The following is a 200442-nucleotide window of genomic DNA, read 5'->3' as shown; positions in this document are numbered from 1 at the left end:
GTTGTTTTACCATGGTCAACGTGACCGATTGTGCCCACGTTAACGTGTGGCTTATTACGTTCAAACTTAGCCTTAGCCATGAGATCTTCCTCGTTTACGTCGAACACAATTCTAAGATTGTTCAGTATCGACCTGTCGCCAAAAAAAATGACACTTTAAATACTTGAAAAGCAGACTAATAAGCCTGCTTTCTTTAAAACTTTGTAGAAATTTCTACTAAACTGTATATCTGGAGCTCTTATCGAGATTTGAACTCGAGACCTCTCCCTTACCAAGGGAGTGCTCTACCACTGAGCTATAAGAGCATTTAATACTTCGATGGAGCGGGAGACGAGGGTCGAACTCGCGACATGCAGCTTGGAAGGCTGCCGCTCTACCAACTGAGCTACTCCCGCATATTGGTAAGACACTAGATCGAAGTTTTAAAATTGGTGGTGAGAGAAGGATTCGAACCTTCGAAGCTTACGCGGCAGAGTTACAGTCTGCTCCCTTTGACCGCTCGGGAATCTCACCATTTACACTTACTTCAGTGTTGTTCTTTACTCGACTACTTAAACTCTCTAAGATGGTGCCGGCACACGGATTCGAACTGTGGACCTACTGATTACAAGTCAGTTGCTCTACCAACTGAGCTATGCCGGCGTTTCTTAGTGTTTCGTACGTTTCGTATCGGAACGGTGTGCAGTTTAGCAAAACTTGAAATCCGTGCAAGTGTTTTTTTCAAAAAAAACCCTAAAAACTCACAAAATCAATCCGTTTGATGATAATTCAACCGCTTTGATCACTGCGCGAGCTTTTATTTGGGTTTCATTCCACTCAGAATCAGGATTTGAGTCTGCAACAAGACCCGCACCAGCCTGTACATAAACCTTATTTTCGCGAATAACACAGGTTCTAATTGCGATAGACATGTCCATTTCACCATGCCAGCCTAAATAACCAACAGCACCGCCAAAAATTCCACGTTTTACTGGCTCAACTTCGTCAATAATTTCCATAGCACGAATTTTTGGTGCCCCAGAAAGTGTTCCTGCAGGGAATGTTGCTTTAAAAACATCCAAAGCATCTACGCCTTCCGCAACTTCCCCTTGCACATTAGAAACAATATGCATGACATGTGAATAACGTTCGATCACCATTTGATCAGTGACTTGCACTTTACCAATTTTTGATACACGCCCAATGTCATTGCGACCCAAATCAATCAACATTAAGTGCTCTGCGATTTCTTTCTCATCGGAAAGTAAATCTTTTTCCAGCGCTAAATCTTCTTCTTTGGTTTTACCTCGTGGTCGTGTGCCCGCTAATGGGCGCACAGTCGCCACTCCATTTTCTAAACGCGATAAAATTTCAGGTGATGAGCCCACAATATAAAATGGCTTTTCATCACTAAGCGTCTTTCCTTGTACTAAAAACAGATATGGTGAAGGATTAAGATGACGTAATGCGCGATATACTTGTAAAGGATCACCATCAAAGTCCGATACCATGCGATGACCAGGAACCACCTGCATCACATCACCCGCACGAATGTACTCTTTAACAGTTTCAATCGATTCTAAGAATTTTTCTTTACCTGTTAATGATTCAAAATGAGGGGCCGTGTGAGGCTTTGCCTGCAAGCTCACCGGTGTGGCAAGTAATGATTCAATTTCATCCAGCTGGCTTAGTGCTTTATCAAAAGCATCCGCATCCTGTGTATCCGCATGTACGATAATAAATAGCGTGTCTTTTAAATTATCAAAAACTACAACTGTTTTAGACAACATGAGCCATAAATCTGGCAATCCAACAGGATCAGCATCAGGAACGTTATTTAAACGCGGTTCAATATAACGTACCGCGTCATAACCTAGATAGCCCACCAAGCCCCCTGTAAAGTTAGGCAAATCTGGAAGTTCTGCTTTTGATGGCACTTTGAACTGCGATTGAAAGTCACGGATATACTGGAAAGGATCTTGACACTCAAACGATTCGACTTGACCGTCAGCATTCTGAATTGTTAATTGTCCTGCATTACAAGAGAATACGGTTGACTCACCTAGACCAATAATGGAATAACGCGCCCAGTTTTCACCACCTTCTACAGACTCAAATAAATAGGCTTGTTGATGTTGTTTTAAACGTGCAAATACTGACAATGGAGTATCAGTATCTGCTAAGCGTTGGCGATAAACTGGAATTAAGTTAAAACCTTGTGATTGAAGTTGTTGAAATTGAGTTGACGTTGTCATGAGGAATTCTCTGTAGTTTTCGATGCATATTGAATGTTCTATAAGGTCTGCGCTGAGAGACGCCATCGAAAAACATTAAAACTATTCATTCCTCTACCCTTCTTTATTTATTACAACTTATTTAGAAATCAACACAGTTAAATCATCAACAACTTGTTGCGGCTTACATAACTGAATATCTTCACCATGATTATAACCATAGCTTACGACAATACAATCAATACCCGCACGGCGCGCTGCCTCTACATCATTCGATGAGTCACCAATCATCAAGGTATTTGCCACATCAGTTCCAAAGGCCTCAACACAATGCAACAAAGGTTTAGGATCTGGTTTTCTCACCTCAAAACGATCTCCACCCACCGTATCCACAAAATAGTGATCCATCTTTAATTCAGCCAATATTTTTCTAGCGGGTAATTCCGGCTTATTCGTGACACACACCATTTTTTTTTGATGAGCTCGACCCCACTCTAAAAATTCGATAATGCCGTGAAATGGACGCGTATCCACGCACGGTTCGGCATTATAAATTTCTAAAAAAGTATCCAATAATTGTTGATGCTCAGAAGGCTCTACACGCCCAGTCAGATGCATTAAAACACTCTGACAGAACAATGAAGTCCCTTTGCCAATCCAATTTCGAACTTGAGATTCTGTGACCAAAGGCAGTTCTAATACATTCAAACTCATATTCATGGCACGATATAGATCAAATGCCGAATCAACCAAAGTTCCATCCAGATCAAAAAGAATTAAGTCACGCTGTTCCAAATTCGCAATATTCATTATTTTAAACCTAACAAAAAAAGGCATGCGAAAGCATGCCTTAAAAAATCACATGCAACTTAGTTGAAAATAAACCAGACAACCAGTGCCACAATCACTAACACCAATAATGCCATTAAGCCAATATTGGCATTTTTTTGAGTTTCCAACTCTTTTTCCGTACAAGCTGCAGGAATATTTACCTCACACGCTTCATGCTTATTGACAGTTGTATTAACATCAACTCCCTCAGGAATTGGCGCTGGTTTAGGAATTCCTACATTTTGAGGCATACCATCTCGAGTAAGCTGAACTGAGCTATCTCGCTCTTTCAGATCAGGCATACCCTGCTCAAGCATTTCAGCTGCTGCTGTCTTCTCTACTGCAACCTTTGAAGAAATTTCAGCTGTTGCGATTGCTTCGCTAGGCTGCTGAACATCTTGTAATGTTTGTGCAGATTGCGCAGGTGCTAAAACTGAAAATTTATGGCTAGCGAATTGCAGAATATCGCCATCTTTAACAATAGTTTCGCCTTCAGCAACTTTTGTATCGTTAATAAACGTGCCATTTGACGAACCTAAGTCTTGAACAGTGAGCACCTGCTCTTTTAGAAACAAAGCAGCATGACGGCGTGATACATCTGCAGACTGAATCAAAATATCTGCATCTTGATGACGACCCACCAACATGTCTCGATCGATATCAACTTCTTTACCCGCAAATTCGCCAGTAATTGTTTGTAATTTCCAAGTCATAGTTTCGATCCATTATTCAAGTTTTGACATTTTAACATGGCTGTTTTCGAGATTCACATTGAACGCATGTTATCGAGATGGTCTCAATATCGTGGTTGTGACCGTATTTTGTGTTCTTTGCACATCTTGTTTTGGCTCAATCGCGACAGGGGTTTCCACCACGATTTGGGCATTGTTTGTATTTGTTGTGGCAACTTGATTGTAAATCACAGGCTTTGGCAGCACTCGCGTTGATTTCACCACAGGATCCTGAGTCACGATGACATTTGGACGTTCAATCACACGCCCTACTGGCTTAGACTGAGCTGTTGGAGCAGTATAACGCTGTACCTGTGGCTCTACTGCTTGAGGCGGTGATGGCACTACGATAGGCTTGACGGGTTGAGGAGTACTTGATACAGGCAACCGCTGTTGGAAGATATCATCAACATTATCCGGTAACTTCTTAAATGTCCCATCACCATCCAGTGCTAACTGCAAACTATATAAACGATCATAGCGTTGCTGTGACAATCTACGAATATCAGCCGTATCTCCTACGATTGTTGGATGAATAAAAACGAGTAGGTTTCTTTTCACATTATTCTTTGCATCTGCTCTAAACAGTCTACCCAAACCAGGAATCGAGCTTAAACCTGGGACGCCTTGACGCGTTAACTTAGTATCATCTGAAATCAGACCACCCAGTACAATTGTTTGACCATTTTCAGCCAAAATCGAGGTTTTTATGGCACGCTTAGTGGTCACCAAGTCTTTCGCCTCACCACTATCTGGCTTCACCGAGGATACTTCTTGTTCTACAGCAAGACGAACTGTTCCACCTTCACCAATTTGCGGAATGACCTTTAATGTTACACCAACATCTTTACGCTCAATTGAAGTATAAGGGTTTGCTGTTCCACCTGTCGTTGTCACAGATCCTGTCTGGAATGGGACATTCTCACCCACAACGATATAAGCTTCCTCGTTATCCATGGTGACAATCGATGGTGTAGACAATAAGTTCGACTTAGTATTGGTCTTTAATGCCTGAATCAGTGCGCCATACAGTTTACGCGATCCATTCGCACCTTCTTTATATTCACCTAAGGCCAATGAAGCACCAGCTCCAATCAAACCAGCACCCGTAGCTACATTACCAAGGAATCCAGAAGCCAATTGACTCAGCCCTACACCCGCTTTATCAAAATTGATGACACCAATACCGCTACTGATGTCACCTAGTGCCCACTGAACACCCAATTGATCTACGTCATTTCCTTCAACTTCAACAATAGCAGCCTCAATGAGAATTTGTTGACGACGCACGTCAAGTTGATGAATAGCAGATTCAATTTCACGCATGAGTTGAGGATCTGCTTTTACCACTAATGCATTTTGTGCACCATCAGCAATAATACTCACGCCATTACTATTAAAACTTGTAATATCTTGTTGATTTTGATTTGAACCACTATTCAAATTAATCGCTGGGGTATTCACACTCCCATTTGAAGACGTATTACTCGAGGTATTATTAATTAATGAGTTACTAGCACTTGAATTGGAGCTTGAACTATTTGGATTACTGGTACTATTCACCGCCTGACCAGATACTAAACCTTGTAAAATTTCAGCCAAATTTTTTGCGCTTGCATACTTAAGCTTAAATACTTTTAGACCGCCTAAGCGATCAGCTGAAGGAACATCAAGCATTTCGATCATTTGACGAATGCGTTTACGAGTACTTGGATCACCCTTGATCAAAATCCTATTAGTACGTGCATCTGCGATAATACGTACTCGAGAACCTGAAATGTCTTTGGCACCACCCGTAGAAGACATTGAATCCAACAAAACTATCAGCTCTTCAGCTTGGCTAGACTGCAAGCTAATAGCCTCGATATCGTTTTGTCCCGTTCCATCTAAATTACGAATAATCGTTTCAAGCTGTGCAATATTATTCGCACGATCTGAGACTATAAGCGCATTTGTACCTTGTACCGCCGCCAAATGCGCAAATTGCGGCATGAGTGGTCTTAACGCGGGTATTAGATCATTGGGGTTAGTATTTTCCAGCCAAATGACACGAGTGACCACTTGATCACCTCGTGCGTTCCGAGAGGCATCAAAAGGCACACCTGAATTTTTTACATTATTGTCAGGGACTAAGCGGATAGTGTTACCCGCAGGTACAGCAACAACGCCATTAACGTTTAACACACCCAAGAACAAATCATAGACTTCAGCTTTGTTTAAAGCCTTATTTGAAATGACCGTCACATTACCCCGAACCCGCGGATCAACTGCGAAGTTTTTTCCCGTGATATCTGCCACTTCATTAATAAATGCAGTTAAATCTGCATCACGCAGGTTAATTTTCCAAGTTTGCGCTTGCGCAGCGGTACTTGCGACAGCCAATACTGGTGCTACTGCGACCATCGCCCAAAGTGACCGATTTCGATTTAAAAAATCCATAACTTGTTATATTTCCTAATACTTTATGCAAATTTACACATTTTAAAATTCTTGTTGGAAGGTCATCACTTGATCACCTCGTTTTACTTCAATGCGAACTTTACCTTCTCGTTTAGCCTGTTCTAGCAGTTGTGCATCGCTTTGTCCTTGACCGACTGACTGCCCATTCAAGGATAAAACGCGATCACCAGGTCTTAATCCCAGTTTGCTTCTCAAAAATGCAGGCGTTCGATCCGTGACTTCATAACCTTGACCACTGTCAGTGTTGACACCCATATTACTTAAGTATTGTTCACGATTTTCTTGAATTTGATTGATTGCCTGACCAATGGCATTTTGAGTGGTCGTTTGACCAGAATTCGGTGTTACGTTAGCAGAATTTTGCTGTGCATCAGGTATCAGTGGCTGATTAAGATTCTCTATTCCAGTAAATCTCAACTCAGTCGTCGCACCACTCGGCTGTTTCAATACCACATGATCCCAATATACTTCTGAAAGCTGATAAGAACTTCCTTCCAAAGTTTGTCCAATGGTATAACGATCAGCAACCTCTCGCACTTTAATCACGGCTGAAGATTGACTACTTGGCGTCGAAACCACAACCCCTTGCAACGTAAGCGCTAAATTAGCATCAGCACCACTCACTTGCGCACCTGTTTCTTGAAACAAAGAGAAACTCGATATATTCGGAACAGGAGGTTGCTGCGAACCTAATGCGACTCGCTCAACTTGCATGACTTGCGGTGGTGCAACCACCAACCAAAATAATGAAGCGAGCTTCCACATTAAGATTAAAATCAGAATAAATAAAGTAAGCGGAGCAATTCGATCTAAATCTTTAAATGAAATTTGTGAAAACTTATCTTGGAATCCCTTCATTAGAAGCCTCCACTCAGCAGTGGCTGTCTCGTACTGACAACAAAGGTATCCAAACCAGCTTTACCATCATATGAAGGCACATTCATTAATAATCTTTGGGTCACCTGTGCATCCAACATTAATGCAGGATCTAAACTAAGGTTGGCCATTTTTTGCCCGCGCTGATCTTGTACATCAATGAGCAGTTTTCCAGCTTCGTCTGAAAATTGCCCTTTTAAAGATGGCATATTCATTCGTTCTTGTTTCTGGGCAAAGGTATAAGTTAGCGTACCACCACCCCATTGCATCTCTCCGGCGGTTTTTGCAAAACCATCGTTTTGTTTGAATTGAAATGCTACATCCTTCAACTGAATACTATTCTGAGGCCATTGCCAATCCACAAATGTTTTGAGTGTTTCAGGGGCAATATTTCCATTCATATTTTTGATAATTATTTTTTTTCCAAGCCCATAACCCACCACACCGTTGAGTTGCGTCTGACCACTATGTATTTCTAAGTTGGCACCAGCTCTTAATAAAATCAGATCGAGAGGACGTGTTTGCCAGATGACAGAACCTGCAAGATTTCCTTTTTGCCAATCTGCTTGACCTTGCCAGATATTGCCACTGACATTTTTTAAAATTTGATTATTTTTATAAAATTTAGCAATGAGCCACGATGCTGGAACTTGTAAAAAAACAAATAATAAAAAAGCGAAGATAGCGACGCTTAACCACACCATTTTTTTTGATTTTTTTATCATTCCATGTATACCAACATCTAAGTCTAATTAACCGCAAAATGTTTGAAAATTTTCTATCTTGGTATTATGCATAAATTTTACACTTCTCCAATTCACTTATAAAAAAACCAAGCAGATTTGCTTGGTTTTTTTAATATTAGTGTCATTACATGACAAATCAGTGAAATTAGATAAGGAAATCTTCTAATTTGGCACCTTTTTCAAGCTCTGCAACCAACCAACGTGGCTTCTTTCCACGCCCTGTCCAAGTCTCCGCAGTATTATTTTTATTACGATAACGAGGCTCTACAGATTTACGCGTGCTTTTCTTACGCTTTTGTGCACCATATTCAATGAATTGCTCTAAAGACATACCCACTGATTCAGCAATTTGAGTAATCTGATGATAAGCATCTTCAATTTCCTGATCTTTCTTAGACTCGATCAAAGCTTGGGCTTCAGCAGTTAACTTTCTTAACTCTTCAACAGATAAATTACTAATATCAGGCATAACATTTACTCCAAAAAATTCAATATCATTATTAGATTTATAAAGCGCCATCTTATTGTTATAAATTATTTTAATCAATCCATCATGTTATTTAATATACATAAATAAAACAAATAATTTAACACATTAATTAACCGAGTCTATTTCTATTATTTTTTCTCTAATATGCTCTGGAATCAAAACCTTTTGCATTGTATTTTTATCCACACAAACTATAACGGCCTCAGCAATTGCCACAATTTCATTCTGTTGCTCACTCCAAACTGTATATTCCATCCTGAAGGCAGAGTTACGCAATTCAACCACTTTAGTTCCAATGCGTAAATAATCAGGATAAAACACTGGTTTAAGATATTTACAACTATTTGAAGCCACAACAGTATTAATATCTAACGCTAAGATTTCTAATTGATTCAAATACTCTATTCGAGCAGTTTCAATATAGCGATAATAAATCACATTATTGACATGTCCAAAAGCATCCATATCACCCCAAGCGACTTTTTGATGGGTAATGACTTTGTACTCATTCATTTGTTTCATTCATCATTCTCATAACTTAAATTGAATAAATTTATTATGGGTCTCAAAGACACTGTTCAATTGCTGAGTTAATACAGCATCGCCTTTTAATACAGATTTAATTCTTAAATAGTTCATTAAAGGGTGATCAGGATATAATTGCAATAATGCCTCAGCATCCTGTTCACGATGAGTCGCAGTATAAATATGCCATTTAGAAAAACTCAAAATCGGTAATCCAGGATATTTCATTTCAAAATGATCAATCTGGTTTTCAAGCATTTCATAATCAGGATTTTGTTTTAACAATTGTTGTTGAAACCATAAATAAAAAATATCCTGATCGAACCGTTCTTCTAATAAAGACAAAGAAAGTTGAGTTTCATCAAAAGCCATCTCAGGAATGCGAGAAATAAGTTTTAACCATAACGATTTAATACCATATGAAGACGACACAATTTGATCACTCATTTGAGCATACCGAATTTGAATAAGCTCTAAATCTGTATTTGAAACGTTGTCAAAATCATTGAGTAGCTTTAAAAGCCATTTCTTTTTATGTTCCAAATCTAAATGACCATATTGCGTGGCTTTTAAATAATGCCATGGATATTGAATCGCAAATCTACCCCATAGATGATTCAACTTATGCTGATAAGCATCTTCAAGATCTTTTAACCAAGGTGACAGCATATGACCATGTAAAAACTCTAAATGGGTTAAAGCCTGATCTGGAAGCTCTTGAGCTAAATAAATTTCAATACGCTGGAGTTCAGCCAATTCAAAAGCATCTGCAGGACTTTGTTGTAAAACACTCAACGCATCATCAATACGATCTTGCTTCAACCATATACGAGACTGAATAACCTCTTTGAGTAATCCTGAGTTCTCAAACACAGGTTGTAAATATTCTCGCTGTTTTGTGTTGGCCTCCAAAACCCACAAAACACCTAATTTTTCATACGTATGTAACCTTGAAAAGTCTGTAACTTGTTGAATTTTACGCTGCTCTCTTGATCTCATCTTTCCAACCCAAAACCATAAAAGATGAAGAGATAAAGCAACGAATAGAAGAAAAAATGAAACAAACCAGAGGTTCGTTTGAATCTGAATACCGTGCCAAAGTATGTAAATATAACCTGGCCCTTCTTGATAACTCAGCACACTTAACACGGCTAATATCATTAAACCAACTAATGCATAAACTATAAAAATATGTTTCATGATTAGCCCTCTAAAATTGCTTTACTGTTCAATTTAGGGACAGGTAAAAGTTGTGCTTGTTTGAGATGTTTCGCTTTATTTTTTATTTTGATTGCCACAGCATCAGGCAGTTGATCCAGTTCATCGATAATTGAGGTCAGTGCATTTTGATAGTCAATGTATTGTCCTTGTTGTAGTGCTCTTTGAGCAAATAACACTCTCAATTGAACTTCTTTTAAAACTAATCTTCGATTAAGTAATACCGGCATCTGTTCATCAACGCGTTCAACTTTGAATACACGCTCAAACCATGAGGATTGCGAAGAGTTATCACTCGTGAGTTGCTGTACTTGTTGTTCATTTTTCAAATTTGCATCAATATTTTCAAGCAAGTCACCTAACTGAGCAATTTGAATATTTTTTGCCACAACATATTGTTGAATCATTTTTTGATCATGCTCAACAGCTCGATGCATTGAAACCTGCAATGTATCTGCCAAAGCCAAGCGCTCAACCAGTTGATCCAGTTGATTGAGTTGCTCAAGTGCATATGCAAACTCATGTTGATCTAAGGCAAATTGAATTAGCTCTAATTTTTGACTTAAGAGTTTGATTGGATTGATTTCAGATTGAATTTCTTGTTGATTATTGTTTTGCTGAGGTGGATTGGATTGAGACGAAACCTGCTGATTTGAGCGCTGAATTGCTACCAACTGATCATTCAAACTTGCCACTAATTGCTCTGATTTATGTTGAGTTTGTTGTAGCAACTCAACTTTTTCTTGTAATGAAAAATGATCATAGCTGAGTTTAATCAACCAAATGATTAAGCCTAAAATGAATAGATATAAAATTTTCTTCATGAGTGCCTATGTTCACTTTCAAGCTGCGACAAAATCGTATCTGGCATTAAGTCCGCAATTTGAGTGATTTGAAATTTAGTATTTGAGGTCTGTTGATACATACACACGATCTGATATAACCGATCCGCTAAAACCAAGTAATGACCGTGTTGCATAAATACAGGATAATTTTTGCATAAACTCAGCCAATTTTTCCAACTGGCTTCACTACTAATCAATACAGCATAAGGTTGTGGATTTGCATTGAATGCTTCAAGTAGATGTTTAAATTTATCTTGAGCATCACTTGGGCAGTAGCGGGAGTATAAAACAAAATTAAGTACTTCAATTTTAGCAGTACGACACTGCTGCATCATGAACTGACGGCCACCTTCTCCCCGCCAAAACGCAATACGTTTGAGATCAGCATTTTGTGTTAAAACCGGAAGACTTAACATTCCTTCAGATGTTTCAACATCTGGAACTAAACTTTTAACACCATATCGACTTAGAGCTTCAGCTGTTTTCCGGCCAACTGCAATCCATTTGATATGATTTAAATCGGTCAATCTAAGTCCCGATTTTTCGAGAAACTGCATGCCAACTTCAACGGCTGTTGGACTGACGACCACAATCACTTGTGCTGAAATTAATTGCTGAAAGAGCTGATCAAGTTCATCACTCCAATGAACAGCAGCCAACTCTAGTACAGATAGCTCGATAGGCTCATATCCTGCACGTACCAGTGCCTCATTGAGAGGCTTAGCACGATCTGCAGGTCGAGTATTGATAAACTTCATTTCATTTTTTTATTTATACAGTGCTTTTAATAAATCAGCAGCACCTTGGTCAATCAAAGCTTTTGCTAGTGAAACACCCAACGTTTCAGCTTTTTCAACTGGACCTTCTACTTTAGCAACCAATAATGTTTGACCATCCACACTGCCAACGCGCCCCTCTAATTGAATCTGTTGATCATTTAAAGTCGCATATCCCGCAATCGGTACCTGACACCCACCTTCCAAATAAGCATTAAATGCCCGTTCTGCACGAACACACGCATCAGTTTCTGCATGTAATAAAGGTCGAATCAACTCTAATACGCGTGCATCGTCACCTCGACACTCAAGACCTAATGCGCCTTGGCCAACTGCGGGCAAACTCGTCTGTGTATCCAGCGTGTGTCGAATACGCTGTGCTAAACCTAAACGCTTTAAACCTGCGCTTGCCAAAATGATGGCATCGTAAAGCCCCGAATCAAGCTTAGATAGTCGCGTGCCTACATTTCCACGTAAATCTATAATCTCAAGATCTGGACGAGCTTTTAAAATTTGACATTTACGACGCAAACTTGAAGTTCCCACTTTGGCTCCGAGGGGCAAATCTTCAAACTTATTATAAGTATTCGAAACAAAAGCATCTAAAGGATCTTCTCGCTCGCAAATCACAGCAAGACTTAATCCTTCTGGGAGCGCCATCGGCACATCTTTCATAGAATGGACAGCCAGATCTGCACGACCATCAAGTAATGCAGCTTCAAGCTCTTTAACAAATAAACCTTTTCCACCAATCTTGGCTAAAGGAGTGTCTAAAATTTTATCACCTTGGGTCACAAACGTCACCAACTCAACTTTTAGACCAGCATGTAGGGTCTCAAGTCGCTCACGAATATGCTCCGCCTGCCATAAAGCCAATGGACTTTGACGAGTTGCAATTTTTAAGGTTTTGATCATTTTAATGCTGCCAAACTTTAGACATCCTAAACTTACCCTGCTGTCCCAAAATTGCAAGTGAATTGTTCGGCAATCATTATAATTTTAGGCAACTAAATATTTTGCATTCTTTCTCTAAGCAAAGGTAAGTGACGGCGACTGACCGCCAATTTCTCTTCAAGTTCACGACAACGAACTTGATACTGGCCTGAAGCAACCAACTCCAATCCATCCAAATAATCCAATGCAATCAGCGCATTTCGATGAATTCGTATAAATTTATTTGAAAACTCACGCTCTAGATCTTTTAAAGTCTCATCAATCAACACACTGCCGTTTTTGTGTCGTACTGTTACGTATTTCTGATCAGCCAGAAAATAGTAAATATTTTCGATAGGAATGAGTTCAAGACCACGATAGGTTTTCGCAGCGATTTGCTGACGCTGATGTTTTTCTTCCATATTTTCTTTTTGTTCTATATTTGACATTTGAGCTTGAGTAAGTTTAGTTAAATTATTCAGTGTATTTTCTAATTCTGATTTGATAATCGGTTTTAATAAATAGCCTTTCGCTTGTGCCTGAATCGCAGTCAAAGCATGCTCATCATAGGCCGTGCAAAAAACAATGGCAGGCATTGGGTTTAGCTGTGAAAGATGCTGAGCACATGTCAAACCATCCATTTCAGGCATTTGGATGTCAAGTAAAATTACATCAGGCTCATATTGTTGCACTAAGGTCAAAGCTTCTTTTCCATGATGCGCAGTTGCAACAACTTGATGCCCCAATTGAGTAACCAAGCGAGATAAGCGCTCAACCGCGAGTGGCTCATCATCACAAATTAGGATGTCCATTGTTCCTCCTTGTTCAAGTTAACGTTGCTTATTTTAATGTATTAACTTGATTTTATTTATATTGGTACTGGACTACAGTCGTGTAAATTCCATTACCTGCATGACTCCTAAACTGTACCGTATACCCATAGTGTGCTTTCAAACGCTGTTTCACGTTTTCTATCGCAATACCATTCCCCTCCCTATTGGCCATTTTATCGGCTATATAAGGGTTAGTAATGACTATAGTGACTTGATTTTGTAATATTTCAACCAATATGACAATCTTTGCATCAATTAACTTTTTCTCTACCCCATGAAAGATACTATTCTCAATTAAAGGCTGTAAAGTTAAAAAAGGGATACTTGCTTGGCCCAACTGCTCTGGTTGTAAGATATTCCATTCCACATTTAATCTCGAACCCAACCTTAGCTTTTCAACCGCCAAATAATGTTCACACAATTGGATTTCTTCTTTTAATGTGACAATTTTCAGCTCTTGAAAGCTTGCTCTAAACAACCTTGAAAGATCGATGAGCATTTGCTCTGCTTTATCTGGATCACTCCCAATCAGACTCACCACACTATTTAAACTATTAAAAAGAAAGTGTGGATGTATTCTTGCTTGCATGGCTTGAATTCGAGCATTCAATTCACCTTGTTGCTGCTTTAACCACTCACCACGAACATAGATATATCGTAAACAAAAAGTGATCAACAATACACCATAGCTCATATGTAAAATCACATGATCAAATAAAAGTAACCATGAAAATTTTTGTAAAGAAAAGTTACTCCCCCAAAAAAACAGGAAATTCAAACTACAAGTAGTGAACAGGATAATGAGTTCTAATAGTACAAATGTATAAATCGCAGACTGCCAAGTGGTTAATTTTTGCCAAAACTCCCTAAATAAATCAATTACGGCGATAAAGACCAATACCACCCAATTGATATAAAGCACATACTTGATCACCTGTGATGTCTGTAAATTTGACCAAGACTGTGACTCTGCTAGGCACAGCAACAACGCCAAAAAAATACTGGCAATAAACAGCTCTGCAAAATATTGCCACTGCCCAATACGTACAAAGAAATTGGCATCGATAAATTCTTGTTTATCTTTTGAAGAATTATCCATAGGCAAGACTTCGGCATCTTGATTTGAATTTGTTATACTGGATGCAAAATTACTGCTTTTTCTTTTACTGAGCCGACATGACCACATCTTCTAATTCCTCTAATCCGTCACAAGCCCAAACTTCAGGTATGTGGGGCGGTCGTTTTTCCGAAGCAACTGATGCCTTTGTCGCTGAATTTACAGCATCTGTCCAATTTGACCAACGCTTTTATAAACAAGATATTGCAGGTTCAATCGCACATGCAACGATGTTGGCAAAAGTCGGTGTACTCACTGAACAAGAGCGTGATGACATCATCGCAGGCTTAACCGCAATTAAAGCGGACATTGAAGCTGGCAACTTCGAATGGCGTATTGATTTAGAAGATGTTCACATGAACATTGAATCTCGATTAACTCAACGTATTGGGATTACAGGGAAGAAATTACATACAGGTCGTAGCCGTAATGACCAAGTAGCAACGGATATTCGTTTGTATGTACGTGATGAAATTGATGCCATCCTAGGGTTATTACACAAACTGCAAAAAGGCATTCTAGGTTTGGCTGCTAAAAATACAAATACAATTATGCCTGGCTTTACCCATCTTCAAACTGCACAACCTGTGACGTTTGGACATCATTTAATGGCATGGTTTGAAATGCTGGTACGTGACTCAGAACGCCTGATTGACTGCCGTAAACGCGTGAATCGCATGCCTTTAGGTTCTGCTGCGCTTGCAGGTACCACTTATCCAATCGATCGTGCTTATACAGCAGAACTTTTAGGATTTGAAGCAGTTGCAGAAAACTCATTAGATGCTGTATCTGATCGTGATTTTGGTATTGAGTTTAATGCTGCGGCATCACTCATCATGATGCACTTATCTCGCATGTCTGAAGAATTAATTCTTTGGACATCTGCACAATTCAAGTTTGTGAATATTCCTGACCGCTTCTGCACAGGCTCTTCGATTATGCCTCAGAAGAAAAATCCTGATGTACCTGAACTTGTTCGTGGTAAAACAGGCCGTGTATATGGCGACTTAATGAGTCTACTTACCCTCATGAAAGGTCAACCTTTGGCATATAACAAAGACAACCAAGAAGATAAAGAACCACTATTTGATGCTATCGATACAGTTCGAGGCTCTTTGATGGCTTTCGCAGACATGATTCCTGCACTTGTTCCAAATATTCCTGAAATGCGCGAAGCTGCGCTGCGTGGTTTCTCAACAGCAACCGACCTTGCTGATTACTTAGTGAAAAATGGTGTTGCATTCCGCGATGCACATGAAATCGTCGGTAAAGCAGTTGCGCTTGGCGTACAAGAAGGTAAGGATTTATCAGAACTTACGCTTGAACAACTTCAACAATTCTCTGATTTAATTCAAGCTGACGTCTTTGAAAAAGCATTAACTTTAGAAGCTTCTGTCAATGCACGTAACCACATCGGTGGAACAGCACCTGCTCAAGTTGAAGCAGCAATTGAGCGTGCTCATGCGCGTTTAGAAGCTCTTTACGCTTAATTTCTGATTATATTTTTGGAGAATTGATATGTCTCGCCAAGTATTTTGCCGTAAGTATCAAAAAGAAATGGAAGGTTTGGATTTTGCACCATTCCCTGGTCCTAAAGGTCAGGAACTATTTGATAGTGTTTCTAAGCAAGCATGGGGAGAATGGTTAAAGCATCAAACTACTTTAATCAATGAAAAACGTTTAAATGTCTTTGAAGCTGATGCAAAAAAATTTCTTGAAGAACAACGTGAAAAGTTCTTCAACAATGATGAAACTTTAGAAAAAGCTGAAGGCCTAAAGCCTGAGTAAAAAAAGAAAGCACTGCTTTTCTTTTTACGTAAGATAAGGACGAAGTCCGCGTAGGCTTTAATCTAAAAAGAATCCCCATCTTTGGGGATTCTTTTTTATGCGTTACTTTAAAAATTAGGCAAGAAAAACACAGAAGGTGTGCACAGGCTTTAATCCCAAAAGAATCTCCGTAATAGAGGTTCTTTTTTTATGGGACATCAAATAAATATCAATGGAGTTAAAATTTAGCTGACGAAAGAAGTGCTTGTGGTGGATTTAAAATATGACCTAATTGGTAAACTCCATCCATATTTAACTGCATCTCCATTCGGTCAACACGAATTGGGCCAAATTTAATGTACATCTGCCGATTTTGAAGATCAAACCGCTGCTCCAAAACCTGTCCATTGAATTGTAAAGAGTTCATAGATGTTAAGTCCATAAGCGCTTTAAAAGGTTGCTCTTCATCCTTTGTATAATGAATCCTTTTTCTATCACTCACGAAATTTTCTAAATGGTTTAAATCCTGAGATTTAAAAGATGTAATTTCACGAATTTGAGATTCCTCAATACCTAAAGCATTGACCAAACTTAACTGATCGTCTGGCAGTAATTTAAAATGCCCATTGTTAGGATGTGCCGCCCAACTCATACTCGAAAGACCCCAAGCACAGATTCCCCACAAAACTTGCTTAAATTGTCTCATTCCCCATCGCTCTCACTGAACGTAATAAAAGCCATCTTTAAAAACATTTCAGCCAAACACAACTACCATTTATCTTAAATATCATTTACTTAACAAGAGTTGTTAGACTCACGTCACAGACAAATCTTTTTTATTGATATTTATCTTGCTATCTAAAAAAGACTGCATAAATGTAAAGCAGAAAATAGACACATAAGATGATTATGAGTTATCAATTTCATCAGAGTAGGCTAATCTCTGTATTAAAATTAACCACCATTTGAGCGCATCATGTTTATCATTCGTCCTTATATTGAGACTGACTTAGAAGACATCATTCAACTCTGGGAAAGATGTGATCTAACACGACCATGGAATAATCCGGAAATTGATATTTTTAGGAAGGCTGCACAAAAAGATGACTTATTCTTGGTGGCTGTGAAAGATCAGTTCATTATCGCAACATTAATGGGTGGTTACGACGGTCATCGCGGGTGGATCAATTACCTCGCGGTACATCCCAATCATCAACGGAATGGTGTTGCTACAGCGTTGATTCAACATTTGGAAAAAAGATTGATTGCACTTGGTTGTCCAGAAGTTCAGCTTTTAGTGCAAAAAGAATTTATTGATATTCAAAACTTTTATGAACAATTGGGATATGACGAAAAAGAAGTTGTATGCCTTGCTAAAAGACTCATTCACGACCATTAAGAAATTTTATAAAACAGGAGCATTTATCAATTTACCGATCCGTAAAAATATTGGGAATCGAATATTAAATTTATGACCGGTATCATTATTCAAAGTTAAGGCATATTGGCTCATCTGACTTAAGATTTGTGTCGCCTGATTATTGGCTTGCGTATTTTGTTTAAGATATTTCTTTAAAGCTGACCATGTATTTAAATAATCAATCAATTGATCAATCCGCCATTTACAATGCATGTGCTGCTCACAGGTCGGGATTTCTTCAAAAGGAAATGGAATCGTTTGATATTTCAGATCAATATAGTGACGCTCAATCTCCCAATATGTTTTCAATACTTGGTGATATAGCTTTTCAATACAGCTTTGAAGCTCCTCATTCTCCACTTCAATAAGCCCATATCCAATCACTGCAAAGACACCCTGGGGCTTCAGTGTTCGATAGACTTCTTGAAAAAATAACTCGAAGTCAAACCAATGAATGGCTTGGGCAACTGTAATCAGGTCAAAACATTGTGCTTTAAAATTGCTATGTTCAGCATTATCAATTCGGTAAATTACATTATCTATTGCTGGGGCTTGCTGAAGTTGTGCTGCGCTTATATCCGTTGCAATGACTTGATTAAAATGCGGAGCCAATAAGCGGGTGAATTGTCCTGAACCTGCCCCACAATCCCAAGCCATTTCATAGTTCTGAACATATTTGAAGATTTCGTCAATCACACTTTGTGGATAACTTGGACGAGCTTGTTGATAAAGCTCACTTTGATCAGAAAATAGGTCTTTCATTTTTTATTCTGAATTTGATCGAGAAATCAACCTTAGCACATCAAAAAAATGGATGATGAATGACTTCGATTCATTTTGTATTATTTTATAAGCAAAAAAAATCCTCAACATTGTTGAGGATTTTTCGAATATGGTGGCGAGACCCAGGATCGAACTGGGGACACACGGATTTTCAATCCGTTGCTCTACCAACTGAGCTATCACGCCGATGGGGTGTATTAAGCCGTAACTGAGCTCAATAGTCAATAAAAATCATGCATTTTTTATTTGTTCGAGTAAATTTTACCCAAAAAAAAATCTCTGATGGGATCAGAGATTGAAAATACAAATTCTTAAAAGAATATGGTGGCGAGACCCAGGATCGAACTGGGGACACACGGATTTTCAATCCGTTGCTCTACCAACTGAGCTATCACGCCGATGTCGCGTATTAAACAGTTTCATCTCGATATAGTCAAGCAAGTTTTTGGGATATTTAAACAAATGGATGTTTTTAAAACAACATTTAGATTATTCGATGTAAATACATACAAATCCAATAAAAAAAGCCAGTATTGACTGACTTTTAATATTTAAAATCGAACAATAGTTTTAAATTTTTTCCAAACTACTTAAACAACGATGTATTGCACCACATCCAGGCTCAAAATGATTAACGCCTTTCTCTTCTTCCATTCGACATGCTTCACTCACTAAGCGCTCTGCGACACCACGTCCACGGTTAGCCGGATGAACTACGATATTTTCAAGCGTTCGACTTTCACCTTGTCCAGTTGACCAAATGGCCCCAATGATCTTTGTATTAAATTCTGCCGTGTAAAGTAAGGTATACTGAGTTAAGTTTTGCTCAAGTTGTTCAATGGCATCTTGTCCGTCACTAAATTCTGGACTGGTGTCATATAAGCGCTCAAGCTGTTCACGAACTTCAACATTATCAAGCGAAGTTATTGCATGTACGGTTATAGGCATTGATTAACCCTCCTGAGCAATCTAATATGCTGTCACTTTCGTGACATCGAAAATCTACATTCATCATTTTTAACGTTTTTGAGGAACGTGTCTATGACGCAACGTATCAGTGAAGTGGTAAGAAACACAAACGAAACCAAAATTCGTGTTCGCGTGAATCTTGATGGTACTGGTCAAGGCACCCTCAATACAGGTGTTCCATTTTTAGACCATATGATCGACCAAATCAAGCGTCATGGTTTATTTGATATCGATATTCATTGCGACGGCGATTTAGAAATTGATGATCACCATACAGTAGAAGACTGTGGTATTACCCTTGGTCAGGCATTTGCACAGGCTTTAGGTGACAAAAAAGGTTTACGTCGCTATGGTCACTTCTATGCACCACTTGATGAGTCCTTGAGTCGTGTCGTTGTTGACCTATCAGGCCGCCCTGGCTTATGGATGGACATTCCATTTACGCGCGCGCGCATTGGTACTTTTGATGTCGACCTATTCTCTGAGTTTTTCCAAGGCTTTGTGAATCACGCATTAATGACACTCCACATCGACAATTTGAAAGGTAAAAATAGCCATCACCAAATTGAAAGTGTATTTAAAGCATTTGCACGAGCACTTCGTATGGCTTGTGAAGTAGATCCACGTGCAGAAAATACTGTAGCTTCAACCAAAGGTACTTTGTAATGACCCGTATTGCCCTTCTTGATTATGGCATGGGAAATCTTCACTCAGCAGCAAAAGCACTTGAGCATGTTGGTGCAACCGTTGATGTGACCAATGATCCTAAGCTGATTGCTCAAGCAGATAAAATTGTGTTCCCAGGCGTTGGTGCAATGCGTGATTGCATGCAAGGTATGCACGAGGCTGGCATTGATGAGGTTGTACGCAATGCCGTTTTCAACAAGCCTGTCCTTGCGATTTGTGTCGGCATGCAAGCTCTGATGCAACACTCTGAAGAAAATGGTGGTGCAGATGCATTAGGCATTTTTGAAGGTGCTGTTAAACGCTTTCCAGATATTGAAGGTTTAAAAGTTCCCCATATGGGTTGGAATCAGGTACACCAAGCAGATCCAAGCCATCCAATGTGGAACAACATTGATCAAGATGCTCGTTTCTATTTCGTACATAGTTTCTATGTTGAACCGAAACAATCTGAGATCATTGCTGCGACATGTAACTACGGTTTGGAATTCTGCACCGCAATCCATAAAGATAATTTGTTTGCTACTCAGTTCCATCCAGAAAAAAGTCATACAGCTGGCTTACAGTTGTTGAAAAATTTTGTAGAGTGGAAAATTTAAAGCCATAATAAAGCTCACTGTTTTCAGTGAGCTTTTTTTCAGACTTTACTCTAAATATCTTTTACGACAAAGCCACCTTCAATTGGCTCAACAGTTACTTTAATTTCTGCTTTTAGATTCAGCGCAGCATAACGACTTTTAAGTTCTGAAATTAATTGTTCTGGCGTTGCATCTTTTAAAGCCAACTCATCCTTCAAATGATACTGTTTAAAACTTTCTGATTTTTTACCATCTTTTGCGTCTGAAACCCATCGTTCTGCAGCACTCAGTACTTTCGCTAATTCAACTAGATGTTGAGCATTGGCAGGAGTTGACTCTTGCACCCATTTCGACAGTGTTTCCTTAGAGACTCCCAATGCATTCACCACATCAGTCGGTTTAATGTTTTTCTCTTTGATCAATTTTCTAAGTTTTTTAGCACCTTCGCTAAATAAATCATCTTCTTGAACTGCCATCGCTTCTGTCCAAATCTTATTCACTGTCTGCAGTCTCAATTTAACATTAAGCCTATGCAGTTGAGTCTAATATTGCCAAACAAATCAGATGAAATTGAAATTATTTTCAATATAGATAATTCACAAATAAAAGTGTGATCTAATTTTTCTCATTACTCAGTTTGAATTAAAAAGAAAAATAAATTGACCCAATGATTAATTGTTAACTTATGTAAAGACAATGAGCACCAATTTTAATCATTAAAAAAATACACAAAATTCACAAAATCAATCAACGAATCGAACAAGTTGGCATTTTAGGTATTTACACCATGCTACTCGATAATATTCATGCATTATAAGTGTACATTTATTCTATCAAGCACCAAATTAAACCACAATAAATAATTGATTTTGTTAACATTTTTAAACATTACCCTTGTGTTGTATTAAGTTACTGTTTTTACGGCATATCTTCAAAATTATTCCACTTATATTGTTTTTTTTCGATTTGTCTGAAATTTTTTTCTTTGTTAATTATGAACTTGCTGAAACAACAAAGATCCAACACTAACCACATATATTTTGGAGCAATCTGCACATGTTTAAACTTTTTACTGGAAAAATCAGTGGCGTTCTAAGCCTTGCTTTACAGGGAATTACGAAAGCAGTTGGTTTTATTCTAGAAACCGTAACGACAGTTGTAGATACCGTTGTTGACACAGTAGGGACGCTGACCAAACCATTAACGGATAAGTTAACAGAATTGCCACTGATCGGAGATACAGTGGAATCGGTACTCAATCTTGAAAATAATTTATTAGGAAATTTAAGCGGAGGCTTACACGCTATCGCTGATGATTTTTCGAAGGGAGATCTATTAGGGGGTATTAATACTGCATTGAATGGCACTACTGCAACTGTAGGTCAAACCATCAAAGATGTTTCAAATGTTGTAGGTGAGGTCGCTGGTTTAGCCGATCCCGTGACCGACCTGCTAAGCCAAGTGCCAGGTTTAGGTGCTGTCGTAGATGTTGTCGGAGAAACTTCTTCAAATCTTTTGGGATTCGTGAGTGAAACGGGAGATTATGTCGCAAGTACCAAACCTCTTGATCTCGTGACTGGTCTCATTGATGATCCTTTAGGCAGTGTCACAGGAACATTAGGAGATGTCTCAGGAACATTAGATAATTTATTGGATGATTTAGCACCTGTAACAGATGCTCTGTCATCGATTCCTGTCGTGGGTGATCTTGTAGGATTCACGGGAGAGATCACAAATGCTTTAGGTGCAATCCCAACCAATATCACACCAACTAGCTTTGATCTAATCTCTAACTTAGATACAACACCATACATTTAATTCAAAGTTCGTATTAAAACCGTCAACATTGTTCTGACGGTTTTTTTTCATTGTTACTTCGCTCATTTGATGTTTCTTTGCTAAGATTGCTGCGAATAAACTCCAGAATACTGGCAAGGAGCGAAAGCATGCTGATTATCCCTGCAATTGACCTTAAAGATGGTAAATGTGTCCGTTTAAAACAAGGTCGTATGGAAGACGATACCGTTTTCTCTGATGATCCTGTGGCAACAGCACAACATTGGGTAGACGCTGGTGCTCGCCGTTTACATTTAGTTGATCTAAATGGTGCTTTCGCTGGTACACCTATTCACAAACCTGTTGTGGAAGCGATTGCAAAAGCACAACCTGAACTGCCAATTCAAATTGGTGGTGGCATCCGTTCTCTTGAAACTATCGAACACTACTTAGATGCAGGTGTATCATTCGTCATTATTGGTACAAAAGCAGTCAAAGAACCTGAGTTTGTTGAGGAAGCTTGTAGAAAATTCGCAGGTCACATCATTGTCGGTATTGATGCAATCAATGGCATGGTCGCAACTGACGGCTGGGCAAATGTAACTGACGTGAAAGCAACTGATTTAGCTAAACGCTTTGCAGATGCTGGAGTATCTAGTATCGTGTATACCGATATTGCACGTGATGGCATGATGCAAGGTGTGAATATCGAACAAACAGTTAATCTTGCGACTTATTCAGGTTTACCTGTGATCGCTTCAGGCGGTGTGACCAATCTTGACGACGTTCGCAACTTAAAAGGTCAGCCTGGTATTTTAGGTGCGATTACTGGTCGTGCAATTTATGAAGGCACTTTAAATCTTCGTGAAGCTCAATTATTACTTGATGAACAAGCGCTCTAATAGCGCATGTTTGTAAAGAGGTCTTAGGACCTCTTTTTTCTTACTTAAAAAATATGTTGAATTTATCTCCTACCCTCAAAACCAAAACACCACAACTTGCCCTCATTGCAATTACGATGATTTGGGGTGCCAGTTTCATAACAGTCAAATATGGATTGAGCTTCAGCACACCAGTGCTTTTCGTTGCCTTTCGATTTGCAGCAGCTGCGCTGGCTGTTGGTCTCATCTCACTTCAATATTGTAAAAATTTTAGTGCCAAAGATATTTGGGCAGGATTTTGCATTGGAACAGTGATTGCAATTGGCTATGGAACGCAAACCATTGGCTTACAGACCATCACCAGTAGCGAATCTGCCTTTTTGACAGCACTTTATGTGCCGTTGGTTCCCATCTTATTGTGGTTGCTCTTTAACAAAAGGCCACATGTCATGACATGGATAGGGGCAGGACTCGCCTTTGTAGGTTTAGTTTTCTTAACAGGCAATGGGTTTGGTGCTATTCGGCTTGAATTTGGTCAGATCATTACCTTGATAGGATCAATTGCGATTGCACTTGAAATTATTCTCATTAGTTACTTTGCGCCTCGAGTCAATTTACGCCGAGTGACGATATTACAACTCATTTTTGCATCGTTAATTTGTTTTCTAATGGCACCATTGATGGGTGAAACACAACTCCCTGAGTTTAACTGGATCTTCGTTGCGATTATTGTAGGTTTAGGACTTGCAAGTGCAATCATTCAGTTAGTCATGAACTGGGCTCAACGCGTGGTTGATCCTTCACAGGCTGCCATTATTTATTCTGGCGAACCTGTTTGGGCGGCTTTGATTGGGAGATTAGCAGGTGAGCGTTTAGCTATGCTCTCAATTTTAGGTGGCGTGTTGGTTGTGCTCGGTGTAATTACCAGTGAGTGGAGACCAAAATTTAAGAAGAAAGAATAAGCTTATTGGGGCTCTTTTAGCTTTAACATCATACATGGTTGAAAATACTGTGCTTCAGGCATAGGCGCATAAAAGGGATGCAAGAGTTCCTTCCATTTTAAATACGCCTCTGACTGCCTAAAACCTTCCGTATGATCTTCAAGTTTGTTCCAGTAAATCAGTAAAATATAAGCATGTTCATTATTCGTATTTTTAATCAGCTGAACCGCATTTAGCCCCTTCATTGGTGAAATAATGTCTTTAGCTAATTTAAAAGCATTTTCGAATGCCTCACTCTGGTTCATTTTGATATTTAAATGAACATGCTCAATAATCATGACACCACCCCATTCATGAGTTTTAATTATTGATACATTGGCTCGTTATCATTGACCTTAATAATTCCTTTGATCGCACGATAAACAATCCAAACCCATGACAAACCAATCACTGCGATACAGAATGTTGTTGCACCCAGTGCTACACCAGCAAAGGCATTAGGATTGTCACCCGTGAAGAATAAGAACAAAAACGGCAGGAACGCGATGATATTCCAAATTAAATACCACCAAAAAGTACGAATTTGCCAAGTAAAATGACTTTCAAAAATTGAGCCCTGTACCTTTGATCGTTTCCAATAGTTAATAATTAGCGCAATAACCGCCAAAATACCTGCTGAAAAAATAGCGATGATATACAGGATATAAAGTAAAATCGTTAAGCTGCGGTTTGGATCTTGATCAGCTGTATAATTCATAAAGTCACCTTTTTAATTTTTTTGAGGCTTTATAATTTCAAACCATTAAATGGTGAAATTATCCATAAAATAATCAGTATATTAAACGCTATAGTACAGAAATAAATTTTTCGAAATGGTTGTTTTTGTGTTTTATGACGCAAGCGTTGCTGAGCAAGCCAAGCACTCGGCCATCCTCCTAATAGAGAAACCACATGTAATGTATTTTCTGGTACACGTTGACTCCCCTGTTGAGCCGCCGCTTTATCGTGTGCATATAAGCCATAGGTGATCAGGTTCATCAATAAAATGACCAACACCACCATCATACTCAATAGCCCCAATAGGACTAATGTAGCAAGCGTCAAGATATAAGCAATAATCGATACTTGCATCGGTTGCATTTTTTGTTGAGTAACTGGTGAATGACGCGGCTTCGTTTTTACTTTTTTTGCCTGAGTCGCTTTTAAGTATGTTACTTGTTTCGCTTTAAATCGACCTTGACCATCCAATTGAACGATATACTCCAAAGCACAACCTGGAATCGGTCTTGGGCCTGGTTTGGCAAAATCTTTAATGTGAAGGAAAACGCGATCTTTGGATGAATCATTGGGTTGAATAAATCCATAGCCTTTTTCATCAAACCATTCAACTAGACGACCTTGATCACGCATATTTCCCCCAGATTTTTTAAATTTTTTAAGCTGTTACAAATTTTAATCGTTCAACCAGCATATTGCGCATTTCTAAAGGATTTTTTTGCAAAATATCTTCGCCAACACGCCCCATTTCTTTGTTCTTTTGAGCCACTAGCAAACGCATCATCCAGAAACGCCCAGCTGCCATCGCTAAATAGAGTTCTAGACATGATTTTTCATCACTGGTCATTTCACGTACACTTTGATAAGCCTCCAAGAATGCTAAGGCCTTTTCCTCATTCAAATGAACACTTGGATATTCCGTACAGAAATCATTCATCGTAATGGCGATATCAAACAAAAGTTCATCTTTATTCAACTCATAAAAATCGAGTATCCCTTTTAAAGTAGCCCCTTCAAATAAAGTGTTATCTCTAAATAGGTCAGAATGGATAAAACCTCGTGGACGATCAGGGTACATTGCGGTAAGAGCGTCATATAAACCTAACAAACTATTTAATAATACTTGATCGGCTGGATTTAACGTAGGTCGAAGCTGCTGAGCCACACTTAACCAATAATCATGATTACGATACTCTGCGCGCTCTAAGGGAAAGTTATCGAGAGCCACATGTATTTGAGCCTGTGCAATAGCAATGGACTGAACCTGTTCAAGTGATGAAGGCATAGGATGCTTGCCACGCATTCTAGGCGCAATTTGTGCAGGTTTATTTTTTAAGATCTGAATCGAACGTCCTGAATGTTTCAAAGGTACAGGCACAGGCAGACCTGCATGACCCAGATGCTCAAGTACAGGGACGAGTTCACCTGCGCCTTGCTTATCCATATCTTCAAAAATTGTTAAAACAAATTCGGTTTGATCTGCACAAACTAGAAAATAGTTCGTATTTTGAATACCTCCTTGAATCGGAATCAGGTCAATCACCTCTAATCCATAAGGCGTAGCAAAATCCTGAACTTCCTTTAAAGTCAAAGTGGTATAAACCGACATAAAAAAACCTGCGAAAAAACTTACATTATTTTGATAGAATACCTGCTCCGACTACCAAGGTGTAGCACCAAAGTCTGTAAGTTTCATAATCGGCTGTTATTTTTGGAAAAAATTATGCTTGCTAAACGTATTATTCCTTGCCTCGACGTAGATAACGGTCGAGTTGTAAAAGGTGTTCAATTCCTTGATATTCGTGATGCAGGCGACCCAGTTGAAGTAGCACGTCGTTATAACGAACAAGGTGCAGATGAGATTACTTTTCTCGATATCACTGCAACATCTAATGGGCGTGACACCACTTACCGTACGGTTGAGCGTATGGCTGAAACTGTATTTGTACCACTGACCGTAGGTGGCGGTGTTCGTAAAGTTGAAGATATTCGTTTATTGCTTAACGCTGGTGCAGACAAAGTCAGTATTAACTCAGCTGCTGTCTTTAATCCTGAATTCGTTCAAGAAGCCTCTCAACGTTTTGGTGCACAATGTATTGTAGTTGCGATTGATGCAAAAAAAACGGGTGAAAATAAGTGGGAGATTTTCACACATGGTGGTCGCAAACCAACGGGTATCGATGCGATTGAATGGTCTGTGAAAATGGCAGAATACGGCGCAGGCGAATTGCTCATTACGTCAATGGATGCAGATGGTACAAAAGCTGGTTATGACTTAGCATTGATGCGTCAGATTAATGATCGTGTAACGATTCCAACGATTGCTTCAGGTGGTGTGGGTAATCTTCAACATCTAGCAGACGGAATTTTACAAGGGGGTGCTGATGCAGTGCTTGCAGCCTCTATCTTCCACTTTGGTCAACACACTATCCCGGAAGCAAAACAATATTTAGCTGAACAAGGCATTGAAATGCGTCTTTAATCATGCCCCATAAAAAAGAGGCAAATGCCTCTTTTTTTGCAAAAAAAAGAGCCCGAAGGCCCTAAAAACCAAGAAAAAACAGCGCTTGGTTCGTTATGCAAAGCGATAAACTGGAGAGTTCTACCATCAGATTTTCATTCTCCGATTTATTCATCTCATATCATAAATGACAGATCTGCACGAAATCTTGACAAAAGCTACATATTTTATTGACCAAACATGACAAATCAGACGTCAATTCAGCCAATTCCAGATCTAATCTGACTTACTCCACTATAGCCAAAGCTTTTTTTGAAATATCGGAGCGCGCTGCTTTCTGCTCAACCCACTTTGCGGGGAAATATTGTTCAACGATATGATTGACTCGTTTTGAAATAAAAGACGGTAACTGCACCCCTAAAGGGTTATCTTCCTTCAAATCTGGCGTTGAAATGACGCGTGTCCCTAAAATGTAATCAAACCAAGGCTTAGTGACACACCAATTTGCATCTTGATTGGCGTTCATATGGTGGTCATAGTGCCAAGGAATTTTCTTTTTTGCCCAATGAGGTTCGAGGTGAGCTCTGCGATGCGTGTAGTAGTAGTTACAAGCACTATAAAGCACGGATAAACTCATGCCTTTCGAGATTGGATAAAATGCTGTTCCAAATACAGCAGCAACAATCCCCAATGATACGATTTCATTTTTTGTTCGCCAATTTGAGATTCCCTCTACATAACCCTCATCATGGAAATCTTGTGTTCTAACTTCACGGTGATGTGCCCAATGAGATTCCATATTTTTAGGCACAGGACTAAACCTCGCTTTACCCGGACGGTGTACACCATGTAGAACATATTTATGCGCGACCCATTCAAATCCATTGGCAATGATTAAGCCTGCAACAAAACCTTTAATCATGTTCAAAATCCCTGTTTCTTTTCTTTCAATATATCTAACTCAAGCTCTCAACCATTGACGCAAGATAAAATTTTCATTGACAAATCACGACATATTTTTCAATGTCGTATGGTAGAAAAAGCGCTTGTATGGCACTGTAAAAACAGGCTTAATAACTCATCGTGATTTCAATTGATAAAACAAGAAAAGTATTAATCACATGCAGCAGATAAAGGACTATTCAGGCTCGGTTCATGGTGGACTTGGACATCTCTTACATAATTATTGTGAAGAGAACGGTCTCCCTATTCCTGCAAAATTGGCAAGTATTCAGCAAGCCGAACGCTTTGACTTTAGCATTTGGCGTGAAATATTAAATGAAATTTATGAAGTACACCCACAACCTGCGTTAGGGTTAGAAATTGCTCAATGGGTCAAACCACAACATTTAGGCATTATCGCGTATATCGCTTTATCATGCGATAACCTAGCAGAAGCACTCACCCGTTATCATGAATATCATCGTTTAATTTATGATGGTACACCTCTCGCCGTCGATCTGGAGCAAGGCGTATTTAGCGTACGTTGGGAAGATTTGCCGATGCATTTGTCGACACAAATCACGGATGAAATTGCGATGGCATTATTGGTTGAATTTCTAAAACGTTATGCGGGTATTGAGCATTTACATATTCAAGAAATTCACTTTCGCTTTCCAGCACCAAAAAATGTTGCGATTTATGAGCGTTTTTTTCAGAGCAAAGTAAAATTCTCTCAGCCTCATGTCAAGCTTACTTTTCCAAGCCAGCTCCTACAATCACCGATTAAACAAGCTGATCAAACTTTACAAAAACTCCTGATGCAGCAAGCTCAAGATTTGTTAAGTCGACTCCCCAATAACACACAAATCGATGAGCGGTTACAGCAAGCCATTCTGATTGGAATCCAAAGACACAATTATCAAATTCAAACTGTCGCAGAACAAGTGGGAATGTCAGTCAGACAACTTCAGCGCCATTTACAAAATCAAGGTGATACCTATCAACAGCGCGTTCAAGAAGTCCGCAAACTTCTAGCGATTCAATATTTACAAGATCCTTATCTCAGCTTACATGAGATTTCGTTATTGCTCAGTTATTCAGAACAAAGTGCATTCCAACGCGCATTTCGTCAGTGGATGAAGATGACGCCCCAGCAGTGGCGTATTCAACATCATATTCGCAGTTCATGATTGTCAATCTAAGTCATCATTCTAAAGATGATTAATGAATCACAAGAATGGATTTTCTATTTCATTCTCAGCCGTCGTTTCTATTTTTTCTGCTAAATTTTTTTGATCTTCTAAATAGATGACCATTGCATCTAAATATTGTTTTAACGCTTTCGCAGCGGCTAAACCGGCTTGATCTTTGGTGATTTGTAAGTTGCCATAAATACTCACACGATCAAGATCATTTTCAAGCGTCAGATCATGTATCGAATGTGACTCAGTCCCATTTTCAAAAGGCTTAAACATGGCAAATCTCTTTATGTTTATAAATATCAATCCCTGAAGATAAATGAATCTTCAGGGCAAATTCGAGCTTTTTTATTTAAGGATTTGTAATAAATATTGCAACAACGCTTGAACCAACTCTTTCACGATTGCATCTTGTGCTTGTTCATCGATCTTAGCCTCTTGATTCGTTACGGTTGTATTGACAGGTACGCTTTGACTACTAAACTCTTTTTGCAGCGCTTTGAGTTGATCTGTTGAGATATCAACTGCACATTGGCTTTCGGCATCCCAGTGCGAATACTCTATCGCTTGTTGAGCTTTGACCTGATTGGCTTTTAATGGCAATTTATAAGTATTACGCTTTTGCTCAGATGTAAGTTGAGGAAACAGATTCATGCCAAGCACTTCTTCTAACTGGCATACACTGACCACTTGCATCTGTAGTGAATTATTATTTGGAGCGTAATATGCGCCAATAGCACCTGTTTTAGGTATATATACGGCTTTAAACACCGCTGTTGGAACAATAACACCGCGTCCAATGGTTTTCAGTTTTTTGCCACTATATACAGGCCCGGTAATCACATACACATCATGTTTCTGCTTCGTAACGATTGCACGTGTCGCTTCCTCAATTTCTCGCCAGATTTGTTGGTTATTCTGCGGAGCTTGAGGAACCATATTTGCTAAAGAAAAACTGTCGTACTGTGCAGCTTTATTTGGCATATCAGCATTTGGAGCCATATGACCACGGTCATATCCCGACCCACGATAATCTGATAATAATGCTCGATGCTTTTCTGCTACACGAATCTCCTCATGGAAACTGTCTTCTCTTTTTATTTTTTGGCTCAGCCGATCTGGATTCAGATATTCAGCTACCCATAATGGTGTTTTTGAGACACCAGAATACATAGTGGTGAATCCATTAAAGCATAATGGGTAGCGATCTTTACTTAAGCTCTCTTTGATTAAATAAGGTGGCTCTTGGCGATAAAATTGATTTAGACAAGCTGTATTATTAACCGAACCTGAAAATGGCAGATATGAAGACAACTTTTCTTGACCGAAAGCAATTGCAAAGCTTCCTGCTGCAACAATACCTAATACAGCTTTTACCACAATATTATTCAAACTCAGATTACCTATTCATTCCGTGTTCAACTTCTAGCCCAATGCGTGGGCTTTATTCAAAACCGGCCACAGCTTAACAAGCTATGAATTTGAAGTACATCAAGTGAATTTTCAAGTGAATAAAGGATCTTCGCATTCCGTTCAAATATCACTCAAAATAAGTAACAAATTGTTGTTTTTATAGAATAGTTTTTTAATACTCTTTAAGGTTTTACGTGTATTTGATTGAATTACATCAATTACTTGTGAGATGGTATAAAAGTTATTTAGTAAATTAAAAGAATTGAAAGTGAGGACACTATGAAATTAGCACATACTTCTTTGACAGCATTAGTAATGGGTTTATCTTTGGCAAGTGCAAGTGCATTTGCTGAGCCACCAGTTCAAGCTGGCGAAACTTTGGAAAGCCTTTCTAAAGCTAAAGTCGTAACAACAGTGAATGGTCAGCCTGGTACTTTACAAGAAGTATTAGCTAATGGTCAGATGAAAGTTATTTCTGAAGGTGCTACAACACAAGCGCCTGCTGATGCGAAAGCGCCTATTGGAAACTTACCACCTGCTGAAGCAGAAGAAACTGCTCCTCAAGCACAAACTGCAGTTCCAGCTCAACCTGAAGTAAATGCAACTGAAGAAGCGCCTGTAGAAGCACCAGCGGCTGAGTAAGGTATTAGGCTTAATAAAAAACCGCCTTTGAGGCGGTTTTTTATATCCAAAATTTTAGCAAACGCTTACTCAGATTTCGATCTGGCTTCCCATTTCGACCACGCGATTTGGTGGAATTAAATAGAAATCACTCACAGGACTGGTATTCCGCTGCATTGATATAAATAATTTTTCACGCCATGGCGCCATTCCTTCTCCCACGGTATGAATCAGACGATCACGTGAAATAAAGAAACTAATTTGCATCATATCAAATTCAAAATTTAACTGCTCATATGCCGCTTTCAGCGCGACTGGAATGTTGGGTTGGTCTTTAAACCCATAATATACAAAAATCCTAAAGAATCGATTATCCATCTTTTCTACACGAATTCTCTCAATATCAGGTACATAAGGTACATCTTTAGTAATGACCGTAATCATCATATTACGTTCGTGTAGAACCTTATTATGCTTAATATTGTGCAACATCGCATGTGGAACGATATTAGGTGTTCCTGTGAGGAAAATTGCATCCCCAGGAACGATCAGCGTTTCATCACTCATCTTGACACTTTGAATAAAGAGATCAATAGGTAACGCATCAGACTCAAGCTTATTAAGTACGATTTGACGGCCATCTTTCCACGTCATTAAAACGGTAAATACAATTGCACCAATCAAGATTGGCACCCATCCACCACCAACAATTTTTAAAGAAGTCGAAGCAACAAAAATGAGGTCGATGATCAATAAAGGCACAGCAAAAAGGGCTACTTTCCAAACAGGCCAGCGCCAAACGCCATAAGCTAAAATCGAAATTAAAATCGTACCGCACAGCATCGTCATGGTCACTGCTACACCGTAGGCACTGGCAAGATTCGCGCTATTTTCAAATAATAAAATGAGAATAATGACTGAAATAAATAATACCCAGTTGATGAACGGGACATAGATTTGTCCTTGTTCAACATCAGATGTATGTTGCACGGTTAAACGCGGTAAATAGCGCAATTGAATCGCTTGATTGACCATTGAGAATACGCCCGTAATCACCGCTTGAGACGCAATCACGGCAGCAGCGGTTGCAAGACCAATCATTGGAAATAAAGCCCAATCAGGGACTAACAGATAAAATGGGTTCTCAATTGCATTTGGATCTCGTAAAAGTAAAGCACCTTGACCCGCATAGTTAAAAACTAGACTTGGCAATACAATCACAAACCAAGCAAGCTTAATAGGCATACGACCAAAATGCCCCATATCTGCATATAGTGCTTCACCCCCCGTCATCGTTAAAATGACGGCACCCATCGTGAGGAATGCAACAAAAGGTTGGTTGATGATAAAGCCAAACGCCCAATGCGGACTGATCATTGCCAACACGAACGGTGTTTGCATAACACTCCATAAGCCTAATAGTCCAATTGATGCAAACCACAATAATGTGATTGGTCCAAAGAACTTACCCATGGTCGCCGTGCCGTGGCGCTGAATTAAAAACAGTGCTGTTAAAATACCGATGGCCAATGGTAATAACCATTGATTAAACATCGGAGTCGCAATACTTAAACCTTCAATCGCGGATAAAATAGAAATTGCTGGGGTAATAATGCCATCACCAAAAAACAGTGATGCCCCGATAAAGCCCAAGGCAATCAGATAAATTTTGCGTTGATCTGCAATACGGGTTGAACGTAGATTTAAGGCGAGAAGCGACATAATACCGCCTTCACCATTGTTATCTGCCTTCATAATGACTGAGACATATTTAAAGCTGATGGTGAGCATCATGCACCAGAAAATGAGCGACAAAATGCCCAGAACGGTTGCCTCAGTAATTGCAATATGAGCCGTAAGGAAGCATTGACGCAATGCATACAGAGGACTGGTTCCAATGTCACCAAACACCACTCCTAATGCTGCCAATGTTACCGCAGGAAGTGCGGCTTTTTTTGCAGTGCTTTGCATATTTTAGTCTTCATGCATTCGACAGAATTTTTCGGCAATCATATCACTGGCTAAAAACTTTTTCTTTAAATCAATTGTTTCAACTTGGCATCTGCTTTTTTTTTAGTTATCATCGCACGCCTTGGTGAAGTGTCCGAGTGGCTGAAGGAGCACGCCTGGAAAGTGTGTATACGTTAATAGCGTATCGAGGGTTCGAATCCCTCTTTCACCGCCAGAATTTTAAAAACCGAATCTCATGATTCGGTTTTTTTTCGCCTAATATTTCGATTTTGGCACGTATCTCGCTTCATTTTACTGTCATCAACATCATGTTAAGTTAATAAAAACAATACTTAAGGAGCTGAACAACCTAACAACGTTATTCAAATAGATGATTTTTGCACACCTATTTAAATATAGAACCTGCTATTCCGGAGATAATATGAATAACAGCGCCAACTATGTAAAACAAATTAAAAATGCAAAACGTGGTGGCTACACACCCACTATCGCTAAAGATGTGAATAAACACAAAATTCAAAAAGCGCTAAGATTAATTGAGCAATGGAGAAAATTAGCACAAGAGTTAAAACCTCAAATGCAATTTGATATGGCTTATACTCTTGAAGAGTGTGCACAAGACCTTGATCGTATTCTAAAAAACAAATAGTTGACCCTATACAATTTTCTCAAGATGCCTGTACACGCTATGACGGGCATCACTATAAAATGAGGAGAAAAGAAGATCAAAAATAAAGCAAAAACAATTCATCCTGCTCAATTTTAATTAATCGATTAATTTTTGACTTGCGTTTTAGTGAAAAAACGCTATTATTCTCTCCACGTTGCCGGCATAGCTCAGTTGGTAGAGCAACTGACTTGTAATCAGTAGGTCCACAGTTCGAATCCGTGTGCCGGCACCATTTTATACTTAGCCTCGCTTTTTAGTGAGGCTTTGTTGTTTTTGATGATTTATTTTTTACTTGCACTCACTTGTACATATCGCACGATCCCCTCTTGATAAAGTTTCGCACACAACTTTGCTGTCATCTTAATTTTTGCCAAATCTAAAACGTGATACGAATGAGCTTGGATGTTATTTTTAAAAATATCACTCTGTATATACGTTGCAAATCCTGCAAATACCTCGTGACTCAAATCTTGAATATGTATATCTCTAAAACCCGTTTGCACTAAGATTGATTGTGTTTCATCGAATGAGTGCAAATGGTTCAGTTGAACGTCAGCTGCTTTTAATAATAATTTAACTTTCAATTGCGCTAGAGGACTCAAAGTATAGAACTTTGAATTCAAAGCAAGATAATGAAATGCTAAGCGTCCTTTTGAATTCAAAATAGCATCTACAGAACGAAGAAATAAATTCAAATTACTGTGATAAGCAGCATCGATGCAAATTGCCGCATCAAATTTAAATTCAAATGATCTAGATTCTAAATTTAAAAATGTTCCCTGCGAGATCTGATCGACATGTGGTAAAAACTTACGACTATGATTTACACAATATTGTTGTAATTCAATTCCTTCCAAGTATTCGATTTGAAATTTTTCTTTCCATAAAATTAAGCTAGCACCTTGCCCACAACCTAAATCAATTAATTTATCTTTTGAATTTAAATCAATAGATTGAGCAAGGGTTATTGCGAGTAACTCGCAGGCTTGTGGATAATTCAACTGGTCAGTTTGCCATAGACCTAAATTACTCCAAGCACAATTACGGTGATCCCCCAATAAAGCTGCATTGATCGCATATTTATGTTGAGGTGCTTTCATCCATGCTTGGAGCTTCTTCATTCAATCCCTTAATATCCTAACTCTGGTGCAACTTGTACCTTAGGCTTTAAACCTAAAAATGGTAACGGCGCATCAAGTAATTTTGCTATATCCATTGCTGAAGTCACCGCTGACTCCAAAATTGGCAATCCATCACATGACCAAGAGCCACAATAAAATACTTTACGACCTTGTTGTTGGTGACGAGCACTCAACTCATGCGTTAGTGGTAGAGTATGACGGTCTACAACAGCTCTAGTGAGTTTCACTTTATGTATTACTTTTTTAGGATCAATCTCAATTACTGGATTCCAAGTTTGAAAAACAGGAGATTTACCCACTAATGTTGGCTCAATCGAATTCAGCCAAACAGTGAAATGCTGTTTAGTAAATTTACGATCCATCATATAACTCAATACGCACCAATCTTTACGCTTCACAGGCATTACCACTGAATCAGTATGAATGACCAATTCACCATCAACAAACTTAAATTGTTTGAGAAGTGCAATATCATCCGCAAACTGTTCAGCATCTAAAAACTCATGAACTTTTGTTGTTGGTGTCGCGACAATCACGCGATCAAATAAGTCAGATTCACCTGCTTCATTTTCCACATAGACTAAATCACCCTGCTCTTGTACACGAGTAATAGGCTGCCCACTTCTTAAATCGATATCTTCCAGCAATTTATCAACGAAAGCTGGAGTCCCACCTTGAATTCGAAGAAGTGCATCTCCATCCGTCAGTTGGCGTAAGAAAATTAACAATGGTTTCGCTGGCCATTCACCAATTGTTTTGGCATCACATGTACAAATGGTAAATAGGACAGGCATGACTGCCCCATTCCAAAATACTTCTTCTATTTGGTTATATTTAACGAACTCATCTAAAGTGATATCTTGATTTTTAGATTTAAAAAACTGCTTCAATGCAGATCTAAGTTGTAACATCCCTTTCACTAAACGGATGCCATATTGCTTTAATCCTTTTCGATTGTTAATGATTGGAAAGTTGCCTATGCGTGAACGTGATGTTGTTAGCCAAGTTTCGATTTTATCTTCAAATAACCAGCTACATGACATATATGTACGTACTGGAAAAGTGTTGAGACCCAAATGTGTGGCAAGACTCAATGTATTTTTCCAGAGCATTGGATTCATGACACGTAATGGCGAATCAATAATCCCACCTTCATACTCAAGACTATAACTATCCATACCACGCCCTGGAAGCGCCTCGAAAACTGTGATCTGGTGACCAGCATCCTTGAGAATTCTCGCAGTTGCCAACCCTGCCATACCACTTCCAATCACTGCAATTTTCAAAATTATGATCCAAGCATTAAAAATTTTTTTAATTATGCGATAGAACACTTTGAAACTTGCTATTAAAAACTTCCAGATTTTATTTGTTTTTGATTAATTTTTAATCAAATAAATTTACGTAAAATTCTTGCTACACTATTCGTCATACGCTAAATATTTAATACACTTGTATTTTTTAAGAAATCAAAAAATATGTTTAAAAACAAAATAGATATTTTCACCAATAATTTAATTTTTTAGTTTACAGCTTAAAAAAAATGCATTATCATTGTTTTGAAAATGAGAACTACATCACATTAATAAGAAGCACAAATAGAATGTGATCTAGAAAATAAATATAAATTACAGCGTATAAGGACCTCTGTTGTGTGGGATAGAGGTCCTTTATTTTTTTAAAATGATGATCACAAAAAAAGCGGAAATGATATTTCCGCTTTTGTCGTTCCAATTAACGTGCAATTTCACCAAATTTACCATTATTGAAATCATGAAAAGCTTGAATGATTTCTTCTTTGGTGTTCATGACGAATGGTCCATGCCCTTGAATTGGCTCATTTAGTGGCTCACCTGTAAGCACTAAAAATTGTGTATCTTTATATGCTTGCAATTGAATTGCTGCCTCACCATCACGAGCAAACATCACAATTGAACTGTCTAGAACTTTTTGAGTCCCATTAATTACGAGTTCACCATTCAACACTACAACCAATACATTGTGATCTACAGGAACATGTATGAATGTTTCATACTCAGCTTTAAGCTGACCATCCCACACATTTATTGGAGTAAATGTTTCAGCAGGACCATAATGACCACCAAACTCACCCGCAATTACACGGATGTGACCAGCATCATCATCCATGGTAATTGTTGGAATATCATGAGATGTGATCGCTTGATAACGTGGTTGAGTCATTTTATCTTTGGCTGGTAGATTGACCCAAAGCTGTGCCATTTCAAGAATTCCACCTTTTTGAGCAAATTCAGGAGAATGAAACTCTTCGTGAACCAATCCAGCCCCAGCAGTCATCCATTGCACATCTCCTGCCTCGATAACACCACCACCACCACTGGAATCCTTATGTGCCAAACCACCTTGGTAGGCGATAGTCACTGTTTCAAATCCGCGATGAGGATGTGAACCAACACCTAACTGACGTGTCGTTGGCTCAAAGTGATGTGGTGCACCATAATCTAATAACAAAAAAGGACTAAGTGCTTGACCTAACCGATCATAAGAAAATAAGTTACGCACTGGCAGACCATCACCAACCCAATGTGTATGTTGGTTACGATAAACCCCAATTACTCTTTTCATCTTTTACTCCTATATTCGATAGGATGAACATGCGCTCATTTTAGACTTTGCACAGAAAATAAAAAGAGCTTTACTGCCACACAGATTCCTATTTTTATGATTATAATAATCTAAATTAATTCATATATGTGACTATTCACTGAAATTTGAAATTTATGATTACAATATTCCTATTAATAAGACTAATTATCCTAAAAATGGTCACAAATTTATCTCATTTTCAGTCTAATATAACTAGTGACTGAATACGAGTTCATTGATACGTATTCACACTTACTAACATCATAGAGGCTAATAATAATGGGCAAACCTTACGTTCGTTTAGATAAAGATAATGCAGTAGTGCTTTTAGTCGATCACCAAACAGGTCTTCTTTCTCTTGTACGTGATATCGATCCTGATAAGTTTAAAAACAATGTTTTAGCACTCGCAGCAGCAGCAAAATACTTTAACTTGCCGACAATTTTAACAACAAGTTTTGAAGATGGTCCTAATGGTCCACTCGTTCCAGAATTAGTTGAAATGTTCCCTGATGCTCCATATATCGCGCGTCCAGGTCAAATCAATGCTTGGGATAACGAAGATTTTGTAAATGCTGTTAAAGCGACAGGTAAAAAACAACTGATCATCGCTGGTGTTGTGACTGAAGTATGTGTTGCATTCCCTACACTTTCAGCTCTTGCTGAAGACTTTGATGTATTCGTGATTACTGATGCATCTGGTACATTCAACCAAATTACGCGCGATGCTGCATGGAACCGCATGTCTCAAGCAGGTGCTCAACTTATGACATGGTTTGGTGCTGCAGGTGAGTTACATCGTGACTGGCGTAATGATATCGAAGGTTTAGGTGCTTTATTCGGTGAGCATATTCCTGACTATAAAAACTTAATGGTTAGCTATGTAAAGAACACCACTAAAAAATAATATTTAATAAAAGCGACCTTTGGGTCGCTTTTTTTTACCATATTCAAAACCCAAGATGATTTCTTGAACGGCTTAGTTTAACCTATGCTTAAACTTTATCGGATCAGGCGTCGAGGTGAAAATTGCATTCATTTGATGACTATTACTATTTTTATTTGGTCGTTAAATACGGCGGTTTCAGTGCTGCTAGTGACGCGTCAAATATAACTAAATCAAAGCTTAGTCGACGTATTTTAGAACTCGAAGCAAAATTTAATGTCACACTCATTCAACGTTCTACTCGCCATTTCAAAGTAACGCCTTTAGGTCAAGAATTTTTTCAAGAATGTGAAAAAGTAATCAACCAAGTTGATTGCGCTCATAATGTTTTACTTAAACAGAAAAGTGAACCTCAGGGTCTAGTTAAAATTAGTTGCCCACCCGTAATGATGCGTTATCAAATTCGCTCTTTACTCAATGATTTTTTGAAGCGCTATCCAAAAGTTCAAGTCGAGATGGAATTAACCAGCCGACGCGTAGATGTATTGCACGATGATATTGACTTGGCGATCAGAACTAATTTTTCTGCCAATGAAGACTCCACCATCGTGGTTCGTGATGTCATCAAAACCACTCATTGTTTAGTGGCAACCCCTGAGCTTTTACAGGGTCGCGTTTTAGAATATCCAACTGAAATCAATGATTTTCCAACAATTGTTTTAGGAACTCAAAAAACACACTATCAATGGAATTTGCACCGAATTGAAGGGCATGATCTCATTGAAATTCCATTACAACCACGTATTAAAAGTAATGATTTGGCTGGTGTGTATTATTCAGTGATGGATGGATTAGGTATTGCAGATCTACCTTATCTTACAGTGCAAAAGGATTTGGCAGCAGGACGGCTTATACACATCTTGCCTGACTGGTGCTCAAATATAGGGACTGTGCAACTCGTTTATGCATCACGTAAAGGACAACGACTCGTGATGGAAAAACTCATCGACCACTTGGTTGAAGGTTTACGACAAGCAGCACAAAATCAAGAAGGTTATGCCTCTTAATAAAGAACCAGCACATCGTGCTGGTTCTTTACTTTTCAACTTAATTTAGATCTTACCAACAAGCTCGATTGATGGTGCAAGTGTAGCATCACCTTCTTTCCATTTCGCAGGACATACTTCGCCTGGGTGGGCATGAACATATTGAGCCGCTTTCACTTTGCGAAGAAGTTCTTGAGCATCACGACCAATACCACCTGCATTAATCTCTACAATTTGAATTTTTCCTTCAGGATCAATTACAAATGTACCACGATCTGCCAAACCTTCAGATTCAATCAATACATCAAAGCTTTTAGACAATGTCCACGTTGGGTCACCAATAAGTGGATACTGAATTTTACCAATCACATCTGAAGTATCATGCCAAGCTTTATGTGTGAAATGAGTATCTGTAGATACACCATAAATTTCTACACCTAACTTTTGGAATTCAGCATAGTTATCAGCAAGATCGCCTAATTCTGTTGGACATACAAATGTAAAATCTGCAGGATAGAAAAAGACAACAGACCATTTACCTTTAAAATCTTGCTCAGAAACTTCAATGAACTCACCATTTTGATAAGCAGTTGCATTGAATGGTTTGACTTCAGTATTGATTAAACTCATGTGTTTTCCTCTATTTCTTTGTGAGAGTGTTGCTTCGTTGAAATAGAGAATACAAAAGATGATTGGATTGGTAAAACCGAAAGTATTTATAAAAACAATCGAATTTCTAGATTTAAAAGTTAATATATTTCTTTAAGAGAATAAATTAAATATAAAACACTGATTATTTTTTTTAAAACTTATTTAATTGGTTTCAATTTTTTGAAAATAATACTTTTCTTTTTTCACCCCAAAGAGAAAGATCATTCACTCTGTATGATCATAAACGATTCGAGTAATATCCATTGGGTTTAACCTCACACTATGAAAGCTCACTGTTCGAGGCTTACCATTCACCATCTTTCCCAAGATCATTAATCAAACGCTGATCTATTTCTATAATCATTATAAGAAACGATTGAAAATCTTGCTGCTCTAGCTCATTAAACTTCCTCTTCTGCACTCACCTGATGATAAGATCGATTAAAATAGACAAGACTTTCCTCTTGCGAGCTTTGTTGAATGGCTACAACTCGGCAAATAAAAATACTGTGTGTGCCCACTCGTTGAATTTGCTCAATCTCACAATCAAAACTGACTAAAGCGTCCTTTAAAACCGGGCAACCTGTTTTCAATTTACCCCATTGGGCTAATCCAAAACGTTGTTCTGCACTCAATTGACTCGATGCAAAAGCATTTGAAAGAGACTCATGTTGAGAACTGAGCACATTGACAGATAAAACTTTGTTCTCAATAAAATACTGATGAGATCGGGATGATTGATTCATACACACCAAAAGCGTAGCAGGTGAATCAGTAACGCTACATACAGCAGAAGCCGTGAAACCATGCTGTCCTGTTTCACCAGCTGTTGTAATAATATTGACTGCAGTGGTTAATAAAGACATTGCGTTTCTGTAGTCTGAAGCTTCAACCATTTTTCTCTTCTCAAATATAAATTGCTAAACTCGTGCGAACCTAGGATATAGGTGATTGCACAGATGATCCATCTTGAATGTAGAAAATAAACTCAGCTAAAGCACTAACTTCTTAGTTTAAGATCGCTGAACCCATACTTAAGGCTTCAAGTTTGTCACGTCCCACGTGACGAGACAGTGGTATCATTCCACAGTTGGTTGAAGGGTATAGCTTATCAGCATCGACAAATTGCAAAACTTTACGCAAAGTGTTCACCATTTCGTCAAGTGTTTCAATTTGATTGGTTGCCACATCGATTACACCGATCATGACTTTCTTCCACGAATCAGTTCAATAAGATCCATGGATATATGTGAGTTTTGCACTCTAAAGAAATGATGCCCCAACTTAGATTTTAGTAGTATCGGGAGTGACGTTTCAAAAGGACACCGTTCATTACTCAAAGTTTGTTTCCCATTTTTATTATCTTTCATAGAATTACTTTTACAAATATGTATGGCGGTTTCACATTTCAAATTTTCAAGCGCTAGCTCAAGAATAGCAATTCTCTAGACAAATCAAAATTAGCTTTGTATCAAATTACTCAAGGTCATAAATAGAAACCAATCAAGTAGCGATCTAACGTCGCTCGAATTACGAGTCTATAAGTTCTATGATGAACTGTGGTCAGATTATTCACGGTATATTTACTTAAGACCAATCAAAATAATTCGATCAATAAACCTATCATGACTACCTAAAAAAAGAGCCTAGATAGTGTATCTAGGCTTCTCTTATTTTTATGCTGGGATACTTGCTACTATATCCTCTCGAGACCAGAGTCTGTGATTTTGTATCGCTTTCTTAAATTTATCTTGATGATCTTTAAAGGTTTTACTACAAAAAATAGCATCATCTTGTTCGATACTAAAGTATTCGAGAAGGTTTTCTTTATCTCCAAGCAAATAAATTGGTTTAAGATGTTTAAACGTTTCAAGAACATAGTGTTTTGCAACTCCATCAGCCTTAAATGCTTCTAGATTATCGCCATCAATAACAACAATTGCGTCATATGTGACTGACGGCTCACCATTTTGTCGACCATCTACAGCAATCTCTTTCCCATCTTTAGATTTAACTGGAGCTGCACTTGGAGCTAAAACTTCTGCAACCGCATTTTCACTTTCAGCCCATGCTTTCACGGCATCTACAGAAGTTGCATTTGCACCATTATGCACAAGTACTGCAATTTTACGTTGTTTAATATCTGGTGCAGGGAAAGCCTCAATGCTAAGTTTTTCTGAAATTTTAACTTTACTTTGTTTTTTAATCGCTGGCTTATCAGACAGTTTTAAACCTAACTCATTTGCAACGTATGTCGCGAGATCTTTATCGATATTTACTAGAATTCGATCAACCACGCGTTGACGAATTTCTTCATCTTGAACTTTAGAGAGTTCAAATGCATAAGCATCTTTAATATGCTGTTGTTCATGCTTCTTCAAACTCATATAGTGAAGTGTCGCTTGTGAGAAATGATCTGCAAAGCTTTCAGGTCGAATACGTAATTTACTTGCTTCCACATGTTCAGGATAAGAACTAAATCCCCCTTCTTGCTGCCCAATTTCTCGTGGCCAATTATCATCCACTGAATTTGGTTCATAATTTGCTTTTCCCTTGTAAACTTCATGGTTAGCAAATCCACCACGTCTATTGGTATGAAAAGGGCATACAGGTTTATTAATTGGAATTTGGTTAAAGTTAGCTGTACCTAAACGATGTAGATGGGTGTCTGTATAGCTAAATAATCTTCCTTGAAGTAAAGGATCATTACTAAAATCTATACCAGATACAATATTTGCTGGGCTAAAAGCAACTTGCTCCGTTTCGGCAAAGAAATCATCTGTATTACGGTTCAATATAAATTTGCCTAATGGAGTTACAGGTACTAATTCCTCTGGTACAAGCTTAGTTGGATCTAAAACATCAAAATCCCATTCAGAAGCTTCTTCTTCCGTGAAAATTTGAGCTCCTAGCTCCCATTCAGGATAATTTCCATTTTCGATTGCATCCCATAGATCTCGTCGATGGAAATCAGGATCTTTGCCATTCAGTTTTAATGCTTCGTCCCATACGACTTGAGCAACCCCTTGCTTTGGAGTCCAATGAAATTTGACTAAATGAGCTTTGCCTTGCGCATTGATAAGTCTGAATGTATGTACACCGAAACCTTGGATAGAACGCAAATTACGAGGAATAGCACGATCTGACATCACCCAAGTTGTCATATGTGCTGTTTCGGTATTTAAAGAAATGAAATCCCAGAAGGTATCATGTGCTGATTGTCCAGTCGGGACTTCATTCGGATCTTCTGGCTTGACAGCATGGACAAAATCAGGAAATTTAATAGCATCTTGTATAAAGAAAACAGGAATATTGTTTCCTACTAAGTCATAATTTCCTTCTTGAGTATAAAACTTAATAGAAAAACCTCGAACATCACGCACAACATCTGCTGAGCCACGTCCACCTTGAACTGTAGATATCCGCGCAAAAATAGGGGTAGGATTGCTGGTATCAGTCAGAAATTTGGCTTTAGTCCATTTTTCATTGCCTCTATAAGGTTCAAAATATCCATGAGCACCAAATCCTCGAGCATGGACAACTCGTTCTGGTATACGTTCACGATCAAAGTGAATTAGTTTGTCTCGCAATAGAAAATCTTCTAACAGTGTAGGACCACGTTCCCCTACTTTAAGACTATTCTGATTATCAACTACAGGAACCCCTAGTGAAGTCGTAAGTGCTTTACCTTTAGGGTCGACATAGCTATCCTGTTCAAACTGTTGAATTTTTGCATTGCTACTGATCTTTTTCTTACTCATGTTATTTTCCTTATTACATAGTTGTTAAGATAATAAGTTGTGCTTTATAAATTGAACTTACACAGGTCACTATTTGTACAGTAATTTATCTTAGTATGTTAAAAAGATATTCTCATTATAGTTTTACTTAAAAATAACAATGTTAAAAAATGAGTTATCCAACTTTTATTCACATAATTTTCGGATATTTTTTATAAAATCATCATTGGTATGTATGGGGTAAATCTTAATCGTGATCTATATAATTCTGTTACTAGTATTATGATTCTATTTCCATAAAAGTCTAATTTTTCGCATTAGACTTTTATGGAAAATATTTTTAAATCATAATCTTATATAGATTATTAAATCCCAAGAAAAAAGATCGGCCATCTAAGTTTATTTCAAATACTTCACCTGATTCTACTTCAACTTGTTTAGAAACTTCTACAAGAATTTGCCCTCTCATCGTATTTTGAACTTTATGAAATGGGATAATGTTAATTCGAATGGTTTCACCATTCACTGCTTTTGCTGTAGTCCAGCCATTAGAGATATTCATTTTCACTTACTCATTCATGAGCTCATGTAAAATTAAAAATAATATTAAATATTTAAATCGAGAGTATGGATTCTGATATCGAAGAGGCTCAAGCCTATAATTCAAATTACAATTTTACATTAGCATGTATTTAATTATAAAAAGCCCACAATGAGATTGTGGACTTCTAAGATCGGCATGGTGCGAGTTCATGCTCTGCGTTAACTGTTTAGACATCATAGATATTAAAATCTATAAATTGAGAATACGCAATTCTAAGTTCTATCTAAACACTTCCGTTTCGCTTACGGATTCGATCAACAATGATTATACCATAAAAAATACTTTATGGTTTAATTTTAATATTTAAATGAGCTGGTAAATTTTACCAGTATTTAAACTATGAAAATTTAAATCAAAACTAGGTCTTATATTTTCATTATCAACAGTGATAAATTTAATATTTATTTGAGATAAGTTCGAAGCATGCTGCGAAGTATTAAATGTACCTATCACTGCATATTTAACTTCAAACTGATCTTTCACCTCAATTAATGAGGTATTCATGAAATAGCTACAATATCACTTGCTTGTAAGCCACGCTGACCTTGTTGTACAACAAATTGAACTCGCTGTCCTTCGACTAGATTCTTGAAACCATTTGCTCGAATTTCACTAAAATGAGCAAATACATCTTGACCATTATCTACAGCGATAAATCCGAAACCCTTAGTTTCGTTGAACCACTTAACTGTACCAGTTGTTAAATTAGACATCATTTATTTCCTATATTATGTAATGAATAATTAGAAAATAATTTTGAAGATAGACTTTTAATAGAATGAAAGATGTAATTAATATCAGATCAAAATAAAATTAGTAAACAATAAAATTATAATTCTAGAAAACCAATATAACACATATTTAATTGATTTATTGATTTAATTTTCTTTAATAAAAAAACCTAACCACAGATCGACCGCAATTAGGTTGTAAACTTTTAAATTAGTTTTTAATTGGTAGCGGGAGCTGGATTTGAACCAACGACCTTCGGGTTATGAGCCCGACGAGCTACCAGACTGCTCCATCCCGCATCAACAAGTGCATTTGTACGCTAATTTGAGATATATAGCAATCTAAATAATTTATTTTTATCAAAAACTATAAAATCATTATCGTTACTAGATAAATTATTCAGATAATTCTGTTTTAAATTTTTGATGTAAAGACCTATACAAATTGAGTTTAAATTTTTCATTATTTAGTAATAATGTCGACTCTTCAGCCCAAGTAGCCTTTCCCACATCTAAACCAGAATGATTCAATGCCCAATCAGATATATACCCATAGATAAAAGAGTTATCAGCAAAGACCCATTTTACGATCTTATTTTGTTCATTCAGAAACACCTTATATGTAGGTAATGAACCAAAAAAACTAAATTTAGTGTATATATATTTGTAATGTTCGTTCATAGAATTATTTTAAAAAAAAAGATGAACCATAATAGCAGTTTTATGTGTTTTAACTCATAAAAAAAATATCGCTTGTAAAATCAATTCGAGGTTGATTTTAAAATACGGATTCACTTTTTTTCAAAAAAAATTAATGATCACATGAAGGTCTTCTCGATCACTTTTTCAAGAATAATTTTAGAATTAATGTTGGCTATGCCTTTAATTTTGTTTAACTTATTAATAATAAACTGGGAAAACCCATTTAAATCTTTGGTGGCCACAAAGAGAACGTAATTCGAATCCCCTGTAATGATAAAAGCATTGATCACTTCATCAAAATTACGAATCTGGCTCAGAAAATGCTGATGATCTGATTCGGTCAGCTGATTGAGTTTAATTTCGACAATCGCCTCAACCTGAATACCCAATTTTTCATAATTAATTTTTGCTTGGTATTTTTCGATGACTCCATTGTTTTCTAAAATTTTGACACGTCGATGGCATGCTGAAGCAGAAAGATTCACTAAATCTGCCAATTCCTGATGACTTAGTCGTGCATTTTGTTGTAATAGTCTTAAAATTTTATGATCAATGAGGTCTAAATTCATTCCTAAATATCATCCTGATTTTTTATATTTAATTCGAATACTATCCAGTTTTCATGCAATTTCAAGCATAATTATCGGATAAATACTAAAAATTACCGTGATAAAATCGAATGAAATAACACGGACCGAGTTAGGATAAAAATGATTACCTTAGATCAATGCAAAGCATGGGATGCTGAAGACGAACTGAAACATTTAAAAAATGAATTTGCTTTACCTGAGAATACTATCTATCTAGATGGAAATTCCCTTGGTGCACGCCCTAAATCTGCTTTAACACGTGCTCAAGAAGTGGTGAGCCAAGAGTGGGGGGAAGATCTCATCAATAGCTGGAACAAAGCGGATTGGTGGGGATTATCGACTCGGTTAGGTGATAAGGTGGCTCAGCTCATTGGGGCAAATCCAGGCGAAACGGTGATCTCTGATTCAACCACACTCAACTTATTTAAAGCACTCTCTGCTGCTGTCAAAATCCAAGCTGAAATCGCTCCTGAACGTAAAGTGATTATTGCGGAAAAGGACGTCTTCCCGACTGACCTCTATATTATTGAAGGTTATATTGACCTTGTTCAAAAAGGCTACCAACTGGTTTTAATCGAACATCCTGATGAATTAGAAACCACTCTGAAAGCCCATCAAACGGCAGTTGTGGTGTTGTCACATATCAATTACCGCTCAGGATATTTCTATGACATGGAACAGGTCAACCAAACGATTCATCAACATAACGCTTTGGTCATCTGGGATCTATGCCACTCTGCAGGTGCTGTGCCAATCGATTTAAACAAGACCCAAAGTGATTTTGCCGTAAGTTGCACATATAAATATCTTAATGGTGGACCAGGTTCTCCTGCTCTCATCTGGGTAAATGCAAAACACCAAAATAAATTTTGGCAACCTCTTTCAGGATGGTGGGGGCATCAACGTCCTTTTGATATGGCTGATCACTACGAGCCAGCTCAAGGCATTCGTCGTTTTTTATGTGGCACACAAAGTATTTTGTCCATGAGTTTGATCGAATGTGGTTTAGATGTGTTCTTAAAAACTGACATGCAAAAGATCCGAGAAAAATCTCTAAATTTAACAGATCTCTTTATTCAATTGGTTGAACAGGAATGTGCTGAATTTGGTTTTGAGTTAATTACACCAATCGATCATTTACAGCGTGGTAGTCATGTGAGTTATTGCCATGAACACGGTTATGCCATTGTCCAAGCGCTTGTTGCACGTGGTGTGATTGGAGATTACCGAGAGCCAGCCGTGCTCAGATTTGGGGTCACACCTTTGTACCTAAGCCATGAAGACATTTGGCATGCTGTTCAACATCTTAAACAAGTGATGCTGAATGAAGAATGGAAAAATGAAAAATATTCGGTGCGAGGTCAAGTAACTTAATTCAGTTACTCACTTTATATCACCATGGCCAGGAGGGCTTATGAGTAACTTCGATAAAATTCAAACACGCGAAGCAGGATTACATAAAAAATTAACCGCTAAACAAATGGGCATGATTGCAATAGGCGGTGCCATTGGCACCGGTCTATTCATGGGTAGTAAATTTGCCATTAGTTTTGCAGGACCTGCTGTCATTCTAAGCTATGCGATCGGCGGATTAATTGCTTTTGCACTGATGGCTTGCTTGGCAGAAATGACTGTACAACACCCCACTTCAGGCTCGTTTGGTGCTTACGCTGAACATTATATAAATCCACTTTCTGGTTTCTTAGTTCGTTATAGCTACTGGGCATGTATCGTGTTGGCTGTAGGCACAGAAATTACCGCCGTGGCTGACTATATGAAACTTTGGTTTCCTCATGTCGGTTCAGGTATTTGGATCGTGTTTTTTTCAACCGTACTTCTCGCAGTAAATGCTTATAGTGTCAAAGCATTTGGCTTAGTTGAATATTGGTTTTCGACGATCAAAGTGTTTGCCATCATTGTGTTTATTCTGTTGGCTATAGGTATTTTGACGCAAGATCCAAATCCTCATCAAGCGCTAACTCACAATCTCACTGCACATGATGGCTTTATGCCAAATGGATTTAAAGGTGTTTGGATTGGTGTCATTATTTCTATTTTTAGTTATCTCAGTATCGAAATGATCGCGGTTGCTGCAGGTGAAGCCAATGATCCTGAAAAAGCAGTTAAATACGCTTTCAAAAGCACTGCGATTCGCTTATTTCTATTTTATTTACTATCGCTGAGTTTAATTGTCACTCTCGTTCCATGGACTCAATTGATAGCACCAGGTGCAACCAGTCCTTTCGTGTCTGTTATGCAAATTGTCGGCATTCCTTTTGCTGATCATATTTTAAACTTCATTGTGATTGTGGCAGCACTGTCCGCAATGAACAGCATGTTATATATCTCAACGCGTATGTTATTCAGTTTGTCACGTTCAGGAGATGCACCGAAACTGTTTGGTAAAATTCGTAAAAATGGGGTGCCCATCAATGCCTTGCTACTTTCGGCAACAGGTATTGCCGTGGCGAGTATTGTATATAGCATTAATCCCGAATCAGCATTTCCAATCATGATTGCACTGTCCATGTTTGGAGCTTTATTTACTTGGGGGGCGATCTTTGCCACACACTACTTCTTTAGAAAGAACTTGGCAAAAAATAATATCCACCTCAAATACAGCATTCCTGGTAGTCGTTATATTTCCTTTATTGGTTTGTTTGCCATTCTTGCAATCACGCTTACCACATGGTTTACACAAGAATTTAAATCAACTCTCCAGTTTGGCGTGCCTTTTATCGTGATGTTAATCATTTTCTATCAAATGAAGAAATCATCCTTAAAGCATCAATTAACTGAAAATGAACAAGCCTAGTAAAGGAGCTGCAAATCATGCTCTATGACAACTCGCAAACTGTGACGGATGAAAATCAGATCTTGTCTGATTTTCAAAAAATGAGCCAAGCGACTTATATGCAACACCATCATATTGCCGATTTACAGTACGACTTTCAGCGAAGATCTACACTGGATTTTTTCCCCACACCTGTTGCCACCAATACTACTATTATTTTTATACATGGTGGTTATTGGCAATGGTGTGAAAAAAGGGATTTTGCCTTTGTTGCTGAATTTGTTTTAAAGCAAAATGCTCAATGTGTTTTGATTGAATATGATTTAGCGCCTCAAAGTAGTTTAAATCTGATTAATCTACAAATTCGTAAAGCGCTCGATTATATCCACAAACAAACTTGGATCAGCTCCAATGTCATTGTGGTTGGGCATTCTGCCGGTGCCCATTTAGCTGCTTTAAATTTAGATCACCCCCTGATTAGTTCAGCGGTATTACTCAGTGGGATCTATGACCTAAAACCGATTCAAGAAACACATTTAAACAAGGCGCTAAATTTATCTGAGCTAGACATTAAAAACTTAAGTCCAGTTGAACATTCTACGCACTTTGCTAAGCCCTGTACGATTGCGTATGGACTCGATGAGTTACCAGAACTGAAATGGCAGAGCCAAAAATATTATCAAATTCGACAGCAACTAGAGCCTGAATTCACGCATCTATTGAGTTTTGTAGACACTAACCACTACTCCATTTTGGAACGATATTTTCAATCGACAAAGACCACCTAATTTCTACTCAGCTTTAATCAGCAGAATCACCAGCTTAATTTATATTTAGTCACACGGATGTTACTATGTCAAAACCATGCTTTTACAAGCTATTGCTTTCCTGCACCTTTATTTTTTCAAATCTTACATTTGCCGAGATAACACTCATTGATGAACAGCAAATTGTGAGTGAATCCGATCGTTTAAAACTCACCACGTCTGGTAGTATTCGTCTACAAGCCTTAAATTTCGATCATTACGATCAATCTAACGAAAATCAGAAATATCGCAGAGATGGCTATAGCTCAAATAGCCGTATTTATGCCAATGCTGATTATGCATGGAATGAACGTTTGCATTTAATTGCAGGCTATCAAAACTATATCAATCTTCCCAAGATGCTGGATTGGGACAGTCATTACCGTTCCTCTGATGAAAACATCACCACCGAGCAGGCGTATATTGGTCTGCGTGATTCAGAATACGGTACCGTTAAATTTGGAAAAATCTATAGTATTTATTACGACATTGTAGGTGCCAAAACTGACCTATGGAATTACTCAACCTTGGCTCAGCCCCAAACGTGGAGCCCTGTCGCTTATACAGATGGTACGCAAGCAGCTCATAAAACTTTACGTTATGAGTTCAAAATGGATAAAGCAAACTTATATGCCAGCTATTTGTTCAAGGATAGTACGACGGTCGCAGATACGGATGTGCAATATCAACGTAAAAATGGTGCCGAATTGGCAGTTGATGTGCATTTAAATAAAAATTTAAGTTGGGCGACCTCATGGAAGTACAACGATGCTAGTCTGAATAATCAACAAGATAAACATGATTTAAAGCAAGAAATTTGGGCAAGTTCATTATTTTATTTTGATGGAAAATGGATGCTTAGCTTTGGCGCTGGTTGGTATAAAAATCTAGTTCCAAATTTTGATGCTTACAGTGAATCGAGCGATTTTCAACTTCAATCATTGCTGAATACTGAGGCTTATGGCGTTGAATTTTATGCGGGACAGCACTTCAAGATTGAAGAATACGGTATCAAATTCATTCAGCCCTATATCATGGGAAATCAACTTGAATATACCAGTGGCTCAGAGTTTAAACGCCGTGATCTCGGTGTTGGTATAGCAGCTAGATTTAACCATGGTTTTGGATTTGATTATGAACGTTTATATACACATGATACGTTCCAAACCCCAGATATGCATTTATTCCGTTTACGTTATGAATGGTAAATTCTAATTTTAGGTTAACTATCCTTCAAAGCCTTGTTATTTAAAAAGGCTTTGAAGGATCACTCATGAATTCGCATCAAATCTCAATAAGTTGTAGCGTTATACAAAGTCTTTTATAAATTTTATTTAATGCATAACATTTCAATTAGCTTAATATTTTTAGGAAGTTGCATTGACATGGGTTCAAAATAAATCGTACCGAATGAATTATTATCATCTGCGGCTTTACCTTGCGGCGTAAAACGCTGGCTTTTGACATAGGCTCTGGCTTTATTTTGACAATCAATTTGATGAACGGCTTGTATGTAGCCCTTGGGTTTGATGTTTAATGAGGGTACGCCATGTTCATACACATATTTATAGTCAATTTCAAAAATATGCGAGGCTTGATCGAGTGATTTAATGGTCGTTTTATCAATATAAGACCAGCCCCCATCATCCCGATCAAACATGGTCCATTGTGGTGATTGTGCTAAGCTCATGCTGCTACACAGCACACAAGTTAAAAATATAATCCCGTGTTTCATTCAACTATCCCTAATTCAACTATGAACAAACGTTTTACTATATCACCATAAAAACAAAAAACCCTTTGTTATACAAAGGGTTTTTAACTATTTAATTCATTGTTAAATAATAAAAAACATTAAAATTTAACAAAAACTACTCTCAGGTATGTGTCAGAACGGTAAATCATCATCTAAATCAGATGGTGCTGTCGCCATTGGCTTCGGCGCTGGTTGATTTTGTGGCTTTTGGAAGCCTTGGTTAACGTTGTTATTACCATAACTAGCTTGGTTACCATAACCGCTACCTTGATTATTATTGTTATAACCACCTTGGTTGCCATAACCACCGCCTTGGTTGTTATTAAAACGTGGTTGATTATAACCTTCACCACCATTTTCACTTTGCTGACGATTATTAGAATCTAACATCTGCATTTGTTCGCCACGGATTTCTGTCGTGTAACGCTCTTGACCATTTTGGTCTGTCCACTGACGGGTACGTAAAGAGCCTTCAATATAAACTTTTGAACCTTTACGTAAATATTGCTGTGCAATTTCACCTAAACGATTATGTAAGACGATACGGTGCCATTCTGTTTGTTCTTTGCGTTCACCTGAGTTTTTATCTGTCCAAGATTCACTTGTTGCAATTGAAAACTGCGTTAATGAACCACCATTGGGAAATGTTTTTGTCTCAGGATCTTTACCTAAAGTACCAACTAAAATAACTTTATTCACGCCGCGCATGTGCTCTAATCTTCCTATTCGATTCTATGTTTTACTTTATAAGAGTTATGATTAAATGGCTACCTCTTTACCCAACAAGTGCGTTAAATGTTGTCGCGCAGTGTCATCTAACTGCTGCTTATCAACTTTGACATAGACCACTTGTTGATCAGTCATCACCACGACCTCTTCAATACCACGAATTGCCAGTAACTGAGAAGTCCATTCATCTGTTTCTTGGACTTTGGGCAAACTCAAAATCAGTGATGATAAATAACGTGGCTGCTTTAATCCAAAACTAATCAACAGCCAAAGAATGGCAATTCCTGTCAGTACCCCCCAGCCTAGAGCAGTGTTATTTAACATCAGCAATTGACCACCCAGTATACCACCAAAAAAAGCACCTAAGAATTGACCACTGGCATTCACACCCATTGCTGTCGCTTTGGATTGGATAGGTGCTGCCTTCGATAACCAAGATGGCAGTAGTGCTTCCATCACATTAAAGGCAATAAAGAAAAGACCTAAACCAAGCAACAAAATGTATTTCGATTCAAATCCAAAAATCATCACGATCAAACCGGCGATGATCCCAGCAATCGCAGTCAGAAAAATACCTCGCATTTTTCGATATTTTTCAGCAAGAATGATACTAGGAAAAGCAAAAAATAAACTGATTACCAATAAGGGAAGATAGATCAAACCATGCTCAGCTAAAGGAATATCTGCAAAGTCAATCAATTGAGAAGGCACATAGATGAACATCGCCGTCAGCAATAAATGCAAAGCAAACACAGAAACATGTAAGCGATTTAAATCGCCCATTTTCAAAACTTGTTTTAGCTGAGTGAGATAACCTTGCTGAAAATTTTTATGATGACGTGTTGTTTTGGGAACAAGAAATAGCATTGCAATGGCAAGTAATCCCATGAGTGTGGTCACCCAGAATAAGCCTGAAATACCCACCACGCTGGTCAACCATGGCCCTAAACTAAATGCAATAACGAAAGAGAGACCAATACTCATCCCCATCATTGCCATCGCCTTCATACGATTTTCTTCACGCGTAACATCTGCCAATAACGCCATGACGACAGCAGAGACAGCTCCACCCCCAGCTATTGCACGCCCTATAATCACACCATAGATTGTGTCTGACATTGCGGCGATTGCACCACCCAAGGCAAACAGCAATAAACCCAATACGATCAGCGGCTTTCGGCTATAACGGTCTGCAATCAAACTAAAAGGAATTTGTAGTATTGCCTGAGTCAAACCATACACACCTACGGCCAAACCAATCAAAGCAGGTGTTGCATATTCATAAGCCTGTCCCGCAACAGAAAAGACCGGGACAATCATAAACAGACCTAACATTCGCAATGCAAAAATGCTGCTCAATGCAAATGTGGAACGGCGTTCTAAGGCATTCATCATAAAATTTAGGTTATCGCGTGATTTCTATGTCTACTTTGATTATAGAATATTCGGCTGATGAACAGGCATGAATTTTATTTGAAATAAAGATCAACACCATCTGTTTTCCCTAGAGCAAAAGCTTTAAGCCAAAAAAAGCACAGCTTATGCTGTGCTTTTTTTGATGTATTCATCTAGCCTTGTAGCGCTTGACGCTTCTTATATTGAATAGATGCAATCACTGCCCAAACAATAAATGCTACACCAATCAGACCTGTAACCACTTCAGGAACATGTACGCCTGTACCACTCGCAATCATAATGAAAGCCAATGCACCAATTGCATAGTGCGCACCATGTTCTAAATAGATGTAAGCATCTAAAGTGCCTTTCTCAACGAGATAGATGGTAATCGAACGAACAAAGATAGCACCAATCGCAAGACCTAACATAATCACCACAACATCTGAGGTAATCGCAAAAGCACCAATCACACCATCAAAACTAAATGATGCATCCAATACTTCTAAATACAAGAACCCGCCGATACCTGCTTTGACTACGCCTGTTGGCACACCATTACTATCGTGACCAATTGCATTACCATTTTCATCAATTTCAGGCTCACCACCCAGCAAATGGCTCAGTACTTGTACCCCGATATAAATGACGATGCCCCAAATACCCGCCATAGTCACGACTAAGCGTTTAGCTTCATCAACATTAGCAGCCATGATCAGTAAAGCCACTAAAGCAACAAATACAGATAGTGCAGGTACAGATGCCAATTTCGCTAAACGACGCTCAATCCATTTGAACCAATGCGTGTCTTTACCATCATCCAAGAAAAAGTTAAGGAATACCATCAATAAGAATGCACCACCAAATGCTGCAATTTCAGGATGATGATTCATCAGTCGTGCCGAATATTCTTTAGGGTCATTTAATGCCAAATTGACAACTTCCATCATGCCCATATCCGCTGTGACCGCGACGATCACAATTGGGAAGATTAAACGCATACCAAATACTGCAATGAGAATACCCACAGTCAGGAAAAGCATTTTCCAAAAGTGATCCCAATGACGAAGCACTGAAGCATTGACGACAGCATTATCAAAAGAAAGTGAAACCTCCATCACAGCTAAAATTGCAGTGATGGTCAGTACGGTGAACATGGTCTTGAGGCCAGCTTCTGGACCATGGGTATAACCCCAATAGGCAGACAGCGCAAGACACACGATCGTGAATACGATAGAGAAACCAAAATGTTTCCACATAATCTAGCGACCTTATAAAAAATGAGGTGAATCAATAAAAATTTTACAAAACATAAACTTAGGATTTTTATATGACGAATATTAAGTGAAGTCTGTGCTTAGTGATTTGTAAAAATTCTATAAATTGAATGTCTGATCTCTAGCGCTAAAAGACACTCAATTAAACTGTGCTAATTATGACGAGTTTTCAAAATTTATCCAAAGTTCTTCGTATGATTTTTTTGTTGAAGATGATGTATCGCTCAAGCTAGTTTTGTAACGACAAATTGATATGATCTTAGCTGATACCTAGAGATGATTTTATTCAGGATGGATTTATGCGTTTTTCAGAAGCCGTTTGGCAACGAAACTACGATTTATATCAAAAAACATTAGCACTCCCTTTTAACCAAGAACTGGCGCTTGGAACACTCGATCGAGAAGCTTTCTGCCATTACGTCATTCAGGATGCGCATTACCTGGTTGCCTATGGTCGAGCATTGGCTATTTGTGGTGCTAAAGCATATGAATCCGATGCCATTATTCAATTTACGCAAGGTGCTAATGAAGCAATTGTGGTTGAGCGTGAACTGCACAATGGTTTTATGCACGAATTTGGCATCACTAAAGCTGATTTTGAAAATACACCTTTGACTGCTGCTTGCCATCATTACACCTCATTTCTGACAGCTACTGCATGGTCAGAGAGTTATCCTGTCGTTTTAGCTTCATTACTGCCGTGCTATTGGATTTATGCGGAAGTGGGCAAAGACATTCTTAAACGTAATATTGCAAATAATCCTTATCAAGCGTGGATTGACACTTATGCTGGCGAGCATTTCAACGAAGAAGTACGCAAAGTCATTGAAATTATTGACCGAGTTGCGGCAGAAAGCGATCAACATACCATTGAAAAAATGCATCAAGCTTACACACGGGGAGCTGAACTCGAATATTTATTCTGGGATAGTGCCTATCATCAACGTCAATGGTTAAGCCTAGATCACTCATGATGCTATCACCTGCATAACCAAATTAAAGGTCGGTGATCTAAACTGCATTGCCGACTTTCAGGATCATTTCGATTTAAATGGATTTAAGACTGGATTTTAAAGCAAACTTCAAGCACAATTATTATTGATAATAATTCTCATTATCATAAATAAAATTTACTTGAGGTTTTCTATGCAACATTCACTGGGAACAGAAGCAATCCGTGCATATTTCACTTTACAATGCTGTTGGTTAAATAATGAAGAAGTTTATTTAGAAAAAGGCTGTACACACTGTGGATCTGCTGCCACATATCTCATTTATTTTACCAATCATCATATTCAAAATTTAATGCTCGACTTCATTGCTCAATACTCTTGTTCAAGCTCTATACGTTTTGATTTTCTAGATTTACAAAATTTCGAAGCGGAATATAACGATTTTCTTCAACACTTAGAAAAAGAAGTGAATTTTTACGCACGTCAACATCATGCTATTGAAAGACATATATGTTTTGAACAGGTGGACTCTATTTTCGAACGTCACTATTCACGTGCTTGCTGATCAATATTCACCCGAAATTCACTTATACTTAACATCCTATGGCTCATCATGACATCAAATTTGCGAATTGATTCTGTCTTGTTCATCTATTTAAAATCAGATTGCAGGAGCTCTCAAAGCACTTTACATTGGACTTTTGCTGTTCAATGAAATTTTACCGACATAATTTGTCGTGTTTTATTCTTCATTTGTGCTTGAACAAAATTAAATCGCTATCATATATCACCTTCACTCAGCATATTTTCGAGATGTTTTATGAGCCAAAGTCATATCCGTATTCGAGGCGCACGCACCCATAACTTAAAAAATGTGAACCTTGATATTCCACGCGATAAATTCGTGGTGATTACGGGACTTTCAGGTTCAGGTAAATCTTCACTGGCTTTCGACACCTTATATGCAGAAGGTCAACGTCGCTATGTGGAATCTTTATCTGCCTATGCACGCCAATTCCTATCCCAAATGGAAAAACCTGAAGTCGATTCGATTGAAGGTTTAAGCCCAGCTATTGCCATCGAGCAGAAATCAACCAGTCATAACCCACGTTCAACGGTCGGTACGATTACTGAAATTTATGACTATTTACGTTTGTTGTATGCTCGAGTGGGTACACCCTACTGCCCTGAGCATGACTTGCCGATGGTGGCACAAACCGTGTCGGAAATGGTTGATGCGGTTAAAGCACTTGAAGAAGGTACAGCTTTATTGTTACTTGCTCCTGTTGTACGTGAGCGCAAAGGTGAATACACCAATTTATTTGAGCATTTACAAAGCCAAGGTTTCGTCCGTGCACGTGTAGACGGTGAAATCATGGAAATTGATCCACCGCCTGAACTGGATAAGAAGAAAAAACATACCATTGAAGTCGTGGTCGACCGTTTTAAAGTCCGCGATGACTTAGGCAACCGTATTGCAGAAAGTTTTGAAACCGCACTGCGTTTAGGTGGTGATATTGCTATTTTGTCATGGATGAAAGGCGAACAATCTGATCGTGTGTTTTCAGCAAAACACTCATGTCCTGAATGTGACCGTGCCGTTGCCGAATTAGAACCTCGTCTGTTTTCTTTTAACAACCCATTTGGTGCTTGCCCGGTCTGTGATGGTTTAGGGACACGCAGCCATTTTAGTTCTGACAAACTCATTCCAAACCCTGAAGTCAGCATTAGCCAAGGGGCAATTCGTGGTTGGGATCGTCAGCGTCCATACTATTACAGCATGATTGAAAAAGTCGCTGCACATTTCGACTTTTCTCTTGATACGCCGTGGAATGAACTTGATGCGGAAACCAAAAAGAAATTCCTTTACGGTACAGGCAAAGAAAAAATTGATTTAAGCTATATCGATGAACGTGGTCGCCGTCATAACCGTGTGATGGCTTTCGAAGGGGTTTTACCACATTTAGAACGTCGTTACCGTGAAACTGAATCAAACTATGTACGTGATGATTTAGCTCAGTATTTATCGAATGCTGCATGTGATGCTTGTGGCGGTTCACGTCTCAATGAAATTTCACGTCATGTGCGTGTCAAAGACAAAACCATTGCCGAAATCACCAAAATGTCGATTGGCGATGCCGAAAGCTACTATCAAGACCTGAATCTTGAAGGTGCCAAAGGTGAAATTGCCGATAAGATTTTTAAAGAAATCCGTGAGCGTTTGCACTTCCTTGTATCAGTCGGTTTGAACTATTTAAGTCTATCTCGTTCAGCCGAAACCTTATCAGGGGGTGAAGCACAGCGTATCCGTTTGGCTTCGCAAATTGGTGCAGGTCTTATGGGCGTCATGTACGTGCTGGATGAACCATCAATTGGCTTGCATCAACGTGATAATGACCGTTTGCTTGAGACTTTGGTTCGTTTACGTGATCTCGGTAACACTGTCTTAGTGGTAGAGCATGATGAAGATGCCATTCGCGCAGCCGATCATATTATTGATATTGGTCCTGGTGCAGGTGTGCATGGTGGTCATGTCATTGCTGAAGGAACGTACGATGAATTGGCAGCCAATGAAGACTCTCTGACCGGTAAATACCTTTCAGGTAAGTTAAAAATTGAAGTGCCAAAAACGCGTGTGCAACCGCCAAAACCTGATGAGCAAATTAAACTGATGGGTGCATGTGGTCACAACTTAAAGAATGTTGATCTCACCATTCCTTTAGGTGTGATGACCTGTGTGACGGGTGTATCGGGTTCAGGTAAATCGACTTTAATTAACCGTACTTTATTGCCACTTGCTGCAACACAATTGAATGGTGCAACGACGTTAACGGCAGAAAAATTTGATTCGATTGATGGCTTACAATTCCTCGATAAAGTCGTGGATATTGACCAAAGCCCAATTGGACGTACACCGCGCTCAAACCCTGCAACCTATACAGGTTTGTTTACGCCAATTCGTGAACTCTTTGCTCAAACCCCAGAAGCCAAAGCACGTGGGTATGCCGCAGGTCGTTTCTCGTTTAACGTGAAAGGTGGTCGCTGTGAGGCTTGTGAAGGCGACGGTATGATTAAAGTGGCGATGCATTTCTTACCGGATATGTATGTGCCATGCGATGCCTGCCACGGCAAGCGTTATAACCGTGAAACTTTGGAAGTCGGCTATAAAGGTAAAAACATTTCTGACGTACTCGAGATGACCGTTGAAGATGCAATGCATTTCTTTGATGCGATTCCTGTCATTCATCGTCGTTTAGAAACTTTACATCAAGTTGGTTTAGGTTATATCCGTTTGGGTCAGTCGGCAACCACGCTTTCAGGTGGTGAAGCACAGCGTGTGAAACTTGCGCGCGAACTTGCCAAACGTGATACGGGTAAAACCCTGTATGTGCTGGATGAACCAACCACAGGTTTGCATTTCCACGATATTGCCAAACTTTTAGATATTCTTCATGAGCTACGCAATAAAGGTAATACCATTGTGGTGATTGAGCATAACTTAGATGTGATTAAAACTGCCGACTGGATTGTGGACTTAGGTCCTGAAGGTGGTGCTGGTGGCGGTATGATTATTGCTGAAGGTACACCTGAAGAAGTAGCGAAAAATAAGGTTTCGCATACGGCGAGATTCTTAAAGCCGATGTTGAAATAATCTCCCCCCTTACGGATTAATGCTCCTCATCTTTGAAAAGGAGGGTTAGGGAGGTTTCAAAATAATAATTTATTATGCTAATACGGTGATTCATTCACCGTTTTTTATTCTTATGACTTTATTAGAAATATTAGATACAGCTATTAAAATTGGTTTAGGTGCGCTCATTACAGGGATCATTACTTATTTCAATCAAAAGGCAAATTTGAAGGCACAACAAAATAAGGAAAACAAAGAATTTAATCGTAATCTTTTAACAAAAATTTCTTCTGATATAGAGGAAATAAATCATTTAATTTTAAAAATTTGGGCTATATTTGATTTTGAAATTAAAAAGCCTGTATTAGATAAAGAAGTAATTAGCGACAGACTCTCTCCTCTGCGAGAAAACCTATTTGATGACTTTAATCTATTAAGTAAAAATGAAGGGCTTTTACTTTTATATGACTATAAAGATCAACAAGAAATATTGAGAAGATACGGTGAACTTGTAGGTGCTTTTAATTCCTATACATGTTTTCGTAAAGAATCTGTTTCAATTGAGAAAACTGCTGAATATAAAGCAAGTATATTAGAGACTAGAAAACAACTTTATCAAAGTTTAAATAAAGCCATTCCTAAATAATTTTTAACTGAAATCCAATCACATGAAAGCGACCTGGATGTCGCCCGTTTGATTAAGATATAAGGATGTATCCTCAATCAAACAAAAGCATTTTGCCTACTTTTTTCTTTCAAAAGTAGGAAACTACTACGCAAATTTAATAAAAAATCTAACTGACAATTGAGGACGTGATTACAGCCAATATTCACATAATCTTAGCTTGAAACCGTATTGCGTCCCTGCGCTTTCGCTCTAAATAATGCTTGGTCTGCCTTAGCAAATAATGCTTTCCAAGAATCAGCACCTACCGCAACACCCACACTGATCGAAACCGTAAATGATTGACCTTGCTCATCTGTAAATTGTAAATCACCAATACCCTTACGCATCTTTTCTGCAGCACGTAACCCATGTTCAAGGTCTAAATTTTCAATCAACACCAAAAATTCATCCCCACCAAAGCGAACGACTAAATCAGTTGATCGAACATTATGACTTAAACAATTTGCCACCTGCTGAATGACTTGATCCCCTGCCACATGACCATACTGATCATTAACCTGTTTAAAATAATCAATATCTACAATCATCAAACACGTTTGGGTAAACTTATTGGGCTGAGCTTCCATAAGTTTGGTATAGGCTTCTAAAGCAAAACGATTTGAAACACCTGTTAATTTATCAGTATTGGCAATATTCTTTAATTCAAATTCAAACTCATCACGTTGATGCAACATTTTCTGAAGTTTTTGCATCGCTTCGTGTAATGAATATACTTGCTTCTGCTGATCTTCAATAAAATGACTATCGACCAAAGCATTGGCATACGACAATTCAACTAATTTATCTCTCACCATGATAAGCGGCGAAATAACTTTACGTTGAACATAGATCATCGTAAATAAAGCAGCCAATAGTGAAATTAAAGAGACTATCAACGTGAGTAGGAAGTTCAATTGATTCGCGTCTTTTTCTGACTTTGCGATTTCAACGCTCTTATTGAGCAAATAGTCTTGTAAATCGATAACTGTTAAGAATTTACCAGATACAGCTACACTTAATTCAGTCCCTGATAAAAAATAAGGTTGTCCCTTTCGGCTTTCATCAATTAATTGCATGATGATAGGTAAACCTTGATCAATAAACTGAGTTTTCACTTCTTGGTGTAAGCGAGCGAATTCAGCTGTACGATGGCGTTCGGGTTGGATGGTATTCACTAAATCCCACAAATAGCGAACTTGTTTTTGCGTTTGTAATGCGCGTGCAATATTGTCACTTGGTAACGGCTGCTGAAATGTCACATGTGCAGTTACATTTGAAGCAACACGTCCAGCCTGATCTCGCAAATCAGCCAACACCAAAATCATGGTGTAATAATGCCCCATCGAACTGTCTTTACTTTTAGACTGCATTACCAGTTTTTTCAGTAAATCATGGCTGCTATCCCACGCATTAAACATTGTAAGAATAGCTTGATCTAAAGCTTCAGGCGTACGCTCTGCAAATGGCAACGAAATATAGTGATCGACTTGTTTGCGACCTTCCGCTAATTTTGGATTTAGGTATTGAGCGACGTACTCTTCTAACCCATCATATCCAGACTGATCTAATCGATGAATCGAGACCTTAATTTGTTCATCTACTCCCGCGCGATACTCAATAAGCGCTTGTTTATTTTTTTCAAACTCTTCTTGTGAACTCGACATTGCCATGTTCGCAGGGCCACGCTCGCGTGAAATACGGTTCGCTAGAGCAGCAACAGCTCGAAGATTTTCAATTTCAATCAATGCTATTTGTGATTTCTGATATTCGCGATAATGGCTAATGACCAATGGGATTGAAATACAGAGGATAGATAAGACGATAATCATCACGAACACAAATAGGCGGCGACCAATTTGCTCGGAATGTGATTTTAACATCCAAACTACCTCTAAAATAAAAGACCGTATGAAGCGGTGAGATTTATAAAATTTCTTTGAACTTGGTTATATTTTACAATATAACCATGCTTAAAAAGCACTTAAAGCACAAGTTTTTATTTAAGAAACAATGTGATAAATATCACACTATTGTAATGCCGTAATTTTTTTTGTTTAATATTTAAATTATTTTTCCACCAATATACAAGTGATATATTTCGCAGTATTTAATTTTTTTGAATTAAAAACAGATGATTATTTTGATCACTTAATCAGCATCGAAAAAATAGATCACGCGCATAATATTTAATCATTATACAAACTTCATCCTTTAAACCATAATACTTACATCGCAAAGACACTGATTCATATCAGATTTGCTTAATGAATTTTGTTCTACCCTCGGATGTTTCTCCCACATACAGAACATCCTTTTTCAGCCCAGCCATCCCAATCGGCTGGGTTTTTTTTATCTTTTATATGACTTTTAACGTAAATAATGAAATAAACCAAGTCGATCTAAAATATCTAAAGTGATTTCCTTCCGTTGCTGAATTTTATCACCATTTTTCATTTCTAAATTTAATGCAAAGGCGGTGACTTGACCGCTGGCTTGTTCTACAAAACCCACATACCAGCCCACCTGAGGCTCAATATCCATTCCCCAACCACTTTTGGCATATAGCTTATTCGCACCACGTGATTCGACATACATCATGTCTCTTACATCTTGTTGTACATCTCTACGAAACGGCAATGACAACTGTGCCAATCTATAAACAAATTTAACTTGTTGATCAGGTGTAATCTCTAGAGGACCTTTTAACCAAAACTGATCTATCTCATCCCCGACTTTTGCATTTCCATACTGAATTCGAATTAATTCCTGTTGCATCAATGTTGGTCCAATACGGTGTGCTAAGGCTTGATACACAGGTACAACAGATGCTTGTAAGGCCTCACCAAGCGTAAAGTCACGTTGCCAACTATCAAATGAACGCTTATTTCCATCCCATTTAAACACTTCATACCGAGTTGATTTATGATGTTCTAATCCAATCAAAGCATTCACTATTTTAAAAGTAGATGCAGGGATAAAATTTTCTTTTGCTCTTGTTCGATCAGAACCGTAAGTTTTAACGTGTTTGCCATCATAGGTGATAAATACACCTTGAATATTTTGCTGATTAAATAGGGTCTCAATATGATGCTGATTCTTTGATTCACTGCTATTCAGCATTGAATCATCTTTTAATTCGTATGCTTTTGTTCTCGGATTAATATGATCTAAGGCCTGGCAGGCAGATAAAAAAACAGACGTTAAAACAAGTGCAACAACGTAGATTCCTTTCAATTCAATGTTCCAATTTGACCAATGCATTTAATTCAATTTTGACTGATTATTTCCAATTTTTTTTGTCTATTTTTAACACTTTTTTTAAAAATAATATTTACATGTGCAATATGCTGGTGCATAATGCCCCACATTAGGGCGAGATAGAAATATACCTCAGCAGAATTTCTGTATTTCCCTCAAGTTTTGGCGAAAAAACCTAGTTTTCTATGAAAACTAGGTTTTTTTTTGCTCAGTATTGATAAAGAATACACCCAGTTATGCACCATAATGGTGCAAATAAATATAAGTTAAAAAAAAACCCAGCCTTGGGGAAAGCTGGGCATATAAGAGAAATAACCACTATAATATTTAGTAAATCTAAAAGGCAGAACTCAATTTATTTAAATATAAAAAAAAACTTAGTTAACGAGCATGTAATTATGTGAAAATTAACTTAAATTGCAAACATCGCAACCCTTTGAAATTCCGAATAGACCTAACACTTTACTACCAAGTAGGTGAAAAAAGTCACATTATTTATTTTCAAATGAGTTAAAATTAAACGAAAATCTTAAATTTCATGTAAATTAACATTTTCTTTATACGTTTTATCCGATTCTAATAATCTTTTTTTTGTATAATTTCGATGCAATTTTTTAAGCTTAATCGACGTTGAAAATCTCCTTATCACATTGTTATTTTTGAATAAAATGTTCAAAAATTCATGTTCTTAATCTTCTTGTATCAAGACATAACACACAAAATAAATTTAGACCAGCAGACTATTACCTTAAAGATCATTGACTTAATACATTGTTACAATACAATATTTACTGCATATTCATTCGACATTTATTTGGTAACTATTATGAAAAAAATTAGTTTAGCCACTGCTTTATTAGTAGCAATGACTGGGGCACACGCATATCAAGTTGAAGTACAAGGGGCTGCTGAATACTTTGATGACTCATTGAACAATGATAACTACACTGGTTCTGTACAAGGTACTTATTACTTCAAGAATGTTGACTCAACTAAAGGTCCTTTAGCTGAAGCGGCTTTCTTAAATCAGGCATCTAATGTATCTGTGGCTTATAATTTCGGTGAATATTCTGCTGATATTAAAGTACCTGCTTACGGTATTAATGAAGAAGTTAAAGCAGAACAACATAACTACGGTGCTAAAGCTGAAGCTTACATCCCAACTAAACTTATTCCTTTATATGCAAGCGCATCATATAGCCACTCAAAAACTGATGCTAAAAATGATTTCACTGCAAACAACCCATTAAACCACCCACAAGTTGCTAAATTAGCAGATGGTAACGGCGATCGTTATGCTTTAGAACTTGGTGCAATGTTACTTCCAAACTTCTTAGTTGCTGTAGGTTATACAAGCGTTGCTGATCAATACTCTTTTGATGTCTTTAAAGCAATCAACAACGGCAGCGTATTCTCAGCACTTGAAACAGGTACTATTGCTGAAGATCAAGATGCGATCACAGCTCGTACTAAATATGTAGGCGGCATCACTGATACAAATATGTCTGTTGGCTTTGAAGCTGGTTTAGTATACGGTGAAGACACACTTTACCAATTAAAATCTGACCTTTACTTCAATCCACAGTTAAGCGCAGGCGTTTCTTATACTGAATCAAGCTTTAATGACACTCCAAGCTCAGCTATCGGTGCTAACGTAAACTACTTCATCACTCCAGCTGTAGCTGTTGGTGCAAGTTATGTAAATGCTAACGCTGAAAATGGTTCTAGCCGTGATACTGAAACTGTTGGCTTAAATGCTAAATTCCGTTTCTAATAAATTATTAGATACAGAATCAAAAAAGGACGCATAATGCGTCCTTTTTTAATCATTCACTATTTACTCAGGGCTACGAATTACACTTAAGAAATGTAAATGTCTTTCGTATTGATCAATGACATCTTGAATTAAGTCTTCTTGTGTCCAGTCCATTACATCATAGGCCTGTCCACCCTCTCTTAAAAACACTTCCGCCTGATAATAATCCTGCTCAGTCACCATTGTATCTGGCATAAAGCTCGGTGGCGTTGTTCTTTGTGACATCACTTGATATACGAAATTCAACTCAGCATGATGATCTACCCTCAACTCTACACCTTCACCCAATCGATTTACACTAACCTTAAACTGTCTTCTCTTGAACTCTTTCTGCACTTGCTCTAATGCTTGAGATACTTGAGATTCAATAAATACATCAACCTCTTCCTTAGAATGAGGATAGTGCATAATCAATCCTAAGCGTTTTTGCCAACTCCGTGGTTGATGAATCGCTCGAGGTGTAATTCTCGCTTCTTGCAAAGCATTCATTTTAATTAAATCTACTTTTAAGGCTTTGAGTAATCCCCAACAAATAAAGAGCATAATGACGGAGAATGGCAATGCACTCATGATGGTTGCAGATTGTAAAGCACCGAGCCCACCGACCAATAATAATACAATTGCCAATACCGCCATAAGCACAGTCCAAAAGAGTCGTTGCCATGTCGGTGAACCTTCACCTGTGGCCGTCAAATAGTCTGTAACTAATGCACCTGAATCCGCTGAAGTGACAAAGAATAAAATAACCAGCGATGTTGCCACCACACTCATGATTGAAGCGAGTGGTAAGCTATTTAAAAATTCGAATAATGCAACGGAAGAATCCTTCTGTACTGCTAGCATCAGTGCTTCATTGCCTTCTTGCATAATACTGAAGAGCGCAGCATTCCCCATAAAGCCCATCCAAATGAGTGTAAATCCAGTAGGAATCAACATAACTCCAACGATAAACTCTCGAATAGTTCTTCCATGTGACACACGTGCGATAAACATCCCGACAAATGGTGACCATGAGATCCACCATGCCCAATACATAATCGTCCAACCACCAATCCAACCATTCGGTTGATAAGCATATAAATTAAATGTCATGGTAAAGAGATTAGAAACATACTGACCCATGTTCTGAATTGTGGTTTGCAAAAGATAAATGGTAGAACTCGCGAAGAATACAAAGAGCAATAAACTTATTGCCAATACCAAATTCAACTCAGACAACCGTTTAATTCCTTTTTCTAAACCTAGAAAAACGGACAATGATGCCAATGAACTGACGATAATGATCAGTATCACTTGAGTACTTGCTGATTGAGGAACATCAAATAAATAATTCAAGCCTGAATTAATTTGCGTTACACCAAAACCCAATGTTGTCGCCACACCAAATACTGTTCCAATCGTGGCAAATGTGTCTACGGCATCCCCCATTGGACCATGAATTTTTTTTCCAATGATCGGATAAAGCGCGGAACGTACTTTTAAAGGCAATTGATGTCGATAAGCAAAATAGGCCAAGGACAATCCAATCAATGCATAGATTCCCCATGCATGAAGTCCCCAGTGGAAGAAAGTCACTCGCATCGCTTGCTGCGCTGCCATAACCGTTTCTCCATCACCGACTGGCGGAGAGACATAATGCATTACAGGTTCTGCTACCCCAAAAAACATCAGGCCAATCCCCATACCTGCGGTAAAGAGCATGGCAAACCAAGAGCCATTACTGTAACTCGGTTGGCTATGATCTGGACCGAGCCTGATTTTGCCGTAGTCAGAAATTGCGATATAAGCCAGCACGATCAGAAATATGGCAACTGCTAAAACATAGAACCAACTAAAAGAATCCGTAATCCATTGGTTCAGTTGCTGAGTAACTAATTCAAAACCATTAGGAGATAACACCACAGTGGCCAAAAATACAAAAATGATGAGTACCGTGCTGATAAAAACACGTGGATTTACATTTGAATACCATGAAGGATGCTGAGAAGACATAATTCCCCTATATATTTATTTTTCGGTGAAACGCTTCAAACTGGATAAAACGCTATATGAATTGAGATCATTTATCCTCAACCTCATATAAAGCCGGGTTAGTTTCATCAAAAACAGAATAGAAAATCGACTCAATATCGAGGGTTGGAGATTATTTTTTGATCTAAGTACTTATTATTCATGATTTTGCAGATGAATGCCGTTAGCAAGATGTAACGTTCTGTTTTAATCATCCTGATGCTTTGGCAAATGAGCAATGTATTGCAGTGCAACTAAGCGCGAAACAATCAAAGCCAGATACATGACTCCACTAAACATTTGAATCATGGCAATCAGTCTCGCCAGCGAACTCAAGGGCATAATATCTGAAAGACCTGTTGCCGACTGAATACTAAAACTGAGAAACAACAAATCTAACCAACTATGTTGAACAGATTGTTCAGGCGTTATGCTAAAACTCAGTGGGTCATATAGCTGGCAGATGCTATATAAAAATGCGAAGCTCCATGCAATTAAAGTAAAAACAGCTGCTGCCGCAAATAATTCATCTTTGGTCAAATAGCGGTCTTCGAACATATATCGAACCAAACCATAAGCCGCTGTCGTATACGCGATAACTTCAAATACATGCGCTGTAATTTGAATATAGGCTTGATGATATCCAATCAGAATCAAGAAAGAAAAAATGAGAGCTCCTAATACCCCAAATAAACCTACAGCACTAAAAATTGGGGTCATTTTGATGACTTTAGCAATAATAAGAAGGACTAAAGCGCCGAGAATCCAAGTCATGGAGCGATAAGCCAAATCATGACTTGATATCACTGCGAGGAATAAAATCAGCAGCTGTAAAATCAGTAGACACGCGGATGGTAAACGTACGAGATCACGTATCACGCGGCATATTAAACTCATCTCAACTCCAACTATTTTTATTGTTTTGTTTGAATGAAAGCATAGCGGACAGTTGATGACTTGTATGTCATTTAAAATAGAAATTTGGTAAAGAAAAAAAGCCCCTTAAAGGGGCTTTTTATCATGATCAGTATGGTTTAGTGGTCTGACGCACCAGAAATACCAATACCTGTTTGTGAACGTACAAACTGTGCATCAAATGCTTTACGTTCTGCTTGCGCTTGTGCAGAATTGTCTGTCACAGAGAACAACCAGCAGAAGAAGAATGCTAAAGGCATCGCAAATAATGCAGGACCGTTATATGGATTAATTGGTGTATCAGAAATACCAAGCGTATCTACCCAAACTGCTTTAGAAAGTACGATGAGTACAACCGCTAAAACTAATCCAACAACACCACCGGCAACTGCACCACGCGTTGTTAAACCTTTCCAGAACATTGAAAGTACAAGCACTGGGAAGTTTGCACATGCAGCAACAGAGAATGCTAAACCTACCATGAAGGCAACGTTTTGTTTCTCGAACAAGATACCCAAGATCATCGCAAAGATCGCAAGACCTAAAGTCGCGATTTTAGACATACGAAGTTCAGATTCAGGTGTAGTTTGTCCTTTTTTCAATACGTTCGCATATAAGTCATGTGAAATTGCTGAAGCACCTGACAACGTTAAACCTGCAACAACTGCTAGAATCGTGGCAAATGCAACCGCTGAAATGAAGCCCATGAACAAGTCACCGCCTAAAGCATCAGACAAGTGAACCGCAGCCATGTTATTACCACCAACAAGCTCTAGCTTGCCAGTTACTGCCATTTTCGCAATATCAAGGAATTGTGGGTTGTTCGATACATAGAGAATCGCACCGAAACCAATGATGAAAGTTAAAAGATAGAAGTAACCGATAAAGCCTGTTGCAACAACAACTGATTTACGTGCTTCTTTCGCATCTTTTACTGTGAAGAAACGCATGAGGATATGTGGTAAACCAGCTGTACCAAACATCAATGCTAAACCAAGAGAAATCGCATCAATTGGGTTTGATGCCAGACTACCTGGTCCCATGATTTTGGTTGCATCATCTAAGGTTAAATCATGTACTTTAGAGAAGACTTGAATCGATTGCTCGAACATATTGGTGAAGCTAAAGCCAACGCCTTTCATCACCATAAATGCCATGAAGGTAGCACCTGACAACAACATCACTGCCTTAATGATTTGCACCCATGTTGTCGCTAACATACCGCCAAACATAACGTATGCCATCATGAGCAGACCGACGATGACGACAGCAATGTTATAGTTCAAGCCAAACAGAAGCTTGATCAACTGACCAGCGCCGACCATTTGGGCAATCAAGTAGAATGCAACAACAACAAGAGAGCTTAACGCTGCCAGTGTGCGTACAGGTTTTTCTTGTAAACGGAATGATACAACGTCAGATAAATTGTATTTACCCAAGTTACGCAAACGCTCTGCTATCAAGAAAAGTACGATAGGCCAACCTACCATGAAACCAAGTGAATAGAGTAAGCCATCGAAACCTGACAGGAAAACCATCGCAGAAATACCAAGGAACGATGCTGCGGACATATAGTCACCAGCAATGGCTAAACCATTTTGGAAACCAGAAATTCCACCGCCTGCGGTATAGAAATCTTTGGTGTTTGTGGTTTGTTTAGCTGCCCATTTGGTAATCCCCAGCGTTGCACCGACGAAAATCAAGAACATGATAATCGCAGGCCAATTTGTTGCTTGTTGTTCTGCTGCACCTAAATCAGGACCTGCAAATGCCAATCCAGATAACATTGCAGTCCCTGCAAATGTGAGTAAAGAATTCCATTTCATCTTAGTGTAGTCCCTTCTCGTGAGTGATGGCTTCAACTTCGCGCATAGCTTCTTCGTTTAATTGATCGAGCTTATTGTTGGCAATGTACGAATACACACCACATAACAAGAAAGACAGCACGATGATGCCTAATCCTAGAGGGATACCCCAAGTGGTTACACCACCTGAAAGCGATGACAATAAAAACTCTTTGTTATAGCCAACTAAAAGCATAAAACCAACGTAGACAAACAGCATAATGCCTGTCAATGTCCAGCTCAGTGTGCTTTTCTTTTTGACCATTTCTTTGAATTTGGGATTCTGTAGAATTTGCTCTACTTGTCTCTCATCCATAAACAAGACTCCATATGAGACCCAACCGTAGGTCATTTTTTTTATTTAAATTATTCCGATTTTTAAATTAGCAAGATTTTGCATTGGTTGTAATTTAGACTTTGGTCGCTAAATTTTGATCAATTTGAACGTGACAGTTCATGGATGCGTTATCATTACACGAGATTCTCAAGTGTAAGTCCTATGAACAGTTGGTTGATTATTGGGGTACTCGCCCTCTACATCCTCATCCTTTTTATTTGCGCCTTTTTTGGTGAAAAACATGCCAGTCGGCTCAGCCCACGTGGACGCATGTTATTGTTTAGTTTGACCTTAGGCGTGTACTGTTCGTCTTGGACATTCTACGGCGCAACGGGTGCTGCTGTTCGTGAAGGGATCATTTTCCTTCCAATCTACTTAGGCCCACTTCTGTTTGTCTGGTTTGGTTATGATATTTGGCGTCGCTTAGGTCGAGTACGTCAGCACCATGCTATTTCCTCAATTGCTGACTTTGTGGCAGCACGTTATGGCAAAAGCGGACCTCTCGCCTCACTCGTCACCATTTTAGCCGTGATCGCCATCATTCCTTATCTTGCCTTACAACTGAGAGCCATTGCACTCAGTGCATCCGTGATGTTGCAACAAGATTCAGAAGTGATGAATCTGACCACCAATGGTGTACTTGCACTTACAGGGGTTCTAGCAATTTTGGCTATGATGTTTGGTACACGTCAGATTGCCAACACCGAACAGCATGGCGGTTTAATGCTGGCAGTCGCTTTTGAATCCTTTGTTAAATTATTTGCACTCCTCTGTGTCGCTTTTTTCTTTTTATTTGAACGCCCCGAAAACCTCATTCAAGTTTCCGCAGACGTATCCAAAACCTTCCATGAAATTCAACTGATGGGCGTGCCAGATACCTTTTGGATTCAAACACTTTTAGCAGCATTAGCGATTATATGTTTGCCACGCCAGTTTCATGTTGCTGTAGTTGAATTACGTGATGAAAAACATATTCGTGGTGCGCGCAGATGGTTTGCCGCTTACATCATTTTAACCGTTGTCGCGATTATTCCGATTGCAAGTTGGGCACTTCATGCTGCACCAGAATACATGGCAGTCCCTGATGTTGCCGTGCTGTCACTGCCTTTGAGCTATAACCAAGAATGGCTGACGCTCTTAGCATTCCTTGGAGGATTTTCGGCTTCAACTGGTATGCTTTTAGTCTCATCAGTCGCACTCTCAATCATGCTCAGTAACGACTTGATTATGCCTGCGCTATGGCGCTTGGGTTGGATTTCTCGTCATGACAAGCGTTTACCTCGAATGCTGAAATTCACACGTCGCGTATGTATTTTGGCGGTCATGCTACTTGGATTCTTGTTCTTCCATTTCTTTAATGACATTGATCAGCTGTCAGTATTTGGTCTTTTGGCATTTAGTGCTGTTGCACAGTTTGCACCTGCACTTATTGGGGGGTTGTACTGGCGTGGTGGAAGTAAGCAAGGGGTCTATGCAGGTCTCATCGTTGGTTTTGTGATGTGGAGTTACACACTGCTCTTACCAACAATTTTAAGAAGTTTACCAGATGAATATTATCAATTTACTTATTCGTTTCTGATGTTTGGCCCTCTGGGATTTGACTTATTAAAGCCTGAAGCATTACTTGGTTTTGAATCATTTGCGCCATTAACACATGGTGTAATTTGGTCACTTGGCTTAAATATCGTGCTCTACATCTGGATCTCACGAATTTATCGTCCAAGTATTGCTGAGCAAATACAGGCAGAAAGTTTCTTCTATTACGAAACAAAACCCCTACAAACGCAACAAACCTCAAATGAAGTTAATTATTTACATCATGATGTCGCACGATTAAAAGTGGGTGACCTGATCACGCTTGCCAAACGGATTACGGGTGAAGGTCCGACCATGCATGCGTTTAATCAATTCTGCTTATCCAATAATGTGATATTAAACGAAAACAGCAGTGCCAATGGGATGTGGTGGCGTTTCACTGAACAATATCTTGCTGGCACAATTGGAGCTGCATCGGCACGCACCCTACTCACTACAGCCATGGTTAACAATGGATTAGCACTTGGACAGGTCGCTAATATTCTAGACCAGGCATCACAATGGCAACGCTTTAACCAAAATCTAATTATGACCATGATCGACCACATGACCCAAGGGGTAAGTGTTGTCGATGAAAACATGTGTTTAGTCGCATGGAATAATCAATATCTTGTGTTGTTTGATTATCCAAAAGATTTGGTATATGTGGGCTGCCCAATTGCAGACTTGATCCGATACAACGCAGAGCGCGGTGAATGTGGACCTGGTTCCGTTGAAGAGCACGTACGTAAACGTATTCATTGGATGAAAGTAGGTAGCGCTCATGAGTTTGAACGTATTCGAAAAGATGGTCGTGTTATCCAAATGCGAGGAAATCCAATCGAAGGCGGTGGCTTCGTGACGACATTTGCTGATATTACGGCATTCCGAGAAACTGAAGCACTACTTGAAGGACGCGTTCAAGATCGCACTCAACAACTTGCCAATGCCTTGGCAGAACAACAATTGGCACGTGAACAAGCTGACAAAGCCAATATGTCAAAAAGTCGATTCATTGCTGCAGCAAGTCATGATTTACTTCAACCTATGCACGCTGCACGGTTATTCAGTACGGCATTAGAACAAAGCATTCAAAATGAAGAAGATGCTAAAACGCTACAGCAACTCGATCGTGCCTTACATGGTGCAGAGAGTATGCTTTCTGCATTATTAGACATTGCACGTTTAGAAGGTGGAACAATACAACCTAAACGACAAGCCTATCCATTACATGACCTATTGAGTGACTTAGAACTACAATTTAAATCAATTGCAGCACAACGAGCGATCTCCTTCCGAGTGCATGACGTGAAGTTCTGGATTGATACAGATCCTCAATGGATTCGCCGTATTATTCAAAACTTTGTCAGTAATGCCCTAAGATACACAGCAAAAGGTCGTGTAATTGTTGGGGTGTTACGTTCAGCAGAAAGAGCAAACCATATTCGTATTGGTGTTTGGGATACTGGTCCAGGGATTGCTGAACAACAACGTATTAAACTCTTCCAAGAGTTTGAACGTTGTGGACATACCTCGCCATGGGGTGAACAAGGTTTAGGTCTTGGACTCGCCATCGTTCAGAGAATGACCAGCATGTTGGGTTATCCTGTGCATGTGTATTCCGAGTTGGGTAAGGGTTCATGTTTTATGATTGAAGTCCCACTCATCGATGCACCAAAGGTTGTGACCGCACCAGTTCAAGCCACACCATTAAAATCTGCAGCGTATAAAATTTTATGTTTAGACAATGATGAAACTATTTTAGAAGGCATGGCAACTTTGCTTACTAAATGGGGTTATCAAGTGTTTAAAGCCACAGAACCTGAACAAGCGCTTGAGATTATTCAACAAGAGAACATTCAAGTTTGGTTGGTCGATCAACACCTGAATTCAAATAAAATAGGATTAGATTTTATTGTAGAACAGCGTCAAGAAAATGTGCCTGTGGCATTGATTACAGCTGATTCAGATCCTGAGCTTCCGCAAAGACTCAAAGAGCTGAATATTGTCCTATTGAAAAAACCTCTCAAACCTGCCTCTCTACGTTCATGGTTATCAGGTTTAAAAATTTCAAAATAAGATTCGAAATAGTCATATTTTGATACATTCATCACCCAGTTTTTCCAAGAAAAGCTGGGTGATTTTTATACATATTCACACCGTACTTTACAATGATTGGCAGACCTCAGCTTTAGAGGTGGCAAAAGAGAACAAAATAAAGCTAAAAAGAGCATTGGCAATTGACCAAAAAAATCAAAGTCCGATTTTCTATGGCAAAACACATCAAAAGTTGAAATATCATTTAAAACAAATAGTTACAAGTTTACTAACATCATGTTTTTAGATGACAAATTTACTCATCAATTAAAAATTAATACTTTAGTCTTATTCTTATTGCAATCAACATAATTCTAAATCTAGCCATCAGCACATCTTCTTTCGATTAAAGAAATCAAAGTGCCTCAAATTTTCTCGAGAATAAAAGTACCAAATGGAGTCTTGCAATGAACATTTCAGAAGCTATGCCACATGGTTTAGATCGTAATCACGAATTTCATCGCCAATATGGTGCCAATGCAATTTTGCCTGAAATCAAGTGGCAAGAAATTTTTCTATCTACATCCTTAAAAAATGTACATGTACGTGCCTTGGAACAGATTTACCAAACTGCAGTACCTTTGGCTTTACAGGTTTTTGAACAATTAAAATTTGATGTATTTACACCAGCAGCTTATCACCCTCAAGGCTTAGGTTTATTTGATAAATTGGCACAACAAGAAAATCAACTTATTCAACGTTTAGCATCAGAATGCCGAGATTTAGATGAACATACGCGTCATCAAGTGTGGAGTATGTTGTTGCGTGGTGGTGCCGTTTTGGTCTTTAAAGCTTGGCTTGGTAAAGTGAAAACTGGTGAAAATACGCTGGATACCACGCAGTTTGATGAAATTTCAGATTTACTCTTCATCAAAACACCGCCGCTTGCACTCGCAGAACAACTGGGCATCGATGCATATGCAGATTTCGATCATATTTTTCTCATGTATGGCAATGAGGTATTTTTAGATCGTTTTAATGGACTTGAAACGGCTGCACTCTTTGTTGATCTGAAAGTTTATGATGCCGCTTTTTTAAGTCTTAGAGATGATCGCGTTGCAGAATATTTAAAACGCAAGGGCTATGTAACACAAGATCAAATTGATGAACTTCAATGTGCACTCAATCCTCTATATTGTAATGAGTTGACACCTAAACAGGACTGTTTAGCCTAAAGTAGATACGCATCGAAAAAAAGACCTTTGATTAGGTCTTTTTTTCAAATCTAAGAATCAATTAAACACGTTTTTCTTCGATGTTTAATGCATTAATCGCTAATACAGCCTGAGTACGATTTTGAACGCCTAATTTACGGAAAATCGCGGTCACATGCGCTTTAATCGTTGCTTCAGAAACATCAAGTTCGTATGCGATCTGTTTATTCAACAAACCTTCCGCAACCATCATTAACACTCGGAATTGTTGTGGTGTTAGAGATTGAATACGTTCTGCTAAAGCTGTTTCATCTGCAGCACGTGGATCAAAGTTTAAATTCGCAGGCAGGTTTGGTGGTAACCACATATCCCCTTCTAATACCTGACGAATCGCTTCACCAATGTGACTTGGATGCGCTGATTTTGGAATATAGCCCATTGCACCATGTGCAATCGAGCGTTGAATAATTGAAACTTCTTCATGCGCCGATACGACAATAATTGGTAACGATGGATACTGTGCACGCACATGCACCAACGCTGAGAAGCCTGATGCACCTGGAAGATTCAAATCTAAAAGCACTAAATCTGGTTCAGGACCTTTTTCTAAACGTTCATAAAATTCATTAACAGCAGCTGTTTCATGGATTTGGGCTTGCGGTAAGCTGTAACGAACTGCTTGAATTAAAGCATGACGAAACAGTGGATGATCATCAACGATTAAAATATTCATAAGCGAGGCGAGAGATCTCAAACACAATCAATATACTAACTGTGCTATAGCTGTTAAGGATATATAAATATTAACGAATTTTTGCAGAAAATGTCGGGCTAAATCTTACAAACGCGATTTTTTTATGTAATTTTGAAAATTCGATAAGCACATCACTTTTAAATATAAAATTTATTCAAATACTGAAATAGCTTATTCATAATCATAAATATAAGTTTATTCAGTTATTTATCACTAATTTATATCTCAAGAAGATTAAATTCCCGCTATATACGCAAAAATGATATTTATTATTATTTTGCTTATTTTACAGAATAAGCATTAATCCACATAAATAGTGCATCCGAGATTAATTTTAAATTTTTAGGTTTGTACTATGTCTACTGCTCAACAAAAACCATTAAATATCGTTGCTGTCTCTGGCGGTCTAAATAATCCTTCAAAAACTGAAGCGCTTGTTCAAGCGATTTTGGATGAGTTAGGTGAAGCAACACCTATTAATGTGCATTTTATTAAATTTAGCGAAATCGGTCATTTATTAGGTGGTGCCATTTATCGCAATCAGCTGCCGCAACGTGTTCAAGATGATCTTGCTGCTGTTGAAGCCGCGGATGCATTGATTGTGGGAACGCCCGTATATCGCGCATCTTTCACAGGTTTATTTAAACATTTCTTTGACTTTGTAGAACAAACTGCGCTGGTTGATGTGCCTGTATTACTAGCTGCATCAGGGGGCAGTGATCGCCATGCCTTAGTACTTGAGCATCAATTGCGTCCTTTATTTAGCTTCTTCCAAGCACAGACTTTGCCAATTGGAGTTTATGCAACTGATCGTGATTTTACGCCTGAATACACCATTCACAGTGAACTATTACGTGCGCGCATTACCTTAGCCATTGCTCGTGCTTTACCAATTTTAGAGTGGGCACCAGCCAAAGGTAAACGTGCTGAGGTTGTGAAAGATAAAACCCAACAAGCCAATCAAAACTTGGGCATTAACAAACAAATCGAACAAGAAGAAGTATTGCCTTCAGCAGCAGTACCAAGTTTAGATGCAGCAGAGTCACGCTTGCATCACAAGAATAATGCTGCCCCAAAAATTGAAGTGGCATAAATATAATTGAATCAATGAGGGTATAAGCCATGTCTAATGCAGAAAAACAAGCGATTAAATTTGCCTATTGGGTTCCAAATGTCAGTGGTGGTCTTGTCGTCAGTAATGTTGAACAACGAACAGACTGGAGCTACGACTACAATGTTCGACTCGCGCAAGCTGCTGAAAAAAGTGGATTTGAATATGCTTTGACACAGATTCGATTCACGGCAGGATACGGTGCTGAGAATCAGCATGAATCTGTAAGCTTTAGTCATGGCTTATTGGCAAAAACTGAAAAGTTACGTGTAATCGCAGCAATTTTACCAGGCCCTTGGAAACCCGCGCTGGCGGCTAAACAGCTCGCGACAATTGATCATTTAACCAATGGTCGTATCGCTATTAATGTTGTGAGCGGATGGTTCCGTGGTGAATTTGATGCCATCGGTGAAGAATGGCCTGAACACGATCAACGATATGCACGTTCAGAGGAGTTTATTCGTAGCTTAAAAGGCATTTGGACGCAGGATAACTTTAGTTTTGATGGAAAATATTATCAATTTAAAGACTACACCTTGAAGCCAAAACCTGTTCAAAGCCCACATATTGAAATTTTCCAAGGGGGTAGCTCGCGTGCCGCACGTGATATGGCATCTCGTGTTTCTGATTGGTATTTCACCAATGGAAACACGCCTGCTGAAATTAAAAAGCAGATTGATGACATCCGTGAAAAAGCCAAGCTGAATCACCATCAAGTCAAAATTGGGGTGAATGCCTTTATCATTGCTCGCGATACTGAAGAGGAAGCAAAAGCTGTACTTCAAGAAATCATTGACAATGCAAATGTAGAAGCAGTCAATGCCTTTGGTGATGCAACTCGTGAAGCTGGTGCCGCAACTCAAGAAGGTGAAGGTAACTGGGCAAAATCAACATTTGAAGATCTTGTCCAATACAACGACGGGTTCAGAACAAATCTCATCGGTACACCGCAACAAATTGCTGAACGTATCGTTGAATTAAAATCAGTTGGTGTGGACCTGATCTTATCTGGCTTCTTACATTTTATAGAGGAAGTTGAATATTTTGGTGAAAAAGTACTGCCTTTAGTTCGAAAACTCGAAGCTGAACAGCAACAACACATCACCGCTAAATCAGCTTAATTGGTCTTCGATTAATTAACAACGATCTGAATGAAATCAGCGCTTTGTTCAGTCTTGTTTTGACCCTGATAACTATAATAATAGCGTCATGCAGTAGCAACTTACCCCCCAAGGCTCGGCTTGGGGGCTTTTTATTGGATAGTTCATATAATCTGATCAGCAACAGTACATCGAAAATTGAATAAATCGTACATTGTTCCGCTGTTGCACGGTTATAATCACCTCAAAAATGAAGACAGCACAGCCTTATGGGTTCAATTCAATCAATAGAACATTCAAACAATTCCTCTGGTGCTTCAGCGAATAAAATGGCGGTTCATATTATTTTCGCTATTGCATTAGCGCATGGATTACATGATCTGATCCAGTCTTGCTTACCTGCCATTTATCCCATGCTGAAACTTAATTTTGACTTGAGCTTTACCCAAATCGGGATTATTTCTTTGGTCTATCAAATGACTGCATCTATTCTGCAACCTTGGGTTGGACTCTACACTGATAAGCATCCTAAGCCCTACCTCCTCCCTTTGGGTATGTGCGTTACACTGCTAGGTATCGTTCTGCTGGCATTTGCATGGACTTTTCCAATCTTACTGATTTCAGCAGCACTCATCGGTGTGGGCTCATCTGCCTTTCACCCAGAAGCCTCACGAGTAGCGAGAACAGCATCAGGTGGTCGCTTCGGAACTGCTCAATCCGCTTTTCAAGTGGGTGGTAATAGCGGCTCTGCCGTTGGGCCACTGTTGGCCGCAGCAATTATTGTACCGAACGGCCAAGCCTCAGTTGCTTGGCTCATGATATTTGCCATTTTCGCTATTTATCTGCTTTACAGAATCAGTCGATGGACCATTCAATATGCTGTTCAAGCTGCTTCAGCAGTAAAAGCCAAGCAATCAACACCGTTGAAAGGTTCTAAACTTGTACAGGGAATTGTGATTATCTGTGCGTTAATGTTTGCAAAATTCACGTACATTGCAAGTATTGGAAATTACTATACCTTCTATTTGATCGAAAAGTTTCAGGTCAGTATTCAACAGGCTCAGCTTTATTTATTTGCTTTTTTAGCTGCAGTAGCAATCGGTACTTTTGCTGGCGGCCCTATCGGTGACAAAATAGGTCGTAAAGCTGTCATTTGGATTTCCTTCATTGGCATGGCACCCTTTGCATTACTCATGCCACATGTGAATTTGATGTGGACGTGTATCTTTGCGATTCTTGCTGGATTGATTATGTCTTCCGCATTTTCAGCAATGGTTGTATATGCACAAGAAGCGATGCCAGGTCGTGTCGGCATGGTCTCTGGTTTGATGTTTGGTTTGATGTTTGGGATCAGCGGTATCGCGGCAGCAGCTTTGGGCTATGTGGCAGATCATCAAGGTATTCGTTGGGTATTTCACTTTAGCTCATACTTACCACTACTGGGTTTATTGACCTTCTTTTTACCCAGAACCAATCAATCTGCGTAAGATGATCATCTCTACGATCTCAGTTAGGATTAAAAGCAATTAAGGTTTATTTTTAGGCAAAGGTTTATTATGTATACAGGTATCGTGCAAGGGTTAGAAAAAGTATTAGATATACAGCATAAAGAGGGATATCGGACTTTTGTTATTTCTAATGCGCTCAATCTTTTTCATGATGTATTTATCGGTGCCAGTGTTGCGATTAATGGTGTTTGCTTAACCGCTACACAAATTGATCTGATCGCTGGTCAAGTGCATTTTGATGTTTCAAATCTAACACTTGAATTAACCACTTTAGGTCAACTCAACGTCGGTGATGAGGTCAACATTGAACGCTCCGCTAAAGTAGGTGCTGAGAATGGTGGGCATAATTTATATGGTCATATTGAAGGCACTGCAACCGTAAAGCATTTAAGCAAAAATGGTGAAACGTTTCATATCGACCTTGAAATTCCAAATGGCAATATCAAATATTTCTTCTTAAAGGGCTTTATCGGTTTAAATGGCTGCAGTTTGACAGTCAATCGAGTTGATCGTGCAAACAATCAAATCTCAATCGATCTTATTCCAGAAACTTTACGCTTAACCACATGGAAATATGTTCAAGTCGGCGATCAAGTCAATTACGAAATTGATCAGATGACACGTACGCTTGTCGATACTTTAGAAAATATTCATCAAAAATAAATAAAAGCCTCTACGATAGAGGCTTTTTTCATAATCAATTCGATCTAAGAGTAGAAACTCGGATCTGGAACTTTTCCAGTTAATGCCCACTCTCCGACTTCCTGATATTTATAATCAATTGGATCATGCAGGGTTTGGGTTCGTACATTACGCCAGAATCGATCTAAATTCAGTTTTGCAGTAGTGGCGCGTGCGCCCATCACTTGAAAAATATTTTGTGTCACATAAAGTGAAGTATGAGTCGCTGCGATTTTGGCGGTAGCGATTGTAATTGAGACTTCACCACGTTGCTCCGCAGTTAATGTTTCCCCTTCATCCCACGCCTTTTGTAATGTATTGATCGCTTTTTCCGCGAGCAAGCGCACACCTTCAAGTTGCACATAAAATTCGGCGAAATGCTTTTGGGTAAATGGATCATTCACCGCTTGTTCAACCAGTGATTTCGACCAAGCTTTTTGTGTTTGAACTGTCTCTTTCGCAACATTGAACGCTCCCTCAGCAACACCTAAAAATAAATGCACGAAAATCAGTTGAGCAATTAGCGGTCTCAAACTTGAATAAGGTGTACTTAAAGGACCGGGATTGAGGAGTAATTCATCCTTGCGAATTTTGACCTGTTCAAAATGACTGGTACCACTATCCGTTTGACGTTGCCCCATATTATTCCAATCCCCAAGAAAGCTCACACCCTCTCGTGCTGTTGGAATCACGCCAATCAGTAACTTTCCATCTTCATTAAATCCCGAACAGAGCAGGATATCTGAATCAATTGATCCAGAACAAAAACTTTTATCACCATGGAAGATAAATTCTTCGTCAGAAACTTGTTTCGCGGTTGTTCTACGATCTAATGGATTTAACGTATTTCCCCAAAATAAGTTGTGTTTGGCGGTCTGTCTAAACCAATCTCCATATTGAGCTGGCTGTGCAAAAAGTTGTACCGTCGCTATAAGCAAATGATGAAAGCCATATACATGCGCAAGCGAACTATCGACTTGAGCAATGGTTTGAATGGTTTTAAAAATCGTGCTCCATGTTGCACCTTGCCCACCAAATTCTTTTGGAATAGATAAAGACAACAAACCACTTTGTCGAATTAGATCTCGCTGAGCCTTTGGATTTCCACCTTGTTTATCTCGTTCTGCTGCGGTTTTCGCAAACTCAGATGCAAGTATTTGCGCAGTCTCAAGTGGCGTTTCAGGATTAAAATTTAGGGGAGAATTCATTGTTATATTCCGTATCGCATCTGCTGATAAGCTTAGCAGATCAACATGATTTGACTTATCACAATGCCTGCTTTTCTTATCACTGAACTAAAAATACCGCTAGTTGAACTAACGGTATTTAAAACATGACTTCATCTGTTTAATCAGGATTACTGCTGTGATTTCACTTCAGCAATTAATTGATCCACGACCTGTGGATCTGCCAAAGTTGAGGTATCGCCCAAACTATCTAGCTCATTAGCGGCAATTTTTCTCAAAATTCGGCGCATAATCTTGCCTGAACGTGTTTTGGGTAATGCTGGCGCCCAATAAATTGCATCTGGTGTAGCCACAGGTCCTAAAACTTTTCTTACCCAACCTACCAGCTCTTTCCTGAGTTCTTCTGACTCTGGCGTATCTGCCTGTAAAGTTACATAGGCTGCAATCCCTTGACCTTTGATGTCATGTGGCATACCCACAACGGCTGCTTCTGCAACATGTTCATGTGCAACCAATGCACTTTCAATCTCTGCAGTCCCCAAGCGGTGTCCCGAAACGTTCAGAACATCATCCACTCGCCCCGTAATCCAGTAATAACCATCTTTATCACGGCGTGCACCATCTCCCGTGAAATAATTCCCTGGATAAGTTGAGAAATATGCCTCGATAAAACGTTCTGGATCACCCCAAATGGTACGCATTTGTCCTGGCCAAGAATCTTTGATCACCAAATTACCTTCAGCCTCTCCTTCTAGCTCTTTGCCATCAGTATCAACCAAAGCAGGTTGTACACCAAAGAATGGGCGTGTTGCAGAACCAGGTTTAAGTGCAGTTGCGCCCGGTAAAGGCGAAATCATGAAGCCACCTGTTTCAGTTTGCCACCATGTATCTACAATTGGACAACGACTTTCACCAACTACGGTGTAGTACCAGTTCCAAGCTTCAGGATTAATTGGCTCACCGACTGAGCCCAACAAGCGTAAGCTACTACGGTCACTTTCACGGATAAATGCATCACCTTCACGCATCATCGCTCGGATCGCCGTTGGTGCCGTATATAAAATTGTGACGTTGTGCTTATCTACAATATGTCCAGTGCGTGCCCAAGTTGGGTATTGTGGAACACCCTCAAACATCAATGTTGTCGTCCCATTTGAAAGTGGACCATACAACACATAAGAATGACCAGTAATCCAACCGACATCAGCGGTACACCAGAAAATATCGTCTTGTTTTAAATCAAATACTTCCCTAAAGGTAAAGTTCGCGTAAGTCAGATAACCGCCTGTAGTATGTAGCACACCTTTAGGTTTACCCGTTGAGCCTGAAGTATATAAAATAAACAGCGGATCCTCTGAATTCATTGGTTCAGGTGGACAGATATCTGTGACTGTCATGATTTCCATGTGATACCACAGGTCACGACCTTCATGCATTGTGATTGGGTTACCAGTACGATGCACCACAATGACATTTTGTACAGAGCTCGTCCCTTCAAGCTCCATCGCTGCATCAACGTTTTCTTTCAGTGGAATTGGCTTACCACCACGCATGCCGGAGTCTGCTGTAATGATAACTTTTGCTTGGCTATCATCAATACGGCTTGCTAAAGAATCTGGTGAAAAACCTCCAAACACCACGCAATGTACCGCACCAATACGCGTACATGCCAACATCGCAATGGCTGCTTCAGGAACCATTGGCATATACAGAACAACACGGTCGCCTTTAGTCACGCCATGCTTCTTAAGGACATTGGCAAAACGACAAACTTCATCGTGTAATTCTTCAAATGAAATAATTTTATGGCGTGACGGATGATCACCTTCCCAAATAATCGCAGGTTTATGTGGGTGTTCTTTTAAATGTCGATCGAGACAGTTTTCACTGACATTTAATTGGCCATCTGCAAACCATTCAACTTTGTAATTCTCTTTATCAAAGTTGGTATTTTTGACTTGTGTAAAAGGCTTAATCCAGTCTAGTTTCTTGGCTGCTTCGGTCCAAAACGCTTCGGGGTTTTCAATAGATGCTTTATACCGCTCGAAATATTGCTCTTCATTGGTTCGTGCAGTTTTTTTAAAAACTTCAGGTACTGGATATATTTCATTCATAATTCGCATCCTTGATTTATGTTTCTCATCTCGAGAGTTGTCTTGATCATACTGATCATTTTTTGTCTTATATCTTGAGTATGACTATACTTTAAAATTTCAAACAATCATGCTTTGGTCGTAGACTGAGCATTCATTTATTTCAAAAGTTATCCGTATCTTCTTGCCATTTGAACAACCTAAAATATCTAACAATCAATGATCCGAATCATTGCTGATCATCATTCCTAAGCAAGTAAAATCTGTCGTTGTCAAAAAACTCCATTTTTTTATCAATAAATACCATTTCGATTTTTTTGTTGGACAAGGTGCTGAATGTTTATAAAAACATACAATTTTTTTTGTTATTTTCAGTTTATTCAATGAATATAAATGACGATAAAACTTGAGAACGTGATTTTTATTCACTCTATTTTCAGGCAAAATGTAAACATTCAATACATTTGGAACACTCGTGGCTGAACAACAAAATTCTTTGAGTCAGGTGGCTCAAGGTACGACTCAACTTCTACAAGATGCAAGTGAGAAAACGGCTCAAACCGTCATTGCACATACTGCGAAATACAATGATGCATATACCACCATTGATAAAATCATGGATGGCTTTTGGGAACGAATCCCTTATATCTGTATTGCTTTGATTGTATTTACCTTATTTTGGTTGTTGTCTAAGCTGTTCAAATTATTTGTCAGAAAAGCACTTTCAGAGCGTTCATATACCAAACAAAATTTAGTGCTCGTCCTCAACCGCGTCGGTAGCTCTTTTATTATTTTCTTTGGCTTCTTAATCGCGATGGTTATTGCAATTCCAGGGTTTACACCTGGACAGCTGATGAGTGCACTGGGGATCGGATCTGTCGCAATTGGTTTTGCATTTAAAGATATTTTTCAAAACCTGCTCTCTGGTATCTTAATTCTACTCGGTGAACCCTTCAAAATTGGCGACGATATCATTGTGAATGGTTTAGAAGGGACCGTTGAAGATATTCAAATTCGTGCAACCTACTTACGTTCACCTGATGGTCGTCGTATCGTCATTCCCAACGCAACAGTTTATACCAATGCAGTTACTGTTAATACGGCATATCCACGTCGTCGTTGTGAATTCGTGGTCGGTATTGGTTACGAAGATGATGTTCAAAAAGCGAAAGATATTATTTTGAGTATTTTAGACCGGGATCAACAAATCCTCAGTCAACCTGCATTTAGCGTGAATGTCTCTGCCTTAGCTGATTTCTCAATCAACCTCACTGTACGTTGGTGGGTGAATACGGGTGAAACTGCGACATCTACATCTATTAGTTTAGTTCAAGAAAAAGTGATTCAAGCTTTTGCTGAACATGAAATCTCAATTCCATATCCAGTTCAAGAGGTTAAAGTCTATCGCGGAGATTCTTCACAAGAAGATGAATCACCACGTGCTAAACAGACGACCTAACACATAAGGAATCACCGTCTCAGTACGAATAATTCGGTTGCCTAAGCTGACAGCTTGGCAGCCGTTTTTTATGAGTAAATCAATCTCATAAGGAATATAACCACCTTCAGGCCCAATCAATATCGTACACGGGTGCTCAATCGCATGAGGCATACTGTGGGTTGCATAAGGATGTGCTACATAAGCTGGTCGTTCAACGGAAATCATTTGAGGAAGAACATCTTCCACAAAAGGTTTAAAGCGTTTATACATTTCGATTTCAGGTGGAAATGTATCACCCGCTTGTTCTAAGCCCAGTTGAACATAGTGATCAATTTGCTGTAAAAATGGTGTTTGCCAATAGCTTTTATCGACCCGATAGCTGTGCAGCAAAATGATTTTTTCTACGCCTAAAGTTACAGCATCTTGAATCAATCGTCTCAATACTTTCGGTCTAGGCATAGCAACGATTAACGTTACAGGTAATTTCTTCGGTACAGGCTCTTCATAAAGTGGCTGAATTAAGATTTTCCTTTCAGAAATTTCTATGACCACAGCTGTATATCGACCAGCACCTCTAATACCAACCTTTAAAGTATCTCCAATTTTAATATCAAGTTGATGCTTCAGATGCTCAATTTGGCGTGCAGATTGAATCGTCCAGAGGTCATCCTGTGCTGATGCAGGATCAAGCAATACAATATTCATATACTTAAAAACTAAAGGTATTGATTCAGGACATGAATATGTTTTTGCAATGACCCTGTATTCCGTTGCATGATCTTTTGAGCCTGATTTTGTACTGCTAAAATCGTTTCATCCTGAGATAAGCACTGAATAAGATGATTCACCACCTCTTCCGTAGTTTGACCGATTAGAATCCCTTTTTCTTCCACAAATTCATCGACAATGGTTTGAAAGTTAAAGTAGTTCGGTCCAATCACAGTCGGGACATTGAGTGATATTGGCTCTAAGATATTATGCCCACCGCCAGGTTCATTTAATGATCCACCCACAAAACTTGCTTGGCTCAATGCATACCAAATCCACATTTCACCCATACTATCAGCAACATAAACTTGTGTATCAGCCTCAATGATTTCACCTAAACTACGTCGATGCATTTTTAACTCATGACTTTGAATGGCTTGTGCAACTTCATCAAAACGTTCTGGATGACGCGGTACAATAATCAGCAAGACGGCAGGATGATCATTTAAATAATCTTTAAACTTAGATAACAGATTTTTCTCTTCAGGATGATGTGTGCTTGCAATCGTAATAATTTGGCGTGCTTGCAAATCCCAATCTTGATGAATTTGTTGCGCTTTCAATAGCATTTCTTCGGGCGCATGAATATCAAACTTAATACTACCTACTGTTTGACTATGCGCTGTAGCAGCACCTAAAGCCCTAAATCGATTCAGTGAAGCTTCATCTTGAGCCAAAAGTTGAGTCAGACCGCTGAGCATAGGCTGAGTAATACTTGGTACTTTGGCGTATCCTTTTGCTGACTTTTTAGATAAACGTGCGTTCACCAAAAAAGTGGGTATTTTACTAATTTTCGCCTGATCAATTAAATTGGGCCATAGTTCTGTTTCAACCAAAACCAACATTTTAGGTTGATATTTTTTAAAAAAAGCACTGACTAATTTTTTTTGATCTGCAGGTAAATATACTGCTTGAAAAAGATCTACATATGGTGCTTTTGCAAATAAAGATTTAGCTCGTGCCTGACCTGTTTTGGTGGTATTCGTAACCAACACAGCATACCCAAGCTTTAAATAATGTTCTATCAGAGGTTGTGCAGCATTGGTTTCTCCAACTGAAACCACATGAAACCATATCGCATTAAGATTTTTTGGAGATTGAAACGGACCGAAGCGCTCTAAGCACTCTTGATGAAATTGCTCAATATTGTCTGCTCGCTTTTTTATACGCCATTTATAAATTGGCTTTAGTAAAGCCAATGCTGCGTTATACCAAAATGGAGTTGTCAAAACGTAAGACCTCGAGCTTTCTTAAAAAAATAGGGCATGACCACGAAGTTGAGATCATACCCTGCGAATTTTTTCGGTTCAAATACTTATCTTAAATTTCAATTTCCTTGTAAAAAAGGATAATCGATATAGCCTTCAGCCACATTCGTCCCGATCATATTTTCTAACTTTAATTCATTCAAAGGAGCATTGTGTACCAAACGCTCATATAAATCAGGATTGGCGATATAATCTTTACCAAAAGACACTGCATCAGCTTGACCTGAAGTGAGAAGTTGTAAAGCATCCTCTCGACTTAAACGCATATTGGCAATAAAAGGAATACCTTGTCCACGCGCTTTTAATTCTTGACTAATACTGTCTTCTGCCAAATATTCACGTGTAAAGAAAAATGCAATATGTCTTTGACCGAGTTGTTCTAACACATAACCGAAAGTTTCACGTGGATCATCATCACCCATATCGTGTTCATCACCACGAGGAGCTAAATGTACACCTACTCGACCAGCACCCCAAACTTCAATTAGCTCATCCACGACTTCTAACAAGAAACGCGCACGATTTTCCACCGAGCCGCCATATTCATCTTCACGCTGATTGGTTTTCGATTGCAAGAATTGATCAATTAAATAACCATTCGCCGCATGCAATTCCACACCATCAAATCCTGCCTCTTTAGCACGAATTGCTGCTTGTTTATATTGCGCTGTAATCGCGTGAATTTCAGAAATTTCTAATGGACGTGGCAAGACATAAGGACGTTTCGGACGCAACAAACTGACATGTCCGGCTTGTTGAACAGCACTCGCCGAAACGGGTATATCACCCTTCAGTAAATCTGGATGTGACACACGTCCAACATGCCAAAGCTGAGCGACAATTAAGCCATCTTTGTCATGAACAGCTTGGGTTACTTTCTTCCACCCTTCCACTTGAGCATCAGTGAATAATCCTGGCGTATTTAAATAGCCATTCGCCTCCTCAGAAATTACGGTCGCTTCTGAGATAATTAATCCACTACTTGCACGTTGCGCATAATACTCAGCCATCATTTCTGTTGGTACACGATCATCTGTCGCACGACTACGCGTTAAAGGTGCCATAACCACGCGATTTTTGAGCTTTAATTCACCAAAGACTACTGGGCTACTAAAATCAGTCATTCATTTATCCTCTTCACTCATTATCGTTAGAGTGATTGTTGAAGGTGTTCTGCAAAACTTTTTATCAGTGCTTCATTACGAGAAAAATAAGACCATTGACCATGCTTAGTAACATGAACCAAACCTGCTTGTTGTAAAACAGATAAATGATTAGACATGGTTGACTGAGATACATCTGCAATTTTTTCAATCTGTCCTGCACATACGCCACGACTAAAATCTTGCACGCACTCATCTTGTGGAATAAAGCGCTCTGGATCTTTTAAACATTGTAAAATTTGGCGGCGTATCGGGTTCGATAAGGCTTTAAAAATTGCTTCAGTATCCATCTCATTTCACTCAAGTTAATGATCTGCACTGTGCTGAACTCATTATATCGATTTTTATAGATATTAATATCGAATTATTACGATATTTAACAAATCGAGTTTATGAATGACTGTGCCGAATAATTCTGATTCTAACATTGAACTGATTTAATCTAGCAAGCTTCGTGCTAGAACAAAAAAAAGCAGGGCTTTTGCCCTGCTTTTTTTTAAAAATGATTAAAGCCCTTGTTTCAAACTAGCTTCAATAAATTTATCAAGATCACCATCTAACACTGCACCCGTGTTTGAGTTTTCAACGCCAGTACGTAAGTCCTTAATACGTGAATCATCCAACACATAAGATCGAATTTGGCTCCCCCACCCAATATCCGATTTAGAATCTTCTAGTGCTTGAGCTGCTTCATTACGCTTATTCATTTCCAATTCGTACAATTTAGCACGAAGCTGTTTCCAAGCATGATCACGGTTAGCATGTTGTGAACGCTGGTTCTGACAAGCCACCACAATTCCAGTTGGTGCATGGGTTAAACGCACTGCAGAATCTGTTTTGTTAATGTGCTGACCACCTGCACCTGAAGCGCGGTATGTATCCGTACGGACATCTGCTGGATTGATCTCAATTTCAATGTTGTCATCAATTTCTGGAGACACAAAAACCGCTGAGAATGAAGTGTGACGACGGTTGCCTGAGTCAAAAGGTGATTTACGGACTAAGCGATGTACACCTGATTCAGTACGTAACCAACCATAAGCATATTCGCCTTCTACACGAATAGTTGCCGATTTAATCCCAGCTACATCACCGTCAGATTCTTCCATTAACTCAGCTTTAAAGCCATGACGCTCAATCCAACGTAAGTACATACGTAATAGCATAGATGCCCAATCTTGAGCTTCAGTACCACCTGACCCCGCTTGAATTTCGACATAGCAAGGATTTGGATCCATTGGATTACTAAACATACGTCTGAATTCAAGTTTAGCCAGTTCAGCCTCAGCTGAATCAAGTTCTGCTTGAACATCTGCAAGCATTTCTTCTTCATCCGCTTCTACAGCAAGATCAAGCATCGCTTGTGCATCATCAAGTTGTGTTGCTAAACCATCTAAAACATTTAAAACGTTTTCGAGTTCACCTTTTTCTTTTGCCATCGCTTGAGCACGATTTTGATCATTCCAAATTGCTGGATCTTCAAGTTCGCGGAGAACCTCCTCTAAACGCTCTTTCTTTAGATCGTAGTCAAAGATACCCCCGTAGTGTTTGACCACGTTCGTTCAAGTCTTTCAGCTGGAGAAGATAAGGATTAATTTCCACGGTGTAGATCCTAAATATGTCTATATCAAAATTGGCAATATTTTAACACAGCCTAGTAAAACTTGAGAGTTTGCTTTTTTATTCAATATTCTCTTGACCATTGTTTAGTTATTATTAACAATACATTTAATTATTAAAAAATACTTACTTTATTTTTACAACAATAAGCAGAGACTTATGAAAATGAACAAAACCTATTTGGCTTTGGCCATCCTCCCTTTGACAACTTCAGCTATGGCCTACCAAGCTCAAATTGATGCTGAATATACCTATTTTGACCATGATAGTCTCAAGGTTGATTATCACGGTGTATTTGAAACAGAAGGTACTTATTACTTCAAAGCAGTTGATACTGAAAATAAACCACTTAATGAGGCTGCATTTCTTGGCCACCATAATCGCGTTTCAGCGAAATATAGTTTTCAGCATATTAAAGACGATAAAGTGTATATAAATGAAACAGTTGCACAAAGCAAACAAGAGCTGCACGGCTATTCAATAGGGGGAGAATATTATATTGATCAACTGTACTTCACAGGTGAGGTCGGTCGTCAACATTATAAAGTGGAGTCACGCTCAAGCTCACTAAACGGTTCATCTCATGCTAAGCAGCGTTTCGATCTAACCACCTATAGAGCTCTCGTTGGTTATACTCCTATTCAAAATTTACTGATAGCAGTAGGTATTAATGCTTATAAAGGTGAAGGCTTTGATGAAAATGCTTTTGCTTTAAAAGCCAAATATGTCACCCCATTAGGCCAAAATGGTCAATATCTCAATTTAGAATTGGATGGTAGTTTTGGACATGATATTGATTCGATTACATTTGGTGGGGATTATTATTTAACTCAACGCTTAAGCCTAGGTAGTGCTTATACACGAGATACGAATAGCACTAGTAAAATTCATAAAGACGAATATCAATTACGTGGCAAATACTTTATCAATAATAATCTCTCTCTTGGGAGTATTTTAAGATTCAGTGATGATGAAGATAAGTTTAATATAAACGGAACATATCGATTCTAATTCCATTCAACATGGGGAAGTAGCAGTTCCAAAACTGCTACTTTCGTTCAAATTGCATACAATTCATATTCAAAAGCAACATAAAATGACTAAAACACCTTATCTTTCACATGAATTAACATGTTTTTTTATTTTTTAAAATCAATAACTTAAATTTTTATTTTTACATAAAAATTACACAAGATACATTACTGTTACTTTTGCTTGATTGATCCTTCATGATTTTCCCCTACACTGAACTTGTAACAAAAAATGTATTAACAACTAACTCTATTGAGGGGAAGTATCCATGAAAAAATTAGCAATCGCGTCTGCACTTCTTTCTGCTTTAGCTGTAACTGGAACTGCAAATGCATATCAAGCTGAAGTAGGTGCTTCTGCAGGTCTTATCGATCCTGATAATGGTAGTACAAGTGGTTCATTTGGTGTTGATGGTACTTATTATTTCCAACCAGTTCAAACACGCAATGCTCCACTAGCTGAAGCTGCATTCCTTGATCGTGCAAGTAATGTAAATGCGAAATACCAATACAGCGAAGTTGGTGATGATGAAAGACATCAATACGGCGTAGGTGTTGAATACTTCGTACCTAATTCTGATTTTTATGTAAGCGGTAATGTTGGTCGTGATGATCGTAAATTTGATATTGGACCTGATTTTGATGAGACAGTTTATGGTGCTGAAGTAGGTTATTTGCCTGCACCTGGCTTATTAATTGCAGCAGGTCTTAAGGGTTACGATAACGACTATGATGATGGTGTTGACCCAACATTACGTGCTAAATATGTAACTACATTGTCTAACGGTAAAGATATCAACTTAGAAGCTGGCGCTGCATTCGGTGACCTTGATGAATATAATCTAGCTGCTGATTACTTCATCGATAAAACTTTAAGTGTTGGTGTGGATTACTATAGTAAAGATACTGGTCCTGCAGATACAAACGAGTTTGGTGTAAGCGCACGTAAATTCTTCACACCTCAAGTAAGCTTAGAAGGTCGTGTAGGTTTCGGTGAACTTGCAAATAATGATTACAACAAGTTCGGTTTAGCTGCTAAATATCGCTTCTAATATCTTAATTAAAATTTAGTGTTTCTTAAAAGCCCATCTTAATGATGGGCTTTTTTTGTGCAAAATCCCGATGGAATGTCATTTTTTGTGCATTGACTCATCCCCTTTTGTTCTTACAATAGAAATCAGCTGTCACAAAACAGTCATATTTCTATAACAAAGAGAGTCAATATATGTTTAAAAAAATTACACTTGCGACTGCACTTATTGCAAGCTTAGGAACTGCACATGCGTATCAAGCTGAAGTTGGGGCTACAGCCAAATTGATCGATCCTGATAATGGTAGCAATTCTGCAGGTTTTGCGCTTGATGGCACATATTATTTTAATCCTGTTCAAATCAAGAACTCTCCATTGAACGAAGCTGCATTTTTAAATCGTTCGAGCAACGTGAATGCAAAAGTATCTTATGACGACTTTGATGTGGTCGAATACTGGAATTATGGTGTTGGAATTGAATACTTTGTTCCAAATACTGATTTCTATCTAAATGCCAATCTTTCTCAGGAAACTCAAAAAATACCTAACACCCCTGATAATGATGTCACAAACTATAAAATTGAAGCTGGTTATTTCTTAGCACCATCTTTATTGGTCGCAGCTGGTTTACGTGGTTGGGATGATGACAACGATGATGGTATTGACCCTACTATTCGAGCAAAATATGTCACTCAAATTGGCACAAATGATGTGAATTTAGAGGCTGGAGCTGCATTTGGTGATCTAGACGAGTTCTCGTTAAGAGGCGATTATTATATTGATAAAACACTCAGCGTGGGTGTTGACTATTTCAATCAAGATTTCAATGGCGGATCTTTTGATGAGTTTGGTGTAAATGCTAAAAAATTCTTCAATCAGCAAGTAAGTGTCGAAGGTCGAATTGGTTTCGCAGATGACGGTAATACCTTTGCTGTACGTGGTGCATACCGCTTCTAATCTTTGAGTGCTAAAAACCGCTCTAATGAGCGGTTTTTTATTGATGCATATGTACAATGCGCATTTGTAAACTGGTATTGCCATTAAAGGTATTTTTATCCAGCTCATAGACCAAGCGAATTTCATTGAGCATCGGATCAAACTGATATTTATCCGCTGCGTTAAAGGCGATTGCCTCTACCACTTGACCATTTTCTAAAGCTACACGCAGTTTCAAGTGCACATCCTTAAGCCAGCGATAATCCAAAATTTTAAATACTCCCTCGAATACAGGCGCAGGAAACATTTGCCCCCAAGGACTTAAATTTTGTAATACGTCCACCGTTTCAATTTGGAAAGCTGAAGCTGGCAACTCCCCATCCGTCCATAAGGTTGCAGTAAACAGACTTTCATCTTGACTGGCAATCAACTGCTCAAATACCTGCTTAAATTCAGCAAAATGTTCTTTTTTAATGGTTAGACCTGCAGCTGCAGCATGCCCACCAAAGTGACTGACAATATGTGGATATTGCTCAGCCACACGCTCAATCGCATCCCGAATATGAATTCCCTCAATTGAACGCGCTGAACCTTTGATATGAATGCCATCTTCATCACGGGCAAAAACGATACTCGGACGATGGAACTGCTCTTTTAAGCGTCCTGCCACAATTCCAATCACACCTTGATGCCAATGTGGCTCAAACATAATTAACGCTGCAGGTATTGCATCCTTATCTAGCTGAATTTGATCTAATGCAGTCAATGCTTCTTGTTTAATTTTACCTTCTACCTGACGACGTTCCACATTGAGTTGATTCAGCTGTTCCGCTAAAGGATATGCTGTAGCCAAGTCGGATGCCAAGAGACATTCGATGCCAATATCCATGGTTTCCATACGCCCTGCCGCATTAATTCGCGGTCCAATCACAAAACCTAAGTCTTGCGCTTTCAGTCCTGCAGGATCACGTTTGGCAATATCTAATAAGGCTGAAATCCCAGGGCGACATAATCCTTGTTGAATCCGCTTTAGACCACTGTCGATTAAGATTCGGTTGTTATAGTCCAAACTGGCAACATCGGCATAGGTCCCAAGCGCAACCAAATCCAAATAGCTGATCATTTGTGCAAAAGACTTGCCCATTTTTTTACGATGACTGGATAGGTTCGCCAACACATAAAAGGCAACTCCTACTCCTGCCAAAGCTTTACTTGGAAACTCACAACCGAGTTGATTCGGATTCACCACTGCCTCAGCCATAGGCGTTGGCTTGGTTGTGAGATGGTGATCGGTAATAATTACTTGCATCCCATGATCTTGAGCTTGCTTAACTCCATCATGACTTGAAATGCCATTGTCGACCGTAATCAACAAATCAGGCGTAAAGTTGGCAAACGCAAGATCTGCAATAGCAGGTGTCAAACCATAGCCATACTTAAAGCGATCAGGGACTAAATAATCAACATCTGCCCCCATGTCACGTAGTGCAAGCATCATCAGTGCTGTACTGGTCGCACCGTCAGCATCATAGTCACCGACAATCACAATTTTTTTGTGTTGATCAATGGCTTGGTCGATCAACTGAATTGCAGCATCTAACCCCTTCATAGTTGGCGCTAATAAGTATTTTAATTTCAGTTCTAGTTCTTGTTCAGATTCAACGCCTCGACGTGCCAAAATTTCGGCAATAAATGAAGGCACGCCCTGAAAATTTTCAGGGCGTGTTAAAAATGGACGTTGCTTGATTTCAAATTTTGGCATTTATGGCATCAATCGTTGTAATTTCCACGCACCGTCGATTTTTTCATAACACAAACGGTCGTGCAAACGGTTAGGGCGACCTTGCCAGAACTCATAATAATCTGGCTCTATACGGTAACCACCCCAGAAGTCAGGCTTATCTAAAGTTTGTTGATCTGCCACACGCTCATGCAAATCATTAAAGCGTTGCTGTAGCTCGTCACGGCTCGCAATCACACCACTTTGTGGGGTACTAATATGCGCTGCAATTTGACTATCACGCGGACGCTTATGGTAATAATCAGCGGATTCTTGTTCCGAAATTTTTACCACTCGACCTGAAATGCGAATTTGGCGTTCTTGTTCTGCCCAATAAAACAGAATTTGCGCATAAGGATTGGCTACTAAGTCGAGTCCTTTTTGGCTGTCATAATTGGTATAGAACGCATAACCATTTTCATCCGCACCTCGAAGTAATACGGTACGTACGTGCGGTCGACCATCGGCATTTGCCGTAGCCAATGACATGGCATACGGTTCGTGAAGCTGAGCTTCTAACGCATGGTTAAACCACAATAGAAACTGTTCATGTGGATCAGCATTCACTTGATTCTCATGTAATTCGCCTTTTTGATAATTTAGACGCAGTTCACTGAGATCTTTAATCAAATCACTCATGAGATCAATCCCCGATTAAGCTGCTGCATTAGTACGTACAGCATCTGCCAAAGCATGTGCCAGTGCAGTCACTTCTTGAAGATTATCACCTTCAACCATCACACGAATTACAGGTTCAGTCCCTGACTTACGAATCAGTAATCGACCACGACCTTTAAGTTGCGCTTCGGCTTTGGCAAATTCTGCAGCCAATGCAGGTACTGAGTATGGATCAAACATTGCATCTAAACGGACATTTACAAGCACGTTTGGCAGTAATTTAAAGTCAGCAACCAACTCATGCAATGCTTTCTTCTGTTCAACCATGACAGTTAAGACTTGTAGGGCTGCAATAATCGCATCACCTGTGGTGCTCTTGTCTAGAGTTAAAATGTGACCTGAAGGTTCACCACCAATAACCCAACCGTTTTCCTCTAAACCTTGCAGTACATAACGGTCACCAACTTTGGCACGTAGCAGTGGAACTTCTGCTTTTTCAAGTGCTAATTCAAGTGCCATATTACTCATGAGCGTACCGACAATACCGGCTGGTTTATTGGCACTTTGTGTCGCCAAGATATATAGAATATGATCGCCATCAATCAGCTTTCCATTCTGATCCACTAGAATGACACGATCTGCATCGCCATCAAATGCAATACCCAAATCTGCTTGGTGATCAACTACAGCAGCTTGTAAACCCTCAGGATGAGTTGAGCCACAACCTTGGTTAATATTCAATCCATTCGGTTCATTATGAATCGCAATCACTTTGGCACCAAGCTCACGGAATACCGCAGGACCCACGTTATATGCTGCTCCATTGGCACAGTCGACGACGATCTTTAAGTTGTTTAAATCGTAATGATATGGGAACGTTGATTTACAAAATTCAATATAACGACCTGGAGCATCATCAACACGCACACTTTTTCCTAGACTCGCAATATCATCAATGACAATATCTTTCTCGAGTTCAGCATTAATCTCATCTTGAAACTCGTCTGGTAATTTTTTTCCTTCTGAAGAAAAAAACTTAATGCCATTATCATGATAAGGGTTATGTGAAGCTGAGATGACAATCCCTAAACTGGCATGCAAAGCACGAGTTAAATGAGCAATGGCCGGCGTAGGTAATGGCCCCAATAAATGCACATAAACACCAGCTGCGTTTAAACCCGATTGTAAAGCCGCTTCTAAAATATAACCTGATAAACGAGGATCTTTGCCCATCACCACAATCGGTTTATTTCTTTTTGTTCTACGCTTAAGTACTTTACCCGCAGCAAACCCTAATTTGAGTGCAAACTCAGGTGTGATTGGAAATACACCGAATTTCCCACGAATACCATCAGTACCAAAATAACTCATTCATTCTCTCACTTCTTAGCGGGTGATTAACATCATCCTTTTTCAATGCGCACCACTTTACACCAAAATAAAAAAACCGTCATTTAAATGACGGTTTTTTTAAAAATTGTTTTATAACAGGTAATTAACCAACACGGTAATTCGGTGCTTCTTTGGTAATAGTCACATCGTGAACGTGTGATTCAGACATACCTGCAGACGTGATTTTCACGAATTTCGCATTTTGACGAAGATCTTCAATCACTGCAGAGCCTGTATAACCCATAGATGAACGTAAACCACCCATCATTTGATGCACGATGTTGCCCATTGGCCCTTTGTAAGGTACGCGGCCTTCAATACCTTCTGGAACCAACTTCTCAGCACCTGCTTTAGAGTCTTGGAAATAACGATCCGCAGAACCTGTTGCACCCGCCATTGCACCCAATGAACCCATGCCACGGTAAGCTTTGTAATAACGACCTTGGAAGAATTCAACTTCACCTGGTGCTTCTTCAGTACCAGCAAGTAAAGAACCCACCATAATCGTACTTGCACCTGCACCGATCGCTTTTGCCATATCACCTGAGAAGCGGATACCACCGTCTGCGATCAATGGAATTTGATCTTTCAGTGCGTTAGCAACAGAATCGATCGCCGAAATTTGTGGCATACCAATACCTGCAACAATACGAGTCGTACAGATTGAACCAGGACCGATACCTACTTTCACAGCATCTGCGCCTGCATCAAGTAAAGCCAATGCAGCATCGCCAGTCGCAATGTTACCGCCAATGACTTGAACTTGTGGGTAGTTGGCTTTAACCCAACGTACGCGCTCGATAACACCAGCAGAGTGACCATGTGCAGTATCGACTACAATCACGTCAACACCCGCATCAACCAATGCTTCAACACGGCTTGGAGTTTCAACACCTGTACCAACTGCAGCACCCACACGTAAACGACCTAAGTCATCTTTACAGCTATTTGGATAAAGCTCAGCCTTATTAAAATCTGTTACAGTGATTAAACCTTTTAGTTCGTTGTTTTCGCCAACAACAATCACTTTCTCAATGCGATTTTTTTGGAGAAGTGCCTGAATGTTTTCTTTCGATTCACCTTCGCGAACGGTGACCAAACGATCTTGACCAGTCATGATGTTGCTTACTGGCTGTTCAAGATTAGTTTCAAAGCGTGTATCACGACCTGTCACAATACCAACTACTTTGCCATCTTTCACCACTGGCACACCGCTGATATTGTTCGCTTGCGTAATTGCGATTAACTCACGCACAGTCGTTTCAGGGGTTACTGTAATTGGATCTTTCACCATGCCTGCTTCAAATTTTTTCACACGGCGTACTTCAGCAGCTTGCGCTGCAATATCCATATTTTTATGAAGGATACCAATACCGCCATTTTGTGCCATTGCAATTGCCATACGGGATTCAGTCACCGTATCCATTGCTGCAGACACAAGAGGGATATTCAAATTAATGCCGCGAGTTAAACGTGTCTTTAGAGAGACATCTTTTGGGAGAACAGTAGAGTAGGCAGGGAGTAATAGGACATCATCAAAAGTTAACGCGTCTTGAACGATGGTCAACATAACAGTCTCACTGGTAATTTCCGTGCGCCATTATATACAAATTTTAAGGTAAATTTCATTTCTTATTATCGACAATTTTATGAAATTTACCCACCACCCCTATTTTTATGCAATTTACTATCCGAAAAAATCATAATAAGAGCATATAAAACAGAAGCATATTTTAAATCATTCAAATTAACTGACCTGATCGTAATCGTCATCATTCGACGATGGAACAATTTCAATATCAATTAATGGGATCAGATGATGGGCTTGTCGAGCTTTGGCACATTGCGCATCTCCGGCTTGGACCTCTCTACACGATGAACTGCGAACCGTATAGATCGAGCAAGAGACCTGCTTCCCTATTTCTCCTTCTAGAGCAACGCATCGCGGGTTAGTTTGATTCGTCCCCACCATACAAGCATATACAGGGTTAATATCCTCAACCATCTCGGTAGGAATGTTCATCGCTTCCGCACCATAAAATGAAACACGGAAATAGGCACAACAAGCACCACAACTTAAACACGCATCCTGTGCAGAAATCTGAGAGAGCATTTTTAAATCTCTTAAAAATAATTTTTAGTGACGAAATCCTAAAAAAACTTAATTTCAAAAACAAGATTTATTTTTATTATATTTATTTACTAATCAATAACTTCCATTAAAAAAATGCACCATTATGAATCACTTTCATGGTGCATTATTTCAATACTATTTATAAATAAACTAAATCTTTTGAAGATTCAGATCTTTATGCGTATACAACCATTTATAAACAATAATGTTGCACTAAAGTGCCCACACCAATGACAAGGAAAATTATTGCGCCAATTTTGTGAATCAAGGAAATAGGTAATCGATTCGCCAATTTATCACCAATAAATACTGCCGGCGCATTAGCGATCATCATACCTAATGTCGTTCCAGCCATCACCCACCAGATACTGTCAAAACGTGCAGCAAGTGCCACTGTCGCAATCTGCGTTTTGTCGCCAATTTCAGCCAAGAAAAATAAAATAAATGTCGCTCCAAAAACGCCAAATTTTTGCCATTGTTGAATACTTGCTGACTCATCCTCTAGTTCATCAGGGACCAGCATCCAAGCAGCCATAGCAATAAATCCTATTGCTAGAATCCACATGAGGATCTCGGGACTTAAAATTGTTGTAACCCATTGTCCTAGAGCAGCGGAAACTCCATGATTGACAATTGTCGCTAACAAAATAGCAATTAAGATTGGAACGGGTTTACGAAAGCGTGCAGCAAGAAGTAAAGCTAACAATTGGGTTTTATCACCCATTTCAGCTAGTGCGACGATACCTGTAGACAGAAGGAATTCATACATGATGTCTTTCTCTGGCTAGCATAACAAATACCAATGACCCACCATCCCTGCTAGCCAAAAATCCGCAGAATGGTAAATCAAAGGTCTTGCCAACAAAAGAAAGCTCAAATAGAGCTCATTTGGTTCTTTGCTATGATGACCATGCTCGTTTTAGAGCAAATATGTTGACCATCACCTGTTCTATTGCAGAACAGCGGCTACTCCCCAATGAAGTTTATCCATTATAATCCTGGCTTTTTGTTTTTACAAATAAAAACCCCACCGAAGTGAGGTTTTGATTCTGCAGACAAAATACGTTAAAAATATTTAGATGAGCAATGTACGAATATCTTTAAGCAGCTTCGTCAGTTTATTGGTAAAGCGAGCAGCATCAGCACCATTAATGACACGATGGTCATAAGACAATGACAATGGAAGCATTAAACGTGGATCAAAACCTTGTCCATTCCACACAGGTTGCATCGTTGCAGGTGAAATACCCAAGATTGCCACTTGCGGCCAGTTGACAAGCGGAGTGAATGCCGTACCACCAATTGCGCCTAGGCTTGAAATCGTGAAGTTGGCACCTTGCAGATCTTTCGGTGACAATTTCTTATCACGCGCTTTTTGACCCAACTCACCGAGTTCAACTGCGATTTGCTTAATTGATTTTTGATCTGGATTACGTAGCACAGGCACTGTTAAACCATCTGGTGTAGCAACAGCAATGCCCATATGGATTTCTTTACGCAGTAATACGGTTTTGCCATCATCAGACAAATGACCTGCAAACTCACGTTCTTCTTTTAGCAAATGCGCTACAGCCTTGATGATGAATGCCATAATGGTCAGGCTAATGCCTTCTTTCTTAAAGTTGCCTTTAAGCTCATTACGCCATGCTTCAAGCTCCGTAATATCTGCCGCATCGAATTGGGTCACTTGCGGGATATAATTGTTCAATGACAACTGTGGAATAGACACTTGCTGTAAACGTGTTAACGCTTTTTCTTCTACACCACCAAAGGCATCAAAACTTGGTAATTTAGGCAACCCTGCTGGTGCAGCAACTGTCGGTGCAGCAGTTACAGGTGCTGGTGCAGTTAAACGTGTTTTCACATACGCAAAGATGTCTTCTTTCATTAAGCGTGCATGTGGACCAGAAGCTTTGACTTCTGCCAACACAACACCAAGCTCACGCGCCAACTTACGTACCGCAGGACCAGCATATACTTTAGCATTTGCTGCATTTTGCTCTTTGGTCAGCTTATCTGCTGAAGGAGCAGCTGTTTGTACAGGAGCACCAGCTTGCGCAGGGACTGCTTTTGGTGCTTCCGCTTTTGTACTCACTGGTGCTGCTACAGGGGCTTCTGTAACTGGGGCTACTTGACCTTCAGCCTCAATCGTAACTAAAGCCACGCCTTCAGACACGTTTTGACCCAATTCAATATGAATTGCGGTAATCACACCTGTGGTGGTACTTGGTACTTCAACGGTCGCTTTATCTGATTCAACCACAATGATGCTTTGGTCTTTTTCAACCTTATCACCAACAGCCACTAAAATTTCAGCTACAGCAGCTTTGTCTACACCTAAGTCAGGGACAGCAATCTCAACTTTACCTGCTGGCGCTGAAGCAACTGTCACTTTTGTTGATTCTGCAGGTGGTGCCGCTGCAGCTAGAGCAGTCATCGGTGTAGTTTCTGCAGCAGCTTGCGCCACGTTTGATACTGAAGCTGCTGTTTTCACTTTCAGAATCACAACACCTTCTTTGACTGTATCACCGACTGAAATTTCAATCGATTCAACTGTACCCGCAACAGCACTTGGAACTTCGACTGTCGCTTTGTCAGACTCAACAACAATGATACTTTGATCGGCATCAATTTCGTCGCCAACCGCAACCAAGATCTCACCCACAGTGGCTTTTTCAACACCAATGTCTGGTACTTGAACATCAACAGTTTCAGATGCCGTTGCTGCTTTTGGTGCTTCCGCTTGAGATTGGGCTACAGGTTCTGCGTGAGCTTGTGCTTTCGATTCTTCAACTTGTGCTGTAGGTGCTTCAGATGACGTTTGCCCCTCCGCTTCAAGCTCTACCAAAACCGCACCTTCAGCAACTTCGTCACCAAGGCTCACCAAAATACTTTTCACCACACCTGCTGAAGTGCTTGGCACTTCAACAGATGCTTTGTCAGACTCCAACAAAACAATGCTGTCATCGACACTAATCGTATCACCCACTTTGACCAAAATTTCAGCCACTGTAGCTTTATCTACACCAATATCAGGAGTCGTAATTTGCATGCTTAGTTCTCCTCTTTGTAGTCAGCTACAGCGTGAAGTTCAGGCGTTGTTTGAGGCGCCCAAGCGACTGGACGGTCAGTATCTAATTCAAAGCTAGAAATCGCATCTTTAACTAGACGCGCATCTACTTCACCCTCGTCAGCAAGTTTCTTCAGTGTCGCAACAACAATATGTGCAGCATCTACACCAAAGTAGCTACGAAGTTTTGCACGTGTATCTGAGCGACCATAACCGTCTGTACCTAATGCTACAAATGGACGGTTATCTGGAAGGTAAGCGCGAATTTGCTCACTGTAAGCACGCATATGATCTGTTGCAGAAACGACGATACCTTTCGTACCACGCAACTGCTTCGACACCCATGCTTCTTTTACATCTTCAGTAAGTGGATGTAAACGATTATATTCTTCGCACGCCATACCATCACGCGCAAGCTCATTAAAGCTTGTTACGCTGTAGACATTCGAATGAATTTGATATTCATCACGTAAGATTTGAGCCGCTTTAATCACTTCACGCAGAATTACACCTGAACCTAAAAGCTGAACTGTGGCTTTTTCATCTTCCTCAAGTAAATACATACCACGTTTAATGCCTTCTTCAGCACCTTGTGGCATCGCTGGATGCTCATAGTTCTCATTCATTACAGTTAAGTAATAGAACACACGCTCCTGATCCACATACATGCGTTTTAGACCGTCATGTACAATCACCGCAAGTTCATATCCGAAACATGGATCATAAGAAATACAATTTGGAATCGTATTCGCAAGAATATGTGAGTGACCATCTTGATGCTGTAGACCTTCACCATTCAGCGTAGTACGACCAGCAGTTGCACCCAATAAGAAACCTTGCGCCTGTGCATCACCTGCCGCCCATGCAATATCACCAATACGTTGGAAGCCAAACATTGAGTAATACATGTACATCGGGATCATAGGAAGGTTATTGGTTGAATAACTTGTTCCTAAAGCAGCCCAAGCACTCATCGCACCTGCTTCATTGATCCCCTCTTGAAGCATATGACCATCTTTCGCTTCACGGTAATGCATCAACTGCTCTTGATCTTCAGGGGTATATTTTTGACCGTGCGCGGCATAAATGCCCAATTGACGGAACATCCCTTCTAAACCGAAAGTACGCGCCTCATCTGGAACAATTGGTACCACACGGTCTTTAATTGCTTTTTCTTTCAGTAGTGCAGAGATTAAACGTACCATCACCATGGTCGTTGATTGTTGCTTACCATTAGAACCAGCTAACACTGCATCAAATACAGACAACTCAGGAATCGCTAAAGATTCGCTCTCTTTACGACGTGCTGGTAAGTAACCACCTAATGCCTCACGGCGAGCCTTCATATACTTAATTTCAGGCGAGTTTTCACTTGGGCGATAAAATGGAACTTCTTCAAGTTGCTCATCGGTAAATGGCAAGTTGAAACGGTTACGTACATATTTAAGCGATTCAAGTTGCATTTTCTTGATTTGATGCGTTTTATTGACCGCTTCAATTTCTTCAGATAAGCCGTAACCTTTAACAGTTTTCGCGAGAATAACCGTTGGCTGACCTGTAGATTTCATGGCTTCTGCATAAGCAGCATATACTTTGTAAGGATCGTGACCGCCACGATTTAAATTATCGATATCTTCATCACTTAAGTGTTTAACTAACTCTTCAGCTTCAGGATATTTACCAAAGAAGTGCGCACGTGTATAAGCACCACCTTTCACTTGATAACGCTGATAATCACCATCTACAGCTTCTTCCATAATGGCTTTAAGCGCACCAGATTCATCTTTAGCAAGTAGTGGATCCCAATGACGACCCCATACTACTTTAATCACGCGCCAACCTGCACCACGGAATAAAGACTCAAGTTCTTGGATGATCTTACCATTACCACGAACTGGACCATCTAAACGTTGCAAGTTACAGTTTACAACCCAAACCAAGTTGTCTAACTTTTCACGACCTGCCAACGAGATTGCACCAGTACTTTCTGGCTCATCCATCTCACCATCGCCAAGATAAGCCCAAACCTTACGATCTTCTTCTTTAATCAAACCGCGGTTCATCAAGTACTTTTGAATATGTGCTTGATAAATGGACATGATTGGACCCAGACCCATCGATACCGTTGGGAACTGCCAATAGTCTGGCATTAAGTATGGATGTGGGTACGAAGGTAAACCAATACCATCAACTTCACGACGGAAATTGTTCAGATGCTCTTCAGTTAAACGACCTTCCAAGAATGAGCGCGCATAAATCCCTGGTGCACAGTGACCTTGATAATAAATCATGTCACCGCCGAAGTTATCACTGTTCGCACGGAAGAAATGGTTAAAGCCAACATCATATAAAGTTGCAGAAGATGCAAAGCTGGCTAAGTGACCACCAAGATCGTCGCCTGTTTTATTGGCGCGAAGCACCATTGCTAAAGCATTCCAACGAATCAAAGCACGAATTCGGCGCTCCATATCTGGATCACCAGGCATTGCAGGTTGCTCTTCTACTGAAATCGTATTTAAGTAAGGAGTATTTAGACGCTGAATGGGAACATGTTTCGCAATCGCACGTTGATACAGTTTTTCAAGAAGAAAGGCTGCTCTTTCCGTCCCCATATGCTGTAAAACAGAGTCAAAAGCGTCCTGCCACTCTTGGGTTTCTTGTGCGTCGGTATCACCGTAATACGCCATATTACACCTATATTCATGCCTATTTGTATGCCCTATATTTAACATATTTTCGCGATACGCAGTTATGGCTATAAATGAATACGACATTAGACTAATATTTCGATAATAAATAGTACTTGACCATTTATTACACAAATTAACACTAAAACGCCAATATTGCTGTTTTTTTATACAAAGCTTTATTCTAATCTTAAATTTAATCAGGTGACCTGACAGCAAAAACGAAAATCGCCAAGAGTTTGCTTGGCGATTTATTCAAACGACTTAACAATGGATGTGTATTAATGAGGTTTGATAATTAATTAAGGCAACATCGCTAGGTAAGTTGAAGGGTTTTTACGCTGACCATCTTTGACCACTTCATAATGTAAGTGAGGACCAGTACAACGTCCAGTACAACCCACATTGGCAATATGCTCACCAGCAGTGACTTTATCACCTACTTTAGCAATCAAGCGTGAAGCATGTGCATATCGTGTGATATACCCATTACCGTGGTTGATTTCAACATATTGACCATAACCTGTACCCCAACCTGATTTGGTCACTATACCTGGACCGGTTGCATAAATTGGAGTGCCTGTTGGTGCAGCAAGATCTAAGCCTGAATGGTTTTCAGCACGGCCGCCCATTGTTCGGCCGCCATAATTTGAACTGACACGACCAGTTGGAAGCGGGTGTGTCACTAACCATGAATATGCATTATTTGAAGAGTAACGATTTGAACTTGTCGTTGTAGTTTTTTGAGCAGGGTATTTACTATTAAGCAGCGCATTATTTAATTCGATTGGATCCGTCTTCGCTCGAACTGTCACATCGACTTGTGCTGTCGCTGGAATGTCCATGTCATCAGGATGACTATAAGAACCTTGTGATAGTGTTCTTGTTAACTCTTCCAATCGATCAGGATTGGAGGCTTGTGTGGCATCTAATTGAACTAAATCTGCAAATGCAACCGAAGCTGCTGAAGCTGCTAAAGAAAACGCTAATAAAATACGTCGCGTATACATATAAACCTCATTAAACTGTTCTTACTCAAGTCTCTTGTGTGATCTCTTCCTTGATATCGAAAGAAACAAGCGTTTAAGATTAAGACAAAACAATGTAGGAACAATGTATGTCAGAACCAAAAAATATGTTTCAACAAACAAGACAACACATAAAAACAGGAAACTTATCGTTTCTCACAAAGCAAGTTGCTGACTGGCAGAGACTTACAAAATTAATTCAACCGCTATTGCCCAAAAATGAACAATGGCAAGTTGTCTGTTATCAATACGGTATTTTGACCATCACCGGTGAAAATCAAGCCATGATTAGTCAACTCGGTTACCTTCAAAAACAGTATATTTCTCAGTTATCACAAATCCCTGAACTCAAAGATTTACAAAAAATCCAAGTTCGTCTTCGAGCAAAAAAAGAAATTCCCCAAACACAAACTGAAAATTCCAAAACTTCTTTATGTCCGACAACGCAAGAAATGTTACTCAACGCTGCTAGTTTTGTGAACGATCCTAAGCTTAGCCAAGCTATGATACGTTTGGCAAGCAATAAAAAGTAACTGGACCATTTGATTTAAACGTCATTCACTATTTTAAAAGCGAATTAAGTCACACTTAACAATGTTACACTATAACATTTAACCTGAAGACAATGACTTAGATCACACTTACATATTGAATTGGACAAGACTTTTCGTCATCAAATGTTACAATTTCATAATTAGATGGATCAATCTGAACATTGCGAAGCAGTTGATTATTGAGTGCATGTCCAGATTTGTAACCATCAAACTTCGCAATAATTTGATGTCCGAGTAAATAAAGATCACCCACCGCATCCAATATTTTATGACGTACAAATTCATCAGCAAATCGTAAACCTTCTTCGTTCACGACACCTGAATCATCAACACCAATTGCATTCTCTAAACTAGCACCCAAAGCTAAATTATTCGCCTTAAGATAATCCAAATCTTTCATAAAGCCGAAAGTACGTGCCTCACTGACTTCATAAACAAATGTTTCCGTTGAGAAATCAATACTGGCAGACTGATATTCTTTGGCAAAGGCTGGGTGATCGAAATCAATCGTAAAATTAAGTTGAAAACCATCATGCGGATTAAAAATAGCGCGCTTATCGTCAATTAATGCTTCTACAGGTTTTAATATTTTTATAAATTTTTTAGGCGCTTCTTGCTCTATCAACTCACCTTGCATGAGTAAATAGATAAATGGACCGGCGCTTCCATCCATAATTGGAACTTCTGAAGCTGATACTTCAATAATCAGATTATCAATACCAAGACCTGCAATCGCACTCATAATATGTTCGATAGTCCCAACTTTGGCATTTTCTTGTACCAAATTCGAACACATAAATGCTTCTTGAATCAGCATCGCATTAGCAGGAATATTTACAGGCGGATTTAAATCAATACGACGAAAAACAATACCCCCATCAGCTACATGTGGTACAAAGTTAATCATTACTTTTTGCCCACTGTGTAATCCGATACCACTCGCTTTCACGACTCGTTTCAGGGTGCGTTGTTTCAACATGTTTCTTCAATATTCATCTAAAATCTAGTATACGTTAGCACATTTAGCCATTGATAAAAATCAAAAAGGTGGCATAAGCGCCACCTTTTCTGTTTGATCATCGTAAACACATTATGTTACATGTTATTTACGCTGTTGATTTTTAAGATAATCTTGAATGCTCATTGGTGCAGATCGAGGCGCTGCAGAAGGCTCTGGGGCTACACTCTCTTGATTCTGACGTTTACTGATTGCTGGAACATCATCTTCATCCAAAGCAGCAGCTTGTCCACCAACTGATGGGTTTACACTCACTGGCGCACGGCGCTTCACTTCCGTTTCATTCGCATTACGAGTTAAACCTGTCGCAATCACAGTAACACGGATTTCATCACGCGCATCTGGATCAAATACAGTACCAAAGAAGACTTCACCTTCATCCAGATCAACAATTTGATTGACAACATCTGTGATAATTTCAGTTTCACGTAAGGTAACATCATTACCGCCAGTGATATTAATTAAAACACCCTTCGCGTTCATAATATTTACGTTGTCAAGCAACGGACTGCGAATCGCAAGACGCGCTGCATCTTCAGCACGATCTGGACCGCTACTCTTACCTTCACCCATCATCGCATAACCGCGTGTGCTCATCGCTGTTTTTAAATCGGCGAAGTCAAGGTTGATATGACCAGGACGCACAACTAGATCAAAGATACTTCGTACCGCGTTAAGCAAGACATCATCCGCTTTGCGATAAGCATCTTGCATCGAGATATCACCATAAACGCTAAGTAGGCGTTGGTTTGGAATGATAATCAATGAGTCAACATGCTTTTCAAGTTCTTCGATCCCTTTTTCAGCAGAACGTTGACGACGACGACCCTCGAAGTTAAATGGAGTGGTGACAACACCAACCGTCAAAATACCCATTTCTTGTGCTATTTCAGCCACGACTGGTGCTGCACCAGTACCAGTACCACCACCCATGCCGGCAGTAACAAATACCATATCTGCACCTTCCAGATGCTGACGGATTAATTCGCGACTTTCTTCTGCTGCAATTTGACCGACATCAGGATTTGCTCCTGCACCTAGTCCACGCGTACTTTGTTGGCCCAATTGGATTTTGAATGGCGCATTCATACGATCCAAAGCTTGTTTATCTGTATTTGCACAAACAAATTTCACGCCTTTGATATCAGATTGCACCATGTGTTGTACGGCATTACCACCACCGCCACCAACACCAAACACAGTAAAACGGGCTTGACCGTTATTATCGGTTTGTTCATCTTCTAAAAATTCAAATGAAGCCATGACCTTAACTTTTCCTAATAAATTTGGCAGTCACTTAAGCCCGTATACTGCCTTGATCTTCAATAATAAAAATTTGTTTTTAGGATGCGTTGCAATCACATTCTTGTCAAGCACATGAAGTTGCTCTTACAAGTTGCAAACAATACTCCCTTAAAAACTAAACTTAAAAAATACCTTTCAATTTGTTATTAAACGCATTCCAACCATTCGCTATGCGCTCTAATAATGGACGCTTATTCACTTCTTCAGGTTGCTCAACCGATTCTTGTAAATCGCTTTGACTAAATAACAGCAGTCCTGTTGCGGTAGAATACATTGAACGTCTTAATGCAGGTAAATGTTGATCATCCGCATATACTTGTAGCGGAGGGTTGCCTAAATGAGCAGAAACACCCAACATACGACGTGATAATGTGATCATACCCTCAATCTGACATGCATCACCACTTAAAACTACACCGTGGTATAAACTTTGTAGCGCACCACGTTGTTGTAACTCATCACGCACCATAGAAAGAATTTCTTCGTAACGTGCAATAATAATCTCTGATAGCTCAATCCGACTGATCGCCTGAGGACCATCGATCGCTTCAAACTCGATCATATGTTCAGGTTTGACTTGCTGTAAATCAACGCAACCATAAAGCAATTTAAGTCGTTCAGCTTCTTCAGTCGTCGTTTGCAATACTGCAGCGATATCACGCGTTACATTTTCACCACCACGTTGAATGGTGTGTGCTAGCACTAAATGACCTTCAATATAAACTGCAATATTGGTTGTACCAGCCCCAATATCCAATAAGCATACACCATACTCTTTTTCATCTTTTAGCAATGCACCTTCAGCCGTTGCTAAACATGAAATCACCATCTTTTCGACAAAAATATTGGCGCCTTTCATTGCACGATCTAAATTTTGCATGGTGCTGATTGGTAGCATCATGAGTTGATAATGCGCCGTCATGCTATTTGCTGAAAGGTTAATTGGATTATGCACCCACTCAGGTGAATCATCCAACTCAAAACCCAATGGCACTGCACTTGCAAGATAATGATCAGAAGTTAAATGACTGGCTTTTGCCATTTCTAAAGCTTTAACCACTTCTGAAGTCGTAATGGTGCGTTCTGGATTAGAAATCGGTGTCCGGCCTGTCGCATAAGCACTTTGCAGTTCTGTACTCGGGATCGATACCCATGCTGAATGCACACGACACTCCGCCATATCTTCTGCTTCTTGTACCGCATTCTTAATCGCAGAGATCACTTTTTCAAGGCTAACAATTTTTCCTTTGTTCATGCCTTTATTTCGCGCAGTCGCCATACCGATGACCTGGATATTATCCGGCGCATGTACTTTACCAATTAGAACTGAAACTTTATGTGTCCCAATGTCTATCGCAACAACTGAGGGAACAGCCTCATTCATGATTCACTACCATTTTCTTCATTGTTTATATCTGGCTTATGCCTATTTTTAAAGCCACGTATTATGGCTTTGCAACTCTTGAATCTGCAATGTTAATGTCATTAATGGTTACAACAAACTGACCATTTATAATCTTTGGTGGTGTCGCATTTTTCCATTGAATCGCCAAGCCATTACGGTAACGTAAGTCAATCGCTGAAACTCTTGGCCAAACCACTTTCAGATCTGCTTGAGATAAGTGACTCAATCGTTGCAGTTTGCTCATGGTCTGATCCTGATCCACAATAATACGTAAACCCGAATCGAACTGCATAAACCATGTCCGACGATCTGTTAAATATAGCTCTTTCAAACGCAGATTAACTGGACTAAACAGTTGATTAATTTCATGATAACGTCTCATCATGACTTTTGACTGATCTGACGGACCATGCATAAGTGGTAAATTAGCGTGATTTCTAGAGTACGCCTCTGTATACACCACACCCTGATCACTTAACAGACGTCCTGTTCCCCAACGTGCAATCGGATGTTTCGGAATAACACGAACCTTAATACCGTCTGGCCAAGCTCTAGAGATGACCACTCGATCTACCCAAGAAATCTCTAATGCCTTATCACGAATTTGCTCAAGATCAGCAGTAAAATAATTGCCTGTAATGGTAGGCATTAACTGCTGTTTTACTTGACTAATTTCAGGCTCGGCTTGCAGACCAACCACATCCAAAGATGCTACTTTTGCACTGGTCATGACGCTATATAAGCCATAAATCCCGACCAAAAGTACACAACATGCAAAAATAAGCATGACCCAACCACCCGCATTAATCATTTTCTCTTTGCGAGTCGGTGGTTTGTCATGAATCGATGTAATCGCCGCACGTTTGCGACGCATCGATGGAGGTAGTTGAGCCATAAATTAGTGTGATTCTTTCGCTAAGGTTTGCTCTAAAATAGCCAAACACAAATCTTCAAAACTATAACCTACCGCTTGAGCTGCTTTTGGTACCAATGAATGACTGGTCATGCCTGGAACAGTATTCACTTCTAGCAGCCAAAATTGACCTTGCTCGTCCTGCATAGCATCAATTCTACCCCAACCACTTGCCCCAACAGCTTGAAACGCTCGTAAGCAAAGCGCTTGTAAACTTTTTTCTTCAGCTTCACTCAAACCACAAGGGATACCATATTCAACATCATTACGTTGGTATTTAGCTTCATAATCATAAAAGGCTACATCAGCTGGAGGTTGTAAACGGATGACTGGTAATGGTTGTCCATTTAAAAATGAAATCGTAAATTCACGACCTGTAATCCACTTCTCAGCCATGACCACGGCATCATGTTGAGTCGCTTTTTTAATTGCTTCAGCTAAATCCTCTGCTTTCTCAACCTTACTCATGCCCACACTCGAGCCTTCGTGCACGGGTTTGATAATCAGTGGTAATCCAAGCTCTGCAACGAGTGCTTGTGCATCAGTATCTTTAGAAACAATGCGGTATGGCGCTGTAGGAAGTTCAGAACCTTGCCAAATTTGCTTGGTCTTTACTTTATCCATTCCGATAGCCGACCCCTGCACACCAGTTCCAGTATATGGAATATTTAACCACTCTAATGCGCCTTGGATTTGACCATCTTCTCCACCACGACCATGTAACACAATAAATGCACGATCGTAATTTACCAGTTCAGTAACACTGCGTTCTTGAGGGTCAAAACCCTCTGCATTCACCCCTGAACGTACCAATGCTTCAAGTACAGCCTTACCACTATCTAATGACACCTCACGCTCTGCAGATTTACCACCAAGCAATACAGCAACTTTGCCGAATTTAGAAGCATTTGACACGTTTAGTTCCTTAAACTTATAAAATTTTCAATTTAGCCAAATCATCAAACGACGATTATTTTAAATAGAGCTGGTTCTGAGCAAGCTCAATTGAAATTGCTCCAACGTTACCCGCACCTTGAGTCAATAACAAGTCATTTGCTTGTAACACTTTTTGTATCACATTTGGCAAATTCCCTTCTACTGGATCAATCAAGATTGGTTCAACATCACCACGCAATCGGATACTTCTTGCCAATGAGCGACTATCTGCACCAACAATCGGCTTTTCACCTGCAGAATATACTTCTAATAGCAGTAATTGATCGACTTGTGACAAGACATCAACGAAATCATCAAAACAATCACGTGTACGGCTAAAACGGTGAGGTTGGAACATCATCACAAGTCTACGATCAGGATGACTTGCACGCGCAGCTTTAATCGTTGCTTCAACTTCTTTTGGATGGTGACCATAATCATCAACCAGTTTGACCGTTCCATCACCTAACTCAAATTCACCTTGAATTTGGAAACGACGCCCTACACCACTAAAACTTTCTAAAGCACGAGCGATTGCAGCATCAGATACACCTTCATCAGTTGCCACACCAATCGCAGCTAACGCATTAAGGATGTTATGCAAACCAGGCATATTAATGGTTAACTTGAGTGGCTCTTTGTTTTTGCGAAGCACAGTAAAATGTGATTGCATCCCTTCTTGTACCACATCTACAGCACGAATATCGTTATCTTCGTTAAAACCATAAGTTAAAACAGGTCGACCAATACGTGGCATGATTTCACGAATATTTTGATCATCGCCACACACCACGGCTAAACCGTAGAACGGAAGTTTCTGCAAGAATTGAACAAAAGTATCTTTCAACACATCGAAGCTACCACCATAAGTATCCATATGATCAGCATCAATGTTGGTAACAATAGCGGCCATTGGTTCTAAATATAGGAATGAAGCATCAGATTCATCTGCTTCAGCTACAATATAACGACTCGCACCTAAAGCAGCATTTACTCCAGAGCGATTAAGCAAACCACCAATCACGTATGTCGGATCCATGTTTTCTTCAGCAAGCATACAGGTCACCAAACTTGTTGTTGTGGTTTTACCATGTGTACCTGCAACCGCAATACCATGACGGTAACGCATCAACTCGCCCAACATTTCCGCACGACGAACTACAGGGATGCGTGTTTCAATCGCTGCTTTAATTTCTGGGTTTTCTTGGTCAATCGCAGTCGATACAACCAATACATTCGCACCGTTAATATTATCAGCAGCGTGTCCGATATGAACTTTAATGCCATTTTCTTCAAGCTGTGCAGTGGTTTTAGAGGCTTTAATATCCGACCCTGAAACTTTATAGCCTTGGTTTTTTAAGACTTCCGCAATCCCGCACATTCCTGCACCACCAATACCCACAAAATGGATATGCTTGATACGGCGCATTTCAGGAATTTTAATCAGGTTTTTTGCTTTATCAGCTGGGTTCGTTGAAGACATAATTTTCTCTAAAACTTACAAATCTTGAATTAAACCAACCACACGCTGAGTTGCATCTGGTTGAGCTTGTTGACGTGCTTTAACAGCCATTTCCGTCAACAATGTACGGTTCATGAGTGGCAATAAAACTGCTTTTAATGAATCAGGAGTGAGTGTCGCTTGTGGACAAATTTTTGCAGCATTAATATCTGCTAGGAATTTGGCATTCGCGGTTTGGTGGTCATCTACTGCACTTGGCAAAGGTACAAATACGGCTGCAACACCCGCAGTAGCAATCTCAGTGACCGTCAGTGCACCAGCACGACAGATTACAAGATCGGCATTGGCATAGGCTTCCGCCATATTTTCAATAAACGGTTGAACTTCTACCTGTAAATGATCAGGAGCATCGGCATAACGTGCCCGCGTGCTATCAGCATGATTTTGACCACACTGATGATAAACACTTAAAGGAACATCTAATTGTTTCAGTGCTTCGGGTACGCGCTCATTCAATGCTTGTGCGCCCAAAGAGCCGCCTACAATTAAAATTCGAATAGGCTGATTGGTTTTTTCTCGCTCTTGATATCGCCAAGCAGGGCTCAATATCGCAGAAATTTCCTTACGTACGGGATTACCTGTAGTCACGATTTTATGATTTTCTGGAAATGTTTTCGGGAATGCCTGACAGACCGTTTTAGCAACACGAGCCAATTGGGTATTGGTGAAACCCGCTACTGCATTTTGCTCATGAATGATGACAGGAATACCAAGAATACGCGCAGCCAAACCACCAGGACCTGCAACATAACCGCCAAAACCAGCGACTGCATCTACGTTTAATCGTTTCATATAGCGCATTGCGCTAAGCGTTGCTTTTAAAATTTTAAAAGGGGCTTGCAGCTTACGGACGATTCCATTTCCACGCACACCCTGAATATCAATTTGATAAATTGGAATTTGGTGATTTTTAAGCAAGCGGTTTTCCATACCTGAAGGCGTTGCCAACCATGACACTTCGACACCTTGCTGTTGTAATTCCTGAGCAACTGCTAGGGCAGGAAATACATGTCCACCTGTACCTGCAGCCATCATCATGACATGTTTAGGTTGTTTATGCTGAGCTTGTGTCACGGTCTAATTCTTCAAATCTAAGAGCTAACAGAAAATTTTATATAAGGCATCAATTGTAATCACAATCGTATATCCATGAAAGTTTATTTACTTTTTTTCACGGACCCTTTAATTGTTTTTTTCATATGATTTCAGAGTTTAAACTAGATTTATTATGAGTTGTGCCTTTTTTATGTATTTTACCATTCGATCTAGTTTATAACGCACCAAAATAATGATTAATGTGCACATTAAAAACCACCACAGTATTGGCTCTATTGTTCCTTCGTATCTGCGCTACCACCATGTTGGATATAAACTTATGTCTAAATAGTATGAGGCAATAGTTCTATTTATGATATTGCTATATCTCATTGAGATTCAGCTCGCGAATAAAAGGATTTTTAAACGCAAATGTCAAAAATATCATCTTATGACATTTGGATTATTTTGGCAGGCTACCTTGCTGCAATTCATGTCGGTAAACTTTCTGCTGTTATTCCAATTCTTCAAAAAGATTTAAATCTAAGTTTCACCCAAGCAGGCCTATCCTTATCACTGGTTCAAGGTGCTGGAATGCTATTTGCCCTGTGTATTGGTGCTGTATCTGAGAAAATAGGACTCAAAAAATGTCTTATTTTTGCACTCATTCTATTGGGGATGAGTAGTTTTGCAGGCTTATGGATTGATCATAGTATTAGCCTTTATTTTTTTCGATTTATGGAAGGCATTGGATTTCTCACCATTAGTCTTTGCGCTCCCGCAATTTTAAAACGACTGAGCACACCTGAAACCATGAATTTTAAAATGGGGTTATGGAGTTCTTATATGGGAGTTGGGGTTAGTCTTGCTATTTTGACCATTCCTGTATTACTCGAATGGCTCAGTTGGCAACACATTTGGGCATTATTTGGTGCCTTGTGTTGGCTAGTTGCCTTGATGATTTACCATTTTTTACGTTATGACGATAAACAAACCACTGTAACAACAGCACCACTGAACACATCAACCTCCAACTCTTTTTTATCTATTGTTAAAGCCACCGTGACCCATCCACCCATTCTCTGTCTAGCCGTTATCTTTGCTTGCTATACCAGTCAATGGATCACACTCACAGGTTTTTTACCCAGTCTTTATGTCTCATTCAATATGGATTTAAAGCTTGCAGGAATTTTGGTGTCAATGGTTGTGTTATCTAACTTAGGTGGAACCTTTGGCGCAGGCGTATTACTTCAAAAAGGCATAGCTCCTTTTAAATTACTTCAATTTAGTTTTTTAAGTCTAATTTTATGTAGCTGGATTGTATTTTCACAACCCAATTGGTTGATTTTTGAGTTGCAATATTTGTGCGCTATTTTGTTTTCTTTTATCGGTGGCATTATTCCGACGACCGTCTTTGCCAATACGCTTAGATACGCGCCACAGGTCAATGCAGCAGCATCCAGTATGGGCTTAGTGCTGCAAATTTCTGCATGTGCGCAGTTCCTTGTTCCTCCAGCAACAGCAGCTCTCGTTTCGTCTTCTCACCAGTGGTCCAATGCCGCATGGGTTACCGTAAGTCTTTCCACCCTAGGACTATTGACCAGCTATTATTTATTTAAAATATATACGCAAAAAAAAGAGCCTATTTAGGCTCTTTTTTGCAGATCAACTAACGTCCAGCTTCTAAAACATCAAATAATGTATCTGCGATAGAAGTACCAAATTGTGCGTCTATTTCACGTATACACGTTGGACTAGTCACATTAATTTCTGTTACATAGTTTCCAATGACATCAAGACCAACAAATACCAGCCCCTTCTCACGCAAGAATGGTCCAACTTTAGCAGCAATCACCTTATCATTTTCAGTCAACGGACGTGCTTCACCACGCCCACCAGCAGCAAGGTTACCTCGCGTTTCACCATTTTGTGGGATACGCGCTAAACAATATGGAATTGGCTCACCATTGACCATCAGAATACGCTTATCTCCATCCACAATTTCAGGAATATAACGTTGCGCCATAATCGGTTGCTGCCCCATTTGAGTCAACATTTCCAAAGTTGAACCGATATTTGCCCCTGCAGCAGTTAAACGGAAAATCCCCATACCGCCCATCCCATCTAGCGGTTTTACAATCACATCTTGATGTTCAGCAATAAACTCTCGGATTAAACTTTGCTGTGAAGTTACCAAAGTCGGAACCTGCAGTTCTGGAAATTGTGTAGCGAACAGCTTTTCGTTACAGTCTCGCAAACTTTGAGGTTTATTGATAATCCAGGAACCTTCACGTTCCGCTTGTTCCAGAATATAAGTTGTATAAACAAAGTTCATATCAAAAGGTGGATCTTTACGCATGAGTACAACATCGTATGCGGCTAAAGATTCTTTCTGTTTTTCACCAAGTTCATAGTAATGATTATAATCCTCAAACACTTTAAGTGGTGAGATCAAACCAAAAGCTTTGCCTTGATCGATATATAAATCTTCCTGAAGTGCATACCCTAACTCATGACCGCGACGTGCAGCAGCCCAAAGCATTGCCATGGTCGAATCTTTTTTGAGGTTTACATTTTCGATGGGATCCATCACCACAAGTACGCGCATGATCTGTTCTCTATTTTATCAATGAAGCGATTATAACGAAGTTTAGTGAACGATCTACTGATCTATCAAAGGATCAATTGTATAAATTCAGAGAAGCTCCTTCCTATTTCTGCTGAGCACTAGAATTTGGATTCATATCAAACTACTAAAAAAAATAATAAAAAACGGCGCAATGAGCGTCAGGAAAAATCCACTGAGAATTGCAATTTGTACATCTAATGGTGAACAATTGTTTTTTACAAAGGGTAAAGTCGAGTCCATCGCCGTGGCACCACATACACCAATGATTGGCTTTGGATAACGCTGACCTAATAAATACAACAATGCAATCGCATAAAACTCTCGTACAAGATCTGTGATCAAAGCAAAAGTTCCCTGCTCAGGTCCTAAAACTTTAGCAACTAAAGGACCAGAAAGAGAGAACCAACCAAATCCACTCCCCATCACAACGAGTTCGACAAAAGATTGAGTCATGATATGACTCGTCAAATAAGCCCCAATAAACAGTGCAATGATTGAAAAAAATGGCACTTTGATATGATTCATAGTGAGGGCTTGAATTTTAATCGTTGACAAATCCACTCCGATTAAAAAAATCAACACATACAATAGTATCGCGCTTAACATTTCCCCTGATAAAGTCTTGGGTAATAGCCAATATAGCCCCATCCCGATCAACACCATTCCAATCGCAATCAAGCATTCGGTAATAGGTTTGAGCATATCCTTGAATGATTTTTGGTGCTCAGCCTTAAAGTGGCTACGATTAAATAAAAGTCCGAAGGTAATCACACTTAACACTGTTGAATAAATAAAAGCTTCAATTAATATTTTTGAACCAAGATCTTTATCAAACAATACACTGCCAAATTGAAAGCCAATAGAGATGAGAAGCAACCAAACCAAAAACGTAATTTGACCGACCAATATATTACGAACTTGAACGTTTGCAGCTTTACCTATGCCCCAACCCAATAAAAGAGAAATGAGAATAGGTAAAAGTGAAATTATTAAATTTTGAATCATAGTTATGCAGCACTTAATGTGTGAAGTATTCGATATAAGAATGTAAAGTTTGAAATTATAAATTTTTATTTGAAACTCAAATCAATAGCGCTCAAGGTCTATATTTATAATATTAGATAATTATCGAGTAGTGAAATTAAATTCTTATGTATTGTTACAACTTCAGATACGAATTACATCAAACGTTAACATCGTTGAATAAAACTGACAGGACTTGATATTCCAACAATAGGTACAAGTCCATGATTAAAATAATTTCTACACTCTGTTTACTCACTATCAGTTCAGTTACTTTAGCAGCAGGCAATCCTACACGAGTCGGTGATGTACTCGGTCGAGACCTCAACGTTCCAATTGTTGGTGCATTAGGGCATACAGGTGTATATGTAAGTTCAAACAATATTGTTCAAGTCATGAACAAAACGGCATATGTAGATGTGATTGAATATGTCAGCTTAAGTGGATTTAAAACTACAAAATATTGGGGAGCAAAGGCCAAAACAAGTTTTGGATATAAATCTCCTTACTCATCTGCTGCTAATCAAATCACTGCGATTTCAAATCAGCAACGACCTCATGTCGCTTACACGCTGTATTCAGCAACACCGAACCCAGCTGTGCAAGTCTGTTCACAATATAACTCCAACGGTGCTTGTAGCAAATATACATGGCAAAAGGGAACGTTCCGATGTGACAGCTTTACGAAATGGCTCTACACTCAGACAGGTAATGGTAATCTAGGAGGAAGCACACCGCGTGGAACTTTCAACAGTAGCTTACTCACAATTACACGAGTGTAAATAAATCATTCCCATTATATTGCCTTCACATCTCTGATGTTGAAGGCAACGACAGCTTAATATTATGAATAAGAAAAATATTTTTTTGGTTATTTTGATCTTCGTGATCTGTGCAGTAATTTTATGGGTGTATTTGAAATCGACAGCAGATACGACTCAAAGCATATCAAATCAAAACAATAATACTTCAACGCTAAAAAGCAATGAAGATCGTGCGACTAGCTTGTCTGAAAATAGTGCAGATATGGAACTCAACACTAGCAACCTACCCGTATGGGCAAAAAAGTTACTTCAACTGGATCAATCTACTGCGAATCGAGAAGAAAAAATACATGATTTAATTCAGCTCCTTGAACAAAACCAGCATGATGAAAATGCAATAGAAGAAATCCTGACTCAACTTACTTCTCTCAATCCTTTAGAAGCAACTGAACAAATTTTGCCATTTCTCACACATCAAAATCCTAAAATTCAAAGCTTAGCGATAGGCGCACTGAATAATGCGATGTTGCTGACTGATCGAGAACATGAACTCAAAAAATCCCTACCTGAAAATGATTTGATTCGACAGAAAATTAGTCACGCTTTAGAGCAACGTTTTCAGGATCCAACTTTAGATCCAAAGGTTAAACAAGTTCTTATTTCTAGCCTACCGCATACCGCATCTGTCCAAACTCAGCACAATCTTGCACAAGAACTTCTTCAACAAAATTCTATCTCACCAAACGAAGCACAATTTCTTTCTCAATATCTGCTAAATGGTCAGGGAAATAACACAACTTTAGAACAACTTGCGCATAAAAATCCGAAGATGATTGAAGACATTATTGCGAATTTAAATAATCAAATTGTCGACCAACCAGCTATTGTTGAAGTTCTGAATAATGATCAAAAAAAGCAACTACATAATTTTATCTTACAGCATCCACCAAGCTCGAAAGATGAAAGCTATGGATATAAAAATGATATATGGCGATTTTCTTTAAACCAACTTCAACAATAAATAAAAGTTAGACTGGTTTTATATGAATATTTTTCAAGCTTATAATTACATAAAATTTACATTTAAAATAATTAAATAACTTCTCACTCCTATTTTAACTATAAATCAACATAGATTTAATACATTAATCTTTTTTATTTTAAGCTAAATTAATATTACATTTTAATCATTCATGATTTCATTTTTTTAATCGTGATGACTAAATATTTAGCACTCCAATAATCATAGTTATAAATTTAATGAGGGCATTATGAAAATAGTTTTAATTGGTGCAACAGGCATGGCAGGTTCTCGTATTCTTGAAGAGCTTGTTTCACGTGGACACTACGTCAAAGCGATTGCGCGTAATACAAGCAAAGTTTCAGATACAGAGCGTGTGTTAACTGTAGATTTAGATTTAAATGATCAAGAAGCACTTGTAAATGAGCTGAAAGGTCAAGATGCTGTAATTAGTGCAGTACGTTTCCAAGGTCTTGATATCAATTCACTTCTTAATGCTATTCGTGAATCAAAAGTTAAACGTTATATTGTTGTTGGTGGCGCTGGCGGTTTAACTGTACCAAATCAAAATGTGCGTGTAATCGATACAGAAGACTTCCCTGATGCATATAAAGCTGAGGCGGAAGCAGGCATTCAGTTCTTTGACAAGTTAAAACAAGTGGACGACATTGACTGGACCTTTATTGCTCCTGCAGCGGAATTCGGTCCTGGTAAGCGAACTGGTGAATATCGCTCTGGTAAAGATGAACTTATCGTTGGTGAAGAAGGCAGTAAAATCTCTGCAGAAGATTTCGCAGTAGCGCTCAGTGATGAGCTTGAAAATAATAACCATATTCAAGAGCGCTTTAGCGTAGGTTATTAATATTCAATAATATAATAAAAAAGGAAGCTTAAGCTTCCTTTTTTATTATTTATTTCACTCTATGAAATATTTTAAATAAATGAGATGTATGAAATCTAAAGAGGTTGTAATATTCATATAAATAAAATTTAAAAATTAGTATTTTCATGAACTATCTTGAGTATTTTTTATATATTTTCACCGTCATTATTATGATTGCCACTCCAGGCCCTGTTATGATTTTGGTGGCCAGTGCAGGTGCAAAAGGCGGTTATCGAAAAGCATTACAGACTATTTTAGGTACTAATGTTGCCTCACTATGTTTAATTACCCTTTCAATTCTTGCACTTAAGGGTGTTCTCCATTTTAATGAGCATATTTTCAATGTCATCAAAGTCCTAGGATGTCTTTACATTGGCTATTTAGGTTTTGAAATTCTTAGAGAAACTTTTCAGCACAATCAAACTGCCTCTTCAAAGATCAAGCCGATCGATAGTGGTTTTTCCAAAGGTTTTTTAGTTGGTATTTCCAATCCTAAAGATATTATTTTCTTCACTGCTTTTTTTCCGCAGTTTATTCAAATTACGCCAAATATAGATTTAAGTTTGACGCTGTTAATCATCACATGGATCATTTTGGATTTTGTCGTACTATCTTTAGTCTATTTAGGGTTTAACGCTATTTCTCAACAACGTATTTATTCAAAAATCTTAGCCTTGTGTGGCGCGATCCTCATGACCATCGCTGGGTATGGGATATTCAGCACAGCGCTCTTTTATGAGTCTCTTTAACTTACTTAAACTACAATTTATGAATATATTTATTCCCGAGGTTTCTAATGATGCAACCCGCCATGATCGTCTTTTATTCAGAAGATAAAAATCATTGAGTAGATGATTCTTGCCTGCGATCAGGTTATACATTTGCATATGCCCCACCGTGGCAAAATCGTCCTTGAGCGATGAGGTAACAAGATCTGAATGAAAAGTTGGGCATAACGTATAAATGTAATTTGTGTGATGCAGATAAGAATTTCGCATAAGGTGTATTATGTTAAGTTTAGATAAAGTTAAACTAGAGAATAATCCAATTTGGAACTAATGATAGAAAAAATTGACTAGAAAACAGTTATAACTATCACAACTTCTGATAATTATTGAGTTATGACATTTTTGCCTGATAGTTTTTAGGATTAAAAATATAAGTCATTAACAATAAAATAAGAGTAATGATAAGTAAAAGACTCCACGATGCCGTAAAGCTTTGAGTTTCATCACGAATTATCCCTGCAATGAGTGGTGAGAATGCAGCAATAAAGTAGCCCCCACCTTGCACAAACGCAGTAAGCTCTCCTGCTTGTTGCGGATCATCATAATGATCCATAGTGACAATTAAACTCATTGGGAATAAGCCACCAATACCAAGTCCTAGCAAGCAAGCCCATAAAATTGGTAAGAGTGTCGGAGCTAGTATCAACCCTAGATAACCACCAATAATAAACAGTAAAATTGTTGCCAAAATTGAACGACGATCGATATTACGATTAGCCAAAATTGGGAATAAAATCCCTGCTACTACTTCCATCGATGTTAAAAGTGCTAGTAGTAACCCTGCATTTGTACTACTCCAATTATACTCAATATAATAAGGTGGCAGCCATGCCAACACACAAGTATAAGATGCGGTTCCTAAACCAAAAAATATACATAAAGTCCAGGCTCTTGGAATTTGGAAAAATCCCCGTGAATGGCTTTTATTAGTTGGTTGTTGATTAATAGAGTGCACTTCGCCCTTAATACAAAACCATGCAGCCAATGCAAAAGCTGACAAGGCAGCCCAACAAGAAAATGCAACTTGCCAATGTCCAGAAATATCTTGTATAAATGCTGCCAGTGATGCTGATAATGCAGCCCCCCCCATAATGGCCGTGACATATAAGCCCATATATAGTGCGATGGCGTTAGGAAAGTTCTTTTTAATTAATACAGGAATTACAGCCTGAATAATCGCAATACCACATCCAGCAGTTATGGCAGTAATTACTAGATTAGAGTAATCCTTAGCATATAATCGCGCCAAATTCGATAGTCCAATCACTACCAATGCTACTGCCACAACATTAAAAGCTTTAAAGCGCCTTAATATTGGTGCACTAATAAACATTGCCAGACCCATTGCCAAAACCGGCAACATAGTTAGTAATGAAACTGCGGTAAAACTTAAAGGAATATCCTGCTGAATAAATGGTAATAATGGGCCAATAGAAGCCATTGTAGGTCGCAAATTCAACCCGACCAAAATCAATGCCAGAATAATAGCCAATTGATTTTGCTTCTCTTTGTGAAACGTCATTTGAGGCTCTCTGTTTTTCTAACTTGTGTTGCTACTTGCCAAGCGGGATTTAGCTGTTGTAAAAAATTAGCAATAGCCAAAATAAAGTGCTCTTGCCACCAACGTCCAATAATCTGTATACCCACTGGTAAGCCAGTGCTTGGACAAAGTCCCATAGGAACAACCACTGCTGGTTGACCAGTTAAACTAAAAGGAAATAAATATAAATAATTATTTATTTGAATTAAGGAGTTACCATGCTTGAATGCAACGTCTGGATAAACTGGACAAATCAACACATCATAACTTTCAAAAAATACCGCCATTTCTGTTCGAACTTGGTCACGCATAACCCATAACGCACGAATTTCGTCTGGTGTGGCTTCATATTGTTTAGAAAACTCTATTAATGTTTCTAATGGCTCAGACAATTCTGATTTATTCATTTTTGCAAATAAATCTTCCCAGCTACGGCCGCTCGTTCCACCCAAAATAAACAACTTCCAAATGGTATCAAATGCCTCTTGCACTAAGGGTGGCGTAGTATCAGCAATGCTGTCAACAGCACGAGCCAATAAAGACTTCGCTTTTAACATATAATTAACAATACTAGCTTGATGGGGCAGTGATGAATCAAGCCAAAATGCTAACTTTAACTGACTAATGTCTACAGTTTTATAATCTTGCCATGTTACAGGCACCGTATCAGGGTCTACACCATCTACACCTGAGATAACTTGGCCTAGCAGTGCCACATCATCTACATAACGCCCCATGACTGAGAATGATGATGTAAAGTTAAAGATCCCTGAGCGATCAAATGGATATTGTCCAGTAAGAGGCACACGCCATTGTGTGAGTTTAAGACCAATAATCCCATTAAAATGTGCAGGCAACCGGACACTACCACATGCATCTGAGGCCAGACCTGCAGGACTTAAACCTGCAGCAATAGCAGCGGCCTCCCCTCCACTACTGCCGCCAGCAGAACGCTCATGATCATAGGGGTTATTGGTACGTCCATAGAGCAAATTATCTGTCTCAAAAGCCATACACATTTCTGGCACATTTGTAATTCCAAGGATATGCGCACCAGCATCTTTAAGCCGTGTTACCACTGTTGCATCTTTTATACTAGCCTTGCCATATAATTCTTTGACACCACGGCTCATCTTGAATCCCTGCACATGGCATACATCTTTTATGCTTAATGGTATGCCGCGTAAAGGCTGTTCAGCAGTATTACCTGTTTTATCCAACTGCGCTTGCTTTAGAATCTCATCATCTGCCTGTTTGGCTATTACAGCATTAATTGCTGAATTATGTTGACTAATTCGAGCTAAATAATGCTTAGTCAAGGACTCTTTGGAAAGCGTTCCATCTGTAATAGCAGACGCCATCTGAGCTAAGGTAAGTTGATCAATTTTACTATCTATTTGCACAAATCCACCATTTATGTCAAACACTTCAATAGTGTATTAGGTAATTTGTACATATGCTTAACCACGGGTTTTAATACTTTTACAACGGGTTTTGGCATGCTCGATATTACAGCTAAAGAGTCATCGATTTGCTGCAATATGTGTAGAATTATTTTACGATCAATTTGTAATGGGGGATAAAAGCGTAATACTGGTGAGGTTGCTTTTTCATTCATGGAATGCCCTGCATGAATACCACGTTGGTTAAGTTGCATCACAAGCAGGCTTTCATATACTGCTCCACGTAAGCGAAGCCCAGTCATCAAACCAATTGCAGGTGCATCTAATATAATATCGGGATACTTTTGAGCTAAATTAGTTAAGCCCTTTGCAAAAACCGCACCTTGTTCATTAGCATTAGCTACTAACCCAAACTTTTCAATATATTCCAACGCACCCAATGCAGCAGCACATGCAAATGGGTGTCCACCATTACTACGGGTATCTGGCTCAACCTGATGATACGGACTCTTTTCAGATAAGGCCTTGCTATACATCGTACAAGCAAATGATGTATAACCACCCGTTAGCCCTTTAGATAGAACCATGATGTCTGGTACTATTTGCTCATAATTAACTGCAAACATTTCACCACAGCGTCCAAAAGCGGTTTGTATTTCATCTGCAACTAATAACGTTCCTGTTTGTTGACAAAGTTCAGCAACTTGCTTTAAGTAGCCTTTTGGGGGCATGGTTAAGTGAGCACCGCCTAAGATGGGTTCTAAATAAAAGGCCTTAGCCCCATGTATCCCTAATGCAGCTTTAAGAGCATCAATATCACCATAATCAATGAACTTAACCTGATCTGATAAGTAACCATAGTCTTTATGATGTTGCTGCTGTCCAAGAATATTCATCGCAGCCAATGTTTTACCATGATAAGAGTTCTTACACACAATAATGCTTTGTTTATGTGATTGAACTTTTAGAACATAGCGGATGGTTTGCTCAATAGCTTCTGCTCCCGATGCAGTATAACAAATATCACCCCACTCCCCTGGAGTTATGTCTTTTAATTTAACCGTTAGTTTGTGCTGAACATCGCTTTGCTTATCATTATTAGCCCATGCCAGTGTTTTTAATTGTTCAATGGCATATTTCTTTACGATCGGATTTTGGTGTCCAACAATAAATACTCCATAGCTACAAGCACAATCAATAAACTTTTTACCCTGATGATCATAAACATAAATGCCATCCGAAGTTGCTTCGACAGGCGTTTTTGCCAAGCGATACAGTTTAGCTGCTGAAGCACTCCAATGTTGCTCACAAGCGTTAAGCAATGCTTTACTATTAAACGGTTGCATCAACATTTTCTATCACCTTATTAATCAATTCGACAGCGCGTTCCATCTCATCAAGACGGGCAGTTAAAGGGCAAATTAGTGTTAAAACATGGCCAATTTGTTTAGGAGAGACGTAGACACCATGCTGATATAAATCTCGCCAAAGCTGTAATGCAGACACATGACTTGGCAACATAATATTTAAAACACTTCCATAATTTATGGTTTGATAATGTTTAATTTTTTTCTTAAACAGCCGACCAAATTTATTAGCTTGCTCACACAATTTTTGTTTTTCCACTAGTTCCAACGCTGCTATTGCAGCAACACAAGATAGTGGATTGCCAGCCGTAGTGCTGCCATGCTTCGCTGGAGAACTGCTTCCATAAACCTTATTTGCTAGCGTAGCGGATGAGGTATAAGTACCAATTGGTACCGCTCCGCCAGCTAAGTTTTGTCCTAATACTAGAATGTCAGGCGTAAGTTGATAATAGTCATGAGCAAACATCACTCCTAGATGTCCAAGACCCGTTTGTACATCAACCGAAATTACAGGGACTTTATGATGCTTAGCACTTTTATATAATTTTTCTAATAAAGGCTGATTAATTGGTTCTAGCGCACCTTGTCTATTCTGAATAACACCTGTATGACACACCGCAAAGCAATCACTCCATCGCTTAAATTTCTGTATATCATCGATAGAATGAATAGCCACTAACTCCATGCCTAAAAATGACATCATCTCGGGATAATACTCTGGCGTAGTCATACATCGACCATAGCTTAAGCTGCCATAATCTCCACCCGCCACATATAGCAAATACTTCGCTTTAGGCTTCAAGCCTTTTGCTAGTTTTAGAGCACCTTCAAAAGCTTCATCACCAGAGTTACATACATAAGACATTTCTAGCGGCTTAGGCAACATGCTAGAAATTTTTTGACAGAGTTTGATAAGCGGCGCGGACATCAGTACTCGGTTAGATAGAGCAATTCGTTCACTCTGAACAACAACAGCGTCAATAACCTCAGGTACCTGATAACCAAAACCACCAGATAGATCAATTAATTGATTGCCATCACTATCTACAAATGTAGCATATTGACCAGATTTTATTTGTACAGCCTGTATAGATTGCAACATGATTACTTCCTATAGCTCAATGCGTTAAAAATTTTGCGACGGCTATCTATAATTTCATCACGCCCATGCATCACACGTTTATTATCAATTACAATCAAGTCGTAGTCTTGCCAACCCACTGGAAAGGTAAGTTCTTTAGTGACTTGTTTTATTTCATTCAAAAAATGGTCTGGTATTTTTCGCCCATCAGCCATATCAATGACAGGTATTTCATAATTATAAGAAGGCCCTAAAATACTGTTGGCAAAAGCAGGCTTATCAGAGAAAGTGCTAGTTAATACAGCAGGTACTTTATATTTATATTGAATACTGTCATTGCTGGCATTGTATTCGATAGACGTGCCTTCATCGTTGGCCACTAGACTTAACAGATCATCTATACTTACATCATTGATATCTTGAAAATCTGAGTTGTAATGGCACACCAAACGCCGCCATTTGTCTCCTTCTACTCTACGAGTATATCTAATCGATCCGCTACTAAAAAAATCCTGACATTTTTGAGATAGATGCTTAAAGACCCGGACACCATCACAAACTGTTGTTTGGGAACCTTGTTTTGGTGCTTGCTCACAGTAAAACCATGTTAAATCTGGCCAAAATGGCGAATTGCCATTTTCACAATGTAAACCAACAGCTTGAGTCCCCGCATCTACCAATTGTGCAGCATTACCCGTCATAGTTCTAGCCGGATCAAGACTCAATTTTGAGCTATGTAATTGTACAAACTGGCTAAATTCAATGGGCGATTTAATGGCATCACGCATAATAAAAGCCCCGTATTTACCCAATAAATTATAAATATCGGTGGTATTTAATTGTGTCTTATCGACATACAAAATCGGTAGTGCGTTAAGTTGGTTTATTTCATAGGTAAAGTTCATACTAATTCTCTTTGTAGGCTTCGCACTAAATAAGTGTTGATTTCTGTTCTTTTGGGTCTACCAGTAACGGTAAATAAATGTGCCAAGTCGGCATGATTGGTTGGTAACAAAATAAATTGAGTGGGATTTTCAATCGTGGAAAACTGCTGTGAGGACCAAGCTTTAACATCACTTAAATCCAGTGCTTGATCAGTCACTAATAACGCCACCAAATGTTTATCATGTAATAAGCTCACAACAGCTGACTTGACATGGGGATACTTAAGTAAGCTTAGCTCTACTTGCTCTGGTGACACGTTACGACCGTTAGGTAAACAAATAATGTTCTTCTTTCGTCCCTGGATATATAAGAATCCATCTGTATCAAGCGAGCCGATATCACCTGTGTCTAGCCAGTGATCATCGGTAAAGTCACAAGTACTAGGATCTAAACCTGAATAGCCATTAAATAATGAGCTACTTTTTATTTGTATAGTACTTTCAACACCTAAACGTACTTGAACGTGCGGTAACGGCTTGCCTACGCTACCAAGGCGCTGGTTTTGCGGTGTATTCATGCTTACCACAGAGGTATTTTCACTTAAGCCATAGCCCTGAAATACATCTAAACCGTAGTCTTTAAGCTCATTTAGCACATTTAGACTAACGGCAGCTCCACCACAAGTAATATATGGCTTGGTATCAATATAGCGTTGTATAGCAATTGAATTATCTGCCTGTGCGTTGAGTGCCTTTAATAAAGTTTCTAATACAATAGGTGGTACTGTCAGTGCACTAGGTTGATACTGTAAAATTGCAGCAATCAATGCATTGATATTTACACCCTGCTCGCCTAATAATGGCGTATCTGGCGATAAGAAGTGTGTTGTTCCACCACGCAATAAAGGCAAATAAACTCCTGTCATTTGCTCAAGCAGTAAACTCAATGGCACTAGTGACAAATAACTGCTAAATGCACTGTCAGGAATACCATAATCTAAAGCAGTTAATGTTTGCCATAAACTACTCCCACTGATCATTACGCCCTTTGGTGTACTAGTAGTACCTGATGTATGAATAATTTTGGCAATTGAATTAAGTGCCGGTCTATGTAAACAGAAATTTTCCTTATTCCTTAGAACTTGATCTTCAACCTGTAGTATTGGAAGTTGACTGATATCTATTTTCCAATTGTTTTCCAATACAGTCTTACCATATTTGTCTAACAAAAAACCATCACATTGGTCCAACAAAAAAATTGCTTGCTGGCGGCTAAATGACAATGGCAATGGCAATGCGGTTAACCCACTTAACAAACACGCCAAATCCGCCACCATCCAATCAATACTATTTTTAAGTACTAGTCCTATCACAGCTGGTTTTTGATCATCAGTAGCAAAACGATCTAACATCAATGCTGCGAGATTTTCAGCATTTTGATGCAATTGTTGATAAGTTATCGTTCTTGTTTGCCCTTTTTCCTTGTGCTCGACAGCACAAATACGCATAGCATATGTTTTTAGTGCAGGTTCTAGGAGCGCTAAAATATGTTCCATTGAAATAACTCTGTTTTAATTAAGATAGTTCGCTTGATCATTATGTTTATTGTTAACTTTCAATGAATACAATAAGTTAAGAGCAAGATTAGCTTGTAATCTTGTATTTATTTTTATAAAACCAGTTTTGGGGTTATTTGCATAATAATTGCCCCATGAACTCTGTTGAGAAGCATCCAACATATAAGGACGGGAATCACAAATTTCTTCAAAATTAATTTGATTCTTTTGCATTAGATAACGCACTTGTTCTGTTACCGTACAGAGCAAATACTTTGCACCTAAACATTGCGAAAGAAATGGTATTTTCTTAATTAGAGCACTGCCAGCTTTATTTGTAGTCGAAATCAACCCACCAATTTCTGCAATCTCATTCCGCTCAACTAGCCTACCTAAGCGATCTGACAACAAAAATTCAATATTTCGATCTAAGTATTGCTCTGAAAATAATTTCTTAGTATTAGCAAAAGTTACTCCAGCACAGGCCAGAATTTCAGATTTAGAACTGTCCTCACTTTTAGTAGCTAAAATAAGATATTGTGGGTCTGGGAAAATTTCAGCGTGAAATTTACTATTATATTTCTGCTTTATTAAATTTATAATTTCAGACCATTCTGATGATTGTTTTTCGATTATTGTAAATAACATATTATGCATGCCAATCATTTCAAGAATTAAGTAGTCTCAAAAATGTAAAGGCCGATTATTGCAATAATATTAAAAGAATTTTAAGTTTTAATAAAATATAAAATACATTATGTGATGCAGCAGGGGTTATCTTTGTTGTTATTTTTGTATAACTATTTGTAAATTAATAAAAAATTATTATTAAAATAAGTGCTATAAATGTTACAAAAACATAAAACTAAATCATTAGGAATGTATCTATTGATCAAAAATAGATTATGGATAATCAAAAATAAGTTTCCTGATAAGACTGATATTTTAATCATGTCTAATGAAAAGATAACCAAATAAAAGAATATTCAAGTTGAAGTAAATCTAAAAATAACTCACCCATTTAACATAATAGAGCTTATGCGAAATGAAATAAAAATAATTATTTAAAATCAATAATTTAAAAATTTTCACCCACCCTGAAAAACAGCAAAAAACCGACTTTGAAACATGTCGGTTTCTTTTTGAGCAAATTTGATACTTCTTGCCAATAAAATTGGTTAAAAATTGATCAAAAACCGTAATTCCCTATAAGATATATGCCTTTTAAGATCAAATTCATCCCCAATTTCTGCGGACAACTTTTGGGATAAGTTTTAATCAATTTTGTAAGCCTTGGCTCACATTCATTCAGGTATTTTGCGTCTATACCGATGACCTTCAATTTTCTATGATGAACACATAGAGAGCAGGATGCTCCAGGTAACAATAAGAAATCGTAGCAATGGAATATGCAGGTACGACAGGAGTTATACCAACGCATCAAATACGTAAAAAAGCCCAACAGGATGTTGGGCTTTTTTATTTTATAAAAAATTTTGTGCTAAATATAAAAATATAGTTCCAATCGAGAATGTTTTACATATGTGTAATAGACATAAAATTCAAGAAATACTTAGACATGTTTGGTTGCCTAAGTTAAAACTTTCAAATGAAGAGTTAATATATATAACTGATTTAATTTGTGAAATTATAGAAAAATTTGGAGATGTAAGCGATATTAGTATTTTATTAAATGATAAATCCATAAAGAAATACAATGGAATAGCTTCACCAGAAAAGTGTGAGCAGGTGGCTAAGTTGATTATCAGTTGGAATGGTGGTTCACCTATTAAAACTGATTATGCATTAATGAAATTTCGAAGTGGGATGTATTACACTTTTTTATCATATAAGAATAGTGAAAAAGAATTTAAGTTTACGTTTAATATGACTGTAAATTATGAAGTTATTGTAAATCTAGATGAATTACCCTTAGAAGGGAACGAGAAGCAACAATTGTTAGAGGTAATGCAAGAAATTTATAAAAATGAGTTGATAATCGATAATGAGGAATACTCCGAATACATTCAGAATAATCTAGCTTATTGGTAATTTATTTTTAACTTCGCATGAGAGATTTTATGTTAAGTAAATGCTAGAAATGCCCTTGATCTGGGCACTTCGCATAAGGTGTTTTATGTTAATTTTAGAAATATTTAATTATTAATAGTGACCATGAAAAGGATTGAATTATTTAAAGTTGCCTTAGAGCATTGTGAAAAATTATCTCAAAAATTTCCAGATTTAGAGGTTACATCATCAATTAGGAACCAACTTAAATATCTTATCTCTTGTGAAAGTACGAGTGGCATAGATAAATTAAAATTAGAGTCAATTATTATTGGTGTTCAAACAGCTAGAGAAATAGAGCCTTTGGATCTAGAAACTTCTGAAATTTTTTATCAAGTAGCTAATGAAGTTAGAATAATGTTAAGTGAATAGATATTTCAGAATTTTACAATGACCAGAAATGAGCTTATTAAATTATTGGAGCATATGGGAATTCATCATAGCAATTACTCTTTCGATGAAATCAAAAACTCTGAATGTATTAGTGTCTTAAAACAAAATGCAGAGTGGTGTGTTTATTACACTGAGAGGGATAAACCTGAACTAATATTTTCCTCGAAAAAAGAAAGTGATGCTTATGAATTTATAGCTAATGAGTTTAAAAGATGGGCGTCATAGAAACCTATTTAACATAATGACTGTTATACGAAATTAAAGGTAAGGGGCAATATTGCTCATAGCTTTAAGAACGTAATATTCTTTTTCTCCTACAGGAGCTACGTAATCTATAGCTTGCTTAGCAGCATCAACTCCCTCTAGTCGAGCAATTACCCAACTAGCTAGATAGACAGAAGATAAACACCCACCTGCTGTAGCAATATTGTCTTTAGCGAAAAATGGCTGATTTAGAACTGATGTACCAGACTCTATTACCCAGGGTTTTGTAGTGACATCGGTACATGCTGGAATATTATTGAGCAACCCTAGTTTTGAAAGAATTAATGTTCCAGAACATTGAGCACCTATTAGTTGCCGATTTGGATCTAGATTTAGTAGGCTCATTATGTCTTGATCTACTGCAATTTCTCGTGTCTTCATTCCACTTCCAATAAGGACTACATCCGCTTCATTGGCTTCTTCTAAAGAACAATGTGACTCTATTAAGACTCCATTCATGGAACGAATATATTTATTATCACTAGCTATACTGACTTTCCAATCAGGCTTTTTAATTCGATTTAAAATTCCTAAAGCAATGAATGAATCGAGTTCGTTAAATTGATCAAAAGTTAAAATAGTTATATGCATTTAATTAAGCCTTTTAAGGTCTGTGATACGGCTGCTTCATAGTTAAAATTAGCATATCTTATTTTTCAGACATAAAAAAAGCCCAACATCCTGTTGGGCTTTTTTACGTATTTGATGCGTTGGTATAACTCCTGTCGTACCTGCATATCCCATTGCTACGATTTCTTATTGTTATCTGGAGCATCCTGCTCTCTATGTGTTCATCATAGAAAATTGAGGGGGATTGGTATAGACGCAAAATACCTGAATGAATGTGAGCCAAGGCGTACAAAATTGATTAAAACTTATCCCGAAAGTTGTCCGCAGAAATTGGGGATGAATTTGATCTTAAAAGGCATATATCTTATAGGGAATTGCGGTTTTTGATCGTTTTTTTAATCGATTTTATTGGCAAAAAATGACAAATATGCTCAAAAAGAAACCGACATGTTTCACAGTCGGTTTTTTTCTGTTTTTCGGAGTGGGTGAAAATTCTTAAGTTGTTGATTTTAAATCATTATTTTGCTTGCATTTCGCATAACGCCCATTATGTTAAATGAGGCGGATTTATTTAATCCGCTTACCATTTTTATCGATGATTATTTCACCATCCTCTTTGGTAAAAGCTCCTAATTGAGGCGCAGACAAAATATCTAAAACGAGTTCAGATGGTCTACATAGTTTTACACCTAATTCAGTCACTACAAATGGACGGTTAATTAAAATTGGATACTCAACCATAAAATTAATGAGCTGTTCATTTGTCCAGTGCTGCTGATCCAACTTGAGCGTTTCAAAGGGTTCTACATTTTTACGAATGGATTCACGTACAGAAATCCCTGCTTTTTCAATTAAATTAATCAGTTCTCTCTTGCTCGGAGGGGTAAGAAGGTATTCAATAATTTCAGGTTCTTCTCCTGTATTTCGAATGAGAGCTAGTGTATTTCTTGATGTTCCACAAGCTGGGTTGTGATAGATCTTAACTTTCGATGACATTGGATTAACTCAGAACTTAATAATATTGCATTTATATATGGATATGCGTATATTCGCAATAGCATATATTGGAGTGTAGATGATGGATCAAGCAGATTTCTTTAAATGCCTATCTGACCCGACACGTTTGGATATTTTAAAAATTATTTTAGAAAGACAGAATGTATGTGTTTGTGAAATCACAGAGATCTTACAACTGAGCCAACCCAAAATTTCTCGTCACTTGGCTTTACTCCGTAACCTCTCAATTTTGCTAGATGAGCGTAAGGGACAATGGGTGTATTACCGATTAAATCCTGATTTACCAGAATGGGTAAATGAAGTGCTCAATGTCTTAAATGATGAAGTACTGAATAAACCTGCAAGCAACTTATCTATCTCTATGCAATGCGAGTAATTCAATGTCCGGATCAAAGCTCTCATTCTTAGATCGAAATCTAACGCTATGGATTTTCATTGCCATGGCATTAGGAGTAGGTATTGGTGTATTTTTTCCTCAAGCATCTGCGGTACTCGATCAATTAAGCATTAATTCAGTGAATATCCCTATCGCAATAGGGCTTATTTTGATGATGTATCCACCACTTGCCAAAGTAGACTATGCGACTTTGCCTAAAGTCTTTGAGGACAAGCGAACCCTTACATTATCTCTCGTTCAAAACTGGCTAATAGCACCTTGCTTAATGTTTAGTTTGGCAATCATTTTTTTACATGCCTATCCTGAATACATGACTGGCCTAATTCTCATAGGCTTAGCCCGATGTATTGCGATGGTCCTCGTCTGGAACGATCTGGCATGTGGGGATAATCAATATGTCGCTGCCTTAGTCGCGTTTAACAGTATCTTCCAGATCTTATTCTTTAGTACTTATGCTTGGTTATTCTTAACCTTCTTACCACCATTCTTTGGGGTAGAAGCACAAATCATTAATGTGAGCTTTTGGACAATTACCCATGCTGTTCTTATTTATCTAGGTATTCCGTTCTTACTTGGGTTTTTAACCCGACTGATTTTGGTTAAAAAGAATGGTTTGGCTTGGTATCAGGATAAATTTATCCCAAAGATTAGCCCAATCAGCCTTATTGCCCTTTTATTCACGATTGTAGCCATGTTCAGTCTTAAAGGTGGTGAAGTGGTTAGCCTTCCTCTAGATGTACTTAGGATCGCTATTCCTTTGACAATTTACTTTGTTGCGATGTTCTTCATCAGCTTCTTTATGAGTAAGTGGATGGGTAACGATTATCCTAAAACAACTGCTATTTCCTTTACTGCGGCAGGCAACAATTTTGAATTAGCACTGGCTGTAGCGATTGCCACTTTTGGATTAGCTTCACCTGTGGCTTTCACAACAGTGATTGGACCGCTTGTTGAAGTGCCTGTATTGATTGCCTTAGTGACAGTTTCGCTATGGCTGAGAAAAAAAGTGTTTAAAGAGGCATGAAGCTAATGAACTTACCAAATATTGATCTTAGTCTTTTGGAAAAACCGACTTTAGAAAAAGTTCAAGCAAAGAACCTTGAACATCCTCCAAGAATACTGCTTCTGTATGGCTCAAATCGTGATCGATCATATAGCCGTTTAGCTGTTCAGGAAGCTGGTCGAATTCTTGAATATTTTGGTGCGGAAGTGAAAATCTTCCATCCAAAAGGGCTACCTCTGCCTGAAGATGGTGATATGCAACATCCAAAGGTCAAAGAACTGCATGAGCTATTAGCATGGTCAGAGGGCATGGTTTGGTGTTCTCCTGAGCGTCATGGCTCAATGAGTTCAATATTAAAAGCTCAAATTGATTGGATTCCATTAGCAGCGGGTGCAATCCGTGCAACGCAAGGTAAAACCTTAGCTGTAATGCAAGTGTGTGGAGGTTCACAATCCTTTAATGCTGTAAATCAATTACGTATTTTAGGGCGTTGGATGCGTATGATCACAATACCAAACCAGTCATCAGTTCCTAAAGCATTTCTTGAGTTTGAAGATGATGGTCGTATGAAACCTTCTTCTTATTACACGAGGATCGTCGATGTGATGGAAGAACTTTATAAGTTTACGCTTTTAACCAGGGGACAGTCCTCATATCTAACTGATCGCTACTCTGAACGTGTAGAAAGTGCGGAAGAGCTTTCAAAGCGTGTGAATCAAAAGAGTATTTAAATTTCCTAAAATTAACATAATACACCTTATGCGAAATGATTTTTTATTAAATACAAATCAACAACTTATATCGATATAAAAGCCCAGACCTATAGATCTGGGCTTTTTTATAGATTCTTCAAGTTCCACGCTTATTTATTAAGCAATGTTTCACATTAATATTAAGTAGAACTTTATAAGACTTAGATTCCGTACTTCACACGGTACGCTTCCATTTTCGCTAAAGCATCTTTGTCGCCTTTAGCATCTAAGTAATCCATTAAATCTTTCATTGTGATAAGCGCATGTACAGGAATTTCAAGCTCTTTTTGAACTTCTTGAATCGCAGACAATTCACCTTGACCTTTTTCTTGACGGTCAAGCGCAACCAATACACCCGCTATTTGCGCGCCTGCATTTTTTAAAATGGTCACAACTTCACGAATGGCTGTACCCGCAGTGATCACATCATCAATGATCCATACCTTTTTACCTTCAACTGAAGCACCAACTAAAACACCACCCTCACCGTGATCTTTAGCTTCTTTACGGTTGAAGCCCCAAGGTACACTTACACCGTGGTTTTGTGACAATGCCACAGCCGTTGCAGCGACAAATGGAATCCCTTTATACGCAGGACCAAAAATCACTTCAACATTATCACATTCAGTTAATTTTGCTGCATAGCCAGAAGCCAAGCCAGTTAAGGCTTCACCGTCATTTAACAAACCGGCGTTGAAAAAATAAGGACTCACACGACCTGATTTTAAAGTAAACTCACCAAATTTAAGCACACCACGTGATAATGCCAGTTCGATAAAAGCTTGTGGATTAAATGCCGCTTGCGCTGTCATGAGGTGCTCCATTTATTAAATTGAGGTTAAACTCGAGCATGATACCAAAGAGTAGCTATCCTAGTGATCAAAAAATTTTACGTGTCGTATCAATCAACGTAAATGGTCTTCGTTCTGCAGAAAAAAAAGGAATTTTTGACTGGATGGCAACTTCAGATGCCGATGTCATTTGCATGCAAGAATCCCGTATTACACACGAACAATGGACAGATAAATTTAAGCCAGAAGGTTGGTATACACACCTATTCCCAGCTGAGCGTCCTGGCTATGCTGGTACCGCAATCTATAGTCGTTTGCCGTTTATCTCAGTTACCGATGGTCTGGGTTTTGAATTGGCTGATTCACAAGGTCGTTTTATCTCAGCAGAATTTGATCTAGGCTTAGAGAAAACAGCTCATATTTGCTCACTCTATTTACCATCAGGTTCTTCTGGTGAAGAAGCACAAGCCCGTAAAGATCACTTTCTAAATGAATACAAGCAGATCTTGAAACAATGGCGTGATGAAGGTAAATCTGTGATTGTTTGCGGTGACTACAATATCGTACATAAACGCATTGATATTAAGAACTGGTCAGGCAATCAAAAAGCTTCAGGTTGTTTACCACATGAACGTGCATGGCTCGATCATATTTATGATGATCTAGGCTATGTCGATACCTTCCGTGAAGTGCGTAAAGAAGCAGAACTTTATTCATGGTGGTCAAACCGAGGACAAGCCCGTGCCAAGAACGTGGGTTGGCGGATTGACTATCAAGCTTGCTCACCAGATTGGAAAGATCGTACTGTGAATGCATGGGTATATAAAGAAACGTGGTTTAGTGATCATGCCCCTGTCATTATCGATTATAAAATTTAGTGCCGTGCAAACTGAGTGAACAACTGTTTACTAAATGCACGCTAATTGCTCACAAATCTTGTCGTGTTAACGTATTTTTATTCCGACTAATTCAGTGCATTATTGTCGCACGGCACAGGGACATGTCAGGATGACAATAGGGATTGGAAGCCGTAGGATGAAAAGAAAATAAATTTCGGTTTATTTTCCAAGGATGAAGACATTGGACGTTGAATTGAGACCCGCATGATCAGGATGATTTAATGCGGGTTTTCTCTATTTAAAAGATCAATACAAATTTTAAGATAAGAAATTTTCCACCATTTTATTGATAACCACCATGAAGCCACACTGTAGATTTCAAACCTATTTAAAATATTCTGATCACATGTATGTTTTTGCGTAAATTTTGCTAAGCTCTAAACTGATCACAATGAATAAGACTGTTAGAGATGATTAAAGTTTACGGCATTAAAAATTGCAACTCGATGAAAAAAGCATTCGATTTACTCAATGAGTTGGGGCTTAGTTATGAGTTCCACGATTATAAGAAACAAGGTATTGATGCTGAAACAGTACAAAAATGGCTAAAGGATCTTGGTGCTGAACTTGTCCTCAATAAAAAGGGAACGACTTGGCGTAAATTGTCTGAGGAAGATCAACAAATTGCCCTTGCATCTGAACAGGGTTTGATTGAAGCACTGACTACACATACGAGCCTTATTAAAAGACCAGTGATCACTACTGAATCAGGCTATGTAGTAGGTTTTGATGAGAATGCGATAAAAGCATTAAAGAAATAAGAAATAAAAAAAGCCGAGCAACTACTCGGCTTTTTTATGAATCTTAAATTAGTTCACGCGTACCCAAGTTTGGTTACGACCAAGCGCTGATACGCCGATGAAACCACGAAGTTCGAGCTTTTGACCACCGTCTTTCAATGAACCCTTCAATTTGTAAGTTTTTCCAGATTGTGGGTCTAAGATTGAACCACCATCGTAATTCGTTCCACCTACATTTTTAAGACCCTTCACAATGGTTAAACCTTTTAAAGATTTCTTGTGATAGGGACCTTCACAGTTCGTACATGAATTTTCTTGACCCGGTGTGACAACACTCTGAATCGTTGCATTCAATGTTCCATTTGGCTGTTCAGTGAATTTTACAAAAGCTTTAGCTTTTTTAGTTTTCTCATCAATCGTATTCCACACGGTACCATTGAGTGGATCTGCAGCATTTGCAAATACTGCTGAAGCGAGTAATCCTAACGCTAGTGCAATTTTTTTCATTGTTTTTTGTTTCCCTTGCTGAATTGACTTTAATATTATTAAAAATTGATAACATTTAAGCAATTTTTGAATGTGACTATTTAGTGTACCATTGTAATGCTGTGTGCTGATAATAAACATAATTTCATTAATATGGAAAAACAATGAAGATCAATCCGGTTTTGAAACAATACATAACAGAGTCTTTTTTAAAAACGAGTCTTCGCTTTCCGAGTCGCTTTAATCTTCCCCCCACCGTACTTCGTGTTGCCTTAGAGCAGATGACGCGTGTTTTTCCACAGTCCAAAGATGTCAGTATTCGAAAACTAAGAATCGCAGGTATTCGTGCCGAAGAAATTTTGCCTCAACCTGAAACGACTCAGCTCATTTTTCACATTCATGGTGGCGCATTCTTTTTAGGATCGTTAAATACACATCGCGCATTGATGACTGAAATGGCACTTCGGACTCAAATGCAAGTGCTACATATCGATTACCCTCTTTCACCTGAACAACGTTTCCCCGATCTCGGAGAAGCAATCTATGATGTGTACCAATTATTGGTAGAGCAAGGTGCTCAACCGAAAGATATTATTTTATCTGGCGATTCTTGTGGTGCCAATTTAGCACTTGCACTGGCTTTACGTTTAAAAGAAGAAAATCCAAAACTTCTTCCAAGTGGCTTGATTTTAATGTCACCCTTTCTTGACTTAACTTTGACCAGTGAATCTCTACGCTACAATCAAAAGCATGATGCTTTATTGTCAATTGAAGCTTTAGAAGCAGGCATAAATCATTATGTTCCTAAAGGTGTAGATGTCTCAATTCCCGAAATTTCCCCAATTTTTGGAGATCTCAAAGGATTGCCACCGACATTGGTTCAGGTGGGTTCAAAAGAAATTTTGTTAGACGACTCTACGCGATTTGAAGAAAAGGCTAAAGCAGCTGGAGTGGATGTTGAGTTTAAGTTATACACCGGTATGTGGCATAACTTCCAAATGTTTAGCGCTTGGTTTGATGAAGCAAAGCAAGCTTTGACCGATATCGCAGAGTTTGCCCATCGTTTGGATAAAGACTGATTGAATCAAAACTGAAGTAAACATAAAAAAGAGTAGCGTAAGCTACTCCTTTTTTATTCATTTAGAATAAGTATGAGACACCAAATCCACCATGATAACTTCGATCGGATCCACTTAGGTCTACACCGATGCTTGCATCTAACTGCGCACGATCATTCAAGGCATAGATTAAACCAGATGCCAGTCCATACTCTCGCTCTTGGCTTTCTTTCTTGGTAAATACTGCTTCAGAATAGCCCGATAAATTACCCACGATTTTATACCCAATAGTAGGTACAGCAGTCACCGACCAGTCACTATTTTGAGCCGAATAGAACATTCCTATTCCTGTCGTTACAGTATCGTTATATTGATACTCAACAGATGATCCCAAGGTATAAATATCATCAACATGGGTAAAACGATCATTTCCTGTTGCGATTTTAGCTTGCGCCAAAATAGCCATTTTCAGTTGATCATCTTGTAAGTCAACGTGATGCTTAATCCCAACAGAAACATCACCTAAACCATCATGGTCATCAGTTCGATTTTGGATTCGGGTCCGCTCCCACGCTGGGCCATCCCAACCCAATTGAAGCTCAGTATTCTTACTCAATCCCGTACGCAACAGGACATCAGCATTGAGTCGCAATGATTTATTTTTAAAACCATTTTCAGTACTTTCAACATACTGTGCAGTTGGAAGTCCCTGCTCCCATGCCAATTGACCTACGGGCGTAATGCCTGTGCTGAAACTCGTACCAGGTCGATCGAAGGCAAAATCTGCAGCCATCGCACTTACACTCGCAGTTGAGCAAAGTATCAAGCTCAGTTGTTTTAATTTTGTCATGGGGCACCCAAATTAATTTAATTCTTTCGTCATTTTTGCGCCACGGCTACGTAATAACTCGAGTGTCTCACGTTCTTCCGGTAAAGCCTGTGACCAATCAATGGTATCAAAATCGCAGTCGAAAAATAAATCACTAATTGAACTCAGAATGGTATTCCCCTCATCGTCTTTGGTATTAGGATCAACTTGATGATCAAGTAAGCGTTGAACTGCAGGCACACATGCAGCACTCGCAGCATCCCAAAGTGGGCCGTAACATTCCTCTGCATCCCATAAATGGAAATTAGCTTTCGCTGCAATCAGTGCATCTAGAATATCAAGATGTACTTGTAATTTCTGTTGTTTTTCTTCTGTTGAAAGCGCATTTCCTTGCTCATACGCTTCACAAATTTCTTCCCACCATTGAAATAAAGTATCTGACCATACTGAAACCGCAGGGCCTTTCTCTCCTGCGATAAAGTTTGGATCTAAACCTTCTGCTAACAGGCGCTGTACCTGTGCTAGGTCTAATTCTTCTAAGGCCTGTAAAAACACTTGTTGATGTGCTGTTAGCATTTACTTTCTCTACTATTTATCTATATCCACATTATGCCTAATAATGCAGATCATTATTCAATTAAATAAATCAAAACTGTTCATTCAAAATTTTATTCAAAAAAAAAGCCCCGAAGGGCTTTTTGCTATTCCACGTCCACTTCATCTTCTTTCAGTTGGATGGGCGCTCCACGAGGGTTCTCTTTTTTCTCGAATACATGTTCAAGACTACGCTTTAATCGGTCGATCGCACCATGAATCGCTGTGTCAATATTATGACCTCTGTGATTGACCACGACTGGCTTTAATCCAGCTGGGCGAGCTTCGATCATACATTGAATATCGTCTGCACCGCCTTTATGGGCATTTTCATCACTTAAATGAACCGAAAAATGGGTAATTCTTTCACTATGGCGTTGAAACTCTGTATTTAGTTCTGCACGTACATAATCAATTAATCGCTCACTGTTTTGAATATTCTTATCTGTACGGATTTCTATGTTCATAAATATCATCCTCACTCTTCTTCTGAATCATTTTTGTGCAAAACTTTTTATCTTGGCACGTTTGTAGCTTGCAATCTAATTGCATCGAACATCTTCAATTGCTGTTTGGAATACGTCCCTCCACATTGAATGATGAACACTTTTGAGTCTGCAGAATCGTGTCCTTATACTTTGAATATCGGGCCTAACTCAAAAATATGCAAGTGGTATTTTAAAAAATTAATAAAAGGATTACTCATTGTGACAAGTACTTACTTACGCGGACAGGCGCTTATTGATTCGATTCAAAATGCACCTTATTCCAGAGACTTAAGAGGTTATGGGGCGAATCCACCTCATCCTCATTGGCCTAATCAAGCGCGTATCGCAGTGCAATTTGTCTTAAATTATGAAGAAGGTGGTGAAAACCACATTGAGCACGGTGATCAAGGTTCAGAGCAATTTTTATCTGAAATCGTTGGTGCTGCCAGTTTTAATGCTAAGCATATGTCAATGGATTCTATGTATGAGTATGGGTCAAGAGTCGGTTTTTGGCGTATTCATAATGAGTTCAAGAAACGTCAATTACCCATGACTATTTTTGGTGTGGGAATGGCTTTGGCACGTCATCCAGATGTGGTCGAAGCAATTAAATCTGCGGATTACGATGTGGTATCTCATGGTCAACGTTGGTTGCATTATCAGAATATGGATATTGAGACCGAAAGGCAGCATATGGATCAAGCCATTAGTGTACTTGAAACGCTATTCGGACAAGCCCCAATCGGTTGGTACACAGGTCGAGATAGTCCCAACACACGTCAACTTTTAACTGAATTTCCTCAAATCAAATACGACTGCGATTATTACGGCGATGATTTACCTTTTTGGACACAGCTCACCCATCCGAATGGCGAGCTGCATCCGCATTTAATTATTCCTTATACCCTGGACACCAACGACATGAAGTTTAGTTCAGCAGGTGGCTTCAATCATGGTGAACAGTTTTATCAATATCTAAAGGATGCCTTTGATGTCTTGTATGCCGAAGGGGGAACTGCACCAAAAATGATGTCTATTGGGATGCACTGCCGTCTTTTAGGACGCCCAGGACGCTTCAAGGCACTACAACAGTTCTTAGACTATGTTCAATCTCATGAACATGTTTGGATTTGTCGTCGTGGAGATATTGCGCAACATTGGATCGATCATTTCGCACCATAATTTCACATTCACGAGAAAAAGAGTGCTTTATAAGGTGCTCTTTTGATCTTTTTTCAGTCACTTTTTCCACCAAATCTACGTTGGCATTGTTATTGCAATTTAAGCCTAAAGTTTCAATGTATAGGTTTGAATTGTGTTGCTTTCAGAATTTAATCAAACATCTGTTGAACATCAGAAAGCATTTTTATTGCAATGTGTTCATATCCCACGATGGGGCGAGGAAATCATTCATTACGGTCCTTTTGACACACGAGAAGGACTATTAAAGTATGCTGAACAACATGCCATTACATGGACATGGGATGAAATTTTAGCAGCCCTAAATACACACCCAAGGATTGGCGAAAGAAAAGCAAAACTTGAATTATCAGAACAAGAACAAACTTTTTCAAGGCGTGAACAAGCACGCATCACACATGATCAAGAAGTTCTAGATGCGTTATATAAAGGCAACTTGGCCTATGAAAAAAAATTCGGTTTTATTTTTCTGATTAAAGCTTCTGGTTTGAAGAGTGAAGAGATTCTGACTGCATTGGAATACCGCTTGCTAAACGATTTTGAGACTGAAAAAAGAATCGTCCAGCGCCAACTTTTAGAAATTGCTTTACTGCGCCTCTCACAGGAAATTCAAGCATGATCAGCTCACATATTTTAGATACCCACCTTGGACGTCCTGCAAGTAATGTTGAAGTTAAGCTTTTTTCTGCGTCTGGAGAGTTATTAGCGATAGCCAAAACCAATTCTGATGGACGTGTGACAGCAGCAGATTTTGGACTCGATCAAATTGATGTCGCTGAATACAGCATCGAATTTATGACGCAAGCTTATTTCTCCGCGCAGAACATCCCAACTTTTTTTCCAAAAGCCGTCATTCATTTTTCAGTAAACGATGCTCACCAACATTATCACATTCCCTTGCTCATTAGCCCTTATGCCTACTCCACCTATCGTGGCAGCTGAGCACTCGCAAATTTAAAATATAGAGGGATTTATTATGACTGCACACGAACAACAACAATCACCCGAACATGAATATCTTGGTGCTGGTAAAAGTGCTGCTTATGGCTTACAACATGTTTTAACCATGTATGGTGGTATTATAGCGCCTCCTCTGATCGTGGGTACGGCTGCAGGCTTATCAGGTATGGAAATTGGGCTACTCATCGCTGCTGCTTTATTTGTCGGTGGCTTAGCGACAATTTTACAAACCATAGGCGTTAAACATATTGGCGCACAATTGCCCTTGGTTCAGGGTGTCTCTTTTGCTGGTGTAGCCACAATGGTCGCAATTGTCACCACAGGTGGCGGATTACAGGCAGTCTATGGTGCCGTCATTGTGGCATCACTTTTAGGTTTTTTCTTAGCGCCCTACTTCTCTAAAATTATTCGATTTTTTCCCCCAGTTGTTACAGGCTGTGTAATTACAATCATAGGCTTATCACTCCTGCCAGTTGCTGTGCGTTGGATGATGGGCGGCAATAAAAGTGCACCTGATTGGGGAAGTGCTGAAAATATTTGTTTAGCGTTAGTGACGCTTGCAATCGTCATAATATTGAATATGGCTGGCAGTGCCACAATTCGACGCCTTTCAATTTTACTGGCAATTATTCTTGGCACTGTCTTAGCATTTTTGTTTGGCTTTGGTGATTTTAGCAAAGTTGGGGAAGGTCATTGGTTACAGGTTCCTAGCTTCTTTGCATTTGGTATGCCGACCTTTGAGTTTACAGCAATACTTTCCATGATCATTGTTACCCTCGTGATTATGACTGAGACTACAGCTGATATTATTGCAGTCGGTGAAATTATCGGTACCGATGTAGATTCAAAACGTATTTCAGATGGTCTACGCGCAGATATGTTATCAAGTGCAGCAGCACCGATCTTTGGTTCATTTATGCAAAGTGCGTTTGCGCAAAACGTTGGTTTAGTTGCAATAACAGGGATTAAAAGTCGCTATGTTGTCGCTGCTGGCGGGATAATTCTGGTCGTACTTGGATTACTCCCAGTGATGGGGCGTTTTATTGCAGCGATTCCTGTGCCTGTACTTGGGGGGGCTGGCCTTGTTTTATTTGGTACAGTAGCCGCGAGTGGTATCCGTACACTGGCAAAAATTGATTATAACGATCAGAAAAACTTAATTATTGTCGCGACTTCAATTGCTGCAGGAATGGTACCCATTATTGACCATTCGTTCTATTCCGACTTCCCAAAATGGGTCCAAACCTTGTTCCATTCGGGTATTAGCTCAACCTGCTTAATGGCGATAGTCCTCAATATATTATTTAATCACTTAAAATTATTTGGACCGAAAATTAGTATTAAAAGTAAACAAATAATTGATTCTCATCATTAATTTAAACCATCTTTGTATCAATGCCTGCATACGTGGGCATTAATTTTTCCTTTCATCCACTTTTGGCTTTATTTTTGCAAAAGAATCGTTATTCTGTTACCGCTTTCTCTGGGGATTCTTTTATGAAACTTAATCAAATCGCAGCACTTTGCGCATTAGCTTCTACAGCAGCGTTTACTCAAGCAAGTCCAATTGTTTGGCAAGATTTCAGCCTAACTGGTCTTTATGGCGATAACTACCTAAACCCTTTCTCTCAACAAGAAGGTGAACGCTATACCATCACTGCTGAATATGCTGCAAAGCTTAAGTACTCGGATGTTTTCTTTTTCGTCGATCAACAATGGGGCGGAAAAGATGGTGATTCAACTTATCTTGAATTAGCTCCACGATTAAGTTTAAGTGAAGTCTCTGGCCAAAAACTAAGCGTTGGTCCAATCAAAGATGTATTGATTGCAACGACTTGGGAACACAACGCTGGTTATAACAACAATACTGAGTTCAATAACTTCTTGTATGGCGTAGGCTTTGCTTTAGATATTCCTTACACGCAATATGCAAATATTAACTTCTATCGAGTTGACAATGACTTGACTGAAGATGACTACCAAATGACGATCACTTACGCTGTTCCATTCAAGCTAGGCAATGAAGAATTCTTGGCAGATGCATTCCTTGATTGGTCTACAAATGAAGGTCCTGGTCATGCGAGTGAATTGAACTGGACAAGCCAATATAAATGGAATGTTGGTAAACATATCTCTCCAAAAACCAAATTGTATGTAGGTGTTGAACACTCTGTCTGGAACAATAAATTCGGTCAAAAAGGTCAAGACCAAAACGATGTAAGCGCATTGGTTAAATATCATTTCTAATTGATATTTATAATAAAAAAGCAAGACTAGTGTCTTGCTTTTTTTATGCTCAATAATCAAAATAAAGTTATAAATACTGACGATTAGAATAAAAAATGTCTTTTAAAATTCGTTTCGCAACTGAACAGGATTTAACTCAAATCCAAGATATTTACAACGATGAAATTCTGAATGGTTTTGCAACATGGAATGAGCAAGATCAAGACATTTATTATTATCAGAATTGGTATCGTCAGCATCTAATAGATCATTTCCCTATTTTTGTGGTTGAAAACGAACTCACCCAACAAATTGCAGGTTATGCTGAATATAGTACATTTAGAGCGATCAGTGGTTTTAGACAAACTGTCGAACACTCTGTGTATATTCATCCCAATTTTACACGTTTGGGTTTTGGCAAAGCTTTACTCCAACATTTAATTCAACACGCAAGCCAACATAAAATTCATGTCATGATCGCTGCTATAGATCATGAAAATTTTGCATCCATCAAATTACATGAATACTTTGGATTTAAACAAACAGGCTATTTACCAGAAGTCGGACAAAAATTTGGATCTTGGCGCAATCTCGTCTTATTCCAACTGAATCTAAATACTTAAAAAGGGCATTTAGCCCTTTTATTTAAAATCTCTTAATCCAAAGGATTTCCAACAATATTACTGATAATACCTTTCATAATATGAGGTCCTTGTTCTTTTCTTAAGTCCTCATACCATTCACGAGTAATCGATTCGTCTTTCATATGCGTCACATCACAACGTTTACGCGCTCTCAATACCATTTCAGCCGTGCGTTCATTACGTTTGTTTTGATAACGTCTTAACGCATCCTGAATTCCCAATGTATTAATCTGTAATGCCCGAGCCAAATAAATGGCATCTTCCATCGCTTGGCAACCGCCTTGCCCAATATCAGGTGTTGTACTATGTGCTGCATCGCCAACAATCACTACTCGCCCTTTATAGAAATCTGCAAATGGTTCTATATCATGGATTTCAACACGATTGGTTCGCTGTTCATCAATAGCATCAATCAAAGTTTGTACTTGCGGACACCAACCGTCAAAATATTGTTTTAGTAATTTTTTATACTGAGTACGATCATTTTCCAAACCTAATTCAAGGGGTACATCAAAGAAGAAGTAAAAACGATTACCTGCGACTGGCATTAAAGAAGCTCGCTTCCCTTCTCCCACAAAGGTGGTCCACTGATCGGCAGGAGCGAGCGACTCAGAAATTTCGACCAACCCATTCCAATTCACATAACCTGCATAACGACGCTCAACTTGCTCACCTAAAACATAGGCACGCGTGATTGAATGAGTCCCATCCGCGCCGACCAATAAATCCGTGGTGATTTCTGTTCCGTCAGCAAAATGGATTTTGACATCATCACCTTGATCCTCAAGTCCGATCATTTTTTTTGCAAGATGAATATCTTCACGTCCAAACTCATCCATTAACATATTTTGTAATTCAGCGCGAGAAACAGGATAAGGTCGCTGCCCGACTTCTTCAATCAATGGATATAAACTAAATTGCGTCATGACATCACCCGTGAGCCCATCGACATAAGCAAGGTGATCCATTTTCCCACCAAGTTGAGCGACTTGATCCGTGAGTCCTAGATAGTTCAAACATTTCACACCATTTGACCACAATGAAATCGCAGCACCCACGGGTAAAATTTTTTCAGTTTGTTCATATATTGAAACTTGATGACCAAATTTCTTCAGCGCAATTCCGGTCGTTAATCCTGCCATTCCGGCACCAATAATGGTGATATTCATTTTTACTTCCACAATTTTTTTTGCTTTAACCCACTGCTTAAAGCGAAAAACGTGCCATTTCCACCAATATAGCGCTACATAAGTGCAAGGTTGGCACATGCTGTGCATTCTTTTTAAAGCCCTTAAGCAGATGCGACATAACAACGCATTACGATTCTAAGAATGCATTCTTTTGATAAGAATCAAGTTTTAAAGTAATAATGGAAGATGACATGGCAACACTATTGGCACCGGAATTTGAAATCCCTACTCATTTACAGCAACTTACTAACCTTGCAGATGCCCGAATTGGTGCAAAAGTCACAACATGTTCTGATGATTTTTTTGCTGAAGCTCAACGTATGCTTCAGTTTGATGCGCCTATCTTTGTAGAAGGTAAATTTGATGATCATGGCAAGTGGATGGATGGATGGGAAACCCGTCGTAAGCGTCACAGTGGTTATGATTGGGCGATTGTTCACTTAGGTGTTGCAGGTAAAATTAAAGCACTCGATATTGATACTACTTTTTTTAGTGGTAATTATCCCGCTTCTGCTTCAGTAGAAGGGTGTTATGCACCAAATGAAAACTTGGATAATGCTGAATGGCACCAAATTTTACCAAATAGTATATTGGGACCAAGTCAGCACCATGTCTTTGAAGTTTCAATGAATCAGATCTTTACCCATCTTCGTTTAAATATTTTTCCAGATGGGGGTATCGCACGATTCCGCGTATATGGTGAAGTCAGCGTTAAAATCCAAGATCAAAACCAAACCCTCGACCTGCTTGCACTTGAAAATGGTGGACGTGTTATTGCCTATAGTGATGCACACTTCGGACATCCACGTAATCTGATCAATCCAGGACGTGGGATTAATATGGGTGATGGTTGGGAAACCGCACGCCGTCGTGCACCCGGTTTCGACTGGTGTATTTTAGCTTTAGGGCAAGCTGGTCACATTGAAAAGATCGAGATTGATACAGCCCACTTTAAAGGAAATTATCCTGCTGAAGTGTCCATTCAAGCCATTTATATAGAAGATGCAACGGATCCTCAATTGACTCCACAAAGTATGTTTTGGCCTTTCTTATTAGATGCTCAACCAATGCAAATGGATCACATTCATAACTTTGTAAATGAAGTATTGCGACACGAAAAAATTTCTCATATTCGGGTGAATATGATTCCTGATGGAGGGATTAGCCGTATACGCCTCTGGGGTAAAGTAAATCCTTAGTTGAGCATTTGTTACTTTTAAAGTGATCTTATTTTGACTGCATTTTCGACACAATTCTAAATTGAAAATGCAGTATCTTTTTAGCGAATTTTTATGATGCATACCATTACCCTACAACCTTTAACCTCCGAAAATTTTGCACCTTTTGGTGACGTCATTGCTTGCCAAGGAAATGATTATTTTCATATTAACGATGCGCATACAGAGCGCTATCATGCTTTAGTGACCACTGAAATTATTGGCGATGCCAAAGCCGGGATTAGTATTTTTCGAAATATTCAAAGTACCAATATTCCGTTCAAAATTTCAATGCTTGAACGTCATCCTCATGGATCACAAGCTTTCATCCCGATGCAGGGACAAAAGTTTTTAGTAGTGGTTGCACCAAACTTAAATGCGAATCAGCCCGATATTTCAAACCTACAAGCTTTTATAACTAATGGCTCTCAAGGTGTAAACTATCGTACGGGGACTTGGCATCATCCACTTTTAACATTGGAAAGCCCGAGTGATTTTGCGGTGGTGGATCGGATTGGCAGTGGACCTAATTGTGATGTGTTTAAGTTTGATCAAATTGAAATATCACATTGAATCTGGTGCTTATGCATCTCAGTTATGCAGATCATGAGACCATCTAATTTTATGTCCATCTTTGACTATTATTTTACAACTAGGTAATCATTGTCATTCACCGATGTCGCATATTCTTCCATTCTTGAAATCAGTCCATTTTCAATGGTGTACTCTTGTACCCATTTTTGCTCAAATTCACCATCTTGACCATCAATCGTAAATTTTTCGCGTCCAAAAACCACCACTTTGTTACCTTCTTTGACCATACGTAAAATATTAAAGTATGCGACATGCATGGTTGTGAAATTGGTATTGAAGAACTGTTCTACACCCGTTTTTCCTTCAAATCGAATTGAAGGCAGTTTTTGTGAGCCATGGTGAATCCATACCGTATCCTCAGTTACTGTTGCAACAGCAGCCTGTAAATCTTGAGACCTAAATGCCTCAAACATTTGGTCTATGATTAGAAGTGAATTGATCATACTCATTTTATTTACTCTTTTTATCTTAGGATAAAAAGAGGTTAATGAAGGGAGAGTGAAAGATCACTATCAGCTGGTATAGCGATTTAAAGATTTTGCTAGAAACGATGAGTTCTATACGACTGCTTGATTTTGACAAGCTGACATCACATGTAACACCGCAGCAGTTCTCGTTTCCACAAACAGCTTCTCAAAAACATGCTCTAAATGTTTATTGACGGTGCGTGGACTCAACTCCAAAATTTCTGCAATATCTCGGTTGGTTTTGCCAAGCGTTACCCAATGCATAACTTCAGCCTCACGTGGTGTTAAATTCGGACAAGCTTGAGCGATCTCCTCAACACTTGGCATGTGTGTTTGCTCTTTGAGCTGAACCAAAACATGTTTAGGTAATTGTCCTTCTTTCAGCTTGGTCAATAAATTTAATTGTAATTGCTGATGCCCATGACCATATTGACCATGTAGCATTTCTTCTTGATAAGATTGCTGGAAAAGTGCTTTTAACCACTGATTTATACTCTTTCTAAAATGAGTAATATCAATTCCATGTTGCGTTAATAAACCTTGCACTACAGGTGTCTGCCAAATAATTTCCCCATCCATATTCATCGACAAAATTGCACTGCCTGTTGCATCGAGCATTTGTTTCTGTTGGTGCATTAAACGGGCTTGCAGTAAATGCGTTTTGACACGTGCTTGTACTTCATCGATATTCAGTGGCTTTGTCACATAATCTACGCCCCCGACTTGAAAGCCTTTTACAATATGTTCGGTTTCCGTCAAACCCGTCATAAATATGACAGGGATGTGCTCAGTCATTGGACTCGCTTTAAGCTGGATACAGGTTTCAAAACCATCAATCTCAGGCATACTCCCATCCAATAAAATCATATCTGGCTGTGAACGGTGCGCAATTTCAATAGCAGTAAAACCATTGGTGGCAACTAAGACCTGATAGCCTGCTTGATCAAGACTTTCATGTAATAAACTTAGATTTTCAGGAATATCATCCACAATTAAAATACTTTCTAACATAGCTTAACTCCCTTCCAAATCAGATCTGATATCAGATAGGTGCTCGTGTAATCGTTGTAATGCACGTTGGGTATCGAAGCGTTGAATATCAAATTCTATGTGTTGCCATATAGAAGGATCACAGACATTGCGTTTCTTGCAAATTTCGAGGATCTCTTTGGCTCCACGGATATAACCAATACTCAAATAATCTTCTAGTTTGATTAGCGCTTGTTCTGGTGCTACATCATCCTCATCAATCACGCTGACAGATAAAGCGTTACTATCATAGTGTAAGGGTTCAACCTGTTTTTGAGGTTCTTCTGCGACTTGAGTTGGCTCATTCTGATGAACCCAGTTCAAGCCTAATTTATCTCCAATTTTGTTCAGTAGCAGATTTAAGTCCACTGGTTTGACCAGAAAGTCTTCATTCAATACATCGGTTTCAGGGTTCTGCATTCGTTCATTGGCATCTGCGGAAATAATGATGATGGGAACATTGGTCATTTTATTATTTCTCAATAATTTCGCAGTTTCCCACCCTCCCATCAAAGGCATACTCAAATCCATTAAAATTAAATCTGGTCGAAATTCAGGGACTTTTCTTAGACATTGCAATCCCGATTCTGCTTCTTCAAGAATAAAGCCGAGAGGTTTAAGGAAATTTAAAACTAGTCCACGATCAGTTGCTTCATTGTCTACGACCAATATTTTACGGCGATGTCCCGTATAGCCAGATACTGTATTCGATGCGACATCAGCAATCGGATGAATGACCGACTTTGAAGGTAAATATAGTTTTATTTTAAAAATAGAACCTTTTTTTAACGTACTGCTTACCTTTAACTCCCCACCGAGAATATCCACCAATAGTTTAACAATTGGTAAACCCAAACCTGTTCCAGCAAAGCTACCTTGTACGACATTTTGTCCGCGCTCAAAAGGCTGGAATATTCGCTCTAGATCTGCTTCAGCAATTCCGCATCCCGTATCATGAATTTCAAAATATGCCGTCTGAAAGCGATAATCCACTCGAAATTTCACCTCTCCTTCGAGCGTAAATTTCAAAGCATTTCCCATTAAATTGATAAGGATCTGTTCAAGTCTTTTTTTATCTATACGTACGTATTGTGGTATTTTTTCACTAATTTCGACCGTAAATTTCAGTTGTTTTTGTTGGAATTGTGGCTCAAACATATTCACGATTTGTTGGAGAAACTTCGGAAATTCAATATTCGACATTTCTAAAGAAATTTTACCTGTTTCAATCCTTGCAAGATCAAGTAAACCATCAATCAAGGACGTTAAATGCTGCCCACTACGACGAATCACGCCCAGCGCAGCTTTTCCTTGTTCAGAGAGTTTTTCTTGTTTATTGAGTAACTGGCTATATCCTAAAATACTATTTAGAGGTGTTCTCAGTTCATGACTAATCCCAACAACATAACGACTTTTGGCCTCATTGGCTTTTTCAGCTTGAGTTCGTGCATCTTGTAATTGCCGATCTGTAATTTTATGCGCTTCAATTTCGTCCATGAGCAGTTGTGTTTGCATATTACTTTCAAGCTGAGCTTGTCGGCGACTTTCATCATTGAGTACCAACCACCATGCTGCAACACATAACAGTAAAAATAATACGGCATAAATTTTCACAAATAGCATCAGCAACTCATGCTGTTGAGTTGATCCAAATACTGTGCCGAAATTACTCAGTTCTTGTAAATAAACCAGACTTAAACTGACTGCCAAAACCACACTCAGAACAAAGATCATCAAAATATAAAGGCTCAATCTAGTATTGATGTATCTCAACCATTGGTGCGGTAGAAACCAAACTGCAAAATGCTTAAGTTGTGCAGACCACCGTGCATGAGGCTTACATAAATCATGGCAACGAGCTTCTAAGGTACAGCATAAAGAACAAATAATATTGTTATAAGCAGGACAAGTCGCCATGTCAGCCATTTCATACTCATGCTCACAAACCACACATCGTTGTGTCTCTATTGGTTTTAATGATTTATCTTCATGACGTGCGATGTAGTATTTGCCACGAGTAAAATAAGCAAGCATTGGGACACAGACGATAGCTGAACCTAAAGCAATAAATCCTGCTAAGGATTTTGCGATATCACCAAATAATCCCCAGTAGCATAAAATCGACAATAAGGATGCAATACATAAACTGCCAACACCGACTGGATTAATGTCATAGAGGTAAGCACGCCTAAACTCAATTCCTTTCGGGCTCAGCCCCAATGGCTTACAGATGACGAGATCAGCAACGATGGCACCCACCCATGCCAAGGCCACATTACTATAAAGCCCTAATACACGCTCCACCGCATGGATGACACCCAGCTCCATCAACAATAGCGCAATAAAAATATTGAATACTAACCAGACCACACGTCCGGGATGACTGTGCGTTAAGCGTGCAAAGAAATTAGACCATGCCAATGAGCCAGCATAAGCGTTGGTTACGTTGATCTTTAACTGTGCGATACACACAAACATGACTGTAAGAAATAATGCAGCACCAGGATGCTCAATCACTTGTTGGTAGGCGATCCAATATAGATAATTCGGATTGCTTAATTCATGATTCGGCACCATAAATTTAAGGGCGAGTACCATTAAAATCATGCCCATAAAAATTTTAATGAATCCCACCAATATCCATGCAGGACCACCTAAAAATACCGCCCAATTCCATGTCTTTTGAGCATGTTTTTTGTCTGGCAAAAATCTTAAATAATCAGCTTGTTCACCAATCTGCGTAATCAGCGCAAACAAAACAGTGCAAGATGCGCCAAAAAAAGCCAAATTGAATCCTGCACTTTGACTTTGTGCGCCTTCTATTAGGGCAACTTCAGAGAGCAGAGTCGGGTGCTTCACCAAAACAAAGCACCATGGTAGTAATAATAAAAAAATCCATAATGGTTGGGTAAACGCTTGTACTTTATTAATAAACCCTATGCCTTTGATCACTAGGGGCAGAATAATAAGCGCAGAAATTAAATAACCTAGACTCAGCGGCACACCTAAACCAAGCTCAAGCGCCAAAGCCATGATAGCGGCTTCAAAAGCAAAGAAGATGAAAGTAAAACTGGCGTAAATGACTGAAGTTATAGATGAGCCGATATAGCCAAAGCCTGCGCCCCGTGTAAGTAGGTCAATATCAACATTGTATTTGGCCGCGTAATATCCAATAGGCCAACTGGTCAAAAAGATAATAATTGAAACGACCACTAAGGCCCAGAATGCATTGCTAAAGCCATATTGCCATAACATGGTTGCACCAAGCGCTTCCATCGCTAGAAAACTGACTGCTGCAAGCGCTGTATTGGTCACCGTCCAAAGGGACCACCGTCTTACTGACCTCGGTGCGTAGCGTAGTGCATAGTCTTCAATACTCTCATCAACCACCCAAGTATTGTATTTACGGCGTGTATGAATCACCCGTTGCGGTGCTTGAGGAGTATTGCTAGATGAAACCATAAAGCTAGGCAATTTAAATAGACCCTTACAGTTAGCAAAATCTATGCCCAGCTTAACTTTCATCAAAAAACATTTTGAGGAACATCGATATACGTAAAGTGACGTATATGCTCATTTTTTAACACCCCTTAGGCTTAAGTCCATAGCAAGCGCAAACAATAAATCGCGCAATGGCCTTATCCACTTCATCAGGGGAACATCAATGACCTTAAAATCTAAAGTTAAAACATCTGGCTTACTCGCAGGACTACTCGCTGTTCCTTTTTTACTGGCACCTGTCTTGACCACTGCGAGTGCTCCAGCGACAGCAAAAGTAAATACAACCAAACTTAACGTAAATGATAAATTCGTCTATGTCGGTCAGCTTCATTCAGCGACGGGAACGATGGCAATCTCTGAAACAGGGGCCATCCAAGCAGAACGCTTAGCCATTGAGCAGATCAACAAACAAGGTGGTGTATTAGGTCGTCAGATTAAAATTGTTCAAGAAGATGGTGCGTCTGACTGGCCAACTTTCGCTGAGAAAGCCCGAAAATTAACTGAAAAGGATCGTGTTGCAGCAATTTTTGGTTGCTGGACTTCAGCTTCTCGTAAAGCCGTATTACCTATTATTGAGCGAAATAATTCGCTTCTGTATTACCCAACATTCTATGAAGGTCTAGAACAATCTAAAAATGTGATTTATACCGGTCAAGAAGCTACACAACAGGTGCTTGAGTCTCTGAATTGGCTTGCACGTGAGAAAAAAGCCAAAACATTCTATTTAATCGGCTCTGACTATATTTGGCCACGTACCACCATGAAAATTGCCCGTACACACATTGAAAAAGTGTTGAAAGGTAAAGTCGTCGGTGAAGAATACTACCCGCTTGGCCATACGCAATTTGGTTCTTTAATTAACAAAACCAAACTTCGTAAACCAGATGCAATTGTCGCTGCCGTGGTAGGTGGATCAAACGTTTCATTCTACAAGCAAATGAAAGCTGCAGGCGTGACTGGCGATAAGCAAACACTGCTCACCTTCTCTGTGACAGAAGATGAATTACTGGGTATTGGTGGCGAAAATATGAAGGGCTTCTACTCTTCAATGAAATATTTCCAAAGTCTAAATAATCCAAGTAACGCAGCTTTCGTAAAAGCATTTAAAGCGAAATACGGTCCTAAAGCAGTAATTGGTGATGTGACTCAAGCCGCTTATCTTGGTCCGTGGTTATGGAAAGCCGCAGTTGAAAAAGCTGGTAGTTTTGATGTTGCTAAAGTGACCAAAGCCTCTCCAGGCATCGAAATGAAAAATGCGCCTGAAGGTTACGTGAAAATTGATGCCAATCATCATTTATGGAGCAAATCACGTATTGCACAAGTGCAAACCAATGGTCAATTCAAAGTGGTCTACGAATCAAAAGGTTTAATCAAGCCTAATCCATTCCCTAAAGGCTACTAATCGACAGCACATGATCAGGAGAGACCTCTCCTGATCTTTTCATTTCAAACCTATTATTTAAAGCTTGGAGGATGAGGCGATGGATTTATCTTTAGCTGACTTCGGTGCAATATTTGCGATGCAAGGCTTTAATGGTCTTTCTGTTTTCTGTGTGCTGTTGTTAATGGCACTGGGCCTTGCAATTATTTTTGGGCAAATGGGTGTCATCAATATGGCACATGGTGAATTCCTCACAATAGGCGCGTATACCACATTTGTCATTTCAACCCTGACTGAAAGCTATTTTCCTCAATTGCTTCCTTATTATTTTATTGTAGCGATTGTGGCAGCTTTTCTGACAGCAGGCATTATCGGCTATATGGTCGAACGGCTCATGATTAGTCGGCTTTATCAGCGGCCACTCGATACTTTGCTTGCAACTTGGGGCTTGAGCTTAATCATGCAACAAGTGTTTCGCTCTACATTTGGTCCCAAAGAAGTGAGTCCAACACTACCTGATTGGCTTATGGGCTCTTATCAACCGACAGAGACGATTGATATTCCTATTAATGGCTTATTCCTTGTCGGTGTCACACTCACCGTGACCGCTTTCGTCTATTTCCTCATCTATCGTTCTCGCTGGGGCTTACAGCTTCGTGCGACAAACCAAAACCGTTTCATGAGTGGTGCCGTTGGTATTAATACAAAGCGTGTGGACAGTCTAACATTCGCATTAGGTTGTGGTTTGGCCGGTATTGCTGGTGCGGCGTTTACGACAATTGGCTCAACTGGTCCAACTGCAGGCTCTCTCTATATCGTAGACACGTTCTTGGTTGTGGTGTTTGGTGGAGCTGCAAGTCTATTAGGCACTATCGCTTCGGCTTTCAGTATTGCACAAGCCCAATCAATCCTAGAGTTTTTCCTGTCAGGCTCTGTTGCCAAAGTCATTACCTTAGCGACGGTCATCATCATTTTGATGTTACGTCCTCAAGGTTTGTTCTCAATCAAAGTTCGTAAATAGGTATTCAGGAGAGATTGATATGAGTAATCCAATGAATGCCTTGTTAGGCGGTAAAGAAGGTGCGATTGGACTGGCTATATTGGCAGTACTGATCCTATTTGTAATGCCCATGTTTTTAGATGTTTTCCGTCTCAATTTAATGGGTAAATATCTTACGTTTGCCTTTGTCGCGATTGGTTTAGTGCTGTGCTGGGGTTACGGCGGCATTTTGAGTTTAGGTCAGGGTATTTTCTTTGGGATCGGTGGCTACTGTATGGCCATGTTCCTCAAGCTCGAAGCTTCTGACATGCAATCCACAGCAGCTCAAACCACACCCGGTATTCCTGATTTTATGGACTGGAACCAAATTACCAGCCTACCAATGTTCTGGGAACCGTTCCATAGTTTCACATTTACCCTATTCGCGATTGTAATTATTCCAATTTTATTGGCTTTTATTATTGGTTTTGCAATGTTTACTCGTCGTGTAGGAGACGTGTATTTCTCTATCATCATGCAAGCGATTGTGGCGATTTTGACAATTTTGATTATTGGTCAACAAGGCTTTACTGGTGGTATCAACGGTATTACTGATCTCAAGACATTACATGGCTGGGACATCCGTACGGATGAGGCAAAGTACGTTCTGTATTACATCAATGCATTATTACTCATCGCAGTCATCATGATCAGTCGCTTTGTTCTCAGCTCAAAGTTAGGTCGCTTACTTTCTGCAATGCGTGAAAAAGAAGAACGTGTACGTTTTTCTGGTTATGACGTTTCAATGTACAAAGTCTTTATCTTCTGCTTTGCGGCAGTCGTTTCTTCCGTCGGTGGGGCAATGTTTACACTGCAAGTCGGCTTCATGTCTCCAACGATTATTGGCATCGTCCCATCTATTGAAATGGTGATCTTGGCTGCAGTAGGCGGTCGTTTATCACTGATTGGAGCTGTATATGGTGCAGTTTTAGTTAACCTCGGTAAAACTTACTTCTCTGAAGCATTCCCTGAAGTATGGTTGTACTTCCTTGGTGCATTGTTCATAGGCGTTGTGATGTTCTTACCGAATGGTTTAGCTGGCTTATATGAAAAATATGTTCGCCCACTTATCTTCAAAGATAAAAAAACAACGGCTTCGCCTATCCCCCATCAACCCACGGAGTCCAAAAAAGATAGCAATATTGAAGTAGAAGGAGGTGTGAAATGAGTAAAGTCGGCGTAGAAATGGCAAAACCTGTACTTGTTATCGAAGATCTCACAGTCTCGTTTGATGGCTTTAAAGCCGTCAGCGATCTCAACTTCTATCTCGATAAAAACGAAGTTCACGTGGTGATCGGCCCTAATGGTGCAGGTAAAACAACAGTATTGGATTTGATTTGCGGTAAAACTAAAGCAACTTCTGGCACAATCAAATTTAATGATATTGAACTGACTAAGCTCAAAGAGTTCGAAATCGTTCGTAAAGGTGTCGGTCGTAAATTTCAAAATCCCAATATTTACGAAAACCTTTCAGTCTATGACAACCTAGAAATGTCTTTCCCACGTGGTCGTAATGTGTTTGGGGCTTTGTTCTTTAAGCGAACCAAAGATGTCGAAGAACGTATCCAAGAAGTCGCTTCAAAAATTTTCCTCACTGATTTATTACACACCTCCGCAGGCCTATTGTCTCATGGACAAAAACAATGGCTTGAAATAGGGATGTTGCTTATGCAAGACCCCGAGTTGTTAATGCTGGATGAACCTGTGGCAGGCATGAGTGTTTCTGAGCGCGAACAGACAGCACAACTGCTTCGTGAAATCAGTAAAGGACGCTCAGTCCTCGTGATTGAGCACGATATGGAGTTCGTAAAAACTATTGCAGATAAAGTGACTGTATTGCATCAAGGGAAAATCCTCGCAGCAGGAAAAATGGATGATGTGCAAAGTGATCCAAAAGTCATTGAAGTCTATCTCGGACACTAAGGAGGCCTTATGAGCGGATTATTAGAAATTAGTTCTTTGTGTTCAGGTTATAAACAAAGCCAAGTCATTCATGATCTAGAGCTTAAAATTCAACCCAAAGAAATTGTGGCGATTATGGGTCGAAATGGGATGGGAAAAACCACACTGTTTAAAACCCTTATCGGTGATATTAAAAATACTCAAGGCGAAATCAAGCTCGATGGTAAAAACTTAGAAAAGCTTGACCCGTATCAACGTGTGGAAAATGGTGTTGCTTATGTTCCTCAAGGTCGTATGATTTTCTCAACCATGTCTGTTCTAGAGAATATTCAAACAGGTCTCCCTGCGTCTGCCCATGGCAAAGTACCTGACGATCTGTATGAGCTTTTCCCTGTACTTTGGGATATGCGTAAACGCAAAGGGGGAAATTTATCTGGTGGACAACAGCAACAATTGGCAATTGCACGTGCACTCGCCACCAATCCCAAAGTATTGCTGCTCGATGAACCTACCGAGGGAATCCAGCCCTCGATTATTAAAGATATTGCGAAAACGCTAAAAGAAATTCGCGATCAACGAGACCTCACTATCGTGGTCTCCGAGCAAGTACTGAGCTTTACTATGGCGATGGCAGATCGCTTCTTGGTCATCGATAAAGGCCGTTTTGCTTATGAAGATGTCAGAGCGAATGTCGATGAAGCAACCATTAGCAAATATCTTTCGGTTTAAAGCACGTCATCTCATCAATTCTTAATTTGGCATCTCCCTCGATTTTTCGGGGGATTTTTTTTAACCATTTGTTGGAGTGGTATTGTTATTTCGATCTAAAGACTCATTCAAAATATCGCTTCATATACGCAATTCACCGTATTTTGCATCGATCAATTTCACGAGAAACTCCTTACATAGATTTTAATTTTAAAGATATGGGGAGTAAGTTGAATGCGTCACGGTGATATCTCAAGTAGTCCAAATACAGTAGGTGTAGCAGTAGTGAACTATAAAATTCCACGCTTGCACACCAAAGCAGAAGTACTTGAGAATGCAAAAAAAATTGCTGAAATGTTGAAAGGGATTAAGCAAGGTATTCCAGGTATGGATCTCATTGTTTTCCCTGAATACAGCACCATGGGCATTATGTATGATCATGATGAAATGATGGCAACTGCAGCCACAATCCCAGGTGATGAAACAGCAATTTTCTCTCAAGCTTGTATTGAAGCAAATGTTTGGGGCGTATTCTCAATTACTGGGGAACAGCACGAAGAACACCCGCATAAAGTGCCATATAACACCTTAGTGCTCATCAATAACAAAGGTGAAATCGTTCAAAAATATCGCAAGATTATTCCATGGTGCCCAATTGAAGGCTGGTGCCCTGGAGATACGACTTATGTGACAGAAGGCCCTAAGGGCATCAAGATGTCACTCATTATCTGTGACGACGGCAATTACCCTGAAATTTGGCGCGACTGTGCGATGAAAGGTGCTGAACTTGTGGTGCGATGCCAAGGTTATATGTACCCGGCTGATGAACAGCAAATCAATATGGCCAAATGTATGGCTTGGGCAAATAACGTTTATGTCGCTGTTGCCAATTGTACTGGATTTGATGGGGTGTATACCTACTTCGGACATTCGGCAGTGGTCGGCTTTGACGGACGTACATTAGGTGAATGTGGTACGGAAGAAAATGGTATCCAATACGCACAGTTATCACTCACAGAAATACGTGATGCACGTAAATACGATCAATCACAAAACCACTTGTTCAAGCTGCTACACCGTGGCTATACAGGCGTATACAACAATGGTGATGGTGATAAAGGGGTTGCCGATTGTCCATTCGACTTCTACAAGACATGGGTCTTAGACGCACAAAAAGCACAGGAAAATGTTGAGCAGTTTACGCGTTCAACCATTGGCGTTGCAGAGTGCCCAATTGGCAACTTACCTCACGAAGGGTTAGAGAAAGAAGCTTCTTAAAGAAGCTTCGTCCGACTTGATTTCAGGAGGTTTCGAACATGACATTTGCCAGTGACCGTATACATGCCAATCAGGAAAGTTTGGCAAAACAACGCTATGACATGCAAAGCAAGGAATGTATTGCACGTACTTCCCGATTCAGTTTTGAACCAGATGCCGTGATGACCCATCTACGTGAACATATTATTGGACAAGAAGCCGCACTTGATGAAATTGAAAATATGCTCACCACAGTGAAAGCAGATTTTAACGCAGCTCATCGTCCTTTAAGTGTCACAATGATGTTAGGTCCTACCGGTGTAGGAAAAACTGAAACAGTCCGCCTCATTGCTGAAGCGATACACGGTAAAGCTGATGCATTCTGTCGAATTGATATGAATACATTGGCACAAGAGCATTATGCAGCCGCCCTGACAGGTGCCCCACCAGGCTATGTCGGCTCTAAAGAAGGAAATACTTTATTCGATGAAGCCCTGATTCAAGGGAGTTTCTCCAAACCTGGCATTGTTCTCTTTGATGAAATTGAAAAAGCCAGTACTGAAGTCATTCGAGGGCTACTCAATGTGCTTGAAACAGGAACTTTAAAATTAACTGCGGGTACAAAGGTTTTAGACTTTAAAAACTGCATGATTTTTATGACGAGTAATGTGGGTGCCAAAGATGCTCAAAAGCGTCTGAAACAACTCAGTCAATTACCAAAACCACTCCAGAATTTAGCCAAGCATTTGAAATTAGATGACAGTGAAATCACGACAAAAGCACTCGATAAAAAGTTTGATCCTGAGTTTCTAAATCGAATTGAGCGAATCTTACATTATCAGCCAGTTGAATCTGATTTTGCTGCAACCTTAGTCCAACTCGAAATTGACAAAATGAACCAACGTCTAAAAAAGCAAAGTCGAACCATTGCTTTGACCGATGCTGCCATTCGATTCCTGAGTTCAGGACATGATGTTCGATTTGGTGCTCGGGGTTTAAGCCGTCGTTTTAAAGTGTTAGTTGAACCTGCACTCGCGAAAGCTTTTCTAAACAACAAGCACATTAGTGAATTCATCATCGATTACGACAATACGAAGCTTCAAATTCAGATGATTGAGCCTGCAGTGAAACAACTTGATCCGTTACTGATACACGAAGCATCACAACAACACTGAGACCTAAACTTTATTTGACCTCAATACAGGGGATACATTATGCAACATATTAAAATCAAACCAGGAGTTCCACTTGCGGAGCAAGCCGAAATTGGTCACAACCGTTGGCACCCAGACTTACCTTTTCTGACATCAGTAAAACCTGGTGAAGAAATTCTGATTGAAAGTTTGGATTTCCTTGACGCACAAATTAAAGATACTGACGATATTTCTGATGTTAAGAATGTGGATTTAACACGTGCTCATCCTTTAACAGGTCCATTCTATGTTGAAGGTGCAGAACCAGGTGATTTGTTGGTCATTGATCTACTAGACATTCAACCGATTTCTGATGTGGGTTTTTCGGGTGTTTTTGCCAAGGAAAATGGTGGTGGCTTCTTGGCGGACTATTTCCCAGAGGCAGATAAAGCCATTTGGGATTTGAAAGGTTTATTTGCAACTTCACGTCATATCCCTGGTGTACGTATTGCAGGATTAAAACATCCTGGCTTGATGGGAACTCTACCATCACATGATTTACTGAAAGAATGGAATCGCCGTGAAGCATTGCTCGTTCCTAAAGGTCAGGCAAACCCTCCTGATCCACGTACAGCCGTTCTGCGTGGTGTGAAAGGTCCAGAATTTGATCGTATGGCGGCTGAAGCTGCACGCACAGTTCCTCCACGTGAACATGGGGGTAACACAGACATTAAAGACCTTGCTGCAGGAAGCCGTATTTACTTCCCTGTTTATCAAAAAGGTGCTGGCTTCTCAATGGGCGACCTCCACTTCTCACAAGGTGACGGTGAAATTGGTTTCTGTGGTGCGATTGAAATGGATGGCGTTACACGTGTCGGTTTCGATTTAATCAAAGGTGGAATGGAAAAATACAATATTGATTCACCTATCTTTGTTCCAAGCAATGTACGTCCAAATTATGATCAATGGCTGACTTTCGAAGGGATCAGTGTTGAAGATGGTGTAAATCACTATCTCGATGCGACAGTGGCTTACCGCCAAGCATGTTTAAAAGCCATTAAGTATCTTGAAAACTTTGGCTTTACTGGGTCACAAGCCTACATGTTACTTACCGCTGCACCGGTTGAAGGTCGTATCGGAGGTATTGTAGATATTCCAAACTGTGCATGTACCGTCTCACTCCCAACCTCCATTTTTGAACAAAATATCTTGCCGCAAGGTGCTTTAAATGACGATAAATTTTGGGGGCATAAACGCTAATTAGCGCATTATTGTTGTTACAGGTTTCACCATTTTACGGGGTAGCTTGAGTAAGCATGCGAGCTACCTCCTTTTTAACTTTTAAACATGCGCATGCTTAAAAATAAGTAGGAGCACGACCATGCCATTATACGATTTCCGCTGTGAACACTGCGAAGGAATTTTTGAACAACGTGTGCCTATTTCTAGGATTGCAACTGACACCATCGAATGCAAATACTGCCAACAACCCACCTTAGCGAAACCGATGATTACTGGCAGACAACAAATCAACATGAAGACCAAATGGCGCCCAGGATCAGGTGCAGAACAACTTGCAGGACCTTTAGTGGGCGGTCCAGGTACCAATAAAAATAGTGCACGCAGTTCAGTGCTACACAACTGTCGTGGTGTGAATTGTTCACTCTGTGAAGTATAAAAAAGCCCGCATCTGCGGGCTTTAATGCTCGTGTCTGCAGAAAATTAAACGACTAATTCAGCTAAGTTGCCTTTTTGTTCCAACCATTCTTTACGATCACTTGCGCGTTTCTTGGCTAATAATTTATCTAATAAACCTGAAGTAAAATGCACATCATCCAAATCTAGTTGCACCAAACGACGAGTATTGGGATCCAATGTTGTTTCACGGAGCTGACTTGCATTCATCTCACCCAAACCTTTAAATCGTGTGATTTGTGGGGATTTAGTTTTGGCTTTTTTCAATATGCCTTCTAATTCTGCTTCGTCAAGCGCGTAATGCACATCTTTACCGTCATCAATACGGAATAAAGGTGGCATCGCAACAAATAAGTGCCCTGCTTCAACTAGACTTGGGAAGTGCTTCACAAATAATGCACATAGCAAAGTCGCAATATGTAATCCATCTGAGTCTGCATCGGCAAGAATACAGATCTTGCCATAGCGAAGTTCAGACAAATCATCAGAACCCGGATCGACTCCTATTGCGATTGCAATATTATGAACCTCTTGAGAAGCAAGTACTTCATCTGAAGAGACTTCCCAAGTGTTTAAAATTTTTCCGCGGATCGGCATAATCGCTTGGAAATTCTTATCACGCGCCTGTTTGGCAGATCCTCCAGCAGAATCACCTTCCACAATAAATAGTTCTGACTCTTCCAAACTATGTCCCACACAATCAGATAATTTGCCTGGTAAAGTTGGACCTGAAACGATTTTTTTGCGCTCAACTTTCTTTGCAGCTTTTAAACGACGTCCCGCTTTTGAAATCGCCATTTCAGCCAATTGCATTGCAATTTCTGAATTTTGATTCAACCATAAGGCAAAAGCATCTTTTGCGATGTTCTGCACAATCCCAGAGGCTTCACGACTTGAAAGACGCTCTTTGGTTTGACCTGAAAATTGTGGCTCTTGAAATTTCAAAGACAGAATATAGTTCACGCCATCCCAAACATCTTCTGCTGAAAGCTTCATATTACGTGGTAAGAGATTACGTAACTCACAGAATTCACGGATCGCATCCGTCACACCTGAACGTAGACCATTCACATGTGTGCCACCTTGCGCCGTTGGAATCAAGTTCACATAAGATTCTTGAATGCTCTCTCCGCCTTCAACATTCCAACAGATCGCAAACTCCGCACTGGCACGTTCCGCGTCACCTGTAGCGACAAATGCAGGCATAGGGATGATTTCACGATCTTCCAACTCATCCATCAAATAATCGACGAGACCATTTTCAAACTGCCAAGTGATCTTTTCGTCGTTAATTTCATCAACATAATTGATTTGTAAGCCAGCAGCTAATACCGCCTTCGCTTTTAAATTGTGTTTAAGTGCCTTTAATGCGAATTTAGGTGAATCAAAATATTTCGCTTCAGGCCAAAAGTGAACTAAGGTACCCGATGCACGTTTGGGTGCTTTACCTTCCAGAACTTCAAGTGGTGCCGTTGCTTCACCTTGCTCAAAGGCCATTTTGTATAAATTACCTTGGCGCTGAACTTGGACTTCCACACGTGTGGAAAGCGCATTTACAACAGAAATACCAACCCCGTGCAAACCACCAGAGAATTGATAATTATCTGTACTGAATTTCCCACCTGCATGCAGTTTAGTCAGAATAATTTCAATGCCGCTTTGACCATATTCAGGATGAATATCAACTGGCATACCACGCCCGTTATCTTCTACTGACAATGAACCATCTTTATACACAGTCACTGTAATTTTATTCGCGTGTCCTGCCAATGCTTCATCGACCGCATTATCAATGACCTCTTGCGCCAAATGGTTTGGACGTGTGGTATCGGTATACATGCCTGGACGACGGCGTACAGGATCTAAACCAGATAAGACTTCAAGGGATTGGGCCGTATATTGAGACACGTTGAATTGTTTCCTTATTTTAAGCTGTCAGCTAAAAACTGATATACCAAGGGTATTTTATCCGCGAAATCATCCATCGCGTGATTGCCATATGTTTCTGTAATGAGGAACGCTTGATGACCATCGCAATTATAATAACGTTCCGCTTCACGATAATCCAAAACTTCATCACCTTGTTGTAACAAGACCAAGATTTTGTCTGCATCTTGCACAAACGGAACTGCCATATGCTCCAATTGATCAAGCTGAGCTTCATCTAACGACCAATTCGCAGTGACTGGATGAGGAAACTGCGCCGTTGAAAACAAGTTTCTAAATAATTTCCATGGTTGCATAGCGGGATTAATCAGTACAGCTGCGACTCCATGTTTCGCGGCAAGCTGCGTCGCATAAAATCCACCTAAACTGCTCCCAATCAAAACGACATTTGACATAGACTCGATGAGTGTCGAAATCAAAGTAATTACCTGATCAGGCGGCATATTTAAATCAGGCAAATGCACTTGTACATGTTCATGTCTTTCAAAATACTGACGAATCAGTTGCCCTTTAATCGAAAAAGGACTACTTTGAAATCCATGTAGATAGATAATATTCATGAACTGATTAATTGCATTTTCCTCAAAATTGTTCTAATTTTTATTGTGAATCATATCACATATTTGTTTCTCTTTTGTACGATAACAAATATTGTCAGACAAAAAAATTAGAGCCGATCTGAAATCAAAGTTATCTTAAAAATTGTTCGGGATGAACAACATAAGATAAATACAAGGAATTTTATACAGTGATCATTGCTAAAAATAAAGTGTCTTTAGATGATCATGCACTATCAGGATAAGACTAGATGCCGAGTTTAACGCCACTACATGAAACCTATTGTAAATGGGATCGATCTCCTCCAAGTCAGGCCGATGTGCTTGAAGGTTTGGCACAACTGGTCAGCACTCCAATTAACCTTGCTGTTCAAAATCTCATTCAATCACTTCAACGTGAAGTGCTCTTAACCGTATTTGGTTTAAGTAAAAAAACATCAAAAGAATTTCAAAAGAAAACGTACGTTCGAAAGTTATATCAATTTTCATATGACACGCTTCTAAATTACGGAAATTATTTGGTCGCACCAGCCCTGCGCAAAATCATTGATCAATTTCCGAAACTCCATGATAAGCCCCTCACGCCAAAAATGATTTTTTTGGTCAGTGCTCTTAATGGCGTGATTGGCGACTATTTACTCAAAAATCAAAATCCGTTGGCGATTACCAGTAATCTGTATGATCACTATGGAGAGTTACAACAGGGTGACCTGTCAGGTCGTGTCGTGATCTTTTGCCATGGTCTGTGCATGAATCATCTTGATTGGACCAATCGCAACTATGGCGGTATTGGTGAAAAACTGCTTGCACAACGCGACAACAACACCATGCTTTATTTGCATTACAACACTGGGCGCAGAATTTCAGCGAATGGTCGTTCGTTGGCCAATATGCTTGAAGACTTGGTAAAGCGCAATCCACGTATCACCAGCCTTGATTTAATCGGTCACAGTATGGGTGGTTTGGTTTCTCGAAGTGCTTTGTTTTATGGTAAACAAAATCTCCATCAATGGTTTCACATGGCAGAGAATTTGGTCTGCTTAGGTTCTCCACATCATGGTGCGGTTCTAGAACGTATTGGCTTTGCCGTTCAAGAAAAAATTGGACACTTTCCCATCATCAAGTTAGCCAGCCACATTGTGAATATTCGCAGTGATGGTATTTTGGATTTACGCCATGGTAGTGTCCGTGATGATGACTGGGAACACAATCACGCTCGTATTGGCATGATGGATGATAATCGTAAACCTGCACCGCTGCCTTCACATATCAATACATTCTTAGTAGCTGGAACAATTGAGTTTGAAAATCGTAAAAATCGTACACTTAAAGTCATTGGCGATTACTTAGTGAGTGTGCAAAGTGCTTTGGGTGAGCATCCAAATCCGCGATTCCAACTGAAATTGCCAGAATCACATAAAGCGGTGTTCTACGGGCTCAATCATATGGAAATTCAATACCATTCCAGTGTTGCTGAGCAAATCGTTAAATGGTTCTATCCACATCACGATGAATTAGCTGAAGAGCAAATCCGTAAATATTTAATCAAATTAGAAAGCATGGAAGGAATCGTAGAAACCTGACCATCTTCAATAAAAAAGCCAACTATTAGTTGGCTTTTTTATTTTAAGCAGAATACTTTCTGAATAACTGCCAAATCGAGATGATCACCAAAATACTAAAAAATACCAAAGACCACACAGGTAAAGACTGACCTAGGAAAGTCCAGTCTACTACCGCACATTCGCCTGATCCTGACAGCACTTGTTGAAGCACTGTTTTAAGCGGCAAAGCATCTACCAAATAATCTAAACCAGGCCCACAACTTGGCACTTTATCCGGAGGTAAACTCTGCAGCCAGACATGACGTGCAGCAACACCCGCTGACCATAAAATCGATAATGTCCCTAGGAAAGCATATACTCGTTTTAAACCATTACGGACGGGATTGTGTAGAAACGCAATAAAAGAAATCAGCCCCAATCCGATCAGACCTAACCGTTGAAATACACACAATGGACAAGGTTCAAGACCTTGGACATGTTCGAGATACAACGCGAAGGCCATTCCAATCACGCTGGCTATAAACAACAGGCCACTCACCATGCGGTAATTTTGCCACTGCATATACTTTCCTCAATATTTTTATCGATATGCTTTTAGATATTCTTTAAAGCTTAAACTAGACTCTGCTTCCAACTGTTGTTGCTGCTCAAGTGATTGCACTGTAAGTTGTTCAAAATAGGTGACTTTATCCTGAGATAACACATAATTTTGATAATGATCAGCATGTTGATGCGCGAGCACACTACCTAAGCTCCAAGTACCACTATGTTTTAGTGTATCTTCTACTATTTTCGCAGAGAAGGTTTCATCCACTTCATCTACTCGTGATTGCATAATTTGCATTGCATCAGAATACAACGAGGTCGAGTGAACTTGATCTAACGTTTCTGCTAAAGGCTGCATCTGTTTGAGATATTGATTTGCCCATGTCTCAATTTCAATTGATTGACCATTTTCAACAATGGCAGCATTTGGCGCACGTCCACGATTCACAACTTCTTGCTGGTTTTGTTCAATCACTTCAAGTTCATCATCTAGCAGCTCAGGACTGTCTTTTAATAAACAATAAAGCGCTAATACCTCTAAGAAGCCTGCAGTATCTTCATTAATACCAATAGGGCTGTATGGATTCACATCTACTGCGCGCAATTCTACATACCCTACACCACGGTTTGCTAATGCATCAGATGGTGTTTCACCAGACTGTGGTACTTGTTTAGGGCGTACAAGACTGTAGTACTCATTTTCAATTTGCAGTACGTGATCATTAATTTGGATCGGTTCGCCCGCTTCGTCATCTAATCCCAAACGACTGAAAGCAGCATAAGACGTTTTCACCGCCTTTTGTAAGCCTGCTAAATATCCTTTCAAATCATTGTAATGAATACCTAACTCTTTCTGCGCTGAGTTTTGATATCCAAAGCGCCCCATACGCAATGCAGTGGCATATGGCAAATACAATGTTCCCTTAATTAAAGGCAATAAATGATGTTCACGACCCGTCATAAAACAACGACAGACCGATGGGCTTGCACCTATCAAAAACATAACCAATGGGGTTAAACGAATGAAATTTCGAATTAAAGCGAAATATCGATGGCTGCGATAATCCTGCAAACTGAGCTGTTTTAAAGCTTCATCTTGCTCGTTTGCTTGCAACTGCTCAAACAACGCATCAGGGAATGAAACATTGTAATGTACACCTGAAATCGTCTGCATACGACGACCATAACGTACACCTAAACCACGACGGTATAAGGTTTTGAATTTACCAATATTGGACGAGCCATATTGCGCAAGACGAATACTTTCTTCTTCATCATCCAACATACATGGCATCGACATTGGCCATAGCTTTTCACCATCTTCTAGATGTCGATGAGTGAAAGCATGAATATCTTCTAAGTAGCTTAATGCTTCAGGAATTGAAGATTGAGGAGGCGTAATAAACTCAAGTAAGGCTTCAGAATAATCTGTCGTAATATGAGGATGAGTTAACGCAGAGCCTAAACCCTTAGGATGATCTTTCTGGGAGATAAAGCCATCACTTTGCATCCTTAGGCTTTCGCGCTCAATGCCTCGTAACATACCTTTAAACACCGTCGAATCCACCCAATTTGGTAAAATTGTTTCAGAGAGCGCTTCGGGTTGACTCATTACTTACTCGCTTATCTAGAAGAACGACTGAGATAAAAAATTATTGATTTATATCAAGTATACCGTGATTTATATTCGCAAATGCAGTTTGCATATACATTTCAGTTGGATAAACCTTTTATTTTGGCAAATTTTTAACACAATCTTAGTCTTTAAGACATCTGAAATTTGTGATTTTATTGCAGAATAAATGCTAACAAACTGTAAAGAATATGAATTATCACAACGTTATAGATTTTTGGTTCAGTGCTGAAACTCAACCGCATTGGTTTGCGAAAAGCGATGCTTTCGATCAACTTATTCAAGCGCAATTTGGTCACACCATCCAACAAGCTGCCGCAGGCGAACTATGGACATGGCGGGAAACTGCTTTAGGACGCTTAGCAGAAATCATTGTCTTGGATCAATTTTCTCGTAATGTTTATCGTGGCAAAGCTGAATCTTTTGCCCAAGATCCATTAGCACTTGGGCTAGCTCAAGAAGCGGTTCGTCTTGGTTTAGATCTCGAACTGGAACCTGAACAACGTAGCTTCTTATATATGCCTTTCATGCATAGCGAATCAAAAATCATTCACACTCAAGCGCTTCGTTTGTTTGAGGCATTAGGCAACCCTGTAAATTTAGACTTTGAGAAAAAGCATCAAGTCATCATTGAACGTTTCGGCCGCTATCCTCATCGTAATGAAATTTTAAATCGTCTCTCTACGCCTGAGGAAATAGAATTCTTAAAACAGCCAAACAGTAGCTTCTAAATTGATATTGACACAACAGACTTCAGGAGAGCGAAATGAAAAACTTATGCATGATTTTGGGATTATCTGGCATGCTCCTGCTGTCTGGTTGTGCCACGACGCCAAGTAAACCGCGTACATTTGATCAGCTTGGGCAATTCGCAACTATTCCCTTGAACCAATCAACGTATCGTATTAGTTTTCAAGGCTCATCTAACATGAGCTATGGTACAGCTGAAGAAATAACCTTACTTAAAGCTGCACAAACAACAGTCAAACAGGGCTTTCATTTTTTTAAAGTCCAAGATGATCCAAGCAATCGCACACAACAACCACCTCGTCAAGCTGTGGTTTATTCCAATCCTTACCCGTATGGTTATGGATATCGTAGACATCCTATGTTCTTTGATCCTTTTTATGATGTGCCACAGGTGGTCAGTTTAGAGCCAGTTCAAGTAGCCTATACCATCACCTGTTTTAAAGATCAAAAAACAGCACCTCAAGATGCTTTTGATGCACGTTTAATTTTACAGGCCTTAGGGTCTAAATATGGTTTAAGTGCTACAGGCGACGTACTGCCTGTACAAACACAGCCTTCTCTATCACAATAAAATAATATTAATACAACAGCTTACATAGGAATTATGCATGAGTGCATCACCAACAATGACTACCCCTAGTCTGGATCGAAGCAAACGATTTGCCATGATCGCACTGGTTGTCGCTGTATTGGCTTGGATATCGCTCATGGTGGCTGCCAAAATTTTTCCAGAATATGTTTGGCTTATTCATATTTTAATGTTGTCTGCTGAAGCAGGTGTGGTTGGTGGTTTAGCAGATTGGTATGCCATTACGGTTTTGTTTCGGAACCCATTCGGCCGTATCCCTATTCCTAAGTTTTTAAAAGATCACACCGAAATTATTCCACGTAACAAAGCGCGTATTGCAGAATCCATGGGACGTTTTGTTCAAGAAAACTTCCTATCGCCACAGATTGTGGCAAAAAGCTTGAGTCAAACAGATGTGAGTTTGGCAGTAGGACAATGGCTAGCCAATCCAGATAACAATCGTCAAGTGACTCAAGTGATTCAACAGACAGTGCCTAAAGTTTTTGAATTTGTTGGACAAGAACAAGTCGGTAGGTTTATTCAAACTAACAGTGTGCAATGGGTAAAGAACACTCAAATCAATACCCTGGCCAGTGAAATGATTCGTGCCGTATTAGAAAATGACTTCCACCAAGATGTTTTACAACGTGGTCTCGATGTTGCGCACGGTTGGGTGATTTCACATCCTGAACAAACTCGGGAGCTAACCCGCACCCTATTTAAAGAACTCGGAGTGTGGCGTTTAGCCAAAGGCGCAAGTTGGATCGGTATCGATGTTCAACAAAGAACGATTGACTCTTTAATAGAGCGTGTCGAGTCAATGTTGGCAGATCCAGAGCATCCATGGCGTCAAAAAATTGAGAGTATTGCACAGCATTTAATGACTGAACTGGCAAATCCTGAAAGTCAGGCGAGTCTTAAATTAAATGAAACTAAAAATGCATTGTTAGATAGTCCTCAAGTTTTAAATTTTATTACTGGTGCCGTCGTCATTCTGTGCAATGCCATTCGTGAAGATTTGGAGAAAGCAGATTCAGGTATAGCTGAAAATTTACGTGTTGCGATTCAACAAGTCGGTCAAAACATCATTTCCAATCCTGCATTACGCCAATTATTAAATGAAAAAATGAGTTCAATGGCAGTCAATCTCAGTGATCAATACAGCGAAAAAGTCATTTTATTTATCAGTGAACGCATTCACGAATGGGACTCACGAGAAATGATCGATAAAATTGAAAATGAAGTCGGTGGTGACTTACATATGATTCGCGTCAACGGTGTTGTCGTTGGTGCATTTATCGGTTTAGTGTTAGGGATCATCCGAGCAGCAGTTGAATTTTTGATTTAACTTAGAAATGAAATTTAAATTTGGTCGCTGACTAAAATTGAATTCATTGTGAATTGACGTCATCAAAAAGCCCATTTCTGCATGAATGGGCTGTATTTATTATTCTTAATCCATTTAAAGAACTAAGCTATCATTAGAGTCATTCCTATCTGCTTCATCTTATATAAACCATAATAATATTATAAGGTTACATAATTTTTTTACGATTTAAATGTGAAATAATATCTTGATAAGAGTCTACTTTACAAAAATAAGCTGGGGAGTTCTTTCTCACGTCTTCTGAGGGTTGAAATAAAAAACCATAATCAACTAAATGCAACATCGAAAAATCATTGAATGCATCACCGATCGCAATACTATTGGTCATTGAAACGTTTTCTTTTTGGAACTTTACAATAATTTCATGTTTCCCTTTATCTCGTGTATACAGAACATTTTCTATAAATCCATCTGGTCCAATTTCTAAGTGATGACAATATGTATTTTTAACAGGAAGATTTAATTTTTCAAAAAAGGGAAATAAAAACTCATAAAAGCAATCTGAAATAATGTTAACTTCAAAATTTTCAGCCTTTTGCAAATATTCTAAAAACTCCTTAGCATCTGGAATGACATCCAGTTCTTTAATGTCATCGATTAATTGTTTTAAAGGAATTTTATTTTCTTTCAGTAAATTAATTCTAAATTCCATCAGAGACTTATAGTCTGCGACTTCTCGAGTTGTAATCGCCAACTCTGGGATATTGTATACATTTGAAAAGTGTTTCCATATTTCAGGGACAAGAACACCTTCCATATCGATAAAAGCCATCTTTTTCATATTGCTACCCTATTATTGAAATTTAGCAAACAGAAGTGCTATCCCTAGCAGACATAATACAGTTCCAATCACTCTGTTAATCTGTACTTGCTTAGCTAACATTTTCTGTCTTAAAACAATCGATGAAAAAAGCAAAGCCACCAATCCAAACCATAAAAAATGAGCAAAAGACATAAATAGCCCATAACCGACCAGAATCGCTTTCGGCGTACTCACACTGATGATCTGAGTGTATGTACTAATCACAAATAAAGTCGTTTTAGGATTAAGTGCATTGGTGAAAAAGCCATATTTCACTGCTTGAAAAGGATTAATTGCAGCAGTTGATGACGTCTCGACAACCGGACTTTGTACAAAAGTTTTATAACCGATATAGATGAGATAGATGGCTCCAATATACTTCACAATATTTAGAATTTGAGGTGTATACGCCATGACAAATGCGACAGCAATGAGCGTATAAGTCACATGAATCAACACACCTAAAGAAATTCCCAGTGAAGTGAGAACACCTATCCTTCTACCATATAAGTAACTGTTTTTTGTCACGATAGCGAAATCAGCACCAGGACTCACAACAGCGAGTATGGTGATGAGAATAACTGCTATAAACTCACCCATTCATTATGCCTTTTTAAACGTGATCACTAATACATCTCTTAATCCAATATCACCCAACGTAAAATCATTGACTTTGATTTCCGTTACGCTGTGATAGACCTGATGATCATCCACAAGTGCGATATCTAAAAAATTTTCAAGCATAAATTCTGCTTTCAAATTCTTATTTAAGTCATAAATTCGGGTCATTCCACCCTGAACATTTTGACGGTTGATCATGGCCATTAAAACGAAATCCACCCCATCTCGATGTATCCCCTCAGGGGTTGGCTTACCACTATCGTTAAATTTTGCTTCAATGCGAAATTGATGCGCTTCGATAAACCAATTTTCAGTTTCAATTTCTGAAAAGGTGAGATATGCAAATTGTAGTAAATTTCTAAAAATTGGATTTTCAATTGTATTTTTATCAATCTCTGAAAAATATCTCGCAATTCCACCATTCAAAGTGTTGTATTCAATCGTCTGAAAATGAGGAATATAAGAATTTTTCAGTAAAATTTTATGCTTATCATTAATAGTAAAAGTTGCATGTTTTCTTGTTCGATATTTACCTTTATCCGACATAAATTGATCTAAATCTAGAGCGTTCCAACTGTCTATAAAATCACTGACATCTTGCTCATTAACATCGTGAAAATTATTATTTTTCTGTATTTCTTGGAATGTATTTAAATCAATAAACGCATAACCCTTTTTGATTATCTCTTTTGAATATGTGTATTCATGGAGATGCTGCTTGTTAAATGGACTGAATTTTAATATATTTTCCATTGTATTAGCTTTATTTTGCTTTTGGTAATCTTCATTTTGAACAAAAGTTAAAAAAATAAAATCAATAAAATCGACTAAAAATATATGAGTTTTTGGAATGATAGAAAAAATATCTTTGAATTCACTGAAGTTTTTTTATTTTGTCGCTAAATACAGCAGTGTCACGATTGCAGCAAAGAAATTATTTGTTACGCAAAGTGCCGTCAGTAAGCAAATTTACAATCTCGAAGAAATATTAAATATCACATTATTTGAACGACGAAATAAAACCTTGATACTCACCAAAGAAGGAGAAACTCTTTTTCATTGCGCTCAGAATATTTTCAATCAATTGGATGATTGTTTAATTGGACTAACTCAAAATAAAACTGAAAACAAACAATTGGTACTGTCCTGTGAACCAACCATTTCGATGAAGTGGTTAATTCCACGACTTGTTGAATTTAAAAAACTTGGACATGATTTTGAAGTGGTTTTGCTCACAGGTGGTGGTGTAGTCGACTTTGAAAAAGATAATATCGATATCGCAATACGAAGAAATGATTTTGAATGGGGATCGCATCTGTTTAGTGAGAAAATTGGCGATGAATATATTGTGGCAGTCCAAGCATCTCACCACCCTAAAACCAAAGAATTGTTAATTTCTAAATCACGCCCTTATTTTTCAAAAAAATTACACCAATTGGATGAACTCAAAGATATTCTGAAGAAACATTCCAAAATAGAATTAGAGCATTTTTACTTATGTTTAGAAGGCTGCTTGGCTGGCCTAGGAAAGACGATCATTTCTATCTACATGATTGAAAAAGAATTAGAGCTCAAGTCTGTAAAAAAAATAACACCAATTCTTCAGGATGGTTCTGCCTATTATCTACTGTCCCATACTAGATTTATTGAAGATCCTCGGAAGATTATTTTTTTAAATTGGTTAAAAAATGAAATGAAGCAAAGTCAGATCAATCATTTTTAACATGAGATCACATAGATCATCTAAGGTTTTAAACTTAATTGAAGATCATTAGAATCTTATGAAAATTAAAACGAATATGTCGCAGATATTTGTATTTAGTGCAGGCATTTCAACTGCTAAACTACGAAGAAACGGGCTAAATATTACTATCCAGCATGATTAAAATTGAATCTAAATTACCAGACTTAGGTGTCACTATTTTTAGCGTGATGTCAGCACTCGCCCAAAAGTTGAACGCGTTAAATCTTTCTCAAGGTTTTCCTGATTTTCCACCTCCTCCTGAATTAATTGCAGCTTTAGCTCAAGCCACACAACAAGGCTATAACCAATATCCACCTGGTGACGGTCTGCTGAGTTTAAGACAAAAAATTGCAGCCCAATTCTGCCAACGAGACCAAGTCGATTTAGACCCGATCAGCGAAATCACCATTACACCTGGTGCAACGACTGCAATTTTGTGTGCGATTCAAGCTGTTGTAAATGCTGGAGATGAAGTAATTATTTTCGATCCTGCTTATGATAGTTATGCACCTGCAGTGAAACTCGCTGGGGCGCAAGCGATCCATATCAACTTGGTACATCCAGACTTCCATGTTGACTGGAATGTGGTGAAAGATCGAATAAATGAACGAACGCGATTAATCATTGTAAATACACCACATAATCCCTCAGGTGCAATTTGGTCCAAGCAAGATTGGCAACAACTGATCGAGTTGATTCAGGATAAAAACATTTGTGTACTATCTGACGAGGTCTATGAACATTTAGTGTTTGATGGTCAACAACATTATTCTGCGCTTAGTTTTCCTGAACTTCGAGATCGTAGTTTTGTGATTGGTTCATTCGGAAAAACGTTTCATGTTACTGGTTGGAAAACTGGATATTGCGTTGCACCTCAGGCACTGATGAAAGTATTTCGTCAAATTTATCAATTTGCCAATTTCTGTGGTGTCCATCCGATTCAAATCGCGCTTAATCAATTCATCGAACAACATCCTGAACATATTTTAGATCTCCCCAATTTTTATCAAGCTAAACGTGACTTATTCATCCATGGAATTCAACATTCAAAATTTCAATATGTGCCGTCACCAGGAACTTATTTTCAAAACTTAGATTTCAGTACACTAAGACCTGAGCTCACAGATATAGAAATGTGCCAATATCTTGCAGAACAACACAAACTGGTAGCGATTCCTATATCAGTGTTTTATCAACAGCCACCTCAAGATCTGAAGCTCATTCGGGTCTGTTTTGCAAAACGAGAGGAAACCTTGCATCTTGCAGGAGAAATTTTAACGAAGGTTCAATCACAATAACGAAAAGAGACGAGACGGATTACTTTATTACTAAAGCAATTTGAATGATAAGGTGCTAAGGTCAATCCGTTGATATAGAAAACAATAATGGATAAGACTTATATATGGCGAGAACCTTACGGCCGATTGATGAACCTGGTTTCTGGAAAGTTTTTTTAGTTTTTTTAGTTCCGCTGATTGCAACCAATATCCTGCAAAATTTATCCGGCACAATTAATACGATCTTCGTCGGGCAAATGATGGGCGTTCAAGCAATTGCTGCTGTTTCCGTCTTCTTCCCTATTTTGTTCTGTCTCTTGGCTTTTGTAATTGGGCTTTCGGCTGGCTCGACGGTATTGGTTGGTCAAGCGTGGGGAGCACAAAATTTAGAAAAAGTAAGAGCGGTTGTCGGCTCTACTATTTTTATGACATTGATCGGCGGGACGATTATTGCCATTTTAGGTGTTCTATCTGCACGCCACATTCTTGAGGCCTTGGGCACAGACCCAAGTGTCATGCATTTATCTTTGCCTTATGTTCAATGGATGTTAGCAGGTAGCCCACTCCTTTTTATTTATATTATTTATACCTCTATCTTACGTGGTGTCGGTGATAGCATTACACCTCTCATCGCTTTGGGAATGACCAGTTTAATTGGGCTCTTTATTACCCCTGTTCTCATCGCTGGATATTTTGGATTTCCTCAATTGGGTATCATTGCACCTGCCATCGCCACGATTGTGGGTTATCTGGCCGTGCTTATTTTTCTGTACGTTTATTTAAATAAAAAAAATCATCCATTACGTCCAGATTTAGCAATGTGTAAACATGTACGCCACAATCCTGAACTGAGCAAAATTATTCTCAGACTTGGCGTTCCTACAGGCATTCAAATGGTCACGACCTCTGTGGCAGGATTAGTCATTGTCGGCTTGGTCAATCGCTATGGTTCAGAAGCAACAGCTGCTTATGGCGCAGTTAATCAGGTTTTGAACTACATCCAATTCCCTGCTCTGTCTATCGCAATTGCTGCCTCTATTTTTGGGGCTCAAGCGATCGGTGCAGGTAAAGCGGATTCTTTATCACGTGTAACTAAAACAGCACTGGGGATGAATTTTGTCTTTACAGGCGGGCTCGTAATCTTGGCTTATTTGTTCTCAAAATATCTCATGGCATTATTTATTACAGATGAAAAAGTCGTGATACTCGGGCAACAATTATTGTTTATTGTGCTGTGGTCAATTTTATTTTTTGGCGCGAGTGCTATTTTCGCCTCAATTATGCGTGCAAGTGGCACTGTGACTATGCCAATGATCATCAATATTGTAGCCATACTCTGTATAGAACTCCCAGCAGCTTATCTATTTAGCGCATGGTGGGGGCTGGCGGGAATCTGGTACGCTTATGCTTTGGCTTTCGTTTGCTTATGTGTGATGCAAGGTTTGTATTATCAATTTGTTTGGAAAAAGAAAACTGTTCAAGTACTAATTTAAATTAGAAATCAAGAAAATAAAAAACCCGCATGACGCGGGTTTTTTTAACGATTATTTAGAATCGAAACGTTTACTCATTTTAGTCGCAAATGCAGTCACTTTTTGATAGCCCGTTGGCATCACACGTTGCATTAAATCAATCACTTTCGCATCGTTACCAATCAGTAAACGACGGCGATCTTTTTGCACTGCTTCTAGAATTTGACGCGCTGCTTCTTCAGGTGGACAACGTAATAATTTATCAAATGTCTGTGCAGATTTCTGTGGATTCATGCCCAAAGATTTTAAACTGTCATTCATTTTTGCAGCTTTCGCAATATTGGTACGAATGCCACCTGGATGTACGCAAAGCGCGCTCACACCCACATTTTCAATATCTAGCTCTTGACGAAGAGATTCAGTGAAACCACGTACAGCAAATTTAGTTGCATTATACGCAGACTGAGTTGGTTGCGCAGTTAAACCGAATAAACTTGAAATGTTGATAATGTGTCCATCACCTGTTTTCTTAATATATGGTAAGAATTCTTTGGTGCCGTACACGACACCCCAGAAGTTAATGTTAACAATCCATTCCAACTCTTCGTATGTTGCGCCTTCAACGGTCGAACCCAATGCCACCCCAGCATTGTTGAAAATCATGTTCACTGAACCATGATTCTGTACAGTTTCAGCCGCCCATGCTTTAACTTCGTCACGATTCGCAACATCTACTTTCTTGGTTGTGACTCGTACATTTGCATTCCTCGTCAGTTCAACTGTTTCTGCTAAGCCCTTTTCATTTACGTCACTTAAAGACAAATGACAACCTTGCTTGGCCAGTAACACCGCAAGTTGTTGACCAATACCAGAACCTGCACCTGTGATTGCAGCCACTTTGTTTTTAAAATTTTTCATTGTGAATCCTTTTTTTGATTTTTATGCACCACAGCGTTGATCTGGGTCATTCATGTTCACTATAATTTTGACAATTATTATTGTCAATGTAACTATCGACCATTTTTATTGTTACTATAGGCCAATTTAGTATCTTTAGCTGATCAGTACTCTATACTGACCGCAGCATAACACTTTTATAAAAAGACTCGAATTGCTATGAACCCAGAGAACCTCACTCCATCAGAACACGAGCAAGCGATTGAAAAGCCTCCCGCAAAAGAGCGTCAATTTAAAGGGATGTCCTTAACTGAACGCAAACAAGCACGCCGTGAGAAACTTATTGAAGCGGGTATTGAAGCATATGGAACTCATGGTTTTTTCTCAGTAACCGTTAAAGATATTTGCACACAAGCGAAATTAACTGAACGTTACTTTTATGAATCTTTTAAGAAAAGTGAAAACTTATTCCAAACGATCTTTTTAGAACTGATTGAGAAGCTTCAACAAACATTAATGCAAGCTATTATGAAAGCCTCTCCTGAGCCTCTCAACATGATTGATGCAGGTCTAAATGCGTTCTTTAGTTTTTTAGAAGATGATCCGCGTACCGCTCGGATTATTTATATTGATGCAATGCTCGTCCAAGAACTTCATAATCATGCAACCATTCAAGAAACAATGGGCCGTTTCGACCGAATGATTCATGCCTTTGTCACATTAATGATGCCACATACCCATCTCACTGAAAAAGAGATCTCCTTGATTGCAACTGGTCTAAATGGCTATGTCACTCAAGTTGCTGTTCGCTGGGTAGTAGGTGGTTTTAAACTTCCACGTGCTGAGGTCGTTCAGGCATGTAAAACCGTTTTTCTCGCCCTATTGAATGATCTAATGAAAAAGTAGCATCAAATTAAGATGAAGAAATTGTGACAAATCGTAAGTAAATTTAAGGTATTGATTTAATTTCAGATTAATAAATATCAATGAGACAAAATATCAGCCTAATTGTCACAAAACATTGCTATATTTAACTTCGATTTCCATCTTGCAATGATACTGTCATAATTAATCTTTGTAATAAGCCTGTCATAAATATAAAACGGTTCACCGTTCATCATAGGATATTGCGTTGTGAAAGATGACTACATTTTAATTGTCGACGACGAGCTCCCAATTCGGGAAATGATCCATACTTCTTTAGATATGGCAGGCTTTCAATGCTTGGAAGCAGAAGATGCGAAACAAGCACATCAAATGATTGTTGATCAACGTCCAGCGCTTATCCTACTCGACTGGATGTTACCGGGTGGCGTGAGTGGCGTAGATTTGTGTCGTCGCCTTAAGCGTGATGAAACACTTTCAGAAATTCCAGTCATTATGTTGACTGCGCGTGGCGAAGAAGACCATAAAGTTCAAGGTCTTGATGCTGGAGCAGATGACTATATGACGAAACCATTTTCAACACGTGAGTTGGTATCCCGTATTAAAGCGGTGTTAAGACGTGCAAATGCGTTAAATGGCGAAAAAACCATTGATGCAAATGGCTTAATTCTTGACCCAGTAAGCCAACGTGTCAGCTATAATCAAAATATTCTTGATATGGGGCCAACAGAATATCGTCTATTGGCATTCTTTATGACTCATCCAGAACGTGCCTATACCCGTGCTCAATTACTTGATCAGGTATGGGGTGGAAATGTGTATATTGAAGACAGAACCATCGACGTCCATATCCGTCGCTTACGTAAGGTGCTCGAACCTTATGGTGCAGACCGTTATGTTCAAACTGTGCGTGGTACTGGCTATCGTTTTTCAACACGAGCTGATGTTGCTTTAGGTTAATTTAGATTTTATGTACGAACCCTACCCCGTCCCAGAATTGGCACGTGAACATCAAAAGTTTCTATATAGCAGTTTATGGACTTTTGCCAAGCAAGACTTACGTTTACTGGTATTTCTACTGATTATTGCGGGCTGTATCGGGTTAGGGATTGGATATCTTTGGATATGCTTAGGCATTGCCTGTCTCATATTTTTTGGTATCCAATTACGCTCATTATATTTAGTCAATGATTGGATTTCGAATCGTCCTTACGATGTACCACCAAATTTAAATGGAATCTGGGGGGCATTACTGTTCAATGTATATCGGGCTCAACGCCAAGAACGTATTGTTCAGTCTGAAATGGTTGGACTGATCGATCGAACTCAATCTTCTCTCGTAGCTTTATCAGAAGCGATTATTCTTACGGATGATTCCCATCAAATCGAATGGTGGAATCCTGCTGCGGAAAAACTATTTGGGATTCAAGCTGTTGATCGTGGCCGTAACCTGCTCACGATTATTCGCCAACCTGATTTTATTGAGTATTTTCATAATACCCATCAAGCACCAGATGGTGTAAAAATTAAATTGGTGAACCATGATAATAAGTATGCGCAAATTAAACTGACTCGCTTTGGCAATGAAAGTCGCCTCTTAGTTGCGCACGACATTACCCGTATGAAAAATCTCGAGCAAATGCGTTCAGATTTTGTTGACAATATTTCACATGAATTAAGAACACCACTCACAGTGTTAAGTGGGTATATCGAAACATTCACAGATCAAGAAGATATCAATCCGCGCTGGAAACGTGCCTTTGAACAAATGCAATCGCAAACTAAACGCATGAATGCATTGGTCAATGATCTTTTGCTTTTGTCTCGTTTAGAAAATGAAAAACAAATTGCGAAAAATCAAATTATCGAAATGCCAAGTTTAATGAACCATCTGTTCGATGATGCGCAAGCTTACAATATTGATTATGGTCATACACTTAACCTTGATATAGACAGCCACTGTGACTTAATTGGTTCAGATATGGAATTGGCGAGTGCATTTAGCAACTTAATTACCAATGCCATAAAGTACACCCCGAAAGGTGGCACCATCACCATCGGCTGGCATGATGATGGAGAACGTGGCTATTTTTCTGTTCAGGATACTGGTATTGGAATTGATCCAAAACACTTACCGCGTTTAACTGAGCGTTTTTATCGTGTGGATAGTGCACGCAGTCGTCAAACAGGTGGTACTGGTTTAGGCCTTGCCATCGTTAAGCACGTACTTATGCAACATGGCGCACATATTGAAATCGAGTCGAAAGAAAACGAAGGCTCTACATTTATTGCCGTGTTTCCCAAAGAACGCTTGTATAAAATGCACGAATAAAAAAAAGCGCCTTAGGCGCTTTTCTTATTCAAAAGATATACTCAAATAAGATGACCCAACGCTTCACCCATTACTACAGTTGAGTTCGCCTTAAATGCTTGGTCCCATTGCATTTTATCTTTCTCAAACAAAACTACAGCCGTTGAACCCAAATAAAAACGTCCGAGCTCATCACCTTTTTCAAGTTTCATCGCATGATGGTTCAGCTCTAAGCGACCTGTTGGTTTTACTTTACCTGTCGCAACAGTTTCAATTCCAGCAACAATCATTGCGCCAACTAAAACAACAGCCATACGACCAATATCAGTATCGAATAAACATACCATTCGTTCATTACGTGCAAACAAACCCGGAATATTTTCAGCTGTAGTTTGGTTGACTGAAAATAATTCACCTGGAATATATAAAGTTTCAGTCAATGTACCAGAATAAGGCATATGCACACGATGATAATCACGCGGTGATAAGTACACTGTTGCAAATTCACCATTTTTGAATGGTGCTGCCAATTGAGGATCACCAATTAACTTTTCAACTGAAAAGCTTTGACCTTTTGCCTGAAAAATATCGCCCTCATTGATTTTACCTAATTGTGAAATTGCACCGTCTGCAGGTGACACGACACTTTTAGGATTAGGATCAATTGAACGAACGCCTGTTTTCAAAGAGCGAGTGAAAAACTCATTAAAGGATTTAAATTTCAAGGCATTTTGTTGCTCAGCAATTGACATATCAATGCCATATTTTGCTTTAAATGCTTGAATGACAACATTCTTTAATACTGAGTTTTCACTGGCTGCGACTTTACCCACCAAACGGCTGAGTTTTTGTTGCGGGACGATTTGCTGCGCTTGAATAAATAGTTTCTTTTTTAAATTTGTCAGACTCACTCAGGTGACTCTCCAGTAATGATTGGACTGTCGAGGCGGTTGCCCCACTCGCTCCACGCACCATCATAAGCTTGGATATCCCAACCCAGTAATCGACCAATAATGTAAGCTAAACCTGAACGGTGATGAGACTGACAATATACGACGACTGGCTGATCAAATTGAAAGCCCAATTGTTCTAAACGTTGTTGCGTGCGTTCTAAGGGGTGCAATTTTAAATGATTTTGACGATTAAGTGCAGTACTCCACTCAAAATGTCTAGCCGTTGGAATATGTCCACCACGACGTGCCGCGAGACGTTGCCCGGTATACTCCTCAGCCGTTCGGCAGTCCCATACTTGGCAAGTTTTATTTTCAATTTTTTTTATTAAAGTTGAATAATCAATACGGTGTTGATCAACATTGGATGTCTTAACTTGAAAAAGACATGTGACTGGCTGAACCTCTTCAACTTCTGAAGAAGTAGGATAGTTGGCGCCTAACCACGCATGAATACCACCATTTAATAAACTGGTGTTATAAAAACCCATACAGTGTAGATTCCAGATCAGTCGACCAGCCCATGCCCCACCTTCATCATCATAGACCACGACATGATGCTCAGGTGATATGTTTAATATCTGGACTAGCTGCTGAAGCCCTTCATCATCAGGCAATAAACCCGTAGTTTGTTCCTCTTGGCGCACTAAAAATTTTGGCTTCAGATGTATAGCATGCGGAATATGTAATTGCTCATAGACCGAACTTCGGGTCAAATCAACAATACGTAACTTTTCACTTCCTAAATGAGGAACAAGTTGTTCTGCTTCAATGAGCAGACCGAAATCAAAAGCGTTAGTGGTCATATTTATTGAATAGTTCTATTGGCCTTGTTCAAATCTTAGCACAAGACTTTTTCAAAATTATTCTGATTTTTTGCATGGTATTAGCAAAAAATCAGAAAAGGGAAATTATGATTAAGGAGACTCAACATCAAATACCTGACGCAAATATGCGAGGAAGGTATCATTATCAGTCATCGTTTTTCCTGGACTATCAGAGAGTTTAGCTACCGATTGACCATTGCATTCGACTAACTTTAGAACAATATTCAAAGCAGTTTGTCCCATATCATTGGTGAGGTTAGTACCAATCCCGAAACTCACTTGGAAACGATCTTTAAAATATTGATGCAAATCCCATGCCTTCTCTAAGTTTAGACCATCACTGAAAGTGAGCATTTTAGTTTTGCTGTCAATTTTTAATTTTTTATAATGTGCGTAGGCTTTATCGCCCCACTCATATGGATCACCACTGTCATGTCGTAGACCATCAAACAATTTGGCAAAATACAAATCAAAGTCTCTTAGGAATGCATCCATACCAACAACATCTGTCAGTGCAATACCTAAATCTCCGCGATATTCCTGCACCCAAGTTTCAAGTGCAGCTTTTTGGAAATCACGTAAGCGAACATCCAGTGCTTGGAAAGCTTGTAAAAATTCATGTGCCATCGTACCAATGGGTGTAATACCCAACTGCTTTGCCAATAAAACATTACTTGTGCCACGAAAAATATGTGGTGCAGCCTTATTAAACTCTTCCACCACATGTTTCTGCCAGTCAAAACTATAGCGACGGCGTGTTCCAAAATCGGAAACAAGAAATGGTGGATCATTCGGTTGTTGACTACTTTCATAGTGTTTCAACAATTCAATTTTAGCTTTAAGACGGCGCTCTCCTTCTGCCAATACCTGCTTATCGCGAATACGACGAAAATAGAGTTCATTGACGATTGCAAGCACGAAAATTTCAAACATCATTGCTTGAACCATAGGTCCTTCGATACGAATATCTAAACGGCCTTGATCATCGATACTGGCTTTAATAAAGCGGCGCTTAAGTTGGAATAATTCTAAATAGTCTACAAAATCACTTTTAATAAAGCGTAAACTTCTTAAATATTGTAATTCATCTTCTTTAAATTTGAGCTGACACAGTAAATCTAACTGTTCGTTCAGTTCATCTAATATATCCACGAGTGGATAGGCTGTATCTTCAAGGTTACGACAACGAAATTGATAGACACTATCCGTTTGAGGAAATTGATGTAATACCACTTGTAACATCGTGAATTTATACAAGTCAGTATCAAGTAAGGATTGAATAATGGCAGACATATTATTTTTCAGTTTTTAGCAACTTATTGCATTAAAGCACATTTTGTTGCGATTCATAGCTCGTTTTAGTAATTGTCGAAGATTATTCGACTAATTACTAAAACTTAAACTGATTATTTTTTTGCATTGTCTTGACTATATCACTCAGTCAAAGCTTTCAATGCTTTATCTTGCCCAATAACTTTTGCGAATTCTTCTGTGGTCTTGTGTCCTGTCTGTTTTGCTTGAGCATCACAATCGACCTGGCGTAATTGTTTGGCAATCGACCATTCAAGCTTAAAGATAGCACCCATCAAAGCTGTATTACCCTTATTATCACGAGCACAGCGGTCTGCGCCGTTTTCCAATAGAGTCGTTACAATATCTTGATGACCATAGTAGGTCGCCATCATTAATGGTGTAAAACCAGCATGGTTTTTAATATTGACTGGAAAACCATGTTTCAAAAATTCATGAATAACTTCTTTGTTTCCTGTTTTCGCTGCTGCAAAAAATAAGTCAATCACTTCTTTCTGATCTGATTGTTGTGAGCTACTGACAGACGTCGTTTGAGCGTGAAGCATTACTGAACTTAAACTCAGTAAAGCGATTAATAAACTATATACAATATTTTTCATTCTTCCCTCACCTGAGTTTAAATTCGATAACGAGTGCCTGTAAAACTCCCCTAGGGTTGCAGGAAAGGAATTGAGTTTTACAGGACTTTTTTGAGGTGACACCTTAGACCCTAATCACCAATTCAAGGACTAATCTTGATTAGTCTTTTAAAGCTGCCGCTTTCGCTTTAACAGTCGCTAAGTTACCGTTTACAGCTTTAGTCATACGTGTGCCGTAATCCGCATCTGCTTTATAGAAATAAGACAACATGATGTGTTTAGTTTCTGAATCTTTTACGTTACCAAGATCAGCTGCTAAGTTCATAATGAGGTCAGATTTCTCTTTAGCAGAGTATGAACGGTATAAATCACCCGCTTGCTTAAAGTTTTGCTCTTTCACACCACGTTGCTGAACTGTGCCAGAAAGTGGAGTTTCAACAGCACGTGCTTTAGGAGTCGATGGTTTTGGCTCCATACGGCTTGGTTCATAGTTCACATTAGATGAAGTTGCACCAACATTCATATAACCGTCTTGGTTATTGTTGTTCACATTTACCAATGGACGGTTTACTGGAATTTGCTGGTGATTTGCACCTAAACGGTACATTTGTGTATCAGAGTAAGAGAAGATACGACCTTGAAGTAAGCGGTCTTCTGATGGCTCGATACCTGGTACTAAATTACCCGGAGCCATTGCCACTTGTTCCGTTTCTTGGAAGAAATTCTTCGGCATACGATTTAACGTCAAAGTACCCACTTTTGTTTCTGGTACTAAATCAGTAGGCCAGATTTTAGTTGGATCAAGTGGATCGAAATCGAAGCTATTCAAATCTTTAGGATCCAATACTTGGATATAAAGATCCCATTTCGGGAAATTGCCCGCATTGATGTTCTTATAAAGATCATTCGTTAAGTGGTTGAAGTCTTTACCTTGTAATTCAGCAGCTTCTTTAACGTTTAGACCTTTAACACCTTGCTTAGAACGGAAGTTAAATTTAACGTATTTATATTCGCCTTTGTCGTTGTACAATTTAAATGCATGTACACCGAAACCGTCTTGTTCACGGTAGCTCGTAGGAACACCTTGGTTACCATATACATAAGTCAACATATTTGTTGCCCATGGCTGGCTAGACAAGAAGTCAAATACGCGATTAGCGTCTTGAACGTTGTCAATTGGGCTTGGTTTCATTGCGTGGATGAAGTCTGGGAACTTGATCGCATCACGAATGAAGAATACAGGCGTTTGGTTACCAACTAAATCCCAGTTACCTTCTTGAGTATAAAACTTAATTGCGAAGCCATGTGGGTCACGTAAAGTTTCTGGAGAATGCTTACCATGAATTACTGTAGAGAAGCGTAAGAATACTGGAGTTTTCGTACCTGCTTTGAAAAGTGAAGCAATAGTAAGATCTGATAAATCTTTAGTTGCAACGAATTCACCATAAGCTCCCGTACCACGTGCGTGTACAACACGCTCAGGGATACGCTCACGACCGAAACGTTGAAGTTTTTGAATCAACTGTACATCTTGTAATAATACAGAACCATTTGGACCTGCAGTGATTGAGTTTTGGTTATCACCCACTGGTGCGCCGTTATCTTTTGTTAATGGTGCAGCTGATGCTGCTGTCGCAGTTGCAAGCATTGCAACCAACATTGAACGCTTAAACATCGTTTTCTCTCTCAAATTTACCTTTCCTGCACGCGTAAATTACCTTCTTTAACAAAATTGGTAAAAAGGTTAATTTTTATTATTTCAATCGCTTTATTAGATCAAAAGTATATACTCCGATTAATTATTTTTTTATCAATGACTTATGAGGATTGATGACGACTTTATCCCTTTTCTTTTTTCCAATTTGATACAATTCATTTGAATTAAAAAACATCAAACTTGGTTGAATTATGCGTGCTTTACTCCAACGCGTCCTTGAAGCGAAAGTCGTTGTGGATGGTGAGATTACTGGTCAAATCGAAAAAGGGATTTTAGTTTTTATTGGTATTGGCAAAGAAGATAACTTTGAAAAAGGTAAGAAGCTCATCGATAAGATTTTAAAATACCGTTTTTTTGATGATGACCAAGGAAAAATGGGTTGGAATCTTAGCCAAGCCGGAGGCGGATTATTATTAGTCTCGCAATTTACCCTGATGGCACAAACCCAAAAAGGTTTGCGTCCTGACTTCGGCCCTGCAATGCCGCCTCTCGAAGCAAAAGAACTGTATGAACAGTTAGTTGAATACGCAAAATCTCAGTTTGAACTTGTACAAACAGGAATCTTTGCAGCGGATATGAAAGTGCATCTCATCAATGATGGTCCGGTAACCTTCAATCTTGAAGTTGAATGACTAGAAAAGCCCTCTGATGAGGGCTTTTTTTCTTGCATTTCAATACTCATCTCTAGAATCAAAACGAGAAAAGTCCGTATTTAGGTGCTGTATTACTTACCTGTCTTTTCTTTAATAAATTGACGAGCAAATTGTATTTTTTCTTTTACAGGTTTAGGAATTTTTGGTGGAATTAATTTAGCGACTTGGTTAAACCATACCAATAAGCTGAAATCACCTTCCATTTTAATACTGCCATTTTGCATACCCGTCATGAATGCAGTTGGATCACCTTTCAACAGGGTTTTAACACCTTGCTCGCTATCAGCAAACTGAAGTACGAAATCTGCTTTCTCTGCATCACCTGAAACAGAATCAATCTGACCATTGTTGACTAAAATCTGACGTGCAACACCGAGGTCTGTACCTATTTGAATACGGAACTGACGATCATGAATTAACTCAATAAATTTTGGACTCGTACGTGACAATTGTTTCATACGCAACGCCAAACCTAACACCAAAAGGTCTAGTGGATCTGTGCTTGCATCAACGATAGGTAATTTCACAACAGGTATTGAAGATAGTTTCATGACAATTTAAGTCCGTTTTTTTAATATCAAAAATAATTGATTCATCCTAGCATATCTTATAAGTAAGGAAATGCAGCTTTGTTTAACAAAACGTATAGGCAAAAAAAAGGTATATCATTTTGATACACCTTTAAATATAAAATTGTTACCACGCAGTTTTGGTCTACATATCATTTGTCATGAGTAGGATTTAATCGTCCTCATATACAGGAGTATGTTCAATATAACGACGATTTTCTAAAGCCTTTTGCGCACGACTATCTTCGCGAAGTAAGAAAGCCGTTAAAGCCACCATGGCTAAGCTAATCGCTGTTAAATAACTATATGCCAAAGACATGTCAAAGACGTGTTGGACACTATAACGAATACCTTCAAGTAAACCCCAGAAGACCATACCCGCCAACATAAACCCTAGCCAATGACGATAAGGTGAAAAGAATACGGCCGCCAATGCTACAGCGATCAGAGCAAATCCGAGTATCGTTGCAAAAGTTAAAGTGACCATAAAAATCTCCGTCAAAATTTAGATGTTTCAAATACTGCCTAATGGTGTTTCACAACAAATTAAATAACGCTTCACTTTCTTCAATGGTCTTGTTGGCGTTTATGAAAGCATTATGGTGAGTTTTTTTCAGAAAAAAAGACCTGATGCTTTTGTAAGCGACACATATTGTCGCAACATTCTTTTGTCATTACATTTTTTAAGATTAGACATTTTTCATAGAGTCAGAATCAGTCAAACTTGGCGTGTCATTACAAAAAAATACCTCGTAATTTTTTGTCAAAAACATCTTTTTTTCGATGATGACCATCTGTTTTTTCGTCTGAACTTAGCTGATTAAAATTTGTCTAAGAATGATTCACTTAGATAAAAAAAAGCGACCATTTGGTCGCCTTTTTAATAAGCTTTTTTTGATTTTAAGCTCGACTTAAATCTTTATCATGTACACCTAACAGGTACAGAACACCATCCAATCCAACACTTGAGATGGCTTGATTTGCATTTTGACGCACCAATGGTTTAGCACGGAATGCAACGCCCAAGCCCGCTATAGAGAGCATTGGCAAATCATTTGCACCATCACCTACTGCAATCGTTTGCTCAAGTGAAATGCCCATTTCATCCGCAATTTGGCCTAATAAAAATGCTTTACGAGCGCCATCCACAATATGCCCTTTAACTTCGCCAGTGACCTGCCCATCTTGAACATCCAAGATATTGGCATGAACTTCATCAATCCCAAGTTTTTCTTGTAAATATTCAGCGAAGTATTGGAAGCCACCAGATAAAATAGCCGTACGATAACCCAAAGATTTCAGGGTTGAAATAAGACGTTCTGCACCTTCAGTAATCGTTAAACGTTCTGCAATTTTAGGCAATACAGAAGCATCCATACCTTTCAGTAGTGCCACACGCGCACGGAAACTGCTCTGAAAGTCCAGTTCACCTTGCATAGCACGCTCAGTAATTTCTGCGACTTGTTCACCGACACCTGCTTCAATTGCCAGCTCATCAATTACTTCTTGTTCGATCAGGGTTGAATCCATATCAAAGCAAACTAAACGACGATTACGACGGTACGGCGTGTCTTCTTGTACTGCAACATCGACACTTAATTCATTTGATAAACTTAAACATGCCGCTCGCATCGCTGCAGCATCTAACATCTGACCGCTCAAACCAAATTGCACACAAGCACGTTTTGGTTCATTTTCAAAATGATTTAACGTTGGGCGTCCAGACAAACGGGTGACTGTTTCAATATTAAAGCCTTGACTCGAAACAATATTAGTCACTGCTTGCAAATGTGCTGCAGTAAGTTCAGGTGCCAATGCCGTCACGATATATCGTGTACGTCCACCCTCTTTCACCCATTGCTCATAATCTTCTGAATCGATCGGTTTAAAGCGCACAGTAAGACCAATATCGTGTGCTAAAATCAGAATATCTTTCATGGCCAAAGCCGTTGCTGTCTGGTCTTCGGAAGCAACCACGATGCCGAGAGTCAATTGGTTATGGATAACTGCTTGTCCTACATCTAAAATTTGCAAAGAATGTACGGACAACACCTGCATCAATCGAGTAAACTGATTCGGTTGGTCAGGTCCTAAAAATGAAATAAGAATGATTTCTCGCATGAATTGACTCGGGTCTGAGCTACGAATATTGTAAGAATCATAATCGAAATTGAATTAATTTTCTTTGGAAGTTTACGTTGAATGCGCCTAGACAAGGGCTATTTGCTAGCCTGCTGATTGTAAGTTTTGCCTTGCATACCTTTTTATTGGTTATTGCAACGACACATCAATTAAATGAAAACCGTGCAAGCCAAGGTTTGCTAATGACGACTCAACTGGTCGCAGATAGCTTAACTGAACTTGAACCTGCCAATACTGTATCTCTTGCATTATTAGCCAACCGCTATGCAACGAATCCAAGTGTTGCATATATACGTATTCTTGGCACAGGAGATCAAGTTCTCGCAACTGCAGGCTTGTCTAAGACGCGTCAGGGTGAAATCTTCGTTCGAGATGCGCTACAAAATGAAAAGAAAATTGGCAGTGTGGAAATCACATTGGTTAAACCAAGTATCGGTGAAATATTAAGAACACAATGGCTGGCAATCCTCTCTTCACTCTTTATTCATGGCTTATTATGGTTGGCTTATCGTGCCATTGCTCGCCCTACGCGTAGCGAATATCTTGCGAGATTAAATAATGAGTCCCGTTTACGTCATGAGATCAAGCTGCTCACTGAAGCATTAGAACTGGAAAAGAGTCAGCCTAAACAACCTCATACGCCAGAGCAAAATAAAGAACAAGCTGCAATTACGCCAAAAGTACCGACTCTGCAGTTAGATCAGGATGCTTTATCCCTGAATATCCAATTTTATGATCCGAAACAATTAATTAATACGGTCAACAAATCTGTCTCTTTACCTTATTTTAATTTATGTCAAATTTTCTTAAATAAGAGCATCGAACTGTGTACAGCGCATTATCATTTGAATGTTGATGATATCGTTGTGAATCGTAGTTTTGATCAACAAGGCGCTGTCATCAGTATTTCTTCACTCAAGAATAACTCGATTGCTTGCATCTTAATGATTGGTTCGGTGTTTCAATTATTGTCAGAAGTACTCTATAAACGTTACCGTGAAGATAAACGGTTCGTATTGCAAACACGTTGTGCTGTAACCGCACCAGTGGAGGCAATGCAACTCGATTCAGTACAAGCGGCGGAAAGACTCACACATCACCTGATTGCGAAAGAAATGGCGCTATATTTGACCCACGATCAGTTAAAGCATATTGGTGAATGCTATCAATTGGTTCCGATGCCGAATCCGACCAGTGTGTTAACTCGTCACGCTTTCATGATTAATGGTATGAACGAAGCCTGTGCCGAACTCGCACAAAATATCCGTACTGAGATTTTGAAAGGCAAAGCCCAAAGCTCCTCGACGGATCGTACAATCAGCTCTTAATTAGATTAAATTTTAATAAGTAAACCAGATTTGATGCTAAGTTAAATCTGGTTTTTCTTTTTAAAAGCTCACAGTCGTGAAAAGTTAGACTAAGCGTCTAGTTTGTATACAAAAGTGCTCTTTTGGTAATTTTATCTCTCTTTTCAATGTGCTATGAAGGTGTATGTTGGACTGTATTGAATGGTACAGTCATAAGCATAGGCAAACTGACTAAAAAAGCGTTAGACTATGGCGCAACAAATTTATTCAAATGTCAGAATGACATAACAAAAAGGTGAAGGTTGATGTCGCTCAATACTGTAGAAGAACTTGTAGCAGATATCCGTGCAGGAAAAATGGTCATCCTGATGGATGATGAAGATCGTGAAAATGAAGGCGACCTCGTTATTGCTGCAACGCACGTACGACCTGAAGACATTAATTTCATGATCACGCATGCTCGTGGCTTAGTTTGTTTAACCTTAAGCCGTGAACGCTGCAAACAATTAAATTTACCGTTGATGGTTGATGCGAATGGCGCTCAACACGGGACAAACTTCACGCTTTCTATTGAAGCTGCAAATGGCATTTCTACAGGTATTTCTCCAGCAGAACGTGCGCACACGATTCAAACAGCAGTTGCGGCACATGCAAAACCAGCAGATATCGTTCAGCCAGGCCATATTTTTCCACTCATGGCACAACCAGGTGGTGTGCTCCATCGTGCAGGTCATACCGAAGCAGGTTGTGATTTAGCTCGTCTTGCAGGTCTTGAACCAGCTTCTGTGATTTGTGAAATTATCAATGAAGACGGGACTATGGCCCGTCGTGCTGACCTTGAAATTTTTGCTGAAAAACACGGTCTAAAAATTGGTACAATTGCTGATCTTATTCACTACCGTATGACCAATGAACAAACGGTAGAGCGTTTGGATCAACAAAAACTCGATACCGAGTATGGTACTTTTGATCTTTACCGTTATCGTGAAGTCGGGAATCCTGATATTCATTTGGCATTGGTTAAAGGTCAACCTGAAGAGGGTGTGACGACTGTTCGCGTTCATGGCTTCAATCCGGCGCGAGACTTATTAAAGCTTAATAAGCAAGATGGTGAAGCAGCTTGGAATTTAGATCGTGCTTTAAAAGAAATTGCTCAAAGCGATCGTGGTGTCTTGGTATGGATTGGACAACGTCAGCCGTCTGATTTAGGTCCAGCATTAGAAGCATTAACTGCGCCAAAACCAGCCAAGTCAAATGCTGCCTTATCGCAGCAATACCAAACCATTGGTGTGGGTGCACAAATTTTACGTGATTTAGGCGTACAGAAAATGAAGCTCCTGAGCTCACCTTTACGCTTCAATGCATTGTCTGGCTTTAATTTAGAAGTGGTCGAATACATCACAGCTGATCAGAGCTCTCATTCATAACTCTTATTAAATATCGAGGTTGCTATGGCGATTCGCCGTATTGAAGGTTTATTACATCTCGCGAGCGAAGATCGTTACGCGATTCTAGTTGGTCGTTTTAACAGCTTTGTTGTTGAACATTTATTAGAAGGTGCAATTGATACATTGCATCGACATGGTGTTAAAGACGATAATATCACTGTCGTTCACGCGCCAGGCGCTTGGGAACTTCCGGTTGTGGCGAAAAAACTCGCAAATTCTGGTAAGTTTGATGCGGTAATTGCACTTGGTGCAGTTATTCGCGGTAGCACTCCTCACTTTGACTTTGTTGCTGGTGAATGTGCAAAAGGCCTTGGTGTTGTTGGTTTAGAAGCTGGTTTACCTGTAATCAATGGCGTATTGACTACAGACAGCATTGAACAAGCCATCGAGCGTTCAGGTACAAAAGCAGGTAATAAAGGTGGTGAAGCTGCCTTGACTGCAATTGAAATGGTTAACTTGCTAAAGGCGATCTAAAGCATGTCGCAGACACTCCAAGCTACTTATGCAGCTAAACGCAAAGCACGTCGTTTTGCTGTACAAGGGATTTATGAATGGCAAATGAGCCACAACCCTGTGCATGAAATTGAAGCACGTACACGTGCTGAAAATGCCATGCATAAAGTGGATCTCAGCTATTATCACGAGTTGCTCACACAAGTGATTGCAAATCATGAAGCATTGGATGCGTTATTAATTCCAGTACTAGATCGTGAGATCTCGGCACTGGACGGCGTTGAATTAGCTACTTTGCGTCTTGGCGCGTATGAATTGAAAGAGCATCTTGAAATTCCATATCGCGTCGTTCTCGATGAAGCAATTGAATTGGCTAAACACTTCGGCGGTGCAGATAGTCACAAATACATCAATGGTGTATTAGACCGTTTGGCACAAAGCCTACGTGAAGCAGAAAAGCAACAAGCAAAATAAGTTGTTGTTGAAATGGCTGAGTTTTCTATTATTGACACCTATTTCAATCGACCGAGTTATTCTTCAGTCGATCTAGGTGTCGGTGATGACTCAGCCCTGCTCACCCCGCCTCCACAGCAACAATTGGTCATTTGTGCCGATACCCTCGTTGCTGGTCGACATTTCCCCATCGATACAGATCCCCATGCGATTGGATGGAAATCTGTAGCTGTGAATCTTTCAGACATTGCAGCCATGGGTGCAAAACCTCAAAGCATTCTCTTGGCATTGAGCCTACCCCAAATTGATCATCACTGGCTAAAAGGGTTTAGTCAGGGTTTGTATGATTGTTGCGATCAATTTGGAGTAAGTTTAATTGGCGGCGACACAACGCAAAGCCCACATCTCACATTATCAGTTACCGCTCTAGGCTGGGTGGATATTGGAAAAGCCGTGCCACGTTCTGGTGCTCAAGCAGGTGATTTAATCTGTGTATCCGGCACTGTCGGTGATGCTGCATTCGGATTAAAATATCCCGATCATGCTTTAAAAAAACGTCTCGATTATCCCACTCCACGTTGTGAACTCGGTCAAGCGCTTAAAGGATTGGCGCATAGTATGATTGACGTATCCGATGGTTTAGCACAAGATTTAGGACATATTCTCAAAGCATCTCATGTTGGTGCCGACCTACACTTAGATCAACTTCCACTTAGTCCTGCCTTACAAGCATTGTCCAATCAGCAAAAATGGAAATTGGCTTTAGCAGGTGGTGATGATTATGAATTGTGTTTTACCATTCCTTTACCTGCCTTGGATGAATTAAAAGCTCGACACTGCGATACACCGATCACGGTGATTGGTGTCGTAAAAGAGACACAGCAATTAGATTTTTATCATCATCAACAACGACAAGAACTAGAATTACAGGGATATCAGCACTTTGCAAAAACAACCAATTAATTTTAAAACGATGACTTGGTCTGAACGTTTCATTGTTTTTTGTGGCGTTGGATTCGGTTCTGGTTTAGCACCAAAAGCACCTGGTACTTTTGGTTCAGCTTTTGCCTTGTTGTTTATCCCTGCTTTCATGGCAATAGGTTTTTTGTATAGCACGATTGCCATAATCGTTATGTCATTGATTGGGATATATATTTGTGGAAGAGCTGCTGATATAATGCGCGTCCATGATGACGGACGAATTGTGTGGGATGAATTTGCGGGTCAATCGATCACGTTTCTCCCTTTAATCTATCTAGGCCTGATGAATTGGGTATGGCTTTTTATTGGTTTTGCACTTTTCCGTCTCTTTGATGTTTGGAAACCTTGGCCTATTCGCATCATTGATCGTCAAGTCGACGGTGGTTTCGGCATTATGCTTGATGATCTGATCGCAGGTCTGTGGGCAGCACTTTGTATTATAATTTATCTCTATATTGATATGGCTTAAGCCAAGCTCCAAAGAAAGGATGTTGTATGTCAACCACAGTTGTTATTCTTGCTGCAGGTAAAGGGACGCGAATGCGTTCAAAACTACCAAAAGTATTACAACCTTTAGCAGGACGTCCACTCTTAGGGCATGTCATTGAAACCGCAAAAAAAATACAAGCTGAAAATATTATTACTATTTTCGGTCACGGCGGCGCTCTAGTTAAACAAGCATTTTCGACAGAAAATATTGACTGGGTTGAACAAGCTGAACAACTTGGTACAGGTCACGCTGTTCAAATGACCTTACCTGTATTACCCAAAGATGGTATTTCTTTAATTTTATCCGGCGATGTGCCTTGTATTACAGCCGATACATTACAAAAATTACTTGAAGCAACACAATCTAAAGGTATTGGCTTAGTCACACTTACACTAGACGATGCTTCAGGTTACGGTCGTATCGTGAGAGAAAATGGTAAAATCCAAGCCATTGTTGAACATAAAGATGCTTCTGAAGCGCAACGTTTAATTCAAGAAATTAATACTGGCATTTATGCAGTAAGCAATGCCAAATTGCACGAGTGGTTGCCACGTCTGAATAATAATAATGCGCAAGGCGAATACTATTTAACAGATATCGTAGCAATGGCTATTAACGATGGACTCGAAATTGCTTCAGTTGAACCTGCTTTAGCTTTCGAAGTTGAAGGTGTAAATGATCGTGTGCAATTGGCAGCATTGGAAAGAGAATACCAAACCTACCAAGCGAAATTACTGATGCAGCAAGGTGTACATTTGATCGACCCGAGTCGTTTCGATCTCCGAGGTTCACTCAAGGTTGGTCAAGATGTACGTATCGATATCAATGTCATTATCGAGGGCGAATGTGAACTTGGTGACAATGTCGAAATCGGTGCAGGATGTGTAATTAAAAACTCCAAAATTGCTGCAGGCACGAAAGTTCAACCGTATAGCGTATTTGATTCAGCCATTGTGGGTGAGCAGACTCAAATTGGACCATTCGCACGTTTGCGCCCTGGTGCTAAATTGGCAAATGAAGTACACATTGGCAACTTTGTTGAAGTGAAAAACACCACCATTGGTTTAGGCTCTAAAGCCAATCATTTTACGTACTTAGGTGATGCTGAAGTGGGTGAGGGTTCAAATATCGGCGCGGGTACGATCACATGTAATTATGATGGTGTCAACAAGTTTAAAACGATCATTGGTGACCAAGCCTTTATAGGCTCAAACAGCTCTTTAGTCGCGCCGGTTAAAATTGGTAATGGTGCAACAGTTGGTGCTGGATCGACGATTACTCGTGATGTGGATGATCATAGTTTAGCGGTAGAACGCTCTAAACAATTTGTGAAAGACAATTATCCACGTCCACAAAAGATTAAGAATTAAGGGGATTACAATATGTGTGGTATCGTCGGCGGTGTAGCAGAACGAAGCATAACGAATATTCTAATTGAAGGCTTAAAGCGTCTTGAATACCGTGGTTATGACTCAGCGGGATTAGCTTTAATCAATGCAGGTCAAGTTTTACGTGAACGTCGTGTCGGTAAAGTTATCAACCTTGAAGAAGCGGTTTCAGAAGCAGCAATCACTGGCGCGCTTGGTATCGCACATACACGTTGGGCTACTCATGGCAAACCTACAGAAAATAATGCACATCCGCATATATCTGGTCAAGTCGCTGTGGTACATAACGGTATTATTGAAAATTACCAAGAGCTTAAAGATGATCTTGAAGCATTAGGATATGTGTTTACATCCCAAACAGATACTGAAGTTGTTGCACACTTAGTTCACGATGCACTGAAGTCTGCTCCTAACCTGCTTAAAGCCGTTGAACAAGTTGTGCCTCAACTCAAAGGTGCATTTGCACTCGGTATCGTACATACAGATTACCCAAATGAATTGATCACTGTTCGTGAAGGTTCACCGCTCGTGATCGGTGTGGGAATTGGTGAGAACTTTATCAGTTCTGATCAATTGGCCCTATTACCGATTACCAATCGTTTTATATACCTTGAAGAAGGTGATATTGCGCGTTTAACACGTGATACGATTGAAGTCTATGTACAAGGTGAGCGCGTTGAACGCCCTGTCAAAGAACTTGATGCGACAGTGAGTAATGCTTCAAAAGGTGAATATAAGCATTACATGCTGAAAGAAATTTATGAGCAACCTGAAGCGATCAAGCAAACTATCTCTCAAGCCTTAAATGCCGATCACTTACGTGATGATTTTCTTGCAAATGCTGTAGAAGATTTTTCTCAGATTCAGCAAGTTCAAATTATCGCTTGCGGTACCAGTTACCATGCAGGCATGATCGCAAAATATTGGTTTGAACAACTGATTGATGTACCTTGCCAAGTTGAAATTGCAAGTGAGTTCCGCTATCGCACTCCAGTCATCGTGAACAATACACTCTATGTGTGTATTTCTCAATCAGGTGAAACTGCCGACACATTGGCAGCTCTTCGTGATACACAAAAACGTGCCAAAGCGAAAAATATTAATATCACCACGATGACGATCTGTAACGTTGCAACATCTTCCATGGTGCGTGAAACAGATTACAGCTTATTGACATTAGCAGGTCCAGAAATTGGGGTTGCGTCGACCAAAGCATTCACCACACAACTTGCTGCCTTGATGCTTCTCGTGCTTAAGTTCGGTCAAGTTAAACAAACGATTTCTAATGACCAAGTAACAGAAATCATTACTGGATTGTGGCATACACCTAAAGTGATTCTTGACACATTACAATGTGATAAAGAAATTTTACGCCTATCTGAATTGTTTGTTGAAAAACAACATTGCCTATTTTTAGGTCGTGGAACACAATTCCCAATCGCGCTTGAAGGAGCGCTTAAACTGAAAGAAATTTCATATATTCATGCTGAAGGTTATGCAGCTGGTGAGTTGAAA

Annotated in this window: 189 protein-coding genes, 9 tRNA genes, 2 pseudogenes and 1 riboswitch (1 of these 201 cut by a window edge); of the genes and pseudogenes, 85 read left to right on the top strand and 115 right to left on the bottom strand. The window is 39.1% G+C overall.

The window, feature by feature from the left end; genetic code table 11:
• The 19 genes and pseudogenes from AC1M9M_RS05190 to AC1M9M_RS05100 all read right to left on the bottom strand — a co-directional run.
• A pseudogene (locus tag AC1M9M_RS05190) lies at positions 1 to 80 on the bottom strand (hypothetical protein); the annotation flags it as partial.
• Between the two features lie 150 nt (positions 81 to 230).
• Positions 231 to 305: transfer RNA gene (locus AC1M9M_RS05185), tRNA-Thr, on the bottom strand.
• 14 nt (positions 306 to 319) lie between these two features.
• Positions 320 to 395 (bottom strand) — tRNA-Gly (locus AC1M9M_RS05180).
• Between the two features lie 34 nt (positions 396 to 429).
• Positions 430 to 513, bottom strand: a tRNA-Tyr gene (locus AC1M9M_RS05175).
• Positions 514 to 566: 53 nt separating this feature from the next.
• Positions 567 to 642, bottom strand: a tRNA-Thr gene (locus tag AC1M9M_RS05170).
• 98 nt (positions 643 to 740) lie between these two features.
• Positions 741 to 2234, bottom strand: a complete 1494-nt coding sequence (gene trpE / locus AC1M9M_RS05165) for an anthranilate synthase component I (protein ID WP_481595783.1) — start codon at positions 2232 to 2234, stop codon at positions 741 to 743.
• A gap of 117 nt (positions 2235 to 2351) precedes the next feature.
• Positions 2352 to 3023, bottom strand: a complete 672-nt coding sequence (locus AC1M9M_RS05160) for a phosphoglycolate phosphatase (protein ID WP_180028791.1) — start codon at positions 3021 to 3023, stop codon at positions 2352 to 2354.
• A 59-nt stretch (positions 3024 to 3082) separates the two neighbouring features.
• Positions 3083 to 3757, bottom strand: a complete 675-nt coding sequence (locus AC1M9M_RS05155) for an FHA domain-containing protein (RefSeq protein WP_481595782.1) — start codon at positions 3755 to 3757, stop codon at positions 3083 to 3085.
• 69 nt (positions 3758 to 3826) lie between these two features.
• The gene (gene gspD, locus AC1M9M_RS05150) at positions 3827 to 6214 is read right to left on the bottom strand and encodes a type II secretion system secretin GspD (protein WP_481595781.1); all 2388 of its coding nucleotides are present in this window, start codon (positions 6212 to 6214) and stop codon (positions 3827 to 3829) included.
• A 42-nt stretch (positions 6215 to 6256) separates the two neighbouring features.
• Complete coding sequence (locus tag AC1M9M_RS05145; RefSeq protein WP_481595780.1) at positions 6257 to 7093, bottom strand: type II secretion system protein N; 837 nt, start codon at positions 7091 to 7093, stop codon at positions 6257 to 6259.
• A complete protein-coding gene (gspN, locus tag AC1M9M_RS05140) occupies positions 7093 to 7836 on the bottom strand; it encodes a type II secretion system protein N (RefSeq protein ID WP_092766456.1) in 744 nt (247 codons plus the stop codon). Before gspN ends, AC1M9M_RS05145 begins: the two co-directional genes overlap by 1 nt.
• Positions 7837 to 8002: 166 nt before the next feature.
• On the bottom strand, positions 8003 to 8326 hold the full coding sequence (locus AC1M9M_RS05135; RefSeq protein ID WP_035267603.1) for an H-NS histone family protein: 324 nt from the start codon (positions 8324 to 8326) through the stop codon (positions 8003 to 8005).
• A 126-nt stretch (positions 8327 to 8452) separates the two neighbouring features.
• On the bottom strand, positions 8453 to 8869 hold the full coding sequence (locus AC1M9M_RS05130; RefSeq protein ID WP_035267539.1) for an acyl-CoA thioesterase: 417 nt from the start codon (positions 8867 to 8869) through the stop codon (positions 8453 to 8455).
• A 9-nt stretch (positions 8870 to 8878) separates the two neighbouring features.
• A complete protein-coding gene (locus AC1M9M_RS05125; protein WP_481590122.1) occupies positions 8879 to 10072 on the bottom strand; it encodes a heme biosynthesis protein HemY in 1194 nt (397 codons plus the stop codon).
• Positions 10073 to 10074: 2 nt separating this feature from the next.
• Positions 10075 to 10914: a hypothetical protein gene (locus tag AC1M9M_RS05120; RefSeq protein WP_481595779.1), complete on the bottom strand. Its 840-nt coding sequence runs from the start codon at positions 10912 to 10914 to the stop codon at positions 10075 to 10077.
• Complete coding sequence (locus AC1M9M_RS05115; protein WP_481588836.1) at positions 10911 to 11693, bottom strand: uroporphyrinogen-III synthase; 783 nt, start codon at positions 11691 to 11693, stop codon at positions 10911 to 10913. The genes AC1M9M_RS05120 and AC1M9M_RS05115 overlap by 4 nt, the downstream gene beginning before the upstream one ends.
• Before the next feature lie 9 nt (positions 11694 to 11702).
• Positions 11703 to 12623: a hydroxymethylbilane synthase gene (gene hemC / locus AC1M9M_RS05110; protein ID WP_035267604.1), complete on the bottom strand. Its 921-nt coding sequence runs from the start codon at positions 12621 to 12623 to the stop codon at positions 11703 to 11705.
• Positions 12624 to 12718: 95 nt separating this feature from the next.
• Positions 12719 to 13456, bottom strand: a complete 738-nt coding sequence (locus AC1M9M_RS05105) for a LytR/AlgR family response regulator transcription factor (RefSeq protein WP_481595778.1) — start codon at positions 13454 to 13456, stop codon at positions 12719 to 12721.
• Between the two features lie 52 nt (positions 13457 to 13508).
• Positions 13509 to 14663 (bottom strand): sensor histidine kinase, encoded by a 1155-nt coding sequence (locus AC1M9M_RS05100; RefSeq protein WP_180028783.1) that lies wholly within the window; start codon positions 14661 to 14663, stop codon positions 13509 to 13511.
• On the opposite strand from AC1M9M_RS05100, the gene argH reads away from it, so the two are divergent.
• Complete coding sequence (argH, locus tag AC1M9M_RS05095; RefSeq protein ID WP_051586571.1) at positions 14654 to 16084, top strand: argininosuccinate lyase; 1431 nt, start codon at positions 14654 to 14656, stop codon at positions 16082 to 16084. The two genes, AC1M9M_RS05100 and argH, sit on opposite strands and share 10 nt — an antisense overlap.
• A gap of 28 nt (positions 16085 to 16112) precedes the next feature.
• Positions 16113 to 16382 (top strand): oxidative damage protection protein, encoded by a 270-nt coding sequence (locus AC1M9M_RS05090; protein ID WP_035267550.1) that lies wholly within the window; start codon positions 16113 to 16115, stop codon positions 16380 to 16382.
• Positions 16383 to 16599: 217 nt separating this feature from the next.
• On the opposite strand, the gene AC1M9M_RS05085 is transcribed toward AC1M9M_RS05090, so the two are convergent.
• The gene (locus AC1M9M_RS05085) at positions 16600 to 17067 is read right to left on the bottom strand and encodes a hypothetical protein (protein ID WP_481595777.1); all 468 of its coding nucleotides are present in this window, start codon (positions 17065 to 17067) and stop codon (positions 16600 to 16602) included.
• Between the two features lie 270 nt (positions 17068 to 17337).
• On the opposite strand from AC1M9M_RS05085, the gene AC1M9M_RS05080 reads away from it, so the two are divergent.
• A complete protein-coding gene (locus tag AC1M9M_RS05080) occupies positions 17338 to 17760 on the top strand; it encodes a GNAT family acetyltransferase (protein WP_179999046.1) in 423 nt (140 codons plus the stop codon).
• 6 nt (positions 17761 to 17766) lie between these two features.
• Here the strand turns inward: AC1M9M_RS05080 and AC1M9M_RS05075 are convergent, their stop codons facing one another.
• The 4 genes from AC1M9M_RS05075 to AC1M9M_RS05060 form a co-directional block, all read right to left on the bottom strand.
• Positions 17767 to 18543 carry a class I SAM-dependent methyltransferase gene (locus AC1M9M_RS05075; RefSeq protein WP_481595776.1) on the bottom strand — a complete coding sequence of 259 codons (777 nt, stop codon included), beginning with the start codon at positions 18541 to 18543 and terminating at the stop codon, positions 17767 to 17769.
• Between the two features lie 131 nt (positions 18544 to 18674).
• Positions 18675 to 18750 (bottom strand) — tRNA-Phe (locus AC1M9M_RS05070).
• Positions 18751 to 18886: 136 nt separating this feature from the next.
• Positions 18887 to 18962 (bottom strand) — tRNA-Phe (locus AC1M9M_RS05065).
• Positions 18963 to 19134: 172 nt separating this feature from the next.
• On the bottom strand, positions 19135 to 19512 hold the full coding sequence (locus tag AC1M9M_RS05060; RefSeq protein ID WP_481588832.1) for a GNAT family N-acetyltransferase: 378 nt from the start codon (positions 19510 to 19512) through the stop codon (positions 19135 to 19137).
• Between the two features lie 93 nt (positions 19513 to 19605).
• Between AC1M9M_RS05060 and hisB the strand changes: the two genes are divergently transcribed.
• Positions 19606 to 20199, top strand: coding sequence for an imidazoleglycerol-phosphate dehydratase HisB (gene hisB, locus AC1M9M_RS05055; protein ID WP_035267557.1), 594 nt, complete (start codon positions 19606 to 19608; stop codon positions 20197 to 20199).
• Positions 20199 to 20816, top strand: a complete 618-nt coding sequence (hisH, locus tag AC1M9M_RS05050) for an imidazole glycerol phosphate synthase subunit HisH (protein WP_179999050.1) — start codon at positions 20199 to 20201, stop codon at positions 20814 to 20816. The genes hisB and hisH overlap by 1 nt, the downstream gene beginning before the upstream one ends.
• A 50-nt stretch (positions 20817 to 20866) precedes the next feature.
• Here hisH and AC1M9M_RS05045 read toward each other — a convergent pair whose 3' ends face one another.
• The gene (locus AC1M9M_RS05045) at positions 20867 to 21295 is read right to left on the bottom strand and encodes a helix-turn-helix domain-containing protein (RefSeq protein ID WP_481595775.1); all 429 of its coding nucleotides are present in this window, start codon (positions 21293 to 21295) and stop codon (positions 20867 to 20869) included.
• A gap of 556 nt (positions 21296 to 21851) precedes the next feature.
• Between AC1M9M_RS05045 and AC1M9M_RS05040 the strand changes: the two genes are divergently transcribed.
• From AC1M9M_RS05040 to AC1M9M_RS05030, 3 genes are all read left to right on the top strand, one after another.
• Positions 21852 to 22613: a hypothetical protein gene (locus AC1M9M_RS05040; RefSeq protein ID WP_481595774.1), complete on the top strand. Its 762-nt coding sequence runs from the start codon at positions 21852 to 21854 to the stop codon at positions 22611 to 22613.
• A 128-nt stretch (positions 22614 to 22741) separates the two neighbouring features.
• On the top strand, positions 22742 to 23473 hold the full coding sequence (gene hisA / locus AC1M9M_RS05035) for a 1-(5-phosphoribosyl)-5-[(5-phosphoribosylamino)methylideneamino]imidazole-4-carboxamide isomerase (RefSeq protein WP_035267561.1): 732 nt from the start codon (positions 22742 to 22744) through the stop codon (positions 23471 to 23473).
• Between the two features lie 53 nt (positions 23474 to 23526).
• Positions 23527 to 24414, top strand: a complete 888-nt coding sequence (locus AC1M9M_RS05030) for a DMT family transporter (RefSeq protein WP_481595773.1) — start codon at positions 23527 to 23529, stop codon at positions 24412 to 24414.
• Positions 24415 to 24416: 2 nt separating this feature from the next.
• Here AC1M9M_RS05030 and AC1M9M_RS05025 read toward each other — a convergent pair whose 3' ends face one another.
• From AC1M9M_RS05025 to AC1M9M_RS05010, 4 genes are read right to left on the bottom strand one after another with little or no spacing between them, the layout of a single operon-like run.
• Positions 24417 to 24731 (bottom strand): antibiotic biosynthesis monooxygenase family protein, encoded by a 315-nt coding sequence (locus AC1M9M_RS05025; protein WP_035267565.1) that lies wholly within the window; start codon positions 24729 to 24731, stop codon positions 24417 to 24419.
• Positions 24732 to 24757: 26 nt separating this feature from the next.
• A complete protein-coding gene (locus tag AC1M9M_RS05020) occupies positions 24758 to 25150 on the bottom strand; it encodes a DUF4870 family protein (protein ID WP_035267567.1) in 393 nt (130 codons plus the stop codon).
• A 29-nt stretch (positions 25151 to 25179) separates the two neighbouring features.
• A complete protein-coding gene (locus AC1M9M_RS05015; protein ID WP_481595772.1) occupies positions 25180 to 25803 on the bottom strand; it encodes a DUF1294 domain-containing protein in 624 nt (207 codons plus the stop codon).
• A gap of 25 nt (positions 25804 to 25828) precedes the next feature.
• Positions 25829 to 26779 (bottom strand): homoserine kinase, encoded by a 951-nt coding sequence (locus AC1M9M_RS05010; RefSeq protein ID WP_481591883.1) that lies wholly within the window; start codon positions 26777 to 26779, stop codon positions 25829 to 25831.
• 114 nt (positions 26780 to 26893) lie between these two features.
• Between AC1M9M_RS05010 and hisF the strand changes: the two genes are divergently transcribed.
• Positions 26894 to 27652: an imidazole glycerol phosphate synthase subunit HisF gene (hisF, locus tag AC1M9M_RS05005; protein WP_035267573.1), complete on the top strand. Its 759-nt coding sequence runs from the start codon at positions 26894 to 26896 to the stop codon at positions 27650 to 27652.
• 265 nt (positions 27653 to 27917) lie between these two features.
• Here hisF and AC1M9M_RS05000 read toward each other — a convergent pair whose 3' ends face one another.
• Complete coding sequence (locus tag AC1M9M_RS05000; RefSeq protein ID WP_180028773.1) at positions 27918 to 28553, bottom strand: sterol desaturase family protein; 636 nt, start codon at positions 28551 to 28553, stop codon at positions 27918 to 27920.
• A gap of 199 nt (positions 28554 to 28752) precedes the next feature.
• On the opposite strand from AC1M9M_RS05000, the gene AC1M9M_RS04995 reads away from it, so the two are divergent.
• Positions 28753 to 29763: an AraC family transcriptional regulator gene (locus AC1M9M_RS04995; RefSeq protein ID WP_481595771.1), complete on the top strand. Its 1011-nt coding sequence runs from the start codon at positions 28753 to 28755 to the stop codon at positions 29761 to 29763.
• Between the two features lie 39 nt (positions 29764 to 29802).
• Here the strand turns inward: AC1M9M_RS04995 and AC1M9M_RS04990 are convergent, their stop codons facing one another.
• Both AC1M9M_RS04990 and AC1M9M_RS04985 read right to left on the bottom strand, forming a co-directional pair.
• Positions 29803 to 30048, bottom strand: a complete 246-nt coding sequence (locus tag AC1M9M_RS04990; RefSeq protein WP_179999072.1) for a hypothetical protein — start codon at positions 30046 to 30048, stop codon at positions 29803 to 29805.
• A 72-nt stretch (positions 30049 to 30120) separates the two neighbouring features.
• Entirely contained in the window at positions 30121 to 31164 is a 1044-nt protein-coding gene (locus AC1M9M_RS04985) for a DNA/RNA non-specific endonuclease (protein ID WP_481595770.1), read from the bottom strand.
• Positions 31165 to 31464: 300 nt separating this feature from the next.
• Between AC1M9M_RS04985 and AC1M9M_RS04980 the strand changes: the two genes are divergently transcribed.
• The gene (locus AC1M9M_RS04980; RefSeq protein WP_228133254.1) at positions 31465 to 31827 is read left to right on the top strand and encodes a hypothetical protein; all 363 of its coding nucleotides are present in this window, start codon (positions 31465 to 31467) and stop codon (positions 31825 to 31827) included.
• Between the two features lie 69 nt (positions 31828 to 31896).
• On the opposite strand, the gene AC1M9M_RS04975 is transcribed toward AC1M9M_RS04980, so the two are convergent.
• Positions 31897 to 33777 (bottom strand): potassium transporter Kup, encoded by a 1881-nt coding sequence (locus tag AC1M9M_RS04975; protein WP_035267583.1) that lies wholly within the window; start codon positions 33775 to 33777, stop codon positions 31897 to 31899.
• A 123-nt stretch (positions 33778 to 33900) separates the two neighbouring features.
• On the opposite strand from AC1M9M_RS04975, the gene AC1M9M_RS04970 reads away from it, so the two are divergent.
• From AC1M9M_RS04970 to AC1M9M_RS04960, 3 genes are all read left to right on the top strand, one after another.
• Positions 33901 to 33991: transfer RNA gene (locus AC1M9M_RS04970), tRNA-Ser, on the top strand.
• A 207-nt stretch (positions 33992 to 34198) separates the two neighbouring features.
• Positions 34199 to 34426 carry a hypothetical protein gene (locus AC1M9M_RS04965; RefSeq protein ID WP_035267585.1) on the top strand — a complete coding sequence of 76 codons (228 nt, stop codon included), beginning with the start codon at positions 34199 to 34201 and terminating at the stop codon, positions 34424 to 34426.
• 177 nt (positions 34427 to 34603) lie between these two features.
• Positions 34604 to 34679 (top strand) — tRNA-Thr (locus AC1M9M_RS04960).
• Positions 34680 to 34728: 49 nt separating this feature from the next.
• Here AC1M9M_RS04960 and AC1M9M_RS04955 read toward each other — a convergent pair.
• The 3 genes from AC1M9M_RS04955 to AC1M9M_RS04945 form a co-directional block, all read right to left on the bottom strand.
• The gene (locus tag AC1M9M_RS04955) at positions 34729 to 35568 is read right to left on the bottom strand and encodes an SAM-dependent methyltransferase (protein WP_481595769.1); all 840 of its coding nucleotides are present in this window, start codon (positions 35566 to 35568) and stop codon (positions 34729 to 34731) included.
• An 8-nt stretch (positions 35569 to 35576) separates the two neighbouring features.
• Complete coding sequence (locus AC1M9M_RS04950) at positions 35577 to 36875, bottom strand: FAD-dependent oxidoreductase (RefSeq protein ID WP_481591878.1); 1299 nt, start codon at positions 36873 to 36875, stop codon at positions 35577 to 35579.
• A gap of 448 nt (positions 36876 to 37323) precedes the next feature.
• A complete protein-coding gene (locus AC1M9M_RS04945; RefSeq protein WP_035267590.1) occupies positions 37324 to 38193 on the bottom strand; it encodes a pirin family protein in 870 nt (289 codons plus the stop codon).
• 300 nt (positions 38194 to 38493) lie between these two features.
• Here AC1M9M_RS04945 and ycaC point away from each other — a divergent pair, with 300 nt between their 5' ends.
• Positions 38494 to 39120: an isochorismate family cysteine hydrolase YcaC gene (gene ycaC, locus AC1M9M_RS04940; protein ID WP_035267592.1), complete on the top strand. Its 627-nt coding sequence runs from the start codon at positions 38494 to 38496 to the stop codon at positions 39118 to 39120.
• A 122-nt stretch (positions 39121 to 39242) separates the two neighbouring features.
• Positions 39243 to 40166, top strand: a complete 924-nt coding sequence (locus AC1M9M_RS04935) for a LysR substrate-binding domain-containing protein (RefSeq protein ID WP_035267593.1) — start codon at positions 39243 to 39245, stop codon at positions 40164 to 40166.
• Positions 40167 to 40211: 45 nt separating this feature from the next.
• Here the strand turns inward: AC1M9M_RS04935 and ahpC are convergent, their stop codons facing one another.
• The 9 genes and pseudogenes from ahpC to gigD all read right to left on the bottom strand — a co-directional run bounded on the left by ahpC (position 40212) and on the right by gigD (position 47142).
• The gene (gene ahpC, locus AC1M9M_RS04930) at positions 40212 to 40775 is read right to left on the bottom strand and encodes an alkyl hydroperoxide reductase subunit C (protein WP_481595768.1); all 564 of its coding nucleotides are present in this window, start codon (positions 40773 to 40775) and stop codon (positions 40212 to 40214) included.
• Positions 40776 to 41197: 422 nt separating this feature from the next.
• Complete coding sequence (locus AC1M9M_RS04925; RefSeq protein WP_035267597.1) at positions 41198 to 41692, bottom strand: flavin reductase family protein; 495 nt, start codon at positions 41690 to 41692, stop codon at positions 41198 to 41200.
• Positions 41693 to 41804: 112 nt separating this feature from the next.
• Positions 41805 to 42238 (bottom strand): annotated as a pseudogene (locus AC1M9M_RS04920) (uroporphyrinogen decarboxylase/cobalamine-independent methonine synthase family protein); the annotation flags it as partial.
• Between the two features lie 234 nt (positions 42239 to 42472).
• Positions 42473 to 44557 (bottom strand): catalase, encoded by a 2085-nt coding sequence (locus tag AC1M9M_RS04915; RefSeq protein ID WP_481595767.1) that lies wholly within the window; start codon positions 44555 to 44557, stop codon positions 42473 to 42475.
• Positions 44558 to 44876: 319 nt separating this feature from the next.
• Positions 44877 to 45098 (bottom strand): hypothetical protein, encoded by a 222-nt coding sequence (locus AC1M9M_RS04910; RefSeq protein ID WP_035267598.1) that lies wholly within the window; start codon positions 45096 to 45098, stop codon positions 44877 to 44879.
• A gap of 345 nt (positions 45099 to 45443) precedes the next feature.
• Entirely contained in the window at positions 45444 to 45644 is a 201-nt protein-coding gene (locus tag AC1M9M_RS04905; RefSeq protein ID WP_092766478.1) for a hypothetical protein, read from the bottom strand.
• Complete coding sequence (locus tag AC1M9M_RS04900; protein WP_035267602.1) at positions 45641 to 45853, bottom strand: cold-shock protein; 213 nt, start codon at positions 45851 to 45853, stop codon at positions 45641 to 45643. Before AC1M9M_RS04900 ends, AC1M9M_RS04905 begins: the two co-directional genes overlap by 4 nt.
• A 241-nt stretch (positions 45854 to 46094) precedes the next feature.
• Positions 46095 to 46171, bottom strand: a tRNA-Met gene (locus tag AC1M9M_RS04895).
• A 518-nt stretch (positions 46172 to 46689) separates the two neighbouring features.
• The gene (gene gigD, locus AC1M9M_RS04890) at positions 46690 to 47142 is read right to left on the bottom strand and encodes an Lrp/AsnC family transcriptional regulator GigD (RefSeq protein ID WP_092766480.1); all 453 of its coding nucleotides are present in this window, start codon (positions 47140 to 47142) and stop codon (positions 46690 to 46692) included.
• Between the two features lie 141 nt (positions 47143 to 47283).
• Here gigD and kynU point away from each other — a divergent pair, with 141 nt between their 5' ends.
• The 4 genes from kynU to AC1M9M_RS04870 all read left to right on the top strand — a co-directional run bounded on the left by kynU (position 47284) and on the right by AC1M9M_RS04870 (position 51971).
• The gene (gene kynU, locus AC1M9M_RS04885) at positions 47284 to 48537 is read left to right on the top strand and encodes a kynureninase (protein ID WP_481595766.1); all 1254 of its coding nucleotides are present in this window, start codon (positions 47284 to 47286) and stop codon (positions 48535 to 48537) included.
• A 40-nt stretch (positions 48538 to 48577) separates the two neighbouring features.
• The gene (locus AC1M9M_RS04880; RefSeq protein ID WP_180028467.1) at positions 48578 to 49978 is read left to right on the top strand and encodes an amino acid permease; all 1401 of its coding nucleotides are present in this window, start codon (positions 48578 to 48580) and stop codon (positions 49976 to 49978) included.
• 17 nt (positions 49979 to 49995) lie between these two features.
• Entirely contained in the window at positions 49996 to 50745 is a 750-nt protein-coding gene (locus AC1M9M_RS04875; protein WP_481595765.1) for an alpha/beta hydrolase, read from the top strand.
• Between the two features lie 65 nt (positions 50746 to 50810).
• Positions 50811 to 51971: a porin gene (locus tag AC1M9M_RS04870; RefSeq protein ID WP_481595764.1), complete on the top strand. Its 1161-nt coding sequence runs from the start codon at positions 50811 to 50813 to the stop codon at positions 51969 to 51971.
• Positions 51972 to 52093: 122 nt separating this feature from the next.
• Here the strand turns inward: AC1M9M_RS04870 and AC1M9M_RS04865 are convergent, their stop codons facing one another.
• The 4 genes from AC1M9M_RS04865 to AC1M9M_RS04850 form a co-directional block, all read right to left on the bottom strand.
• Positions 52094 to 52498: a hypothetical protein gene (locus AC1M9M_RS04865; RefSeq protein ID WP_481595763.1), complete on the bottom strand. Its 405-nt coding sequence runs from the start codon at positions 52496 to 52498 to the stop codon at positions 52094 to 52096.
• A 153-nt stretch (positions 52499 to 52651) separates the two neighbouring features.
• Positions 52652 to 53227, bottom strand: coding sequence for a single-stranded DNA-binding protein (gene ssb, locus AC1M9M_RS04860; RefSeq protein ID WP_481591864.1), 576 nt, complete (start codon positions 53225 to 53227; stop codon positions 52652 to 52654).
• Between the two features lie 51 nt (positions 53228 to 53278).
• The gene (locus AC1M9M_RS04855) at positions 53279 to 54643 is read right to left on the bottom strand and encodes an MFS transporter (protein WP_481591863.1); all 1365 of its coding nucleotides are present in this window, start codon (positions 54641 to 54643) and stop codon (positions 53279 to 53281) included.
• Positions 54644 to 54816: 173 nt separating this feature from the next.
• Positions 54817 to 55902 carry a DUF475 domain-containing protein gene (locus AC1M9M_RS04850; RefSeq protein WP_179999088.1) on the bottom strand — a complete coding sequence of 362 codons (1086 nt, stop codon included), beginning with the start codon at positions 55900 to 55902 and terminating at the stop codon, positions 54817 to 54819.
• Between the two features lie 317 nt (positions 55903 to 56219).
• Here AC1M9M_RS04850 and tenA point away from each other — a divergent pair, with 317 nt between their 5' ends.
• The 4 genes from tenA (at position 56220) to AC1M9M_RS04830 (ending at position 61150) form a co-directional block, all read left to right on the top strand.
• Entirely contained in the window at positions 56220 to 56894 is a 675-nt protein-coding gene (gene tenA, locus AC1M9M_RS04845; protein ID WP_481595762.1) for a thiaminase II, read from the top strand.
• Between the two features lie 172 nt (positions 56895 to 57066).
• Positions 57067 to 57438, top strand: coding sequence for a hypothetical protein (locus AC1M9M_RS04840; protein WP_481595761.1), 372 nt, complete (start codon positions 57067 to 57069; stop codon positions 57436 to 57438).
• A 255-nt stretch (positions 57439 to 57693) separates the two neighbouring features.
• Positions 57694 to 60525, top strand: coding sequence for an excinuclease ABC subunit UvrA (gene uvrA / locus AC1M9M_RS04835; RefSeq protein WP_481595760.1), 2832 nt, complete (start codon positions 57694 to 57696; stop codon positions 60523 to 60525).
• Positions 60526 to 60637: 112 nt separating this feature from the next.
• Entirely contained in the window at positions 60638 to 61150 is a 513-nt protein-coding gene (locus AC1M9M_RS04830; RefSeq protein ID WP_035265770.1) for a hypothetical protein, read from the top strand.
• A gap of 194 nt (positions 61151 to 61344) precedes the next feature.
• Here the strand turns inward: AC1M9M_RS04830 and AC1M9M_RS04825 are convergent, their stop codons facing one another.
• On the bottom strand, positions 61345 to 63051 hold the full coding sequence (locus tag AC1M9M_RS04825; RefSeq protein ID WP_481595759.1) for a GGDEF domain-containing protein: 1707 nt from the start codon (positions 63049 to 63051) through the stop codon (positions 61345 to 61347).
• Positions 63052 to 63538: 487 nt separating this feature from the next.
• Positions 63539 to 64432, bottom strand: coding sequence for a class D beta-lactamase (blaOXA, locus tag AC1M9M_RS04820; RefSeq protein ID WP_481595758.1), 894 nt, complete (start codon positions 64430 to 64432; stop codon positions 63539 to 63541).
• An 823-nt stretch (positions 64433 to 65255) separates the two neighbouring features.
• Here blaOXA and omp33-36 point away from each other — a divergent pair.
• Positions 65256 to 66203 carry a porin Omp33-36 gene (omp33-36, locus tag AC1M9M_RS04815; protein ID WP_481595757.1) on the top strand — a complete coding sequence of 316 codons (948 nt, stop codon included), beginning with the start codon at positions 65256 to 65258 and terminating at the stop codon, positions 66201 to 66203.
• Positions 66204 to 66266: 63 nt separating this feature from the next.
• Here omp33-36 and AC1M9M_RS04810 read toward each other — a convergent pair whose 3' ends face one another.
• From AC1M9M_RS04810 to AC1M9M_RS04795, 4 genes are all read right to left on the bottom strand, one after another.
• Positions 66267 to 68237: a BCCT family transporter gene (locus tag AC1M9M_RS04810; RefSeq protein ID WP_481595756.1), complete on the bottom strand. Its 1971-nt coding sequence runs from the start codon at positions 68235 to 68237 to the stop codon at positions 66267 to 66269.
• Between the two features lie 225 nt (positions 68238 to 68462).
• Positions 68463 to 69152 carry an ion channel gene (locus AC1M9M_RS04805; protein ID WP_481595755.1) on the bottom strand — a complete coding sequence of 230 codons (690 nt, stop codon included), beginning with the start codon at positions 69150 to 69152 and terminating at the stop codon, positions 68463 to 68465.
• A gap of 137 nt (positions 69153 to 69289) precedes the next feature.
• Positions 69290 to 70996 carry a cation acetate symporter gene (locus tag AC1M9M_RS04800; protein ID WP_180028478.1) on the bottom strand — a complete coding sequence of 569 codons (1707 nt, stop codon included), beginning with the start codon at positions 70994 to 70996 and terminating at the stop codon, positions 69290 to 69292.
• Position 70997: 1 nt separating this feature from the next.
• Positions 70998 to 71330, bottom strand: a complete 333-nt coding sequence (locus AC1M9M_RS04795; protein ID WP_035265779.1) for a DUF485 domain-containing protein — start codon at positions 71328 to 71330, stop codon at positions 70998 to 71000.
• 183 nt (positions 71331 to 71513) lie between these two features.
• Between AC1M9M_RS04795 and AC1M9M_RS04790 the strand changes: the two genes are divergently transcribed.
• Together AC1M9M_RS04790 and AC1M9M_RS04785 are read left to right on the top strand one after the other, a co-directional pair.
• On the top strand, positions 71514 to 75005 hold the full coding sequence (locus tag AC1M9M_RS04790) for a hybrid sensor histidine kinase/response regulator (RefSeq protein WP_481595754.1): 3492 nt from the start codon (positions 71514 to 71516) through the stop codon (positions 75003 to 75005).
• A gap of 425 nt (positions 75006 to 75430) precedes the next feature.
• Positions 75431 to 76198, top strand: coding sequence for a hypothetical protein (locus AC1M9M_RS04785; protein ID WP_481595753.1), 768 nt, complete (start codon positions 75431 to 75433; stop codon positions 76196 to 76198).
• A 61-nt stretch (positions 76199 to 76259) separates the two neighbouring features.
• Here the strand turns inward: AC1M9M_RS04785 and AC1M9M_RS04780 are convergent, their stop codons facing one another.
• A complete protein-coding gene (locus tag AC1M9M_RS04780) occupies positions 76260 to 76910 on the bottom strand; it encodes a response regulator (RefSeq protein ID WP_035265788.1) in 651 nt (216 codons plus the stop codon).
• A 376-nt stretch (positions 76911 to 77286) separates the two neighbouring features.
• On the opposite strand from AC1M9M_RS04780, the gene msuE reads away from it, so the two are divergent.
• The 4 genes from msuE (at position 77287) to AC1M9M_RS04760 (ending at position 81313) form a co-directional block, all read left to right on the top strand.
• Entirely contained in the window at positions 77287 to 78024 is a 738-nt protein-coding gene (msuE, locus tag AC1M9M_RS04775) for an FMN reductase (protein ID WP_035265789.1), read from the top strand.
• A 29-nt stretch (positions 78025 to 78053) separates the two neighbouring features.
• Complete coding sequence (gene sfnG, locus AC1M9M_RS04770) at positions 78054 to 79163, top strand: dimethylsulfone monooxygenase SfnG (RefSeq protein WP_035265790.1); 1110 nt, start codon at positions 78054 to 78056, stop codon at positions 79161 to 79163.
• A gap of 308 nt (positions 79164 to 79471) precedes the next feature.
• The gene (locus AC1M9M_RS04765; RefSeq protein WP_481595791.1) at positions 79472 to 80629 is read left to right on the top strand and encodes an MFS transporter; all 1158 of its coding nucleotides are present in this window, start codon (positions 79472 to 79474) and stop codon (positions 80627 to 80629) included.
• Between the two features lie 69 nt (positions 80630 to 80698).
• Positions 80699 to 81313 carry a riboflavin synthase subunit alpha gene (locus tag AC1M9M_RS04760; protein WP_481586860.1) on the top strand — a complete coding sequence of 205 codons (615 nt, stop codon included), beginning with the start codon at positions 80699 to 80701 and terminating at the stop codon, positions 81311 to 81313.
• Positions 81314 to 81357: 44 nt separating this feature from the next.
• Here the strand turns inward: AC1M9M_RS04760 and AC1M9M_RS04755 are convergent, their stop codons facing one another.
• Together AC1M9M_RS04755 and acs are read right to left on the bottom strand one after the other, a co-directional pair.
• Complete coding sequence (locus AC1M9M_RS04755) at positions 81358 to 82539, bottom strand: acyl-CoA dehydrogenase family protein (protein ID WP_481595752.1); 1182 nt, start codon at positions 82537 to 82539, stop codon at positions 81358 to 81360.
• 149 nt (positions 82540 to 82688) lie between these two features.
• A complete protein-coding gene (gene acs, locus AC1M9M_RS04750; protein WP_481595751.1) occupies positions 82689 to 84632 on the bottom strand; it encodes an acetate--CoA ligase in 1944 nt (647 codons plus the stop codon).
• Positions 84633 to 85086: 454 nt separating this feature from the next.
• Between acs and AC1M9M_RS04745 the strand changes: the two genes are divergently transcribed.
• Positions 85087 to 86070, top strand: a complete 984-nt coding sequence (locus tag AC1M9M_RS04745; RefSeq protein WP_481586863.1) for a mechanosensitive ion channel family protein — start codon at positions 85087 to 85089, stop codon at positions 86068 to 86070.
• On the opposite strand, the gene AC1M9M_RS04740 is transcribed toward AC1M9M_RS04745, so the two are convergent.
• From AC1M9M_RS04740 to prfB, 5 genes are all read right to left on the bottom strand, one after another.
• Positions 86044 to 86757 carry a 16S rRNA (uracil(1498)-N(3))-methyltransferase gene (locus AC1M9M_RS04740; RefSeq protein WP_481595750.1) on the bottom strand — a complete coding sequence of 238 codons (714 nt, stop codon included), beginning with the start codon at positions 86755 to 86757 and terminating at the stop codon, positions 86044 to 86046. The two genes, AC1M9M_RS04745 and AC1M9M_RS04740, sit on opposite strands and share 27 nt — an antisense overlap.
• A gap of 11 nt (positions 86758 to 86768) precedes the next feature.
• Positions 86769 to 88049 carry a 3-deoxy-D-manno-octulosonic acid transferase gene (locus AC1M9M_RS04735; protein ID WP_481595749.1) on the bottom strand — a complete coding sequence of 427 codons (1281 nt, stop codon included), beginning with the start codon at positions 88047 to 88049 and terminating at the stop codon, positions 86769 to 86771.
• A 98-nt stretch (positions 88050 to 88147) separates the two neighbouring features.
• On the bottom strand, positions 88148 to 89212 hold the full coding sequence (locus tag AC1M9M_RS04730) for an alkene reductase (protein WP_481588808.1): 1065 nt from the start codon (positions 89210 to 89212) through the stop codon (positions 88148 to 88150).
• 26 nt (positions 89213 to 89238) lie between these two features.
• Positions 89239 to 89541 (bottom strand): ArsR/SmtB family transcription factor, encoded by a 303-nt coding sequence (locus tag AC1M9M_RS04725; protein WP_035265803.1) that lies wholly within the window; start codon positions 89539 to 89541, stop codon positions 89239 to 89241.
• A gap of 216 nt (positions 89542 to 89757) precedes the next feature.
• A protein-coding gene (prfB, locus tag AC1M9M_RS04720) for a peptide chain release factor 2 (RefSeq protein ID WP_481591851.1) occupies positions 89758 to 90853 on the bottom strand; the annotation gives its coding sequence in 2 pieces (ribosomal slippage) (positions 89758 to 90780 and positions 90782 to 90853; 1095 coding nt in all).
• 177 nt (positions 90854 to 91030) lie between these two features.
• Here prfB and AC1M9M_RS04715 point away from each other — a divergent pair.
• The 3 genes from AC1M9M_RS04715 (at position 91031) to AC1M9M_RS04705 (ending at position 93889) form a co-directional block, all read left to right on the top strand.
• On the top strand, positions 91031 to 91882 hold the full coding sequence (locus AC1M9M_RS04715) for a putative porin (RefSeq protein ID WP_481595748.1): 852 nt from the start codon (positions 91031 to 91033) through the stop codon (positions 91880 to 91882).
• 289 nt (positions 91883 to 92171) lie between these two features.
• Complete coding sequence (locus AC1M9M_RS04710; RefSeq protein WP_035265806.1) at positions 92172 to 92954, top strand: putative porin; 783 nt, start codon at positions 92172 to 92174, stop codon at positions 92952 to 92954.
• A gap of 173 nt (positions 92955 to 93127) precedes the next feature.
• Positions 93128 to 93889, top strand: coding sequence for a putative porin (locus AC1M9M_RS04705; RefSeq protein WP_481595747.1), 762 nt, complete (start codon positions 93128 to 93130; stop codon positions 93887 to 93889).
• Positions 93890 to 93926: 37 nt separating this feature from the next.
• Here AC1M9M_RS04705 and recJ read toward each other — a convergent pair whose 3' ends face one another.
• The 9 genes from recJ to AC1M9M_RS04660 all read right to left on the bottom strand — a co-directional run bounded on the left by recJ (position 93927) and on the right by AC1M9M_RS04660 (position 106559).
• Positions 93927 to 95630, bottom strand: coding sequence for a single-stranded-DNA-specific exonuclease RecJ (gene recJ / locus AC1M9M_RS04700; RefSeq protein ID WP_481595746.1), 1704 nt, complete (start codon positions 95628 to 95630; stop codon positions 93927 to 93929).
• On the bottom strand, positions 95631 to 96287 hold the full coding sequence (pdxH, locus tag AC1M9M_RS04695; RefSeq protein ID WP_481595745.1) for a pyridoxamine 5'-phosphate oxidase: 657 nt from the start codon (positions 96285 to 96287) through the stop codon (positions 95631 to 95633).
• A 15-nt stretch (positions 96288 to 96302) separates the two neighbouring features.
• Positions 96303 to 97637, bottom strand: coding sequence for a phosphoglucosamine mutase (glmM, locus tag AC1M9M_RS04690; RefSeq protein ID WP_481595744.1), 1335 nt, complete (start codon positions 97635 to 97637; stop codon positions 96303 to 96305).
• Positions 97638 to 97761: 124 nt separating this feature from the next.
• On the bottom strand, positions 97762 to 99228 hold the full coding sequence (gene guaB / locus AC1M9M_RS04685; RefSeq protein WP_035265814.1) for an IMP dehydrogenase: 1467 nt from the start codon (positions 99226 to 99228) through the stop codon (positions 97762 to 97764).
• A 177-nt stretch (positions 99229 to 99405) separates the two neighbouring features.
• Positions 99406 to 99771 (bottom strand): YkgJ family cysteine cluster protein, encoded by a 366-nt coding sequence (locus AC1M9M_RS04680; RefSeq protein WP_179999146.1) that lies wholly within the window; start codon positions 99769 to 99771, stop codon positions 99406 to 99408.
• Between the two features lie 214 nt (positions 99772 to 99985).
• Positions 99986 to 100561, bottom strand: coding sequence for a TMEM165/GDT1 family protein (locus tag AC1M9M_RS04675; protein WP_481595743.1), 576 nt, complete (start codon positions 100559 to 100561; stop codon positions 99986 to 99988).
• Between the two features lie 75 nt (positions 100562 to 100636).
• Positions 100637 to 100779, bottom strand: a riboswitch (yybP-ykoY riboswitch).
• An 88-nt stretch (positions 100780 to 100867) separates the two neighbouring features.
• On the bottom strand, positions 100868 to 102844 hold the full coding sequence (locus AC1M9M_RS04670) for a 2-oxo acid dehydrogenase subunit E2 (RefSeq protein WP_481595742.1): 1977 nt from the start codon (positions 102842 to 102844) through the stop codon (positions 100868 to 100870).
• A 2-nt stretch (positions 102845 to 102846) separates the two neighbouring features.
• Positions 102847 to 105549, bottom strand: coding sequence for a pyruvate dehydrogenase (acetyl-transferring), homodimeric type (aceE, locus tag AC1M9M_RS04665; RefSeq protein WP_092766512.1), 2703 nt, complete (start codon positions 105547 to 105549; stop codon positions 102847 to 102849).
• A 302-nt stretch (positions 105550 to 105851) separates the two neighbouring features.
• Positions 105852 to 106559, bottom strand: a complete 708-nt coding sequence (locus AC1M9M_RS04660) for a M23 family metallopeptidase (RefSeq protein ID WP_481595741.1) — start codon at positions 106557 to 106559, stop codon at positions 105852 to 105854.
• Positions 106560 to 106666: 107 nt separating this feature from the next.
• Between AC1M9M_RS04660 and AC1M9M_RS04655 the strand changes: the two genes are divergently transcribed.
• Positions 106667 to 107110 carry a DciA family protein gene (locus AC1M9M_RS04655; protein WP_035265826.1) on the top strand — a complete coding sequence of 148 codons (444 nt, stop codon included), beginning with the start codon at positions 106667 to 106669 and terminating at the stop codon, positions 107108 to 107110.
• Between the two features lie 97 nt (positions 107111 to 107207).
• Here the strand turns inward: AC1M9M_RS04655 and lpxC are convergent, their stop codons facing one another.
• The 7 genes from lpxC to murG all read right to left on the bottom strand — a co-directional run bounded on the left by lpxC (position 107208) and on the right by murG (position 115304).
• Positions 107208 to 108110: a UDP-3-O-acyl-N-acetylglucosamine deacetylase gene (gene lpxC / locus AC1M9M_RS04650; RefSeq protein WP_481595740.1), complete on the bottom strand. Its 903-nt coding sequence runs from the start codon at positions 108108 to 108110 to the stop codon at positions 107208 to 107210.
• A gap of 123 nt (positions 108111 to 108233) precedes the next feature.
• Positions 108234 to 109412, bottom strand: coding sequence for a cell division protein FtsZ (gene ftsZ, locus AC1M9M_RS04645; protein ID WP_035265829.1), 1179 nt, complete (start codon positions 109410 to 109412; stop codon positions 108234 to 108236).
• 163 nt (positions 109413 to 109575) lie between these two features.
• The gene (gene ftsA, locus AC1M9M_RS04640) at positions 109576 to 110838 is read right to left on the bottom strand and encodes a cell division protein FtsA (RefSeq protein ID WP_035265831.1); all 1263 of its coding nucleotides are present in this window, start codon (positions 110836 to 110838) and stop codon (positions 109576 to 109578) included.
• A 61-nt stretch (positions 110839 to 110899) separates the two neighbouring features.
• On the bottom strand, positions 110900 to 111754 hold the full coding sequence (locus AC1M9M_RS04635; RefSeq protein WP_035265833.1) for a cell division protein FtsQ/DivIB: 855 nt from the start codon (positions 111752 to 111754) through the stop codon (positions 110900 to 110902).
• Between the two features lie 3 nt (positions 111755 to 111757).
• On the bottom strand, positions 111758 to 112687 hold the full coding sequence (locus AC1M9M_RS04630) for a D-alanine--D-alanine ligase (protein ID WP_035265835.1): 930 nt from the start codon (positions 112685 to 112687) through the stop codon (positions 111758 to 111760).
• 55 nt (positions 112688 to 112742) lie between these two features.
• Positions 112743 to 114191: a UDP-N-acetylmuramate--L-alanine ligase gene (gene murC, locus AC1M9M_RS04625; protein WP_180028490.1), complete on the bottom strand. Its 1449-nt coding sequence runs from the start codon at positions 114189 to 114191 to the stop codon at positions 112743 to 112745.
• Between the two features lie 15 nt (positions 114192 to 114206).
• Positions 114207 to 115304, bottom strand: a complete 1098-nt coding sequence (murG, locus tag AC1M9M_RS04620; protein WP_481595739.1) for an undecaprenyldiphospho-muramoylpentapeptide beta-N-acetylglucosaminyltransferase — start codon at positions 115302 to 115304, stop codon at positions 114207 to 114209.
• A gap of 393 nt (positions 115305 to 115697) precedes the next feature.
• Between murG and AC1M9M_RS04615 the strand changes: the two genes are divergently transcribed.
• The gene (locus tag AC1M9M_RS04615) at positions 115698 to 116915 is read left to right on the top strand and encodes an MFS transporter (RefSeq protein WP_481595738.1); all 1218 of its coding nucleotides are present in this window, start codon (positions 115698 to 115700) and stop codon (positions 116913 to 116915) included.
• 19 nt (positions 116916 to 116934) lie between these two features.
• On the opposite strand, the gene gshB is transcribed toward AC1M9M_RS04615, so the two are convergent.
• Together gshB and AC1M9M_RS04605 are read right to left on the bottom strand one after the other, a co-directional pair.
• A complete protein-coding gene (gene gshB, locus AC1M9M_RS04610) occupies positions 116935 to 117873 on the bottom strand; it encodes a glutathione synthase (RefSeq protein WP_035270267.1) in 939 nt (312 codons plus the stop codon).
• Between the two features lie 132 nt (positions 117874 to 118005).
• The gene (locus AC1M9M_RS04605) at positions 118006 to 118899 is read right to left on the bottom strand and encodes a LysO family transporter (protein ID WP_481595737.1); all 894 of its coding nucleotides are present in this window, start codon (positions 118897 to 118899) and stop codon (positions 118006 to 118008) included.
• 242 nt (positions 118900 to 119141) lie between these two features.
• Here AC1M9M_RS04605 and AC1M9M_RS04600 point away from each other — a divergent pair, with 242 nt between their 5' ends.
• From AC1M9M_RS04600 to AC1M9M_RS04585, 4 genes are all read left to right on the top strand, one after another.
• Positions 119142 to 119699: a hypothetical protein gene (locus AC1M9M_RS04600; RefSeq protein ID WP_481588798.1), complete on the top strand. Its 558-nt coding sequence runs from the start codon at positions 119142 to 119144 to the stop codon at positions 119697 to 119699.
• A gap of 64 nt (positions 119700 to 119763) precedes the next feature.
• Positions 119764 to 120702, top strand: coding sequence for a hypothetical protein (locus tag AC1M9M_RS04595; protein ID WP_481595736.1), 939 nt, complete (start codon positions 119764 to 119766; stop codon positions 120700 to 120702).
• A 250-nt stretch (positions 120703 to 120952) separates the two neighbouring features.
• A complete protein-coding gene (locus AC1M9M_RS04590) occupies positions 120953 to 121564 on the top strand; it encodes an NAD(P)-dependent oxidoreductase (RefSeq protein WP_092766521.1) in 612 nt (203 codons plus the stop codon).
• A gap of 146 nt (positions 121565 to 121710) precedes the next feature.
• A complete protein-coding gene (locus tag AC1M9M_RS04585) occupies positions 121711 to 122334 on the top strand; it encodes a LysE family translocator (protein WP_481595735.1) in 624 nt (207 codons plus the stop codon).
• A 370-nt stretch (positions 122335 to 122704) separates the two neighbouring features.
• Here the strand turns inward: AC1M9M_RS04585 and AC1M9M_RS04580 are convergent, their stop codons facing one another.
• The 7 genes from AC1M9M_RS04580 to AC1M9M_RS04550 are packed head-to-tail and all read right to left on the bottom strand — an operon-like array spanning position 122705 to position 130861.
• Positions 122705 to 123895 (bottom strand): cyanate transporter, encoded by a 1191-nt coding sequence (locus AC1M9M_RS04580; RefSeq protein ID WP_481595734.1) that lies wholly within the window; start codon positions 123893 to 123895, stop codon positions 122705 to 122707.
• On the bottom strand, positions 123892 to 125316 hold the full coding sequence (locus AC1M9M_RS04575) for an amidase (protein ID WP_481595733.1): 1425 nt from the start codon (positions 125314 to 125316) through the stop codon (positions 123892 to 123894). Before AC1M9M_RS04575 ends, AC1M9M_RS04580 begins: the two co-directional genes overlap by 4 nt.
• Positions 125317 to 125327: 11 nt before the next feature.
• A complete protein-coding gene (locus tag AC1M9M_RS04570) occupies positions 125328 to 126668 on the bottom strand; it encodes an aspartate aminotransferase family protein (RefSeq protein WP_481595732.1) in 1341 nt (446 codons plus the stop codon).
• A complete protein-coding gene (locus tag AC1M9M_RS04565; RefSeq protein ID WP_481595731.1) occupies positions 126649 to 127785 on the bottom strand; it encodes an aminotransferase class III-fold pyridoxal phosphate-dependent enzyme in 1137 nt (378 codons plus the stop codon). The genes AC1M9M_RS04570 and AC1M9M_RS04565 overlap by 20 nt, the downstream gene beginning before the upstream one ends.
• Positions 127786 to 127787: 2 nt before the next feature.
• Complete coding sequence (locus AC1M9M_RS04560) at positions 127788 to 128669, bottom strand: TauD/TfdA family dioxygenase (protein WP_481595730.1); 882 nt, start codon at positions 128667 to 128669, stop codon at positions 127788 to 127790.
• The gene (locus AC1M9M_RS04555) at positions 128666 to 130204 is read right to left on the bottom strand and encodes an AMP-binding protein (protein ID WP_481595729.1); all 1539 of its coding nucleotides are present in this window, start codon (positions 130202 to 130204) and stop codon (positions 128666 to 128668) included. Before AC1M9M_RS04555 ends, AC1M9M_RS04560 begins: the two co-directional genes overlap by 4 nt.
• Before the next feature lie 15 nt (positions 130205 to 130219).
• Positions 130220 to 130861, bottom strand: coding sequence for a thermostable hemolysin (locus AC1M9M_RS04550; RefSeq protein ID WP_481595728.1), 642 nt, complete (start codon positions 130859 to 130861; stop codon positions 130220 to 130222).
• An 885-nt stretch (positions 130862 to 131746) separates the two neighbouring features.
• Here AC1M9M_RS04550 and AC1M9M_RS04545 point away from each other — a divergent pair.
• Together AC1M9M_RS04545 and AC1M9M_RS04540 are read left to right on the top strand one after the other, a co-directional pair.
• Complete coding sequence (locus tag AC1M9M_RS04545) at positions 131747 to 132256, top strand: hypothetical protein (protein ID WP_481595727.1); 510 nt, start codon at positions 131747 to 131749, stop codon at positions 132254 to 132256.
• A gap of 123 nt (positions 132257 to 132379) precedes the next feature.
• Positions 132380 to 132646, top strand: coding sequence for an immunity protein Tsi6 family protein (locus AC1M9M_RS04540; RefSeq protein ID WP_481595726.1), 267 nt, complete (start codon positions 132380 to 132382; stop codon positions 132644 to 132646).
• Positions 132647 to 132925: 279 nt separating this feature from the next.
• On the opposite strand, the gene AC1M9M_RS04535 is transcribed toward AC1M9M_RS04540, so the two are convergent.
• Both AC1M9M_RS04535 and arsC read right to left on the bottom strand, forming a co-directional pair.
• Positions 132926 to 133522, bottom strand: a complete 597-nt coding sequence (locus AC1M9M_RS04535; RefSeq protein ID WP_481595725.1) for a DJ-1/PfpI family protein — start codon at positions 133520 to 133522, stop codon at positions 132926 to 132928.
• Positions 133523 to 134068: 546 nt separating this feature from the next.
• Positions 134069 to 134497, bottom strand: coding sequence for an arsenate reductase (glutaredoxin) (gene arsC, locus AC1M9M_RS04530; RefSeq protein ID WP_481595724.1), 429 nt, complete (start codon positions 134495 to 134497; stop codon positions 134069 to 134071).
• Positions 134498 to 134579: 82 nt separating this feature from the next.
• Here arsC and AC1M9M_RS04525 point away from each other — a divergent pair, with 82 nt between their 5' ends.
• The 3 genes from AC1M9M_RS04525 to arsH are packed head-to-tail and all read left to right on the top strand — an operon-like array spanning position 134580 to position 136649.
• The gene (locus tag AC1M9M_RS04525) at positions 134580 to 134894 is read left to right on the top strand and encodes an ArsR/SmtB family transcription factor (RefSeq protein WP_481595790.1); all 315 of its coding nucleotides are present in this window, start codon (positions 134580 to 134582) and stop codon (positions 134892 to 134894) included.
• Between the two features lie 4 nt (positions 134895 to 134898).
• Positions 134899 to 135939, top strand: a complete 1041-nt coding sequence (arsB, locus tag AC1M9M_RS04520; RefSeq protein WP_481595723.1) for an ACR3 family arsenite efflux transporter — start codon at positions 134899 to 134901, stop codon at positions 135937 to 135939.
• Between the two features lie 5 nt (positions 135940 to 135944).
• Entirely contained in the window at positions 135945 to 136649 is a 705-nt protein-coding gene (gene arsH / locus AC1M9M_RS04515; protein WP_481595722.1) for an arsenical resistance protein ArsH, read from the top strand.
• 182 nt (positions 136650 to 136831) lie between these two features.
• Here the strand turns inward: arsH and pyrE are convergent, their stop codons facing one another.
• Entirely contained in the window at positions 136832 to 137482 is a 651-nt protein-coding gene (gene pyrE / locus AC1M9M_RS04510) for an orotate phosphoribosyltransferase (RefSeq protein ID WP_067727823.1), read from the bottom strand.
• A gap of 38 nt (positions 137483 to 137520) precedes the next feature.
• Here pyrE and AC1M9M_RS04505 point away from each other — a divergent pair, with 38 nt between their 5' ends.
• The gene (locus AC1M9M_RS04505) at positions 137521 to 138339 is read left to right on the top strand and encodes an exodeoxyribonuclease III (RefSeq protein WP_092766525.1); all 819 of its coding nucleotides are present in this window, start codon (positions 137521 to 137523) and stop codon (positions 138337 to 138339) included.
• A 431-nt stretch (positions 138340 to 138770) separates the two neighbouring features.
• Complete coding sequence (locus AC1M9M_RS04500; protein WP_035264692.1) at positions 138771 to 139121, top strand: Spx/MgsR family RNA polymerase-binding regulatory protein; 351 nt, start codon at positions 138771 to 138773, stop codon at positions 139119 to 139121.
• 48 nt (positions 139122 to 139169) lie between these two features.
• Here the strand turns inward: AC1M9M_RS04500 and AC1M9M_RS04495 are convergent, their stop codons facing one another.
• Positions 139170 to 139607, bottom strand: a complete 438-nt coding sequence (locus tag AC1M9M_RS04495; protein WP_035264927.1) for a DUF2147 domain-containing protein — start codon at positions 139605 to 139607, stop codon at positions 139170 to 139172.
• A gap of 143 nt (positions 139608 to 139750) precedes the next feature.
• On the opposite strand from AC1M9M_RS04495, the gene AC1M9M_RS04490 reads away from it, so the two are divergent.
• Positions 139751 to 140665 (top strand): alpha/beta hydrolase, encoded by a 915-nt coding sequence (locus AC1M9M_RS04490; RefSeq protein WP_035264694.1) that lies wholly within the window; start codon positions 139751 to 139753, stop codon positions 140663 to 140665.
• Between the two features lie 61 nt (positions 140666 to 140726).
• Here the strand turns inward: AC1M9M_RS04490 and AC1M9M_RS04485 are convergent, their stop codons facing one another.
• The 3 genes from AC1M9M_RS04485 to AC1M9M_RS04475 form a co-directional block, all read right to left on the bottom strand.
• Positions 140727 to 141494, bottom strand: a complete 768-nt coding sequence (locus AC1M9M_RS04485; RefSeq protein WP_481590158.1) for a transporter — start codon at positions 141492 to 141494, stop codon at positions 140727 to 140729.
• Between the two features lie 12 nt (positions 141495 to 141506).
• Positions 141507 to 142049, bottom strand: a complete 543-nt coding sequence (locus AC1M9M_RS04480; protein WP_481595721.1) for an ankyrin repeat domain-containing protein — start codon at positions 142047 to 142049, stop codon at positions 141507 to 141509.
• Positions 142050 to 142174: 125 nt separating this feature from the next.
• On the bottom strand, positions 142175 to 142534 hold the full coding sequence (locus AC1M9M_RS04475; RefSeq protein ID WP_035264715.1) for an HPF/RaiA family ribosome-associated protein: 360 nt from the start codon (positions 142532 to 142534) through the stop codon (positions 142175 to 142177).
• Positions 142535 to 142774: 240 nt separating this feature from the next.
• On the opposite strand from AC1M9M_RS04475, the gene puuE reads away from it, so the two are divergent.
• From puuE to AC1M9M_RS04445, 6 genes are all read left to right on the top strand, one after another.
• Positions 142775 to 143737, top strand: coding sequence for an allantoinase PuuE (gene puuE, locus AC1M9M_RS04470; RefSeq protein WP_481590159.1), 963 nt, complete (start codon positions 142775 to 142777; stop codon positions 143735 to 143737).
• A gap of 133 nt (positions 143738 to 143870) precedes the next feature.
• Positions 143871 to 144374: a 2-oxo-4-hydroxy-4-carboxy-5-ureidoimidazoline decarboxylase gene (uraD, locus tag AC1M9M_RS04465; RefSeq protein WP_481595720.1), complete on the top strand. Its 504-nt coding sequence runs from the start codon at positions 143871 to 143873 to the stop codon at positions 144372 to 144374.
• A complete protein-coding gene (gene uraH, locus AC1M9M_RS04460; protein WP_035264724.1) occupies positions 144371 to 144697 on the top strand; it encodes a hydroxyisourate hydrolase in 327 nt (108 codons plus the stop codon). Before uraD ends, uraH begins: the two co-directional genes overlap by 4 nt.
• A gap of 34 nt (positions 144698 to 144731) precedes the next feature.
• Positions 144732 to 146090: a nucleobase:cation symporter-2 family protein gene (locus AC1M9M_RS04455; protein WP_481595719.1), complete on the top strand. Its 1359-nt coding sequence runs from the start codon at positions 144732 to 144734 to the stop codon at positions 146088 to 146090.
• 122 nt (positions 146091 to 146212) lie between these two features.
• Positions 146213 to 146962 carry an outer membrane protein OmpK gene (locus AC1M9M_RS04450; RefSeq protein WP_092766621.1) on the top strand — a complete coding sequence of 250 codons (750 nt, stop codon included), beginning with the start codon at positions 146213 to 146215 and terminating at the stop codon, positions 146960 to 146962.
• Positions 146963 to 147057: 95 nt separating this feature from the next.
• Positions 147058 to 147564, top strand: a complete 507-nt coding sequence (locus AC1M9M_RS04445) for an N-acetyltransferase family protein (protein WP_481595718.1) — start codon at positions 147058 to 147060, stop codon at positions 147562 to 147564.
• 32 nt (positions 147565 to 147596) lie between these two features.
• On the opposite strand, the gene hpxO is transcribed toward AC1M9M_RS04445, so the two are convergent.
• Positions 147597 to 148754, bottom strand: a complete 1158-nt coding sequence (gene hpxO / locus AC1M9M_RS04440) for an FAD-dependent urate hydroxylase HpxO (protein ID WP_481595717.1) — start codon at positions 148752 to 148754, stop codon at positions 147597 to 147599.
• A gap of 212 nt (positions 148755 to 148966) precedes the next feature.
• Here hpxO and alc point away from each other — a divergent pair, with 212 nt between their 5' ends.
• The gene (alc, locus tag AC1M9M_RS04435) at positions 148967 to 149974 is read left to right on the top strand and encodes an allantoicase (protein ID WP_481595716.1); all 1008 of its coding nucleotides are present in this window, start codon (positions 148967 to 148969) and stop codon (positions 149972 to 149974) included.
• Between the two features lie 93 nt (positions 149975 to 150067).
• A complete protein-coding gene (locus tag AC1M9M_RS04430; protein ID WP_481595715.1) occupies positions 150068 to 150565 on the top strand; it encodes an ureidoglycolate lyase in 498 nt (165 codons plus the stop codon).
• Positions 150566 to 150633: 68 nt separating this feature from the next.
• Here the strand turns inward: AC1M9M_RS04430 and AC1M9M_RS04425 are convergent, their stop codons facing one another.
• The 3 genes from AC1M9M_RS04425 to AC1M9M_RS04415 form a co-directional block, all read right to left on the bottom strand.
• Positions 150634 to 151035, bottom strand: coding sequence for a nuclear transport factor 2 family protein (locus AC1M9M_RS04425; protein WP_481595714.1), 402 nt, complete (start codon positions 151033 to 151035; stop codon positions 150634 to 150636).
• A 108-nt stretch (positions 151036 to 151143) separates the two neighbouring features.
• Positions 151144 to 152064, bottom strand: a complete 921-nt coding sequence (locus tag AC1M9M_RS04420) for a response regulator (protein WP_481595713.1) — start codon at positions 152062 to 152064, stop codon at positions 151144 to 151146.
• A gap of 3 nt (positions 152065 to 152067) precedes the next feature.
• The gene (locus tag AC1M9M_RS04415) at positions 152068 to 155544 is read right to left on the bottom strand and encodes a hybrid sensor histidine kinase/response regulator (RefSeq protein ID WP_481595789.1); all 3477 of its coding nucleotides are present in this window, start codon (positions 155542 to 155544) and stop codon (positions 152068 to 152070) included.
• A gap of 202 nt (positions 155545 to 155746) precedes the next feature.
• Between AC1M9M_RS04415 and urtA the strand changes: the two genes are divergently transcribed.
• The 9 genes from urtA to AC1M9M_RS04370 all read left to right on the top strand — a co-directional run bounded on the left by urtA (position 155747) and on the right by AC1M9M_RS04370 (position 164681).
• Positions 155747 to 156985: an urea ABC transporter substrate-binding protein gene (gene urtA, locus AC1M9M_RS04410; protein WP_179999684.1), complete on the top strand. Its 1239-nt coding sequence runs from the start codon at positions 155747 to 155749 to the stop codon at positions 156983 to 156985.
• A gap of 79 nt (positions 156986 to 157064) precedes the next feature.
• A complete protein-coding gene (gene urtB / locus AC1M9M_RS04405; RefSeq protein ID WP_035264743.1) occupies positions 157065 to 157985 on the top strand; it encodes an urea ABC transporter permease subunit UrtB in 921 nt (306 codons plus the stop codon).
• 19 nt (positions 157986 to 158004) lie between these two features.
• The gene (gene urtC, locus AC1M9M_RS04400; protein ID WP_481590162.1) at positions 158005 to 159171 is read left to right on the top strand and encodes an urea ABC transporter permease subunit UrtC; all 1167 of its coding nucleotides are present in this window, start codon (positions 158005 to 158007) and stop codon (positions 159169 to 159171) included.
• The gene (urtD, locus tag AC1M9M_RS04395; RefSeq protein ID WP_092766538.1) at positions 159168 to 159926 is read left to right on the top strand and encodes an urea ABC transporter ATP-binding protein UrtD; all 759 of its coding nucleotides are present in this window, start codon (positions 159168 to 159170) and stop codon (positions 159924 to 159926) included. The genes urtC and urtD overlap by 4 nt, the downstream gene beginning before the upstream one ends.
• Positions 159927 to 159935: 9 nt before the next feature.
• Positions 159936 to 160634: an urea ABC transporter ATP-binding subunit UrtE gene (gene urtE / locus AC1M9M_RS04390; protein WP_035264750.1), complete on the top strand. Its 699-nt coding sequence runs from the start codon at positions 159936 to 159938 to the stop codon at positions 160632 to 160634.
• A 213-nt stretch (positions 160635 to 160847) separates the two neighbouring features.
• Complete coding sequence (locus tag AC1M9M_RS04385; protein WP_035264753.1) at positions 160848 to 161891, top strand: aliphatic amidase; 1044 nt, start codon at positions 160848 to 160850, stop codon at positions 161889 to 161891.
• Between the two features lie 38 nt (positions 161892 to 161929).
• Positions 161930 to 163045 (top strand): AAA family ATPase, encoded by a 1116-nt coding sequence (locus tag AC1M9M_RS04380; protein WP_481595712.1) that lies wholly within the window; start codon positions 161930 to 161932, stop codon positions 163043 to 163045.
• Between the two features lie 39 nt (positions 163046 to 163084).
• Positions 163085 to 164263 carry a formamidase gene (fmdA, locus tag AC1M9M_RS04375; RefSeq protein ID WP_092766540.1) on the top strand — a complete coding sequence of 393 codons (1179 nt, stop codon included), beginning with the start codon at positions 163085 to 163087 and terminating at the stop codon, positions 164261 to 164263.
• 121 nt (positions 164264 to 164384) lie between these two features.
• A complete protein-coding gene (locus tag AC1M9M_RS04370) occupies positions 164385 to 164681 on the top strand; it encodes an FmdB family zinc ribbon protein (RefSeq protein WP_035264759.1) in 297 nt (98 codons plus the stop codon).
• A 44-nt stretch (positions 164682 to 164725) separates the two neighbouring features.
• Here AC1M9M_RS04370 and parE read toward each other — a convergent pair whose 3' ends face one another.
• Both parE and AC1M9M_RS04360 read right to left on the bottom strand, forming a co-directional pair.
• Complete coding sequence (gene parE, locus AC1M9M_RS04365; RefSeq protein ID WP_481595711.1) at positions 164726 to 166606, bottom strand: DNA topoisomerase IV subunit B; 1881 nt, start codon at positions 166604 to 166606, stop codon at positions 164726 to 164728.
• A 14-nt stretch (positions 166607 to 166620) separates the two neighbouring features.
• On the bottom strand, positions 166621 to 167205 hold the full coding sequence (locus AC1M9M_RS04360) for a YqiA/YcfP family alpha/beta fold hydrolase (RefSeq protein WP_481595710.1): 585 nt from the start codon (positions 167203 to 167205) through the stop codon (positions 166621 to 166623).
• Positions 167206 to 167453: 248 nt separating this feature from the next.
• On the opposite strand from AC1M9M_RS04360, the gene AC1M9M_RS04355 reads away from it, so the two are divergent.
• Entirely contained in the window at positions 167454 to 168785 is a 1332-nt protein-coding gene (locus AC1M9M_RS04355; RefSeq protein ID WP_092766543.1) for a PGAP1-like alpha/beta domain-containing protein, read from the top strand.
• Between the two features lie 43 nt (positions 168786 to 168828).
• Here AC1M9M_RS04355 and AC1M9M_RS04350 read toward each other — a convergent pair whose 3' ends face one another.
• Positions 168829 to 169329, bottom strand: coding sequence for a disulfide bond formation protein B (locus AC1M9M_RS04350; RefSeq protein ID WP_092766544.1), 501 nt, complete (start codon positions 169327 to 169329; stop codon positions 168829 to 168831).
• A gap of 18 nt (positions 169330 to 169347) precedes the next feature.
• Positions 169348 to 170925, bottom strand: a complete 1578-nt coding sequence (gshA, locus tag AC1M9M_RS04345) for a glutamate--cysteine ligase (protein WP_481595709.1) — start codon at positions 170923 to 170925, stop codon at positions 169348 to 169350.
• A 212-nt stretch (positions 170926 to 171137) separates the two neighbouring features.
• Between gshA and AC1M9M_RS04340 the strand changes: the two genes are divergently transcribed.
• From AC1M9M_RS04340 to AC1M9M_RS04330, 3 genes are read left to right on the top strand one after another with little or no spacing between them, the layout of a single operon-like run.
• Complete coding sequence (locus tag AC1M9M_RS04340) at positions 171138 to 171677, top strand: DUF924 family protein (protein ID WP_035264779.1); 540 nt, start codon at positions 171138 to 171140, stop codon at positions 171675 to 171677.
• Between the two features lie 35 nt (positions 171678 to 171712).
• Positions 171713 to 172267, top strand: a complete 555-nt coding sequence (locus AC1M9M_RS04335) for a CC0125/CC1285 family lipoprotein (RefSeq protein ID WP_481595708.1) — start codon at positions 171713 to 171715, stop codon at positions 172265 to 172267.
• 37 nt (positions 172268 to 172304) lie between these two features.
• Positions 172305 to 173612, top strand: coding sequence for a DUF445 domain-containing protein (locus tag AC1M9M_RS04330; RefSeq protein WP_481595707.1), 1308 nt, complete (start codon positions 172305 to 172307; stop codon positions 173610 to 173612).
• Positions 173613 to 173799: 187 nt separating this feature from the next.
• Here AC1M9M_RS04330 and thrH read toward each other — a convergent pair whose 3' ends face one another.
• The 3 genes from thrH to AC1M9M_RS04315 are packed head-to-tail and all read right to left on the bottom strand — an operon-like array spanning position 173800 to position 175827.
• Positions 173800 to 174432, bottom strand: a complete 633-nt coding sequence (gene thrH, locus AC1M9M_RS04325; protein ID WP_092766549.1) for a bifunctional phosphoserine phosphatase/homoserine phosphotransferase ThrH — start codon at positions 174430 to 174432, stop codon at positions 173800 to 173802.
• A gap of 12 nt (positions 174433 to 174444) precedes the next feature.
• Entirely contained in the window at positions 174445 to 175053 is a 609-nt protein-coding gene (locus tag AC1M9M_RS04320) for a LysE family translocator (protein ID WP_035264787.1), read from the bottom strand.
• 3 nt (positions 175054 to 175056) lie between these two features.
• Positions 175057 to 175827, bottom strand: coding sequence for a 2OG-Fe dioxygenase family protein (locus tag AC1M9M_RS04315; protein ID WP_481594522.1), 771 nt, complete (start codon positions 175825 to 175827; stop codon positions 175057 to 175059).
• 97 nt (positions 175828 to 175924) lie between these two features.
• On the opposite strand from AC1M9M_RS04315, the gene AC1M9M_RS04310 reads away from it, so the two are divergent.
• The 3 genes from AC1M9M_RS04310 to AC1M9M_RS04300 all read left to right on the top strand — a co-directional run bounded on the left by AC1M9M_RS04310 (position 175925) and on the right by AC1M9M_RS04300 (position 179588).
• Complete coding sequence (locus AC1M9M_RS04310; RefSeq protein WP_035264791.1) at positions 175925 to 176797, top strand: LysR family transcriptional regulator; 873 nt, start codon at positions 175925 to 175927, stop codon at positions 176795 to 176797.
• 155 nt (positions 176798 to 176952) lie between these two features.
• Positions 176953 to 178116, top strand: coding sequence for a methionine aminotransferase (locus AC1M9M_RS04305; protein WP_481595706.1), 1164 nt, complete (start codon positions 176953 to 176955; stop codon positions 178114 to 178116).
• A gap of 104 nt (positions 178117 to 178220) precedes the next feature.
• Positions 178221 to 179588, top strand: coding sequence for an MATE family efflux transporter (locus tag AC1M9M_RS04300; RefSeq protein ID WP_092766554.1), 1368 nt, complete (start codon positions 178221 to 178223; stop codon positions 179586 to 179588).
• Positions 179589 to 179639: 51 nt separating this feature from the next.
• On the opposite strand, the gene AC1M9M_RS04295 is transcribed toward AC1M9M_RS04300, so the two are convergent.
• Complete coding sequence (locus tag AC1M9M_RS04295; protein ID WP_481595705.1) at positions 179640 to 180485, bottom strand: SDR family NAD(P)-dependent oxidoreductase; 846 nt, start codon at positions 180483 to 180485, stop codon at positions 179640 to 179642.
• Between the two features lie 198 nt (positions 180486 to 180683).
• Here AC1M9M_RS04295 and AC1M9M_RS04290 point away from each other — a divergent pair, with 198 nt between their 5' ends.
• The 3 genes from AC1M9M_RS04290 (at position 180684) to phoR (ending at position 183681) form a co-directional block, all read left to right on the top strand.
• Positions 180684 to 181370 (top strand): TetR/AcrR family transcriptional regulator, encoded by a 687-nt coding sequence (locus AC1M9M_RS04290; RefSeq protein ID WP_035264798.1) that lies wholly within the window; start codon positions 180684 to 180686, stop codon positions 181368 to 181370.
• Between the two features lie 228 nt (positions 181371 to 181598).
• Positions 181599 to 182309 carry a phosphate regulon transcriptional regulator PhoB gene (phoB, locus tag AC1M9M_RS04285; RefSeq protein ID WP_035264799.1) on the top strand — a complete coding sequence of 237 codons (711 nt, stop codon included), beginning with the start codon at positions 181599 to 181601 and terminating at the stop codon, positions 182307 to 182309.
• Positions 182310 to 182319: 10 nt separating this feature from the next.
• On the top strand, positions 182320 to 183681 hold the full coding sequence (gene phoR / locus AC1M9M_RS04280) for a phosphate regulon sensor histidine kinase PhoR (protein WP_035264800.1): 1362 nt from the start codon (positions 182320 to 182322) through the stop codon (positions 183679 to 183681).
• A gap of 41 nt (positions 183682 to 183722) precedes the next feature.
• On the opposite strand, the gene asd is transcribed toward phoR, so the two are convergent.
• From asd to AC1M9M_RS04255, 5 genes are all read right to left on the bottom strand, one after another.
• Positions 183723 to 184571: an archaetidylserine decarboxylase gene (gene asd, locus AC1M9M_RS04275; RefSeq protein ID WP_481595704.1), complete on the bottom strand. Its 849-nt coding sequence runs from the start codon at positions 184569 to 184571 to the stop codon at positions 183723 to 183725.
• Entirely contained in the window at positions 184568 to 185416 is an 849-nt protein-coding gene (locus tag AC1M9M_RS04270; protein WP_180028378.1) for a sulfurtransferase, read from the bottom strand. Before AC1M9M_RS04270 ends, asd begins: the two co-directional genes overlap by 4 nt.
• Positions 185417 to 185527: 111 nt before the next feature.
• The gene (gene pncB / locus AC1M9M_RS04265; protein ID WP_481595703.1) at positions 185528 to 186730 is read right to left on the bottom strand and encodes a nicotinate phosphoribosyltransferase; all 1203 of its coding nucleotides are present in this window, start codon (positions 186728 to 186730) and stop codon (positions 185528 to 185530) included.
• A gap of 140 nt (positions 186731 to 186870) precedes the next feature.
• Positions 186871 to 187293, bottom strand: a complete 423-nt coding sequence (locus tag AC1M9M_RS04260) for an ankyrin repeat domain-containing protein (RefSeq protein ID WP_481595788.1) — start codon at positions 187291 to 187293, stop codon at positions 186871 to 186873.
• A 193-nt stretch (positions 187294 to 187486) separates the two neighbouring features.
• Positions 187487 to 189001 (bottom strand): catalase, encoded by a 1515-nt coding sequence (locus tag AC1M9M_RS04255; RefSeq protein WP_481595702.1) that lies wholly within the window; start codon positions 188999 to 189001, stop codon positions 187487 to 187489.
• A 233-nt stretch (positions 189002 to 189234) separates the two neighbouring features.
• Here AC1M9M_RS04255 and dtd point away from each other — a divergent pair, with 233 nt between their 5' ends.
• Entirely contained in the window at positions 189235 to 189675 is a 441-nt protein-coding gene (gene dtd / locus AC1M9M_RS04250; protein WP_481591978.1) for a D-aminoacyl-tRNA deacylase, read from the top strand.
• A gap of 92 nt (positions 189676 to 189767) precedes the next feature.
• Here dtd and AC1M9M_RS04245 read toward each other — a convergent pair whose 3' ends face one another.
• From AC1M9M_RS04245 to serB, 3 genes are all read right to left on the bottom strand, one after another.
• A complete protein-coding gene (locus AC1M9M_RS04245; RefSeq protein WP_481592791.1) occupies positions 189768 to 190247 on the bottom strand; it encodes an SCP-2 sterol transfer family protein in 480 nt (159 codons plus the stop codon).
• A gap of 190 nt (positions 190248 to 190437) precedes the next feature.
• The gene (gene aciT, locus AC1M9M_RS04240) at positions 190438 to 190752 is read right to left on the bottom strand and encodes a ciprofloxacin tolerance protein AciT (RefSeq protein WP_035264816.1); all 315 of its coding nucleotides are present in this window, start codon (positions 190750 to 190752) and stop codon (positions 190438 to 190440) included.
• Positions 190753 to 191165: 413 nt separating this feature from the next.
• Positions 191166 to 192386: a phosphoserine phosphatase SerB gene (serB, locus tag AC1M9M_RS04235; protein ID WP_481595701.1), complete on the bottom strand. Its 1221-nt coding sequence runs from the start codon at positions 192384 to 192386 to the stop codon at positions 191166 to 191168.
• Between the two features lie 77 nt (positions 192387 to 192463).
• On the opposite strand from serB, the gene AC1M9M_RS04230 reads away from it, so the two are divergent.
• The 8 genes from AC1M9M_RS04230 to glmS form a co-directional block, all read left to right on the top strand.
• Entirely contained in the window at positions 192464 to 193735 is a 1272-nt protein-coding gene (locus AC1M9M_RS04230; RefSeq protein ID WP_092766563.1) for a hypothetical protein, read from the top strand.
• Between the two features lie 284 nt (positions 193736 to 194019).
• Positions 194020 to 195141: a bifunctional 3,4-dihydroxy-2-butanone-4-phosphate synthase/GTP cyclohydrolase II gene (gene ribBA / locus AC1M9M_RS04225; protein WP_035264829.1), complete on the top strand. Its 1122-nt coding sequence runs from the start codon at positions 194020 to 194022 to the stop codon at positions 195139 to 195141.
• Positions 195142 to 195165: 24 nt separating this feature from the next.
• Complete coding sequence (ribH, locus tag AC1M9M_RS04220) at positions 195166 to 195636, top strand: 6,7-dimethyl-8-ribityllumazine synthase (RefSeq protein ID WP_035264832.1); 471 nt, start codon at positions 195166 to 195168, stop codon at positions 195634 to 195636.
• Positions 195637 to 195639: 3 nt separating this feature from the next.
• Positions 195640 to 196089 carry a transcription antitermination factor NusB gene (gene nusB / locus AC1M9M_RS04215; RefSeq protein WP_035264834.1) on the top strand — a complete coding sequence of 150 codons (450 nt, stop codon included), beginning with the start codon at positions 195640 to 195642 and terminating at the stop codon, positions 196087 to 196089.
• 12 nt (positions 196090 to 196101) lie between these two features.
• A complete protein-coding gene (gene thiL, locus AC1M9M_RS04210; RefSeq protein ID WP_481595700.1) occupies positions 196102 to 197031 on the top strand; it encodes a thiamine-phosphate kinase in 930 nt (309 codons plus the stop codon).
• Positions 197032 to 197041: 10 nt separating this feature from the next.
• On the top strand, positions 197042 to 197518 hold the full coding sequence (locus tag AC1M9M_RS04205) for a phosphatidylglycerophosphatase A family protein (RefSeq protein ID WP_481595787.1): 477 nt from the start codon (positions 197042 to 197044) through the stop codon (positions 197516 to 197518).
• Between the two features lie 26 nt (positions 197519 to 197544).
• Entirely contained in the window at positions 197545 to 198909 is a 1365-nt protein-coding gene (glmU, locus tag AC1M9M_RS04200; RefSeq protein WP_481595699.1) for a bifunctional UDP-N-acetylglucosamine diphosphorylase/glucosamine-1-phosphate N-acetyltransferase GlmU, read from the top strand.
• A gap of 12 nt (positions 198910 to 198921) precedes the next feature.
• Positions 198922 to 200442, top strand: partial view of a glutamine--fructose-6-phosphate transaminase (isomerizing) gene (glmS, locus tag AC1M9M_RS04195; protein ID WP_481595698.1) — the 5' portion only. The gene runs 318 nt beyond the window's last position; 1521 of the gene's 1839 nt are visible here — the first part of the coding sequence; the start codon lies at positions 198922 to 198924; the stop codon falls past the right edge of the window.

The sequence above is a fragment of the Acinetobacter sp. ANC_7503 genome (assembly GCF_056780035.1).
Note: the sequence above shows the minus strand (reverse complement) of the source record. Positions and strands in the feature narration are given on the sequence as shown.

Excerpts from the sequence above, each read along its gene's own strand:
- trpE (WP_481595783.1), bottom strand. The coding sequence starts at position 2,234 with ATGACAACGTCAACTCAATTTCAACAACTTCAATCACAAGGTTTTAAC.
- AC1M9M_RS05160 (WP_180028791.1), bottom strand. The coding sequence starts at position 3,023 with ATGAATATTGCGAATTTGGAACAGCGTGACTTAATTCTTTTTGATCTG.
- AC1M9M_RS05155 (WP_481595782.1), bottom strand. The coding sequence starts at position 3,757 with ATGACTTGGAAATTACAAACAATTACTGGCGAATTTGCGGGTAAAGAA.
- gspD (WP_481595781.1), bottom strand. The coding sequence starts at position 6,214 with ATGGATTTTTTAAATCGAAATCGGTCACTTTGGGCGATGGTCGCAGTA.
- AC1M9M_RS05145 (WP_481595780.1), bottom strand. The coding sequence starts at position 7,093 with ATGAAGGGATTCCAAGATAAGTTTTCACAAATTTCATTTAAAGATTTA.
- gspN (WP_092766456.1), bottom strand. The coding sequence starts at position 7,836 with ATGATAAAAAAATCAAAAAAAATGGTGTGGTTAAGCGTCGCTATCTTC.
- AC1M9M_RS05135 (WP_035267603.1), bottom strand. The coding sequence starts at position 8,326 with ATGCCTGATATTAGTAATTTATCTGTTGAAGAGTTAAGAAAGTTAACT.
- AC1M9M_RS05130 (WP_035267539.1), bottom strand. The coding sequence starts at position 8,869 with ATGAAACAAATGAATGAGTACAAAGTCATTACCCATCAAAAAGTCGCT.
- AC1M9M_RS05125 (WP_481590122.1), bottom strand. The coding sequence starts at position 10,072 with ATGAAACATATTTTTATAGTTTATGCATTAGTTGGTTTAATGATATTA.
- AC1M9M_RS05120 (WP_481595779.1), bottom strand. The coding sequence starts at position 10,914 with ATGAAGAAAATTTTATATCTATTCATTTTAGGCTTAATCATTTGGTTG.
- AC1M9M_RS05115 (WP_481588836.1), bottom strand. The coding sequence starts at position 11,693 with ATGAAGTTTATCAATACTCGACCTGCAGATCGTGCTAAGCCTCTCAAT.
- AC1M9M_RS05105 (WP_481595778.1), bottom strand. The coding sequence starts at position 13,456 with ATGGACATCCTAATTTGTGATGATGAGCCACTCGCGGTTGAGCGCTTA.
- argH (WP_051586571.1), top strand. The coding sequence starts at position 14,654 with ATGACCACATCTTCTAATTCCTCTAATCCGTCACAAGCCCAAACTTCA.
- AC1M9M_RS05100 (WP_180028783.1), bottom strand. The coding sequence starts at position 14,663 with ATGTGGTCATGTCGGCTCAGTAAAAGAAAAAGCAGTAATTTTGCATCC.
- AC1M9M_RS05090 (WP_035267550.1), top strand. The coding sequence starts at position 16,113 with ATGTCTCGCCAAGTATTTTGCCGTAAGTATCAAAAAGAAATGGAAGGT.
- AC1M9M_RS05085 (WP_481595777.1), bottom strand. The coding sequence starts at position 17,067 with ATGAGACAATTTAAGCAAGTTTTGTGGGGAATCTGTGCTTGGGGTCTT.
- AC1M9M_RS05080 (WP_179999046.1), top strand. The coding sequence starts at position 17,338 with ATGTTTATCATTCGTCCTTATATTGAGACTGACTTAGAAGACATCATT.
- AC1M9M_RS05075 (WP_481595776.1), bottom strand. The coding sequence starts at position 18,543 with ATGAAAGACCTATTTTCTGATCAAAGTGAGCTTTATCAACAAGCTCGT.
- AC1M9M_RS05060 (WP_481588832.1), bottom strand. The coding sequence starts at position 19,512 with ATGCCTATAACCGTACATGCAATAACTTCGCTTGATAATGTTGAAGTT.
- hisB (WP_035267557.1), top strand. The coding sequence starts at position 19,606 with ATGACGCAACGTATCAGTGAAGTGGTAAGAAACACAAACGAAACCAAA.
- hisH (WP_179999050.1), top strand. The coding sequence starts at position 20,199 with ATGACCCGTATTGCCCTTCTTGATTATGGCATGGGAAATCTTCACTCA.
- AC1M9M_RS05040 (WP_481595774.1), top strand. The coding sequence starts at position 21,852 with ATGTTTAAACTTTTTACTGGAAAAATCAGTGGCGTTCTAAGCCTTGCT.
- hisA (WP_035267561.1), top strand. The coding sequence starts at position 22,742 with ATGCTGATTATCCCTGCAATTGACCTTAAAGATGGTAAATGTGTCCGT.
- AC1M9M_RS05030 (WP_481595773.1), top strand. The coding sequence starts at position 23,527 with ATGTTGAATTTATCTCCTACCCTCAAAACCAAAACACCACAACTTGCC.
- AC1M9M_RS05025 (WP_035267565.1), bottom strand. The coding sequence starts at position 24,731 with ATGATTATTGAGCATGTTCATTTAAATATCAAAATGAACCAGAGTGAG.
- AC1M9M_RS05020 (WP_035267567.1), bottom strand. The coding sequence starts at position 25,150 with ATGAATTATACAGCTGATCAAGATCCAAACCGCAGCTTAACGATTTTA.
- AC1M9M_RS05015 (WP_481595772.1), bottom strand. The coding sequence starts at position 25,803 with ATGCGTGATCAAGGTCGTCTAGTTGAATGGTTTGATGAAAAAGGCTAT.
- AC1M9M_RS05010 (WP_481591883.1), bottom strand. The coding sequence starts at position 26,779 with ATGTCGGTTTATACCACTTTGACTTTAAAGGAAGTTCAGGATTTTGCT.
- hisF (WP_035267573.1), top strand. The coding sequence starts at position 26,894 with ATGCTTGCTAAACGTATTATTCCTTGCCTCGACGTAGATAACGGTCGA.
- AC1M9M_RS05000 (WP_180028773.1), bottom strand. The coding sequence starts at position 28,553 with ATGATTAAAGGTTTTGTTGCAGGCTTAATCATTGCCAATGGATTTGAA.
- AC1M9M_RS04995 (WP_481595771.1), top strand. The coding sequence starts at position 28,753 with ATGCAGCAGATAAAGGACTATTCAGGCTCGGTTCATGGTGGACTTGGA.
- AC1M9M_RS04990 (WP_179999072.1), bottom strand. The coding sequence starts at position 30,048 with ATGTTTAAGCCTTTTGAAAATGGGACTGAGTCACATTCGATACATGAT.
- AC1M9M_RS04980 (WP_228133254.1), top strand. The coding sequence starts at position 31,465 with ATGAAATTAGCACATACTTCTTTGACAGCATTAGTAATGGGTTTATCT.
- AC1M9M_RS04975 (WP_035267583.1), bottom strand. The coding sequence starts at position 33,777 with ATGCAAAGCACTGCAAAAAAAGCCGCACTTCCTGCGGTAACATTGGCA.
- AC1M9M_RS04965 (WP_035267585.1), top strand. The coding sequence starts at position 34,199 with ATGAATAACAGCGCCAACTATGTAAAACAAATTAAAAATGCAAAACGT.
- AC1M9M_RS04955 (WP_481595769.1), bottom strand. The coding sequence starts at position 35,568 with ATGAAGAAGCTCCAAGCATGGATGAAAGCACCTCAACATAAATATGCG.
- AC1M9M_RS04945 (WP_035267590.1), bottom strand. The coding sequence starts at position 38,193 with ATGAAAAGAGTAATTGGGGTTTATCGTAACCAACATACACATTGGGTT.
- ycaC (WP_035267592.1), top strand. The coding sequence starts at position 38,494 with ATGGGCAAACCTTACGTTCGTTTAGATAAAGATAATGCAGTAGTGCTT.
- ahpC (WP_481595768.1), bottom strand. The coding sequence starts at position 40,775 with ATGAGTTTAATCAATACTGAAGTCAAACCATTCAATGCAACTGCTTAT.
- AC1M9M_RS04925 (WP_035267597.1), bottom strand. The coding sequence starts at position 41,692 with ATGGTTGAAGCTTCAGACTACAGAAACGCAATGTCTTTATTAACCACT.
- AC1M9M_RS04915 (WP_481595767.1), bottom strand. The coding sequence starts at position 44,557 with ATGAGTAAGAAAAAGATCAGTAGCAATGCAAAAATTCAACAGTTTGAA.
- AC1M9M_RS04910 (WP_035267598.1), bottom strand. The coding sequence starts at position 45,098 with ATGAATATCTCTAATGGCTGGACTACAGCAAAAGCAGTGAATGGTGAA.
- AC1M9M_RS04905 (WP_092766478.1), bottom strand. The coding sequence starts at position 45,644 with ATGAATACCTCATTAATTGAGGTGAAAGATCAGTTTGAAGTTAAATAT.
- AC1M9M_RS04900 (WP_035267602.1), bottom strand. The coding sequence starts at position 45,853 with ATGTCTAATTTAACAACTGGTACAGTTAAGTGGTTCAACGAAACTAAG.
- gigD (WP_092766480.1), bottom strand. The coding sequence starts at position 47,142 with ATGAATTTAGACCTCATTGATCATAAAATTTTAAGACTATTACAACAA.
- kynU (WP_481595766.1), top strand. The coding sequence starts at position 47,284 with ATGATTACCTTAGATCAATGCAAAGCATGGGATGCTGAAGACGAACTG.
- AC1M9M_RS04880 (WP_180028467.1), top strand. The coding sequence starts at position 48,578 with ATGAGTAACTTCGATAAAATTCAAACACGCGAAGCAGGATTACATAAA.
- AC1M9M_RS04875 (WP_481595765.1), top strand. The coding sequence starts at position 49,996 with ATGCTCTATGACAACTCGCAAACTGTGACGGATGAAAATCAGATCTTG.
- AC1M9M_RS04870 (WP_481595764.1), top strand. The coding sequence starts at position 50,811 with ATGTCAAAACCATGCTTTTACAAGCTATTGCTTTCCTGCACCTTTATT.
- AC1M9M_RS04865 (WP_481595763.1), bottom strand. The coding sequence starts at position 52,498 with ATGAAACACGGGATTATATTTTTAACTTGTGTGCTGTGTAGCAGCATG.
- ssb (WP_481591864.1), bottom strand. The coding sequence starts at position 53,227 with ATGCGCGGCGTGAATAAAGTTATTTTAGTTGGTACTTTAGGTAAAGAT.
- AC1M9M_RS04855 (WP_481591863.1), bottom strand. The coding sequence starts at position 54,643 with ATGATGAATGCCTTAGAACGCCGTTCCACATTTGCATTGAGCAGCATT.
- AC1M9M_RS04850 (WP_179999088.1), bottom strand. The coding sequence starts at position 55,902 with ATGTGGAAACATTTTGGTTTCTCTATCGTATTCACGATCGTGTGTCTT.
- tenA (WP_481595762.1), top strand. The coding sequence starts at position 56,220 with ATGCGTTTTTCAGAAGCCGTTTGGCAACGAAACTACGATTTATATCAA.
- AC1M9M_RS04840 (WP_481595761.1), top strand. The coding sequence starts at position 57,067 with ATGCAACATTCACTGGGAACAGAAGCAATCCGTGCATATTTCACTTTA.
- uvrA (WP_481595760.1), top strand. The coding sequence starts at position 57,694 with ATGAGCCAAAGTCATATCCGTATTCGAGGCGCACGCACCCATAACTTA.
- AC1M9M_RS04830 (WP_035265770.1), top strand. The coding sequence starts at position 60,638 with ATGACTTTATTAGAAATATTAGATACAGCTATTAAAATTGGTTTAGGT.
- AC1M9M_RS04825 (WP_481595759.1), bottom strand. The coding sequence starts at position 63,051 with ATGTTAAAATCACATTCCGAGCAAATTGGTCGCCGCCTATTTGTGTTC.
- blaOXA (WP_481595758.1), bottom strand. The coding sequence starts at position 64,432 with ATGCATTGGTCAAATTGGAACATTGAATTGAAAGGAATCTACGTTGTT.
- omp33-36 (WP_481595757.1), top strand. The coding sequence starts at position 65,256 with ATGAAAAAAATTAGTTTAGCCACTGCTTTATTAGTAGCAATGACTGGG.
- AC1M9M_RS04810 (WP_481595756.1), bottom strand. The coding sequence starts at position 68,237 with ATGTCTTCTCAGCATCCTTCATGGTATTCAAATGTAAATCCACGTGTT.
- AC1M9M_RS04805 (WP_481595755.1), bottom strand. The coding sequence starts at position 69,152 with ATGAGTTTAATATGCCGCGTGATACGTGATCTCGTACGTTTACCATCC.
- AC1M9M_RS04800 (WP_180028478.1), bottom strand. The coding sequence starts at position 70,996 with ATGAAATGGAATTCTTTACTCACATTTGCAGGGACTGCAATGTTATCT.
- AC1M9M_RS04795 (WP_035265779.1), bottom strand. The coding sequence starts at position 71,330 with ATGGATGAGAGACAAGTAGAGCAAATTCTACAGAATCCCAAATTCAAA.
- AC1M9M_RS04790 (WP_481595754.1), top strand. The coding sequence starts at position 71,514 with ATGAACAGTTGGTTGATTATTGGGGTACTCGCCCTCTACATCCTCATC.
- AC1M9M_RS04785 (WP_481595753.1), top strand. The coding sequence starts at position 75,431 with ATGAACATTTCAGAAGCTATGCCACATGGTTTAGATCGTAATCACGAA.
- AC1M9M_RS04780 (WP_035265788.1), bottom strand. The coding sequence starts at position 76,910 with ATGAATATTTTAATCGTTGATGATCATCCACTGTTTCGTCATGCTTTA.
- msuE (WP_035265789.1), top strand. The coding sequence starts at position 77,287 with ATGTCTACTGCTCAACAAAAACCATTAAATATCGTTGCTGTCTCTGGC.
- sfnG (WP_035265790.1), top strand. The coding sequence starts at position 78,054 with ATGTCTAATGCAGAAAAACAAGCGATTAAATTTGCCTATTGGGTTCCA.
- AC1M9M_RS04765 (WP_481595791.1), top strand. The coding sequence starts at position 79,472 with ATGGCGGTTCATATTATTTTCGCTATTGCATTAGCGCATGGATTACAT.
- AC1M9M_RS04760 (WP_481586860.1), top strand. The coding sequence starts at position 80,699 with ATGTATACAGGTATCGTGCAAGGGTTAGAAAAAGTATTAGATATACAG.
- AC1M9M_RS04755 (WP_481595752.1), bottom strand. The coding sequence starts at position 82,539 with ATGAATTCTCCCCTAAATTTTAATCCTGAAACGCCACTTGAGACTGCG.
- acs (WP_481595751.1), bottom strand. The coding sequence starts at position 84,632 with ATGAATGAAATATATCCAGTACCTGAAGTTTTTAAAAAAACTGCACGA.
- AC1M9M_RS04740 (WP_481595750.1), bottom strand. The coding sequence starts at position 86,757 with ATGAATATTGTATTGCTTGATCCTGCATCAGCACAGGATGACCTCTGG.
- AC1M9M_RS04730 (WP_481588808.1), bottom strand. The coding sequence starts at position 89,212 with ATGACTGATTTTAGTAGCCCAGTAGTCTTTGGTGAATTAAAGCTCAAA.
- AC1M9M_RS04725 (WP_035265803.1), bottom strand. The coding sequence starts at position 89,541 with ATGGATACTGAAGCAATTTTTAAAGCCTTATCGAACCCGATACGCCGC.
- AC1M9M_RS04715 (WP_481595748.1), top strand. The coding sequence starts at position 91,031 with ATGAAAATGAACAAAACCTATTTGGCTTTGGCCATCCTCCCTTTGACA.
- AC1M9M_RS04710 (WP_035265806.1), top strand. The coding sequence starts at position 92,172 with ATGAAAAAATTAGCAATCGCGTCTGCACTTCTTTCTGCTTTAGCTGTA.
- AC1M9M_RS04705 (WP_481595747.1), top strand. The coding sequence starts at position 93,128 with ATGTTTAAAAAAATTACACTTGCGACTGCACTTATTGCAAGCTTAGGA.
- recJ (WP_481595746.1), bottom strand. The coding sequence starts at position 95,630 with ATGCCAAAATTTGAAATCAAGCAACGTCCATTTTTAACACGCCCTGAA.
- pdxH (WP_481595745.1), bottom strand. The coding sequence starts at position 96,287 with ATGAGTGATTTGATTAAAGATCTCAGTGAACTGCGTCTAAATTATCAA.
- glmM (WP_481595744.1), bottom strand. The coding sequence starts at position 97,637 with ATGAGTTATTTTGGTACTGATGGTATTCGTGGGAAATTCGGTGTATTT.
- guaB (WP_035265814.1), bottom strand. The coding sequence starts at position 99,228 with ATGTTGACCATCGTTCAAGACGCGTTAACTTTTGATGATGTCCTATTA.
- AC1M9M_RS04680 (WP_179999146.1), bottom strand. The coding sequence starts at position 99,771 with ATGCTCTCTCAGATTTCTGCACAGGATGCGTGTTTAAGTTGTGGTGCT.
- AC1M9M_RS04675 (WP_481595743.1), bottom strand. The coding sequence starts at position 100,561 with ATGTATGAATTCCTTCTGTCTACAGGTATCGTCGCACTAGCTGAAATG.
- AC1M9M_RS04670 (WP_481595742.1), bottom strand. The coding sequence starts at position 102,844 with ATGCAAATTACGACTCCTGATATTGGTGTAGATAAAGCTACAGTGGCT.
- aceE (WP_092766512.1), bottom strand. The coding sequence starts at position 105,549 with ATGGCGTATTACGGTGATACCGACGCACAAGAAACCCAAGAGTGGCAG.
- AC1M9M_RS04660 (WP_481595741.1), bottom strand. The coding sequence starts at position 106,559 with ATGTATACGCGACGTATTTTATTAGCGTTTTCTTTAGCAGCTTCAGCA.
- AC1M9M_RS04655 (WP_035265826.1), top strand. The coding sequence starts at position 106,667 with ATGTCAGAACCAAAAAATATGTTTCAACAAACAAGACAACACATAAAA.
- lpxC (WP_481595740.1), bottom strand. The coding sequence starts at position 108,110 with ATGTTGAAACAACGCACCCTGAAACGAGTCGTGAAAGCGAGTGGTATC.
- ftsZ (WP_035265829.1), bottom strand. The coding sequence starts at position 109,412 with ATGGCTTCATTTGAATTTTTAGAAGATGAACAAACCGATAATAACGGT.
- ftsA (WP_035265831.1), bottom strand. The coding sequence starts at position 110,838 with ATGAATGAGGCTGTTCCCTCAGTTGTTGCGATAGACATTGGGACACAT.
- AC1M9M_RS04635 (WP_035265833.1), bottom strand. The coding sequence starts at position 111,754 with ATGGCTCAACTACCTCCATCGATGCGTCGCAAACGTGCGGCGATTACA.
- murC (WP_180028490.1), bottom strand. The coding sequence starts at position 114,191 with ATGTCTTCAACGAACCCAGCTGATAAAGCAAAAAACCTGATTAAAATT.
- AC1M9M_RS04615 (WP_481595738.1), top strand. The coding sequence starts at position 115,698 with ATGTCAAAAATATCATCTTATGACATTTGGATTATTTTGGCAGGCTAC.
- gshB (WP_035270267.1), bottom strand. The coding sequence starts at position 117,873 with ATGCGCGTACTTGTGGTGATGGATCCCATCGAAAATGTAAACCTCAAA.
- AC1M9M_RS04605 (WP_481595737.1), bottom strand. The coding sequence starts at position 118,899 with ATGATTCAAAATTTAATAATTTCACTTTTACCTATTCTCATTTCTCTT.
- AC1M9M_RS04600 (WP_481588798.1), top strand. The coding sequence starts at position 119,142 with ATGATTAAAATAATTTCTACACTCTGTTTACTCACTATCAGTTCAGTT.
- AC1M9M_RS04595 (WP_481595736.1), top strand. The coding sequence starts at position 119,764 with ATGAATAAGAAAAATATTTTTTTGGTTATTTTGATCTTCGTGATCTGT.
- AC1M9M_RS04590 (WP_092766521.1), top strand. The coding sequence starts at position 120,953 with ATGAAAATAGTTTTAATTGGTGCAACAGGCATGGCAGGTTCTCGTATT.
- AC1M9M_RS04585 (WP_481595735.1), top strand. The coding sequence starts at position 121,711 with ATGAACTATCTTGAGTATTTTTTATATATTTTCACCGTCATTATTATG.
- AC1M9M_RS04580 (WP_481595734.1), bottom strand. The coding sequence starts at position 123,895 with ATGACGTTTCACAAAGAGAAGCAAAATCAATTGGCTATTATTCTGGCA.
- AC1M9M_RS04570 (WP_481595732.1), bottom strand. The coding sequence starts at position 126,668 with ATGTTGATGCAACCGTTTAATAGTAAAGCATTGCTTAACGCTTGTGAG.
- AC1M9M_RS04565 (WP_481595731.1), bottom strand. The coding sequence starts at position 127,785 with ATGTTGCAATCTATACAGGCTGTACAAATAAAATCTGGTCAATATGCT.
- AC1M9M_RS04560 (WP_481595730.1), bottom strand. The coding sequence starts at position 128,669 with ATGAACTTTACCTATGAAATAAACCAACTTAACGCACTACCGATTTTG.
- AC1M9M_RS04555 (WP_481595729.1), bottom strand. The coding sequence starts at position 130,204 with ATGGAACATATTTTAGCGCTCCTAGAACCTGCACTAAAAACATATGCT.
- AC1M9M_RS04550 (WP_481595728.1), bottom strand. The coding sequence starts at position 130,861 with ATGCATAATATGTTATTTACAATAATCGAAAAACAATCATCAGAATGG.
- AC1M9M_RS04545 (WP_481595727.1), top strand. The coding sequence starts at position 131,747 with ATGTGTAATAGACATAAAATTCAAGAAATACTTAGACATGTTTGGTTG.
- AC1M9M_RS04540 (WP_481595726.1), top strand. The coding sequence starts at position 132,380 with ATGAAAAGGATTGAATTATTTAAAGTTGCCTTAGAGCATTGTGAAAAA.
- AC1M9M_RS04535 (WP_481595725.1), bottom strand. The coding sequence starts at position 133,522 with ATGCATATAACTATTTTAACTTTTGATCAATTTAACGAACTCGATTCA.
- arsC (WP_481595724.1), bottom strand. The coding sequence starts at position 134,497 with ATGTCATCGAAAGTTAAGATCTATCACAACCCAGCTTGTGGAACATCA.
- AC1M9M_RS04525 (WP_481595790.1), top strand. The coding sequence starts at position 134,580 with ATGGATCAAGCAGATTTCTTTAAATGCCTATCTGACCCGACACGTTTG.
- arsB (WP_481595723.1), top strand. The coding sequence starts at position 134,899 with ATGTCCGGATCAAAGCTCTCATTCTTAGATCGAAATCTAACGCTATGG.
- arsH (WP_481595722.1), top strand. The coding sequence starts at position 135,945 with ATGAACTTACCAAATATTGATCTTAGTCTTTTGGAAAAACCGACTTTA.
- pyrE (WP_067727823.1), bottom strand. The coding sequence starts at position 137,482 with ATGACAGCGCAAGCGGCATTTAATCCACAAGCTTTTATCGAACTGGCA.
- AC1M9M_RS04505 (WP_092766525.1), top strand. The coding sequence starts at position 137,521 with ATGATACCAAAGAGTAGCTATCCTAGTGATCAAAAAATTTTACGTGTC.
- AC1M9M_RS04500 (WP_035264692.1), top strand. The coding sequence starts at position 138,771 with ATGATTAAAGTTTACGGCATTAAAAATTGCAACTCGATGAAAAAAGCA.
- AC1M9M_RS04495 (WP_035264927.1), bottom strand. The coding sequence starts at position 139,607 with ATGAAAAAAATTGCACTAGCGTTAGGATTACTCGCTTCAGCAGTATTT.
- AC1M9M_RS04490 (WP_035264694.1), top strand. The coding sequence starts at position 139,751 with ATGAAGATCAATCCGGTTTTGAAACAATACATAACAGAGTCTTTTTTA.
- AC1M9M_RS04485 (WP_481590158.1), bottom strand. The coding sequence starts at position 141,494 with ATGACAAAATTAAAACAACTGAGCTTGATACTTTGCTCAACTGCGAGT.
- AC1M9M_RS04480 (WP_481595721.1), bottom strand. The coding sequence starts at position 142,049 with ATGCTAACAGCACATCAACAAGTGTTTTTACAGGCCTTAGAAGAATTA.
- AC1M9M_RS04475 (WP_035264715.1), bottom strand. The coding sequence starts at position 142,534 with ATGAACATAGAAATCCGTACAGATAAGAATATTCAAAACAGTGAGCGA.
- uraH (WP_035264724.1), top strand. The coding sequence starts at position 144,371 with ATGATCAGCTCACATATTTTAGATACCCACCTTGGACGTCCTGCAAGT.
- AC1M9M_RS04455 (WP_481595719.1), top strand. The coding sequence starts at position 144,732 with ATGACTGCACACGAACAACAACAATCACCCGAACATGAATATCTTGGT.
- AC1M9M_RS04450 (WP_092766621.1), top strand. The coding sequence starts at position 146,213 with ATGAAACTTAATCAAATCGCAGCACTTTGCGCATTAGCTTCTACAGCA.
- AC1M9M_RS04445 (WP_481595718.1), top strand. The coding sequence starts at position 147,058 with ATGTCTTTTAAAATTCGTTTCGCAACTGAACAGGATTTAACTCAAATC.
- hpxO (WP_481595717.1), bottom strand. The coding sequence starts at position 148,754 with ATGAATATCACCATTATTGGTGCCGGAATGGCAGGATTAACGACCGGA.
- alc (WP_481595716.1), top strand. The coding sequence starts at position 148,967 with ATGGCAACACTATTGGCACCGGAATTTGAAATCCCTACTCATTTACAG.
- AC1M9M_RS04430 (WP_481595715.1), top strand. The coding sequence starts at position 150,068 with ATGATGCATACCATTACCCTACAACCTTTAACCTCCGAAAATTTTGCA.
- AC1M9M_RS04425 (WP_481595714.1), bottom strand. The coding sequence starts at position 151,035 with ATGAGTATGATCAATTCACTTCTAATCATAGACCAAATGTTTGAGGCA.
- AC1M9M_RS04420 (WP_481595713.1), bottom strand. The coding sequence starts at position 152,064 with ATGTTAGAAAGTATTTTAATTGTGGATGATATTCCTGAAAATCTAAGT.
- AC1M9M_RS04415 (WP_481595789.1), bottom strand. The coding sequence starts at position 155,544 with ATGGTTTCATCTAGCAATACTCCTCAAGCACCGCAACGGGTGATTCAT.
- urtA (WP_179999684.1), top strand. The coding sequence starts at position 155,747 with ATGACCTTAAAATCTAAAGTTAAAACATCTGGCTTACTCGCAGGACTA.
- urtB (WP_035264743.1), top strand. The coding sequence starts at position 157,065 with ATGGATTTATCTTTAGCTGACTTCGGTGCAATATTTGCGATGCAAGGC.
- urtC (WP_481590162.1), top strand. The coding sequence starts at position 158,005 with ATGAGTAATCCAATGAATGCCTTGTTAGGCGGTAAAGAAGGTGCGATT.
- urtD (WP_092766538.1), top strand. The coding sequence starts at position 159,168 with ATGAGTAAAGTCGGCGTAGAAATGGCAAAACCTGTACTTGTTATCGAA.
- urtE (WP_035264750.1), top strand. The coding sequence starts at position 159,936 with ATGAGCGGATTATTAGAAATTAGTTCTTTGTGTTCAGGTTATAAACAA.
- AC1M9M_RS04385 (WP_035264753.1), top strand. The coding sequence starts at position 160,848 with ATGCGTCACGGTGATATCTCAAGTAGTCCAAATACAGTAGGTGTAGCA.
- AC1M9M_RS04380 (WP_481595712.1), top strand. The coding sequence starts at position 161,930 with ATGACATTTGCCAGTGACCGTATACATGCCAATCAGGAAAGTTTGGCA.
- fmdA (WP_092766540.1), top strand. The coding sequence starts at position 163,085 with ATGCAACATATTAAAATCAAACCAGGAGTTCCACTTGCGGAGCAAGCC.
- AC1M9M_RS04370 (WP_035264759.1), top strand. The coding sequence starts at position 164,385 with ATGCCATTATACGATTTCCGCTGTGAACACTGCGAAGGAATTTTTGAA.
- AC1M9M_RS04360 (WP_481595710.1), bottom strand. The coding sequence starts at position 167,205 with ATGAATATTATCTATCTACATGGATTTCAAAGTAGTCCTTTTTCGATT.
- AC1M9M_RS04355 (WP_092766543.1), top strand. The coding sequence starts at position 167,454 with ATGCCGAGTTTAACGCCACTACATGAAACCTATTGTAAATGGGATCGA.
- AC1M9M_RS04350 (WP_092766544.1), bottom strand. The coding sequence starts at position 169,329 with ATGCAGTGGCAAAATTACCGCATGGTGAGTGGCCTGTTGTTTATAGCC.
- gshA (WP_481595709.1), bottom strand. The coding sequence starts at position 170,925 with ATGAGTCAACCCGAAGCGCTCTCTGAAACAATTTTACCAAATTGGGTG.
- AC1M9M_RS04340 (WP_035264779.1), top strand. The coding sequence starts at position 171,138 with ATGAATTATCACAACGTTATAGATTTTTGGTTCAGTGCTGAAACTCAA.
- AC1M9M_RS04335 (WP_481595708.1), top strand. The coding sequence starts at position 171,713 with ATGAAAAACTTATGCATGATTTTGGGATTATCTGGCATGCTCCTGCTG.
- AC1M9M_RS04330 (WP_481595707.1), top strand. The coding sequence starts at position 172,305 with ATGAGTGCATCACCAACAATGACTACCCCTAGTCTGGATCGAAGCAAA.
- thrH (WP_092766549.1), bottom strand. The coding sequence starts at position 174,432 with ATGAAAAAGATGGCTTTTATCGATATGGAAGGTGTTCTTGTCCCTGAA.
- AC1M9M_RS04320 (WP_035264787.1), bottom strand. The coding sequence starts at position 175,053 with ATGGGTGAGTTTATAGCAGTTATTCTCATCACCATACTCGCTGTTGTG.
- AC1M9M_RS04315 (WP_481594522.1), bottom strand. The coding sequence starts at position 175,827 with ATGGAAAATATATTAAAATTCAGTCCATTTAACAAGCAGCATCTCCAT.
- AC1M9M_RS04310 (WP_035264791.1), top strand. The coding sequence starts at position 175,925 with ATGATAGAAAAAATATCTTTGAATTCACTGAAGTTTTTTTATTTTGTC.
- AC1M9M_RS04305 (WP_481595706.1), top strand. The coding sequence starts at position 176,953 with ATGATTAAAATTGAATCTAAATTACCAGACTTAGGTGTCACTATTTTT.
- AC1M9M_RS04300 (WP_092766554.1), top strand. The coding sequence starts at position 178,221 with ATGGCGAGAACCTTACGGCCGATTGATGAACCTGGTTTCTGGAAAGTT.
- AC1M9M_RS04295 (WP_481595705.1), bottom strand. The coding sequence starts at position 180,485 with ATGAAAAATTTTAAAAACAAAGTGGCTGCAATCACAGGTGCAGGTTCT.
- AC1M9M_RS04290 (WP_035264798.1), top strand. The coding sequence starts at position 180,684 with ATGAACCCAGAGAACCTCACTCCATCAGAACACGAGCAAGCGATTGAA.
- phoR (WP_035264800.1), top strand. The coding sequence starts at position 182,320 with ATGTACGAACCCTACCCCGTCCCAGAATTGGCACGTGAACATCAAAAG.
- AC1M9M_RS04270 (WP_180028378.1), bottom strand. The coding sequence starts at position 185,416 with ATGACCACTAACGCTTTTGATTTCGGTCTGCTCATTGAAGCAGAACAA.
- pncB (WP_481595703.1), bottom strand. The coding sequence starts at position 186,730 with ATGTCTGCCATTATTCAATCCTTACTTGATACTGACTTGTATAAATTC.
- AC1M9M_RS04260 (WP_481595788.1), bottom strand. The coding sequence starts at position 187,293 with ATGCTTCACGCTCAAACGACGTCTGTCAGTAGCTCACAACAATCAGAT.
- AC1M9M_RS04255 (WP_481595702.1), bottom strand. The coding sequence starts at position 189,001 with ATGTTTAAGCGTTCAATGTTGGTTGCAATGCTTGCAACTGCGACAGCA.
- dtd (WP_481591978.1), top strand. The coding sequence starts at position 189,235 with ATGCGTGCTTTACTCCAACGCGTCCTTGAAGCGAAAGTCGTTGTGGAT.
- AC1M9M_RS04245 (WP_481592791.1), bottom strand. The coding sequence starts at position 190,247 with ATGAAACTATCTTCAATACCTGTTGTGAAATTACCTATCGTTGATGCA.
- aciT (WP_035264816.1), bottom strand. The coding sequence starts at position 190,752 with ATGGTCACTTTAACTTTTGCAACGATACTCGGATTTGCTCTGATCGCT.
- serB (WP_481595701.1), bottom strand. The coding sequence starts at position 192,386 with ATGCGAGAAATCATTCTTATTTCATTTTTAGGACCTGACCAACCGAAT.
- ribBA (WP_035264829.1), top strand. The coding sequence starts at position 194,020 with ATGTCGCTCAATACTGTAGAAGAACTTGTAGCAGATATCCGTGCAGGA.
- ribH (WP_035264832.1), top strand. The coding sequence starts at position 195,166 with ATGGCGATTCGCCGTATTGAAGGTTTATTACATCTCGCGAGCGAAGAT.
- nusB (WP_035264834.1), top strand. The coding sequence starts at position 195,640 with ATGTCGCAGACACTCCAAGCTACTTATGCAGCTAAACGCAAAGCACGT.
- thiL (WP_481595700.1), top strand. The coding sequence starts at position 196,102 with ATGGCTGAGTTTTCTATTATTGACACCTATTTCAATCGACCGAGTTAT.
- AC1M9M_RS04205 (WP_481595787.1), top strand. The coding sequence starts at position 197,042 with ATGACTTGGTCTGAACGTTTCATTGTTTTTTGTGGCGTTGGATTCGGT.
- glmU (WP_481595699.1), top strand. The coding sequence starts at position 197,545 with ATGTCAACCACAGTTGTTATTCTTGCTGCAGGTAAAGGGACGCGAATG.